At 55.2% G+C, this 230,686-nt stretch carries 204 protein-coding genes and 7 pseudogenes (2 of these 211 running past the window's edge); 89 read left to right on the top strand and 122 right to left on the bottom strand.

All coding sequences use genetic code 11. The annotated features are described in order from the left end of the window. From QMG44_RS07325 to QMG44_RS07315, 3 genes are all read right to left on the bottom strand, one after another. Positions 1-20: the start of an MBL fold metallo-hydrolase gene (locus QMG44_RS07325; protein WP_014170098.1), read on the bottom strand. It extends 967 nt beyond the left edge of the window; only the first 20 of its 987 coding nucleotides appear in the window; it begins with the start codon at positions 18-20; its stop codon lies beyond the left edge, outside the window. Positions 21-162: 142 nt separating this feature from the next. Beyond that, on the bottom strand, positions 163-906 hold the full coding sequence (locus QMG44_RS07320) for a 5'-nucleotidase, lipoprotein e(P4) family (RefSeq protein ID WP_198922397.1): 744 nt from the start codon (positions 904-906) through the stop codon (positions 163-165). A 178-nt stretch (positions 907-1,084) separates the two neighbouring features. Continuing rightward, positions 1,085-1,612: a GNAT family N-acetyltransferase gene (locus tag QMG44_RS07315; protein ID WP_020884118.1), complete on the bottom strand. Its 528-nt coding sequence runs from the start codon at positions 1,610-1,612 to the stop codon at positions 1,085-1,087. Between the two features lie 131 nt (positions 1,613-1,743). On the opposite strand from QMG44_RS07315, the gene treZ reads away from it, so the two are divergent. Genes treZ through glgX form a run of 3 tightly spaced genes read left to right on the top strand, consistent with a single transcriptional unit; the run spans position 1,744 to position 8,088 of the window. Next, entirely contained in the window at positions 1,744-3,531 is a 1,788-nt protein-coding gene (gene treZ / locus QMG44_RS07310) for a malto-oligosyltrehalose trehalohydrolase (protein WP_086532500.1), read from the top strand. After that, on the top strand, positions 3,528-5,996 hold the full coding sequence (treY, locus tag QMG44_RS07305) for a malto-oligosyltrehalose synthase (protein ID WP_086532501.1): 2,469 nt from the start codon (positions 3,528-3,530) through the stop codon (positions 5,994-5,996). The genes treZ and treY overlap by 4 nt, the downstream gene beginning before the upstream one ends. 16 nt (positions 5,997-6,012) lie before the next feature. Further along, positions 6,013-8,088: a glycogen debranching protein GlgX gene (glgX, locus tag QMG44_RS07300; RefSeq protein WP_232937363.1), complete on the top strand. Its 2,076-nt coding sequence runs from the start codon at positions 6,013-6,015 to the stop codon at positions 8,086-8,088. Here glgX and QMG44_RS07295 read toward each other — a convergent pair whose 3' ends face one another. Further along, positions 8,089-8,637, bottom strand: coding sequence for a winged helix DNA-binding protein (locus tag QMG44_RS07295; protein ID WP_014170092.1), 549 nt, complete (start codon positions 8,635-8,637; stop codon positions 8,089-8,091). It lies immediately after the preceding gene. A 244-nt stretch (positions 8,638-8,881) separates the two neighbouring features. Between QMG44_RS07295 and QMG44_RS07290 the strand changes: the two genes are divergently transcribed. Genes QMG44_RS07290 through QMG44_RS07280 form a run of 3 tightly spaced genes read left to right on the top strand, consistent with a single transcriptional unit; the run spans position 8,882 to position 11,609 of the window. Continuing rightward, a complete protein-coding gene (locus QMG44_RS07290; protein ID WP_014170091.1) occupies positions 8,882-9,604 on the top strand; it encodes a DUF969 domain-containing protein in 723 nt (240 codons plus the stop codon). Further along, the gene (locus tag QMG44_RS07285; RefSeq protein ID WP_086532503.1) at positions 9,601-10,587 is read left to right on the top strand and encodes a DUF979 domain-containing protein; all 987 of its coding nucleotides are present in this window, start codon (positions 9,601-9,603) and stop codon (positions 10,585-10,587) included. Before QMG44_RS07290 ends, QMG44_RS07285 begins: the two co-directional genes overlap by 4 nt. Positions 10,588-10,613: 26 nt before the next feature. Next, positions 10,614-11,609 carry a DUF2891 domain-containing protein gene (locus tag QMG44_RS07280; protein ID WP_086532504.1) on the top strand — a complete coding sequence of 332 codons (996 nt, stop codon included), beginning with the start codon at positions 10,614-10,616 and terminating at the stop codon, positions 11,607-11,609. A gap of 35 nt (positions 11,610-11,644) precedes the next feature. Here the strand turns inward: QMG44_RS07280 and QMG44_RS07275 are convergent, their stop codons facing one another. Continuing rightward, the gene (locus QMG44_RS07275; protein ID WP_086532505.1) at positions 11,645-13,054 is read right to left on the bottom strand and encodes an MFS transporter; all 1,410 of its coding nucleotides are present in this window, start codon (positions 13,052-13,054) and stop codon (positions 11,645-11,647) included. A gap of 116 nt (positions 13,055-13,170) precedes the next feature. Here QMG44_RS07275 and QMG44_RS07270 point away from each other — a divergent pair, with 116 nt between their 5' ends. Then, a complete protein-coding gene (locus tag QMG44_RS07270; protein WP_014170087.1) occupies positions 13,171-14,094 on the top strand; it encodes a LysR family transcriptional regulator in 924 nt (307 codons plus the stop codon). Here the strand turns inward: QMG44_RS07270 and QMG44_RS07265 are convergent. Together QMG44_RS07265 and QMG44_RS07260 are read right to left on the bottom strand one after the other, a co-directional pair. Beyond that, positions 14,081-15,541, bottom strand: a complete 1,461-nt coding sequence (locus QMG44_RS07265; RefSeq protein ID WP_086532506.1) for a Cu(+)/Ag(+) sensor histidine kinase — start codon at positions 15,539-15,541, stop codon at positions 14,081-14,083. The genes QMG44_RS07270 and QMG44_RS07265 overlap by 14 nt on opposite strands. Continuing rightward, complete coding sequence (locus tag QMG44_RS07260) at positions 15,531-16,214, bottom strand: copper/silver response regulator transcription factor (RefSeq protein WP_025204173.1); 684 nt, start codon at positions 16,212-16,214, stop codon at positions 15,531-15,533. The genes QMG44_RS07265 and QMG44_RS07260 overlap by 11 nt, the downstream gene beginning before the upstream one ends. A 190-nt stretch (positions 16,215-16,404) precedes the next feature. On the opposite strand from QMG44_RS07260, the gene QMG44_RS07255 reads away from it, so the two are divergent. From QMG44_RS07255 to QMG44_RS07235, 5 genes and pseudogenes are all read left to right on the top strand, one after another. Continuing rightward, a complete protein-coding gene (locus QMG44_RS07255; RefSeq protein WP_086532507.1) occupies positions 16,405-17,790 on the top strand; it encodes an efflux transporter outer membrane subunit in 1,386 nt (461 codons plus the stop codon). 33 nt (positions 17,791-17,823) lie between these two features. After that, entirely contained in the window at positions 17,824-18,165 is a 342-nt protein-coding gene (cusF, locus tag QMG44_RS07250; RefSeq protein WP_086532508.1) for a cation efflux system protein CusF, read from the top strand. Between the two features lie 11 nt (positions 18,166-18,176). Beyond that, positions 18,177-19,427 carry an efflux RND transporter periplasmic adaptor subunit gene (locus QMG44_RS07245; RefSeq protein ID WP_086532509.1) on the top strand — a complete coding sequence of 417 codons (1,251 nt, stop codon included), beginning with the start codon at positions 18,177-18,179 and terminating at the stop codon, positions 19,425-19,427. Positions 19,428-19,437: 10 nt separating this feature from the next. Beyond that, on the top strand, positions 19,438-22,572 hold the full coding sequence (gene silA / locus QMG44_RS07240; protein ID WP_086532510.1) for a Cu(+)/Ag(+) efflux RND transporter permease subunit SilA: 3,135 nt from the start codon (positions 19,438-19,440) through the stop codon (positions 22,570-22,572). A 221-nt stretch (positions 22,573-22,793) separates the two neighbouring features. Next, positions 22,794-23,081, top strand: a pseudogene (locus QMG44_RS07235) (Silver-binding protein); the annotation flags it as partial. On the opposite strand, the gene QMG44_RS07230 reads toward QMG44_RS07235, so the two are convergent. From QMG44_RS07230 to QMG44_RS07220, 3 genes and pseudogenes are all read right to left on the bottom strand, one after another. Then, the gene (locus QMG44_RS07230) at positions 23,054-23,428 is read right to left on the bottom strand and encodes a serine hydrolase (RefSeq protein WP_269835915.1); all 375 of its coding nucleotides are present in this window, start codon (positions 23,426-23,428) and stop codon (positions 23,054-23,056) included. The pseudogene QMG44_RS07235 and the gene QMG44_RS07230 overlap by 28 nt on opposite strands. Before the next feature lie 155 nt (positions 23,429-23,583). Next, the gene (locus tag QMG44_RS07225) at positions 23,584-24,315 is read right to left on the bottom strand and encodes a putative quinol monooxygenase (RefSeq protein ID WP_086532511.1); all 732 of its coding nucleotides are present in this window, start codon (positions 24,313-24,315) and stop codon (positions 23,584-23,586) included. Positions 24,316-24,344: 29 nt separating this feature from the next. Continuing rightward, positions 24,345-24,968, bottom strand: a pseudogene (locus QMG44_RS07220) (aldo/keto reductase); the annotation flags it as partial. A 2-nt stretch (positions 24,969-24,970) separates the two neighbouring features. Between QMG44_RS07220 and QMG44_RS07215 the strand changes: the two are divergent. Further along, positions 24,971-25,471 (top strand): annotated as a pseudogene (locus QMG44_RS07215) (substrate binding domain-containing protein); the annotation flags it as partial. A 49-nt stretch (positions 25,472-25,520) separates the two neighbouring features. Here the strand turns inward: QMG44_RS07215 and QMG44_RS07210 are convergent. Both QMG44_RS07210 and QMG44_RS07205 read right to left on the bottom strand, forming a co-directional pair. After that, positions 25,521-25,982 carry a hypothetical protein gene (locus tag QMG44_RS07210; RefSeq protein WP_242669339.1) on the bottom strand — a complete coding sequence of 154 codons (462 nt, stop codon included), beginning with the start codon at positions 25,980-25,982 and terminating at the stop codon, positions 25,521-25,523. 761 nt (positions 25,983-26,743) lie between these two features. Then, positions 26,744-28,363, bottom strand: coding sequence for a mechanosensitive ion channel family protein (locus QMG44_RS07205; protein WP_086532513.1), 1,620 nt, complete (start codon positions 28,361-28,363; stop codon positions 26,744-26,746). Positions 28,364-28,589: 226 nt separating this feature from the next. Between QMG44_RS07205 and QMG44_RS07200 the strand changes: the two genes are divergently transcribed. Beyond that, positions 28,590-28,952 (top strand): DUF4406 domain-containing protein, encoded by a 363-nt coding sequence (locus QMG44_RS07200; protein WP_086532514.1) that lies wholly within the window; start codon positions 28,590-28,592, stop codon positions 28,950-28,952. Positions 28,953-29,012: 60 nt separating this feature from the next. Here the strand turns inward: QMG44_RS07200 and QMG44_RS07195 are convergent, their stop codons facing one another. Then, a complete protein-coding gene (locus QMG44_RS07195; RefSeq protein ID WP_020884137.1) occupies positions 29,013-29,786 on the bottom strand; it encodes a DeoR/GlpR family DNA-binding transcription regulator in 774 nt (257 codons plus the stop codon). 86 nt (positions 29,787-29,872) lie between these two features. Here QMG44_RS07195 and QMG44_RS07190 point away from each other — a divergent pair, with 86 nt between their 5' ends. Then, the gene (locus QMG44_RS07190; protein WP_086532515.1) at positions 29,873-30,457 is read left to right on the top strand and encodes an NUDIX domain-containing protein; all 585 of its coding nucleotides are present in this window, start codon (positions 29,873-29,875) and stop codon (positions 30,455-30,457) included. Between the two features lie 82 nt (positions 30,458-30,539). After that, positions 30,540-31,298: a trans-aconitate 2-methyltransferase gene (tam, locus tag QMG44_RS07185; RefSeq protein ID WP_086532516.1), complete on the top strand. Its 759-nt coding sequence runs from the start codon at positions 30,540-30,542 to the stop codon at positions 31,296-31,298. 6 nt (positions 31,299-31,304) lie between these two features. Here tam and QMG44_RS07180 read toward each other — a convergent pair whose 3' ends face one another. The 5 genes from QMG44_RS07180 to QMG44_RS07160 form a co-directional block, all read right to left on the bottom strand. Continuing rightward, positions 31,305-32,495: a cytochrome c biogenesis protein/redoxin gene (locus QMG44_RS07180; protein WP_086532517.1), complete on the bottom strand. Its 1,191-nt coding sequence runs from the start codon at positions 32,493-32,495 to the stop codon at positions 31,305-31,307. Between the two features lie 137 nt (positions 32,496-32,632). Further along, positions 32,633-33,931: an ATP-binding protein gene (locus QMG44_RS07175; protein WP_086532518.1), complete on the bottom strand. Its 1,299-nt coding sequence runs from the start codon at positions 33,929-33,931 to the stop codon at positions 32,633-32,635. Then, positions 33,928-34,668 carry a response regulator gene (locus QMG44_RS07170; protein ID WP_025204193.1) on the bottom strand — a complete coding sequence of 247 codons (741 nt, stop codon included), beginning with the start codon at positions 34,666-34,668 and terminating at the stop codon, positions 33,928-33,930. The genes QMG44_RS07175 and QMG44_RS07170 overlap by 4 nt, the downstream gene beginning before the upstream one ends. A gap of 44 nt (positions 34,669-34,712) precedes the next feature. Continuing rightward, positions 34,713-35,708 (bottom strand): alpha/beta fold hydrolase, encoded by a 996-nt coding sequence (locus tag QMG44_RS07165; RefSeq protein WP_032678150.1) that lies wholly within the window; start codon positions 35,706-35,708, stop codon positions 34,713-34,715. A 145-nt stretch (positions 35,709-35,853) separates the two neighbouring features. Continuing rightward, the gene (locus QMG44_RS07160) at positions 35,854-36,294 is read right to left on the bottom strand and encodes a GNAT family N-acetyltransferase (protein WP_014170062.1); all 441 of its coding nucleotides are present in this window, start codon (positions 36,292-36,294) and stop codon (positions 35,854-35,856) included. A 143-nt stretch (positions 36,295-36,437) separates the two neighbouring features. On the opposite strand from QMG44_RS07160, the gene QMG44_RS07155 reads away from it, so the two are divergent. Then, entirely contained in the window at positions 36,438-36,986 is a 549-nt protein-coding gene (locus tag QMG44_RS07155) for a GNAT family N-acetyltransferase (RefSeq protein ID WP_086463420.1), read from the top strand. On the opposite strand, the gene QMG44_RS07150 is transcribed toward QMG44_RS07155, so the two are convergent. From QMG44_RS07150 to sad, 9 genes are all read right to left on the bottom strand, one after another. Next, positions 36,974-37,888 carry a bestrophin family protein gene (locus QMG44_RS07150; protein WP_014170060.1) on the bottom strand — a complete coding sequence of 305 codons (915 nt, stop codon included), beginning with the start codon at positions 37,886-37,888 and terminating at the stop codon, positions 36,974-36,976. The two genes, QMG44_RS07155 and QMG44_RS07150, sit on opposite strands and share 13 nt — an antisense overlap. 202 nt (positions 37,889-38,090) lie before the next feature. Beyond that, positions 38,091-39,542, bottom strand: coding sequence for a tagaturonate reductase (locus QMG44_RS07145; RefSeq protein WP_086532519.1), 1,452 nt, complete (start codon positions 39,540-39,542; stop codon positions 38,091-38,093). 117 nt (positions 39,543-39,659) lie between these two features. Next, positions 39,660-40,187: a GNAT family N-acetyltransferase gene (locus QMG44_RS07140; RefSeq protein WP_020884147.1), complete on the bottom strand. Its 528-nt coding sequence runs from the start codon at positions 40,185-40,187 to the stop codon at positions 39,660-39,662. Positions 40,188-40,269: 82 nt separating this feature from the next. Further along, a complete protein-coding gene (locus QMG44_RS07135) occupies positions 40,270-41,235 on the bottom strand; it encodes a sensor domain-containing diguanylate cyclase (RefSeq protein WP_014170057.1) in 966 nt (321 codons plus the stop codon). A 109-nt stretch (positions 41,236-41,344) separates the two neighbouring features. Then, a complete protein-coding gene (locus QMG44_RS07130; protein WP_047744650.1) occupies positions 41,345-42,790 on the bottom strand; it encodes a GGDEF domain-containing protein in 1,446 nt (481 codons plus the stop codon). A 113-nt stretch (positions 42,791-42,903) separates the two neighbouring features. Beyond that, positions 42,904-43,260 (bottom strand): DUF4186 domain-containing protein, encoded by a 357-nt coding sequence (locus QMG44_RS07125; RefSeq protein WP_047744649.1) that lies wholly within the window; start codon positions 43,258-43,260, stop codon positions 42,904-42,906. Further along, positions 43,260-44,186 (bottom strand): glutaminase B, encoded by a 927-nt coding sequence (gene glsB, locus QMG44_RS07120; protein ID WP_281853011.1) that lies wholly within the window; start codon positions 44,184-44,186, stop codon positions 43,260-43,262. Before glsB ends, QMG44_RS07125 begins: the two co-directional genes overlap by 1 nt. 62 nt (positions 44,187-44,248) lie before the next feature. Beyond that, on the bottom strand, positions 44,249-45,838 hold the full coding sequence (locus QMG44_RS07115) for a methyl-accepting chemotaxis protein (RefSeq protein ID WP_086532520.1): 1,590 nt from the start codon (positions 45,836-45,838) through the stop codon (positions 44,249-44,251). 116 nt (positions 45,839-45,954) lie between these two features. Continuing rightward, on the bottom strand, positions 45,955-47,343 hold the full coding sequence (gene sad / locus QMG44_RS07110) for a succinate-semialdehyde dehydrogenase (protein WP_086532521.1): 1,389 nt from the start codon (positions 47,341-47,343) through the stop codon (positions 45,955-45,957). 99 nt (positions 47,344-47,442) lie between these two features. On the opposite strand from sad, the gene QMG44_RS07105 reads away from it, so the two are divergent. Continuing rightward, complete coding sequence (locus QMG44_RS07105) at positions 47,443-48,321, top strand: putrescine utilization regulator PtrR (RefSeq protein WP_086532522.1); 879 nt, start codon at positions 47,443-47,445, stop codon at positions 48,319-48,321. Here the strand turns inward: QMG44_RS07105 and QMG44_RS07100 are convergent. Both QMG44_RS07100 and QMG44_RS07095 read right to left on the bottom strand, forming a co-directional pair. Further along, positions 48,275-48,757 carry a GNAT family N-acetyltransferase gene (locus QMG44_RS07100; protein ID WP_014170050.1) on the bottom strand — a complete coding sequence of 161 codons (483 nt, stop codon included), beginning with the start codon at positions 48,755-48,757 and terminating at the stop codon, positions 48,275-48,277. The genes QMG44_RS07105 and QMG44_RS07100 overlap by 47 nt on opposite strands. 61 nt (positions 48,758-48,818) lie before the next feature. Further along, the gene (locus QMG44_RS07095) at positions 48,819-49,730 is read right to left on the bottom strand and encodes a LysR family transcriptional regulator (RefSeq protein ID WP_232937356.1); all 912 of its coding nucleotides are present in this window, start codon (positions 49,728-49,730) and stop codon (positions 48,819-48,821) included. Positions 49,731-49,822: 92 nt separating this feature from the next. On the opposite strand from QMG44_RS07095, the gene QMG44_RS07090 reads away from it, so the two are divergent. Further along, on the top strand, positions 49,823-50,785 hold the full coding sequence (locus QMG44_RS07090; RefSeq protein WP_086532524.1) for an NmrA/HSCARG family protein: 963 nt from the start codon (positions 49,823-49,825) through the stop codon (positions 50,783-50,785). Positions 50,786-50,836: 51 nt separating this feature from the next. Here QMG44_RS07090 and QMG44_RS07085 read toward each other — a convergent pair whose 3' ends face one another. Then, positions 50,837-51,637, bottom strand: a complete 801-nt coding sequence (locus QMG44_RS07085; protein ID WP_032681016.1) for a PhzF family phenazine biosynthesis protein — start codon at positions 51,635-51,637, stop codon at positions 50,837-50,839. Between the two features lie 27 nt (positions 51,638-51,664). Then, a complete protein-coding gene (locus tag QMG44_RS07080; protein ID WP_025204207.1) occupies positions 51,665-52,453 on the bottom strand; it encodes a PhzF family phenazine biosynthesis protein in 789 nt (262 codons plus the stop codon). 177 nt (positions 52,454-52,630) lie between these two features. On the opposite strand from QMG44_RS07080, the gene QMG44_RS07075 reads away from it, so the two are divergent. Continuing rightward, entirely contained in the window at positions 52,631-53,827 is a 1,197-nt protein-coding gene (locus QMG44_RS07075; RefSeq protein WP_086532525.1) for a sugar transporter, read from the top strand. A 58-nt stretch (positions 53,828-53,885) separates the two neighbouring features. Here QMG44_RS07075 and QMG44_RS07070 read toward each other — a convergent pair whose 3' ends face one another. After that, positions 53,886-54,551 carry a MarC family NAAT transporter gene (locus QMG44_RS07070; protein ID WP_014170045.1) on the bottom strand — a complete coding sequence of 222 codons (666 nt, stop codon included), beginning with the start codon at positions 54,549-54,551 and terminating at the stop codon, positions 53,886-53,888. Between the two features lie 256 nt (positions 54,552-54,807). Here QMG44_RS07070 and marR point away from each other — a divergent pair, with 256 nt between their 5' ends. The 3 genes from marR to marB are packed head-to-tail and all read left to right on the top strand — an operon-like array spanning position 54,808 to position 55,894. Beyond that, entirely contained in the window at positions 54,808-55,242 is a 435-nt protein-coding gene (marR, locus tag QMG44_RS07065; RefSeq protein WP_020884159.1) for a multiple antibiotic resistance transcriptional regulator MarR, read from the top strand. A gap of 20 nt (positions 55,243-55,262) precedes the next feature. Continuing rightward, positions 55,263-55,643 carry an MDR efflux pump AcrAB transcriptional activator MarA gene (gene marA / locus QMG44_RS07060; RefSeq protein ID WP_008502237.1) on the top strand — a complete coding sequence of 127 codons (381 nt, stop codon included), beginning with the start codon at positions 55,263-55,265 and terminating at the stop codon, positions 55,641-55,643. A 32-nt stretch (positions 55,644-55,675) separates the two neighbouring features. After that, positions 55,676-55,894 carry a multiple antibiotic resistance protein MarB gene (gene marB / locus QMG44_RS07055; RefSeq protein ID WP_014170042.1) on the top strand — a complete coding sequence of 73 codons (219 nt, stop codon included), beginning with the start codon at positions 55,676-55,678 and terminating at the stop codon, positions 55,892-55,894. Positions 55,895-55,932: 38 nt separating this feature from the next. Here marB and eamA read toward each other — a convergent pair whose 3' ends face one another. Next, positions 55,933-56,832 (bottom strand): O-acetylserine/cysteine exporter, encoded by a 900-nt coding sequence (gene eamA, locus QMG44_RS07050; protein WP_020884160.1) that lies wholly within the window; start codon positions 56,830-56,832, stop codon positions 55,933-55,935. A gap of 247 nt (positions 56,833-57,079) precedes the next feature. Between eamA and ydeE the strand changes: the two genes are divergently transcribed. Beyond that, entirely contained in the window at positions 57,080-58,273 is a 1,194-nt protein-coding gene (gene ydeE, locus QMG44_RS07045) for an efflux MFS transporter YdeE (protein WP_047356503.1), read from the top strand. Between the two features lie 48 nt (positions 58,274-58,321). On the opposite strand, the gene zinT is transcribed toward ydeE, so the two are convergent. From zinT to QMG44_RS07005, 8 genes are all read right to left on the bottom strand, one after another. Then, a complete protein-coding gene (gene zinT, locus QMG44_RS07040; protein ID WP_025204211.1) occupies positions 58,322-58,960 on the bottom strand; it encodes a metal-binding protein ZinT in 639 nt (212 codons plus the stop codon). 52 nt (positions 58,961-59,012) lie between these two features. Beyond that, entirely contained in the window at positions 59,013-59,711 is a 699-nt protein-coding gene (gene urtE / locus QMG44_RS07035; RefSeq protein WP_014170038.1) for an urea ABC transporter ATP-binding subunit UrtE, read from the bottom strand. 9 nt (positions 59,712-59,720) lie between these two features. Beyond that, positions 59,721-60,518, bottom strand: coding sequence for an urea ABC transporter ATP-binding protein UrtD (urtD, locus tag QMG44_RS07030; RefSeq protein WP_014170037.1), 798 nt, complete (start codon positions 60,516-60,518; stop codon positions 59,721-59,723). Then, positions 60,518-61,591, bottom strand: coding sequence for an urea ABC transporter permease subunit UrtC (urtC, locus tag QMG44_RS07025; protein ID WP_032678138.1), 1,074 nt, complete (start codon positions 61,589-61,591; stop codon positions 60,518-60,520). The genes urtD and urtC overlap by 1 nt, the downstream gene beginning before the upstream one ends. Beyond that, complete coding sequence (urtB, locus tag QMG44_RS07020; protein ID WP_086532526.1) at positions 61,591-63,165, bottom strand: urea ABC transporter permease subunit UrtB; 1,575 nt, start codon at positions 63,163-63,165, stop codon at positions 61,591-61,593. The genes urtC and urtB overlap by 1 nt, the downstream gene beginning before the upstream one ends. A gap of 24 nt (positions 63,166-63,189) precedes the next feature. After that, on the bottom strand, positions 63,190-64,461 hold the full coding sequence (gene urtA, locus QMG44_RS07015; RefSeq protein ID WP_086532527.1) for an urea ABC transporter substrate-binding protein: 1,272 nt from the start codon (positions 64,459-64,461) through the stop codon (positions 63,190-63,192). Positions 64,462-64,664: 203 nt separating this feature from the next. Then, positions 64,665-65,768, bottom strand: coding sequence for a cobalamin-independent methionine synthase II family protein (locus QMG44_RS07010; RefSeq protein ID WP_047356507.1), 1,104 nt, complete (start codon positions 65,766-65,768; stop codon positions 64,665-64,667). A 156-nt stretch (positions 65,769-65,924) separates the two neighbouring features. Then, entirely contained in the window at positions 65,925-66,338 is a 414-nt protein-coding gene (locus QMG44_RS07005; RefSeq protein ID WP_049022684.1) for a rhodanese-like domain-containing protein, read from the bottom strand. A 73-nt stretch (positions 66,339-66,411) separates the two neighbouring features. On the opposite strand from QMG44_RS07005, the gene ftrA reads away from it, so the two are divergent. After that, positions 66,412-67,413, top strand: coding sequence for a transcriptional regulator FtrA (ftrA, locus tag QMG44_RS07000; RefSeq protein ID WP_032670382.1), 1,002 nt, complete (start codon positions 66,412-66,414; stop codon positions 67,411-67,413). Positions 67,414-67,571: 158 nt separating this feature from the next. On the opposite strand, the gene QMG44_RS06995 is transcribed toward ftrA, so the two are convergent. Beyond that, positions 67,572-67,934 (bottom strand): hypothetical protein, encoded by a 363-nt coding sequence (locus tag QMG44_RS06995; protein ID WP_014170029.1) that lies wholly within the window; start codon positions 67,932-67,934, stop codon positions 67,572-67,574. Between the two features lie 242 nt (positions 67,935-68,176). Between QMG44_RS06995 and QMG44_RS06990 the strand changes: the two genes are divergently transcribed. Continuing rightward, a complete protein-coding gene (locus QMG44_RS06990; protein ID WP_025204219.1) occupies positions 68,177-68,407 on the top strand; it encodes a DUF2554 family protein in 231 nt (76 codons plus the stop codon). On the opposite strand, the gene QMG44_RS06985 is transcribed toward QMG44_RS06990, so the two are convergent. Together QMG44_RS06985 and QMG44_RS06980 are read right to left on the bottom strand one after the other, a co-directional pair. Continuing rightward, complete coding sequence (locus QMG44_RS06985; protein ID WP_047744637.1) at positions 68,408-70,372, bottom strand: U32 family peptidase; 1,965 nt, start codon at positions 70,370-70,372, stop codon at positions 68,408-68,410. Between the two features lie 80 nt (positions 70,373-70,452). Continuing rightward, positions 70,453-70,980, bottom strand: coding sequence for a helix-turn-helix domain-containing protein (locus tag QMG44_RS06980; protein WP_014170026.1), 528 nt, complete (start codon positions 70,978-70,980; stop codon positions 70,453-70,455). A 92-nt stretch (positions 70,981-71,072) separates the two neighbouring features. Between QMG44_RS06980 and QMG44_RS06975 the strand changes: the two genes are divergently transcribed. Further along, positions 71,073-72,239, top strand: coding sequence for a benzoate/H(+) symporter BenE family transporter (locus QMG44_RS06975; protein WP_086532528.1), 1,167 nt, complete (start codon positions 71,073-71,075; stop codon positions 72,237-72,239). Here the strand turns inward: QMG44_RS06975 and QMG44_RS06970 are convergent. Next, complete coding sequence (locus tag QMG44_RS06970; RefSeq protein ID WP_086532529.1) at positions 72,219-73,091, bottom strand: helix-turn-helix domain-containing protein; 873 nt, start codon at positions 73,089-73,091, stop codon at positions 72,219-72,221. The genes QMG44_RS06975 and QMG44_RS06970 overlap by 21 nt on opposite strands. A gap of 173 nt (positions 73,092-73,264) precedes the next feature. On the opposite strand from QMG44_RS06970, the gene QMG44_RS06965 reads away from it, so the two are divergent. Further along, positions 73,265-74,161 carry a DMT family transporter gene (locus QMG44_RS06965; RefSeq protein WP_014170023.1) on the top strand — a complete coding sequence of 299 codons (897 nt, stop codon included), beginning with the start codon at positions 73,265-73,267 and terminating at the stop codon, positions 74,159-74,161. A 32-nt stretch (positions 74,162-74,193) separates the two neighbouring features. On the opposite strand, the gene QMG44_RS06960 is transcribed toward QMG44_RS06965, so the two are convergent. Together QMG44_RS06960 and QMG44_RS06955 are read right to left on the bottom strand one after the other, a co-directional pair. Beyond that, positions 74,194-74,868 (bottom strand): DUF3313 domain-containing protein, encoded by a 675-nt coding sequence (locus QMG44_RS06960; RefSeq protein WP_020884175.1) that lies wholly within the window; start codon positions 74,866-74,868, stop codon positions 74,194-74,196. Positions 74,869-75,003: 135 nt separating this feature from the next. After that, complete coding sequence (locus QMG44_RS06955) at positions 75,004-76,599, bottom strand: ABC transporter substrate-binding protein (RefSeq protein ID WP_086532530.1); 1,596 nt, start codon at positions 76,597-76,599, stop codon at positions 75,004-75,006. A gap of 111 nt (positions 76,600-76,710) precedes the next feature. Between QMG44_RS06955 and pepT the strand changes: the two genes are divergently transcribed. Further along, complete coding sequence (pepT, locus tag QMG44_RS06950) at positions 76,711-77,940, top strand: peptidase T (protein ID WP_049022856.1); 1,230 nt, start codon at positions 76,711-76,713, stop codon at positions 77,938-77,940. Here pepT and tehB read toward each other — a convergent pair. Both tehB and tehA read right to left on the bottom strand, forming a co-directional pair. Then, positions 77,937-78,530, bottom strand: a complete 594-nt coding sequence (gene tehB, locus QMG44_RS06945) for a tellurite resistance methyltransferase TehB (protein ID WP_032678133.1) — start codon at positions 78,528-78,530, stop codon at positions 77,937-77,939. The two genes, pepT and tehB, sit on opposite strands and share 4 nt — an antisense overlap. Next, positions 78,530-79,531: a dicarboxylate transporter/tellurite-resistance protein TehA gene (gene tehA / locus QMG44_RS06940; RefSeq protein ID WP_086532531.1), complete on the bottom strand. Its 1,002-nt coding sequence runs from the start codon at positions 79,529-79,531 to the stop codon at positions 78,530-78,532. Before tehA ends, tehB begins: the two co-directional genes overlap by 1 nt. A 122-nt stretch (positions 79,532-79,653) precedes the next feature. Between tehA and ydcK the strand changes: the two genes are divergently transcribed. After that, positions 79,654-80,634, top strand: coding sequence for a YdcK family protein (ydcK, locus tag QMG44_RS06935; RefSeq protein ID WP_086532931.1), 981 nt, complete (start codon positions 79,654-79,656; stop codon positions 80,632-80,634). Here the strand turns inward: ydcK and rimL are convergent. The 4 genes from rimL to QMG44_RS06915 all read right to left on the bottom strand — a co-directional run bounded on the left by rimL (position 80,629) and on the right by QMG44_RS06915 (position 85,076). Then, complete coding sequence (gene rimL / locus QMG44_RS06930; RefSeq protein ID WP_281853010.1) at positions 80,629-81,177, bottom strand: 50S ribosomal protein L7/L12-serine acetyltransferase; 549 nt, start codon at positions 81,175-81,177, stop codon at positions 80,629-80,631. The two genes, ydcK and rimL, sit on opposite strands and share 6 nt — an antisense overlap. Before the next feature lie 47 nt (positions 81,178-81,224). Next, positions 81,225-82,880 (bottom strand): glucan biosynthesis protein D, encoded by a 1,656-nt coding sequence (locus QMG44_RS06925; protein WP_025204228.1) that lies wholly within the window; start codon positions 82,878-82,880, stop codon positions 81,225-81,227. A 242-nt stretch (positions 82,881-83,122) separates the two neighbouring features. Continuing rightward, positions 83,123-83,896: a transporter substrate-binding domain-containing protein gene (locus tag QMG44_RS06920; protein ID WP_025204230.1), complete on the bottom strand. Its 774-nt coding sequence runs from the start codon at positions 83,894-83,896 to the stop codon at positions 83,123-83,125. Between the two features lie 10 nt (positions 83,897-83,906). Next, positions 83,907-85,076 (bottom strand): pyridoxal phosphate-dependent aminotransferase, encoded by a 1,170-nt coding sequence (locus QMG44_RS06915; RefSeq protein ID WP_014170012.1) that lies wholly within the window; start codon positions 85,074-85,076, stop codon positions 83,907-83,909. A gap of 113 nt (positions 85,077-85,189) precedes the next feature. Between QMG44_RS06915 and QMG44_RS06910 the strand changes: the two genes are divergently transcribed. Continuing rightward, positions 85,190-86,047 (top strand): LysR family transcriptional regulator, encoded by an 858-nt coding sequence (locus QMG44_RS06910; protein ID WP_086532534.1) that lies wholly within the window; start codon positions 85,190-85,192, stop codon positions 86,045-86,047. Here QMG44_RS06910 and QMG44_RS06905 read toward each other — a convergent pair. Then, positions 86,019-87,524, bottom strand: coding sequence for a carboxylesterase/lipase family protein (locus QMG44_RS06905; RefSeq protein ID WP_086532535.1), 1,506 nt, complete (start codon positions 87,522-87,524; stop codon positions 86,019-86,021). The genes QMG44_RS06910 and QMG44_RS06905 overlap by 29 nt on opposite strands. A 42-nt stretch (positions 87,525-87,566) precedes the next feature. Continuing rightward, a complete protein-coding gene (locus QMG44_RS06900; protein ID WP_014170009.1) occupies positions 87,567-88,910 on the bottom strand; it encodes a VOC family protein in 1,344 nt (447 codons plus the stop codon). Positions 88,911-89,554: 644 nt separating this feature from the next. On the opposite strand from QMG44_RS06900, the gene QMG44_RS06895 reads away from it, so the two are divergent. From QMG44_RS06895 to QMG44_RS06860, 8 genes are all read left to right on the top strand, one after another. Further along, positions 89,555-89,734: a general stress protein gene (locus tag QMG44_RS06895; RefSeq protein ID WP_020884187.1), complete on the top strand. Its 180-nt coding sequence runs from the start codon at positions 89,555-89,557 to the stop codon at positions 89,732-89,734. Between the two features lie 91 nt (positions 89,735-89,825). Continuing rightward, positions 89,826-90,320, top strand: coding sequence for a ferritin-like domain-containing protein (locus QMG44_RS06890; RefSeq protein ID WP_044860041.1), 495 nt, complete (start codon positions 89,826-89,828; stop codon positions 90,318-90,320). A 23-nt stretch (positions 90,321-90,343) separates the two neighbouring features. Next, entirely contained in the window at positions 90,344-90,547 is a 204-nt protein-coding gene (locus QMG44_RS06885; protein WP_020884189.1) for a hypothetical protein, read from the top strand. A 25-nt stretch (positions 90,548-90,572) separates the two neighbouring features. Next, positions 90,573-91,079: a ferritin-like domain-containing protein gene (locus tag QMG44_RS06880; protein ID WP_014170004.1), complete on the top strand. Its 507-nt coding sequence runs from the start codon at positions 90,573-90,575 to the stop codon at positions 91,077-91,079. 16 nt (positions 91,080-91,095) lie between these two features. Beyond that, positions 91,096-91,968 carry a manganese catalase family protein gene (locus tag QMG44_RS06875; RefSeq protein ID WP_020884190.1) on the top strand — a complete coding sequence of 291 codons (873 nt, stop codon included), beginning with the start codon at positions 91,096-91,098 and terminating at the stop codon, positions 91,966-91,968. A 68-nt stretch (positions 91,969-92,036) separates the two neighbouring features. Continuing rightward, entirely contained in the window at positions 92,037-93,440 is a 1,404-nt protein-coding gene (locus QMG44_RS06870; RefSeq protein WP_020884191.1) for a cytochrome ubiquinol oxidase subunit I, read from the top strand. Continuing rightward, entirely contained in the window at positions 93,440-94,450 is a 1,011-nt protein-coding gene (cydB, locus tag QMG44_RS06865) for a cytochrome d ubiquinol oxidase subunit II (RefSeq protein ID WP_047955589.1), read from the top strand. The genes QMG44_RS06870 and cydB overlap by 1 nt, the downstream gene beginning before the upstream one ends. 8 nt (positions 94,451-94,458) lie before the next feature. Then, positions 94,459-96,084 carry an alpha-amylase family protein gene (locus QMG44_RS06860; RefSeq protein ID WP_086532536.1) on the top strand — a complete coding sequence of 542 codons (1,626 nt, stop codon included), beginning with the start codon at positions 94,459-94,461 and terminating at the stop codon, positions 96,082-96,084. On the opposite strand, the gene QMG44_RS06855 is transcribed toward QMG44_RS06860, so the two are convergent. Genes QMG44_RS06855 through QMG44_RS06840 form a run of 4 tightly spaced genes read right to left on the bottom strand, consistent with a single transcriptional unit; the run spans position 96,085 to position 98,578 of the window. Beyond that, entirely contained in the window at positions 96,085-97,071 is a 987-nt protein-coding gene (locus tag QMG44_RS06855; RefSeq protein ID WP_050736767.1) for an SDR family oxidoreductase, read from the bottom strand. Between the two features lie 17 nt (positions 97,072-97,088). Continuing rightward, on the bottom strand, positions 97,089-97,607 hold the full coding sequence (locus QMG44_RS06850; RefSeq protein WP_014169998.1) for a 2-oxo-tetronate isomerase: 519 nt from the start codon (positions 97,605-97,607) through the stop codon (positions 97,089-97,091). 11 nt (positions 97,608-97,618) lie between these two features. Then, positions 97,619-98,065 (bottom strand): DUF421 domain-containing protein, encoded by a 447-nt coding sequence (locus QMG44_RS06845; RefSeq protein WP_020884195.1) that lies wholly within the window; start codon positions 98,063-98,065, stop codon positions 97,619-97,621. 9 nt (positions 98,066-98,074) lie between these two features. Then, positions 98,075-98,578: a hypothetical protein gene (locus QMG44_RS06840; protein ID WP_086532537.1), complete on the bottom strand. Its 504-nt coding sequence runs from the start codon at positions 98,576-98,578 to the stop codon at positions 98,075-98,077. A gap of 138 nt (positions 98,579-98,716) precedes the next feature. Between QMG44_RS06840 and QMG44_RS06835 the strand changes: the two genes are divergently transcribed. From QMG44_RS06835 to QMG44_RS06820, 4 genes are all read left to right on the top strand, one after another. Further along, positions 98,717-99,106, top strand: a complete 390-nt coding sequence (locus QMG44_RS06835) for a YdeI family stress tolerance OB fold protein (protein ID WP_020884197.1) — start codon at positions 98,717-98,719, stop codon at positions 99,104-99,106. A 64-nt stretch (positions 99,107-99,170) separates the two neighbouring features. Next, the gene (locus tag QMG44_RS06830; protein ID WP_032678123.1) at positions 99,171-100,055 is read left to right on the top strand and encodes an SDR family oxidoreductase; all 885 of its coding nucleotides are present in this window, start codon (positions 99,171-99,173) and stop codon (positions 100,053-100,055) included. Positions 100,056-100,241: 186 nt separating this feature from the next. After that, positions 100,242-101,165, top strand: coding sequence for a LysR substrate-binding domain-containing protein (locus QMG44_RS06825; protein WP_014169993.1), 924 nt, complete (start codon positions 100,242-100,244; stop codon positions 101,163-101,165). Between the two features lie 282 nt (positions 101,166-101,447). Then, complete coding sequence (locus tag QMG44_RS06820; RefSeq protein WP_086532538.1) at positions 101,448-103,829, top strand: glucose/quinate/shikimate family membrane-bound PQQ-dependent dehydrogenase; 2,382 nt, start codon at positions 101,448-101,450, stop codon at positions 103,827-103,829. Positions 103,830-103,885: 56 nt separating this feature from the next. On the opposite strand, the gene QMG44_RS06815 is transcribed toward QMG44_RS06820, so the two are convergent. The 4 genes from QMG44_RS06815 to QMG44_RS06800 form a co-directional block, all read right to left on the bottom strand. Further along, positions 103,886-105,577, bottom strand: a complete 1,692-nt coding sequence (locus tag QMG44_RS06815) for a methyl-accepting chemotaxis protein (RefSeq protein ID WP_086532539.1) — start codon at positions 105,575-105,577, stop codon at positions 103,886-103,888. 162 nt (positions 105,578-105,739) lie between these two features. Continuing rightward, complete coding sequence (locus tag QMG44_RS06810; protein ID WP_086532540.1) at positions 105,740-106,858, bottom strand: S-(hydroxymethyl)glutathione dehydrogenase/class III alcohol dehydrogenase; 1,119 nt, start codon at positions 106,856-106,858, stop codon at positions 105,740-105,742. Positions 106,859-106,891: 33 nt separating this feature from the next. Then, complete coding sequence (locus QMG44_RS06805) at positions 106,892-107,167, bottom strand: metal/formaldehyde-sensitive transcriptional repressor (protein ID WP_014169989.1); 276 nt, start codon at positions 107,165-107,167, stop codon at positions 106,892-106,894. Between the two features lie 307 nt (positions 107,168-107,474). Next, positions 107,475-108,278, bottom strand: coding sequence for a DUF6694 family lipoprotein (locus QMG44_RS06800; protein ID WP_020884201.1), 804 nt, complete (start codon positions 108,276-108,278; stop codon positions 107,475-107,477). Between the two features lie 802 nt (positions 108,279-109,080). Between QMG44_RS06800 and QMG44_RS06795 the strand changes: the two genes are divergently transcribed. After that, positions 109,081-109,749, top strand: a complete 669-nt coding sequence (locus QMG44_RS06795) for an epoxyqueuosine reductase QueH (protein ID WP_020884202.1) — start codon at positions 109,081-109,083, stop codon at positions 109,747-109,749. A 119-nt stretch (positions 109,750-109,868) separates the two neighbouring features. Then, the gene (locus QMG44_RS06790) at positions 109,869-110,141 is read left to right on the top strand and encodes a YqjD family protein (RefSeq protein WP_014169987.1); all 273 of its coding nucleotides are present in this window, start codon (positions 109,869-109,871) and stop codon (positions 110,139-110,141) included. Positions 110,142-110,173: 32 nt separating this feature from the next. Here the strand turns inward: QMG44_RS06790 and QMG44_RS06785 are convergent, their stop codons facing one another. Then, positions 110,174-111,637, bottom strand: a complete 1,464-nt coding sequence (locus QMG44_RS06785) for an EAL domain-containing protein (protein WP_059305506.1) — start codon at positions 111,635-111,637, stop codon at positions 110,174-110,176. 290 nt (positions 111,638-111,927) lie between these two features. Between QMG44_RS06785 and QMG44_RS06780 the strand changes: the two genes are divergently transcribed. Beyond that, complete coding sequence (locus tag QMG44_RS06780; RefSeq protein WP_086532541.1) at positions 111,928-112,812, top strand: MarR family transcriptional regulator; 885 nt, start codon at positions 111,928-111,930, stop codon at positions 112,810-112,812. Positions 112,813-112,847: 35 nt separating this feature from the next. On the opposite strand, the gene QMG44_RS06775 is transcribed toward QMG44_RS06780, so the two are convergent. The 5 genes and pseudogenes from QMG44_RS06775 to QMG44_RS06760 form a co-directional block, all read right to left on the bottom strand. After that, a complete protein-coding gene (locus QMG44_RS06775) occupies positions 112,848-114,023 on the bottom strand; it encodes an HlyD family type I secretion periplasmic adaptor subunit (protein WP_020884204.1) in 1,176 nt (391 codons plus the stop codon). After that, positions 114,020-116,200, bottom strand: coding sequence for a type I secretion system permease/ATPase (locus QMG44_RS06770; protein WP_014169983.1), 2,181 nt, complete (start codon positions 116,198-116,200; stop codon positions 114,020-114,022). Before QMG44_RS06770 ends, QMG44_RS06775 begins: the two co-directional genes overlap by 4 nt. A gap of 76 nt (positions 116,201-116,276) precedes the next feature. Further along, positions 116,277-132,323, bottom strand: coding sequence for a beta strand repeat-containing protein (locus QMG44_RS06765; protein WP_404997237.1), 16,047 nt, complete (start codon positions 132,321-132,323; stop codon positions 116,277-116,279). A gap of 48 nt (positions 132,324-132,371) precedes the next feature. Further along, positions 132,372-134,207 (bottom strand): annotated as a pseudogene (locus tag QMG44_RS24275) (Ig-like domain-containing protein); the annotation flags it as partial. Positions 134,208-134,402: 195 nt separating this feature from the next. After that, complete coding sequence (locus tag QMG44_RS06760) at positions 134,403-135,740, bottom strand: TolC family outer membrane protein (RefSeq protein WP_063215356.1); 1,338 nt, start codon at positions 135,738-135,740, stop codon at positions 134,403-134,405. Positions 135,741-136,476: 736 nt separating this feature from the next. Between QMG44_RS06760 and QMG44_RS06755 the strand changes: the two genes are divergently transcribed. Further along, a complete protein-coding gene (locus QMG44_RS06755; RefSeq protein WP_020884208.1) occupies positions 136,477-137,220 on the top strand; it encodes a DeoR/GlpR family DNA-binding transcription regulator in 744 nt (247 codons plus the stop codon). Positions 137,221-137,233: 13 nt separating this feature from the next. Then, positions 137,234-138,301, top strand: coding sequence for an oxidoreductase (locus tag QMG44_RS06750; RefSeq protein ID WP_086532542.1), 1,068 nt, complete (start codon positions 137,234-137,236; stop codon positions 138,299-138,301). Positions 138,302-138,349: 48 nt separating this feature from the next. On the opposite strand, the gene cybB is transcribed toward QMG44_RS06750, so the two are convergent. Further along, positions 138,350-138,880, bottom strand: coding sequence for a cytochrome b561 (cybB, locus tag QMG44_RS06745; protein ID WP_025204247.1), 531 nt, complete (start codon positions 138,878-138,880; stop codon positions 138,350-138,352). Positions 138,881-139,069: 189 nt separating this feature from the next. Here cybB and gap point away from each other — a divergent pair, with 189 nt between their 5' ends. Further along, the gene (gene gap / locus QMG44_RS06740; protein WP_020884211.1) at positions 139,070-140,071 is read left to right on the top strand and encodes a type I glyceraldehyde-3-phosphate dehydrogenase; all 1,002 of its coding nucleotides are present in this window, start codon (positions 139,070-139,072) and stop codon (positions 140,069-140,071) included. Between the two features lie 48 nt (positions 140,072-140,119). Here the strand turns inward: gap and QMG44_RS06735 are convergent, their stop codons facing one another. Then, positions 140,120-140,923 (bottom strand): YdcF family protein, encoded by an 804-nt coding sequence (locus QMG44_RS06735; protein ID WP_044866483.1) that lies wholly within the window; start codon positions 140,921-140,923, stop codon positions 140,120-140,122. Positions 140,924-141,125: 202 nt separating this feature from the next. On the opposite strand from QMG44_RS06735, the gene QMG44_RS06730 reads away from it, so the two are divergent. The 4 genes from QMG44_RS06730 (at position 141,126) to QMG44_RS06715 (ending at position 146,016) form a co-directional block, all read left to right on the top strand. Continuing rightward, positions 141,126-142,778 (top strand): MFS transporter, encoded by a 1,653-nt coding sequence (locus QMG44_RS06730; RefSeq protein ID WP_014169975.1) that lies wholly within the window; start codon positions 141,126-141,128, stop codon positions 142,776-142,778. A gap of 31 nt (positions 142,779-142,809) precedes the next feature. Further along, positions 142,810-143,892, top strand: a complete 1,083-nt coding sequence (locus QMG44_RS06725; protein ID WP_086532543.1) for an HlyD family secretion protein — start codon at positions 142,810-142,812, stop codon at positions 143,890-143,892. Then, complete coding sequence (locus QMG44_RS06720; RefSeq protein ID WP_020884213.1) at positions 143,889-145,268, top strand: efflux transporter outer membrane subunit; 1,380 nt, start codon at positions 143,889-143,891, stop codon at positions 145,266-145,268. The genes QMG44_RS06725 and QMG44_RS06720 overlap by 4 nt, the downstream gene beginning before the upstream one ends. Before the next feature lie 88 nt (positions 145,269-145,356). Continuing rightward, entirely contained in the window at positions 145,357-146,016 is a 660-nt protein-coding gene (locus tag QMG44_RS06715; protein ID WP_086532544.1) for an O-methyltransferase, read from the top strand. A gap of 43 nt (positions 146,017-146,059) precedes the next feature. Here the strand turns inward: QMG44_RS06715 and hrpA are convergent, their stop codons facing one another. Next, positions 146,060-149,962, bottom strand: a complete 3,903-nt coding sequence (gene hrpA, locus QMG44_RS06710) for an ATP-dependent RNA helicase HrpA (RefSeq protein WP_032678113.1) — start codon at positions 149,960-149,962, stop codon at positions 146,060-146,062. A gap of 205 nt (positions 149,963-150,167) precedes the next feature. On the opposite strand from hrpA, the gene azoR reads away from it, so the two are divergent. Next, on the top strand, positions 150,168-150,773 hold the full coding sequence (azoR, locus tag QMG44_RS06705; RefSeq protein ID WP_017693462.1) for an FMN-dependent NADH-azoreductase: 606 nt from the start codon (positions 150,168-150,170) through the stop codon (positions 150,771-150,773). 96 nt (positions 150,774-150,869) lie between these two features. Next, positions 150,870-151,553 (top strand): RluA family pseudouridine synthase, encoded by a 684-nt coding sequence (locus tag QMG44_RS06700; RefSeq protein ID WP_047955576.1) that lies wholly within the window; start codon positions 150,870-150,872, stop codon positions 151,551-151,553. Between the two features lie 7 nt (positions 151,554-151,560). On the opposite strand, the gene QMG44_RS06695 is transcribed toward QMG44_RS06700, so the two are convergent. Further along, on the bottom strand, positions 151,561-152,100 hold the full coding sequence (locus QMG44_RS06695) for a DUF2058 domain-containing protein (RefSeq protein ID WP_014169968.1): 540 nt from the start codon (positions 152,098-152,100) through the stop codon (positions 151,561-151,563). A 171-nt stretch (positions 152,101-152,271) separates the two neighbouring features. On the opposite strand from QMG44_RS06695, the gene QMG44_RS06690 reads away from it, so the two are divergent. Then, entirely contained in the window at positions 152,272-153,246 is a 975-nt protein-coding gene (locus tag QMG44_RS06690) for a DUF1852 domain-containing protein (RefSeq protein ID WP_047744613.1), read from the top strand. A 26-nt stretch (positions 153,247-153,272) separates the two neighbouring features. Further along, a complete protein-coding gene (locus QMG44_RS06685) occupies positions 153,273-154,301 on the top strand; it encodes a methionine synthase (protein WP_025204256.1) in 1,029 nt (342 codons plus the stop codon). 3 nt (positions 154,302-154,304) lie between these two features. On the opposite strand, the gene QMG44_RS06680 is transcribed toward QMG44_RS06685, so the two are convergent. Further along, positions 154,305-155,237, bottom strand: coding sequence for a LysR family transcriptional regulator (locus QMG44_RS06680; protein WP_086532545.1), 933 nt, complete (start codon positions 155,235-155,237; stop codon positions 154,305-154,307). Between the two features lie 99 nt (positions 155,238-155,336). Here QMG44_RS06680 and QMG44_RS06675 point away from each other — a divergent pair, with 99 nt between their 5' ends. Together QMG44_RS06675 and QMG44_RS06670 are read left to right on the top strand one after the other, a co-directional pair. Further along, complete coding sequence (locus QMG44_RS06675; RefSeq protein WP_032670472.1) at positions 155,337-155,771, top strand: DMT family transporter; 435 nt, start codon at positions 155,337-155,339, stop codon at positions 155,769-155,771. Positions 155,772-155,775: 4 nt separating this feature from the next. After that, a complete protein-coding gene (locus QMG44_RS06670) occupies positions 155,776-156,246 on the top strand; it encodes a DMT family transporter (protein ID WP_086532546.1) in 471 nt (156 codons plus the stop codon). Between the two features lie 2 nt (positions 156,247-156,248). On the opposite strand, the gene QMG44_RS06665 is transcribed toward QMG44_RS06670, so the two are convergent. Genes QMG44_RS06665 through QMG44_RS06630 form a run of 8 tightly spaced genes read right to left on the bottom strand, consistent with a single transcriptional unit; the run spans position 156,249 to position 162,123 of the window. Then, positions 156,249-156,776: a DUF3833 domain-containing protein gene (locus QMG44_RS06665; protein WP_032678108.1), complete on the bottom strand. Its 528-nt coding sequence runs from the start codon at positions 156,774-156,776 to the stop codon at positions 156,249-156,251. Continuing rightward, positions 156,773-157,297 carry a hypothetical protein gene (locus QMG44_RS06660; RefSeq protein WP_086532547.1) on the bottom strand — a complete coding sequence of 175 codons (525 nt, stop codon included), beginning with the start codon at positions 157,295-157,297 and terminating at the stop codon, positions 156,773-156,775. Before QMG44_RS06660 ends, QMG44_RS06665 begins: the two co-directional genes overlap by 4 nt. Further along, positions 157,294-157,779 carry a DUF2878 domain-containing protein gene (locus QMG44_RS06655; RefSeq protein ID WP_281853008.1) on the bottom strand — a complete coding sequence of 162 codons (486 nt, stop codon included), beginning with the start codon at positions 157,777-157,779 and terminating at the stop codon, positions 157,294-157,296. The genes QMG44_RS06660 and QMG44_RS06655 overlap by 4 nt, the downstream gene beginning before the upstream one ends. Further along, complete coding sequence (locus QMG44_RS06650) at positions 157,776-158,996, bottom strand: cyclopropane-fatty-acyl-phospholipid synthase family protein (RefSeq protein ID WP_059306168.1); 1,221 nt, start codon at positions 158,994-158,996, stop codon at positions 157,776-157,778. The genes QMG44_RS06655 and QMG44_RS06650 overlap by 4 nt, the downstream gene beginning before the upstream one ends. Then, positions 158,993-159,715 carry a DUF1365 domain-containing protein gene (locus tag QMG44_RS06645; RefSeq protein ID WP_086532549.1) on the bottom strand — a complete coding sequence of 241 codons (723 nt, stop codon included), beginning with the start codon at positions 159,713-159,715 and terminating at the stop codon, positions 158,993-158,995. Before QMG44_RS06645 ends, QMG44_RS06650 begins: the two co-directional genes overlap by 4 nt. Position 159,716: 1 nt before the next feature. Next, a complete protein-coding gene (locus tag QMG44_RS06640; RefSeq protein WP_086532550.1) occupies positions 159,717-160,976 on the bottom strand; it encodes an NAD(P)/FAD-dependent oxidoreductase in 1,260 nt (419 codons plus the stop codon). Then, positions 160,973-161,692, bottom strand: a complete 720-nt coding sequence (locus tag QMG44_RS06635; protein ID WP_025204266.1) for an SDR family NAD(P)-dependent oxidoreductase — start codon at positions 161,690-161,692, stop codon at positions 160,973-160,975. The genes QMG44_RS06640 and QMG44_RS06635 overlap by 4 nt, the downstream gene beginning before the upstream one ends. Beyond that, on the bottom strand, positions 161,689-162,123 hold the full coding sequence (locus tag QMG44_RS06630; RefSeq protein ID WP_014169955.1) for a nuclear transport factor 2 family protein: 435 nt from the start codon (positions 162,121-162,123) through the stop codon (positions 161,689-161,691). Before QMG44_RS06630 ends, QMG44_RS06635 begins: the two co-directional genes overlap by 4 nt. Before the next feature lie 263 nt (positions 162,124-162,386). On the opposite strand from QMG44_RS06630, the gene QMG44_RS06625 reads away from it, so the two are divergent. Together QMG44_RS06625 and QMG44_RS06620 are read left to right on the top strand one after the other, a co-directional pair. After that, positions 162,387-162,584, top strand: a complete 198-nt coding sequence (locus QMG44_RS06625) for a hypothetical protein (protein ID WP_008502331.1) — start codon at positions 162,387-162,389, stop codon at positions 162,582-162,584. Between the two features lies 1 nt (position 162,585). Further along, positions 162,586-163,356 carry a hypothetical protein gene (locus QMG44_RS06620; protein ID WP_014169953.1) on the top strand — a complete coding sequence of 257 codons (771 nt, stop codon included), beginning with the start codon at positions 162,586-162,588 and terminating at the stop codon, positions 163,354-163,356. Positions 163,357-163,442: 86 nt separating this feature from the next. Here the strand turns inward: QMG44_RS06620 and QMG44_RS06615 are convergent, their stop codons facing one another. Beyond that, positions 163,443-164,027 (bottom strand): TetR/AcrR family transcriptional regulator, encoded by a 585-nt coding sequence (locus QMG44_RS06615; protein ID WP_086532551.1) that lies wholly within the window; start codon positions 164,025-164,027, stop codon positions 163,443-163,445. Positions 164,028-164,130: 103 nt separating this feature from the next. Here QMG44_RS06615 and QMG44_RS06610 point away from each other — a divergent pair, with 103 nt between their 5' ends. After that, positions 164,131-164,598, top strand: a complete 468-nt coding sequence (locus QMG44_RS06610) for a DUF1348 family protein (RefSeq protein ID WP_014169951.1) — start codon at positions 164,131-164,133, stop codon at positions 164,596-164,598. Between the two features lie 111 nt (positions 164,599-164,709). On the opposite strand, the gene QMG44_RS06605 is transcribed toward QMG44_RS06610, so the two are convergent. The 3 genes from QMG44_RS06605 to QMG44_RS06595 all read right to left on the bottom strand — a co-directional run bounded on the left by QMG44_RS06605 (position 164,710) and on the right by QMG44_RS06595 (position 167,154). Next, a complete protein-coding gene (locus QMG44_RS06605; RefSeq protein ID WP_086532552.1) occupies positions 164,710-165,249 on the bottom strand; it encodes an ester cyclase in 540 nt (179 codons plus the stop codon). 73 nt (positions 165,250-165,322) lie between these two features. Next, positions 165,323-166,042 (bottom strand): SDR family oxidoreductase, encoded by a 720-nt coding sequence (locus tag QMG44_RS06600; protein WP_086532553.1) that lies wholly within the window; start codon positions 166,040-166,042, stop codon positions 165,323-165,325. Further along, positions 166,042-167,154 carry an alkene reductase gene (locus tag QMG44_RS06595; protein WP_063435304.1) on the bottom strand — a complete coding sequence of 371 codons (1,113 nt, stop codon included), beginning with the start codon at positions 167,152-167,154 and terminating at the stop codon, positions 166,042-166,044. The genes QMG44_RS06600 and QMG44_RS06595 overlap by 1 nt, the downstream gene beginning before the upstream one ends. A gap of 99 nt (positions 167,155-167,253) precedes the next feature. On the opposite strand from QMG44_RS06595, the gene QMG44_RS06590 reads away from it, so the two are divergent. After that, positions 167,254-168,189: a LysR family transcriptional regulator gene (locus tag QMG44_RS06590; RefSeq protein ID WP_086532554.1), complete on the top strand. Its 936-nt coding sequence runs from the start codon at positions 167,254-167,256 to the stop codon at positions 168,187-168,189. 36 nt (positions 168,190-168,225) lie between these two features. Here the strand turns inward: QMG44_RS06590 and QMG44_RS06585 are convergent, their stop codons facing one another. After that, positions 168,226-168,594: a MerR family transcriptional regulator gene (locus QMG44_RS06585; RefSeq protein WP_020884230.1), complete on the bottom strand. Its 369-nt coding sequence runs from the start codon at positions 168,592-168,594 to the stop codon at positions 168,226-168,228. Positions 168,595-168,690: 96 nt separating this feature from the next. Between QMG44_RS06585 and QMG44_RS06580 the strand changes: the two genes are divergently transcribed. The 4 genes from QMG44_RS06580 (at position 168,691) to QMG44_RS06565 (ending at position 174,637) form a co-directional block, all read left to right on the top strand. After that, on the top strand, positions 168,691-169,509 hold the full coding sequence (locus tag QMG44_RS06580; RefSeq protein ID WP_086532555.1) for an SDR family oxidoreductase: 819 nt from the start codon (positions 168,691-168,693) through the stop codon (positions 169,507-169,509). 273 nt (positions 169,510-169,782) lie between these two features. Continuing rightward, a complete protein-coding gene (locus QMG44_RS06575; protein ID WP_014169944.1) occupies positions 169,783-170,397 on the top strand; it encodes a TetR/AcrR family transcriptional regulator in 615 nt (204 codons plus the stop codon). A gap of 74 nt (positions 170,398-170,471) precedes the next feature. Then, positions 170,472-171,581 carry an efflux RND transporter periplasmic adaptor subunit gene (locus QMG44_RS06570; protein ID WP_086532556.1) on the top strand — a complete coding sequence of 370 codons (1,110 nt, stop codon included), beginning with the start codon at positions 170,472-170,474 and terminating at the stop codon, positions 171,579-171,581. Next, complete coding sequence (locus tag QMG44_RS06565) at positions 171,578-174,637, top strand: efflux RND transporter permease subunit (protein ID WP_086532557.1); 3,060 nt, start codon at positions 171,578-171,580, stop codon at positions 174,635-174,637. The genes QMG44_RS06570 and QMG44_RS06565 overlap by 4 nt, the downstream gene beginning before the upstream one ends. On the opposite strand, the gene QMG44_RS06560 is transcribed toward QMG44_RS06565, so the two are convergent. Next, a complete protein-coding gene (locus QMG44_RS06560; protein WP_086532558.1) occupies positions 174,560-175,540 on the bottom strand; it encodes a LysR family transcriptional regulator in 981 nt (326 codons plus the stop codon). The genes QMG44_RS06565 and QMG44_RS06560 overlap by 78 nt on opposite strands. A gap of 128 nt (positions 175,541-175,668) precedes the next feature. Here QMG44_RS06560 and QMG44_RS06555 point away from each other — a divergent pair, with 128 nt between their 5' ends. Beyond that, on the top strand, positions 175,669-177,063 hold the full coding sequence (locus QMG44_RS06555) for an amidohydrolase family protein (protein WP_086532559.1): 1,395 nt from the start codon (positions 175,669-175,671) through the stop codon (positions 177,061-177,063). Here QMG44_RS06555 and QMG44_RS06550 read toward each other — a convergent pair. After that, positions 177,060-177,347 carry a DUF1330 domain-containing protein gene (locus QMG44_RS06550; protein ID WP_014169939.1) on the bottom strand — a complete coding sequence of 96 codons (288 nt, stop codon included), beginning with the start codon at positions 177,345-177,347 and terminating at the stop codon, positions 177,060-177,062. The two genes, QMG44_RS06555 and QMG44_RS06550, sit on opposite strands and share 4 nt — an antisense overlap. Positions 177,348-177,496: 149 nt before the next feature. On the opposite strand from QMG44_RS06550, the gene QMG44_RS06545 reads away from it, so the two are divergent. Together QMG44_RS06545 and QMG44_RS06540 are read left to right on the top strand one after the other, a co-directional pair. Continuing rightward, positions 177,497-178,402 carry a LysR family transcriptional regulator gene (locus QMG44_RS06545; protein WP_014169938.1) on the top strand — a complete coding sequence of 302 codons (906 nt, stop codon included), beginning with the start codon at positions 177,497-177,499 and terminating at the stop codon, positions 178,400-178,402. Between the two features lie 193 nt (positions 178,403-178,595). Then, the gene (locus QMG44_RS06540; RefSeq protein ID WP_025204278.1) at positions 178,596-179,534 is read left to right on the top strand and encodes an omptin family outer membrane protease; all 939 of its coding nucleotides are present in this window, start codon (positions 178,596-178,598) and stop codon (positions 179,532-179,534) included. Positions 179,535-179,628: 94 nt separating this feature from the next. Here the strand turns inward: QMG44_RS06540 and paaY are convergent, their stop codons facing one another. The 13 genes from paaY to paaA all read right to left on the bottom strand — a co-directional run bounded on the left by paaY (position 179,629) and on the right by paaA (position 190,815). Continuing rightward, on the bottom strand, positions 179,629-180,225 hold the full coding sequence (gene paaY, locus QMG44_RS06535) for a phenylacetic acid degradation protein PaaY (protein WP_020884237.1): 597 nt from the start codon (positions 180,223-180,225) through the stop codon (positions 179,629-179,631). 9 nt (positions 180,226-180,234) lie between these two features. Next, complete coding sequence (gene paaX / locus QMG44_RS06530; protein WP_086532560.1) at positions 180,235-181,170, bottom strand: phenylacetic acid degradation operon negative regulatory protein PaaX; 936 nt, start codon at positions 181,168-181,170, stop codon at positions 180,235-180,237. Positions 181,171-181,300: 130 nt separating this feature from the next. Continuing rightward, complete coding sequence (paaK, locus tag QMG44_RS06525; RefSeq protein ID WP_014169934.1) at positions 181,301-182,617, bottom strand: phenylacetate--CoA ligase PaaK; 1,317 nt, start codon at positions 182,615-182,617, stop codon at positions 181,301-181,303. Between the two features lie 26 nt (positions 182,618-182,643). Continuing rightward, the gene (gene pcaF, locus QMG44_RS06520) at positions 182,644-183,849 is read right to left on the bottom strand and encodes a 3-oxoadipyl-CoA thiolase (RefSeq protein WP_086532561.1); all 1,206 of its coding nucleotides are present in this window, start codon (positions 183,847-183,849) and stop codon (positions 182,644-182,646) included. Then, on the bottom strand, positions 183,849-184,271 hold the full coding sequence (gene paaI / locus QMG44_RS06515; RefSeq protein WP_086532562.1) for a hydroxyphenylacetyl-CoA thioesterase PaaI: 423 nt from the start codon (positions 184,269-184,271) through the stop codon (positions 183,849-183,851). The genes pcaF and paaI overlap by 1 nt, the downstream gene beginning before the upstream one ends. Continuing rightward, positions 184,261-185,688 (bottom strand): 3-hydroxyacyl-CoA dehydrogenase PaaH, encoded by a 1,428-nt coding sequence (gene paaH / locus QMG44_RS06510; RefSeq protein ID WP_086532563.1) that lies wholly within the window; start codon positions 185,686-185,688, stop codon positions 184,261-184,263. Before paaH ends, paaI begins: the two co-directional genes overlap by 11 nt. A 1-nt stretch (position 185,689) precedes the next feature. Beyond that, positions 185,690-186,478, bottom strand: coding sequence for a 2-(1,2-epoxy-1,2-dihydrophenyl)acetyl-CoA isomerase PaaG (gene paaG, locus QMG44_RS06505; RefSeq protein ID WP_086532564.1), 789 nt, complete (start codon positions 186,476-186,478; stop codon positions 185,690-185,692). Continuing rightward, positions 186,478-187,245 (bottom strand): 2,3-dehydroadipyl-CoA hydratase PaaF, encoded by a 768-nt coding sequence (paaF, locus tag QMG44_RS06500; RefSeq protein ID WP_086532565.1) that lies wholly within the window; start codon positions 187,243-187,245, stop codon positions 186,478-186,480. The genes paaG and paaF overlap by 1 nt, the downstream gene beginning before the upstream one ends. Beyond that, complete coding sequence (gene paaE / locus QMG44_RS06495; protein WP_086532566.1) at positions 187,242-188,312, bottom strand: 1,2-phenylacetyl-CoA epoxidase subunit PaaE; 1,071 nt, start codon at positions 188,310-188,312, stop codon at positions 187,242-187,244. The genes paaF and paaE overlap by 4 nt, the downstream gene beginning before the upstream one ends. Positions 188,313-188,319: 7 nt before the next feature. Continuing rightward, positions 188,320-188,817 (bottom strand): 1,2-phenylacetyl-CoA epoxidase subunit PaaD, encoded by a 498-nt coding sequence (gene paaD / locus QMG44_RS06490; RefSeq protein ID WP_025204283.1) that lies wholly within the window; start codon positions 188,815-188,817, stop codon positions 188,320-188,322. Positions 188,818-188,831: 14 nt separating this feature from the next. After that, positions 188,832-189,578: a 1,2-phenylacetyl-CoA epoxidase subunit PaaC gene (gene paaC / locus QMG44_RS06485; protein ID WP_086532567.1), complete on the bottom strand. Its 747-nt coding sequence runs from the start codon at positions 189,576-189,578 to the stop codon at positions 188,832-188,834. 8 nt (positions 189,579-189,586) lie between these two features. Next, a complete protein-coding gene (gene paaB / locus QMG44_RS06480; protein WP_003857353.1) occupies positions 189,587-189,874 on the bottom strand; it encodes a 1,2-phenylacetyl-CoA epoxidase subunit PaaB in 288 nt (95 codons plus the stop codon). Between the two features lie 11 nt (positions 189,875-189,885). After that, entirely contained in the window at positions 189,886-190,815 is a 930-nt protein-coding gene (gene paaA / locus QMG44_RS06475; protein WP_014169925.1) for a 1,2-phenylacetyl-CoA epoxidase subunit PaaA, read from the bottom strand. A gap of 284 nt (positions 190,816-191,099) precedes the next feature. On the opposite strand from paaA, the gene paaZ reads away from it, so the two are divergent. From paaZ to QMG44_RS06455, 4 genes are all read left to right on the top strand, one after another. Next, entirely contained in the window at positions 191,100-193,139 is a 2,040-nt protein-coding gene (gene paaZ, locus QMG44_RS06470) for a phenylacetic acid degradation bifunctional protein PaaZ (RefSeq protein ID WP_086532568.1), read from the top strand. 165 nt (positions 193,140-193,304) lie between these two features. Beyond that, entirely contained in the window at positions 193,305-195,581 is a 2,277-nt protein-coding gene (tynA, locus tag QMG44_RS06465; RefSeq protein WP_086532569.1) for a primary-amine oxidase, read from the top strand. A 167-nt stretch (positions 195,582-195,748) separates the two neighbouring features. Continuing rightward, complete coding sequence (locus QMG44_RS06460) at positions 195,749-197,722, top strand: alkyl/aryl-sulfatase (protein ID WP_086532570.1); 1,974 nt, start codon at positions 195,749-195,751, stop codon at positions 197,720-197,722. A gap of 74 nt (positions 197,723-197,796) precedes the next feature. Then, a complete protein-coding gene (locus QMG44_RS06455; RefSeq protein ID WP_044858382.1) occupies positions 197,797-198,903 on the top strand; it encodes a GGDEF domain-containing protein in 1,107 nt (368 codons plus the stop codon). Between the two features lie 41 nt (positions 198,904-198,944). Here QMG44_RS06455 and QMG44_RS06450 read toward each other — a convergent pair whose 3' ends face one another. Beyond that, on the bottom strand, positions 198,945-200,444 hold the full coding sequence (locus tag QMG44_RS06450) for an aldehyde dehydrogenase family protein (RefSeq protein ID WP_086532571.1): 1,500 nt from the start codon (positions 200,442-200,444) through the stop codon (positions 198,945-198,947). Between the two features lie 241 nt (positions 200,445-200,685). On the opposite strand from QMG44_RS06450, the gene feaR reads away from it, so the two are divergent. Further along, positions 200,686-201,594 carry a transcriptional regulator FeaR gene (gene feaR, locus QMG44_RS06445; protein ID WP_014169920.1) on the top strand — a complete coding sequence of 303 codons (909 nt, stop codon included), beginning with the start codon at positions 200,686-200,688 and terminating at the stop codon, positions 201,592-201,594. Here the strand turns inward: feaR and QMG44_RS06440 are convergent, their stop codons facing one another. Genes QMG44_RS06440 through QMG44_RS06430 form a run of 3 tightly spaced genes read right to left on the bottom strand, consistent with a single transcriptional unit; the run spans position 201,595 to position 204,747 of the window. Further along, complete coding sequence (locus QMG44_RS06440) at positions 201,595-201,912, bottom strand: YdbL family protein (RefSeq protein ID WP_014169919.1); 318 nt, start codon at positions 201,910-201,912, stop codon at positions 201,595-201,597. Between the two features lie 7 nt (positions 201,913-201,919). Beyond that, positions 201,920-202,111, bottom strand: a complete 192-nt coding sequence (locus QMG44_RS06435) for a YnbE family lipoprotein (RefSeq protein WP_014169918.1) — start codon at positions 202,109-202,111, stop codon at positions 201,920-201,922. Further along, positions 202,108-204,747, bottom strand: coding sequence for a YdbH family protein (locus QMG44_RS06430; RefSeq protein ID WP_086532572.1), 2,640 nt, complete (start codon positions 204,745-204,747; stop codon positions 202,108-202,110). The genes QMG44_RS06435 and QMG44_RS06430 overlap by 4 nt, the downstream gene beginning before the upstream one ends. 210 nt (positions 204,748-204,957) lie before the next feature. Here QMG44_RS06430 and QMG44_RS06425 point away from each other — a divergent pair, with 210 nt between their 5' ends. Continuing rightward, positions 204,958-205,947, top strand: coding sequence for a 2-hydroxyacid dehydrogenase (locus tag QMG44_RS06425; protein ID WP_086532573.1), 990 nt, complete (start codon positions 204,958-204,960; stop codon positions 205,945-205,947). A gap of 36 nt (positions 205,948-205,983) precedes the next feature. Here QMG44_RS06425 and QMG44_RS06420 read toward each other — a convergent pair whose 3' ends face one another. Further along, positions 205,984-207,180 (bottom strand): MFS transporter, encoded by a 1,197-nt coding sequence (locus QMG44_RS06420; protein WP_086532574.1) that lies wholly within the window; start codon positions 207,178-207,180, stop codon positions 205,984-205,986. Between the two features lie 219 nt (positions 207,181-207,399). On the opposite strand from QMG44_RS06420, the gene QMG44_RS06415 reads away from it, so the two are divergent. The 3 genes from QMG44_RS06415 to iraP all read left to right on the top strand — a co-directional run bounded on the left by QMG44_RS06415 (position 207,400) and on the right by iraP (position 209,436). Then, positions 207,400-208,008 (top strand): TetR/AcrR family transcriptional regulator, encoded by a 609-nt coding sequence (locus tag QMG44_RS06415; RefSeq protein ID WP_223862550.1) that lies wholly within the window; start codon positions 207,400-207,402, stop codon positions 208,006-208,008. A gap of 51 nt (positions 208,009-208,059) precedes the next feature. Continuing rightward, positions 208,060-208,965, top strand: coding sequence for an alpha/beta fold hydrolase (locus tag QMG44_RS06410; protein WP_086532576.1), 906 nt, complete (start codon positions 208,060-208,062; stop codon positions 208,963-208,965). Positions 208,966-209,100: 135 nt separating this feature from the next. Next, positions 209,101-209,436: an anti-adapter protein IraP gene (iraP, locus tag QMG44_RS06405; protein ID WP_014169912.1), complete on the top strand. Its 336-nt coding sequence runs from the start codon at positions 209,101-209,103 to the stop codon at positions 209,434-209,436. Between the two features lie 87 nt (positions 209,437-209,523). Here iraP and asd read toward each other — a convergent pair whose 3' ends face one another. The 3 genes and pseudogenes from asd to QMG44_RS06390 form a co-directional block, all read right to left on the bottom strand. Then, positions 209,524-210,642: an aspartate-semialdehyde dehydrogenase gene (gene asd, locus QMG44_RS06400; protein WP_086532577.1), complete on the bottom strand. Its 1,119-nt coding sequence runs from the start codon at positions 210,640-210,642 to the stop codon at positions 209,524-209,526. Between the two features lie 234 nt (positions 210,643-210,876). Next, positions 210,877-211,071: pseudogene (locus tag QMG44_RS06395) on the bottom strand (M3 family metallopeptidase); the annotation flags it as partial. A gap of 37 nt (positions 211,072-211,108) precedes the next feature. Continuing rightward, the gene (locus QMG44_RS06390; RefSeq protein ID WP_086532578.1) at positions 211,109-211,561 is read right to left on the bottom strand and encodes a cyclophilin-like fold protein; all 453 of its coding nucleotides are present in this window, start codon (positions 211,559-211,561) and stop codon (positions 211,109-211,111) included. A 232-nt stretch (positions 211,562-211,793) separates the two neighbouring features. Between QMG44_RS06390 and QMG44_RS06385 the strand changes: the two are divergent. Both QMG44_RS06385 and QMG44_RS06380 read left to right on the top strand, forming a co-directional pair. Beyond that, positions 211,794-211,957: pseudogene (locus QMG44_RS06385) on the top strand (LysR family transcriptional regulator); the annotation flags it as partial. 172 nt (positions 211,958-212,129) lie between these two features. Then, positions 212,130-212,876: an SDR family oxidoreductase gene (locus QMG44_RS06380; protein ID WP_086532579.1), complete on the top strand. Its 747-nt coding sequence runs from the start codon at positions 212,130-212,132 to the stop codon at positions 212,874-212,876. 282 nt (positions 212,877-213,158) lie between these two features. Here QMG44_RS06380 and QMG44_RS06375 read toward each other — a convergent pair whose 3' ends face one another. After that, positions 213,159-213,833 (bottom strand): glutathione S-transferase family protein, encoded by a 675-nt coding sequence (locus tag QMG44_RS06375; protein WP_086532580.1) that lies wholly within the window; start codon positions 213,831-213,833, stop codon positions 213,159-213,161. A 79-nt stretch (positions 213,834-213,912) separates the two neighbouring features. Beyond that, entirely contained in the window at positions 213,913-214,659 is a 747-nt protein-coding gene (locus QMG44_RS06370; protein ID WP_040017378.1) for an SDR family oxidoreductase, read from the bottom strand. A 136-nt stretch (positions 214,660-214,795) separates the two neighbouring features. Here QMG44_RS06370 and QMG44_RS06365 point away from each other — a divergent pair, with 136 nt between their 5' ends. After that, on the top strand, positions 214,796-215,698 hold the full coding sequence (locus tag QMG44_RS06365; RefSeq protein WP_040017377.1) for a LysR family transcriptional regulator: 903 nt from the start codon (positions 214,796-214,798) through the stop codon (positions 215,696-215,698). 288 nt (positions 215,699-215,986) lie between these two features. Then, positions 215,987-216,493 (top strand): ATP-binding protein, encoded by a 507-nt coding sequence (locus QMG44_RS06360; RefSeq protein WP_086532582.1) that lies wholly within the window; start codon positions 215,987-215,989, stop codon positions 216,491-216,493. A 76-nt stretch (positions 216,494-216,569) separates the two neighbouring features. Here QMG44_RS06360 and QMG44_RS06355 read toward each other — a convergent pair whose 3' ends face one another. The 3 genes and pseudogenes from QMG44_RS06355 to dcp form a co-directional block, all read right to left on the bottom strand. Then, positions 216,570-217,247: a DUF1963 domain-containing protein gene (locus tag QMG44_RS06355; protein ID WP_086532932.1), complete on the bottom strand. Its 678-nt coding sequence runs from the start codon at positions 217,245-217,247 to the stop codon at positions 216,570-216,572. 164 nt (positions 217,248-217,411) lie between these two features. Next, positions 217,412-217,701, bottom strand: a pseudogene (locus QMG44_RS06350) (DUF4113 domain-containing protein); the annotation flags it as partial. 72 nt (positions 217,702-217,773) lie between these two features. Beyond that, complete coding sequence (gene dcp, locus QMG44_RS06345; protein WP_232937344.1) at positions 217,774-219,807, bottom strand: peptidyl-dipeptidase Dcp; 2,034 nt, start codon at positions 219,805-219,807, stop codon at positions 217,774-217,776. Positions 219,808-219,949: 142 nt separating this feature from the next. Here dcp and ydfG point away from each other — a divergent pair, with 142 nt between their 5' ends. Together ydfG and QMG44_RS06335 are read left to right on the top strand one after the other, a co-directional pair. Beyond that, on the top strand, positions 219,950-220,696 hold the full coding sequence (gene ydfG / locus QMG44_RS06340; RefSeq protein WP_281853007.1) for a bifunctional NADP-dependent 3-hydroxy acid dehydrogenase/3-hydroxypropionate dehydrogenase YdfG: 747 nt from the start codon (positions 219,950-219,952) through the stop codon (positions 220,694-220,696). Positions 220,697-220,787: 91 nt separating this feature from the next. Next, entirely contained in the window at positions 220,788-221,474 is a 687-nt protein-coding gene (locus QMG44_RS06335; protein ID WP_014169893.1) for a GntR family transcriptional regulator, read from the top strand. Positions 221,475-221,509: 35 nt separating this feature from the next. Here QMG44_RS06335 and QMG44_RS06330 read toward each other — a convergent pair whose 3' ends face one another. After that, positions 221,510-221,941, bottom strand: coding sequence for a universal stress protein (locus QMG44_RS06330; RefSeq protein WP_014169892.1), 432 nt, complete (start codon positions 221,939-221,941; stop codon positions 221,510-221,512). A 289-nt stretch (positions 221,942-222,230) separates the two neighbouring features. On the opposite strand from QMG44_RS06330, the gene ydfZ reads away from it, so the two are divergent. Continuing rightward, entirely contained in the window at positions 222,231-222,434 is a 204-nt protein-coding gene (gene ydfZ / locus QMG44_RS06325; protein WP_013096785.1) for a putative selenium delivery protein YdfZ, read from the top strand. Positions 222,435-222,477: 43 nt separating this feature from the next. On the opposite strand, the gene QMG44_RS06320 is transcribed toward ydfZ, so the two are convergent. The 5 genes from QMG44_RS06320 to QMG44_RS06300 form a co-directional block, all read right to left on the bottom strand. Beyond that, entirely contained in the window at positions 222,478-223,941 is a 1,464-nt protein-coding gene (locus QMG44_RS06320; RefSeq protein WP_086532598.1) for a mannitol dehydrogenase family protein, read from the bottom strand. 220 nt (positions 223,942-224,161) lie between these two features. After that, a complete protein-coding gene (locus QMG44_RS06315; RefSeq protein ID WP_014169890.1) occupies positions 224,162-225,541 on the bottom strand; it encodes an MFS transporter in 1,380 nt (459 codons plus the stop codon). A 73-nt stretch (positions 225,542-225,614) separates the two neighbouring features. Further along, positions 225,615-226,634 (bottom strand): Zn-dependent oxidoreductase, encoded by a 1,020-nt coding sequence (locus tag QMG44_RS06310; RefSeq protein WP_025204304.1) that lies wholly within the window; start codon positions 226,632-226,634, stop codon positions 225,615-225,617. A gap of 14 nt (positions 226,635-226,648) precedes the next feature. Continuing rightward, entirely contained in the window at positions 226,649-227,863 is a 1,215-nt protein-coding gene (gene rspA, locus QMG44_RS06305) for a starvation-sensing protein RspA (RefSeq protein WP_020884262.1), read from the bottom strand. 113 nt (positions 227,864-227,976) lie between these two features. Next, positions 227,977-228,303 (bottom strand): YnfA family protein, encoded by a 327-nt coding sequence (locus tag QMG44_RS06300; protein ID WP_025204305.1) that lies wholly within the window; start codon positions 228,301-228,303, stop codon positions 227,977-227,979. 152 nt (positions 228,304-228,455) lie between these two features. Here QMG44_RS06300 and QMG44_RS06295 point away from each other — a divergent pair, with 152 nt between their 5' ends. Together QMG44_RS06295 and speG are read left to right on the top strand one after the other, a co-directional pair. Continuing rightward, positions 228,456-228,794: a DUF1283 family protein gene (locus QMG44_RS06295; protein ID WP_020884264.1), complete on the top strand. Its 339-nt coding sequence runs from the start codon at positions 228,456-228,458 to the stop codon at positions 228,792-228,794. Further along, complete coding sequence (gene speG / locus QMG44_RS06290) at positions 228,794-229,354, top strand: spermidine N1-acetyltransferase (protein ID WP_020884265.1); 561 nt, start codon at positions 228,794-228,796, stop codon at positions 229,352-229,354. The genes QMG44_RS06295 and speG overlap by 1 nt, the downstream gene beginning before the upstream one ends. A gap of 16 nt (positions 229,355-229,370) precedes the next feature. Here speG and QMG44_RS06285 read toward each other — a convergent pair whose 3' ends face one another. Beyond that, a complete protein-coding gene (locus QMG44_RS06285) occupies positions 229,371-230,117 on the bottom strand; it encodes a YnfC family lipoprotein (protein ID WP_032670404.1) in 747 nt (248 codons plus the stop codon). 386 nt (positions 230,118-230,503) lie between these two features. Here QMG44_RS06285 and catA point away from each other — a divergent pair, with 386 nt between their 5' ends. Next, positions 230,504-230,686 carry the 5' portion of a type A chloramphenicol O-acetyltransferase gene (gene catA, locus QMG44_RS06280; protein WP_044857833.1) on the top strand. 516 nt of this gene lie beyond the right edge of the window, so the window shows 183 of its 699 coding nt (coding positions 1-183); the start codon lies at positions 230,504-230,506; its stop codon lies off the right edge, out of view.

Genomic DNA, 230,686 nt, shown 5'->3' with positions numbered 1-230,686 from the left:
AGTTTTTTTACGGTCAGCATAAGGGTCTCCTTCAGAAAGAGCTCATCTTACTTCTCCGTAAAATTATATGAACCCGCCTGATAATGATAGGACCTATAAACGGGATGAATAGATCGGATCAAATGTCGGGTGGCAGCAATGTGCCACCCGGCAAGCCAGACGTTATTGCTTCAGCGGGGCTTTCCAGCCTTCAAGCGTGGCTTTTGACCACGAGCCATACGCGGCATTGGGCAATACAATCCAGTCACTGCCAAAGCGATCGGCGCTGGCCTCAACGAGTTCACGCTGCGCTTCGCTCGGCTTTTTGTTTTTAAATTGCGCGGCGAAATCAGGCAGGCTGTCACCGAAGAGCATGATTATCTGCTGTTTCTTCAGGATGCTCTGGCGGCGGGCTTCTTTACTGACCGTATCGAGCAGAACGCTATCTTCTGAAACCTGCGGTAAGCCAAGGGATTTTAACGTATTGAGCGTATCTGCTTTGTTTTCCTGCATGCGGTCAGATACATAATAAATACGGACCTTACTTTGATTCACGCGATCAAGAAACGCCTTCGCGCCAGGAATTAATCCCGGTTTTCCCTGCTTTTCCCAGTCACTCCAGGTGTCCCATTTCGTATAGTCGTGGCACTGTTCGGCATCACGCGCCAGTAACGGGGTGTTATCCAGCACCGTTTCATCAAGATCCATCACAACGGCATAGTTCTCTGGCGTAGACAGCCCTTTTATTTTTTCGTTAAAACGCTCGGTGGCGAAACGGTAGGTCTGCAGCTGAAGTGCCATGATTTCTGCCGATTTCTGTTGATAGCGCAGCGCCATCTCATACGCTTTCGGCTCACAGATTTCGTGGTCGGCTGCCGTGGCGGTCGCGCTCAAAACAGGTAATGCCAGCAGTAATGCCTTAGCCATTGAATTCACTCTTCTTTCCTTAACGTCATTGTCAAAATCATGTAAGCGTATTGAAATTAAGTGACAGAAAAATGAAGGGAGGCAGGTGAGTCATATTCTGACGCACATTCCCTTGCGCGCCGGGTGGATAATTTTCAGACTAATCGCTTTCGTCCGCCAATATCCGTTAGAGCCAGGGTCAGATCAGCATGTAATACCAGAACAGGGCGATTTCGTCTTTTTCCGGTAATGCGTTGTAGAGGAAACGATCGTATCCGCCTAACGTAAAGCCATAATGACGGTAGAACAGGCAGGCAGAAACATTCACATTCTGGGTTTCGAGCCTTAATCCAGCCGCGTTGACGCTTCGCGCCCACACGTGTGCGGCCGCCATCAATTTTTGCGCCGCGCCAGCTCTGCGTTTCGTGCGTTCAACGGCAATATAGTCAACGGCGATAAATTTATTCCAGCTCATTGAGGCGGTGATAAAACCGGCAATTTCTCCCTCATCTGTTTCGGCCACAAGAAATATGGCATCCGGATTAACGCAATGATTTTCAAGGGTCTGCATATCGAGCTCATACGTTTTACGATAAGGCACGGCGACAGCGTCGATATGCAAATCACAATGTATAAAAGGCTCCCGCGCAACGTGACTGACGGTGAATGAAAAGTCACAGCATTCAAGACGTGCGAGGTCGGTATTTAATCCTTTTCGAATCTGCATGGTATTCCTTGTGGCGAATATTTTTATAAATAATAGATGAAGCCATTAAAACCGCTGGTGTAACACTCTTTTGATCCTGAACTAAGCTTGTACTTCATTCCGCGTAAATGTGGGTCATTCGAGGACAATGAATGGAATTCAGGACATTTCAAAAACACTGGGGTGCTGAGTTTATTTCCAATGACGTTGTACGTTTTCGCGTCTGGGCAGAAGGACAGAAAGAACTTACGCTACGTCTGGCAGAAAACGACTTGCCAATGACGGCGGTCGGCAGCGGCTGGTTCCAGATTGACGTCCCCGGCGTCACGCACGGCACAGAATATCAGTATGTTTTGCAGGACGGCATGGCCGTACCCGATCCGGCGTCGCGCGCCCAGGCTGGGGATGTTAACGGTCCCTCGGTTGTTATCGATGCCAGACGGTATCCGCCCGGCAACCGGGAGTGGGCAGGGCGTCCGTGGGAAGACACGGTGATTTACGAGCTGCACATCGGCACCTTTACCCCGGAGGGCACCTTCCGGGCCGCCATTGAAAAACTGCCTTACCTGGCTGAACTTGGCATTACCCAGATTGAAGTCATGCCCGTCTCACAATTTGGCGGATCGCGCGGCTGGGGATATGACGGGGTATTGCTGTATGCACCGCACTCTGCCTATGGCACGCCAGAAGACTTCCACGCCTTTATCGATGCTGCGCATGGGCTTGGGCTTTCTGTCGTGCTGGATATTGTGCTTAACCACTTCGGTCCGGAAGGGAATTATCTGCCTGTGTTGTCACCCGCGTTTTTCGACGCGGAACGGATGACGCCCTGGGGCAACGGGATTGCTTACGAGACTGAGCCAGTCAGGCAATACATTACCGAAGCCCCGCTGTTCTGGCTGACGGAATACCATCTTGATGGATTACGGTTTGATGCCATCGACCAGATTGAAGACGCATCGGATAAACATATCCTGCAGGAGATTGCCGAACGCATTCGCGAGGCTATCCCCGGGCGGCAGATCCATCTCACCACCGAAGACAGCCGTAACGTTATCTTCCTGCATCCGCGCGACGCACACGGTGCGACCCCGCTTTTTACCGCGGAGTGGAACGATGACTTTCACAATGCCGCGCATGTCTTTGCCACCGGCGAAACGCATGCGTACTACCAGGATTTTGCCTTTGAACCGGAGAAAAAACTCGCCCGTGCGCTGACAGAAGGTTTTGTCTATCAGGGCGAGGTTTCTCTCCAGACCGGCAAGTCACGCGGCGTGGAATGTCACACGCAGCCGCCACAGTTTTTTGTCGATTTTATTCAAAACCACGATCAAACCGGCAACCGCGCTCAGGGAGAGAGACTGATCGCCCTCGCGGGGGCCGATAAAACACGGGTGTTGCTTGCTGCACTGCTGCTTTCGCCCCATATTCCGCTGCTGTTTATGGGGGAAGAGTTTGGTGAAACCAATCCGTTTTTGTTCTTTACTGATTTTCACGGTGAGCTTGCCAAAGCCGTGCGGGAAGGGCGCGCAAAAGAGTTTACCGGCCATGCCGGGCACGATGCGTCCGTCCCCGACCCGAATGACGTGAAGACCTTTATTCGCTCCAAAATTGACTGGAATAAGGTCGCCACCGATGACGGTAAAACGTGGCTGCGCTTCACGCGAACGCTACTGACGTTGCGCCATCGTCATATCGTTCCGTTACTGCGAAAGGGCGTCACGGTGGAGGGCAAGGTCATCAGGACGGCACCCGGCATGATTGCAGTGAGCTGGCGATTCCCGACCGGAACGTTGTCTCTGGCGTTCAATACCGGCAATAAGGCTGTTGATGTGCCTGCACTGGCAGGAGAAACGCTCTTTAGCTGGCCGGAGGTGAACGAGGTGTTACCGCCGAACAGTATTATTGTTCGCTTTGCTGATGGAGAAGCATCGTTATGATCCCTTCCGCGACCTACCGTATTCAGTTCCGTAACGGCATGACGTTTGACCGTGTCGTGGAACTGGTGCCGTATATGAAAGATCTCGGCATCAGCCATCTTTACGCCTCACCTGTGTTTACCGCCACAACCGGCTCTACGCACGGCTATGACGTGACCGACCCGAATGAAATCGACCCCGCCATTGGCGGACGAGAAGGATTCGACCGTATGGCGGCCGCGCTCAGGCAGGCGGGAATGGGCTTGATACTGGATATTGTGCCTAACCACATGTCGACCTCGCTGGAGAATCACTGGTGGCGAGACGTGATTGAGCACGGCAAACAGAGCCGCTACGCACGCTATTTCGATATTGACTGGTCACGGCCGCTTACGCTGCCGTTTCTGGGCGACACCTTTGAGGCGGAGCTTGAAAAGGGTGCGATCACTTTAAAACGTGACCCTGTCACGGACAAAGCCGCGCTGGTCTACTACGACACCGCCTATCCTCTTAACCCCGGGACCTTTGTGGAGGGTAAAAGCCTTGCAGCGCTGCACGAGGCCCAGAGCTGGAGGCTGATGTCCTGGCGTGAAGCCCCGAAACAGCTCTCGTGGCGGCGTTTCTTCGAAATCACCGGCCTGGTGGGCGTGCGGGTTGAAGACGCGTCGGTATTTAGTGATACACACCGATTGATCCTTGAACTGGTTCATTCTGGCGTCGTTGACGGTCTGCGAATTGACCATATCGACGGTCTGGCCGATCCGCTGGGCTATCTGCAGCGTCTGCGCCAGGCAACCGGACCGGCCTGTTACATCACGGTTGAAAAAATTCTCGCCAAAGGGGAACAGCTGCCCGTCGAATGGCCAGTCTCCGGCACCACGGGGTACGAGTTTATTGCCTCGCTGGCGGAAGTTCTGGTGGACGACAGCCGCCTTGACCGCCTGGAGAAAATCCATGACGACACGCTCGGGGAAACCGTTGATCGGTTTGCAGCGTTACGGGATGCCAAAGGGCTGATGACCGATCGCAATTTTGAGGGCGAATTCACTACCCTGTTAACTATCGCCACCGATCTTGCCCGACGCAATGCGGTTGAACTGCAACCCGACGAGATCCACCATGCGTTGCGCGAGCTGATGATCGCGTTTCCGGTGTATCGGACCTACGGCACCCGTGAAGGATTAACCGCCTCTGACGTGGCGCTGCTCAATCGCGTTGTCGCAAGCGTTAACACCTCTGAAGCGGCCCTGAGCCTGATCGTGTGCATTCTCACCGGCGATCTTCCTGAAAATTGCCACGACGACGCGGCTCGTTTCAGAACCCGCTTCCAGCAGCTCACCGGGCCACTGATGGCGAAATCCGTGGAAGATACGCTGTTCTTTCGCCATAACCTGGAGCTGGCGCTTAACGAAGTGGGGGCAGACCCGACGCCGCGCGCCTTTTCGCTATCGCGTTTTCATCAGGAAATGCGCATCCGTCTTGCCCGTCAGCCTGACGCCTTACTCGGGACATCCACCCATGACACGAAGCGCGGTGAAGATGCCCGGGCACGCCTCTATACCCTGACGGAAGCGCCGGAACAATGGGGCGAAAATCTGGCCCGCTGGCGGCAGATGAATCAAACCCACGTGCGTTTTCTGAGCGACGGTACCGCGCCGAACGCTGCCGATACCTGGATGATTTATCAGGCTCTGGCCGGCGTCTGGCCCGCCACGCTGTCACCTGACGATGTCGACGGGCTGAAATCACTCGAAGAGCGCTTCCTCGGCTTCCTGGAGAAAGCGCTACGCGAAGCCAAACAACGCACAGACTGGATAGACAGCAACGAAAGCTATGAGAGCGTGGTGTTGAGCTATGCCCGGCATCTGCTTTCACCGGACAACACGCTGTTCCTGAAGGATTTCAGTGAGGCGATGCAGCCCTTTATCCGTGCCGGGCTGATGAACAGCCTCAGCCAGACGGTGATCAAACTCACCGCACCTGGGGTACCGGACATCTATCAGGGCTGCGAAGCGCTTAACTTTAGCCTTGTCGACCCGGATAACCGACGGGAACCGGATTTCCCCGCGCTGGTGCACCACCTCAGCACGGCGGATGCCGGGGTATTTGCCCGCCCGGAATGCTGGCGAGACGGAAGCGTTAAGCAATATGTCACCGCCACGCTGTTACGGCTTCGTCCGCATTATGCCGCGCTATTCCATTACGGTGACTGGCTGCCGCTGAAGGTGAGCGGCGAGCGGGCGGAGAACCTGATTGTTTATGCACGCGTGAAAGACGAGGAGGCGCTGATTGTTGCCGTGCCGCGGCTGGTCTTCGACGTGACAACCCATGAAGCACTGTGGGCCAATACCACTATTGCTATACCCGATGCGCTGGCAGGAAAACGCTACCGGGATCTGTTCACCGGTGAAAGCCGGGTTCTGCAAGAGACGCTGGATGTAACGTCTGAAACGGGATGCTTAATGGTTCTGCTTACCTGCGAATGATCGTGGAGAACAAAAAATGCCAAAGGATAATACGTTTGAAATTCGGGCCGGTCATGGCCAGCAGCAAGGCGCAAATTATGACGGGAAGGGGGTCAACTTTGCGCTGTTTTCAGCACATGCGGAGCGGGTTGAGCTCTGTCTGTTTGACCCTTCAGGAAAAACCGAAATCGCCCGGCTGGAGCTGCCGGAATATACCCATGAAGTGTGGCACGGCTATGTGCCGGATCTGAAGCCTGGCGCGCTGTACGGCTATCGTGTTTACGGCCCGTATGACCCGGAAAACGGGCATCGCTTCAACCCCAATAAACTGCTTATCGATCCGTATGCCCGTGAACTGGTGGGCGATATCGACTGGAACGACGCCCATTTCGGCTATGAGCTGGGTCATGACGATCTCGACCTCAGTTTTGATACCCGCGACAGCGCGCCGTTCACGCCAAAATGCAAGGTCATCGACCCCAATGCTTTTGACTGGCAGGATGATAACCGGCCAACCATTCCGTGGCCGAATACCGTTGTGTATGAGAGCCACGTGAAGGGCTTTACCCAGCTTAACCCGGCGATTCCGCCTGAACTGCGCGGTACGTTTGAAGGGATGGGACACAAAGCCTCGGTCGATTACATCAAAAGCCTTGGCATCACCTCGGTTGAACTGCTTCCGGTTCACTGGTTCCCGGACGATCAACACCTGCTCGACAGGGGGCTGAAAAACTTCTGGGGCTACAACACGCTCGGCTTCTTTGCACCGGCGTCACGCTATTACGGTCCGGCGGGGATCCAGGGTTTTCGCGATATGGTGCGCGCCTATCATGACGCAGGCATCGAGGTGATCCTCGATGTTGTCTATAACCACACGGCAGAAGGCAATGAGCTCGGCCCAACGCTGTCGTTTAAGGGCATCGATAACTTCAGCTATTACCGCACCTTACCCGATCAACACCGGTATTACATTAACGACACCGGCACGGGGAATACGGTGAATACCTCCCACCCGAGAGTGCTGCAGATGGTGATGGATTCACTGCGCTACTGGGCCGAATCGATGCATATTGACGGTTTCCGTTTCGACCTCGGGACAATTCTGGGCCGTGAGCCCGAAGGCTTTGATCCGCGCGGTGGCTTTTTCGATGCCGTCACGCAGGATCCGGTGTTATCCCGTCTGAAGCTGATTGGTGAGCCCTGGGATATCGGCCCCGGCGGTTATCAGGTCGGCGGCTTCCCGCCAGGCTGGGGGGAGTGGAACGACAAATACCGCGATACCGTACGTGAGTACTGGAAGGGCGATAACGTGTCTAACGACTTCGCCGCGCGTCTGCTCGGTTCCGGTGACTTGTACGATCTGCGCGGACGCCGTCCGTGGGCCAGCATCAACTTTATTACCGCCCACGACGGCTTTACGTTGAACGACCTGGTGTCTTACAACGAAAAGCATAATGCCGACAATGGTGAAGACAATAACGACGGGCATAACGATAACCGGTCGTATAACTACGGAGAGGAAGGGCCGACAGAGAATCCGGATATTATCGCTACCCGGGAGCGGCAGAAGCGTAATTTCCTCACCACGCTGTTGTTCTCTCATGGCACGCCAATGCTGCTGGCCGGGGACGAGTTTGGCCGTACGCAAAAGGGCAACAATAACGGGTATTGCCAGGACAGCGAGATCTCCTGGATCGACTGGAAGGGGTTATCGGAAAACGACACCGCCCTGCGCGACTTTACCCGCCATCTGATTGCCCTTCGCGCGAAACAGCCGTTGCTGCGGCGTGAAAGCTGGCGCGACGGGCTTGAGATCCGCTGGTTTAACGCCGGCGGCGGCCCGCAGCAGGATGAGCAGTGGGATGAAGGTTCCACCCTCGGCGTATCCATCAGCAGACCGGATCTCAGACAGGAGTCGGGCCTCTGGCACGATGTGCTGATGCTGTTTAACCCGTTTGAAGGCACCGTGCCGTTCCAGATCCCCCAGTTTGGCGAAGGAGGCTGGGTACTGGAACTCTCCACGGCGGATGACGTTGTCCCCGGGACGGTCATCACCAAAGCCGTGGAATACAATCTGGCCGGACGAAGTATTTCGCTTTTCAGACGCCCTTAACTACAGCGATGCCGCCGCCCGCGCGGCGGTGTCATACAGGGAAGATATGGTCCGGAGCAACTGCGCGGTGTCACCAATAGACGCTCCGGAAATCCCGCTCTCCGCATGGATATTGATCAGACACGCTTCCCGCACGTCGCGGTATTTCATGCATAGCGCTTTCCCTTCCTCCGTCGTTGAGAAATAGAGCTCTTTTCCGGCTTTTTCACTCGTCACGTAGCCCGCCTTGACCAGCTTCTTCAGTGCATACGTCACCACATGGGTATCTTCCACGTTCAGGACAAAACAGATGTCGGCCAGCTTTTTCTTGCGATCGCGGTGGTTCACGTGATGCAGAAGCGAGACATCAAAAGCGCCCATATCTGGCTCACCGGCTGCGGTCATGCAGCGCACCATCCATTTGTTAAACGCGTTGCTGGTCATGATCAACGCGTACTCCAGCTCTGATAATTCCGCGCAACGTTCCGATACCAGATGGCGAGAGGACACGATACGGCCATCGGTTATATCGTCGTGATTTGATGATCCAGCACTCTTCTTTGCAGTCATAACGTTCCTTACGGGGGGTGACGTTGGCCCGGAAATGTAAACTCATCGATAAAATAAGAACATTTTATTGATAAATTGTTTACATGTTTTTGTGGTTCAGATATAGCTTTTTAGTGCAGGTTCTGCGGAGCCTGACGCAAAACACAACATCGCGCGCCGCACTGCATCCCGCTTCGCCATGATGCGAAGTATTAAAAAAATAGCCGCCGGCGCGCAACGCTCACTTTGGATAGGGTAAACGTTTATGGACGGTTCGACACTGTTGCCGCTCATCGGTATACCGGTGGTGGTTATTGGTTTTGCTCTGCGTTTCAACCCGCTACTGGTGGTTGTGGTGGCGGGGCTGGCTACCGGACTGCTGGTTGGCATGGATTTTGGGATGTTGCTGGAGACCTTTGGCGAGAAGTTCGTCAACAGTCGTTCCCTGGCGACCTTTATTCTGATCCTGCCGGTTATTGGCCTGCTGGAATATTACGGGTTGAAAGAGCGGGCGCAGGCGTGGGTGGCAAAGATTGCCAGCGCCACCTCGGCACGTATTCTGATGCTCTATTTTGTGGCGCGTGAAGGGACGGCCGCGCTGGGATTGATGTCGCTGGGTGGGCATGCTCAGACCGTTCGTCCGCTGCTGGCACCGATGGCCGAAGGCGCAGCGCTCAATGAGTATGGCGAACTGCCGCAACATATCCGGGACAAGATCAAAGCGCATGCCGCGGCGTGCGACAACATCGCGGTTTTCTTTGGCGAAGATATCTTTATCGCGTTTGGCGCGGTGCTGCTGATCGACGCTTTCCTGAAAGAGAATGGGATACAGGGCATTGAACCGTTGCATATCGGCCTGTGGGCCATTCCGACCGCCATCGCGGCATTGATTATTCATATGACGCGCCTGTTGCGTCTGGATGCCAGCATCCGTCGTGACGTTATGTCCTGGCGCGCTGAGCAGGGTACACAGGAGATCGCGCCATGATGACCCTGATCACCATTAACCGCGTGTATTACCTGATCGGCTTTGTCGTGATGCTGCTGGTCGTGATGACCCTGCGCGATCGCGCGAATCCTAAACGTTTTACCACCGCGCTATTCTGGTTCCTGTTCGGCGGGATCTTCCTGTTTGGCGACCTGATGGTGCAGGAGCTGGGCAAATCCCTTGCTTATCGAATTATCGGCGGCTGCGTCATTGTGATTGCTCTGCTGGCGGGCTTTGGTCTGGTCGGGAAGGGGCATTATAAAATGGCTACCGATGCCGAGCGCGAAGCCTGGTCAACGCGGCTGAAAAACTGGTTGTTCCTGCCTGCGCTGATGATCCCGGTGGTTACGGTGATCGGGACATTATTCCTGAAAGGGGTGTCGATAGGGGGCGTATTCCTTCTTGACCAGAAACAGCTCACGCTGGCGGCACTGTGCGTCGCCTGTGTGGCGGCGATCCTGACCGGCTGGTGGCTGACAAAAGGCACGCCCTTGCAGGCTATTCGCCAGTCCCGACGCCTGGTCGACACCATTGGCTGGGCGGTGATTTTGCCACAGATGCTGGCCATGCTGGGTGGGGTGTTTGTGGTGGCGAACACCGGCGAGTCAGTCCAGAAGGTCGTTAGCCTGTTTGTGAACCCCGACAGTCGGTTCATGCTGGTGGTGATTTACTGCGTGGGCATGGCGCTTTTCACCATGATCATGGGCAACGCCTTCGCGGCATTCCCGGTGCTCAGCGCCGGTATCGCCTTGCCGTTCCTGATTAACGTTCACCATGGTAACCCGGCACCGCTGCTGGCGATTGGCATGTACGCGGGCTATTGCGGCACGCTGATGACGCCGATGGCGGCCAACTTTAATATCGTTCCGGCCGCGCTGCTGGAGCTTAAAGATAAGTACCAGGTGATCAAGATCCAGATCCCAACGGCGTTAACCCTGCTGGTGGTCAACGTGTTCTTAATGTATTTCCTCGTTTTTCGCTAAGCGCGGCAACGATCTAAGGAGCTGATATGGAATTAACGCAACACCAGGCCGACGCGTTTGCCCGCATGCCTTTGACCTATTTACGCCAGGAATATCCGAACCACATTATGCACCTGCTTAATGATGACGGTGATGTCCTGCCACCCCGCGAACTGCACCCCATTTTTTATGGCTGCTTCGACTGGCACTCGGCGGTGCACGGCTACTGGCTGCTGCTGCGCTGCGTGCGGCTTTACCCTGAACTGTCGTGCCGGGATGAAATTGTCGCCCTGTTTGATGAACACATCACGCAGGAGAAGGTGGCGAAAGAGCTGGCCTATTTCAATGCACCGTTTCGCGCCTCGTTCGAGCGCCCTTATGGCTACGGCTGGCTTCTGGCGCTGGCACAGGAGCTGAAGCAATCCGCGTTACCTCAGGCCGCCAGCTGGTATCAGACACTGCAGCCGTTAACGCAGGACATTCGCGACAGGCTGGTGGATTACCTCTGCAAGCTCACCTATCCGATCCGTGTCGGTACGCATTACAACTCCGCTTTTGCGCTGGCGCTGGGGATTGATTACGCCCGTGAAGTGCAGGATAACGCCCTTGAACAGGCTATTCTGACGGCGGCGACGCGCTTTTATCTGGCTGACACGCATTACCCGGCTCACTATGAACCGGGTGGTGATGAGTACATTTCCGGCGCGCTGACGGAAGCGCTGTTGATGAGTAAGGTGGCGGAGCATTTCCCGACGTGGTTTGACGCCTTTCTTCCTGATGTGGGGTCTGTTTCGGCCCTGATGCACCCGGCAGAAGTGAGCGATCGTACCGACCCGAAAATTGCCCATCTGGATGGGTTAAACCTCAGCCGCGCCTGGTGCATGAAGCATATTGCCCGCGCGTTGCCGGATAACCATCCGGGACAACAGGCGCTGCGCGAGGCAGTCAACGGACATCTGACGGCAAGCGTCGAGCATGTGGTGGGCAGCCACTACAGCGGTGGACACTGGCTGGCGAGTTTTGCGCTGCTGGCGCTGGAGTAAATCACAGGTGCAGCGCGTAGTGCGCTGCTCCGTGTTTATGCCGTAGCCTGACGCGTGGCGCGCAGCCGGCTCACGCTAAACACGACAGAAACCGCCGAAGCAATGACCGCAATCCACAGTGCATAATGAACGGCCCGATCGTCAAAAGCCGGCTGATTCGGCGTTGTGGCCAGCAGAACGCCGACCACGGCAGCCCCCAGGCATTGTCCAAACGTCCGCACGATAGCCAGTACACCGGATGCGTAGCTGGCATACTCCCGCACCACGTTAGAGAGCATTTCCCGGTTATTGGGACTCTGGAAACAACCAAAACCGATCCCGCACACCAGGCTTCGCAGGCAGATATTCCAAGCGGAAGGGCTGGCGGGCAGTGTCGCGAGCAGGATCAATCCCACCACAAACACGATAAGCCCAAGGGTAGATATCAGCGGGGCTGAAATTGTGTCTGCCCAGCGGCCCGCATGCGGCGCAATCAGTACGATGCCTATCGGCCAGGGCGTGAACAGCAGCGCGGAGACCACCGGACTGTAGCCATATACGCTCTGAAACAGGAACGGCAGGGCGATAAAGGTGATGCCCTGGCTCACAAACGAGGCCAGCGACGTGAGCGCGGCGAGCGTAAAGCGTCCGTTGTGGAAAATAACGGGAGGCAGTATGGGGCTTCGGGCGCGGCGAATATGCCAGACAAAGGTGATGGCGCTAATCGTGGCGAGCAGCGCCCAGCTGATGGCCTCGTGGCTGATGTGGTGCGAAGCACGCTGGAAACTGTTGGCCGTCATGATCATCGCCCCCAACAGGACCGCGGAGAGCAATGCCCCCGGGGCATCGAACGGAGACGGATCTAAAGCCGGTTGTCGTGGTAAGGCCTTCCAGGCCAACAGCAGGGCAATCGTTCCGGGAACAAGGTTAATGGCGAATAACCACTGCCAGCGCAGTACGTCCAGGATCGTCCCGCCCAGTACGGGTGCAATGGCCGTGCTGGAGGCGATCAGCAGGGCGTGCAGTCCCAGAATGCGGCCAAGCAGTCGACCGGGGAAGACGGCGCGCAGTATCGCCGGGGCAATACTCAGTGTGGCCGCCCCGCCAATCCCCTGCAAAATCCGCATCCCGATCAGCATGTCCGGGGTGCGGGCCAGCGCGCAGCCGAGCGAGGTGAGTGTAAAGACGGCAAGTCCGGTCAGAAACACCGGGCGGTAGCCAACCCGGGCCGCCAGGGCAGCGAAGATGGCCAGAGTCATGGCCGCGGACAACAGATACCCATTGGCGAACCAGACGGCCACATTCGCGGGCACCTGCATCGCGCTTGCCATCGAAGGCAAGGCGATGTTGATCATGGTGCCATCAAAAACGCCCATCAGCGTGGTGGTCATTACCGCGGCCATCACCCGGGCGCGTTCATGGCCGGGCAATCCTTCGTCGCCGGGCTGGTTTGAAAATAGCGTCATCGTCGTAACTCCGGAAAGAATGTTGATGACGAAACTATAATCATGGGATATACAAGGCGGAAGACGCAGCAGTTGCACTGTTCAGTTGCATACAACGCCCTATCTGAGGATGCATCATGTCCGATCCGGATTTTAATTTGCTTGTCGCCCTCGACGTCCTGCTGGCCGAAGCCAGCGTGGCGGGTGCTGCGCGGCGTTTAAACCTGAGTACGTCAGCCATGAGCCGTACCCTGAGCCGGCTGCGAGAGGTGACCGGCGACCCGATCCTGGTGCGGGCAGGGCGTAATATGGTGCTGACGCCCTGGGCCGAGGCCACCCGGGAGCGAGCCCGAGGCGCCGTGTATGAGGCAAGAGCCGTACTGCAGCCCTCCACTGAAACGCTGAAGGTGGAAAACCTCGAGCGGCTGTTTACCATCAGAGCCAATGATGGTTTTGTGGTTGCATTTGGCCCATTGCTGATTGCCGCCGTGGCCGAAGCTGCGCCCGATGTGTGTATTCGGTTCTCGCCGAAGCCTGAGAAAACGTCACGCTATCTGCGGGAAGGGCTGGTTGACCTGGAAATTGGCGTGCAGAGCAACATGGGACCTGAAATACGCCTGCAGCGATTATTTCAGGATCGGTTCATTGCCGCGGTGCGTAAGGGACATCCGCTGGCGGCACAACCCACGGTCAGCCTTCACGATTATGTTTCCTGGGGCCACGTGGTTGCCGCGCCCGACGGGTCGCTACACGGCTTTGTCGACGATGCACTGGCAGAAGTGGGGATGAAGCGCAAAATTGCCAGCGTCGTGCCCGGTTTCCCGACGGCGTTATCCGTGGCGCTGGCGTCCGATCTGATCGCCATGGTTCCGGCATTGTATCTGCTGAACCAGCCGATGGCGCAGAGTGTGCATGTCTTTGAACTGCCGTTTAAAACCCGAACCATAACGGTTTCGCAGATGTGGCACCCGCGAATGGAAAGGGATCCGGGGCACCGCTGGCTGAGAGAGAAAGTGCTGGACGTGTGTCGGGCTGTGCAGCAACCACTCAGTGCTGAGTAACCCGCTTAGGCACGGACAAGATAAAGCGCGTCGACTGAGCATCCGATTCGACGCGGACTTTGCCATGATGCGCGGTGACAATTGACTTCACAATGGCAAGACCAATCCCGCTGCCTTCGCCTTTTCGCTGCCTTGAAGGATCCACCCGGTAAAAACGGTCAAACAGCCTGGGTAGATGTTCTTGCGGGACAGGTTTCCCGGGGTTGGCAATCATCAGCTCAAAATCGTTTTCCCGTTCGTCGATTGAGACGGTCACCGTCTTGCCTTCCGGCGTATAGCGCAGGGCATTGGATAACAGGTTGTTGATTGCGCGTCTGAACATCTGCGGATCGCCTTCGATCAGGCAGGGCATCCCGTGAAACGTCAGCGTGATATGACGTTCTTCCGCCCAGGCCTCGAAGAAATCAAAGACTTTAACGACCTCCGCGCTTAAATCAAACATCACCCTGTCCGGGATCAGCTGATTATTATCCGCCTGCGCCAGGAACAGCATATCGCTGACCATCCGGGTCATCCGGTTATACTCTTCAAGGCTGGAGTAGAGGATATCTTCCAGCTCTTTCGGCGTCCGGTTCTGGCTGAGTGCGATTTCAGTCTGGGTCACCAGATTGGTGATGGGGGTTCTGATTTCGTGGGCGATATCGGCAGAAAAATTCGCCTGGCGGGTGAACACATCTTCAATCTTTTCAATCATATGGTTGAACGAAATCACCAGTTGCTCCAGTTCAACCGGAACGCGCGACGGTTCCAGCCTCGCATCGAGATTTTCAGAGGTGATATTTTTAATGGCATTGCTGACGTTACGCAGCGGCAGGTGTCCCTGACGGACCGCGATTCGAATGATAAGAATAATCAGCAGGCTGATCACCACGGCAATCGCAATCAGGTTCTTTTTCAGCGCATCGAGATAATGGAGATGGAAATTAATAGAAAGCCCGATCAGCATAACGTAATTCTGCGCTTTTCCCTGCAGCGTTGCCGTGCCTGACGAGGCGATAATCCGGTACGTGTCACTTTTCATCTCAGCGCCGGAATGACGCTGCCGGGTGGGGTCATCCACCGTCCAGAGAAACACATCCCGTGCCCGGCTGTGCGTGCTGAACGCCGCCGTGTTCACGGCAGGGCGTAACGCTGACCCCTGCGCCGTACTGAACAACACCTCCCCACGCGCGTCGAGAAGCAGAACCGCAACGTTACGATAGCTGGCAATTGACTCTTTGATTTTACTGATTTTCTTCTCGTCCGGATCTGCCGGGGACTGCAGGATACGGTGCATCGCGGTACTGATTTGCTGCAGATCGTTGATATCCTGCTCGGCGAAATGCTTTTCAACGGAGTGCAGCATAAACCAGGTGAAGGCGAAAAATGCCAGTATCGTGGAGAGGCTGATAAAAAACGTCAGCCTCAGGGCTAGTGAAAAAGGGCGTCCGGGTAATTTAACGCGCATCCGGTGCCTCCAGCATGTACCCCACGCCGCGGACCGTCTGGATCAGCTTCGGCTCAAAATCATTGTCTATTTTCGCGCGAAGCCGTTTGACGGCGACATCAATCGCGTTGGTGTCGCTGTCAAAATTCATGTCCCAGACCTGGGATGCAATCAGAGAGCGGGGCAGCACTTCCCCCTGGTGTCGCATAAAAAACTCCAGCAGGCTGAACTCTTTACTGGTCAGCAGGATGCGGTTCCCCGCGCGGCTCACCTTTCTGGACACGAGATCAATCATCAGATCAGCCACCTGAAACTGGCTTTCCGTGATCACAGTATTGCCCCGTCGCAGAAGCGTCCTGACGCGGGCGAGAAGCTCCGCAAAGGCAAAGGGTTTGATCAGGTAATCATCCGCGCCCAGTTCAAGACCCTTCACCCGGTGTTCAATAGTGCCAAGGGCTGAGAGTAACAGAACCGGCATTCCCTTCCCGGCAGAACGTAACATGCGGATGATATCCCAGCCGTTCACGTCGGGAAGCATGATATCCAGAATCAGGAGGTCATACTCGGCGGTCATGGCGAGATGATATCCGGTCAGGCCATTGTCAGCGTGGTCCACCACAAACCCCGCCTCAGTCAGCCCCTTGCTGAGGTACTCCCCGGTTTTTATCTCGTCTTCAACGATCAGTATTTTCATCTTACTCCCCTGACTGGCTGCTCTGGACATTCTAGAGAGCCTCAAACCGTTATCAATGACTTACGTTAAGAATGACAACATTGTCATTATCCTGTCACCAGGCAAACAGGAAGCACGCTGTAGAGTAACCCTGGTAATACTCTGGACTTCATTTGAAACATTTACCAGGTCTGCCTGGACGAGAAGCGTGATGTGCACATTAAAACGACTTAGCATTAGCACAATATTTTTCCTGGCAGGCTGCGTCTCGCTGGCACCAGAATATGCGCGTCCGCCAGCACCGGTTCCGCAGCAGTTCTCGTTATCCCGAAATAGCCTCACGCCGGTGGTGGCGGGGTATCACGACAGCGGATGGCGTAGCTTTTTTACCGATCCTCAGGTCGCAGCACTGATCGCCGAAGCCCTGAATAACAACCGTGATTTAAAAATGGCCGCCCTCAAGGTTGAAGAGGCGCGCGCGCAGTTCAACGTGACGGATGCCGACCGGTATCCGCAGGTGAATGCCTCGTCAGGTGTGACCTACAGCGGTGGGCTGAAAACGGACAAGCCGACCACACAGCAGTACGACGCAGAGTTGAACCTCAGTTACGAACTCGATTTCTTCGGCAAGCTCAGGAATATGAGTGATGCTGACAGACAGAACTATTTTGCCAGCGAGGAGGCCCGCCGTGCCGTGCATATCCTGCTCGTCTCCAGCGTGTCGCAGAGCTATTTCAGCCAGCAGCTGGCCTACAAACAACGTCGTATTGCCCGCGATACGCTAAAAAACTATCAACAATCCTGGGCTTTTGTTGAACAACAGCTGGTAACGGGCAGCACCAACGTTCTGGCACTTGAACAGGCCCGGGGGCAGATTGAAAGTACCCGTGCAGAAATAGCGAAAAGAGAAGGCGAGCTGGCTCAGGCCAATAATGCCCTGCAGCAGGTTCTGGGAACCTATCGCGCGCTGCCGGCAGAGAAAGGAGGCAGCGTCGATGAGATTTCTCCCGTCAAACTGCCGCCTCGTCTGCCGTCAGAAATATTGCTTCAGCGCCCGGACATTATGGAAGCGGAGTATCAGTTGAAAGCGGCTGATGCCAATATTGGCGCGGCGCGTGCCGCCTTTTTCCCGTCCATTACGCTAACCAGCGGGCTTTCAGCAAGCAGTACGGAATTATCCAGCCTCTTCACCGCAGGAAGCGGGATGTGGAATTTTATTCCGAAAATTGACATTCCTGTTTTTAATGCCGGAAGGAATAAAGCCAACCTCAAACTGGCTGAAATTCGCCAGCAGCAGTCAATCGTCAATTACGAACAAAAAATTCAGGCGGCTTTTAAACAGGTCGCCGACGCGCTCGCATTGCGGGACAGCATCAGTCAGCAACTCGACGCCCAGCAGCGTTATCTTGATTCGCTACACATCACCCTGCAGCGGGCCAGAGGTTTATATTCCAGTGGCGCGGTCAGTTACATTGAAGTGCTCGATGCTGAACGTTCTCTTTTTGCAACACAACAAACCATTCTCGACCTTATCTATTCCCGACAGGTGAATGAAATTAACTTATTCACCGCGCTGGGTGGCGGTTGGGTTGAGTAATTTCTTTTAATTACTCCATCAGGAAATCAAAAAATGAACAGTTTATTTAACACGGTCGTACTGGGCGCACTCTCCGTTATATTTTCTGCAGGCCTGCATGCTGAAACACATCAGCACGGGGAGATGAGCACAGCAGCACAAGCCACGCCAGAGCAGGTCATCGCGGGAACCGGCGTGGTGAAAGCGATTGATCTGAGCACTAAAAAAATCACTATCGCGCACGATGCTATTCCAGCGATTGGTTGGCCCGCCATGACCATGCGTTTCACCTTTGTCCAGGCAGACGAAACTATTCTCGCCTTAAAAGCCGGCAGCCACGTTAATTTTACGTTTGTTCAGCAGGGCAATATCTCTTTACTCAAGAGCATTAAATAGCGAGAAAAAGCATGGCCTCTTTAAGAATAAAATTTGCTGCCGTCACCCTCGGCAGCCTTATTGCAGGAGGGCTGATTTCAGTTATCGCCTGGCAGTCTGTGCATTCCGCAGAAAAAACAGAACAGACCACGACGGAGAGAAAGGTACTTTTCTGGTATGACCCGATGAAGCCGGATACCCGGTTTGATAAACCCGGCAAGTCTCCGTTTATGGATATGGATCTGATGCCGAAATATGCCGATGAAAATGACGAAAAAAGCAGTGAGGGTATTCGTATTGACCCGACGCAGGTTCAGAACCTGGGACTCAAAACGCAGAAAGTGACGCGGGGAGCGCTGAATTACGCCCAGACCATACCGGCCAACGTCAGTTATAACGAATATCAGTTTGTCATTGTGCAGGCGCGTTCTGAGGGTTTCGTCGAGAGAGTGTACCCACTGACCGTGGGCGATCATGTCAAAAAAGGGACGCCGCTTATCGATATCACCATTCCGGAATGGGTGGAAGCGCAAAGCGAGTTCCTGTTGTTATCGGGTACCGGCGGAACCCCTACCCAGATAAAAGGTGTTCTGGAGCGACTACGTCTTGCCGGCATGCCGGAAGAGGATGTTCAACGACTGCGTGCGACCCGGAGTATCCAGACCCGTTTTACTATCAAGGCCCCCATAGATGGCGTGATTACGGCGTTTAACCTGCGCACGGGCATGAACATTACCAAAGATAACGTGGTGGCACAGATTCAGGGGATGGATCCGGTCTGGATCAGTGCGGCCGTGCCGGAATCCATTGCGTATCTTCTCAAAGACAGCTCGCAGTTTGAAATTTCAGTGCCCGCGTACCCGGATAAATCGTTTGCCGTTGAAAAATGGAACATTCTCCCCAGCGTGGATCAAACTACCCGCACGCTGCAGGTCCGTCTGCAGGTCTCCAACAAAGACGAAAGCCTGAAACCCGGCATGAACGCCTACCTGAAACTGAACGCCAGGAGCCAGGAGATGCTGCTGATCCCATCCCAGGCCGTGATTGATACGGGCAAAGAACAGCGGGTGATTGTGGTCGATGCGGAAGGGCGTTTTGTGCCAAAAAACATTCATGTTCTGCATGAATCTCAGCAGCAGTCCGCGATTGGCAGCGGACTGAGCGAAGGCGATTCAGTCGTGGTCAGCGGTCTGTTCCTGATTGACTCCGAAGCCAATATTAGCGGTGCGCTGGAGCGCATGCGTCATCCTGAAAAAACTGACGACGCGCATTCGGGCCATTAAGGAGACGATAATGATTGAATGGATTATCCGGCGCTCCGTCGCCAACCGTTTCCTGGTGATGATGGGCGCTTTGTTTCTCAGCGTCTGGGGAACATGGACTATCATCAATACCCCTGTCGATGCATTGCCCGATCTCTCTGATGTGCAGGTGATCATTAAAACCAGCTATCCCGGTCAGGCTCCGCAGATTGTTGAAAATCAGGTCACGTATCCGCTCACGACAACCATGCTGTCGGTACCCGGCGCAAAGACCGTGCGTGGTTTTTCCCAGTTTGGCGACTCCTATGTGTACGTCATTTTTGAAGACGGTACTGACCTGTACTGGGCCCGCTCGCGCGTTCTGGAATACCTGAACCAGGTTCAGGGCAAATTGCCTGCCGGTGTAAGCTCAGAAATAGGACCAGATGCCACCGGTGTCGGCTGGATATTTGAATATGCCCTGGTGGATCACAGTGGAAAACACGATCTTGCAGAACTGCGTTCCCTTCAGGACTGGTTCCTGAAATTCGAACTGAAAACCATCCCTAACGTCGCGGAGGTTGCGTCAGTAGGCGGCGTGGTTAAGCAGTATCAGATTCAGGTTAACCCGTTGAAGCTGGCGCAGTACGGTGTCACGCTGCCCGACGTTAAACAGGCTCTCGAATCATCTAACCAGGAAGCAGGGGGATCATCCATTGAAATGGCGGAAGCGGAGTACATGGTCCGCGCCAGCGGTTACCTTCAGTCCATTGATGATTTCAATAATATCGTCCTGAAAACGGGCGAGAACGGCGTGCCAGTTTATCTGCGCGATGTGGCCCGCGTGCAAACGGGCCCGGAAATGCGGCGCGGCATTGCAGAGCTTAACGGCCAGGGTGAAGTTGCTGGCGGCGTCGTGATCCTCCGCTCGGGGAAAAACGCACGTGAAGTTATTACCGCAGTGAAAGACAAACTGGAGACGCTGAAAGCCAGCCTGCCAGAGGGTGTCGAGGTGGTGACCACCTACGATCGCAGCCAGTTAATTGACCGCGCCATTGATAACCTGAGTAACAAACTCCTTGAAGAGTTTATCGTGGTGGCCATCGTCTGTGCGCTGTTCCTCTGGCATATCCGCTCTGCGCTGGTGGCGATCGTTTCTCTGCCGCTTGGCCTGTGCATTGCCTTTATCGTCATGCATTTCCAGGGGCTAAACGCCAATATTATGTCTCTGGGCGGGATTGCCATTGCCGTGGGGGCGATGGTGGATGCCGCCATTGTGATGATTGAAAATGCGCATAAACGGCTGGAAGAGTGGGATCATCAACACCCAGGGGAGCAGATAGACAACGCAACCCGCTGGAAGGTCATTACCGATGCGTCCGTTGAAGTGGGCCCGGCGCTGTTTATCAGCCTGCTGATCATCACCTTGTCGTTCATCCCCATTTTCACGCTTGAGGGACAGGAAGGGCGCCTGTTTGGGCCGCTGGCCTTCACGAAGACGTATGCCATGGCGGGCGCGGCCGCGCTGGCAATCATCGTCATTCCTATACTGATGGGGTTCTGGATCAGAGGGAAAATCCCCGCGGAGACCAGCAACCCGCTGAACCGACTGCTGATTAATGCCTATCATCCGTTATTGCTTCGCGTGCTCCACTGGCCGAAAACGACCTTGCTGATTGCGGCGTTAACTATTTTTACGGTCATATGGCCGCTGAGTCAGGTCGGGGGGGAATTTCTGCCAAAGATCAATGAGGGCGATCTGCTGTACATGCCTTCAACGTTACCTGGCGTATCGCCGGCAGAGGCTGCCGCGCTCTTGCAGACGACAGACAAATTAATCAAAACCGTCCCTGAAGTGGCGTCCGTATTTGGTAAGACCGGTAAGGCCGAAACGGCGACCGACTCCGCGCCACTGGAAATGGTCGAAACCACCCTTCAGCTCAAACCTGAAGATCAGTGGCGACCAGGAATGACGATTGACAAGATCGTTGATGAGCTGGATAAGACCGTGCGTTTACCCGGCCTGGCTAACCTCTGGGTACCGCCGATCCGTAACCGTATAGATATGCTCTCCACCGGCATTAAAAGCCCAATCGGTATCAAGGTGTCTGGCACCGTTTTGTCTGATATTGATGCCACGGCACAACGTATCGAAGCGGTGGCCAAAACCGTGCCGGGCGTGGTTTCAGTACTGGCAGAACGTCTGGAAGGCGGACGCTACATCGATGTGGATATCAACCGGGAGAAAGCATCCCGATACGGAATGACGGTGGGTGATGTGCAGCTGTTTGTCTCATCAGCCATCGGTGGCGCAACAATCGGCGAGACGGTTGAGGGCGTAGCCCGTTACCCGATCAATATCCGCTACCCTCAGGATTACCGAAACAGCCCACAGGCATTGAAACAGATGCCCATTCTGACGCCCATGAAACAGCAAATTACCCTGGGCGATGTCGCTGATATTCGTGTCGTTTCCGGACCTACCATGCTGAAAACGGAAAATGCCCGTCCTGCCAGCTGGATTTATATTGATGCCCGTGGCAGGGATATGGTGTCGGTTGTAAACGACATTAAAACCGCTATCAGCCAGCACGTAAAATTAAGACCGGGCACCAGTGTCTCTTTCTCCGGACAGTTTGAATTGCTGGAGCACGCCAATAAAAAACTGAAATTGATGGTGCCGATGACGGTAATGATCATATTCATTTTGTTATATCTGGCATTCCGTCGTGTTGATGAGGCACTGCTTATTCTGATGAGTCTGCCATTCGCCCTGGTCGGCGGAATTTGGTTCCTGTACTGGCAGGGCTTCCATATGTCCGTGGCGACCGGAACCGGCTTTATTGCCCTGGCCGGGGTGGCAGCAGAGTTTGGCGTGGTGATGCTGATGTACTTGCGTCATGCCATTGAAGCCCATCCGGCGCTTGTCCAGCGGGAAACCTTTACCGCGGAAGGGCTCGATGAAGCCCTTTATCAGGGGGCGGTACTCCGCGTGAGACCGAAAGCAATGACCGTAGCGGTTATCATTGCCGGTCTGTTGCCCATCCTCTGGGGAACCGGTGCGGGCTCAGAAGTCATGAGCCGGATAGCCGCGCCGATGATTGGAGGAATGATTACGGCTCCGCTGTTATCCCTGTTCATTATTCCGGCCGCCTACAAATTAATCTGGCTGAGAAGACATAAATAAACGCGCGACGATATTAAAAGGACACGCTGGAGTGTCCTTTTTTATGCGTATGGGGCAGGGCGTTATTCCCCGTATGGCCCAGTGACAGAAATGTCATCAGCCCGTCACGGGATAAACAGAGGTCGGTTTTTATAATCAATGATAATTCAGACGCCGATGCATTTATCTCTGACTTTTCATTCAGCGATATTGCAGAGCATGTAAACTTAGGAGATTCGACCATGAAAAAGATCCTGTTATCCATTGTCACCATTATGGCTGTCACCTCATCTGGCTGGGCAGCAGAAACGATCAACATGCACGACCAGGTTAATAACGCTCAGGCAACTGCGCATCAAACCATGGCTGAGATGCACAAGAAAATGCTCAAAGCTGGCCCCTGTAATACTCCCGAATCGGCAAAGTCTTTCTCTGCGATGAATGAGCATGAGAAGGCCGCCGTTGTGCATGAAACGGTGAACAATGGGCAGTCTTCTGTTATTCACCAGCAACAGGCAGAGAAACATCGCCGTATTTTTTGTGCATCTGCGCTTAAGGGCGTACCCGGTGGCAGCAATGTCGCCAGGTTATCGTTCCAACTCAGCCTTCCTTCGTTCACCAGACAAGCCACCACTTCCGCCGTAATCCCTTTGCTGAGCGAACCGAGGGCAAACAAGGTATTGGACCCGATCGGGTAGCGATTGGCCGCATCGGTTACGCCCCAACTGTAAAACTGCGGAGAACCGTAATTATGGATCACCGCAACCGTCATCCCGGGTACGGATTTTTGCGCCATATAGTGACGCACCACGCTATCAACGTCGCCGTCCAGCGATTTATGGGTTAGGAGTTCCTGTGTTCCTGCCGGGGAGGACATTTGCGAGAGCGTGCCACAACCGCTCAGTGACGGGATAACAAGCAGAAGCCAGCGAAATTGTTGAGTTATGTTCTGCATACCTGTCATGTGTGGTGGTCATTAGAGCGCCCGGAATGTATCACACCTGGCCTGCGTAAACGCCATTTTTCTACGCTTTAGCCGCCAGGGGCGATTTCTGCGGTTATCCCGCCTTTATTACGCAGAAATAGTGGTTTGACAGGAATAGACGTTTTACGGGTACTCATGTGCGCCGTTTGCTTTAGATAATCCCTAAAGTGCGGCGTCTGTCTGTGGAGTTGATAATCTTCCTCACTGGCGTAAATCTCATAAAAATACCAGCGGTGGGGATCATCTACGTCTGTCGCGGCATACATGGCAAGCACGCCTTTTTCTATGTTGAGCGACTGAGCCATTTCAGGAAGGACAATGTTTTTGAATTCGGTCTGATAGTCAGGCTTCACCTCGACTACCACCAGATTATTGATGGTCCGCTCATCGGGTATGATGTGTTTGTCCCCTGTAAATTGCGGCACCAGTGTGATTTTCAGCTTCCGATCAATCATATCAGGAGCTTGAGCATCAAACGCTTTGTATGGAGCGGCATCCAGATGTTTGCGGTAGGCCAACTCGCTTGCATAAAGCTCAACCATATATGCCTGACGCGCCTTGTCACTGCGTTTCAGCGCGTACATCGCCAGCGTGCCCGCCTCATGTTCAACCGAAGCGGTGATTGTTTGCCTGGCAACCTCATCAAAATGCCTGCCCCGATCGGGCGTGATGCTTATCTCAACGATATTCATCACGGGCGTATCCTGTGTGCCCTGACTTTCTGCAAAGGCAGGGCTGCTTATTAGCAGGTAAGTTAAAAACATGAGACTCTTTTTCATGATGATCCTTTTTCTAAACCAGAGACAGGCTACCGCGTCCAGACCTGCTTAACGTCTTTGGTATGCGGCGTATTTTGCGCCATAACCCCCGTCAGAAAGTGGGGCTGATAGCATTCTTCCAGATAGCGGATCGCCTCCGGACTCAGCTGTAGGCTCACGGCGTTTACTGCACCTTCGACATGACGTTTTTGCGTGGCACCGACAATAGGTGAGGTGACCCTGGTCAGTAGCCAGGCGAGAGATATTTCCGTCATGGATACCTGATACTGTTCGGCAAGCTCGGCAACGCGTTCGATAATGATCCGATCTTGTTCTGCCGTACGGTCATACTTCCCGCGGGCGTAGTCATCCTCGACGGCTCGCCGCGTGTGGCCTTCTTTACGGGAGAGGCGGCCGCTTGCCAGCGCGCTATAGGGCGTCAACGCAATCCCATCCTCAGCGCATAAACCGAAGAGCTCACGTTCATCTTCACGCATAATCAGGTTGTAGTGACTCTGCATGGAAACAAAGGGCGTCAGTCCTTCGCGTTCTGCAAGCGCGTTCGCCTTAGCCAACTGCCAGGCGTAGCAGTTTGAGATCCCTATAGCGCGCACCTTGCCGGCAGTAACAGCGGCATGCAGCGTTTCAAGCACCTCGAGGACGGGCGTGTTGTAATGTGAATATTATTGAGGAGCGTTTTGACCTGGGGATTCGTTTTGGCGATATTCTGGAGGGTGGGGTGGTAGCACGGCCGTTAATGAAACCGTTTCGTGAAGGGTTATACGCATCCTCTGCCTATCTCGCTGAACAGGGTATGCCTGAGGTGCCGGCAGATCTCAGTCATCACCGATTGATTGGTTACCGTTTTATCACTAACAACCGCATCCTTCCGTTGATCCTGAACGATCGCGGAGAACAGCAAACCGTTGAGATGCCCGGACAGTTAATCAGCAACGATATTGATGTTATGGCAGACGGAATTCGTAACGGACTGGGAATTGGGCGCTTGTTCGAACCCATCTGGCGGTTACAGCCAGATCGGGAACAATTTGTACCTGTGATGGAGAGATTCTGGAAAACCTATCCGCCAGTGTATCTCTATTACCCGAAAAACGCGGGGAAAACGAAAAGGGTGAAAACCCTGATTGATTTTCTGATCTCCGCGACCGAGCGATAAGGTTGCGCAGGCACAGGGCGAAGTCCCGCCAGTAGTGGCGGGAATGTGTTTAACGCTGCATGTTATTGCGTGTCTGGCGGATTTGCTGGCGCCAGGCGCGGTTATGAAGGGTAAATAGCAGCATCTTATAGAAGGAAGGAGATCGTATACAGAAACCGCTGAGCAGCAACATGACAACACTCACCAGTGCGGCTGTTAAATTGACGCCTGGCCAGATGGTGCCGCTCAGCGCCGCAATCAGATAAACGACCGTCAGCAGAAGGCTTATGAATGCCAGAGAAAGATGTACCCGCACGGCGCGAATGCTGCCTTTACCCATCATAAACATCGTCAAACCGTTGATGCCGGCGAACAGAAGGGCAATCAACACTACCCACACAAATACCTTTTCTGCCGGCTGATTGAGTGCGGCGAATACGCCGTAGCCCAACCATAGCTGCGGAATAGCAAAACTGACAATCACCCCGAGGGTGCTGATTACCGCAGGGATGCCCATAGTATGTAGTCCCACGGGCTTACTCATCTGCTGGGCCAACTGCGTTTTCAGTTCTTGCAGTTGCGAATCGTTGGCATTGTTTATACGTACCGCTATGTCGTTACAGTGTTGTAGACGCCGGGATAGCTCTTTAAGCATTTGAATACTCTAGGCTTAACGCTTAATTTATGATTTCGATGATAGCAGTGTTAAAACGTTGAGCCAATATCCTGTGGTCAGCCAGAATGGCCTGGAATTAAAAAAGGGTAGGATTGCGTAATTAGCATTGCTCAGGAATGGATCATAATAATCAATTTAACTTATGTTGAGCACATGGGGGCTTCATTGATGGATTAATGGTTAACATATTGTTTTTATTATTAATTTTAAGGAATAGATTTCCTTATGAACCAACTTACTTCATGAACTAATCCCATTTTGTCGACTTTGAGTACCTTTCGTCTGTGCTCACTACGACATTTTTCTAACTACACAGGCTGAAGTCAGGTATTTATCTGATTGTTCTATTGAAGTTTCTCCGGATTTTTGTAACCCCTGATGGATATGACGATGGTTAGAATGCTTTCCCGGTGTTAACGCTCGATAACTGTCACGACAAAAGCGCAGGAGAGATATGAAGTTATTTATCACCGCAGGCTATTTAACATAATATACATTATGCGCACCAACATAGATTAAGGCAGAATCTGGCTTTTTATGGTCATCCTTGTTCTGGTGTTTGATAGCCTCTAATGCACCTTATCTGCTCCGAATCCTCCAAACCTGCATAGCCATCTTCACTCACGCTGTTTATTCTCTGGCTTCTCTGCCGGCGCTGCATACCAGTTACCTTCCGTCACGACGACCGCGCCTTCTGGTTGCATCACAAAGTTTGGCGACATGATTTGTACATTAAACTCGTTAAAGACATCCTGAATATTGCTGTGCAGTTCATTGCGGGCCTCCGCCAGTGATTGCCCGGCACGCAGCTTCACCTGAAGTTCATAAGCAATATACCAGTCCATCAAACTCAATTGTCTTACCAGCGGCTGTTGTGACTGATCGATACATTTCGCCCGTCTGGCAGCAATCTCCAGCATGGCATGAACTTGCCGCCATGGCGTGTCGTATCCGATAGTGACACCTGTCGTCAGGTTCGCGCCACCATCTGGATTTTGCGCGCTGAGATTAGTGATTTTGCCGCTAACTACGACAGCATTCGGTACGGTTACAACATAATTCTCCCGCGTAATGATTTTCGTCGCGAGCATACCTATCTCTGTGACCAACCCTTCGTTATCCGCGACCCGAATGATGTCGCCTTTTCTCAAGGCTCGCGAGTAAATCAGTACCAGGCCACTCATGGCATGGTTCATCACCCCGGCAGATCCCAGGGTCAACATTAGCCCAAAGAATACACTGATACCTTTAAAGGCCAGTGAATTGGCCCCGGGTAAAAACGGGTATGCCGCGGACAGAGCAAATAACCACACCACTACAGAAATTAACTTCCGCGTCGCGCCGACGGTTTCAGGATGGATCCCGGGAAGGTGTAAACGCCCTGCTTCTACCTGATTTAACAAGACTTTAAGGAGTTTTAGAATGAAGGCTGTGATAAGAAAAATAATCAGGACGATCAAAATGCCCGGCATAGCCGAGACAATGGACAGTGCGATATCCCGCAGAACACGCATGGTCCAGTCACCCAGCGATGCCCCCCAAACGCGCGTCCAGGGAAACAGACTGAATGACCAACTTAGCCAGATATAAAGCCCGAGAATACCCAGAATAATCATCAGCAAAGCATACAAACGAGTCTCAATCGCGCCGACAAACCTGCGCCAGCGTTGTGGAATGATACTGCGGTTCTCAAGAATGCGGCCTCGATAAAAACGCCTTACTCCACGCCATGACCGCCAGGCACCGTACCAGAAAACAAACAGTGCCAGCAGCCCTGCGGCCGTTTTGCCTGCCGATAATGCCAACCACCCGGCGTCATATTGATCGCGAAGCGCCGTACGTTGTGCCTCCATTCGGGTCAGCACACGTTGAGCAGCTTCATCAAGCGTCAGGTCGTCACCCTCATCGAGATCGGCTTGTGCCAGTAACATCACCGGCTTGCCGTTCATCACAATCAGTCTTCCCGGTTGGTTGTAACGGGTAACCGGAATAATTTTCAGGGGCTCCCGAACATCCTGTTGAGAGAAATTGCGCAGCGTATTACGAATGCGCAAAACTCGCTCTTCAGGCGTGGTCAGACCGAATTTTGCCTGCAGCATAACTATCGGCTGATGGAAAATATAAACCGTTCTGGCGCGCTCCCGATCTGTCGGCTCCTGGCGCGGCTCTGCGGCTACGCTGAGAAAGGAGATTACCGAGAGCAAGCATGACAATGTAACGAGCAGGATCCTCTTCATTTCCACCCCCTGAAACGCAAGATTATTGTTATTTTTCAATACGCCCAGAGAATGGCTGATCTCTGCTTTTTGAGCATAGACCAGCTCGACTCTTCTGCAACTGTCTTAAAAAAACCATAATGCACAATATTGCTTGAAATTGCACGAAATTGGCGACTAATATGAAGCCAGAAACAAAAGACGCACAAACGTGCAAACTCATGCATTTTTACTTACTGAGGTTGATATGACACAACAGTTGATTTTAATCGCCGGCCCCTATCGTAGCGGCACCGATGGCGTGCAGGCGCGCATTGATGAAAACCTTGCTCGTCTTGAAAATGCGGCGTTAGCCGTCTATCAACGTGGCCACGTTCCGGTTATTGGCGAATGGCTGGCCTTACCGTTGGCAAAAGCGGCTGGCTCGAAATCGATGGGTGATGAAATCAGTGAAGCAATGCTGTATCCCGTCGCGCACCGACTCATTGCGAAATGTGATGCTATCTACCGGATTGCCGGCGCGTCCAACGGGGCCGATATGGACATTGAGGTGGCGCAAACGCTGGGGCTTAAGATTTACACTGCGCTTGAGGATATCCCTCAGGTTTGATGTTGCCTGCCAGCCTGTCGGCTTACCGACAGGCCGGATCATAAAGGCTTTTCGCGTGGGTTATGCCTTTTCCGGTTCAGAGGTCATCACCACGGAAACCCCCTTTTCTTTTACCGCGTTAATCCAGGCGCTATCGGTATCGTCTTCAACGACAATCGTGTTCACCAGCGACAGATCGCCAATCACAAAAGATGACGCGGTATTGATTTTTTCGGGGGAAGCCAGCACAACCGTTTCGGCGGCTCTGCCGGAAAATGCACGTTTGATACTCGCCTCTTCAAAATCACCGGTCGTCAGGCCCGCATCAGGATGGATGCCGGTCACTCCCATAAAGAACAGGTCCGCATGGATTTTTTCGATGCCTTCGATAGCAGCCGCGCCGACCGCAACAATAGAGTGTTTATACAGACGGCCACCGATCAGGATAACCTCAATGGAGGGATGTTCGACAAGTCCCAGCGCAATGCCAGGGCTGTGCGTGACCACGGTTATCTTCAAATCAGGAGGCAGAAACGTAATCAGCTCTGACGTGGTCGTGCCGCCGTCAATGATCACCACCTGGCCGTCAGAAATCAGCTGCGCACCTTTACGGGCGACATTTTTCTTGGCATCCATCTTTACCGATTTACGCTCAGCAAACGGGGCAATGGCCGAGGATGACGGCAGCGCCCCGCCGTGAACACGCTGTAAACGCCCTTCTGCCGCCAGCTCGCGTAAATCGCGCCGAATGGTGTCTTCAGACACCGCGAAGAGCGTGCTGAGCGCTTTCGACTGGACCTGACCTTCAGCCTCGAGCTTTTCAAGGATCAATTGTTTTCGCTGCGTTGTGAGCATAAGGAATTCCTGATATTGCACGTTTAATCTTGAAACTGCACGACAATGCTGTTTATGATAATTACTCTACGTAAGGAGGAACAAACGTGCAATCAAAACGTGCAGATGTACGCATCATAGAAAGTGAAACACTGTCTGATAACTGGTACATTCTGAAAAAATATACCTTTGATCTTCAGCGACGCGATGGCGAATGGCAGCGGCAAAATCGCGAAGTTTACGACCGGGGAAACGGAGCCACCATCCTGCTTTATAACCGGGATAAAAAGACGGTGATCCTGACCCGCCAGTTCCGTTTCCCTGTCTTTATTAACGGGTACGAAGATGACCTTATTGAAGCTGCTGCGGGCTTGCTCGATAACATGGATCCGGAAAGCCGGATTAAAGCAGAAGCGGAAGAAGAGACCGGCTATAGCGTTTCCCGCGTTGAGAAAATTTTTGAAGCTTACATGAGCCCGGGCTCCGTCACTGAAAAACTCTATTTTTATCTCGCCGAATACCAGCCGAAAGACAGAACCAGTGAAGGCGGTGGACTCAAAGCGGAGGGTGAGGATATTGACGTACTGGAAATGACGCTGGAAGAGGCACTGCGCGGCATTGAAACGGGCAGGATTGTCGACGGGAAAACCATCATGCTGCTTTATCATGTTGCCCTGAAAGGCATTCTGTAATTGCCGCAGGACAGACACCTGCCGCAGTGCAGGTGTCTGCGTGTGCTATTCTTGCTGAAGCATGCACAACGGAGATGCAAAGATGGCCGACTGGAACCCTTCCCTGTACCTGCGATACGGAGCCGAACGTACGCGCCCCGCCGCTGAATTACTCGCCAGAATTCCCCTGGATGACGTGTCATCCATCGTCGATCTGGGCTGCGGGCCTGGAAACAGTACGGCGCTGTTAAAACATCGCTGGCCTTCAGCGCACGTCACAGGGGTCGATAACTCACCTGCGATGCTGGACGAAGCCCGCAACGCCTTACCGGATTGCCACTTTGTTGAGGCCGATATCCGCCAGTTTAAGCCCGGCCAGCCGCTGAGCCTGATTTACGCCAATGCCTCGTTGCAGTGGGTGCCCGACCACTACGATCTCCTGCCGCACCTGGTCTCTCTGCTCACGTTAAATGGCGTACTGGCCATTCAGATGCCTGACAACTGGCTTGAGTCCACTCATGTGGCGATGCGTGAAGTTGCCTGGGAACAAGGCTATCCCGATCGGGGTCGTGAAGCCTTGCCCGGCGTGCATGCCTATTACGACATTCTGACAGACGCCGGTTGTGATGTGGATATCTGGCGGACAACCTATTTCCATAAAATGAGCTCTCACCAGGCCATCATTGACTGGGTAAGCGCGACCGGTTTACGTCCGTGGCTGCAGGAGCTTAATGAGAGCGAGCAGAAACGTTTTCTCAAGCGCTACCATGAAATGCTGGAAGAGCAGTATCCGCTCCAGGAAAACGGGCAGATACTGCTGGCTTTTCCACGGTTGTTTATCATTGCTCAACGTCAGCCCTGAGCAACGTTATGAGCGGGCCTCTTTAAGCAGCTGCTGGATAACTTTTTCCTGTTCTTCATAGTTACCTTCACCAAAAGAGGTATAACGTAACTGCCCTTTGGCATCGAAATAATAATGTGCCGGCCAGTACTGGTTACCGAAGGCGTTCCAGATCTGGTAGTTATTATCCGTCACGACCCGATACGGCAGTTGCCATTTGTTTACCGCGTTTTTCACCGACGAGAGCGGTTTTTCCCACGGATATTCAGGCGTATGCACGCCGATGACCACCAGACCCTGGGACTGATATCGTGTGGCCCAGTCGCGGACATGCGGGAGCGTATGCTGGCAGTTGATGCAGTCCCAGGTCCAGAAATCAATCAGGACGACTTTACCCCGTAAGGATTCAGACGTGACAGGGTCACCATTAATCCACCCGGTTCCGCCACTTAACGAAGGCAACTGACTGCTGGGTTCGGTCATGACGACCGGCTGCAGTTTTACCGGCGCAGTGGCGGGCTTCGCCAGGGTCAACAGCGTCGTTTCAAGACGGTCAGCCACCCCATTTGCACCTTTCAGCACCGAGCTCATCCCCGTGGCGTTGAACGCCACAGCCGCTAACATCACCACGCCCGCCCCCTTGCGCAACCTTTCCATCAGCGCTGATTTGGCCCGCAGCGGTGCCATCAGTTTCCGACCGCCGGCCATAAGCAGGCCCAGCATAAGCGCACATCCGCTGCCATACGCCGCCAGCAGCGCGCCGGTGGTGATGGCCGAATGACCCGCAATATTGATACTGAAAATAGCCCCAAGGATCGGTCCGGCACAGGGAGACCAGAGCAGACCGACGGCAAATCCGGCCAGGAAAGCGGAAAACATTCCGCGCGTTTGTCCGCTGCGGGTATTGAGGATATTGCCCGCGCTGACCGCAGGCCCGGCTATACGCTGGGCGAAGGATGGGAAAATCAAGGCCAGCGCGGCTGTAGCCAGAATAATGAGTGCCAGCCAGCGCCCTATTATCGTGGCATCCGTGATCCATTCGATGGCAACCGTGACAACCATCGCCACCACGGTAAACATCACGATCATCCCTGCCAGCAGAGCCAGGATATGTCTTCGCTGCCCCTGAAAACCGGCAAACAGAAGAGGTATCACCGGGAGCGTACATGGACTGAGCAGGCTTATCATCCCGCCCAGAAACGCGATTATCAAAAACATAAAAACCTCACATTACAGATGGCCTGCGACGCTGCAGTGAGGGTATTTCATCGTACGGATGTGTTTGGGATGTGTGCAAAAAGGGACGATTTGTCTGCTCTCGTATCGGTCACGCAACCGGATACAAAACCGTACAATCAGCGACGCGGCAGCGTTACCGTGACCTTCAGCCCGCCTTCAGGAAGGTTTGCCAGCCGCAGTTTCCCGTCAAGCTGCGCGGTCAGTTGCGCGGCAATCGCCAGCCCCAGGCCGGTTCCGCCGGTATCACGGTTACGCGATGTTTCTACCCGATAAAAAGGCTGTAATACCGCGTCGAGTTCAGCCTCGGGTATCCCCGGCCCGCCGTCCAGAATATGGATAGCAATGTGTCCGGCAAAAGAACCATCAATCTCAATAACGGCATAGCCACCAAACTTAAGCGCGTTATCCAGGAGGTTGGTCATCACCCGGCGAAGCGCCTGCGGCCGAGTCACTATCGGCAGGCGGGCGTCGTTTGCCTGAAACTGCACGTTTTTACCAATGTCCTGATAATCACAGGCAATGCTGTTTACCCAGGCATTGAGCTCCAGCTTTACCGAGGTCTCTTCCAGAGATTCTGATGACCGGGCATAGGCAATCCCCTCCCGCACCAGACGGGTCATGTTATCGAGGTCGTTCAATAACTTGTCGCGTAACTCGGGTTGATCGGCCATCTCGACGCGCAATTTCATGCGCGTGATGGGCGTCTGCAGGTCGTGAGAAATGGATGCCAGGATCTGCGCGCGTTCGCGAAGATAGGACTGAATGCGCGCCTGCATCGCGTTAAAGGCATGCGCGGCTCTTTGCACTTCTACCGGCCCCTTCTCCGTCATTGGTGTGTTTGCCGCCGGGTCCAGCGCGTCAACTGCACGGGTAAACTGAGAAAAAGGCCGAATCACCTGACGCACGGCGATCCAGGCACAGGCCGCAAGCAGCAGCAGCTGCAATACCAGCACGACAGGTAACCAGCTGGCGACCGGTGGCATGCGTGGCGTCAGATCGATGGTCAACGGTGCCCCATCACGTAAGGTGAGATGCGCCTGAATATGGGAAATGGGACCGGGAACGGCGGTAAACGTGAGCGGGTAGTCAGCCGTAAGGGTCTCTTTTAGCGTTCGAATGGCATCGCGTGAACGCTTATCCTCAGGCGGTGCGCCCGGTTCTCCAGGCCCAAGAATATAGCGATAGTTACCGCGCTCCAGCCGCGGCAGCCAGGCCGCCCGCTCCTGGGCGGGAAGCCGGTCAAGAATGGCCACGCTAGTGGCTACATCGTTTTCCAGATTACCCAGCATTACGGTGCGGGCGCTGTGCATACGTTCAACCATCACCAGCGTCAGGCTGAGGGTATTGGCCAGTAAGAGTCCAGCCAGCACGATGACCAACAGCCGGGACAGCAACGAGCGTGGCCAAAGCGTCATTCATTGGCCTCTTTTATGGTCACCGGCATTGTAAAGACATAACCTTCACTGCGCACGGTCTTGATATAGGCCGGCGTGCGGGCGTCTTCATTCAGACGCTGACGCACCCGGCTCACCAGCAGATCAATCGATCGTTCAAAAAGCTCGGCATCGCGCCCCTGGGTCAGATTTAGCAGTTGATCCCGGGTCAGGACACGCTGAGGGTGATCGAGGAACACGCGCAGCAGACGATATTCCGCTCCGCTGAGCGCCACTACCATCCCTTCACTGTCGATTAAATGACGGGCCACGGTGTCCAGTTGCCATTCTCCGAACGTGACCAGTCGCCCGGCTTCCGTCACCTGTAAATTGGGGGGCATTGTGCGGAAACGACGTAAAATGGCTTTGATCCGCGCGAGTAACTCGCGTGCAACAAAAGGCTTCACGACATAATCGTCTGCCCCCATCTCCAGCCCCAGGATCCGGTCTGTTTCCTCGTTACGCGCCGTGAGCATCAGAATGGGCAAGTCTTTATGTTTACCGCTTCGGAGCTGACGACACAGCGTTAATCCGTCATCGCCGGGCATCATGACATCCAGCACCACAAGATCGATATGCTGTTTATCAAGCACAACTCGCATCTCTTTGCCATTTGCCGCGCCAGAGGCGCGATATCCGGACTTAACGAGGTAATCGACAATCAGCTCACGAATATCCCTGTCGTCATCGACGACAAGGATATGATCAATATGCTCCACAGAAATCTCCAGACTGAAGGGTAACGTATTGAAAATAGCACATTTCAGAGTTTATCTGCGTCCACAACTGCGTTGACGAAATCCTGCGGATCTTCCTGCGGAGGATTGTGACCTACGGTTTTGCCAAAGGTACGGTGTTCATACTTACCGGTGAATTTCCCGGCGTAGGCCTGTGGAGCAGGATGTGGCGCCCCGTTGTTTCCGCCTTCAATGGTGATCGTCGGGACAGTAATATTCGGAAGCGTTGCCAGTTTTTGCTCATAACTGTCGTATTTGCGCTCCCCTTTTTCCAGCCCTAAACGCCAGCGATAGTTACTGAGCGTCACCGCGACATGGTCCGGGTTATCAAGGGATTTGGCACTGGCGTTAAACGTTGCATCGCTAAATTTCCAGTCAGGTGATGCCTGTGACCAGATCAAACGGGCGAAGTCATGGGTGTTTTTGGCGTAGCCTTCAGCGCCACGTTCGGTGGCGAAATAGAACTGATACCACCACTGAACTTCTGCTTTCGGCGGTAAGGGTTGTTTGCCAATCTGCTGGCTGCTGATCAGGTATCCACTGACGGAGACCAGCGATTTAACGCGTTCTGGCCACAGCGCCGCGACGATGTCCGCCGTACGGGCACCCCAGTCGTATCCTGCAAAAACGGCCTGCTTGATGTTCAGGGCATCCATCAGGTTCACAACGTCTTTCGCCATAGCCGAAGGCTGGCCGTTACGCGGCGTTTTGTCTGAGAGGAAACGGGTAGTTCCGTAGCCACGCAGAGAAGGCACAATCACCCGATATCCTTTGGCAGCCAGCGCGGGAGCGACTTGCGCATAACTATGAATATCGTAGGGCCAGCCGTGTAATAAAATGATCGGTTGACCATTTTTCGGGCCGATGTCGACATAACCGACGTTAAGGTCGCCGGCGTTAATCTGCTGAGGATGATCAAACGCCGTCGCGAAATCAGTACCGGTTGCTTCGGCCTGACAGGACATGACGGTACCAAGAGAAACGGTTAACGCCAGAGTTGAGTATGCGAGTTTGCTGAACATGTTGTTATCTCCGATTGAGTACGATTCACGGGGATATAACAACATCGGTTTGTATAGCGGATATGTGCGAATGGGCCTTTATTGCAAGCCTGTGTATGTATCAGAGGCGTTGATACAATGTGATACAAACACAGGTCATTGCGTCTTAAAGCGAGACGCGATAACGAACGTAATCGTCGGCTTCGCCATATTGGTCGTAGAGTTTACGTGCCGGGTTGTTCTGCCGCGTGACCCAGTAAAGTTTCGACCACCCTTCGCGCTTGCCTTCGTCCATCAGGGCGTCAATGAGCGCTTTTCCGGTCCCTGCTCCCCGTTGGCTGGCAGCAACAAACAGGTCTTCCAGATAACAAACGGGCGCTGTCGACCAGGTTCCTTCGTGCAAAATACACATGGCGAAGCCGATGACGTTGCCGTCGCTTTCCGCAACCCGGCAAAACATCGATGATCGCTCGTCGAGCGCCCTTTGCCATGTCGCGGCTGTCACGGACTCATCGAGGACACAGTCATAAAAATGAGTGTAGCCGTCCCACAGCGGACGCCACTGGGAATAATCTTCTGCGCGTAAAGCTCTTACCGTAACAGCCATATATTCCTCATATTACAAATCGAAAGCCTTTTAAAAGCAGTTATTGGTAGTAAAGAAGTCCAGCACACCGAAAAAGAATGTGATAGAGATGAAAATACCAGAAGGTGAACAAAAACATAACGCTTAAACAGGGAGAACCACGGATGACAATACCGACGCTAACGACAGACCGCCTGTTACTCATTCCCCTGGTCGCGGAAGATGCCGTCCAGATACAGCGGCTTTATCCACGCTGGGAAATCGTTCGCTATATGGTCTCCTCAGTGCCCTGGCCCTACCCGGATAACGGCGCGGAGTATTATGTTAATAACGTTGCGCTGCCGGATATGGAAAAAGGCATTGCCTGGTTCTGGAGTATTCGACGTCGCGAGGCGCCGGATGAGCTGATGGGGATTATCTGCCTGTACGATGTTGAAGATAATAACCGTGGGTTCTGGCTGGCGCCGGAGTTTCAGGGTAAGGGATACATGCGTGAGGCCAGTATTGCGGCGACGGATTATTGGTTTAACACCCTGAACAAGCCGGTGTTGCGTGCGCCAAAAGCGGCTGCTAACAGCCGCTCCCGTCGTATTTCAGACAGTAGCGGCATGCGGCTTATCAGGACAGAAAAGAAAGCGTACGTCAGCGGCATACTGGACTCCGAACTGTGGGAAATCACCCGTGACGAATGGAATGCCCGTCAGGTCAGTTGATAATATTTATCCGGTAACAGTCTTTCGGGGATCTCTTCTTCATCGTTCATCTGCAACAGGTCACGTTCCATCATGTTGCAGATGGCGTCCAGCGGCAGGTCGTTATCTTCGGTACCAAACGGGTCTTCCAGCTCTTCCGCCAGCGTATCCAGCGAGATAAAGGTGTAAGAAATCAGCGCCGACACAAAAGGTGTCATGTAGTGCAGATCGACGACCAGCGCGAACGGCAGCATGATGCAGAACAGATACACCGTACGATGAAGGATCAGCGTGTAAGCAAACGGTACGGGTGTCGTCAAAATACGCTCGCAACCCGACAGGACGATGGACATGTCGTTCAGCCGGTTGTTGAGACTGTGGAACAGGATATCTGAGAGCTCGCCATTGCGGCGCCTGACGGCAAGCCACTCCCCCATGATCAGTAAAATACGGTTCGCCGGCGAGTTGGCGTTCATCACCTTGCGTAAATCATCTTCCGGAAGATAACGGGAAAGTTGTTCGGCGTTCGTTTCCCGGCGCAGGGTCATGCGCAAACAGTTGGCAAAGGCAATCTGCAGTCGAACAAACTCGCCGAGATGTTTATCGTCCGGCAGGGTGTTTTTTACCTCGCGAAACAGAGAGCGTGCCGCTATCATCAGTTGCCCCCAAAGCTGGCGCGCCTCAACGTAGCGGGAATAGCAGGCGTTGTTTCGGAAACCGAGAAAGATAGCGATCGCCACACCGAGAATGCTAAATGGCGCAACGGTAAATTTGATGCCAAGGGACGTGTACCACGGCAGCATCAGGATCACGGCGATAGAAAGCAAAAAGTTGAGTAGCAAGCGGGTATAAATTTTTGGCAGTACCGAGCCATGCCAGACAAAGATGAGTTGTAACCAGTGCTGTTTAGGACGAACAATCATAGTGAGTTTCAGGAAAGAAAAAGAGCGTGGCTATTAAACGTGATCCCCCTCACGGTTGCAAGCATGTTAATAAAACATTGAATTTTCTGACCTGGCTAGCCTAAACCGCACGGTGCCAGAGGTGTTTTTTAAAAACAGAGTAAATAGTATGTTGTAACTAATGAGATCCCCATTAAAACCCGGCCGAAGCCGGGCAACGGTGTTAGCAGAGCGGTTTAACGGCCGCACGCATTCCTTGAAGCAGAATAGCATCCAGATCCCGCGTAACCTGCTCGACCAGGCCGTTAACCTGCGTAAGATCTTGCTCCCAGTGTTCACTCACGCTCAGTACCGATTTTACCAATTGGCGGGTAGTGATCTGGCGATCGTGATGCTGTGTCCACAGCTGCTGGAAACGCGCCAGCCAGTGCGCGTCGTCCTGTACCGGGTAACTTTCCCCGTTACGCTCCCCGCGATAAAACGCAATCAGTGCCGCTAAAGCAAACGTCAGTCGCGCAGGCAATGACCCGGTTGCTTTCTGCCCTGCCAGCAGCTGCGGCAGAATGCGGGTGCGGAACTTGGTCATCCCGTTGAGGGCAATCGACAGCAGCTGATGCCGGATGTAAGGGTTACGGAAACGACCCGTTACCGCACTGGCGAACGATTCCAGCTCATCACGCGGCAAATCCAGTACCGGAATAATTTCCTCATAGATAGCTTTTTCGACAAAAGCGCACACTTCCGCATCGTTCATCGCCTCGCCTACCGTGTCCAGCCCGGTCTGGAAGGCTACCGGTACCAGCGCCGTGTGCGCACCGTTCAGAATGGCGACTTTACGCTCTTTGTAGGGACGGATGTCATCCACGATCAATACGTTGAGCGGGAACTTATCAAGACGCAATTCGCTGGCAAGGGCGTCAGGGCCTTGAATCACAAACAGATAGAAGTGTTCGGCGGTATCCAGGAACCCATCCTGATAACCCAGTTCAGCCTGCAGGGCGGCCACTTCGTCACGCGGGTAACCCGTTACAATGCGGTCAACCAGGGTCGAGCAGAAGCAGTTGGCATCGTTCAACCATTCAGTAAAGGCCGTCGGCAGCGCCCACTCCTGCGCGTAGCGCAGCACCAGTTCCCGCAGCGCATCCCCGTTGTAGTCAATCAGTTCACACGGAATGATGACCCAGCCTTTGTCTGGCGCTCCGTTAAAATGACTGAAACGCTCGAAGAGCAATCGCGTCAGCTTCGCCGGGTAGCTGACGGCAGGCGCATCTTCAAAGGTGTCGCCCGCGTGATAACCGATCCCCGCTTCCGTGGTATTCGAGAACACAAAGCGCATCTCCGGGTTATGAGCCAGCCTGAGGAACGCATCGTATTCATAATAAACGTTGATTTCGCGGTTAACGGAACGGATAAGACGTGCATCGCTCACCGCGTCGCCTTTCTCGTTCAGGCCGCGAATGATCGTGGTATACAGGCCATCCTGCGTATTCAGCGACGGCGGAAAATCACTTTGAATGGGACGAACGACCACCACACCGGCGTTGAGATCGGTATGTTCGTTTAACAGGTCGATTTGCCAGTCGATAAACGCCCGCAGGAAATTGCCTTCACCAAACTGAATGATACGTTCCGGATAGTGTGGACCGGGAAAATCATGACGGTTAAGTGTGTTCACAATGGGTTCCTTTTATAATTAGTCATACAGCCTGATAAGATTGGTACGATAACTTATCAAAACTTTACGACCGGGAACCCTGTTTTGATCAATTCATGATGGAGTTGTGAAAAATAATTATAAGAACTTATAGAACACGGAGGTGGCGGTCATCGCACCGTCCGGCATCAATGCATAGCGCGGGATCTCCCCCACTTTTTGCCAGCCAGCACGCTGGTAGAACGTCTCGGCACCGCTGCCAGTCGACGTATCCAGTACCAGGACCGAAATGCCTCTGGCTCTGGCCTGAACTTCAAGTTCTTCCATCAGGGCCATTGCCGCCCCTTTACGGCGCGCTTTTTCATGGACCAGCAGTTTTGCCACATCCGCGCGATGCGGCTGATTCTCCGGCTGATCGGTGATCAACTGTACCGTGCCGATAACACCGTCCTGCGGATCGATACTGGCCAGCACAAGACGTTCATTGCGTCCCACGCTCTCAGCAATACCGCGCCAGAAAGCACGTGCTTTTTCCGGGCTAAAGGGCAACATAAAACTGACGGATGCGCCGCCGTTAACGCAGTTTTCGAGGATCGCGGACAACGCATCGAGGTGGGTGAGGATCTCTTCCCGGGTGAGGTTTTTGATGTGCAGTGAGGTATTCATTGTTTTTCCTTACGTTGAATACCGTCACTGTGCAATTAACATCTTATTAACGCAAACGGATCGATCATAGGCTTTTGTTATGTCATCTTTCGCGATGGCGCTGCTGCTTCATGGCATACATCTTTTCATCGGCCTCTTTTAGCCACTGTTGCAGGTCATGACCATTGTGGTCGAATTCACTGAGGCCCCACGAGAACAGAAGCGACCACGGATGCAATTTGCGGGCATTATAATTTTCGACCTGCTCGGCCAGATACTGCATCGCAATCCAGGCCCCCTGCTCATCCGTATCGGCGAACAGCACGGCAAACTCATCCCCGCCAAAGCGAACCAGCAGATCCGCCTCACGGAAGGAGGAACGCATCAGTTGCGCCATCACGTTCAGCGCCTTATCGCCTTCCTCGTGGCCGTAGCGATCGTTTATCTCCTTAAAGCGATCCAGATCCAGCCAGCCGAGGGTTAACGGCTCTGCACGGCGTCGGGCGACGGACAGGGTAAACCGAACGAGCTGATTAAAGCCCCGACGGTTGAATAAGCCCGTCAGTTCATCGGTAGTCGCCGCACTGACGGCGGCAAATTCATCTTCTGCCAGCGCGCCCAGGTCTCCCAGCACGGCAAGATCGGCCGCCGTAAACTCGCGCGGAGAATAATCAATCAGGCAAAGCGATCCGACGCTCGCGCCGTCGCGCAGACGCAGCGGGAAACCAGCGTAGAAACGAACGCCAGGCTCACCGGCCACCAGCGGATTATCGGCAAAGCGGTCATCCTGACGCATGTCCCCCACCACCAGCGGCGCTTCGCTGAGGATCGTATGGCCACAAAATGAGATATTGCGCGGGACAGAGTCCGGTGCCTGGCCATCCGCTGACTTCACGATCAGCGAATGCTCATCGATAAGATTGACCATCGCCAGCGGCACCTGGAAAAAGCGTTTTGCCAGACGCGTCAGGCGGTCAAAGGCCGGCGAACTGTCGATTTCAAGCAGGCCTGATTCGCGCAGCGAGTTCAGACGTTCCGTTTCATTTTCAGGGGTTGCAGGTGTTTTCATAACGTCTCCTGACGCAAGCTTTACTAAAAGCGTAGCTTAAACAGAGACATTGTCAGTGTACGAATATCCTGTTCAGACGCTATTTGTTAACGTCACTGGCTCATGACGACTAATGCAGTGATGTTTCGCTGCCGGTGGTTGCAGTAACCTGCTCATCCGACAACCGGGCGCTGGTCCGATTTCGCCCCGCTTTCTTTGAGCGATAGAGATGATCGTCCGCTTCAGCCATCAGCTTATTAAAGACCTCCGTCAACTGCCATGATTCAGATTTACCGCTGCCCAGGCCAATGCTGACGGTCAGATACAGCGTCTGCTGGCGCCAGGTAAACGGATGATGTGCGACGGTGGTTCGAATGCGTTCAGCCAGTTCAAAACCGTGCTGCGCATCCCCGGAGTTCACGACCACCGCGAACTCTTCTCCGCCCATTCGCGCCACCATACCGTCCTCACCGACAACCTGCTGAACCTGCCGGGCAAAGGCCGCCAGTATGCGATCACCGCACTCGTGACCGTAGTTATCATTGATGCTTTTGAAGTAATCGATATCCAGCAGCATGACGGTTAAAAAACGCGAATGCCGGTGCGCCTCTTCTTGCTTTAACGCTTCATAAAGCCCGGAGCGGGAATAGACATGCGTCAGAAAATCATAATCTGCCCGCAGTGACACCTGACGAATCAGTGAATTAATGGCCGCCACGCTGACGGAGACCATCACCGGACAAATAGCCATAGTGGCAATGCCCAGCCGGGCTGAGAACATCATCGGGGTCGAAAGCGGTGTCGCAACGGCAATATTGATAATGGAGTTGGCAACCAGAATGATCTCAACGGCGCCCGTGAGAAACGTCAGTAAACAGGTGACGGGCAGCGGGTAGCGTACCGCACACCAGATAAGCGCCGGCAGCGGGAAACAGAGGCTCCCCGCGCCGCCAATCACCACCGATGCGACCACCGAGACAATCAACGCCATAACCGGGAACAGCTGCTCCAGACGTAACTGAATATCACGCACGGGCAGGCTAATCGTCAGCATACACGGCACAATCAGCACCCCCGTTGAAAACTGCTCGCTAAACCAGTCGGCAAACAGCGGCCAGAAGGTGTGACTGTCGATACCGACCGACCCCACCGCGCCAAGCAAGGCACACAGCAGCGCAGCAATCAGGCAGTAGTTAAACAGACGCAGCGCATTAAGCGGATCGGGGGTTTTCATCAGCCGTTTATCACGCAGAACCAGTATGGCGACCACGACGATAAAAATCATATTCGACAGGTTAATCACCAGCGAGGCCATTCCCCAGCTGGTGGTGACCGCGTCGTACATCAGCATGGCAACATACGCGACCGCGTAGTTATGCAGACGATTCAGATAAGCATAACGGGCGAATACTCCCGCCATAACGCCATTCAGTGGCCAGAACAGCGACAACGCTTCAACCAGACGCAATTCAGCACCCACAAAATAGAATAAGGTGGTGAGAATAAAGATCCACGACGCATTACGCAGCGGAGTATCGGGTTGAAAAAACCTGAAGGCAGAGAGAGCAGAACGCATTAAATATCATTCCGTATAATAACTTATGGCGATTATGTCGATCGTCAGCAGGATCTGAACTAACTTAACCTGCATCTATAACACAAATACAACAGGATCATAACTCGTCAAATTTAGGCGTTCATCTGCAGCACCAGCCAGTGGTGGATCACGCTGACGATATAATGCTGTTGCTGCGCGCTGAGCTGAACACCCTGCGGAATGTTATGCCACTTTGCCAGACAGCCACGACAACAGGTGGCGGTGGCATGCTGAGCGATAAACACCGGATGACCGCGCATGGGCGTCTGTTTTCCGTCATTGTTGGGATGGGCCGGTGCAAGACGCCGGGCAACAAAATCGGCGGCGTGCTGGTCAATGGTTTCGGCACCTTTGTCCCAGCAGTACTGCCGTTCCTTCGTGCCCAGGCGAAAGCGCGAACGAAAAGGCGATCGCGCCAGGCGGGCAAAAAGCGGATCCAGGGTCGACATCAGTATACGGAACGTCCCAGACGTTGGGTCAGTTTCTCCAGAACTGCCACACCGGCAAGTGAATTTCCCGTTTCATCCAGCTCCGGGCTCCAGACGGCAATCGCCATTTCGTGAGGCACGATTGCCACCACCCCGCCCCCGACACCCGATTTAGCCGGAAGACCGACGCGCCAGGCAAACTCTCCGGCGTTCTGATACATCCCGCTGGTCGCCATCAGGGCATTCACCTGACGCGCCTGCATGGGCGAGATAACATCTTGCGCGAGGTGCGGCGCATGCCCCTGATGGGCGAGGAACAAGAATGTCTGTGCCAGTTCAACACAGCTCATTTCCAGCGCGCAGTAATGAAAATAGTTTTGCAGCACGGTGGCGACATCGTTATGGAAGTTACCAAACGATTTCATGAGCCAGGCGATAGCCGCGTTACGGGCGGAGTGTTCAAACTCCGAGCGCGCCACCACCGCATTGTAGGCAATATCGGCGACGCCCGAGAGCTGGCGGACAATTTCAAGCATGCGCTGGCGAGGGGCGCTAAGACGGCTTTGCAGCATATCGCAAACCACCAGCGCACCGGCATTGATAAACGGGTTACGCGGTTTACCCTGTTCAATTTCGAGCTGAAGCAGTGAGTTGAAAGGCTGCCCGGACGGATCTTTCCCCACGCGGTGCCAGATTTCGTCTTCCTCATACTGGCGCATGGCCGCAACCAGACTGAGTACTTTTGAAATCGATTGAATTGAAAAACGCTCGGTGGCGTCACCGGCCTGGTAACGCTGCCCGTCTACCGTACAAATGGCAATACCCAGCTTGTTCCCGCTGACCGAGGCAAGGGCCGGAATATAGTCGGCAACCTTCCCTTTTCCAATTAACGGACGAACCTGCGACAGAATCTCGTCCAACATCTCATTATGGATGACCGCAGCCACACTTTGCTCCTTGCCCTCAGGCTAAAACGGGCTGCGAGTATAACAGAGGCTTATATGTTGCGTCAGGCGCTAAGACGAAAACGCGAAACCGCCTGCAATAAAAGATCGGATTGCTTATGCAGCCGTTCAGAGGCATCCGACGCGTCAGACACCAGCATGTCGGTCTGACGGGAAACCTGATTCAGCGCCTGAAGCTGCCGCGTCATTTGATGAATGCTCTCCCCCTGGCTCAGGGTTGCTACCGAGATCTCATTCAGCAGACTGCTTAAATTAGCCACCAGCCCGATCACCTGCTGCAGATTATCTTCCAGCAGGTTAACGGCCCGGGAACCGTCTTCGATGCCCTGCAAAGAGTGATTGATCAGCGCCTGAATAGTCTGCGTCGAGTGGCTGCTCTTTCTGGCCAGCAGCCCCACTTCCCGGGCGACAACGGCGAACCCGCGCCCGTGGTTCCCCGCATGGGCGGCCTCGATGGCCGCATTCAGAGCCAGAATGTTGGTCTGAAACGCCACGCTGTCGATCATCGCTACGATCCCGCGCATCTCTGACGATCGGTCAACGATCGCCTGCATGGAGGCATTGACGGTCGTCATCATCCGATCGCCGCCCGCGGCTACCTGGCGCGCCTCGTCCGCCCTGGAGCTGGCGAGTTTTGCATATCCTGTATTCCCTTCCACGTGGTTTTCCAGCGCCGCAATGTGTGTCGTCACATCCTCAAGCTCTTTCGCCTGACGAGCCGACTGCAGATACAGCTTCTGGCTGCCCTGTGCCAGAGAGCCTATATTTTCAACCATTGCGTGGGTGGCATTGCTGACCTGGGTCACCAGTTCCTGCAGTCCGTGCTGCAGGGTGGAAACACTGTCGCTTAACTGTCCGATCTCCTTGTTAAAGCGCAGTACGCCAGGCGGTGTACCGGCCAGGTCTCCTGCCGCCAGCTGGTTAATGTGAGCAATCAACCGACGCAGCGGCGTAATGACCCAGCGGGACATGCCGAACCACACCAGAATGGCGATGGCAAGTAGCAGAACCGGTGCAATCAGGAAGAGCGTTTGCAGGCCAGAGAGTTGCGCCATCAGACTCTGGCGGCCCTGCATCGCCTGCTTCTCGCTGGCCTGCTGATAGCGGGCATAGTTTTCGTTGAAGTCAGTCTGAAAAGCCTGAGCAGGTACGGCAAAAAAGGCGTCGATCGTGCTGGTCTTAATGAGCCCTTCCGCCTGCTCCTTGATGGCACCGTAGAAAAGCTGGTAGCTGGCGATCAGGGCATCATCTTTTGGCGGATTGAGCGCCAGCCAGGCGTTCCAGGCCTGCTGAGAAACCGTCAGCGACGCCTGAGCTTCGTCCATCAGGCTGTGCCAGCTTCCTTCAGAGCCGGTCTCTTTATCCTGCATAAACCAGACGCCGGAGCGGTTAAGCAGATCGCTTGCTGCCAGCAGAGACACGCGGGCCAGATCCAGTTTGCTCTGTTGCTGGTATGCCAGCAGATTTTGCTGCTCGTTGCGCTGAGCGTCTTTCAGGGAAGCATTGAGCAAAAATGAAGAGGAGAGTTGCAGTGCGGAGAAAAGACCAATAATACAGAAAATACCGGTCAGCAGGCCAAACTGACGAGGGATGAGGCGCTGCGCAATACGGCGAAAAATTTGCGTTAGGTTCATAATTTTCTTCAGTAACAAGACGTTAGACGCGTGCGAGTCTACGAAACGAAAATGACAGAACCATTGCAGGAAAATGACAACGGCCTTCGTGCTGAAGGCCGTTATCGGAGAGCGAACTAGACTCTGTTCTTCCATACCGTCTGCACGTTACAGAACTCGTGCAGACCGAAGTGGGAAAGCTCACGACCAAAACCGCTCTTCTTCACGCCGCCAAAGGCCACGCGCGCATCGCTGGCGCTGAAACCATTGATGAACACCCCACCGCACTCCAGCTCACGAGAGAATTTCTCCGCCAGCGTATCGTTCGCGGTAAAGACGGTTGCGGACAGACCAAAGTCGCTGTCGTTAGCCAGCTGCAGCGCGTGCTCCGCGTCTTTCGCAACGCTAACCGCCGCAACCGGACCAAACAGCTCCTGACGAAATGCCGTCATGCTGGCAGTGACATTCCCCAGCACGGTCGGTGCATAGTAGTTACCTTCACCGGCGACTTTCTCCCCGCCAAGCAGCAGCGTGGCGCCTTCGGCCAGCGTGGCCTGCACCTGCTGATGCAGTTCATCGCGCAGGTCAAATCGCGCCATCGGGCCAATAAAGTTTTCTTCGCGATCTGGCTCGCCCATCTTCAGGGCTGCCGTCGCCTCGACAAAACGCTGGGTGAAAGCATCAGCGATGCCCTCTTCCACAATAAAGCGCTTAGCGGCGGCGCAAACCTGTCCGGTATTCTGATAACGACCGGCCACGGCTGCTTTCACCGCCAGATCCAAATCAGCATCATTGAGCACAATAAACGGATCAGAACCGCCCAGTTCCAGGACGCATTTCTTCAGTGCTGCCCCCGCCTGCGCACCAATCGCCGCCCCCGCGCGCACGCTGCCGGTTACGGTTACGGCGGCAATACGACGGTCGCTGATCGCCTGGCTCACGCCCTCATTCGTGGCATTCACCCAGCCAAAGGCACCCTGCGGAAAACCGGCGTCAGCAAATACCTGCGCAATAAGGTCAGCCGAGCCGAGTACGTTTGGCGCATGCTTGAGTAGATAGCTGTTCCCGGCCAGCAGGATGGGTACCGCGCCACGCAGTACCTGCCAGAGCGGGAAGTTCCACGGCATGACGGCAAGAACAGGTCCCAGCGGCCGGTATTCAATCACCGCGTTTTGGTTTTCTACCAGGGTCGGTTCAGGCTGCAGCATTGCCGGGCCGTGTTCCGCATACCAGTCGCAGAGGCTGGCGGATTTTGCCACTTCAGCACGCGCCTGCAAAATGGGTTTGCCCATCTCACGGGAGATCATTCGGGCCATCTCTTCTGCACGGTTGCGCAGCGCGCTGGCGAGATCGCGCAGCTTCTGCGCCCGGTCGGAAACGCTTACGCGTCTCCACTGACGAAAACCGGCATCAGCCTGCGCAATTGCGCGTTCAACGTCGTCGGTGCTCGCCCACGGATACGCCGCGAGCGTCTCACCGGTGGCTGGGTTAACAGAGAGGGCATGTGTAGCAGATGAATAAGTCATGATGGTCTCCACGTAATAACGGTTGATTCATTGTGGCGCACTCTGCTATTTCTTAAAAATGAATAATACTAACCACCTTGTTCACGAATCGAGAATGGCATGGACTTAACTCAGCTTGAAATGTTTAACGCCGTGGCGCTCACCGGCAGCATCACCCAGGCAGCGCAAAAGGTGCATCGCGTTCCGTCGAACCTGACCACCCGCATCCGCCAGCTGGAGGCCGATCTTGGCGTTGAGCTGTTTATTCGTGAGAACCAGCGTTTACGTTTATCCCCTGCCGGGCATAACTTCCTGCGCTACAGCAAGCAGATCCTGGCGCTGGTCGATGAGGCACGAATAGTCGTCGCCGGTGATGAACCGCAGGGATTATTTGCGCTTGGTGCGCTGGAGAGTACCGCCGCCGTGCGTATTCCGGAAAGCCTGGCGCAGTTTAACCAGCGCTATCCACGTATCCAGTTTGCCCTCTCTACCGGACCGTCCGGCACAATGATTGACGGCGTACTGGAGGGAACCTTAAGCGCCGCGTTTGTCGACGGCCCCCTTTCGCATCCGGAACTGGAAGGCATGCCGGTTTACCGGGAAGAGATGATGCTGGTCACGCCCGCCGGGCATGCAGAAGTGGCACGCGCCACGCAGGTAAGCGGCAGTGACGTCTACGCCTTTCGCGCAAACTGTTCGTATCGCCGACATCTGGAAAGCTGGTTTCACGCCGACAGAGCCACGCCCGGGCGTATTCATGAGATGGAGTCTTATCACGGCATGCTCGCCTGCGTCATCGCGGGCGCCGGTATCGCGCTGATGCCTCGCTCGATGCTGGAAAGTATGCCAGGCCACCATCAGGTAGAAGCCTGGCCGCTGGCAGAAAACTGGCGCTGGCTTACCACCTGGCTGGTCTGGCGCCGCGGGGCTATGACCCGCCCGCTGGAGGCTTTTATAGCGCTGCTAAACGAACGTCAACCACCAGTGCCTTCTCCATAAACAGGCTCAGCGGGTCATCAACATACGGCGGAAACGCCGGACGTTGCTCATAGCCGCACTGCTCATACAGACGGACGGCGGCATGTTGCCGGATGCCCGTCTCCAGGCGAAGCGTGTGGCAGTGACGGCTCAGGGCTTCATCTTCCAGCGCCGCCAGCAACATCTCGCCGAGGTGTTGCCCGCGATGAGCCGGATCGATATACACCCGTTTCATTTCACCGGTCCCGTCGCCGTTGAGCACCACGGCACCACACCCGACGGCATGAAGCTGCCGGTCCCGAATAATCATCAGGATCAGCGAGGCTGTCGGCAGTTCGGTCAGATCGAGCAGGTGGTTACTTTCAGCGGGATAGAGTTCGCTCTGATAGCGGTCAAGCGCGGCAATCAGATGCAAAATATCAGGGTGATGTGCAGATTCAGCGGTAATGGAATACATGGCGGGCTCCTTGTTGTTTTTATTTCAACATAGCGCAGCCCTGCACACGTGCTTCATACCGTTAACTTATATCAGCATTGCCGTTCAGGCTGACGAGGGTATCCCTTAACCAGCGATGTCCGGCGTGGTTATGGCTGCGTTCATGCCAGATAAGACTGACGTCAAACGTCTCTTTCAGCCAGGGCAGTTCCACCACGGTGAGCAGGTTAATGGTTCCCATAATTAATCGTCGGGGCACAAGTGCTACCAGATGACTCATCTGCACCATGCCGGGAACAAACAGAAATGATGCCGCAGATACCGCAACCTTACGTTGCAACCCTGACTCCGCCAGCATGACATCCATCGGCGTGGTAAAACCGCCTCCCGAGGGGGACACGATAATATGCTCAAGTTTTGCGAATGCTTCCATTGTCAGTTGGTCGTTCAGTTCAGGATGCTGAGGGCGCCCGATAAGCACGTACGATTCGTCATAAAGATGTTGCGTTCTGAGCTGCGCCTGCGCAGGGTCTGGCGTGGCTATGGCAGCATCAACATCGCCTGAGCTCAGTTGATGGGCCAGTTGATGCGGATCGTAATTCCTGACAGCAATACGCACGCCGGGGGCAATCTCTTGCAGGGTCACAATCAGCGGCATAATGACCGCGGCCTGCACGTAATCAGTACAGGCCAGAGAGACCGTTAGCGAATCGTGCAGCGGATCAAAGTCCTCATGTGATTGCAGCGTATCCCGTATTTTTGCCAGCGCCCCGCCAAGCGTCGCCATCAGCTCAAGAGCTTTGGGGGTTGGCGTCATCCCCCTGCGCCCCGGGATCAATAACGGATCGTTAAACATCCCCCTCAGCCGGTTAAGCTGCGCGCTGACGGCAGGCTGGCTAAGACAAAGCCGGCTGGCGGCCCTGGTGACATTTTGCTCCGCGACCAGCGCTTCCAGAGTCAGCAGCAGGTTTACGTCAGGCTTTTTGGTATTCATAGGATGGATATCATGTAAGAAATAAATCGATTTCACGCTCGCCGCCCGCATTCCGATAATGCAGTACCGCAACAACACAGAGCGAGAATGAAATGTCGTATGATAAAAAACCACTCATAACAGTTTTTGGTGCCACCAGTAAACAAGGACGTAGTGTAACCACAACCCTGCTGCAAAGTGGGCGCTATCGGGTGCGCGCCTTAACGCAAAACACGGACTCTCCTGCGGCGAAACAGCTGGCGGAACGGGGTGCTGAACTGAGACAAATCACCCTTCAGACGGGCAATGATGCGCATCTGATCGGGGCGTTTGCCGAGTCAGACGGGGCGTTTCTGATGACACCGGGTTTCATCCCCGTATCGACGCAGATGCCAACGGGTGAAACGGCGCTGGGTTACAGGCTTGCAGATGCCGCCGTCAACGCCGGCGTAAAACACCTTGTCTTCAGCAGTCTGGAAAACGTCGAGAGAATAACGGCCGGAACTCTATGGGCTCCTCATTTCAGCGATAAGGGCCGAATTGAGGAGTACATCCGCACACTCCCCGTCAGCGCGTCGTTTATTCAACTGGCGTTCTTTTACACCAATCTGGCCGAATATTATCCGCCGCGTAAAGAAGGCGACGAGCTGATCTTTCCCCTCTATCTCCCGGAAGACGTTCGGGCGCCCTTTGTCGACCCGCTCACGGCGACCGGCCCTGCGGTGCTTGAGATGTTCGATAACCCTGAACACTACAACGGCATGACGTTACCCGTTGTCGGTGAGTGTCTTTCGCCGCGTGAGATGGTGGAAACCTTCACGGAGGTCACCGGCATAAAAGCCCGGTATCGCTCAGCCTACACGCGAGAAGCACTCCTTCACCACTTCCCCGATTTCGCAGACAACGCGGCACTGGTCAGTGAAATTACCGGCATGACGGAATATGCCGTGAACTACGGCTATTACGGAAAAGACCGGGATCTTACCTGGAGCAGAACCATAAACCCTGCCACCTTAACGTGGCGTGAATTTCTGATTACGTCTGGCTGGCAGGGGGAAAAACGAACGTTTGATTAACGCAAGCCACCGTCATTCCCGATGATGAAATGACGGTGGCCCATTCCTGGCTTACATCGCCTGGCGTAAATAGATATGCCCTTTCAGATACAGGGTGGCCTGACCGCCGATTAACACCCGGTCCCCCGCCAGCTCACAGCGTAAATCCCCGCCCCGTCGCGAGACCTGGCGCGCGTTCAGCACGGTTTTGCCCAGCTTTTCGCTCCAGTAGGGAATCAACATGCTGTGAGTGGACCCCGTGACCGGATCTTCCGGCACCCCTTCTCCCGGACAGAAGAAGCGGCTGACGAAGTCATATTCATCGCCCGGTGCCGTGACGCAGACCATCTTATCCAGCGGAATCATTGCTGAGATATCCGGCGTAAGGGCCTCTACCTGCTGCTGGTTCTCCAGCACCACCATGTAGTCGCGCCCGACACGCACCTCTTTTGCCCGCTCAATGCCCAGCGCGCTCAACAGCAGCGCTGGCGGATTATCGACGACCGCCGTCGGCCAGGCCGGAAAGTTGAGCGTCAACCAGTCACCGCTGCGTTTTACCGTCAGCTCGCCGACGAAACGGGTGGTGAAGGTGATTTCCGTGTGTGGATAATCAAGGTATTCGAAAATGACATGCGATGCCGCCAGTGTGGCATGTCCACACAGGTTAATTTCGTCAAGGGTAGTGAACCAGCGCAGCTCGAATCCACCGTCAGTGCGTACGAAAAAGGCCGTTTCAGACTGATTGTGCTGTTGCGCCATGTTGAGCAGCGTCTCGTCCGGCAGCCACTCTTCCAGGGGGCAAACCGCCGCGGCGTTGCCGCCAAACGCCCTGTCGCTGAAGGCATCGACCAAATAGAAATCAATTTCCTGCATTGTCTCTTCCTCTTTTGTTATGGTTATTTAGCGCAGAAAGACGGTGCCTTTCAGATACAGCGAGGCCTGCCCGCTCATCAGCACGCGTGAACCTTTCAGTTCGCAGCGCAGATCACCGCCACGAGCCGACACCTGGCGGGCAAACATCGCTGTTTTACCCAGTTTTTCACTCCAGTAGGGAATAAGCATTGTATGCGCGGATCCGGTGACCGGATCTTCCCAGACGGCAACTCCCGGTGAGAAAAAGCGGCTCACAAAATCATAATCCCCCTCTCCCCGCGCCGTCACGCTGACCTTATGTTCGCCAGGCGTCATTGCCGAGATATTCGGCGCAAGCGCCTCAACCTGCTGGCGGTTTTCCAGAACCACCACCCAGGCTCGCCCCTTACGGGCTTCAACGTAATGGCCGATCCCCAGCGCCGCAAGCATCGCCGGCGGGGGCGTCTCTTCCTGCGTCGGGCATGCCGGGAAGTCCAGCGTCATCCAGTCCCCTTCCCGGCTAACCGTCAGCTGGCCAGAGGCGGTATCAAAGTGGATACGCGGGTCAGGATAGTTGAGTTCATTAAACAGGACGTACGCGGCTGCCAGTGTGGCATGTCCGCAAAGGTTGACTTCGGTAAGGGTGGTAAACCAGCGTAACTCAATTCCCGCTTTACTGCAGACGAAAAACGCCGTTTCCGACTGATTATGCTGCTGTGCCATTCTGAGCAGTGTCTCATCAGGCAACCATGCGTCTAACGGGCACACGGCCGCCGGGTTTCCACCAAAAGAGGCATTGCTGAACGCATCTACCAGATAAAAATCAATCTCCTGCATTGTCTTACCGCCTGTTTTTGTTGTGATGTTCTTTTATATTCAATGAAAACCATGCCCCCGGCTACCGCTTTTACCAGGTGAATTTTGAGATCTGCATCACATAATGGTTGAGTTTTCGCCGGTTGACGTTTTAAGATCGTCTCCTCTTCTTTTCAGCAACGAATCTCCGACATCGCTATGACAACGAACACAGTTACCCGCAGAGTCGCGTGGCTACGCGTGGTCACGCTGGCAATTGCCGCGTTTATTTTTAATACCACAGAATTTGTTCCGGTTGGGCTGTTGTCTGACATCGCTGAAAGTTTCCACATGGAAACCGCGCAGGTGGGCATTATGTTGACCATCTATGCCTGGGTGGTGGCACTGATGTCACTGCCGTTTATGCTGCTGACCAGCCAGATGGAACGGCGAAAGTTGCTGATCGGCCTGTTTGCCCTGTTTATCGTCAGCCACGTACTGTCGTTTCTGGCGTGGAACTTTACGGTGCTGGTCATCAGCCGCGTCGGTATCGCCTTTGCCCATGCCGTATTCTGGTCGATCACCGCGTCACTGGCCATCCGCCTGGCACCTGCGGGTAAACGCGCGCAGGCGTTGAGCCTGATAGCCACCGGCACGGCACTGGCTATGGTCCTGGGCCTGCCGATTGGCCGTATCGTTGGGCAATACTTTGGCTGGCGAACCACGTTCTTCGCTATCGGCATGGGGGCAATGATCACCCTGGTCTGCCTGATTAAACTGCTGCCGAAGCTGCCAAGCGAACACTCCGGCTCGCTGAAAAGCCTGCCGCTGTTAATGCGTCGTCCGGCATTGCTGAGCATCTATCTGCTGACGGTCATTGTGGTCACGGCGCATTACACCGCCTACAGCTATATTGAGCCGTTCGTTCAGGTCGTGGCCGGCTTTAGCGCCAACTTTGCCACCGTTCTGCTGTTGATCCTGGGGGGCGCGGGCATTATTGGCAGTATTCTGTTTGGTAAGCTCGGCAATCAGCACGCGTCGGCGCTGGTCAGCAGCGCCATTGGTTTACTGCTGGCGTGCCTGGTGTTACTCATGCCAGCGGCGGGCAGCGAGGGTCATCTGGCCGTCCTGAGCCTGTTCTGGGGAATGGCGATCATGATTATCGGTCTGGGTATGCAGGTGAAGGTGCTGGCCCTCGCCCCGGACGCAACGGATGTGGCGATGTCACTGTTCTCGGGGATTTTCAATCTCGGTATTGGCGCGGGCGCGCTGCTGGGAAATCAGATTAGCCTTCACGTGTCGATGTCGGCGATTGGCTATCTGGGTGCCATTCCGGCACTGGTGGCGCTCATCTGGTCCCTGCTCATCTTCCGTAAATGGCCGGTCGCACTGGAAGAACAGGCCCATCACGGGTAGACCGCAGTCAACGTAAAACGGCAACCGAGGTTGCCGTTTTGCATTACCGGGCGGGTGATTAATGGTACGTCTTAATAATCTCCAGCACGCCGTTGATAATAAACTGCACGCCCATACACACCAGTAAGAAGCCCATCAGGCGGGAAATCGCCTCAATGCCGCCCTTGCCGACCCAGCGCATGATCGCGCCTGAACTGCGCAAGGATGCCCATACGATGATACCAATCAGTGCAAAAATCAGCGGGGGCGCAACCGTGATGACCCAGTCCGGAAAGGTCGAGCCATCCCGCACCGTTGACGCGGAGCTGATGATCATCGCAATCGTTCCTGGCCCCGCCGTACTGGGCATCGCCAGCGGGACAAAAGCAATATTCGCGCTGGGCTCGGTTTCCAGCTCTTCGGATTTGCTTTTGGCCTCAGGTGACTCATGCGCTTTCTGCGCAGGGAACAGCATACGGAACCCGATGAAGGCGACAATCAGTCCGCCAGCAATACGCAGACCCGGGATGGAGATTCCGAAGGTGTTCATCACCAGCTGTCCGGCGTAGTAAGCCACCATCATGATGGCAAACACATAGACCGAGGCCATCATCGACTGATGGTTACGCTCGGCGCTGTTCATGTTCCCTGCCAGCCCCAGGAAGAGCGCAACCGTCGTTAGCGGGTTAGCCAACGGCAGCAGTACCACCAGCCCCAGACCAATTGCTTTAATCAAATCCAACATAGTGCGTCGTTGTCCTTATCCATGTTTATCACCGCAATTATAGGGTGAAAGTGTGACGTTCAGCCATTCGCTCAACGTAACGATTATTTACGGTCATTAACGATAACCCTTCGTTATCTATTTGAATTGAAAGCATGCAAAAAAAGTTCATGAAACGTTTTAGCAATTCGTGGCATCCGCTGATCCATTCAGTTGACTTATACTTGCCTGAGCAATAATATCTGCCGTGACTAAACTACTTGCCAGGGCAACCATTGTGAAAAGCACCAGTGATCTCTTTAACGACATTATTCCGCTGGGTCGTCTTATTCATATGGTTAACCAGAAAAAAGATCGCCTGCTCAATGACTATCTGTCACCGCTGGATATCACCGCCACGCAGTTCAAAGTGCTGTGCTCCATTCGCTGCGAAGTGTGTATCACGCCGGTTGAGCTGAAAAAGGTGCTCTCTGTCGATCTGGGTGCGCTAACCCGCATGCTCGATCGTCTCGTTTGCAAAGGATGGATAGAACGAAGCCCTAACCCGAATGACAAACGCGGCGTCCTGGTGAAACTCACCAGCGATGGCGCGGCTATGTGCGAGCAATGTCATCAACTAGTAGGACAAACACTGCATCAGGAACTAACAAAAAACTTAACGGCAGATGAAGTGGCAACGCTTGAGCTTTTGCTTAAGAAAATACTGCCGTAAACAGAAAAAGAGGTATGACGATGTCCAGACGCAATACTGACGCTATTACTATTCATAGCATTTTGGACTGGATCGAAGATAACCTGGAATCGCCGCTCTCCCTTGAAAAAGTGTCAGAGCGTTCAGGTTACTCCAAATGGCACCTGCAACGGATGTTCAAAAAAGAGACCGGCCATTCATTAGGTCAATATATTCGCAGCCGCAAACTGACGGAAATTGCCCAGAAGCTGAAAGAAAGCAATGAGCCGATCCTTTATCTGGCGGAACGTTACGGTTTTGAATCACAGCAAACCCTGACGCGTACGTTTAAGAACTACTTCGACGTGCCGCCTCACAAATACCGTATTACCAGCGTGCCGGGTGAATCCCGATACCTGTATCCACTAAAACATTGTAGTTAATCATCGCCTGTAAAGACGTAACCGAGGAAATCATGAAAGTTACAGCCTCCGCCGCCCTCGCCTTGCTGGTGCTGTTTTCCAGCCAGACCTTCGCGGAGCAAACCCCTCGTGCAACGCAGCAAAATAATCGTGACACGATGATTTTGCCGTCAGCACATGACCAGTCACCTTATGACTTCAACCACATGGGTGCTGGTAGTGACAAATCCGACGAGTTAGGCGTGCCTTATTATAATCAGCACAGCTTCTGATTCGTTTTTGCCCCGCGGATGCGGGGCTTTTTTTATGCCTATCCTCTTGCCCGCGTTACCCGACGCACTCGCAAACCAAACACGTTGATGTACAGCCCGGCCATGATCAGCACGGCCCCCAGCAGCTGCAGCGCACTCAGCTTTTCATCGAGCAACAGCGCGGCGCTGGCCAACCCTACCACCGGCACCAGCAGGGATAACGGCGCCACGCGCCAGGTTTCGTAGCGACCCAGCAGCGATCCCCAGATCCCGTAACCAATAATGGTGGCCACAAATGCCAGGTAGATCAGCGATAAAATGGTGGTGAGATCGATTTCCACCAGGCTTTTCAGCATCACGTCCGGCCCATCAAAAATGAGCGCCGCAACCATAAACGGAACAATGGGGATCAAGGCGCTCCAGACCACCAGCGACATCACCTTCGGGCGCGCCTCATGCTGCATAATCAGCTTGTTGAAGATATTCCCGCAGGCCCAGCTCAGTCCTGCCGCCAGCGTTAACATAAAGCCCAGTAACGCCACGTGCTGCCCGTTCAGGCTGGCTTCTATCAGCACCAGCACGCCGAACACCGCAAGGGTGATCCCCGCCAGCTGTTTACCCTGCAGACGCTCGCCAAAGACAAACGCCCCGAGAATGATGGTAAAGAACGCCTGAGCCTGTAACACCAGAGAAGCCAGACCGGCGGGCATCCCGAACTTAATGGCGCAGAACAGAAACGCGAACTGGCCAAAGCTGATGGTCAGGCCGTATCCCAGTAAGAGTCTGAACGGAATTTTCGGGCGCGCGACAAAGAAGAGCGCCGGGAAAGCCACCAGCAGAAAACGCAAACCGGCCAGCATGAGTGGGGGCATGTTATGCAACCCAAGCTTGATGACCACAAAATTCAGACCCCATACGATGACCACCAGCAAAGCCAGCAGCCCGTCTTTTCGCGTCATACTCTGCCCCTGAATGATTAAATTTTTGTAAACACTTCAAGGTAACGAAAAAAACATGCCACGAGAAGATCATTATTTCTGGCAGTCAACTGAAGCACTTACGGATAAATTAGGCGCTATACAAGCCCCTTATGTCGTGATACTCCTGATATATACCTAAAATAATACACGTTGCAGGATGGCGGCGAGCAAGCGCGGCCAGAATCTCTGCGGCTCAAAAAAACAAACGCAATTGTCAGGCAGGAATATGAAACCATCACTCAGGCGCTCAACCGCAGCGCTGCTGGCGTCGTCGTTATTATTAACCATTGGTCGTGGGGCAACGCTGCCGTTTATGACCATCTATCTCACGCGTGTATTTAATATGAGCGTCGAGAATATTGGTTATGCCCTGACCATTGCGCTTACCGTCGGTGTGGTATTCAGTATGGGGTTTGGCATCCTCGCCGATAAGTTTGATAAAAAGCGCTACATGCTGATTTCTATCGTCGCCTTTATTGCCGGGTTTGTTGCTATCCCGCTGGTGGATAACGTCACGCTGGTGGTGCTCTTCTTTTCCCTGATTAACTGCGCCTATTCGGTATTTTCAACGGTGCTGAAGGCCTGGTTTGCCGATGTGCTGACCTCGAGCCAAAAAGCGCGCGTTTTCTCGCTAAACTATAGCTTCCTGAACATTGGCTGGACGATCGGGCCGCCGGTGGGCACCTTACTGGTGATGTACAGCCTGCAGCTGCCGTTCTGGCTGGCCGCTTTTTGTGCCGCACTGCCGCTCGGTTTTATCCATTTCTTTGTGCAAAAAAGCGTTGCGCTCGATGCCACCGAAGAGAAAATGCCGTGGCAACCGTCAGTACTGCTTAAAGACCGCGCCCTCTTCTGGTACACCCTTTCCGGCCTGCTGGCGTCGTATGTGGGCGGGTCATTCGCCAGCTGTATTTCGCAGTACGTGCTGGCTGCGAATGCCGACAGCAACTTTGCGCAAAACGTGGTCGCCGTGGTGCTGCCGGTGAATGCTGCGGTGGTCGTCACCCTGCAATACGTTATCGGTCGCAAGATCTCCGCCACCAATATACGTCCGCTGATGACGGTGGGAACACTCTTCTTCGTCCTGGGTCTGGGCGGTTTTATGCTCTCCGGGGAAAACCTGGTCTACTGGGGCATTGCGGCAGCGGTGTTTACGCTGGGTGAGATTATCTATGCACCGGGCGAATATATGCTGATCGACAATATTGCCCCGCCGGGTATGAAAGCGAGTTATTTCTCTGCACAGGCGCTGGGCTGGCTTGGGGCGGCGGCAAACCCGATGATCACCGGTATTATCCTTACCAACCTGCCGCACTGGTCATTGTTTGCGATCATGATGGTTGCCATCGTGATTGCCTGGCTGATGATTTTGCGTGGAATGAGCGTGAAGTCGTGGTGCGAAATGCCGAAAGTGGCTTAAGTCCTCGACGCCGGGCGGCATGACGCCCACCCGGCATCGGGCAGGCCATTAATGGTGCAGCATCTCGTCGACCACCTGCTGTTTGTACATCTCGTTCGGGTAATACGTCGGCCAGTTATCCATCTCTTTTAGCAGCGCCTCGTGGGAGGTGTTGCCCATAAAGATATGGAAATGGGAAGAGGCTTTTGGGGCGATGGTATGGTCGCTGAACTGGACAAACTTCGGCGCCTTGCTGTCCGGATCTTTACACTCGAACAGATAGCGAACCCCTTTCTTACCTGATGCATAAGTCAGGATCTTATAGCCGCTGTAATCATACTGGCAGCGACCGATCGCCTTACCTTTGTGGAATTCCATCACGTTGTTTTCGATGCCGATAGCCTCAACGTCCGTCGCATACCCTGTGCGATAGTAGGCTTTAACCTCGTCGAAGGATTTTTTGTCCTTCTGCGCTTTCTGTTTAAAAACCGGATCCAGCGCGCCATCGAGCAAAAACGGATAGACGGATTGCCATGTCCCATCCCAGTCAGACAGCTTTCTGTCTTTGACGTCTTTATCCTCAAAGACGCCGTTCGCCGCCTTCTGTTCCGCTTCCGTCATCTGATGACCATGCGAATGGGCAAACAGCTGACCGCTTACCAGCAGCGCCCCCAGAGTCATTGCAAATTTGCCAATATGTGCAGCCAAAACAAACTCCTCACTCCGTTTTATAAGAATGAGGATGTTATAATATAACATTTCAAATCGCAACCAGTCCGCGAACGCCCTCTTGTTCCATTGTATCGCCCCGTCCACGCTGAATGATGGTCCCGCGCGACATCAGCAGATAGCTGTCGGCAAGCTCAGCGGCGAAATCGTAAAACTGCTCTACGAGCAGGATTGCCATATCCCCTCTGTCCGCCAGCTTGCGGATCACCAGGCCTATCTCTTTGATCACCGACGGCTGAATACCTTCCGTGGGTTCATCGAGGATTAACAGCTGTGGCCGGCTCGCCAGGGCGCGACCAATCGCCAGCTGTTGCTGCTGACCGCCGGAGAGATCGCCTCCACGACGATGCTTCATCTCTTTAAGCACCGGGAACAACTGCCAGATATCCTCCGGGACGCGCTTTGCGTCGCGGGCGGGGAAGCGTGACAGCCCGAGCAACAGATTCTCCTCGACCGTTAAGCGTGGAAAAATCTCACGCCCCTGCGGAACATAGGCCACACCCGACTGCACGCGCTGGTGCGGCTTGCTGTGGGTGATTTTTTTTCCCTGCCAGATAATGTCTCCTGTTTTTACCGGGATCAGGCCCATCAGACACTTGAGCAGCGTGGTTTTCCCCACCCCGTTGCGCCCCAGCAGACAGGTCACTTCACCGGTCGCCGCTTCAAAACTGACCCCGCGCAGAATATGACTGCCGCCGTAATACTGATTCAGTTCGTTCACCTGTAACATGATGGCTCCTTAGCGTCCCAGATAGACTTCTATGACCTGCTCATTGGCCTGCACCTGGCGAAGTGACCCCTCCGCCAGCACGCGTCCCTGGTGCAGCACCGTCACGTGATCGGCAATGGTTTCGACAAAGCCCATATCGTGCTCGACCACCATCAGGGAGTGTTTGCCCGCAAGGGTTCTGAACAGCTCAGCCGTATAGTCGGTCTCCGCGTCGGTCATTCCGGCCGCCGGTTCATCCAGCAACAGCAGATGCGGGTCCTGCACCAGCAGCATGCCAATCTCCAGAAACTGCTTTTGCCCGTGCGAAAGCAGCCCGGCGCGGCGATTGCGCTCGCCGCCAAGCCGCAGCAAGAGCAGCATCTCGTCAATACGGTCCCGTTGCTCGCCGTTGAGTCTGGCCCGCAGGCTCGCCCAGACGGATTTGTCGGTTTTCATCGCAATCTCAAGGTTTTCCCACACCGTGAGCGCTTCAAAGACCGTGGGCTTCTGGAACTTACGTCCGATGCCCTGGCGGGCGATCTCGGCGGGTTCAAGCGCCGTCAGGTCGATGGACTGATCGTACAGCGCTCTGCCGCTTTTAGGCCGCGTTTTGCCGGTAATCACGTCCATTAATGTCGTTTTTCCCGCACCGTTGGGGCCAATCACGCAGCGCAATTCACCCACGCCAATGTTCAGTGAGAGGTCCGTCAGCGCCTGAAAACCATCGAAATTCACGTTGATGGCTTCAAGCTGCAGCACCGGATCGGTCTGGTCGCGATAGCGATCCCCGGGTAACTGGCGGGTAAATAATCCTTCGGCTGGCTGCATTAGTGTTCTCCCTTACGAAACAGACCGTAGACACCGCGCGGTAAAAACAGCGTCACGGCAATGAAAATCAGCCCCAGAAACAGCTGCCAGTATTCCGGCAGGGCGACGGTAAAGACGCTCTTCGCACCGTTTACCAGCGCCGCGCCTATCACCGGGCCGACCAGCGTGCCGCGCCCCCCCAGCGCGACCCAGATGGCCGCTTCAATTGAGTTGGTTGGCGACATTTCACCCGGGTTGATAATGCCCACCTGCGGCACATACAGTGCACCGGCCAGACCGCAGAGTACGGCTGAAAGTGTCCACACCAGCAGCTTGAAACCGCGTGGATCGTACCCGCAAAACGTCAGGCGGTTTTCGGCGTCACGCACCGCGGTCAGAATGCGACCGAACTTACTTTTCGCCAGCGCGAAGCCTGTGCCCAGCGCTATCAGCAACAGCATCACGGTAGCCAGAAACAGCGCGATACGGGTGGTGGTCGCGGTAACGGAAAACCCGAGCAGCGTGGTAAAACCGGTAAAGCCGTTATTCCCGCCAAAGCCGGTTTCATTGCGAAAGAACAGCAACATCCCCGCGTACGTCAGCGCCTGGGTCATGATCGAAAAATAGACCCCTTTGATTTTTGAGCGAAAGGCAAACCAGCCAAACACCAGCGCCAGCAGCCCCGGCACCATCACAATTAATACCAGTGCCCAGACAAAGTGCTGCGTCCCCCACCAGAACCACGGCAGTTCACTCCAGGAGAGAAACGACATAAACGCGGGCAGCCCGTCACCCGCTGCCTGGCGCATCAGGTACATGCCCATCGCATAGCCGCCCAGCGCGAAGAAGATACCGTGGCCCAGGGAGAGCATTCCGGCATAACCCCACACCAGATCGAGCGCCACGGCGACAATGGCATAGCAGAGGATCTTACCCGTGAGCGTGAGCATCCAGGTCGAAATTGCCAGCGGATGCGTCGCGGGCAGTAAGGCGAAAAACGGTAAAATCAGCAGGCAGGCCACGATCAGGCTACCGGCTATCTGCGTCGTGCGTGGCGCTTTGCGCGCCAGCGTTAAGGTAAGCGGCTGGCTCATCAGTCAGTAACCCTCCCTTTCAGTGCGAATAACCCCTGCGGACGTTTCTGAATAAACAGAATAATCGCCACCAGGATCAGGATTTTGCCCAATACTGCCCCCATTTGCGGTTCGAGAATTTTATTAAAGATCCCCAGCCCAAACGCCGCGGCCACGCTACCTGCCAGTTGACCCACCCCGCCAAGCACCACCACGAGGAACGAGTCGATGATATAACCCTGGCCCAGTTCTGGCCCAACGTTGCCTAACTGAGATAACGCCACGCCCCCCAGACCCGCAATCCCCGAGCCAAGCCCAAAGGCCAGCATATCGACACGACCTGTCGGTACCCCGCAGCAGGCCGCCATGCTGCGATTTTGCGTCACTGCGCGCACGTTCAGACCAAGACGGGTTTTGTTCAGAATGAGCCACGTGAAGAACAGCACCAACAGCACAAAACCCAGTACCACGATGCGGTTCCATGGCAGCGTCAGATTGGCATACACCTGCACGCCACCGGACAGCCATGCCGGGTTTGCCACCTCCAGGTTCTGGGCGCCAAACGTCATGCGTACCAGCTGAATAATCATCAGGCTGATACCCCATGTCGCCAGCAGCGTTTCCAGCGGTCGGCCATACAAATGACGAATAACGGTACGCTCGAGCACCATCCCGATGCTGGCGGTCACAATAAACGCCACCGGCAGCGCAACGATCGGGTAGAGCGCCAGCCACTGTGGGGCGAGCCCGGCCATCCCCTGCTGAACCATCCAGGTGGCGTACGCGCCCAGCATCAGCATCTCCCCGTGAGCCATGTTAATCACCCCCAGCAGGCCGTAGGTAATTGCCAGCCCCAGCGCGGCGAGCAACAGTACCGACCCCAGCGAGAGCCCCATAAACGCCTGACCAAGCAGATCGCCCCACATCAGGCGATGCTCAATCTGTTTCAGACTTTCGGCAGCGGCAGCACGCACGCCGGCATCCGGCTCCGATCCTGCCTGCGTATACGGCATCAGCCGGGACTGAACGTCCGGATCGTCTGATTGCCCTAACAGCGCCACAGCGTTCAGGCGTACCGCAGCCTGCGGACTTGCCAGCTGGAGGTTCGCCAGCGCCAGCTTCAGCGACTGACGGGCCACATCATCCGTTTCGCTGCTCACCCGTTTTTGCAGGAAATCGAGCATTTCAGGCTGCGCATCCCGCTGGAGTTGACGGGCTGCCGCACGCCTTTCCGTGACACTGTCACTCACAAGCTGATGGGTTGCCATTGCCGTCGCCACCAGATTGCGCAGCCGGTTGGTCAGACGCACGGCTTTGGTTTGGCCTGCTGCGGCTTTTGTTTCACCCAGGGGAACCATTGCCCCCTGGCGTTGTGCAAACGCATGTTTCTGGCTGTCGGTGTAGAGACTTTCACTCTGCAGCGCCTGGAGCAGCGGCAACCGTGCCGCCTCCGGCGCGGTTGCCCACTGCGTCAACAGTTCTGCCTGCTGGCTGCGACTGGCGGCCACGAATTGGTCGGCATCCGATGCCTGCACCATCCCTGGCAGCAGTCCGGTAAGCCACACAATAGCGATGATCGTGCGTATGGCGTTCATGACTTTTCTCCCTGCGGTGATAACTTAGTTGCTGGCGGTTTTCATCGGCTGATCGGGCTTTTTGTCATTACCGGCAATGAAGGGACTCCACGGCTGGGCGCGCACCGGCTGTTCCGTCTGCCAGACCACATTAAACTGGCCGTTACCTTCAATTTCGCCAATCATGACCGGCTTATGCAGATGGTGGTTGGTGGCATCCATGGTGAGCATAAAGCCTGAAGGTGCCTTGAAGGACTGACCGGCCATTGCCGCCCGAACTTTATCGACGTCGGTGGTACCTGCTTTTTCAACCGCCTGCGCCCACATGTGGATCCCGACGTAGGTGGCTTCCATCGGGTCGTTGGTGACCACGGTGTCGGCGTTCGGCAATTTGTGTGCCCTGGCATACGCTTTGTAATCCGCCACAAACGCCTGGTTGGTCGGGTTATCAACGGACTCAAAGTAGTTCCACGCCGCCAGGTTGCCCACCAGCGGTTTGGTGTCGATCCCGCGCAGCTCCTCTTCTCCCACGGAGAAGGCCACAACCGGAACATCGGTAGCTTTCAGGCCCTGGTTAGCCAGCTCTTTATAGAACGGAACGTTGGAGTCGCCGTTGATGGTGGAAACCACCGCGGTTTTCCCTCCGGCAGAGAATTTTTTGATACTGGAAACGATTGTCTGGTAATCGCTGTGACCAAACGGGGTGTATACCTCTTCAATGTCTTTGTCTTCCACCCCTTTCGAATGCAGGAAAGCACGCAAGATTTTGTTCGTGGTGCGGGGATAAACGTAATCGGTGCCTAACAGGAAGAAGCGTTTCGCGCTGCCTCCGTCTTCACTCATCAGGTACTCCACCGCCGGGATTGCCTGCTGGTTTGGCGCGGCACCGGTATAGAAGACGTTAGGTGACATCTCTTCGCCTTCATACTGCACCGGGTAAAACAGCAGTCCGTTCAGCTCCTCAAACACCGGCAGCACCGATTTACGCGACACCGACGTCCAGCAACCAAACACCACCGCTACTTTGTCCTGGCTCAGCAGCTGGCGCGCTTTTTCGGCAAACAGCGGCCAGTTCGAGGCCGGGTCAACCACTACCGGTTCCAGCTTCTTACCCAGCACACCCCCTTTGGCGTTGATCTCATCGATGGTCATCAGCGCAACATCTTTAAGCGGCGTTTCGGAAATCGCCATCGTGCCGGAAAGGGAATGCATGATCCCCACCTTGATGGTATCGGCCGCCTGAGCGCCAAAACTCATCCCCATAGCTACGACAGACGCGGACAATGCGAAGGCTTTTAATAAGGTACGACGGTGCATATTTTCACTCCTGAAAAAGAAAGCTGTGCAAAGGCGTCCGTTACGGCGTGGACGCAGAAAATAAAAACGTCAGCTTAGAGAGAGCAAAAAGGATGCCAGGATGGATAAAGCGCTATGACAGGAGAGGTAACGAAGGATGTAAAAAGAACGACTCAGAATGGTACAGCGCTGCACTTTTATAATGCAGCGCTGTGGCGGAAGATTTACCAGACTTCGCTGGCGATCTGCGTCACCAGGCGGACTTTGTCCCACTGCTGGGTTTCACTCAGGCTGTTGCCCTCTTCGGTAGAGGCAAATCCGCACTGCGGGCTCAGGCAAATCTGCTCTTTAGCCACGTATTTCGCCGCCTCTTCCAGACGCGCCTTCACCCCTTCCGGGTTCTCCAGCTCGCCATTTTTGGTGGTAATAAGGCCGAGCACCACCTGCTGCTTGCCCGGGCGAACAAAACGCAGTGGTGCAAAATCACCGCTCCGGTCATTGTCGTACTCAAGGAAAAAGGCATCCACGTTGACCGTCCCGAACAGCACTTCAGCCACCGGCTCATAGCCCCCTTCGGAAATCCAGGTTGAACGGAAGTTGCCGCGACAGACATGCAGCCCGATGGTGAGATCGTCCGGCTTGCCCTCCAGTGCCTTATTCAGAACGCGGGCATATATACGCGCCAGCTCGTCGGCATCGTCACCACGCTCGCGGATCTGACGACGTTGATCGTCCGAACAGAGATAGGCCCAGACAGTGTCATCCAGCTGCAGATAACGGCAGCCCGCGTCGTAAAACGCCCGAATCGCGTCCCGCCAGGTGGTCGCCAGATCGTCAAAATAGTCCTTCAGATCCGGGTAGACCGTCGCATCAATGTCTTTGCGCCCACCGCGGAAATGCAGCACGCTCGGGCTGGGAATGGTCATCTTCGGCTGAGCATTGCCGCTAATGCTTTTCAGGTAGCGGAAATCCTCCAGCATCGGGTGATCGCCAAAGCCCAGCTTGCCGGTCACGCGCACGCCGTGGGCTTTGGTCTGTACACCGTTGAACTGAATACCCTGCTGAGAATCGTAACGCTCAACACCCTGCAGACCGTCGAAGAAATCAAAGTGCCACCAGGCACGACGAAATTCACCGTCGGTCACCACATGCAAGCCACAGGCGCACTGCTGCTCAACAACATGGCGGATCGCCTCATCCTCAACCGCACGAAGCTGCCCGGCATCAATTTCGCCGCTGGCGAATTTCAGGCGAGCCTGTTTGATGGCATCCGGACGTAAAAAGCTGCCAACTACATCGGCGCGGTATGGGGCATGGTGTCGTTGCATGGAAATCTCCTTTATCTGCCGACAATAATTGCCTGCAGTGATAATTCATTATTTGAATCTTTAGACTTCTGGATGTCTAAATGTCCAAAAAAGATGTCATACCTGCCGCCAGCCGGCAAACGAGAAAATTTCACGGGTGTTGAAAAAAATTCATCTTCACAGTGCGGAGAGCGATTCCTGGCTCGCAAACTCAAACTTTTCATCTTCCCAGCCGGTGATCCCGCCGAGCATAATTTTCACCGGCAGCCCCAGACGCGCCAGCTTCAGCGCGGCTCTGTCCGCACCGTTGCAGTGAGGCCCGGCACAATAGACCACAAACAGCGTGCCGTCAGGCCACTGGGCCATGCGTTCGGCGGTGATCTGACGCCACGGCATATGTAGCGCACCGGGAACGTGACGGCGGGCGAACTGCTGCGGGCTCCCGACGACGTGCACCAGGACGAAATCCTGTTCGTGATTCGTGATGGCATGATGCACATCGGCGCAATCGGTCTCGACGCTCAGGCGGCGCAGAAAATGGGTAACGGCTTCCTGGGGTTCAGCAGCCGGAAATTCAGTAACATAACTCATGATCCTTCCTCATCTTTGGCGTTTGTGTTAACACTACTCTATCCACAAATTCAGCCCGTGAATGCGCTCGCTTATGCCAGAAAACAGCAAAAAGATGACAAACTTAAGACAGATTTCCCGCCCTCAGGTCATTGTGCTGGCGTATGACGGTTTGTGTACCTTTGAGTTTGGCGTGGCAGTGGAAATCTTTGGTCTGCCGCGTCCGGAACTGGGAGACGAATGGTATCGTTTTGCCGTGGCGGGCGTAGACAGCGGTGAACTTCGGGCGACCGGGGGGATTCGCCTCATCACCGACGGTGATTTAACCCTTCTTGAGACGGCCGACCTGATCGTTGTGCCCGGCTGGCGAGGACTGGATTCACCGGTTCCGCCCGCGCTCTGCGCGGCATTACGTAAGGCCAATGCGCGGGGATGCCAGCTTTTGTCGATCTGTTCCGGCGTGTTTGTTCTTGCCGCTGCCGGGCTGCTGGATGGGCGTAAAGCCACAACGCACTGGCGCTATATTGAGGCGCTTAAGGCCCGTTACCCGGCCATCGAGGTGGTTGAAGATGTACTTTATCAGGACGACGGCGACATTCTCACCTCGGCGGGCAGCGCGGCAGGCATCGATTTATGCCTGCACGTGGTCCGGCGGGATTATGGGATGGAAATCGCCAACACCGTAGCGCGTCGTCTGGTCATTCCCCCGCACCGGGATGGCTCACAGCCGCAGCAGCTAAGCCGCCCGGTGGCGCAACTGCGCGAAAGTCAGCGTCTCGGTCAGCTGTTTGATTTTCTGCACACCCATCTTGCCGTATCGCACAGCGTTGATTCACTGGCGCGTCGGGTTGGCATGAGTCAACGCACCTTTCTGCGCCGCTTTCAGGATGCGACCGGCACCACGCCCGCGCGCTGGCTGCTCAATGAGCGCCTGCTGAGGGCAAAAGATTATCTGGAAAGCAGTCGCTTAAGTATCGACAGCATCGCGGAGCAGACCGGATTCGGTCAGGCATCGACCCTGCGTCACCATTTTCGGCAGCAGTTCGCCCTTTCACCGGCCCAGTATCGCAAACACTATTCGCGGCCTGCCCGCTAGTGGCCCGATTGCAGACAAAAAAAACCGCCATAATATGGCGGTAAATGCTTGCATGGATAGATTTGTATTTTGGTCTCTACGTCCCGACACTCCATGGCCGGGCAGCGGATCTCTTACAAACTAACATCCATAGTCTCAATGAAAGGTAAACAGCCTGATTAACCCGCTTTGGTGTTGATTTGCAAATAACGCATCAGACCCTGCTCCGCGCTCTGTTTTGCATCATCATTGATGGCTTCCAGATAAAACGAACGCGACACACCATACGGTGCTTTTTCAGACGGATAAACCGCGAACTCGAATGTTTTACCTCTTGCCTGATTGGTGCAGCCTAATTGCCAGCGCTGGTCATCAATTCTGGTGCTATTACAGGCCACGCGTCCGTAATCGCTGGTTAAATATGACCCAACACGCGCTTTCGCGGACTGAATATATTCTGGTTCGTCATTACTAATAGAGTAAATACCTGCACCCGCCCCAACAGCAACCACCAGCAGCGCAAGCGCTATCATTTTTTTCATTTAACAAGACCCATTCCTTAGCCAGAGTTTAACCATTATATAGGATTTATCCTTAAAGCTAGTGGCTAATTACGTACCAGAATTGGCGGTTAACAAACTTGATGCTAATTTTAGGAAAAGTCTCATCACGGCTGTCGCCGCACAGAATTTGACACTCTCTTTGCGCTAATTTGAATTTTTGAATAATTTCCCGAAGAAATTATTGGCATGATAGTCCCGCGATGGCATTCAACGGTGAAATAATGATGAGAAAAGGGTTAACGCTGATATTGCTGGTGTGTGGATTATTTTCAGGTCAGCTGATGGCAGGACATAAAGGCCATGAATATGTGTGGGTAAAGAATGTGGAACATCAGCTCCGCCATGAAGCGGATAGCGATGAATTACGCAGCGTTGCAGAAGAGTCAGCGGAAGGTTTGCGCGAACACCACCTGTGGCAGAAATCGCGCAAACCTGACACGCACTTTCGGTAATTAATTACCCTTACGCTTCGGCAGGGTTTTCATTAAATCGTCCGGGCTCACGGAGGCCACAACGCTACCCGGCGACGGCATTTTGAAAATATGATTTTTCATCTTGCCAATCACATGCATTTCGCACGGACGGCAGTCAAATTTCAGGGTCAGCACTTCGTCGCCATTCACCAGCTGCATCGGTGTGGCCTTCCAGCTTTTAATATTCCCTTTCGCCTGTTTCGGGCAGAGGTTGAAGGCGAAGCGGAGACAGTGCTTGGTGATCATCACCGGCACGTCGCCCTTCTCTTCATGCGCTTCATAGGCTGCGTCAATCAGCTGTACGCCGTGACGGTGATAGAATTCACGCGCTTTGTGGTTATAGACGTTCGCCAGGAAGGACAAGTGCGTGTCAGGGTAAACCGGCGCAGGAACGGTTTCGGCCTTGCGGCTGCCGCGTGGATAGTTAGCCAGGCGGGCGGCATCCAGCATTTCTGCCGTCTCGCGGCGGAACTGATTCAGCAGGCTGTTCGGAACAAACAGGGCATCCGGCAGGTTAACGTCGATATGACGCGCGTAGTAAAGGGTCTGCCCCAGCTTCGCCACGCCATCCTTCAGGTTATTAAGGGCTTTTTCCGCGTTGTTTGCCACCTCGAACAGACCATCAAGCGTATGCGTCACGCTGATACCGTCTTCACAGGTCATGGTCAGGATCAGCTGCTCTTCCCAGCCGCCCAGTTCAATGTCCACCGCGATACGACGTTCGCTCGAGGTTTTCAGCAGCGCCTGCTGCCAGTTGTGGTCAAGGTTACGGTTCAGTGCCGCGTTAGGGCGCGCTTTGTAGAGATCCGCAGGCATCTCGTTTGGCCATACGCGATAGCGATTTTCACCGGTTTTTTCCACCGTATTCGCACGGAAGCCCACCACTTCACGCTTGATCATCACGTTCAGGCCATCGCCGTTGGCCAGCGGCTCGGTCACTTCCACGTCGAGGTGATCTTTTGCCACTTTCAGCACTTCACCCACCGGTAAACCGATAAACTTCGGTGAATCAAACGCACCGATATCCCCTTTACGGGCATTCACAAAGTAGTCAGTGCTGCCGCGGTGGAAAGTTTTGTCCGTTGACGGAATAAAGAAATGCTCGGTACGACCGGCCGACGCACGCGCCAGGTCACCGCGATCTTCAATGATGGCATCCAGCATCTGACGATAGTGAGCGGTGATGTTCTTCACGTAGCTCATGTCTTTATAACGCCCTTCAATCTTGAAGGAGCGCACGCCGGCGTCAATCAGCGCACCCAGGTTGGCGGTCTGATCGTTATCTTTCATCGAGAGCAGGTGTTTTTCGAACGCCACAACGCGGCCCTGATCGTCTTTCAGGGTATACGGCAGACGACATGCCTGAGAGCAGTCGCCGCGGTTGGCGCTGCGCCCCGTCTGGGCGTGGGAAATATTGCACTGACCAGAATAGGCGACGCACAGCGCGCCGTGGATAAAGAATTCAATGGTTGCGTCGGTCGCCTGGTGAATATCGCGGATCTGGTTCAGGTTCAGCTCACGCGCCAGCACGATCTGGGAAAAACCCACGTCAGAAAGAAACTTCGCCTTCTCTACCGTGCGGATATCGCACTGGGTACTGGCATGCAGTTCAATGGGGGGAATATCCAGCTCCAGCACGCCCATATCCTGCACAATCAGGGCATCGACGCCGGTCTGGTAGAGATCGGTAATTAAACGTTGCGCAGGCTCCAGCTCATCATCATGCAGAATGGTGTTCAGGGTCACGAACACTTTCGCCCCAAAGCGATGGGCGAACGGCACCAGTTCAGCAATATCGCTCAGGCTGTTGCTGGCGTTATGGCGGGCACCAAAGCCAGGTCCACCAATGTAGACGGCATCAGCACCATGAAGGATCGCTTCACGGGCGATGGTGGCGTCGCGGGCCGGGCTTAAAAGTTCGAGATGATGGGATTGCAGGCGCATACTTCGTCGTTATCCGTTATGGTCAAAATGGCGGCTATTGTAGTCAGAAGTATGCGGCAGCGAAACAGTTTTGCGTCGCTTCAGCGGGGATAATGGATCAGGGAGTGAAAATGCACCGGCCGGTCGCTGCTGTTGCGATAGGCGTGCGGTTTATCCCCGGCAAAACGCACCCCCGAATCGGCAGTAATGGTCTGCCACTCGCCATCGATGTTCATCTCCAGTTCGCCGCTGATCACCACCACGTGTTCAATCACGCCAGCCTCGTGGGGCGTGGATTCGCTCAGGGCACCGGCAGCGAGGGTTATCGAAAAGTGGTCGAATTTTAGCGTCTCATCCCACGGGAATAACGGTTTCACCACCATCGCCTGCTGCTCCGGGTCGAATACCGCCTGCCTGTCAGCTGCCGGCGTGATGAAGGCAGAAAAAGGGATGTTCAGCCCCGTGGCGATTTTCCACAACGTGGATACCGTCGGGCTGGATTCATTGCGCTCGATTTGCCCGAGCATGGCCTTTGAAACGCCGGTCTCTTCCGCCAGTCTGGCGAGGCTCCAGCCACGCGCCTGACGCTCGGTTTTCAGTGTGTAAGCAAGATGTTGTGTGATGTCCATGTTCCCTCCTGAAGCGACCGATCATACCACTTGTACGCTATAACGCACAGTGTTACCTTAAAGCGGACGTTATAACGCACAACGGAGTTTTTATGCGCCCTTCATCCTCACTCTTTCCTGCCGTTCTCGCCGGTTTTGTCGCCGTTCTGGTGGGATATGCCAGTTCCGCCGCCATTATCTGGCAAGCCGCTGCTGCCGCAGGCGCAAACGCGCAGCAGATCGCTGGCTGGATGACGGCCCTGGGGATAGGTATGGGGGTCAGCACGCTGGCGCTTTCCTGGTGGTATAAAGCCCCGGTGCTTACCGCCTGGTCCACCCCCGGCGCGGCGCTGTTAGCCACCAGTCTGCATGGGGTAACGCTTGCCGAGACCATCGGGATTTTCATCTTTGCCAACGCGCTCATTCTGCTGTGCGGCGTAACCGGGTTGTTTGCTCGCCTGATGAAGCTTATCCCGCATTCCCTTGCCGCTGCTATGCTCGCCGGGGTGCTGCTCAGGTTTGGACTGCAGGCGTTCAGCAATCTTGAGGGACATTTTTTACTGTGCGGCAGCATGCTGGCGGCATGGCTGTTCGCCAAAGCGCTGGCCCCTCGCTACGCCATTGTCGCCACGTTGCTGGTGGGCAGTATGGTGGCCTGGGCGGGAGGTGACGTTGTCACAAAAGAGTTAACCCTTTCCGTGGTGATGCCCACGTTTATCGCACCGACCTTTACGTTAACCAGTCTGATAAGCATTGGCGTGCCCTTCTTCCTGGTCACCATGGCGTCCCAGAATGCGCCGGGCTTCGCCACGATGCAGGCTTCTGGCTATCCTCTGGCCGTATCACAGCTGATGATCGTCACCGGAGGGCTGGCCCTGGTGTTATCCCCGCTCGGCGTCTTTTCCATCTGTATCGCCGCGATCACCGCTGCGATTTGCCAGAGCCCGGATGCGCACCCGGATGCCAGCAAACGCTGGCTTGCCGCCATGGCCGCAGGCGGGTTTTATCTCCTGGCGGGCATTTTTGGCGGATCCATTTCCGGGCTGATGGCCTCCCTTCCCCTGAGCTGGATCCAGATGCTCGCCGGCCTGGCGCTGCTGGGCACCATTAGCGGGAGCCTGTATCAGGCACTGAACAACGAAACGGAGCGCGACGCGGCAATTGTCACCTTTCTCATGACCGCCAGCGGCGTCACGATCCTGGGTATTGGCTCTGCGTTCTGGGGGCTGGTGCTGGGCGGCGTATGTTATACGGTCTTTTCACACCTTCGCCGCGCGTAGCTGCGAGGGCGTTATGCCCATCATGCTGCGAAAGCGGTTACTGAAATGGCTGGCAGAGTTAAACCCGCAGGCCAGAGCGATATCCGTGAGCGGTGTGGTTGTGTGCTGCACCAGCGCTTTGGCTTTCTCCATCCGACGCTGCATCACGTACTGATGTGGCGCCAGCCCAATGGACTGACGGAACATTCTGGCGAAATGATACTCGCTCAGCGCGGCCTGTTCGGCCAGTTCCGCCAGCGTCAGCGGCTGGGAAAGGTTCTCTTCGATAAACGCCAGCACGTTACGCAGCACAAACGGTGACAACCCGCCGGTCACCACCGGCAGCTTCCACTGCACGCTGGAGTAATGCTGTAACAGGTGGGTCATCAACAGCGTAGACGCGGTACTCAGGGTGAGCTGGTTAGCTTTTTGCTGCCAGTCGCAGCCGAGCAAAAACTGACGGTAAAGCGCGGTAATTTTCGGGTCGCTGCCGAAGATCTTTTCATCCAGCGTCAGGGACAGCGGGCGCTTGTCCCAGATTTTTTCCCCGACATCACGCAGATGCTCATCGGTGCAGTAGAGATGGACAAACGTCAGGTCATCGCGAATATCCCACGTCGATTCACTCTCTTTTGGCATCAGACAGAAACGGTCCGGGCCGCCGCCGTTTTTCCAGCCGCCCGGCGTTTTTTGATAGCTCTCATAACCGTCCGCCACGTACAGGCTGAGGGTATGGTGATTACTTTTTACGGTTATCGTGTCGTGCTTGTTGTACCAGGCTGCCAGTTGAATACCGGAATTCAGCGCAACGGTTTCCCGCAGCACGGCGTTCTGCTGGCGTAGCGTTTCAAAGGTATCGTAAGCGCGAGACATAGCTATTAACGGGTGAGTAATCAGACTCTCAGTCTATGAAGTGTTGCGCCACGATGCCAGATCTGCAGCCACAAAAAAGCGCAAGAATATGCAAGTCCACCGCAAATCGGTGAAAGCAATGTCATGCCACTCGCGCCAGACTGCACTTTTCGCTGTGTGAGAAGAGAGCAACAATGAACGCATTACTCTATGGACTGGTGGTGGTGATATGGGGAACAACCTGGATTGCCATTTTCCTGCAACAGGGGCCAGTCGCAGCCCCGGTGTCAATTTTCTGGCGTTTTGCCGTGGCCTGCGCCACGATAATGATCGTCTTAATTGCCCTGCGCCGGCTTCGTAAGCTGGCCTTGCGGGATCATCTCTTTTGCATGCTGCAAGGATGCTGCGTTTTTTGCTTCAACTTCTGGTGTTTTTATACCGCCGCCGCGCACATTAATACCGGGCTGGAGTCGGTGATTTTCTCGATGGCCGTACTGTATAACGCCATCAACAGCTTTATTTTCTTCGGTCAGCGCCCACCCGCACGCTTCTGGACGGCGGCGGCCCTGGGGCTTATCGGGATCATCACCCTCTTCTGGGACGACCTGCTGGCGAGTGGCTGGAGTGCCTCACTGCTGACGGGGATTGGCCTTTCAGCACTGGGGACCTACGGGTTCTCGCTGGGCAATATGATCAGCATGCGCCACCAGCGAAAAGGGCTGGAGACCATGACCACCAACGCCTGGGCGATGTTTTACGGTACGGTCATTATGGGCTGCATTGCCCTGTTCAGGGGTGACAGTTTTATCCCCGAATGGACGGTGAGTTACATTGGTGCGCTGCTTTATCTCGCCATTTTTGGTTCGGTCATCGCTTTTGGCGCCTACTTCACGCTGGTGGGACGCATTGGCCCGGGCAAAGCGGCATACAGTACGCTGCTCTTCCCGCTGGTGGCGCTGTCCATCTCCACGGTCTATGAAGGTTACGTGTGGCATCTCAACGGCATCATTGGATTACTGCTGATTCTGGGCGGGAATATGGTGATGTTTACGAAACCGGAAACCTGGTTCAGACGTTTGCGTATGGCATAAAAAAAGGCCTGCATTGCTGCAGGCCGTTTTGATTATTTCGCGGTTTTCTTAACATCAAACATGGTGGCATCCGTCGCCATGTCATCCACAACCTGTTTTAACGTTGCAAAGCCCATTGGCGTGTTTTCGTTCGCCAGCTCTTTACCTTCGCCTTTACGCACGACCTTCATGACCGGCTTATTCGTCGCCGAATCAATCAGCTCACCTTCGAAGAAGAGATGGGTATCCATGGTGCGGTGCCCCGTTGCCATCTGCGTACCTGCAACCACTAACGCGACGGGCACTACTTCATAGAACTGCAGACCTTCTTTCTGTGAACTCACACCGGTAATCGCACCGCGGAAGATCAGGCTGTGTTTACCTGGCGTCGTAACAACAGGTTTACGCTGGCTGATTGCCGCTTTCATTTTGGTGTTGGTATAAGCCAGAAGTTCATCAAGCGTTTTTTGACCAATTTGGGTCGTTGGTTTTGGCGCTGGATAATAGGTGATTGGCGTCCATAAAATACTGTCGTAATTTGCCTCGTTATACGACGGGTCGACCCAACGCAGCGTCGGTTTACCCGTTGCGGACGTTGTTTGCTGCAATCCAGAATAATCTTTTAAAAAGCCTGAATATTGTTCGGGGGCGGCGACTTTAGACGAACAACCCGCTAACGCCAACAGACCAGAAAGCACTGCAACTTTAAAAAAAGTGTGAGTACGCATGATGGTATTCCATGTTATCTGCAAGTATGCATTTGAAGTTATAGCAAAAGTCTGGCGGGTTTGTTGTGACAAAAAATGATGTAAGCAGCACAAATTGCGAAAAGATTGCCCGACTGAACGCCGGGCAGTGAAAAACTACTGATTAATATCAACCTGCCAGAACAAATGCTTGCCGAACGGATCGATTTCATAGCCCGTGACTTCCTTGCGCACCGGTTCAAAAATCGTCGAATGGGCAATCATTACTGCCGGCATCTGGTCATGCATCATCTGCTGGGCCTCTTTATACAGCGCCACGCGTTTATCATGATCGGTTATCGATTTCGCTTCAGCGATAATTTTATCAAATGGTTTGTAGCACCATTTGGCGGAATTAGATCCACCGTTAGCCGAAGTACAGGTAAATAACGGACCAAAGAAGTTGTCCGGGTCGCCGGTTGCGGTCGTCCAGCCCATCAGCGCGGCCTGGTGTTCACCGCCCTTCACCCGCTTAAGATACTCACCCCATTCATAGGTGACGATTTTGGTCTGGACGCCAACCTTCGCCCAGTCGGCCTGAATCATCTCCGCCATCCGTTTTGCGTTAGGATTGTAGGGACGCTGAACCGGCATCGCCCATAAATCGATGCTGATGCCGTTTGCAAAACCAGCCTCCTTCAACAACGCTTTCGCTTTTTCCGGATCGTAGTCGTAATCCTTCAGTTCGCTGTCGGCGCTCCAGACGCCGGGTGGCAGCAGGTTTTTCGCCGCCGTGCCGGTGCCGTGGAATACCGCGTCAATAATGGCCGGCTTATTGATGGCCATTGCCAGCGCCTGGCGAACCTTCACGTTATCCAGCGGAGGTTTTTGCGTATTGAAGGCCAGAAAACCGGTATTCAGCCCGGCTTTACTCATCAGATTAATGTCTTTGTTAGCCTTCATGCGCGGCAGGTCCGCCGGGTTTGGAAACGGCATCACCTGACATTCGTTCTTCTCGATTTTGGCAAAACGCACCGAGGCATCGGGCGTGATGCTAAACACCAGCCGATCCAGCTTCGATTTGCCCTGCCAGTACTCCGGAAACGCAGTGAACAGGATGCGCGAATCTTTCTGGTACTGCGCCAGCTTAAACGGCCCGGTGCCAATCGGGTCCATATCCACCTTTTCCGGCGTGCCGGCTTTCAGCATCGCGTCGGCATACTCCGCCGACAGGATCGAGGCGAAATACCACGCCAGATCGGCGACAAACGGCGCTTCCGGATGGGCGAGCGTAAAGCGTACGGTGTGGTCATCGACTTTATCAATGGCCGTGATCAGGCTACCGAACTCAAGGCTCTCGAAGTTGGAATAGCTGCCGTTAGAGACGTTGTGATAGGGATGATTTACATCCTTCTGGCGCATAAACGAGAAAATCACGTCGTCGGCGTTAAAGTCGCGCGTCGGCCTGAACGATTTATTACTCTGGAATTTCACCCCTTTACGTAGATGGAAGGTATAAACCTTGCCGTCCTCGCTCACCTCCCAGCGTTCCGCGAGGCTCGGGACCAGTTCCGTTGTACCCGCCCTGAAATCGACCAGCCGGTTATAGACCGGCACGGCACTGGCATCCACGCTGGTTCCCGACGTGTATAACTGAGGATTAAAATTTTCCGGCGATCCTTCAGAGCAATACACCAGCGTTTTTGCCGCGACGGTGGAACTGACCGTGAGCGCAGTAAGTGCCAGCGTTAACATTGTGAGTTTGCTTTTCATCATTTATTCCTGTCTTTTTAATTCGACGGCTAATTAATTCTTTTGCCATTTCATAAATATCATTAAAGTGATGTAGCAAACACCTGAAAAATAAATACAGAAGGAATCACTATGGGCTCGGCACTCTCCAGACAATTAACGCACCGCTTCTTCCGCTATCTCGCCATCACCAGCCAGAGCGATCCCAGAGTGAACACCCTTCCCTCTACGCCGGGCCAGCACGACATGGCGCGTGAGCTGGCCCAGGAGCTGGCGCAGCTGGGTTTAGACGACATTGTGATTGATGAATACGCGACGGTTACTGCGGTTAAAAAAGGTAATGTAGCCGGGGCGCCACGCATCGGTTTTATTACCCATATTGATACCGTCGATGTCGGTTTATCACCGGATATTCATCCACAAATATTAAAATTTACGGGTGAAGACCTCTGTTTGAATAAAGAGAAATCAATCTGGTTACGCGTAAAAGAGCATCCGGAAATTCTGGCTTACCCGGGTGAAGAGATTATTTTCAGCGACGGGACCAGCGTATTAGGCGCAGATAATAAAGCCGCCGTCACCGTGGTCATGACGCTGCTGGAAAACCTGACGCCAGAACACCAGCATGGCGACATTGTGGTCGCGTTTGTGCCGGATGAGGAGATCGGCCTGTGTGGCGCGAAGGCGCTGGATCTAAACCGTTTTGACGTTGATTTTGCCTGGACCATCGACTGCTGTGAGCTGGGTGAGATTGTTTACGAGAACTTCAACGCCGCGGCGGCAGAAATTCGCTTTACCGGCGTAACGGCTCACCCCATGTCCGCCAAAGGCGTGCTGGTTAACCCACTGCTGATGGCGACAGACTTCATCAGCCATTTTGACCGCCAGCAAACCCCGGAATGCACCGAGGGGCGTGAAGGCTATATCTGGTTTAACGGCATTCAGGCGGGGCAAAACGAGGCCGTCTTAAAAGCGAATATCCGTGATTTCGATAAAGCACAGTTTGCCGCCCGCAAGCAGCAGATTGCCGATGTCGCGGCGTTGATTGCCGGACAGCATCCTACGGCAAAGGTGGAGTATCGCATTGAAGATACCTACAGCAATATCAGCAATGCGATTGGTGAGGATCGTCGCGCTATCGACCTGATGTTTGAGGCCATAGAATCCCTTGGGATCACGCCCAAACCGACGCCAATGCGCGGCGGTACTGACGGCGCAGCGCTCTCGGCAAAAGGCCTGCTCACGCCAAACTTCTTCACCGGCGCGCATAACTTCCACTCAAAGTTTGAGTTTTTGCCGCTGTCGTCGTTCGAGGCCTCATACAACACGGCCCTGCAGCTCTGCCTGCTGGCCGCCCGTTAAGCGGGCTTGCGCGCCAGCAGCGTGGCAAAACGCAGTTTGATGCGGTTACCGTTCTCGTCTGTGCGGTGCAGTTCGCCCACCTCTTCGTTGTACTTGAGCAACGCCCAGCCCTCGTAGTAGTTGCTCAGTTCACCGCTTTTGAACGCAAACGGGAAGCCGACGGTGCACGGGTAATCCGCCGTGTCCATCGCGGCAACAATCAGGTTATAACCGCCGGGTCTGGTGCAGCGCTGCATATTGCCGATCAGGCCCGGAATGGTTTTCGCTTCCAGGAACATCAGCACCACGGTAGAGAGAATAAAATCGTATTCGCCCTCAAAGCTCAGGTTGTTCAGATCTTTGATTGCCGTCTGCAGGTTTACGATGCCTTCTTCCGCTTTGATGCGCTCAATATTATCGATACTCAGGGGATTTTTATCCCACGCGGTCACGTCGTAACCGTTGGCTGCCAGATAGAGGCTGTTACGCCCGTTACCACAGCCCAGATCCAGCGTTTTACCCGGTTTCACAATGCCCGCGCTGTACAGCACTTCTGAGTGCGTACGGGTTAAGCCATATTTCTCTGTGAAGTAATTTTCATCAACAGCCATTATTTTTCCTCAGATTGCATAAGCAGCGCTTTATCAGTGCGCACCAGAAGTTTGCCCTGTATCAGCAAGATAAACGTTCGTACCAGCAGCATCCCGATGATGACATTGGTAAAGATAAACAGTGGGATGGCAATGGCGTGGAAAAAGCCCGACGGACTGCTCTGCCCAAGATGAAGCCCCGTGGTGGCCAGGGCCGACACGCCAAACGAGAAGCTCCAGAACGAGGCGTTAAACGGCTGGGACAAATACCATGGCATCAGCCGTAACATAAACAGCAGTTGCAACAGGCCGTAGCCGAACAGCATTTTGGCGAATGTATCCGCCTCACCGCCATTGACGCTAAACCAGGCGCTGCAGGCCACCAGCGCGGGAGCCAGCTGAATACCCAGCGAGGTTCGCAGCGCGGAAGGCAACTCCCCGGCGCTACGAAGTCGTTGCAAAATCACCGGCTCAAGGCTGAGCCAGGAAAAAACGCCCGCCCCGAGAAACACCAGCCCGGCATCGTTAAACCCCAGCGCGCCGCACGCCATGGCGCTGATAAAGTTGTTTGCTACCGTGGGCAGGTATAACCCCGGCGTGGTGGCCTCTTGCGGATGGTTACCGCGCCATAATCCGGCGCTTTGCCAGGCAGCATAAGCCAGCTGTATCACCACCCCGACGCCAAATAACACCAGTGACACCGGGCGCAGCCAGGGCACAAAACCGATGGCGACCAGCATCGTTGTGGCGGGAAAAAGGCTGACAAAACTGCTCATCACCGGGTGGCGCATCTCGGCCAGCACACTTTGCGGGAAACAGATCGCCCGGGTGATAAACGCCACCGTCAGCAAAAACCAAATCACAATCGCAAGGGCCACCAGGCTCTCACCAGGCCAGCGCGTCACGTGCCAGAGCGTGCTGGCGTATCGCCAGGCGAACCCCATCCCAATGATGCCAAGCACCATACCGAAGTAACCCGCGGGCAGGTTAAGCACTTGTTGAGCGTTGTTATTTTTATTCATTAATTTGAATTTTTAAAATGTATTTTAAATGCCATTTTAAGGGGTTTCCGCGACGGATGCCAGCACTACGAAACGCCGAAAGTTTGCTACGTTTAGTGGAGACGCTTACCCGAGACTCCATGATGAAAAAGTACAGGCTCAGCGAGGACACCCGCCTCTGGCAATGGAAAAACGGCGAGACAACGCACACGACGTCGTTACGACAGATTATTGCCACGGCGAATTTTAACGACATCGTGAGCGGCACGAAAGGCGGCTGGGTGGAAGATGAGAGCGCCCTCGCGCACGAAGGCGACTGCTGGATCTACGATGAAAGCAGCGTCGTCTTTGCCGGTGCGACGGTGTCCGGCAACGCGCGCCTTACCCTGCCTTGCATCGTCAGTCATCACGCGCAGATTGGCGACAACTGCTGGCTGGACGGCGCAGAGGTCAGTCACGGTGCGCGCATAAGTGACAACGTCACGATACAGCAATCCTGCGTACGCGGCGAATGCCATATTTTCGGCGAGGCGCGGGTGCTTCATAACAGCGTGGTGATTGCTGCCAAAGGGCTTACGCCGGACCATGAGCAGATCCTGAAAATTTATGACAAGGCGACGGTGAGCCAGTCACGCATTGTGCATCAGGCGCAAATCTACGGCGAGGCAATGGTTAATTATGCCTTCGTTGAACACCGGGCGGAAGTTTTCGACAGCGCCATCCTCGAAGGCAACGATCTCAATAACGTCTGGGTATGTGACTGCGCAAAAGTGTACGGTAACGCCCGCGTCATTGCCGGTTTTGACGACGATGCCATCCCTACCGTCCGCTACAGCTCTCAGGTGGCTGAAAACGCGGTGGTGGAAGGAAATTGTGTCATTAAACACCACGTCCTGATTGGCGGTCAGGCCTGGCTGCGCGGCGGCCCTATCCTGCTTGACGATAAGGTCGTGATCCAGGGACGGGCGCGCATCAGCGGCGATGTGCTTATTGAGCATCGGGTTGAAATCACCGACGATGCGGTGATTGAGGCTTTTGCCGGTGAGAACATCCACCTGCGCGGCGAAAAGGTGATTAACGGCGACCAGCGCATCACCCGTACGCCTCTATTGGGGGCGTTATAGCGGGTAAATTTTGCCGTAGATATTCACATCGTCAAAACGGCCATTCAGGAACTCTGCTTCCCGCAGGCACCCCTCCAGCGTAAAACCGTTGCGCAGGGCAACGTTGTTGCTGGGTTTATTCGCCACCCGACACTTAATGACAAAACGGCGGATCTCGCCTCGCTCGACGTAATAGCGCATAAACGCCTGCAGCGCCTGCGACAGAATGCCCTGTCCCTGATGCGCCTCGTCCAGCCAGTAACCGATGTATCCGGCTTTGTTGGCGGGTTCAATCGCATTAAACGACAGCACGCCGACCAGGTCCTCATCCTTGAAAATCAGAAACATTTTGGCGTAGCGGCGCTGGTGCAGCATCTGATTACTCAGCACATTACGACGGGTGTCATCTTCGGTGCCCACATGCTGCGCCCAGTCAAAGGCGGTTTGCAGCCAGGCTTTGTTTCTGATGACCGTGTTGTGCAGACCGGCAGTATAGCGCTCTTCGACGGCGCGAAGCTCGAGATAGTCAGTCACCGGGATAATTTCAGATTCAGTGGCGGTCATGGTCCCTTCCCGTCACCCTCTCCCCGCCGGGGAGAGGGAATAAATGGTCAACGCATGATGCGATCGTCAACGTAGTTTCGTTTGTCCGGCGCAGGCGGGAAATACTGATACAGCCAGGTCTCACTGATCGCATCCCCCTGACAGCGCAGGAACAGGCGCATGTCCACCGGTTCGGTCGAATCCGAGGTAGGATACCAGTCGAACAGAATGCGATAGCCGTCAAACGGCTCAACGTAGAGGATCTCAACCTGCTTCGCTTCACCGCTGGAGAGGGTAATGACCGGCTCAATGCCTTTTGGCGCGGCAGCCTTCAGATCGCCCCCGACGAAGTCGATAGCAAAGCGACGGGCCCACACTTTCGGGTAGTTTTCGCCCGGCGCCCAGCCTTCCGGGAACCCACCCATACCGGTGCGGGTCGCGAAGACATTCGCCAGTGGGGAACGGACCGGCGGCATGGCGCTCCAGTAAAGACGGTATTTAAAGTCCAGCTCATCGCCCGCTTTCACCGGTTTTTCTGGCTGCCAGAAGCAGACCACGTTATCCAGTGTTTCACCCGTTGTCGGGATCTCCATCAGGCCAACCGCACCTTTACCCCAGTCGTTACGCGGCTCCACCCAGAGGCCTGGGCGTTTGTTATACCAGCCCATGACGTCCTGATAATGCGAGAAATCGCGATCGAGCTGAAGCAAGCCGAACCCTTTCGGGTTTTTGTCCACAAACGCATTGAACTGCAGCTTCTGCGGGTTGTTCAGCGGACGGCAAATCCACTCCCCGTTACCGCGCCACATGGCGAGACGGTCGGAGTCATGAATTTGCGGGTGGATGGTATCGCACATGCGGCGTTCGTTTGTACCGCAGCTGAACATACTGGTCATCGGCGCAATGCCGAGCTGCTTAATGTCTTTACGCGCATAGAGATGGTTTTCCACCTCCATGATCACCTGGCTCTTCTCGCAGTGGATCACGAACTTATACGCACCGGTGATGCTTGGGCTGTCCAGCAGCGTATAGACGGTGAAGGTAGTGTCGCCCGGTTTGACGGTTTCGAACCAGAACGCGGTGAAGTCAGGGAACTCTTCCGGCGTGTCGGTAAAGGTATCCACCGCCAGACCCCGCGCGGAAAGACCATACTGATAGGTATCATCAACCGCACGGAAATAGCTCGCCCCCAGGAATGAGACGATATCGCGACGCGCCAGTTCCGGTGCCTTGAAGGCGCGGAAACCGGCAAACCCAAGATCGCTTTGCCCTTCCAGCTGCTTCGTATCAACACCGGTTTCACCGTAGCTGAACAGCTCAGGACGGAAGTGGATTTCGCGCGCCTGTGACGTTGACTGATCCAGCGAGAACATGCGCACGCGGCGACGGAAACCCATGCCCATATGGAAGAACTGCACATCCAGCTGACGGCCTTCAATGTTATTCCACAGTGACTGTTTTTCATCGTAACGGATGGCGTTATAGGCCTGCGGCGTCATGGTCGCCAGCGTGTCCGGTAACGGTCGCGGTGCTCCGCCCCATGGGGTTTTCGCCAGGTCATGGGCCATGGATTGCAGTACGGAGAAGTCAAAACGACGGCTCTGACCGTCAGCAATGTCAGAGTCAGCAGCGTAAGCCGCTTTGGAAAACAGGGAAGCAAGGCCAGTTGTGCCGCTCAGGGCTGCCATTGCCAGCGAGCCTTTTAGAAAACGTCTGCGATTCATGCCTGGAAAAACGTCCTTATGGTCGTGTGAATGTGTTTCGCACTCGGCGAAATGACGGCAAGAAAGAACGCACAGCCTAAACAAAAATGGTTAAGAATCCAATTGTTGGGCGGCGATTATCTGTACAAAGTGCGAAATATTTTCTGTCGACCAGAACGACCCGAAAAAGGTGTAAAGAAAGGTATAAAGACGTGTATAAAAATGCCCCGGCTGGACATCGTCAGTCGGGGCAAATGAGGCGGTTATTTTACGCTGACATCGATACCTGGGAAGTACTTATCAGCGAGTTTAGCGATAGTGCCATCGGCACGCACTTTATCAATTGCGGCATCAAGTTGCTTTTTGGTGGCCTCGTCCCCTTTACGCAACCCAAAGCCGATCCCACTGCCGAGGATAGTGTCGTCCGACACCGGTTTGCCGATAAAGCCAAACCCTTTCCCCTGCGGCTTGCTGAGGAAACCTGCCTGCCCGGCCGCGGACATAACCAGCGAGGCGTCGATACGGCCATTCAGCAGATCGCCCCAGGCCATATTCTGATCTTTATAAGACACCACGGTGACACCCTGCTTTTCCCAGTGCTCTTTCGCGTAGGTTTCCTGAATAGAGCCCTGCAGGACACCGATGGTTTTGCCCTTAAGCCCCGCGGGCGTTGCCTCTACCGCGGTACCGGCCTTGCCAACGAGCTGCGATGGGATGCGGTAAATCGGCTGGGTAAAATCAATACTTTTACGTCGCTGTTCGGTGATGTTCATCGCCGAGTTAATGGCATCAAATTTCTTCGCCACCAGGCCCGGTATTAACGCATCAAAAGAGGTTTCAACCCAGGTGCATTTCAGCGCTGCGGCTTTGCAGATGGCATTGCCCAGCTCAACGTCAAACCCTTCCAGTTCGCCAGCAGCATTTCGGCTTTCAAACGGCGGATATTCTGCCTCCAGCCCGTACCGCAGTTCGGTGGCCGCGAATGACGAAAACGTACACAGCAATCCCATGCCGACAACTAACGCGCGTAATTTCATCTCCAACTCCTTAGCGTGGTTTAACCCGACACAGGGCCTGGGCACCTGCCCGTAACGTCGCCTCATCTTTCGCAAAAGAGAGACGAATCAATTTATTATCCGTACCATCCGCATAAAACGCCGACAGCGGAATGGTGGCCACTCCATACTCAACGATCAGCCGTTTCACCAGTTCACTGTCGCGCTCATCGCTAAACTGGCTGTAGTCGGCCAGCAGGAAAAACGAACCGGCGCTCGGCAAGAGTCTGAACGGTGATGCCTCCAGCAAACTTTGCAGCAGATCGCGTTTGCGCTGATAAAACGCCGCCAGCGACAGCCAGGTTTGCGGGTCAATCATGTGTTCTGCAAACGCATGCTGCATTGGCGTATCGGCCGAAAACATCAGAAATTGATGGACTTTACAAATCTCATCCATCAGTACCGCCGGAGCAACACAGTAACCCACACGCCAGCCGGTCACGTGATAGGTTTTTCCGAAGGAAGAGATAATGACGCTACGCTCCGCCAGCTGCGGATGTGTCGCCATACCGTGGTGCGGTTCACCATCAAAGACGACGTGTTCGTACACTTCGTCAGACAAAATAATGATATCGGTATTGCGGGTCACCGCCACCAGCTGCTGCAGGTCCTCTGCTGAGAAGACCTGCCCGCTCGGGTTGTGCGGGGTATTGATGATAATCATGCGCGTACGCGGGGTGATCGCCGCACGGACTTCATCCCAGTTGACGGCAAAATCCGGCACCGTCAGTTTAATGGCAACCGGCGTGGCCCCCTGCAGGCGAACAATCGGGGCGTAACTGTCAAACGACGGTTCAAAGTAGATCACTTCGTCGCCCGGGTGCACCAGCCCGCTGATCGCCGAATAGAGTCCTTCACTGGCACTGGCGGTGACCAGCACTTCGCTGGCCGGGTCATAGTGCGTGCCGTAGAGGGTGGCAATTTTATCCGCAATACGCTCTTTAAGCGGCTGCAGGCCGGTCATTGCCGCGTACTGGTTGTGCCCTGCCTCCATCGCCCGGGTCACCCCGGCGACCAGTTTGGGATCGCAGGAAAAATTGGGTGCACCCTGAGAAAGATTGATGGCGTTATGCCGGGCGGAGAGCTGGCCGATAACGGTAAAAATCGTGGTCCCCACATCGGGTAATTTGGAACGGGTGTGCACCGGAGTGTGTAACGTCATCCTCTTTCCTTTCTCATGATGAATGCATAACTATTCAAACAACAAGTCAGTTGTCGGGACAATCGAATTGTTGTCATAATAGCCATGAGAAAAACGCATACCTGAGGTGTTTAATGTCGCGCCGTTCGCTCCCGCTTAATGCCATCGACGCCTTTTTAGTCACCGCGCGTCATCTGAATCTGACCCATGCCGCAACAGAGCTCTGTCTGACGCAGGGAGCCGTAAGTCGCAAAATCGCCACCCTTGAAGCGTGGTTCGGCTTTCCGCTGTTTGAGCGCCATGCGCGCGGCCTGCGCCTCTCCCCACAGGGCAGCGCCCTGCTTCCGGAATTGCAATCCACTTTTGAAACGCTGCTGACCCTGGCCGATCGGGCCCGTACCCAGCAAACCGTGATCCGACTCAAAGCACCCACCTGCGCCATGCGCTGGCTGGTGCCTCGTCTGCTGGAGGTGGAGCGCGAGCAGCCGGATCTGCAGATCGCATTGACCACCACTACCGACCATAACGTCAATTTCAAAACGGAATCTTACGACGCGGCCATTGTATTTGGCACCCATATGAGCGCGGGCGATCTGCTGTTTGAAGAGGCGTTAACCCCGGTAATGAGCCCCCTGCGAGCAGGTTGCGAACTGGGTGCGTTAACCTTCCTTCACCCGACACGGGATAAGACAGACTGGTCATTGTGGCTGGCGAAGCAGGAATGCCCAGGGGTTGTTATGCATAAAAATCAACACTTCGACACGATGGACCTTGCCATCACGGCCGCCATTCAGGGGCTGGGGGTGGCCATTGCTGACGAAACACTGGTGGAAGAAGACGTCCGCGCCGGGAGGCTGGCGCGGCCTTTTGCGAGCAGCATTAAAACGGGTGCGAGCTACAGACTGGTTCTGCGCGAATCGCCTGGCCAGGAAAATGGGCTGGCGGCGTTTCGCGCATGCCTGCTCAGTCGAGGCTCACATGGTGTTTCATAACGCGCTTAAAGAGGCTCATGCGCGCGCGCATAAAGCGGTTTTCAAGCCTGAAACCTGCATGTTTATTCACGCCGATACGTAGCAGCACGTCCCTTCCTTTTCGACAGGCCGGCCAGTGCGTCGGGCCAGGAAGACTTTCCCGGTGACCGGCGTCACGCGCAAAGCTCACCCAATAATCTGCAACCTGCGCTGCGAATTGCCGGTCTCGCGCATTAACGTAGTGGCAGGAAGGCTCAATCTCACCAAGGGTGTCAAACACGTACGGCACCTCATTACCGTGCCAGGCACCGTTGATATAGGTTGCGTGCTCTGCTTCCGCCACATAGTCGAACCAGTAACGCCAGCACAAGCCGCCCACGCGCTGCTGGGCCTGCATCACCACATATCCCATGGTGGTAAAAGCCATATCCCGGCACACCTGCCTGCCAAGCTCCACATCCCCTTTCACACCCGGATAGAGCAGTTTGATCAGCCCCAGTCCAAAACGACGTTCACGGCGAAGCTTCTGGATCTGACCGGCGAGATCGATACCAAATACCGCCATCACGCTGGCTTCGTCACTGTTCGACCCAATCATCACCGGAACAGGATGCTGACGCGCGGCAAAGAACACATCGAGCATTGATTCCGGCAGAACACAGTCTCCGACGATGGGTGCCGGGGCGATGTTCAGCGGCGCGGCCAGCGGCCAGAACGCTTCGGGGGGAATGGCACGTAACTGATCTGCTGACGCTTCCTCAAGGCCGAAATGCGCCGCCAGCGCTTCCCCTTTTTGCAGGGCCTGTTCCCGCGGCGTATCCGGCAGGGTGTATCCGCTTTGCACAATCGCTTTGTGGAAGAGTCCCTTCGCCAGCGGAGACGCCAGCAGCGACAGCACGCTGCGCGCGCCGGCGGATTCACCAAACAGGGTGACGTTGTCAGGATCGCCACCGAAAGCGGCAATATTCTCCCGAACCCATTCAAGGGCGGCAATCTGATCCAGCAGCGCAAAGTTATGCACCACCCGGTCTTCTTCTCCTTCCAGCGCGGGATGGGCAAAGAAGCCAAGGTGACCAAGACGGTAATTGATCGTCACAACCACCACGCCGCGCGTTGCCAGCGCCTTACCGTTATAGGGCGGCAGGCCACCCGCGCCAATGGTAAACCCCCCGCCGTGCAGCCAGACCATGACGGGAAGCGGCGCCGGCCGCTCGACGGGTGACCAGACGTTAAGATACAGACAATCTTCTGAGAACCGGCCGGGATCGCCACCGCCTAACGCCTGGCAATACTCACTGTTCTGCCAGCTTGAGGGCGAAAAAGCGGTGGCCAGACGCAGCCCCTCCCAGCGTTCAGGCGGCCGTGGCGAACGCCAGCGCCAGTTGCCAACGGGAGGCGCCGCATAGGGAATACCACACCAGAGATGTACGTTTTCATCCGTTAAACCAGACAGTGCGCCCTGGCGCGTTTCAATCACAGGGGCGGAGGGATTTTGCATAACAACCTTCTGTTTCCATCACACCCCAGAAGAGTAACGATTTCAGAGCAAACCGCAACGCTGTTTGCTGCGGATTTCAGCCTCCTGATAGAGCATGAACTCATCGTACACCGGGCAACCCAGCGCCGCTTCGAACGCGTCGCGACTGGCGTTACCGTGGCTACGCGCCTGGGTTTCATTGCCCAGATTCGACTGGAAAATCCCTGCGGCGCTGACCGGGAGGAAATCTTCATAGGTGATCGGCTGAGCGACAACCCACCCGCGCTCAATTAACGGCTGTGGATCGTCTCCCGGACGAAACGCATGTCGATGCGCTTCCCCGGATGGCGTCAGGCGATAGCGGAAATAGGCGAGTTCCTGACGGCGCATCAACAATTCGCTGTCCGGGAAGGCGCTGAAGATCTCGCGCAAATGGAGCTGGTGCGTCATGTTGTCTTTACCGGTACCGGCCTCTGCAAGCAGGCTGTCATAAAGCGCACGACCTTTTGGCGTCAGCGCCACGCCGCGCTGTTCAATTTCGCCAAAGCGCGCGGTATGCGTTCCTGTATGCTCCCCGGCAAACAGCACCGGCTCTTCCAGCGCTTTAAAGCTAGTCTGGCGCAGTAATACGGGAACCTCGCGGCGCGGTGGTCCTTCAATCAGAATTTTGGGTTCAATCCCGTACTTCGGCATCAGCTCCTGCACCCGGTCAATATCCAGCGTACGTGGCGTGAGGTGGTTGATATGGCAACCCGGGAAACAGACCACATCCGCAATCAGTCGGTGCTCGTTATGCAATGCCAGATAGGTCTCCTGGTCGACCGTCGCATGACGATGCCAGCGGAAGGTTTCTAACGCCTCTTGCACAAACGCCTGCGCCTGGGCATCCGTAAAGTGCCCTTCTGCCTCATGCAGCGCGATAAGCTCCAGACAACGCGGGGTAAAGATATTGCGGTGAGACAGGATCTCCGCGGCACGCTCACGCAGGACGACGTTGTCAATCAATTCGAGGCGCAGCAGCGAGGTAAAGATACGAAACGGATTTCGGCACAGCGCCGCATCATCGACCGGGCGGAACGCCGTGGAGTGGACGGGCACGCCCGCCTGAGAGAGGTCATAATAGCTGACCGGGTACATCCCCATAATGGCAAACATACGACGCAAGGTCGAAAGCTCTTGCGCGGTACCCACGCGGATCGCCCCGTGACGCTCCACATTCAGGCGCGCCAGTTCATCCGCGTTCGCCAGTTGTTCATGTAATAGTGGGTTATTTTCCAGAACCGCCAGGTTTACGTCCGCAACCAGGTCGAGCAAGGTGCCGTACTGCGGAACTTCCTGCTGGTACATCGCCGACATAGCCTGCGAAAAGTGTTCCCGAATATCATCAGCCGTGATGGTGTTCGCCATGATGTCATGCCTCCAGTGAATATTACCTGGAGTGTAGAGAAACCCGTTCCCTCTGGGGGGAAGAATTTCCGATTTGTGATCTTAAGACAGGAGTGGTTAAAGCGTGTGCTGGCCTGCCCTGACACCCATATGACCTGGCAGATTCACCTTCTCTAAATGTAGATTCACCTTCTCTAAATAAAGCGTTTTCTGATCAAACTGTATTATTAATAACCTCATCGCTTAACCATTAAGAGGTAATAAATAGCATTATCTTAAGAGGTAATATCTCATTAAAAACAAATATTAGTGGCATATATCTTATTTCGTTAACGCAACAAGCGGATTTTCAATATTTCTCCTTAAGATTAATCTGTAATTTTTAGACTGCCGCATGCGTTTCAGGCATAAACAATGCAAGAAAAACAGTTATCCCCTGCGGCTCGCGGATTAACTCCATGAAGACAGGCAGTTAACCGCAAGCCATCCAGGATATATTCATATTAAACGAAGCGTTAACCATCAGAAATATCTCAGCAACGAAGCGATGGTTTACAAAACATATTTGACGAATATGAAACACCGACTAAAGTTATTATTCGAACGACGAGTGATACGGAATATTTTCGTATCTTAACTGACATAACCAATATATGAGGTTTAATATGGCAGAGCATCGTGGTGGTTCCGGTAATTTCGCACAAGACCGTGAAAAAGCATCAGAAGCTGGACGTAAAGGTGGCCAGCACAGCGGCGGTAATTTTAAAAACGATCCGCAACGCGCATCTGAAGCAGGTAAGAAAGGAGGAGAAAACAGCCACGGTGGTGGCCGTAAAAACTCCTGATCTTATGTAAATCTCTTTTATTTAAAACAGAGAGCATGCTGCGGGCCTCCAGGCTCGCAGTACCCCTTCTTTATTTTACCGGAGCGTAATGATGAATATGAAAAGTGTCGAAGATGTGTTTATTCACCTCCTGTCCGATACCTACAGCGCTGAGAAGCAGCTGACCCGCGCGCTCGGCAAACTGGCTCGTGCTGCCTCCAGTGAAAAACTGAGCGCAGCCTTTAGTGCACACCTTGAAGAGACGCAGGGACAGATTGAGCGTATCGACCAGATTATCGAGCAAGAATCTGGCCTTAAGCTCAAACGTATGAAGTGCGTAGCAATGGAAGGCCTGATTGAAGAGGCCAATGAGGTCATCGAGAGCACCGATAAAAATGAGGTGCGTGACGCCGCATTAATTGCCGCAGCACAAAAAGTGGAGCATTACGAAATTGCCAGTTACGGTACCCTCGCCACATTAGCAGAACAACTGGGCTATAAAAAAGCCGTTAAACTTCTGGCCGAAACGCTGGAAGAAGAGAAAGAAACCGATCTTAAACTTACCGACCTGGCCGTAGGCAATATTAACCAAAAAGCGCAAAAATGACGTTATAGCAAAGGTTAAATAAAATGAGCATCAGTCCCAGGACTATTAAACGGTGCCATTTAACGGCAGCAATAATATGGTTCATACTCGCTATCCCTTCCGTTTTATGGTGGAAGAGCAGCGTGCTATGGGTCATTATCATCAGTATCTACGCCAATATTGTCGGCCATTTATCTGGCTACAGTGCTGCGCGTGCCGATCAGGCTGCTGAGAGTGAGACCAAATAAGCGACACCATAATGAGGACATTATAATGAATCACGTAGAACACTACCATGACTGGCTACGCGATGCCCATGCGATGGAAAAGCAAGCCGAATCTATGCTGGAATCCATGGCCAGCCGTATCGATAATTATCCCGATGTTCGCGCCAGAATTGAGCAGCATATTAGTGAAACAAAGCGACAAATTACCTTACTGGAAGAGATCCTCGACCGTAATGATATTTCTCGTTCGGTTTTAAAAGATTCGATGAGTAAAATGGCGGCGCTCGGACAATCCATTGGCGGGATGTTCCCCTCTGATGAGATCGTCAAAGGGTCTATCAGCGGCTATGTTTTCGAACAGTTTGAAATAGCCTGCTACACCTCCCTGCTGGCCGCGGCCAAAAAAGCGGGCGACATGGCTTCCGTGCCCGCCATCGAAAGTATCCTGGCGGAAGAGCGCGAGATGGCCGACTGGCTGATTCGCCACATTCCACAGACCACCGAACAGTTCCTGCTGCGTTCAGACGCATCCGGTGTCGAAGCAAAAAAATAACCTCAGGAGAGAAGACATGTTTCGACACGTCAAACAATTACAATATACGGTTCGGGTTGCCGAACCGAATCCCGGCCTTGCCAATTTATTACTGGAACAATTCGGCGGTCCTCAGGGCGAGCTGGCCGCCGCCTGCCGTTACTTTACTCAGGGGTTGAGTGATGACGACCCGGGTCGTAAAGATATGCTGATGGATATCGCGACCGAAGAGTTAAGCCACCTTGAAATTATCGGTACCCTGGTGGGTATGCTTAATAAAGGGGCTAAAGGCGCACTGGCGGAGGGCGTGGAAAATGAAGCCGAGCTGTATCGGTCCATGACCGAAAACGGTAACGACAGCCATATCACCTCCCTGCTTTACGGTGGCGGTACTCCGTTGACCAACTCCGCCGGGGTGCCGTGGACGGCGGCTTATGTCGACACCATTGGCGAGCCGACCGCCGATCTGCGCTCAAATGTGGCTGCCGAGGCCCGAGCGAAGATCATCTATGAACGGCTGATTAACGTCACGGACGATCCGGGCGTGAAGGATGCGCTGGCGTTTCTGATGACGCGTGAGGCAGCGCATCAGCTCTCCTTTGAGAAGGCGCTTCAGTCCATTCGTAATAATTTCCCTCCGGGAAAACTGCCGCCAATCGAGGAATACACCAACAAGTACTACAATATGTCTGAAGGTGGAGAGGTTCGCGGAAGCTGGAACAGCGATAAACATTTCGACTACGTTGAATCCCCCCAACCTGCCGTTGACGGCGGAGACGGGAGTGCAAGCGTGACGCTGACGACCGAACAGGCCACGCTGGTCAAAGCGATGTCGGCCCGCACGAAGTCCGATCCACATTCCGACCCGCTGACCGGCGCCGAACTGGGTGCCGGGAAGAAAAAACCGTAACCGATTTTGCCAGGCAGCCCAGGACTGCCTGGCAATCCTCGTGCGCAACAGTTCCAGAGGTACGGACCATGTTCGAGCTCGACGCATTTCACCTCGCCAGAATCCAGTTCGCTTTTACCGTCTCGTTTCATATTCTATTCCCGGCGATCACCATCGGTCTTGCCAGCTATCTGGTGGTGCTCGAAGGGATGTGGCTTCGCACCAAAAATGAGGTGTGGCGCTCGCTGTACCATTTCTGGCTAAAGATATTTGCCGTTAACTTCGGCATGGGGGTCGTTTCCGGTCTGGTCATGGCCTATCAGTTCGGCACTAACTGGAGCGGATTCTCACAGTTTGCCGGCAGTATCACCGGCCCCCTCCTGACCTATGAAGTCTTAACCGCCTTCTTCCTCGAAGCCGGTTTTCTTGGCGTGATGCTGTTCGGCTGGAACAAGGTTGGCCCGGGCCTGCACTTCTTCTCGACCTGTATGGTCGCGCTGGGTACGCTGATGTCCACCTTCTGGATCCTCGCCTCCAACAGCTGGATGCACACGCCCCAGGGGTTCAGTATTCAGAACGGTCAGGTCATTCCAGAGGACTGGCTGGCCATCATTTTTAACCCCTCCTTCCCTTACCGTCTCATTCACATGGCTATCGCCGCGTTCCTGAGCAGCGCGCTGTTTGTGGGGGCGTCGGGCGCATGGCATCTGCTGCGCGGCAACGACACGCCCGCGATACGCACCATGTTTTCCATGGCGATGTGGATGGCCCTGCTGGTCGCGCCCATTCAGGCCGTCGTCGGTGATATGCATGGCCTGAATACCCTCGAACACCAGCCGGCCAAAATTGCCGCCATCGAAGGTCACTGGGAGAACCCGCCAGGCGAAGCGACACCGCTGCTGCTGTTTGGCCTGCCGGATATGGAGCAGGAGCGCACCCGCTACGCGCTGGAAATTCCTGCCCTTGGCAGTCTGATTCTGACCCACAGCCTGGATAAACAGGTCCCGGCCCTGAAAGATTTCCCGAAAGAAGATCGCCCGAACTCACCGATTGTTTTCTGGTCATTCCGCATTATGGTCGGCATGGGTCTGCTGATGATCACGCTGGGTCTGGTCAGCGTCTGGCTACGCTATCGCCATCGACTCTACCAGTCGCGGCCCTTCCACTGGTTCGCGCTGTGCATGGGACCGGCGGGCCTACTAGCGCTGCTGGCCGGCTGGGTCACCACCGAAGTGGGTCGTCAGCCGTGGGTGGTGTATGGCTATCTGCGCACGATCGACGCGGTCTCGCTGCACAGCACGCTGCAGATGAGCATTAGCCTGCTGGCCTTCTTTGTGGTCTATTCGTCGGTGTTTGGCGTGGGCTACGTCTACCTGATTCGGCTTATCAAGAAAGGTCCGCAGCCCGTTGATACCTTGACGTCAAATACCTCGGGCACCCCTGCCCGTCCGCTGTCTGCCGCTGAGTCTGTTCCGGAACAGGAGAGAAACTGATGGGCGTCGATATCTCAGTTATCTGGTTTGCCATCATCGTGTTCGCCACGCTGATGTATATCATCATGGATGGCTTTGATTTGGGCATCGGGCTGCTTTTTAACTTCGTGGGCGATGCCAGAGAGCGTGACGTAATGGTCAACAGCGTAGCGCCGGTGTGGGACGGCAACGAGACCTGGCTGGTGCTCGGCGGTGCGGGGTTGTTCGGCGCGTTTCCGCTGGCCTATGCGGTGATTATCGATGCGCTGACCATCCCTCTTACCGCCATGTTAATTGGCCTTATCTTTCGCGGCGTGGCCTTTGAGTTCCGCTTTAAGGCAACGCCTTCGCACCGCAAATTCTGGGACTACGCCTTCGCCGGCGGCTCTTTGCTTGCCACCTTCAGCCAGGGGGTGGTGGTGGGAGCAGTGATTAACGGCTTTGACGTTGAGGGCCGGCGCTTTGTCGGCTCCGCCCTTGACTGGCTAACGCCCTTCAATCTTTTCTGCGGCATCGGGCTGGTAGTGGCCTACACCCTGCTCGGTACTACGTGGCTTATCATGAAAAGTGAAGGCGCGTTGCAAAACCGCATGCGTGAGCTGACCCGGCACGTGCTGCTGGCGCTGGTGGTGGTGATCGCGGTGGTGAGTATCTGGACGCCGCTCGGCTGGCAGTACGTTGCCGACCGCTGGTTTACCTTCCCCAACTTCATCTGGTTCCTGCCGGTTCCCCTGCTGGTAGGCGTGTTTAGCCTGTGGATCTGGCGACTAACGCGCAACCCGGCCAGCCACTCGCGTCCCTTCCTGCTGACCCTTGGGCTGATCTTCCTCGGATTTAGCGGTCTGGGAATTAGCCTGTGGCCTAACATTATTCCGCCGCGCATTACCCTGTGGGAGGCTGCGGCACCACCGGCCAGCCAGCTATTTATGCTGGTCGGAACGTTACTGATTATTCCGGTGATTCTGGTGTACACCGCCTGGAGCTACTACGTTTTCCGGGGCAAAGTTTCCGACACGGAAGGTTATCACTGAGGTGAACTATGGCAGACTGGCATACCCGAGCCATTATTTATCAGATTGATACTGCACTCTTTTATGATTTAAACGGCGATGGCTGCGGGGACATCGCCGGGATTGGCGCAAAATTGCGCTACATTCGCCGCATGGGGGCGACGGTTATCTGGATCACCCCTTTCTACCTCACCCCGTTTCTGGATGAAGGCTACGACGTCAGCGACCATCTGCAGGTTGATCCTCGCTTCGGAAAGCTGGCCGACATTATCGCCTTTATTGAACAGGCTCGGGAGCTGGGTATGCAGGTCATTATTGAGCTGTTGATTCAGCACACCTCGGACGCCCATCCGTGGTTTCAGCAGGCTCGCCGCAACCCAACTTCACCTTTTCGTGACTACTACATCTGGTCGGATAATAACGAGGACGATACCTCCCCGATGTTTCCCGGCGTGGAAGAGAGCGTCTGGACATGGGATGACGAGGCCGGGCAATACTACCGACATATGTTCTATCACCACGAGCCCGACCTGAATCTGACCTGCCCCGCGCTGCTCAACGAGATCGAAAATATTATCCTCTTCTGGCTCAAGCTCGGGGTGTCGGGATTTCGCCTTGATGCCGCAACGCACCTGACCGCGCAGGCAGGCGGCGGTGACGAGAAAAAGGGGTTATGGATCCTGGAGCATATGCGCCGCCTTATTGAAGCACGTAATCCGGAAGCGATCCTGCTCGGTGAGGTGGACGTCGACGTGGAGGCGTATAAAGACTATTTCGGCGAAAATAACCGTCTGAATCTGGTGCTGAATTTCTGGCTCAATAAGTATTTCTACGTCAGCCTTGCCAGGAAAAGCGCCCGACCGCTGCGCAATGCCATAAAGAAGATGATTGTCCCGCCTGACTCGTGCTGCTTTGCCAACTGGCTGCGCAACCACGATGAGTTGGATCTGGAAGGGATCGGTAAAAAAGAGAAACAGATTGTGGTCGACACCTTCGCCCCTGACGAAGAGATGAACGTCTACCAGCGCGGGATACGACGCCGTCTGGCACCGATGTTAAAGGGCGATCAAAAACGGCTGGCGTTCTGCCACGTGGTGCTCTTCTCACTCCCGGGCGTGCCGGTCATGCGCTACGGCGATGAGATTGGCATGGGTGATGATTTGACGCTGGAAGAGCGCTATGCCGTGCGTACGCCAATGCAGTGGGCGGGGTCAGAAGGCGGTGGCTTTTCAGCAGCGGATCCTGAGCGGTTTATCGCCCCGATCATCGATCGCGGTCCCTGGCGTTATCAGAAAATCAACGTGGCCGATTCCCTGCTGCACCGCAATTCCCTGCTGCACCGGATCATCGACATGGCCAATACGCGCTCTGAATTTCCGGAGATTGCTGTCGCACCGTTTCGTCTCATCAATATTGATGATGACGCGGTACTGGGCATTTATTACGAAGCCGAAGCGCGCAGTATCCTGACCTTCGTTAACTTTAGCGACAAGCCGGTCCAGTTTACCGCCCGCGGGATCCGTCACGCCACCTGGACCGCCTGCCTGGCGGATAAACGCTATGACGACGCGCTGATCTGTGGCAAAACCGTCCAGCTTACCCTCAGCGGCTACGGCTATCGCTGGTTCTGGACTAACCGTAGCGCGCTGCGCTGATTACCTTTTACGCCGGGTCATCAGCCGCGTCAGCACAACGCCCGCCACCGCGAGGGAGCCTAACAGGACTTTCCCGGGCACACCTGACGTGATCGCCGTGGCGCGGTTTTTCGCTTCCGGGGTAAAACGCCCATGGATTTTGTGCAGGTCGTTGACCGGCTGGTCGAGATAATCCTGCCGATCCCGGTCATTCAGATCGTCAGTCATCTGACCTTCCCAGGCCTTCTTCACCATCAGCCGGTCCAGGAAACCCGGGAAGAGGAATTGTCCGACGATCGACTGAATGGTACTGCTGCCCACCCACAGTTCGCGCACCGGTTTTTGCGCGACCTTAAAAATCGCGCTCGCGGCAACTTCAGGCTCAAACACCGGCGGAACCGGACGCATAGACCAGGCGAATTTGTTTCTTGCCCAGTCAAACTGCGGTGTATTCAGCCCCGGCATCTGCACCATTGAAAGCTGCACCCGGCTGTTCTCATGCATCAGTTCCGTGCGCACCGCATCGGTGAATCCCCGAATCGCCGCTTTGGCGCCGCAGTAGGCCGATTGCAACGGGATCGAGCGGTAGGCCAGCGCGGACCCGACCTGAATAATCACGCCGCGATCGCGTGGCACCATCAATTCCAGCGCGGCGCGGGTTCCGTTTACGAAGCCAAGATAGGTCACGTCAGTGACGCGGCGAAATTCATCCGGCGTCAGGGTACGAAACGGTGCCAGCACCGCACCCATCGCATTGTTAACCCACACATCAATCGCGCCGAGACGATATTCAATCTCGTTTGCCGCGTCCACCACCGCCTGGCTGTCGGCGACATCCGCCTGTACCGCACAGGCTTTGACGCCAAAACGCGTTAACTCCTCCTGGGTCGAGTGCAGGCTTGTCTCATCGCGGGCAATAATCCCCACATCGTAGCCTGCCTTTGCGAAGTGCAGCGCCGTTGCCTTTCCCACACCCGCCGTACCGCCGGTAATGACAATCACAGCCATAGAACCTCCGCGTTAATTTACTCGTTATCCCAGCCGGATAATCTGGTCACTAATTCAGACAATGAATACTGCACCGCCTTCTCAACCACATCCTGGCAGTCGCCGGAAAACAGGACGGTACGGGTTTCCGTGTGTCCGCGAAGGTTCCAGGCGAAGCAAACGGTCCCTGCCGCCGTGCCATCGTCGCCCCCTTCTGGCCCGGCATAACCGCTGATGGCAATACTGACATCTGCCTGGGCAATCTCCAGGATCCGGGCGGCCATTTCGGTTACCGTCTGTTCACTCACGGCCGTATACCGTTCAAGGGTCTCAGGACGCACGCCCAGAATGCGCTCTTTTGCGCCGTCACTGAACACGACCAGGCCGACATCATAAAATTCGGCCGTGTTCTCTTCGGCACAAAGGGCGACGGAGAGTTTTCCGCCGGTGCAGGATTCTGCCGTGGTTAAGCGAAGCCCTAAGTCTGTCAATTTGCTCGCCACTTTTTTGGTCAGTTCGGCGACGGTATAATTGTTATCATGGTGAAGGTTGCTCATTTCGTGGCCTCTTACTTCTCAAAAGGAATGATTGAAATATGTCCATTGCGCTCAAGAATGGCATATTTAATTTCACTCAGCTGCGTAACACCATTATTCTGGCGTGCCGATACCAGAATATCATCACAGGAAACGTCGACTTTTTTGAGTTTATCTGCTAGCGGCACGCCGTTCTCAACCAATATCACCGGAGTACCATCAAGAATATTTTCTACCGGTGAGAAATATTTTTTCATTATCCCAAAGATAATATCCACTACCACCAGCGTGGTAATGGTAATCATTGCGCCGGTGACCGAAAAATCTTCCCCGAGCAGCGCCTGTTGCGTCGCCTCACTGATAATTAACAGGAGAATCAGATCAAAGCTGGTCATCTGCAGCAAAGCGCGCCGTCCGGCAACTTTAAATACCACGACGAGGAACAGGTAAATAGCCAGCGCACGAAAGACCATATCCATATCAGCCTCCTACGGGTAAATTAATTGCCAGAAAGGGATTTCCGGCTCGTTGTTTATGCGAACGACATTGTCCCATTTACCTGCGCGTGCAGGGGTCGTGAAAAGTAAGACAGAGAAGTTGTCGGACATTTTCAGGTTGTTATAAACAAAAAAGAGCGTATTCCCGCGACTGAACATGCTGTCCGGTTGCGGCCAAACGCTTCCTGGCTCGTAAACATCGTTGCTCTTGCTGGTCACACTCAGGGTGTATTTCCCTTCTGTTCTGACCGGGAATGAAAGTTGGATCTTCGACTCCGTCTGGCGTCGGCCAAAGCGCTCGTAGTTGATGGTCAGCGACTTTGCCGAGTTTGTTCTTTGCGTATCACTCACCACTCCGCTTGAAAAGAAACCCGCTATCGCCGCAACGATAATGGCCAGCAGGACAATAAAACCCACCTGACGAAATCCATATTCAAACATCAGCAATCGGTAATTCTCATCTATCCCAGGTAACTTATCACTTTGACGCTTCATGGCGGCTATCACCGTTTCGCTGATTAACCGATATTTTTGATTTCAAAAGCGAATGTTTTTAAGACTTATCACATTTGCCACATAAAGGAATAGCAACAATACTTAATAAGTCAAGACACACAAAATGAAGGATATCAGATGAAATTATCGCTTATTTCCGCTTTTTTGATATTTCTGGTACCGGCCGCATGGGCAGATAATAACGGCGGGTTACAAAAAGGTGAAGCACCGCCACCGCCGCACGCACTGGATAGCGGTTATCGTGGAACCGATGACGCACGAATTATGACCATCGATCATGCAAAAGAAATGCATGATGGTGCGACTATTTCATTACGCGGGAACCTTATTGACGGTAGCGGCGATAAGTTTGTATTCCAGGATAAAACCGGAAAAATAGACGTTATTATTCCCCAGGCAGTATTCGACGGCAGAACAGTAAAACCCGATCAGATGATCAGTATCAACGGATCGCTTGATAAGAAATCATCGCCGCCTGTCGTGCGCGTCGATCATTTGCAGAAATAATTCAGCGAAGCGTTAACGCTGCAACTATCCATCAAATCTCACCCCTTGGCTTAAGGAGTCAGCTATGAGTGATACTACACAACGTCAGAACGCTTACCCGCAACCCCCTTTCCCGGAGCAACCGCAAACGCCGCCGGGACTGGCATCAGAAATGCAACCCGTACCCGACCACGGGGAAACGAGCTATAAAGGGCATGGCCGCCTTGCCGGCAAGAAAGCATTGATCACCGGAGGCGACTCCGGTATTGGTCGCGCAGTCGCGATCGCTTACGCCCGTGAAGGGGCTGACGTCGCAATCAACTATCTGCCTGAAGAAGAGAAAGACGCGGTTGACGTCATTGAGCTTATCAAAGCGGAAGGACGCATTGCCGTCGCGCTGCCGGGTGACATCCGTGACGAGACGTTCTGCCAGAAGCTGGTAGAAGAGGCGGTGGCCAAACTGGGGGGACTGGACATTCTGGTGAATAACGCTGGTCGTCAGCAATACCGGGAATCCCTTGAAGAGCTCACCACGGAAGATTTTGACGCGACCTTCAAAACCAATGTCTATGCGCCTTTCTGGATAACCAAAGCGGCGCTGCGCCATCTGAAACCATCGGCCTCTATCATTAATACTTCCTCGGTCCAGGCGGTTAAGCCCAGCCCTGTGCTGCTGGATTATGCCCAGACAAAAGCCTGTCTGGCGGTGTTCACCAAATCCTTAGCGAAACAGCTTGGTCCAAAAGGAATACGCGTCAACGCGGTTGCCCCGGGTCCTTACTGGACGGTGCTGCAATCCAGCGGCGGCCAGCCGATGGAAAAAGTGAAAGAGTTTGGTGGTGATACCCCGCTGGGGCGTCCGGGTCAACCTGTTGAAATCGCACCGCTCTATGTCACGCTGGCCTCGGATGAATGCTCATTTACCTCCGGTCAGGTATGGTGCTCTGATGGCGGTGATGGCGTGATTTAACCCGGCTATACACTGACGTAACGCTCTCAATGTGCTCGAAAAGAACAAGGACGTTCTTCCTCTCCCCCCTGCCAAAAAACATGTTGTAACTCAAACAGATCAAATGTTAAAAATATTTTGCTATCAAGTTATCAAAATTAAACAACTTAGCTTGTCACCCGCATCGCTCTGTTTTTAACATCGCCTATGGAAAAAAATGGTCTGTTCAGTCAGCGCATACGCTTGCGCCATTTGCATACATTTGTGGCCGTCGCTCAACAGGGAACGCTGGGGCGAGCGGCTGAAACTCTCAACCTAAGCCAGCCTGCGCTCTCCAAAACGCTGAACGAGCTGGAACAACTCACCGGCACTCGTCTCTTCGACCGCGGTCGGCTGGGGGCACAACTCACCCTCGTGGGTGAACAATTCCTAACGCACGCCGTCAAGGTTCTCGATGCGCTGAATACTGCCGGACAGTCGCTCAACCGCAAAGAGGAGCACGCCACGGAGATTGTGCGCGTGGGTGCCCTGCCAACGGCGGCGCTCGGCATACTGCCTCCGGTCATTGGGCAGTTCCACAAACATCAGCGGCATACCACTATTCAGGTTGCCACCATGAATAACACCATGCTGCTCGCCGGGCTAAAATCCGGCGAACTGGATCTCGGCATCGGGCGCATGTCCGACCCCGAGCTTATGGGCGGGCTTAACTACGAGCTGTTGTTCCTGGAATCCCTGAAGCTGGTCGTGCGTCCCGGTCACCCCCTGCTGCAGGATACGGTGACGTTAAGCCGCGTGATGGAGTGGCCGGTGGTAGTATCCCCAAAAGGCACCGTTCCGCGTCAGAACGCCGAGACACTGCTGCAGATGCAGGGCTGCTCACTGCCTTCAGGTTGCATTGAAACGCTGTCGGCCTCGCTTTCGCGCCAGCTTACGGTGGATTATGACTACGTCTGGTTCGTTCCCTCCGGCGCGGTGAAAGATGATCTCCGCCAGGGCACGCTTACCGCACTGCCGGTGACGTCGCCAGGTGCGGGCGAACCTATCGGTATATTAACCCGCGTGGATACCCCGCTCTCCCCGGGTGCGCAGACGCTGCTCAGCGCCATCCGCAAATCCATGCCTGCCTGAGACGCCTTTACAACCTCAACCACTAACCCGTCCTGTCGACGGGTTTTTTGTTTCTGTGGTCAAAAAATGCGAAATCATCCATTAACAATTGCGTAAAACAATTTAACAGTTTTATCATAGCTACGAATTCACCAAATGGTTCGCATGCTATTTGTTAAACAGGAATTCAACCGCAAATGATGCGGATAAACCGTATAAAACCTCATCCCCCTCCGCGATTATTACCCAATTGGTACATATTCGGCACCGTTCCGCAACGCGGGGGATTTAAAGGAGACAGAAATGGCATTTGGCAGCGCGCCACGTGGGATACCCCGTATCCTGCAGTGGCTCCTTGCCGGACTGATGACGCTCATCGGTCTGGCTGTTGGCGGCTTAGGTTTAAAGCTTGTTACCGTAGGCGGAAGTGGGTACTTCCTGATCATGGGCGTGGCGATGGTGATTGCCGCCGTCCTGATTTTCATCAACCGCACCAGCGGGATCGTCCTCTATGGCATCGCGTTTATCGCCTCGCTGTTCTGGGCCGTCAGCGATGCCGGATGGGATTTCTGGCCGCTCTTCTCGCGCCTCTTTACGTTTGCCGTGCTGGCCTTCCTCTGTGCCATCGTCTGGCCGTTTATGCGCGCCGCAAACCACAACGCCCCGAACAAAGCACCGGCGTTTGGCGTTGCGGCCGTTCTGGCGGTCGTGATGCTGGTGAGCCTCGGCTGGATGTTCAAGCCGCAAACGCTGGTGGCGGCGAATCAGCCGGTACCGGTAAAACCGGTCGCACCGGGTCAGGAGCAGAAAAACTGGGCGCACTGGGGCAATACCACCCACGGTGACCGCTTCGCCGCCCTCGATCAAATTAACAAACAAAACGTGAACGATCTGAAGGTGGCCTGGGTTGCCCACACGGGGGATATTCCTCAGAGCAACGGCTCCGGTGCGGAAGATCAGAACACCCCATTGCAAATTGGCGACACTCTGTATGTCTGTACGCCGTACAGTAAAGTCCTGGCGCTGGACGTCGACTCCGGTAAAGAGAAATGGCGTTACGACGCAAAAGCCTCGGCACCGAACTGGCAGCGTTGCCGCGGTCTGGGCTATTTTGAAGACCACAGCAGCGTGACAACGTCACAGGCAGATGCACAGCCTGCGGCATGCCCTCGTCGTCTGTTCCTGCCGACCACAGATGCGCGACTGATAGCCATCAATGCGGATAACGGCAAGGTCTGTGAAGACTTTGGCGATCGTGGCACCGTTGACCTGAGCATCGGGATGGGGGAAATCAAGCCGGGCTACTATCAGCAGACCTCCACGCCGCTGGTCGCGGGGAATGTGGTGGTGGTCGGCGGTCGTATCGCGGATAACTTCTCCACCGGTGAACCGCCGGGCGTCGTGCGTGCGTATGACGTTCATACCGGTAAGCTGGCATGGGCATGGGATCCGGGTAATCCGCAACTGACCGGCCTCCCACCGGAAGGACAGACCTATACACGCGGCACGCCGAACGTCTGGTCTGCCATGTCTTACGATGCAAAACTGAACCTGATCTATCTGCCAACCGGCAACGCCACGCCAGATTTCTGGGCGGGTGAGCGTACGGCGCTGGATGACAAGTACAGCTCCTCCATCGTGGCGGTGGACGCCGCCACCGGTCAGGTGCGCTGGCATTTCCAGACCACCCACCACGACCTGTGGGACTTTGATCTCCCTTCCCAGCCGCTGCTGTACGATTTACCCGACGGTAAAGGTGGCACCACGCCGGTGCTGGTGCAGACCAGCAAGCAGGGCATGATCTTTATGCTCAACCGCGAAACCGGCAAGCCCGTGGCGAAAGTGGAAGAGCGCCCGGTACCGGCCGGTAACGTTGAAGGTGAGCGTTACTCCCCGACCCAACCGTACTCTGTTGGCATGCCGATGATTGGCAACCAGACGCTGACCGAATCGGATATGTGGGGGGCGACGCCAGTCGACCTGCTGCTGTGCCGCATTCAGTTTAAAGAGATGCGTCACCAGGGCGTCTTCACCCCACCGGGTCTCGACCGTTCCCTGCAGTTCCCGGGCTCCCTTGGCGGGATGAACTGGGGCAGCGTCTCAATCGACCCGAACAACAGCCTGATGTTCGTTAACGATATGCGCCTGGGCCTGGCAAACTACATGGTACCGCGTGCCAACGTGGCGAAAAACGCCAGCGGCATTGAGATGGGTATTGTGCCTATGGACGGTACACCGTTCGGGGCTATGCGTGAACGCTTCCTGTCGCCGTTGGGCATTCCGTGTCAGAAGCCACCGTTTGGCACCATGTCAGCCGTTGACCTGAAATCAGGCAAGCTGGTGTGGCAGGTTCCGGTTGGTACGGTGGAAGATACTGGCCCGCTTGGCATTCGCATGCATATGCCGATCCCAATCGGTATGCCGACCCTGGGCGCGTCCCTCGCTACCCAGTCCGGTTTGCTGTTCTTTGCCGGCACTCAGGATTTCTACCTGCGCGCGTTTGATACCGCCACCGGGAAAGAGATCTGGAAAGACCGTCTGCCGGTCGGTAGCCAGTCCGGACCGATGACCTATGTTTCACCGAAAACCGGTAAACAGTACATCATCATCAACGCGGGGGGTGCCCGTCAGTCGCCGGATCGCGGTGATTACGTGATTGCCTACGCGCTGCCGGATAAGCAGTAACGCAATAAAAAAGGGACCTGACGGTCCCTTTTTTTCACCCGTTTACCCCGGACGACTCAGAACGTTTCCCAGTTATCACCCGACACCGCAGGCGCAGGACGTAAAGGTGCGTTTTTCACCGCTGGCGCAGACGAGACTGTACGGCCAGGCTTTGCGCCACTCAGACGAAATGCCCCGACAGCCTCGGTCAGACGCGCGCCCTGTTCTTCCAGGGAGGCCGCCGCCGCAGAGGCTTCTTCCACCAGCGAGGCGTTCTGCTGCGTCACTTTGTCCATCTCCGAAATTGCCTGGCTGACCTGCTCGATACCGCGGCTCTGTTCGTCGGAGGCGGCGGCAATTTCCAGCATAATATCGGTGACGCGTTTCACCGCATCGACGATGTCGTTCATGGTGTTGCCCGCGGCGACCACTTCACCGGAACCCTGATCGATCAGGGAAACCGACTCGTTGATCAGGCTTTCAATCTCTTTCGCGGCATTTGCACTTCGGCTCGCCAGGGTACGCACTTCGCTCGCCACCACCGCAAAGCCGCGTCCTTGTTCACCCGCACGCGCTGCTTCTACTGCCGCATTGAGCGCCAGGATATTGGTCTGGAACGCAATGCTGTTAATCACCGCAGTAATCTCAGAGATCTTCTTCGAACTGGTGGAGATATTGCTCATCGTTTTCACCACGCCGGAGACCATCTGGCCGCCACGACTAGCTTTACCGGAGGCATCTTCCGCCAGCTTGCTGGCATGGTGCGCGTTATCGGCATTCTGTTTCACCGTCGCGGTCAGCTGTTCCATACTTGCGGCAGTCTGCTCAATGGCGGCCGCCTGCTGTTCGGTACGGGATGAGAGATCGGTGTTGCCAGCCGAGATTTCACTGGTTCCGCGATAAATCTCTTCCGCCCCCTGGCGTACGGTGCCAACCGTGGTCTCCAGCGAGTGCTGCATGGTTTGCAGGTCGCGCGTCAGCCGGCCAATTTCGCTGCGCCCGGCGACATCATCCGGCATCGTCAGGTCGCCTTTCGCAATGTTCTCGATTCGCGTAGCAGCACGCTGAAGCGGATTGATGACCGTGCGGCGCAGTACGATAAAGGTCAGCGCGGTCAACACCAGCGCCAGGGCAAACGCCCCGACCATAAACATCAGGCCCAGCTGCGTGCGGCTGTGCGCCTGCGCCGTCAGGGCATTGGCCCGGTCGGTACGGATCTTAATCGCCTTCAGCAGGACGGCGTTATAGGCGTCATCCAGCGGGCGCGCGGATTCGTTTTCATGGTTAATGATCGCTTCAAACATGCCGTTTTTGGCAAATTTAACCATCGGCTGAAGGCCCGCGATATAGGCGTCAAAGCGTGTTTTCAGTTCGGCATCCAGCGCTTCATCCTCCGCCGTACGAACGGGGCGGTTCATGTACGCATTAAAGCCATCCTGAGACTGCTTAATACGTTTTTCCGCCTCGCTGATGTTCTGCTTCATTGCATCCATCTCGGCGATACGGCTGGCCGCGCCAGCGTGGATCATATTGATACGCGCGGTGCGAAGATGGTTAGAACTGTTCGACAGCCCCATACGCACCTGAATTTCTGATGTGACATCCTGCTGATCGGCGTCTGCCTGCAGCAGGAAATAGCCCGCCAGACCTGAGCTCAAGGCGAACAGCAAAATAATGCCACCGAGAATGGAGGAAAACAGCGGAACCAGCCTGATATGATGCAAAAAGCTCAGCGTGCGCTGCGCCTGCATCGTTGTTGTGTTGTCCATGACCGTCGACTCTCTTGTAGGTAAGATGCGTAAAAACACGCCTGTAAAATAGTCATCGGCACGGCTGGAGATTAGCTTACGGCTAAAAGCGCAAGGCAGGTCACACTTTAGAGAAGATTATGCAGGAAACGCCAGCGGCAAAAAAAACCGCTGGCAGAAGAGTTACTTGTCGCCGAAGTGAATCACGGTACGGATGGACTTACCTTCGTGCATCAAATCGAACGCGTCGTTGATTTGCTCCAGCGGCAGGCGATGGGTAATGAACGGGTCGAGCTGAATTTTCCCGACCATTGCATCTTCCACCATGCCCGGAAGCTGGGTGCGCCCTTTCACGCCGCCAAACGCTGAACCACGCCACACACGGCCGGTCACCAGCTGGAATGGACGGGTTTTGATCTCCTGGCCCGCACCGGCAACGCCAATGATGATGCTCTCACCCCAGCCTTTGTGGCAGCATTCAAGCGCGGAACGCATCACGTTAACGTTACCGATACATTCGAAGCTGAAGTCAACGCCGCCATCGGTCATCTCAACGATCACATCCTGAACCGGCTTCTCGTAGTCTTTCGGGTTCACGAAATCAGTGGCACCCATTTCGCCTGCCAGTGTGAATTTCTCCGGGTTAGTATCGACAGCGATAATACGACCCGCCTTCGCCTGCACCGCCCCCTGGATAACCGCCAGACCGATACCGCCCAGACCGAACACCGCAACGGTGTCGCCCTCTTTCACTTTTGCGGTGTTATGCACCGCGCCAATCCCGGTGGTCACGCCGCAGCCCAGCAGGCAAACTTTATCCAGCGGCGCCTGTGGGTTCACTTTCGCCAGCGAAATTTCCGCACACACGGTGTATTCGCTGAAGGTACTGGTGCCCATGTAGTGATAGATCGGTTCACCGTTATAGGAGAAGCGAGTGGTACCGTCTGGCATCAGACCTTTACCCTGAGTAGCGCGAACCGCCTGGCAGAGGTTAGTTTTGCCGGATTTACAGAACTTACACTCACCACATTCTGCCGTGTACAGCGGGATCACATGGTCACCCGGTTTCAGGCTGGTCACACCCTCGCCGACTTCCACCACAATCCCGCCACCTTCGTGGCCGAGTACCGCCGGGAACACGCCTTCAGGATCGTCACCCGAAAGGGTAAACGCATCGGTATGGCACACGCCGGTATGGGTAATTTTGATCAGGACTTCGCCTTTCTTCGGCGGAGCCACGTCGATTTCAACGATTTTGAGCGGCTGGCCGGGGCCAAATGCGACAGCAGCGCGAGATTTCATAATGTCTCTTCCCTTATTGTGAGGTCTGTGGGTTTATTTTAGATAAGAGCGCAGCAAATGGCCGACTTCTGCCATGCGAACGGCCCGCTGGTCCGGCGTTGTCTCCCCGGTCACCAGCTCATCTTTGAGGTGAATTTCAACCATTTCGCCCATCAGCCCATTCGCAGCACCGCGCACGGCGGCAATTTGCTGCAGGATGGCCAGACAGGGGTCGCCCGATTCCAGTGCACGCTCAAGAGCATCAACCTGCCCTCGAATGCGGCGGACGCGCGTCAGAATACGTTTTTTATCTGCGGGTGAATGCGGCATACGCCCTCCTGATACTATAGGGGGGTATTGTATCTTTTAAAACAGCTTTATGTAAACATTAGGTTTGGCGTGGTTATCGTGTAGTTAGCTGAGAGGGTCATCAGCCAGAATTGCTGCTCAGGGTTAGTTCATCTCCTGCGATTTGCTCATAACCACGACCAAAGGATGCAGAACGAATCGTGTGGCTAAACTTCCCTTCCCTTCCCTTTCTGCCCGTATCTGGGTTCACCAGGTTAATATATCTGTCGCCACGTTTCCTCCGGACGTAAAAAAACCCGCCTAAGCGGGTCATTTTTTTAGCTAAAAATCACGGGTATTTTTTCTTCAGTTCATCAAGCTTGTTACCGTCTTCCTCTGTAAACATTGTTGCATCAAACAACGCCCGCTTATCAGTACCGTCTACTCTCATGACTGTCACAGTGAAAACAGCGTCGCTTGGGGCATAAAGTTGACCCCATTCAGAATTTTTAGGCGGAGCCAGAGCCCATGTAGCTTCTTCATTCGGTTTAAGCCCGTCAGGAATATCGTAAAAGAACTTACTTTCCAACCAGGGATCTGAGTGTCCGCTGCTTGCTATCACTCCATGCAGGTAGGCTCTGGAAATAACGTTTTCACTCTTGTTTTTTACAACCAGTCTAATTACGGGTTGTGGCTCACCGTCTGCCTCGGGCTCCCTGGTAAATCTGGCTGATAAAACCTGGATTTTCTTCAGCTCTTCTTTAGCCATATCTGAGTCAGCTTTTTTCTTTTCTAGCGTTTTAATTTCCTGAATTGCCTGTTCTTTCTGCTTAAGCTCTCTCTCAGCTGTTACTTTCTGAGCATAAGAAATGACTTCCTCAGCAGTCTTTCCCGACAGGGGTTCGCGCATCTTTTTGCTGAGGTCTTCTTTGTCATTGTCTGATGAAGCATGCATGAGATCAGCCATGTTGATGTTACTGAATGCCACAACTTGCAGAGCGCTATCAAACTCCTCCCGCTTATTCTCCGGAAGTGACTCTCTGACTTTAGCTATAGACGATTTCATTGCATCATCAGTTGATGAGTCAATTTTTGGTTTATCGCAACCGGCAAGTAAGCAGGAAAGTAATATCACGCCAACAATTTTTTTCATGTCCCTATTCCATCAGTAAAAATTAGGAACAATCTTATCAGGAATTGGTGCATTGATAAAATAAGCATATAGAACATTAACTTGATTCAGTTGCATTCCACACGTCTGGTGATTATCAACGCCAGGCGCAGGGTCGTTTTCACCATGCCTTCTGCGTTTTGGCTGCGGCCATCACATCCCGCTCATTCATCACAATAAAAAAGGCCACCGAATGGCAGCCCTGGTCGTTAGGTATTTATCAATATCGTTTCATGGTGCCGACTGGCGTCCTTTCTGACCAATCAGGCCTCTCACCAGCCATGATCGCACGCTGTTGGGATGGTGTCACAGACTGGGTTATCTCTGGCATTGCCTTGTATTCAGGTTTTTGAGGTGGGCTGAGAACCAGATCGGAACTACAACCTGTCAGCAAAAAAATCGCAAGAAGAGAGGAATTAAACTTGTGCACTCTATACCCTTCCAATGGGATAAAAAAATAAAGAAAGAATCGTGGTGTCGGGTGCATTCCAGTGACTCTTCCCAGATAAGCAAAGACGCGAGCATACCTGCGGACAGCAGTAGTCTGGAACGCCCTCTCTTGTGAGAGGATTCACCACAGAAATAAATTATGTCGAATTTATTCCTTCGGTCAATGCATGATTGCTGCGAGTCGTCGCAGGATCGGGGGAATACGAGGTGACGTGATCGGAGCCATAGAAAAGAAACGTGTATGTTTATGTTCGCCGGGGTTTGCCCTGAACGTTCACTTTCTTCAATTACAGGACTACAATTCAATAAATTTCATTCACATAGAGTTGATACGATGAGTACAACCCCCTTTATCCGCCCTCAACTTACCCTGCCAGACGGTGCCGACAAACTGCTGCTGCACTCCTGCTGCGCACCCTGCTCGGGAGAAGTGATGGAAGCCATCCAGGCCTCGGGAATTGATTACACCATATTTTTCTATAACCCCAATATTCATCCACAAAAGGAATACCTCATCCGTAAGGAGGAGAATATTCGCTTTGCGGAAAAACATGGCGTGCCGTTTGTCGATGCCGATTACGACACCGATAACTGGTTTGAACGCGCTAAGGGCATGGAATGGGAACCCGAGCGCGGCATCCGCTGCACCATGTGCTTCGATATGCGTTTCGAACGCACGGCGTTGTATGCGGCAGAAAATGGTTTTCGCGTCATCAGTAGTTCATTAGGGATCTCCCGCTGGAAGAATATGCAGCAGATAAATGACTGCGGCCAGCGTGCGGCAGCGCGCTATCCGGGGATGGTCTACTGGGACTACAACTGGCGCAAACAGGGGGGTTCCTCGCGCATGATTGAGATAAGCAAGCGAGAACAGTTTTACCAGCAGGAATATTGCGGGTGCGTGTATTCGCTCAGGGACAGTAACCTGCACCGCAAATCTCAGGGCCGCCCGCTTATCCGGATTGGAAAACTGTATTACGGTCAGGATGAGAATGAGAAATAAAGGGTGTGTGGCATAGAGATATATCCGAAAACAGGAGGATTTTGTGCCAAATTCCGCCCTGCTTCCCTTAAAACGCAAAAGAGAGGCTATCCTTATACTATCAACACAAGGAGGCAAAAATGACTGATTTCAATACTGATAAAAATACACAGTTTGCAGAAGACAAAGCGAAAAATAAACTCGATGAACTGGCAGGCTCAGCCCAGCAGCAGTTTGGCGATTTCGTTGATTCCCCAAAGCATCAGGTTAAAGGTGCTGCCAAAAAATATGCCGCACAGGCCAGCGACGCCGTTTCCGATGTCACTGAAGCGGTGAGAAACAATCCCCTGACGGGTTTAATTGCTGCGGGGGCGGTAGGTATTGTTCTCGGCCTGTTACTGGGTCGAAAATAAATAAAGGCCCTTCGGGGCTTTATTTTTGCGCTTTAGCTAAACAATCTGACCATGCGATCTAATTCGTCTTCTTTCACCGCCCGCGACAGATAATAGCCCTGAAAACTTTTAACCCCAAGGGCAACTAACTTCTCAAACTTCTCTTCGCTATCCACCCCTTCAGCAATACAATCCGTGCCTGTCATATCGCTGTATATCTGTATCGCTTTAATAAGATTATAATCGTTGTCATTCGCCACAAAATGCTCGACGATATCCCGGTCAAGCTTTAATCCATCAAAATGCACCTGCCTTACCGGGAACATGGTTTGATGGTTGGAAAAGCAATCATCGAGAAACAGCCGGCACCCGGTATTGCGTAAACGCCGCATGGTTTCTGGGATCGTCCTATCTTTGGTCACATCAATCTCTTCGGCAAATTCAAAGACCAGTTTGTCGGCCCACTGCGGATTGAGCAGCATCGCCACAGCCTTTTTGGCCATGTCGGGAAGTGCATTCCCCGAGGCAAGTCGCGGGGGGATATTGACGGAAAAATAATATTTACCGTTATATTTATTAATACCCGACACCGCAGCATGAATCACTAGCGCAGTAATTTTTAGCCATATTTCCTGGCTTGAAATATCAGTAAGAAAATTAACTGGTTTGATAATTCTACCATTATTATTCCAGCGAATGAGTATCTCAAACCCCACCCCTTTCTTATAACGATCGGTTATGATCTGATACGCAGGGAATATCTCTCTTTTTAGCAATGCATTATAAACCGCCGTCTCTTTGGCAGAGAGACTTTCTTTTTGCGTTAACCGTTCCGTGCTGCCTTCCATTCTTAAGGCATGCGGATCCTTCAGCCAGCGTCGGATCTGGTGTAATTTTTTCACCCCTTCCTTACGATGGGTATAAACCGTTTTATTAGACAGCCCCATTTTTTCACACTGCTCTTTTACTGACATTCCGCGATAAAAATTTAATAAAACACTTACCTCTCTTTCGGTTAAACCTTTTACGTTTTCCTGATAAGACACCCCCCAGTATTGGTCACGCAATGAACGTGAGTTATCCTTAAATACGTCATTATGCATACGAAAACAGGTCATAACATCAGACACGCTGGCTATACGAATCAATGAAAGCTGGAAAGTATTATTTAAAAGATTCCCCAGAGTTCGATACAGCCAGCCATCCGGCATTTCCCCGTACAGGGTTACCTTTCGAATAACAGGAAGTTTATTTAGCACGCAAGCGAGTCGCTTCAGGCTCTCCAGCAGAGAGACCACACCTTTGCCGAGAAACACCGAGATTTGAGCGTTTTGACTGCTAAGGATATTTTCCAGATCCTGCCGGGAAGGTTCATCCCCCTCAAAACGAACGTGCGAAGCGTCTATACCGTACTGTTTGAGTAACAGACTGTACCCCTGAAATGTGAAATGGCAGGTTGAGATGACAAATTTTTGCTCATAAAAAGCAGCATTTCTGAAAGAAATATTTTGGGTCATAACCTGCTCCTGGGCACAAAAACACATATCCCATTTGTGAATGTAACAAAATATAAAAAACCCTGTTGTTGATAATAATTTTACAGTACACCATCAGGTTAAGAAACCGTTATCAACGTGACTAACGAGAACATCTTTGTGTTAATCACCGCCTGTATCCATATGCAGTATAAATATAAAATTCGCATCAAATAATAACGGTAAATATGTCAATCTCAAGGTATAATGAAAAATCCGAAAGAAGACTGGATACTTCATCTATCGGCTCATTCATATAAGAGACAAACGCTATGGATAATCATATCTCATCCAGGGCCTTGCTACATCGAAGGGATGTCATTAAAAACAATCCGCGATTCAGTGAGGCAATAATAGAGCACTACACCATTAATGACGCCATCTACAAAAAACAACCTTTGTTCTACAAAACGATGCTTCAGGAATCACGGTTCAACATTATTCTTTCCATGTGTTGTTTTATCTTTGGAAATCAGGCTGAGTCAGTATCAGAAATTAAAGAATTATGTTCCCGTTATAAAATAGCCAGCCCCAACAGTGTGATTGCGATCATCACCTTGCTCAGAACCACCGGGCGCATCAAGACCTGGCGCTGCAGTGAAGACAGACGCAAAACGAGAATCGCACCGACTGAAAAGGGACTTAATGAACTTAAACGCTACATGTCCGGCGCATTTTTGCCGGTAAGTATTCTTTTCCCAAAGTTTAATATCAACGTTAATCTGCTGGATAACGACATCCTGCGAAATAACTTTTTCCGTCGCGCAGCGGAATACCTTTTCAGGGGATTAACGTTCAGAAAGGTTTTGCCTGAAGTGGGATTGTTTATTGATAAAGACGGAGGGCGGATGATAATGTTATATCTTTACCTGCAGGCCATAAAAAATAAAACCGCACATGGCGCAGTAATACCTTATTCAGCCAACTTACTGGCTAAAGAATTTTTTGTTTCACGGATCCACGTCAACCGTATTATTAAATCGGCGCAAGAGGCGGGTTATCTTAAAGATCAGGGTGATGGCCAGATGTCGATTTACCCGGCGTTTATAGAACTGGTCGAAAACTATGCTGGATTATACTTCGCCTATGTGACTCACTATATCAACGTCGTTCCTAAAGAACGACGCCACGTTGTTAACGTAACGTCGACGGTATAATGTTTCTGGCGTTCGGTTTCCCGAACGCCCTTTGCTTACCGTTCCCGCAGTGCCTCTTTCGCCTTATTAAGCGGTTTCAACAGATAATCCAGAATCGTTTTACTGCCTGTTTTAATATCAACGGTCGCAATCATCCCCGGAAACACCGGGAAGGCTTTGCCTTGTTTATTGGTCAGATGGTTACTGTCAGTGCGAATATAGACCCGATAGTAATACACATCCCTTTTCACCTCATCCTGAAGCGTATCCGGCGAAATCATGGTCACCTCGCCCTCCAGCCCACCGTAAATGGAGTAGTCATAGGCGGTCACTTTCACCAGCGCTTTTTGTCCCGGATGAATAAAGGCGACATCGCGCGGCGAGATTTTCGCTTCAATCACCATCTGGTCATCAAGCGGAACCAGGCTCATCAGCTTGCCGTTTGGCGGAATCACCCCTCCCACGGTTGTCACGTCGATATCCTTAACGATCCCGCGCACCGGCGCATTGAAGGTCAGTCTGGTCAACGAATCTTCACGCCCTTTCATCACTGAACGTTGCGCTTCAATCTCCGCGTTCGCTTTCGCCAGCTCTTCACGGGCGCGAACGTAATACTGGTTTTTCATCTCGGTGATTTTGTTCTCAAGCTCATTTTTTTGACGCTCAAGACGTAACACCTCCACCTTACTGGCTGCCCCCTGCGTCACCAGCGGACGGGTCAGCGACAGCTCTCGCTGCACCAGCTCGGCCCCCTGCCGTAAACCCGCCAGCCCTTTCTCAAGACTTTCGCGACGAGACTGATACAGCGCCGTTTCCTGTTTGACCAGTTCAACGTCATCATCCAGCTCTGCCGGAAAAGCCAGTGCCGTGTCGTTCACTTCGGCCTTCAGACGCGAGGCGGTTGCCAGCGCGGCATTCAGGCGCGATTCACTCTCCAGCACGCTTGATTCGGTTTTCGTCCGGTCAAGCTGTGCCAGCTGCTGACCACGCTCAACGATGTCGCCTTCACGCACCAGCAAACTGTGAATAATGCCCCCCTCAAGGGACTGGATCACCTGCTCGTGCGAAGAGGGGATCACCTTGCCGCTACCGGTGGTGACCTCATCAAGGCTGAACAGGCTTGCCCAGGTGATAAATACCGCCAGCAGGGCGAACAGCGACCAGGCGACCCAGGTTGACCGCGGCAAGCGTGGCTCCTTCAGGCGGCTGTTGACGCGAGAGAAATCAGTCATGCTACGCCCTCCTCTGCTACTGGTGTCGGTTTCATGGTCACGGTACGCTGTGAGGCTTTTTGCGGCGCCATACCGTGCTGGCGAAGAATTGCGTCGCGCGGGCCATCCATGATCACCTTGCCGTTTTCCAACACGATGATACGGTCAACCAGTTCCAGAATAGGCAGACGATGGGTCGCGACCACCAGCGTCCGGCGCTTGCCCAACCACGGTTTAAGGTGCTGGATAAACTGCTTCTCACTCATCTCGTCAAGCCAGGCGGTAGGTTCATCCAGCAACAAAATGTTCGGAGAGGTGATCAGAGCACGGGCCAGTAATAACGCCTGACGCTGCCCGCCGGACAGGCCCGCGCCGCCTTCGTTGATAATGTAGTTGAGCCCCATTTTCTGTTTGCGGACAAACTCCAGCGCACCACTGTTCACCAGCGCCTGATGGATCTCATCGTCGGTGGCCAGCGGGTTGCCCATCAGAATGTTGTCCCGCACGGAGCCAAAGAACAGCCGCGCCTGCTGGCTCAGCAGCTGCATGTCGCGGCGCACGTCAGCCGGGTCCAGGTGGTTCAACGCGATATTATCCAGCAGAATGCTGCCCTGCTGAGGCTCCTGCATCCCTGCCAGCAGCTGCAGCAGCGTGCTTTTGCCGGAGCCATTGCGTCCGAGCACCGCCACCCGCTCACCGGCGCGAATCTGCAGTTTGCTGATGTTCAGAACGGTGAGTTTTTCTTCATCGTCGTACCAGAACCCCACCTCTTCCAGCGCATAATCCCCCCGCAGATGGGCTTTATGCACCTTCTTGCCCTGCTGAGGATCGTCAATCGGGCGCTGCATCAGATCGTCGAGTCCTTTACGCGCCACTTTCGCCGACTGCCAGCGGGAGAGCACGCCTGAAATTTGCGACAGCGGCGCGATGGTCCGCGACGCGAGAATAGAGGTCCCCACCAGCGCACCGGTGGTCATGTCCCCGCTGATAACCAGGTAGCACCCCACCAGCAGCACCACGGCATACACAATCGACTGCACCTCCTGCGTCCAGGTCAGCAACAGTCCGGTCAGCCAGCGCTGCTTCATGCCGACGTTAGCGGCAACATCATTGGTGTTATTCCACTGATTCTGGAAGCGCTGTTCAGCGCGCATCAGCTTGATGTCTTCAATGCCCTGAACCGCTTCCACCAGCGTGGCGTTACGAATGGCAGACTCGCGCATCCCTTCGCTGGACAGTTTGCCCAGCGGGCGCTGGACCAGCAGGCCCGGGATAAGCAGCAGCGGCACGGCAAGCAGGACAACCAGTACCAGCGGTCCGCCAATCATCCACAAAATGAACACAAACAGCAGGAAGAATGGCAGATCGGAGATGGCCGCAATGGTGGTGGACGTGATCAGTTCACGTACCGACTCCAGCTCGCGGATCTGGGCAATGAACGACCCGGTTGACTTAGAGCGGGCTCCGTTTTTAATCCGCAGCGCGTGTGCAAAAACGCGTTCAGAAATACGCAGGTCGGCGCGTTTACCCACCACATCCGAAATGTGCACGCGCAGCATGCGCATGATGAATTCGAAAACAATGGCGATCATCACGCCGCCAAACAGTACCCACAGCGTGGCTTCCGATTGCGAGGGCACTACCCTGTCATACACCTGCATGGAAAAGACCATGCCGGAAAGGGCCAGGACGTTAGCGACCAGCGCCACCAGCATAATATCGCTGTAGCGTCGCCAGTCCTTCAGGGCCAGCTGCCAGAACCAGTTTTTCTCATACGGTTTGATGTAATCATCCACCCGGGCATCCGGCGTGGACTCGAGCGGGCGCAGCACCAGCAGTCCTGTCAACCGTGAGCACAGCGCATCACGCGTCAGCGTCGTCTCCAGGCCGCCGTCACCGCTGAACTGCAGGCTCACGTTGCCCTCGCTGTCCATGCGGTTAATGACCGCGATTTGCCCGCCGGTAAATTCCGCAAGCAGAGGTAAACGCCACGGGTCGAGGGAGACCGCGTCGGCCGCCACCATACGCATCCCTAACCCAAGCTGGCGTGCCATCTCTTCCAGCACCAGCTGGCGTGGAGACTGGCTTTCATGGTTAATCGTGACCCGAACATGCTCTGCCGAGAAGTCCAGCCGATAGTGCTTCGCGATGATGAGCATGCCCTGCAACCAGGGTTCGTACTGTGGATGTGTCTTCATAATGTTGTGAAATCTTTTATCGCTCTTCGTTGTAGCCACGCAAAAGGCCGCGAGGATCGCTCCTCGCGGCATAGTTTTACGCAATTAACAGTTGATGATTTGCCAGCAGCGTAGCCAAATCGGTCTGCACGCCGTTCAGCGTGACCAGCGTTGTGGGTGAGAACTGGCCGCCGCTACCGTCCAGGTCAACCTGGATTTCGGTATTGCTGCCGTTTTGCACCACGCGGATGTAATCGGTGATATTCCCCGCACTGCCGTCCAGCGTGGCGACCCCGTTCACATAGCTCGCTGAGCCCGTACCGGTGTAGCCGCTGCCTGAAAGCAGGTCGCGCAGGTCAATACGGTCCGTATCCGCCGTGCCTTCCCAGGTGCCTACCGTAAAGCCGTTCACCACATCACTGCCGTTACCGCCTGTGGCATTGGAGGCGTTGATCAACGTGTAGAGCAGCGTATCGTGACCGCCGCTGCCAATATTGAACGTATCGTTACCGCCACGGCCTTCGAACTGGTTGTTGCCGCTGTTGCCGGTAATGACATCGTCAAAGTCCGAGCCGTTAATGCCCTCAATGTTCAGCAGGCGTGAGGTACCAAACCCGGTGTCCTGCGCGGTAGAAAGACGCAGGTCGACGGTCACGCCGGACGTCGCATTGCGGTAGTCCACCACGTCCATCCCCCCGGTGTTACTCCAGGTGTCGTGATCCGAGTGGGTCGTCCAGCCGCCGGAACCGTTATAGGTATACGTGCCGTCCTCGGCGATAAAGGTATCGTTATACCCGGTACCGGTAAGCGTCCCGCTGTGCCCCCCGGTTGCTGCTTCGGCAGTGAGGACGTAGCCCTCTTTGCCGTTGCCGGCTTCCAGACCGCTCCAGGTGACGTTATCCGACACGCCATTGGTGATTTTCAGGATCTCGGCCGAGTAAGTTTCATTCGGATCCAGACCGTAGAAACTCACCAGTGCAGAGGTATCGTTCGAACCAATACCGGACTGGGCGTTGATGATCTGCGAGGCCACCAGTACGCCCGCCGCGTTATACAGATTGACCGTATTACCGTAGTAGGCGTTGATACCCTCACTGTCGACAATGTGCAGATGCATCGCCGTGCCGTCGGCAACGGTTTTGCTGTTTTGCACCAGCACCACTTTGCCGTTCTGCTGCGACACCAGCAGATCCTGCGCGCCGTCCCAGTTGTAATCCACGGCGGCCACACCGGTGACGTTCGCCAGTCCGGAAGCCAGCTGACTTGATGTCCAGCTTGAACCATAACCGTTGTTGGTAAACAGGGTTGCGGTCTGCGATCCGCTGTAGGTACTGAGCTTGATGACGTCCATCTGGCCGTCAGCGTTCCAGTCCACCGCCACCGACAGATACCCTGCTGACGCGTTAGAGGCCTCAACCGCGCTCTTGGTGGTGGAGAGTTTCCCGGTACCGTCGTTGTAGTAGATCACCCCGCCGTTGTTGTTGTAGCTGCTGCCCAGGTACAGATCCATGTAGCCATCGCCGTTGAAATCCGCCCACGTCATCGACGCCGCTGTGGTGGTATTCGCCACGTTTGCCACAAACACGTTAGTCAGGTTCTGACCGAGGGATAACGTCCCGTTACCGTTGTTGTTAATCACGGTTAGCGAGTACGCGCCGCTGCGGTTGGTGTGCTGAACCACATCCACGGTGCCGTCGTTATTCAGGTCGACGCCGGAGATTTCACGCATGGTGGTAAATTGTCCCCAGAACCCGGCGCCGCCATAGCTCCCATCCGGCGTGAGTACCCCCTTGTTGTTAATAAGGTAGGTAATGGAGTCCGCACCGGCATCGCCATACGCAAGGTCCAGATACCCGTCACCGGTTTTATCGTAGGCAATGACACCGCCGTACCAGATAGTGGTTCCCATACCCAGTTGGCTGGCGTTGTAAGTGCTGCCATCGTAGGTCCACATCACCTGTGTAGACCCGCCGTAGGTGGTTTCAGTCGCAAAGATGTCCTGCGTGCCGTTACGGTCAAAATCGGCAGCGGTCTGGCTAACGGCAGGGTAGCCACGCGTATTGGTCAGCGCGTTCGCCGCGTAGGTAGAATCATCACTGCTGGAATAGGACTGTCCGTTAGCAATGATATTCCACAGGCCGCTGCTGTTCATGCCGACGGTCATGGTCGAGTTATCGCTGTTACCCGCCGTGGTGGCCCAACTGGTATTCACCGTGGTGGTATCAATCACCAGGCTGCCGCTCGCCGTCCCGGTGGTATTGCCGTTACCCGCGCTGCTCTTCACCTGTGCCGTTACGTTATAGCTGGCAACGCTCAGTGCATCGCTGTCCGGGATCTGCAGATACCAGGTGTTGTGATCCGGGTCGACCACCACCGCGCCGCCCGTCTGCGAGGTGTAGGTTTTACCGTTCACATTCACCACCAGGTACTCGCCGTTCACCAGATCCGCGGAGACCGTTCCGCTGACAATCGGCGTGGTATCCGATGTTGTCTGCGCGGTAATTGCCGCCGTGGTGGTCGGGATACTGGTATCGACGTTCAGTACAAACCCGTCCGATTCCGTATAGTTACCGGCTTTATCGGTTACCCGCAGGATATACGTATGATTGCCATCGCTCAGGCCGTTATCCTGGAAGGACCAGCTTGCGCTACCGTTCATCGTGACCTGGCCCAGCAGGATCCCGTCACGATAAAGCTGCACAATCTCACCGTCATCCGGCGCGCGGTTCAGCGTTCCGTTGATCAGCGGCGAGCTGTCATCCGTCGCCATCGCGCTGCCAAAGGAGCCCAGACGCTCACCTTCGCCATCGGTATAGCTCACCACGGTTCCCACGGTGGTTGGCGGCGTGGTATCCACCGTCACCACCTGCGATGAGGTTGAGCCCACGTTGCCCGCCTGGTCGATAATCCGCACCTGATAGGTGTAATCACCGTCAGCCAGATCGCGGGTATCGGTGTAGCTCCAGCGCTGGTTGGTTACCGTTGCATCTGTCCAGGTATTCCCGCCGTCCAGGCTAATCTGCACGCGTTCATCATTGGCCAGCGCGCTGCCAAGCGAGCCGTTGAGCGTAAGCGTAGTGTCCATGGTGATGAAATCAGTGCCGGACTGCCCGGTATCTTCACTGATGCTGTCAATGGTGATGCCGTACTGAGGCGCATGGGTATCAACCGTGACCGTCTGCGACGTGGTAGCCCCGACGTTTCCGGCCAGATCGACCACCCGCACCTGATAGTTGTAGCTACCGTCGGCCAGGGTACGCGTGTCGTTATAGCTCCACTGTGTGCCATTCACCGTCGCGTTAACCCAGGTGGTGCCGCCATCCATACTGACCTGAACATACTCACCCGCACCGGGTTGCGCCCCCAGCGTCCCGTTCAGGGTGTATGACGTTGAACTGGTCAGGAAGTCGTTGTTGTCAAAGCCGGTATCCACGGTGATGTTATCCACGGTCACCGTAATCGCCGCATCCGGGGCGACCGTATCGACAGTCACCTGCTGATGGGCACTGGATCCCACGTTACCTGCGGCATCCACCACGCGCACATAATAGTCATAAGTGGCATTACCCAACGTACGGCCGTCCACGTAGTACCAGCTGTTGCCGGTGACAATCACATTCTGCCAGGTCACGCCACCGTCGATGCTGATTTGCGCATATTCGCCGTCAGCCAGCGTCGCGCCGAGCGAGCCATGCAGCGTCAGCGAGGTATCATGGGTGATAAAGTCGCTGCTGCTCAGGCCAGTGTCATCGCTGATGCTGTCAATGGCGATGGTTTTACTGGCATCGGGTGCCACGGTATCAATGGTGACCACCTGGCTGGTGGTGGCGCTGATATTGCCCGCATCGTCAATCACGCGAAGCTGATAGTTATAATCGCCGTCCGCCAGCGTGCGGGTATCAACCCAGGTCCAGCTCAGTCCGCTGACGCTGACATCCGTCCAGGTTACGCCGCCATCGAGGCTGATCTGCGCGTGATCGCCACTCCCCAGCGCCGCACCGAGCGTCCCTTTCAGGCTGATCTGGTTATCGCTGGTGATAAAGTCGCTGCCAGACAAACCGGTATCCTGACTGACGGAATCGACCGTAATGGTCGTCGCCGCAGGCGCGGTGAGATCCACCACCACGTTCTGGCTGTCCGTTGCCCCTACGTTACCCGCGTTATCAATCACGCGGACCTGGTACTGATACGTACCGTCCGTCAGGGTGCGGCCATCGGTGTAGCGCCAGGTGGTGCCCGTGACGGCCAGGTCAATCCAGCTCGCCCCGCCGTCCACGCTGACCTGCGCTTTCTCGTTATTGCCGAGCTGCGCGGTCAATGAACCGTTAACAATAATCTGGCTGTCGTTGGTGATGAAATCACTCGCGCTCAGCCCGGTATCGTTTTGCAGGGCGTCGATACTGATCCCCATTGACGGCGCGGTCAGATCCACGGTCACGGTGTGATCGTCGCTGGCAGTGTTACCGATGGTGTTACTCACCTGGGCATGGATCACATACGATCCTCCGTCTGCCAGCGCGGTCACGTCTGCACTGCCTACGGTGTAGTTCCAGCTACCGTCAGCCTGCACGGTTGTGGTGTAGGTTTTGCCGTTCAGGGTGATGGTCACCGTCTGGCCCGCAGGTGCGTCGGTGGTACCACTGACCACCAGAGGGATACCATGTTCAGCGGCGCTGACGATATCGTCCTGCGCAAAGGTGTGGATAGTTATGGTCGGGACATCACCGTTCAGCGTCACGTCGTGCGTTGCGCTGCCCGGGTTACCGGCCTTATCGTTCACCGTCGCCGTTAGGGTGTAATTCCCGTCGCTCAGGCCGAGGAAATCATGCCCCGGCACAAAGACCGACCACGAGCCGTCCGCCCCCACGGTCGCCTGATAGCGGTGATCGTTGAAGGAAACCGTCACCGTCTGGCCCTGTTCCGCCGTGGTGGTGCCGCTGATGGTCTGGCCTGCCAGCTGCTCAGCGTTATTGACAATATCGTCATCCGCCACAGTGCCGATGGTTACGGTTGGCGCCACGGTATCCACCGTCAGGGTGTGAGTGGTCTGTCCGCTGTTACCCGCTTTATCGTTGACTGAAGCGGTCAGCGTCAGCGCCCCTTCATTCAGGGCCGCCAGGTCGGCGGCCGGCACATTCAGCGTCCACGTACCATCGTTCGCCACCGTTGCGCTGTAGGTTTTACCCCCCAGCGTTACGGTAACGGTCTGCCCGGCTTCCGCGCTGGTAGAACCGTGCACAGTCAGCGGCTGCTGTGCTTCTGCTGCATTTAACACGTCGTCGCCAGAGAGCGTATTCACACCGATCACCGGCGCGGTGGTATCCACGCTGATGCTGTGCGTTGCCGACGCGCTGTTGCCCGCGCTGTCCTGGGCAGCAACGGAGACAGGATAATGTCCGCCATCGGTCAGTGCGCCCACATCAGCAGCCGGCACGGTAGTCGTCCAGGAGCCGTCGCTCTGAATGGTGGCGGTGTAGCTTTTACCGTTCAGGGTTACCGTGACCTGCGTCCCGCTGGCAAACTGTGCGCTCGAGCCGTTAATCACCAGCGAGGTGCCAGCTTCTGCCGCGTTGATCACGTCGTCGCCGGCAATGGTATTCACGGTCAGCGCCACCGAGGCCGTGTTGACCACCACATCATGGGTCTTCGTGCTGCTGTTGCCCGCACTGTCGGTAATGGTTGCGCTGAGGGTCGCAGTGCCGTCAGCCAGCGAGGAAATGACGCTGGCCGGTACGCCCACACTCCAGTTGCCGCTCGCATCCACGGTTGTCGTGTACTGATGAGACCCGACGGTAATCACCAGCCTGTCGCCGACGTTTGCACCGGTTGCACTACCGCTGACGATCTGCGCCTGCGCATGCTCCACGCTGTTGATCACATCATCAACGGCGACCGCGTTAAAGCTGATAACCGGTGGCGTGGTGTCAAGGGTAATGGCTTTATCCGCACTGCCTGGGTTACCGGCCGCATCGCTCACGCTAACCTGTACGGTGTAGCCGTTGTCGGCCATCGCAGTCAGGTCGGCCCCGGGCACATTCACACTCCACGTGCCGCCTGCCTGAACCTGCGCAGTGTACTGCTTATTGCCGAGCGTTACGGTGACCGTCTGACCCGCTTCTGCCGTGGTGGTGCCGGTGATGGCCACACCTGCAGACGCTTCGCTGGCGTTGATCACGTTGTCGCCGGCAACCGTATCAATCGTCACGCCAGGCGCGGTCGCATCGACGCTGTATTCGCGCCCTGCTGAGGCGCTGTTGCCGTTCACGTTGGTGACGCTCACCTGTACGCTGGCATCGCCGTCTTTCAGACCGACCAGGTCAGCAGACGGTACCGTCGCCGTCCAGTTACCGCTGGCATCAACGGTGGCCGTGTAGTGCTTGCCGCCAAAGGTGATGCTGACGGTCTGGTTGGCTTCCACGTTGCTGGTGGTGCCGGAAAGCAGGAGATCTGCCCCTTTCTCCGCCGCGTTAATCACATCGTCAACGGCAATGGTATCAATGCTGATGGCGACGGTCGCCAGATCAACAGTGACGTCATGGCTGATGGTCACCGGATTGCCCGTGGTGCTTTGGCCTGCAACGGTAACGGTTACCGTTCCTGCCGGCAGCGCGCTTACATCCGCCGCCGGAATAGCCGCGTTCCAGGTCCCGTCAGCCAGTACGGACGCCGCATAGGTTTTGCCGTTCACCGTTACCGTAAGCATGGTCCCCGCTGCCAGCCCATCGCTGGAGCCGCTGACAATCAGGTTCTGACCATGCTCAATGCTGTTGAGCACATCGTCGCCTGCCACGGTATCGACTCGCAGGCCCGGCAGGCTGGCATCGATGGAGATATCACGCTCGCCGGAACCGGTATTGCCGTGTCCGTTGGTAACCGTTGCGGTGACGGTCAGGTCGCCATTACCCAGCGCGGTCAGCACGGACTGCGGGACATCAACCGACCAGCTCAGATCGCTCTGTACCGTTGTGGTGTAGGTATTGCCACCGACAGAGACCGTCACGGTGTTACCCGCTTCGGCGTTCACCACTTTCCCGCCGATCGTCTGGCCTGCCGCCACTTCCGCTGCATTGATCACGTTGTCACCGGCCACGGTGTTGATGGTGACGGTCGGCAGCGCGGTATCGACCTGCAGGTTCACCGTATTGCTGACGCTGTTACCCACGGTATTCGTCGCGGTTGCGCTCAGGGTGTAGTTCGCCTCACCCAGCGCGGCCAGATCCGCTGCCGGTACCGTCAGGCTCCAGCCGCCGTCCGCCGCGGTTGTTGCGGCGTACTGTTTGCCGTTCAGGGTCACGGTGACCAGGGTACCTTCCGCAAGGTTGGCGCTGGTACCGCTGACGCTCAGATCCTGACCTTTCTCCACCGCGTTCAGTACGTTGTCGCCACTCAGGGTATCGAAGCCCACGGAAGGCAGCCCGGTATCGACGGTCACGTTATGGGTGCCGGATCCGGTATTGCCCGCGGCATCGGTGACGCTGACGCTGACCGTCACGGTGCCGTCGCTGAGGCCAGAAATCACGTTCGCCGGAACGCCCACGCTCCAGTTACCCGCGGCGTCCAGCACGGTGGTGTAGGTCTGGCTGCCAAGGGTCACGGTGACTTTATCGCCCGCCGCCGCGCCGGTGGCGGAGCCGCTGACGATCTGCGCCTGTGCATGCTCAGCCACGTTAATCACGTCGTCGCCCGCCACGGTGTTGATGGTCACGACCGGCACCGTCACGTCGACAGCCAGGTTATGATCCACCGAGGCCGGATTGCCCGCCTTGTCACTGACGGCGGCCGTCACGGTCACGCTGCCGTCCGTAAGCGCCGCCAGGTCGGCTGCCGGAACGTCCAGCGTCCAGTTGCCGTCTGCCCCCACGGTGGTGGTGTAGTCCTTCCCGTTCAGGCTTACGGTGACCGTCTGACCCGCTTCAGCGGTGCTGGTACCGGACACCGTCAGGTCAGCTTTCGCTTCGGTCGCATTCAGGATGTCGTCAGCCGCCAGGGTGTTAATCGTCACGGACGGTGCGGTGGTGTCCACGCTGTACTCGCGGCCCGCAGACGCGCTGTTGCCGTTGACGTTGGTGACGCTCACCTGCACGCTGGCATCGCCCTCTTTCAGACCGGTCAGGTCGGCAGACGGTACGGTATAAGTCCAGTTACCGCTGGCATCGACAGTGGTGGTATAGATTTTACCGCCCATGGCGAGGGAGACGGTCTGTCCGGCTTCCACGTTGGTGGTCGCACCTGACAGCACCAGATCGGTCCCTTTTTCAGCCGCGTTAATCACGTCGTCAGTAGCGATGGCGTTAATGCTGATCGCCACGGTCGCCAGATCCACCGTCACGTCGTGGCTGATGGTCATCGGGTTGCCCGTCGGGCTATCGCCGGTAACGATAATTTTCACGGTGCCTTCCGGCCACGCGCTGACGTCTGCGGCCGGCACGGCTGCGTTCCAGGTCCCGTCCGCCAGTACGGACGCCGCATAGGTTTTGCCGTTCACGGTGATGGTCAGTGCCGTGCCCGCTGCCAGCCCATCGCTGGAGCCGCTGACAATCAGGTTCTGACCATGCTCGATGCTGTTAATCACATCGTCACCTGCCACGGTATCGACACGCAGGCCCGGCAGGCTGGCGTCAATGGTGATATCGCGTTCGCCGGAACCGGTATTGCCGTGCCCGTTGGTGACGGTGGCCGTCACGCTTAGTCCGCCGTTACCCAGCGCTGTCAGCACCTCTGAAGGCACGTTGACGGACCAGGTCAGGTCATCCTGCACCGTCGCCGTCCAGCTGTTACCGCCCATCGTAACGGTGACGGTATTGCCCGCTTCCGCGTGGGCAACGGTACCGCTCAGGGTTTGACCGGCAGCCACTTCCGCCGCATTGATCACGTTGTCACCGGCCACGGTGTTGATGGTGACGGTCGGCAGCGCGGTATCGACCTGCAGGTTCGCCGTATTGCTGACGCTGTTCCCCACGGTGTTCGTCGCGGTTGCGCTCAGGGTGTAGTTCGCCTCACCCAGCGCGGCCAGATCCGCTGCCGGTACCGTCAGGCTCCAGCCGCCGTCCGCCGCGGTTGTTGCGGTGTACTGTTTGCCGTTCAGGGTCACGGTGACCAGGGTACCTTCCGCAAGGTTGGCGCTGGTACCGCTGACGCTCAGATCCTGACCTTTCTCCACCGCGTTCAGTACGTTGTCGCCACTCAGGGTATCGAAGCCCACGGAAGGCAGCCCGGTATCGACGGTCACGTTATGGGTGCCAGATCCGGTATTGCCCGCGGCATCGGTGACGCTGACGCTGACCGTCACGGTGCCGTCGCTGAGGCCAGAAATCACGTTCGCCGGAACGCCCACGCTCCAGTTACCCGCGGCGTCCAGCACGGTGGTGTAGGTCTGGCTGCCAACGGTCACGGTGACTTTATCGCCCGCCGCCGCGCCGGTGGCGGAGCCGCTGACGATCTGCGCCTGCGCATGCTCAGCCACGTTAATCACGTCGTCGCCCGCCACGGTGTTGATGGTCACGACCGGCACCGTCACGTCGACAGCCAGGTTATGATCCACCGAGGCCGGATTGCCCGCCTTGTCACTGACGGCGGCCGTCACGGTCACGCTGCCGTCCGTAAGCGCCGCCAGGTCGGCTGCCGGAACGTCCAGCGTCCAGTTGCCGTCTGCGCCCACGGTAGTGGTGTAGTTCTTCCCGTTCAGGCTCACGGTGACCGTCTGGCCCGCTTCGGCGGTGCTGGTACCGGACACCGTCAGGTCAGCTTTCGCTTCGGTCGCATTCAGGATGTCGTCAGCCGCCAGGGTGTTAATCGTTACGGACGGCGCGGTGGTGTCCACGCTGTACTCGCGGCCCGCAGACGCGCTGTTGCCGTTAACGTTGGTGACGCTCACCTGCACGCTGGCATCGCCCTCTTTCAGACCGGCCAGGTCGGCAGACGGCACCGTCGCCGTCCATTTGCCGTCAGCATCCACCGACGCCGTATAGGTTTTACCGCCGAAGAGGATGCTGACGGTCTGATTCTCCTCCACGTTGGAGGTGGTGCCAGAGAGCACCAGGTCCGCGCCCTTCTCAGCCGCGTTAATCACATCATCCGTGGCAATGGCGTCAATCCCGATGGCGACCGCCGCAAGGTCCACCGTCACATTGTGGGTAATGGACACCGGCGTACCGGCGCTGTTCTGCCCCTCAACGGTGACCGCTACCGTGCCTGCCGCCAGCGCGCCAACATCGGCCGCCGGAATAGCCGCACTCCAGGTGCCGTCAGCCAGCACGGAGGCCGGATAGGTTTTATTATTTACCGTTACGGACAGAGCGGTCCCTGCCGCCAGTCCTTCGCTGGTGCCGGTCACGATCAGGTTCTGACCATGCTCGATGCTGTTGATCACATCGTCACCCGCCACGGTATCCACGCGCAGGCCCGGCAGGCTGGCGTCAATGGTGATATCGCGCTCGCCGGTGCCGCTGTTGCCCACGCCGTTAGTCACGCTGGCGGTGACGGTCAGTTCGCCGTTACCCAGTGCGGTTAACACGGACTGCGGGACGTTGACGGACCAGGTCAGGTCATCCTGCACCGTTGCGGTCAGGGTGTTACCGCCGAGGGTCACGGTGACGGTGTTGCCCGCTTCGGCATTCACCACGTTACCGCTGAGAGTCTGGCCGGTCGCCAGCTCCGCGGTATTGATAATATCGTCGCCAGCCACGGTGTTGATGGTGACACCCGGCAGGACAGACTCCACGTTCACGGTGTGAGTCACGCTGGTACTGTTGCCAACAGCATCGGTTGCAGACGCCGTGAGGGTGTAGATCGCTTCACCCAGTGCGCCGACCTGATCCGCCGGAACGGTAGCCGTCCACAGCCCGTTATCATCCACCGTTGCGCTGTAGGCTTTGCCGTTCAGCATCACGGTGACGATCGCGCCCGCCGCCAGACCTGACGCGGTGCCGGTGAGGGTGAGATCCTGCGTTTTCTCGGTGCTATTGATGACATCGTCGTCTGAAACGGTGTCAATGGTCAGCACCGGAGCGGTAAGGTTGACGGCCACGTCGTGCGTCGCACTGTTGCTGTTACCCGCTTTATCGGTCAGGGTCGCGGTGATGGTGTGATCCCCGGCGGCCAGAGCATTGACGTCGACCGCAGGCACTCCCACGCTCCAGTTGCCCGCGGCATCCAGCGTGGCGGTGTAAGATTTATTATTGATGGTGACGGTGACCACATCACCCGCTGCCGCGCCGGTGACAGACCCGGTGACAATCAACGCCTGCGCGTGCTCAACGCTGTTGATGACGTCGTCATCCGAAACGGTGTGAATGGTCAACTGTGGCACCGTGGTATCCACCAGCACGTCACGATCCACCGAGGCCGGGTTACCCGCTTTGTCGGATACCGCCGCGGTGATGGTGTAGTTTCCGTCGATAATGCCGCTCAGGTCGGTTGACGGTACGCTCAGGCTCCAGCTGCCATCCGCCTGCACGGTGGTGGTGTAATCCTTGCCGTTCAGCGTAACGGTCACGGTCTGACCCGCTTCCGCGTTCGTGATGCCGTTAACCACCAAATCCTGCTGCGCTTCAGACGCATTAATGATGTTGTTGTCGCTGACAATGTCGATAATGACCGTCGGCGCGGTCGTATCCACGCTGTATTCACGGCCCGCTGACGCGCTGTTGCCGTTCACGTTGGTGACGCTCACCTGCACGCTGGCATCGCCCTCCTTCAGGCTGCCTAAATCAGCAGAAGGCACGGTAGCGGTCCAGTTACCGCTGGCATCCACGGTCGCGGTGTAAGACTTGCCGCCAAAGGTGATATACACGGTCTGGTTGGCTTCGACGTGGGTGGTGGTACCCGACAGGACCAGGTCTGTGCCTTTTTCCGCCGCGTTGATCACGTCGTCGGTGGCAATCGCGTTGACGCTGATCGCCACCGCGGCCAGATCGACCGTGACGTCATGCGCGATCGTCACCGGGTTTCCTGCGGTGCTCTGACCCTCAACGGTTACCGTCACCTTGCCTGCGTTCAGCGCGCTGACGTCGGCGGCCGGGATCGCTGCCGCCCAGGTTCCGTCGGCCAGAACCGTCGCGGCATAGGTTTTACCATTGACGGTCACCGTCAACGCGGAGCCGGTTTTCAGCCCATCACTGGAGCCGCTAATAATCAGGTTTTGACCATGCTCGATGCTGTTAATCACATCGTCGCCCGCCACGGTATCGACCCGCAGACCCGGCAGGTTGGCATCAATGGTGATGTCGCGGCTGCCGGAGCCGGTATTGCCGTGACCGTTAGTGACGCTTGCCGTCACGGTCAAATCGCCGTTGCCAATGGCCTTTAAGACTTCAGGCGGCACATTGACCGACCAGCTCAGATCATCCTCAACGGTGGCGGTCCAGGTGTTGCCCCCCATTGAAATCGTGACAGTGTCACCACTTGCGGCACCGCTGACTTTTCCGCTCAGGGTCTGTCCCGCAGTCACTTCCGCCGCATTGATGACATCATCAATGGCGACAGCGTTAATGGTCACCACCGGTAGCGCACTGTCGACAAGTGCCTGATGGCTGGTGCTCGCGCTGTTGCCTGCTGTATCGGTCACGCTCGCGGTGACCGTGTAGTTCGCTTCGCCCAGCGCCGAGACGTTTGCTGCCGGTACCGTCACGCTCCAGTTGCCGCTGGCGTCAGTCGTGGCAGTGTAGTTAATGCCATTCAGGGTCACGACGATCGTGGTGCCGTCCGGCTGGTTGCTGGTGCCGGAGAGTTGCAGATCTTCGCCTTTCTCGATGGCATTGATCACATCATCGCCCGCAACGGTATTGATAGCGATAACCGGAGCGGTCAGGGAAACCGCAATCTCATGCGTCTGCGTGGTGCTGTTGCCCGCTTTGTCGGTGAGGGTCGCAGACATCGTATGGTCGCCATTGCCCAGCGCGCCCGCGTCAGCCGCCGGAATACCCATACTCCAGTTGCCGGACGCGTCCAGCATTGCGCTGTAATTTTTACCGTTCAGCGTCACGGTGATCACGTCGCCTGCCTGTGCCCCGGTGACTGTGCCAGAAACGATCAGCGCCTGACCGTGTTCAGCAATATTCAGAATGTCATCACCGGCAACGGTGTTGAAGGTAATCTGCGGCACGGTAGTGTCCACCAGCACAGACGCATCCGTGCTGGCCGGGTTACCGGCTTTATCCGACACGGTCGCCGTAACGACGGCAGTGACGTCGGTGATACCGGCCAGATCGGCTGCCGGCACGTCAAGCGTCCAGCTGCCGTCAGCCTGTACCTGTGCGGTGTATTGATTGCCATTAAAGGTCACCGTGACCGTCTGCCCCGCTTCGGCAGTCGAGGTGCCGCTCAGGGTGAGATCCTGTGCCGCCTCTGCCGCATTGAGCATGTTGTCGTGACTGACCGTATCGATGGTGACCGCCGGCGCAGTGGTATCGACGCTGAATTCGTGTGACGAAGACGCCGGGTTGCCATTCACGTTGCTCACGCTCACCTGAACGCGGGCATCGCCCTCTTTCAGGCCGCTTACATCCGCAGCCGGAACGGTGTAAGCCCAGTTGCCATTCGCATCCACGGTGGTGGTGTAGCTTTTGCCACCAAAGGTGACCGTCACCGTCTGACCGGCTTCGACCCCAGACGTGGTGCCGGAGAGCGCCAGATCGTGTCCCTTCTCCGCCGCGTTCAGCACGTTATCAGGGGTCACGCTGTTAACGCTTATCGCGACCGGGGCGAGGTCGACATCCACCACGGTCCCGATATTCACCGGGTTGGCGGAAGCATCCTGTGCGCGGGCTGTAATGTTGAGAGGACCGTCCGGCCACTGGCTGACATCCGCCGCAGGCACAGCCGCTTTCCAGGTTCCATCGGCCAGGACCGTGGCGACGTACTCTATGTTGTTAATGGTCACGGTAACGGTGCTGCCCGCGGCCAGATCGGTGCTGGTACCGGAAACAATGAGATTCTGCCCGTGCTCGATGATATTGATAACATCGTCGCCCGCCACGGTATCAATACGCAGACCAGGCAACTGGGCGTCGATGGTGAAGTCCAGCGCGGCAGAACCGGTGTTTCCGTGCGCATTCGTCACGCTGGCCGTAACCGTCAACTCACCGTTACCGAGCGCGGTTAACTGGCTCTGGGTTAACGGCAGGCTCCAGGTAAGATCGTCCTGCACCGCAACGGTATACGTCTGGCCGCCCAGGGTAAGGGTGACAATGTCGCCTGCCGCCGCGTTGGCGACTTTCCCCGTCAGGGTCTGGCCTGCCGCCAGTTCCGCCGCGTTGATGATGTTATCGCCCGCCAGCGTGTTGAGCGTGACCACCGGCAGCGAGCTGTCTACCAGCACATCATGCGTGGCCGACGCGCTATTACCCACACTGTCCGTGACGCTCGCCGTCACCGTGTAGTGCGCCTCGCCCAGCGCGCTTACTGCGGAGGCCGGTACGGTAACACGCCAGTTACCGCTGGCATCCGTAATGGCGGTGTAGTGAATGCCATTCAGGGCCACGGTGATCGGGGTGCCTTCTGGCTGGTTGCTGGTCCCGGAAAGCAGCAGGTTTTCGCCTTTTTCCGTGGCGTTAATCACGTCGTCCGCCGCCAGAGTGTGAATATCTATCTCCGGCGTCACGGTATTAACCACCACCTCCAGGGTGCTGCTGCCGGTGTTGCCAGATTGATCGGTCACAGAGACCGTAATCGTCCAGGTTCCGTCCGCCAGGCCCTGTACCACAGACGCAGGCAGGCCGAGGCTCCAGTTGCCCGCCGCATCCACCACGGTGGTGTAATCCACGTTATTGATGGTCACCGTGACCCAATCACCCGCTGCCGCTCCGGTCACGGAGCCGCTGAGAACCTGCGCCTGGGTATGGGCAAGCTGGTTAATGGTATTGGTATCGGTGACAAAATCGTTAATGGTCACCTGCGGTACGGTGGCATCCACCAGCCCGACGCGATCCGTGCTGCTGCTGTTACCTGCCACATCGCTCACGGTTGCCGTTACCGTGACGGTGCCATCGGCCAGTGCGCCGACGTCCGCGGCAGGTACTGTCAGTTGCCAGCTACCGTCATGTTGAACAGTGGTCTGGTAGGTTTTACCGTTCAGCGCGACGGTGACCGTCTGGCCCGCTTCCGCCGTGCTGCTACCGCTTAACACGATATCCTGCTGCGCTTCGGCGGCACTGATGATGTTGTCATCGGTCAGATTATTGATCGTGATGTCCGGAGGCAGCGTATCGACCGTCACCACGCGCGACGCATCGGCGCTGTTGCCGTTAACGTTCGTCACGCTGACGCTCACCTGCGCGCGGCCGTCAATCAACGTTTCCATGGCGCTGGCCGGTACGGTCAGGCTCCAGGAGCCGTCCTGCTGCACCTGCGCGGTATAGGTCCGATCGGCGAATTTCACCACCACAGTCTGCCCGGCTTCCACGCCCTGCGTCTGGCCAGAGAGCGTGAGATCGCTGCCTTTTTCCGCCGCGTTCAGTCGGTCATCACCGGAGATGACATCAACAGTAACCGCCACGGCGTTCAGGTCGAGTTCGATCGGATGTTCAGCGGCAACGGCATTGCCCCACGCATCTTCTGCACTGACGTGCACTGCGATATGGCCCGGCGTCCAGGACTGGAGGTCGCTCGCCGGAACACCAATCTGCCAGCCACCGGTGGCGTTGACCACGGTGACATAGTCGACGTTATTGATGGTGACGGTGATCTGCGTGCCTGCGGCCAGATGGCTGCTGGAGCCGGTCACGGTAAGATCCTGATGCTGCTCAATGGCATTGATCACGTCATCACCGGAAAGGGTGTTAACGCGCAGACCCGGCAGCGCCGCGTTGATATTGATATCGCGCTCGCCGCTGCCCGTATTGCCGTGGCTGTTGGTGACTGACGCGGTAATGGTCAGGTCGCCGTCGCCGAATGCCCTGAGATCCGCAGACGGGATAGTGAGGTTCCAGGTCAGATCGCTACCCACGGTGGCGCTGTAATGCTTGCCGCCAACGGAAACAGACACCGTATCCCCTGCCGCTGCACCCGTGACACGACCGCTGATCGTTTGATCGGCGGCCACTTCGGCGTTATTCACCCGGTTGTCGCCGGCAAAGGTATTGATGACCACCTGTGGCAACACGGTATCAACCAGCAGTGTGGCCTCCGCTGAGCCGCTGTTGCCCACGCTGTCGGTACCGCTGACGCTGACGGTGTACAGCGTGTTCGCCAGTTGCAGGACGTCGGAAACCGGTACCTGAACTGACCAGCTCCCGTTCTCGACAACGGTTTGATAATTGACGTTGTTCAGCGTCACGGTGATGGCGCTGCCGTCTGGCAGCGTGCTGGTGCCGGTCAGGCTCAGCGGCTGCATAGCCTCCTGAGCATTGAGAACGTTATCCTGGCTGATGGCATGAACGGTAAATTCCGGTGGGTTACCGCTCAGCGTAATGCCGTGTGTGGCGCTGCCGGTATTGCCCGCGGCATCGGTAACGGAAACCGTAATGTTGTGGTTGCCTTCTCCCAGCAAGCCCACCACGGACGCAGGCACCCCCACGCTCCAGCTGCCGTCCGCCTGCACCACACCGGTGAAGGTCTGACCGCCAACGGTTACGCTCACGACATCCCCTGCTGCGGCGCCGCTCGCCGTACCGGAAATAATCTGCGCCTGGCCCTGCTCGCTGGTATTGAGGATATTGTCGTCAGCAACGGTGTTAATCGTCACGACCGGGGCGGCGGTATCCACGGTGAAATCGACGGTCGTGGAAGATCCGTTCCCCGCTTTATCGCTGACGTTCACCGTTAGCGTATGGTCGCCATTCGCCAGCGATTGCACCTCGCTGGCGGGCAGCGTAACGGACCACGTGCCGTTGCTCCCCACCGTGGCGGTATGATTTTTCCCGTTGAGCGTTACCGTCACAATCTGGCCGGCTTCCGCATCGGTTTTAACGGTGAGCATCAGCGCCTGGTTGTGCTCAGCCGCGTTGATGATGTTGTCCTGCGCAATCGTATCAACAGAAAGCGCTGGCGCGTTGGTATCCACACCTATCGTCTGGCTGCCGCTCACGGTATTGCCCGCGGCGTCTTTACCGCTGACGTTCACCGTCCAGGTGCCGTCACCCAGCGCCTGTGCATCCGCGGCAGGCACGTTCACGCTCCATGCGCCGCCGGCCCCCACTTCCGCCGTGTAGGTTTTGCCGTTCAGCGTGACGGTAAGCCCGGTTCCCTGCGCCAGATTTTTGCTGGTGCCGGACAGCGTAAAGCCAGCGGAGTGTTCGCTGGCATTGATCACGTTGTCACCGGCCGTTGTCCCCAGCGTGATGCTGGCGTCAGCGGTAGAAATTGTGACGGTAATGCTGCCCGCCTGCGTCGTTTTGCTCCCGTCGATTTGCACGACAGACCAGGTATGTTCGCCGTCAGCCTGAGTCGGGAGTTTTACGGTCCAGGTACCCTCTTTCCCGACCATGGTGCTGGCAATGGTGCTTCCGCTGCTGTCTTTAACCTGAATGGTCGCGCCCGGCTGCCCGGTACCGCTAAAGGTTGGGGTGTTGTCGTCCGTGATCGCTTTTCCACTCAGCACACCCTGCTTATCACCCGCGTTGTCCGTCAGCAAAAAGGTCGGCGTCGCGCTTTCAACATCTTTGGTGTTGTCGATGACTTTAGTTTTGGTTTCGCCGTCACCCCCGTGCGCCAGCAGTGCGCCAATGGCACCGCCGCCCAACGCAGCGCCTGCAATCCATCCCCATGGCGCGTCATTGAGAACGCTCCCCTGCTCAAGGAAAGGCTCAATGCTGGCAACCGGCGTAGCCTGCGCGGTTAACTCGGTAACAGCAACGCCAGACGCTTCCCCGGCATCGGCAAAAGAAATATGCGTCAGTTCCTGCTGATCGTTGAAGACCAGTTCTGATTGATTATGGGTCTGTGGATCTTCAACAAAATAGTTATTGCAGCGAATAACGCTGCCGTCTTTCATATAAATAAGCAGGTCTTTACCCTGGCGAACATAACGCACAACATCCTGAGCAGAACCCTGAATTTCAATCACACTCGGCGAAGAAATAGAAACCGACAAATTACCCTCTCCGGTTAATTTCGTTTTCTCGGCCGTTTTGCGAATGATGACATCAACAATTTTTACGTTACTCATTTTCCTCTCCTTGCAGGTGTCCGGATTCCTGTGGATATGTCCACCAAATGGATGTAGCTATCCCTGGGAAAAAGCACCCATTATTTTCTTACTTATTTCGCACAAAAAGACGCGTGTTTTTTAACTCAAATCAGGTAATTTTGCGGCAGCGTTTTTCTCTATGCCGATCAGCGGCATCAAATTATCAACGGCAGATGCGTAATTAATCGCCGAACTCCAGCCATCATATTCAGCCATTATTTTGGCTGAGGTGGCTTGCCAGACATCCTGTTCAACGCTGAGCAAATCGTTAATGCTCCGCTTGCTCAGGGTATATTCATTTCTGTAAACATCCCGGGCGCGTAACGCGCTTTCCAGCTGCAGCTTCCCCGCCTGCATTCTCCCCTGCGCGCCGGTCCAGTCAGCCTGCGCAACAGAGGCTTTTTGCAGGACATCGAACCGCGCCTGGTCAACCTGAGACGATGCCATGGCCCTTGCCCCTTCGGCCTGGCGAACGCGGGCTGAAACGGCACCCCCCTGGTATAGCGGTGCGTCAATATTGAGCTGAATCTGGTCATCCCAGTAAGAACGGTTGTCGGACTCGTAGCGGGTGCGGCCTCCTTTCAGGCTTAACGTCGGCCAGTGCTGAGACTTTGCCGTTGCCACGCCATACTGAGCTGAACGCTCCATATTCTGTGCGGCCATGACCGTGGGAATGGCCGAGTAATCAATGCGATTAAGCGAATCTTGCTCAACGGCAAGCTTCGCCGGTACAGGTGAATAGCGCTCGGCCTCCATGCCAGTCAACACCGCAAGCCGTGCGCGGGCACTGTTTAACGCCGCGTTATACTGCTCGACCGTGGCCTGCATACCGGCAATGCGCGTGCGCGTCTGAAGCTCGTCAGAGGTTGAGCTGACGCCTGCGTCGGCGCGGAGTTTGGCCAGTTGTTCAACGTTTTTGAGCGCCTGAACGTTCTCTTTGGCGGCCTGTAACAGGTCGGAATAGCGTTTAACTTCTACGTAGCTGAGCGCCGTTTTTTCCGCCACCGCAGACAAGGTGCTCATCAACTGGTAACGATAGCTATCGCGCTGCGCCGTGGACTGGTCGATGCTGTTGTTGGTCTTGCCAAAATCGTATACCAGCTGCGTCAGACTCAATCCCCAGGCCGCAGAATTGCGCAGCGAGCCGCTGGAATCGGTGGTCTGGCTATGGCCGGTGCTACCGTTTAACGATATTTGTGGCATCCAGCCGCTGCGTGCTTCATCTATTTGTGCCTGACCTATTCCCAGTTGCGCGGCCTGCTGGCTAATCGACGGATCGCGATCGATGGCAAAAAGAATACTCTCTTTTAATGTTGTCGCGGCAATCGGAGCAATCCCCACCTGGCGGCTATTCGCAGAGGCCGTATTAAAGGCTAGCGAAATTAATGCCAGGGCGACTGGAAATCTCAGCAACATATTATTTCGCATGATAGTCATTTTTATCTCCCTGACTCTGAATGACGCCTAAATATATACCCCTAAAGGGGTATAAATAATTCGACAAATATCTTACCCGGGTCCGAATAAATATTGGACAAACGCTCCCCAACCCCATTTCCATTGGAGATGAGAGCCGACCATATTCTTATGACAATAAGAATTTACTTATTTCTTTAACTGGTTTGCAGCATAACAAAATGCGCTATAGGCAACTACACCCACAATGTTAATGTGGTGTTACAGATAAGAAAAAAGATGGGGTTTCTGGACAAAACCTTAAAAAGGGGCTTTCAAATGAAACAAATAAAGTCTTTGTTATTTAAGTAAAATTTTAGAATCGCCGGATGCACATTTTTGCGTTAATTTCAGCACGCGTCAGACACAAAGATTTTCAAAGAAATGTCAATTTAAGTAACCATAATGCCATATACAACATTAATATCTATTAATATAAAAATACACAGAATTTATTGCTATTTATTAATTTCATTAAAGCATTAATGGTTGTATATTGGTATCACAATGGTTATATCCGCCAGTGTGTTTAATAAAACACAACAGTAACATTGCTGTTAACATTTGGAATGAATCACTCACACCGTATTAATAACACTTTAATAATAACCAATGTGAACAATACCGGACATTGATACTTACTCGCGATTAACACCCTTCCCTCTGCGGTAAAATGCTGTAATATGCAACTTATTGCGACATTTTGCGGGATTCACCCATGCACAAAACGGCCAGACAAAAATATGTGCTTGATATCATTAGTGAGCACGGGCAGGCCAGCATTACGGAACTGGCGGACAAACTGCAGGTCTCAGCTGACACCATCCGCCGGGATCTGACCGATCTCGAGAAACAGGGGCTGGCGCAAAAGAACCACGGCGGGGCAATTGCCCTGAATCTGTCGGCCATGAATCGTCAGGGGCGCAATACACTGCTGCCCGAAACCAAACAACGTCTTGGTAAACAGGTGGCGCAGGCTGTTCCGCCAGGTTCGACGCTGTTTCTGGATGCGGGGAGCACGGTAATGGCTGTCGCCTCGTTCCTGAAGGGACCGCTGACAATCATCACCACCTCGCTGGATATCGCGTGGCACTTCAGCGACCGTGACGATATCGAACTGATCCTGCTCGGCGGAAAATGGGATCACAAGCAGCGATTGTTTGCCGGCAGCGCCACCCTCTCCCTGCTGTCACGCTACCGCGCGGATATCGCCATTCTGGGGGCCTGTGCTATCCATGCTGAACTCGGTCTGAGCGCCGGAAAAGAGGCCGATGCAGAGGTCAAACGGGCGATGCTCGCGGCCAGCCATGAGCGCTGGATTGTCGCCGACCATCTGAAACTAAACCGCTGTGAACCGTATCTGGTCAGCGGATTATCCAACATCCAGCACCTCTTTTTAGATCGTCCCTGGCCTGAGCTTGGGGACCCTGGCGCAATGCACATTACGGTTTGCGCGAAATAACGTGGAGAAGGTCATGAGTAAAGAGAAGACAATCAACATTGCGCTGATCGGGTATGGATTTGTAGGCAAGACCTTCCATGCCCCGCTGATCCAGTCCGTGGACGGCCTTAAGCTGGCGGTGGTTTCGTCTCGTGATGAAGAGAAGGTTAAACGCGATCTTCCTGATGTTCAGGTGGTGGCAACCCCGGAAGAGGCAATTCAGCATCCCGATGTCGATCTGGTGGTGATTGCCTCCCCTAACGCCACCCACGCGCCGCTGGCAACGCTTGCCCTGAATTCAGGCAAACATGTGGTCGTGGATAAACCGTTCACGCTCGACATGCAGGAAGCCCGCGACCTGATTGCCCTGGCGCAAGAGAAGCAACGGCTGCTCTCCGTCTTCCATAACCGCCGCTGGGACAGCGACTTCCTCGGCATTAAGCAGGTTATTGAGCAAGGAACCCTTGGCAAGGTCAAACACCTTGAGTCGCACATTGACCGTTTCCGCCCGGAAGTGCGCGTGCGCTGGAGAGAGCAAAACGTGCCCGGTAGTGGTCTGTGGTTTGATCTGGGGCCGCACCTGATTGACCAGACGCTGCAGCTCTTTGGACTGCCACTGTCGGTACAGGGCAATATCGCCACGCTGCGTGACGGCGCGGAAATTAACGACTGGGCACACGTGGTCTTAGATTATCCGCAACATAAAGTGATTTTGCACTGCAGCATGCTGGTGGCTGGCGGAACGGCACGTTTTACCGTTCACGGCGATAAAGGCAGCGTGGTGAAAGCCCGAATCGACCAACAGGAAGCGCAGCTGCTGGCGGGCGTGATCCCCGGCAGTGAGGCCTGGGGCGAGGACAGTGACAGCATGGTGTTCTTTGGTGCAAACGGTGAGCCGCAGACCGTTACCACGCCGAAAGGCGATCAGCGTCAGTACTACATCAACGTGCGTGATGCGCTACTCGGAAAAATCACCAATCCGGTTCATCCGGTCGAGGCGCTGGCGGTGATGGCGGTACTGGAAGCGGCCGTGAAATCCTCAGAGACGGGCACCACTCAGGCGCTGGAGTTAACCCCGGAAGAGCGCGCTCAACTGCAATAAAACGCAAAAAAAAGCCCTGCAGACTGCTGCAGGGCTCGCGGTTATGGATTACTGGCGTTTTTTTGGCATCATGCGCAGGAGGGTGTTGTCTTTCCAGAAATAGTGATGCATCAGCGCCGCCATCGCGTGCAGACCAATCACAACGTACCCCACGTTGGCCAGCGTCTCGTGCCACTCTTTCAGAACGTCGACCAGATCAAAATTCGATTCTGCCGCGTGCGGCATCACCAGACCAAAGGCTAACCAGTCAGTACCGCGGTTATACATCATGACAATACCAATCAGCGGCAACGCGATGAACAGCAGATACACCACCAGATGACCAAGATGGGACAGCCCGGTCACCATCGGTTTTGGCTTTGGTTCAATCGGCGGTGCGCGGAATTTAAGGCGAACCACTAAACGCGTCACCATCAACACCAGCACAGAGATGCCGCACGAAACGTGGATCATGTTGATTACCGGCCGGGCGGTGCGTGGGAAGAAGCCTTTGAACTCCATCGCGCAGTAGGCGACGATGATTAACAAAAACACCAGCCAGTGGATAGCAATTTGCAGGCTTGTATATTTAGTACGCATGAGATTTCCTGATAAATAACCGATATCGCGCCAACATAATCCCCTTTCCTTAAAAATTCATTAATTTTTCTGTATGGTTTTTCAAATACTTCCCCTCGCATGAAGCTTCTTCAATTGCCGCCCTGTCCGTGATGGTCTAAGCCTGGATGAGTTCAAACTGTCGCAAAGACGCGTTCACAGGAGTACACCATGAGTAAAATTGGCATTAACGGATTTGGACGCATAGGACGCCTTGTCCTGCGTCGCCTTCTTGAAACCCAGGACAGCAACACCGTCGTCGCCATCAACGATCTCACCTCTCCCAAAGTGCTGGCCTACCTGCTCAGGCATGATTCCAACTACGGTGGCTTCCCGTGGAGCGTAGATTTCACCGAAGACGCCCTGATTGTTGACGGAAAAACTATCGCCGTATACGCCGAAAAAGAGGCAAAACATATCCCGTGGAAAGCCGCGGGCGTCGATATCGTCGTGGAATGCACCGGCTTCTACACGTCGGCAGAAAAATCACAGGCACACCTTGAGGCCGGTGCCAAAAAAGTGCTGATCTCTGCCCCTGCCGGTGAGATGAAAACCATCGTGTATAACGTGAATGACGATACCATTGACGCCAGTGATACGATTATTTCCGTTGCTTCCTGTACCACCAACTGCCTCGCCCCACTGGCAAAAGCCCTGCACGATGCGTTTGAAATAAAAGTGGGCACCATGACAACCATTCACGCCTATACCGGCACGCAGGCGCTGGTGGATGGCCCGCGCGGGAAAGATCTTCGCGCCTCACGCGCCGCGGCGGAGAATATCATTCCGCACACCACCGGGGCGGCCAAAGCCATCGGTCTGGTGATTCCGGCCCTCAGCGGCAAGCTGAAAGGCCACGCCCAGCGCGTACCGGTGAAAACCGGTTCAGTGACCGAGCTGGTCTCGATTCTGGGTAAAAAGGTCACCGTTGAGGAGATCAACGCCGCGCTGAAAAAAGCGACGCAGGGGAATAAATCTTTTGGTTATACCGATGAAGAGATTGTTTCGTCTGATGTGATCGGCTCCCACTTTGGATCTGTCTTTGACGCCACACAGACCGAAGTTTCAGAGGCTGGCGATCTGCAACTGGTGAAAACCGTCGCCTGGTATGACAACGAATACGGTTTCGTCACCCAGCTGGTGCGCACGCTGGACAAATTCGCCTCGCTGTAATGCCTGTCCCCTCTCCGCGGAGAGGGGAAAACCGCAAACGGCCTCTGCTCAGAGAAGCGACCGGTGATTCAGGGCATCCGTAAGCACAGGATCCTGCTTTAACCGTGCCCACGCTGCAGTCACCTCGTCGGGGAATTCAACGTGTGCAATAAAATCACGCCCGGCCGGGCCATAGCCGTTCATGTCATCACAGAGTCGCGGAAGCTCGCCTAAAATGAGCGAGAGATAACGCTCTACCGGCCAGAGGCCAGCGCTCTCCCCGCTGAACACCAGCCCGTTTTCGCCATTTTTCAGCACCGGTGTATAGCCCGGGTGGCTGACCCACTGCGGCGAAGCAGACTCGTCACGGCACACGCGGGCAAAGGTTGCCATCGTGCGGCGTTGCATGGTCGGATCCTGCACGACCAGCACGCGCCCGGACGTCTGATGATGCTGTTTTAGCATGTTCCAGCTAAAACGCGCGTTTTCTCCGCAGTTGGTTGATTGATCGTCAACCCACACGTGCGCATCAGGGATCTGCCAGAACTGGCGGGCAATATCGGCCAGAATGCTTGCTTCCGCTCGCCCCGTTACCGGGACAGTGTGATAACGCGGATGCTGAGCGATGGCCGCATACAAAAACGCGGTCGAATGGCCAATCCCTCCGCTAATCAGTAACGGAACGTCGTGTTCAGCGGCAATACGGCAGGCAGCGTCGATGGTCGGCATCACCGCGTTTCCGGCCAGAATAACCCTGTCAACCGCCGCCACGTCGCGGGTATCGCCCAAATCATCCTGTGCCAGCCACTGGCCGACCGTGTTGATTGCCGCCAGGGTTGACTCCGGCAGAAGGGGAAAATGCGTCTGAACCATGGTGATGTCCTCAGTTGCTCTGGTTCAGATTAACGACTTCAGATCGACAAAACAACGGCCTTCCGGGCCGCTCTTTTTCCTTAACCTGTTCTTCAACATTTGATTAACCTGCGAAAATCATATTCACTTGAATTATCATTTGCGGCAAACGTAGAATCGTTAGCCCACTCATTATTCAATTTTTTCTAAGGTAAAAGACGTTATGCGCCTGCCCGAACGCGACCCTTATGCTCCTCGCGAGTGGCAGCCTCATGAGAAACCCGCCCTGTTGGGTTCGCCCTCCACGCCAGAACACAGCACGCCAAAACGGATTGCCTACGGGGTTGTCGGTCTGCTGGTGTGCCTGACGGGGGCGCTGGGTAATGCGGTGGTCACCGCCAATCTGCAAAATCTGCAGGGAACCTTCGGGGCCTGGTCGACAGAAATCGCCTGGCTCCCGGCGGTGTATGTGATGACCAACATCTCCATCAACCTGCTGCTGGTGAAATTCCGCCAGCAGTATGGTTTGCGCGCCTTCACGGAAGGTTTTCTGGTGCTGTATGTGCTGGTCACCTTTTTCCACCTGTTTGTAAACGATCTCAGCTCCGCGCTGATGGTGCGTGCCGCACACGGGATGGTGGCCGCCGCGCTCAGCTCCCTCGGTATTTACTACCAGATACAGGCCTGGCCCGCGAAACACCGTCTGAAGGCACTGACCATCGGGATTACCGGGTCATCGCTCGCCATCCCCCTCGCCCGCCTCTTTTCGACCGAGCTGCTGCAGCTTGACGAGTGGCGCGGGCTTTACTTCTTTGAGCTCGGGCTGGCGCTCATTTCATTGGCCTGCGTGATAGCGTTGAAATTGCCTCCTGGCGACCGGCGCAAGGTCTTCGAGAAAAAAGACTTCATCACCTTCTTTTTACTGGCCCCGGGGATGGCGCTGCTCTGCGCGGTACTTTCCTTAGGCCGTCTTTACTGGTGGTTTGAAGCGCCGTGGATCGGCTGGTCGCTGGCATTAGCGCTGGTATTAATCGTGTCTGCGATCGTGTTTGAACATAACCGTTCTAACCCGTTGCTGAATACCCGCTGGCTGTCGAGCGGCAGCATCGTGCGTCTCGGGCTCATTATGCTGCTGATCCGCATCGTGCTGGCGGAGCAAAACACCGGCGTTATCGGCTGGCTGCAGTATGTCGGCTTGCAGAATGAGCAGATGACCCACCTGGCGTGGTCTATTTTTGCCGGTATTGTCTGCGGGATTGTGACCAGCTGTTTGACCATCAAGCCCACAAAACTGGCGTGGCCGATCATTACCTCGCTGGCGCTTATGATTGTTGCCTCCCTGCTGGACAGCCAGTCGAACAACCTGACCCGCCCGGACCAGCTGATGCTCAGCCAGTTCCTGCTGGGCTTCGGCAGCGCCTTCTTCCTCGCGCCCGCCATGCTGGCCGCCATTGGCGGGGTAATCGCCGATCCGCGCAACCTGGTGAGCTTCTCGGTGATGTTTGGCATGAGCCAGAACCTCGGCGGCCTGCTCGGCTCTGCCATCCTGGGGACCTTCCAGACCTGGCGCGAGAAATACCACTCCAGCATGCTGGCCGATCAGCTCACAACCCTGAACCCGCTGGTGAATGACCGTATTCAGGCTTACACCGGGCTGTACCGGAGCCTGATTGGCGACAGCTCGCTGCTGGGCACCCAGGCCATCACCCAGCTGCAAACGGTTTCAACGCTTGAGGCAAATATTCTGGCTTATAACGATACTTATTTACTGACGGCGAGCATTGCCGCCGCCACCCTGGTCTGGATTTTATGGCGCTTGCTGCGCCTGCGCCTGACTGCCCGTATGGCCCTGAAGAAGGCAACAGGCAACAAGTAATGAATATGAAGATGATTTCTCTGGAGATGTTATGAGTCAGCAGGATGCCGCTAAAGAGCAGGCCAACACCCGTAAAAATGTCCGTATCGTTTCGGTTTTCACCGCGGCGGCAATCGGTATTGTCGGCGTACTGGTGATCCTCTACGCCTGGCAGCTACCCCCGTTCACCCGCCACTCGCAGTTTACTGATAATGCCTACGTGCGCGGACAGACGACCTTTATCAGCCCGCAGGTTAACGGCTATATCACTGAGGTGAAGGTGCAGGATTTCGACCGGGTCAAAAAGGGCGAGCTGCTGCTGCAGATTGATGACCGTATCTACCGCCAGCGGGTGCATCAGGCCGAAGCGCAGCTGGCGATGAAGATTGCCGCCCTGAACAACAACCTGCAACAGCGCAAAAGCGCCGAAGCGGTGATCGCCAAAAACGAAGCGGCTCTGAAAAATGCCCGCGCCCAGAGTCTGAAATCCCAGGCGGATTTGAAACGCGTAAAGGACCTGACGGCGGATGGTTCACTGTCTATCCGTGAGCGCGACGCCGCGCTGGCAAGCGCATCCCAGGGCAGCGCCGACATTGATCAGGCGAAAGCCACGCTGGAAATGTCGCGCCAGGATCTGCAAACGGTGATCGTCAATCGCGGCGCGCTGGAGGCGGATGTGGAAAACGCCAAAGCGGCGCTGGAGCTGGCGCAAATTGACCTGCAAAACACGCGCATTGTAGCGCCTCGCGACGGCCAGCTTGGTCAGATCGCCGTTCGTCTGGGAGCTTATGTTACCGCCGGAACCCACCTCACCACCCTCGTGCCGCCTCAGCACTGGGTGATCGCCAATATTAAAGAGACGCAGCTGGCGGAGCTTCGGGTGGGTCAGCCGGTGAAATTCACCGTCGATGCGTTAAATGATAAGGCCTATCAGGGCCGCGTGGAGAGTATCTCTCCGGCAACCGGCGTTGAGTTCAGCGCCATCACGCCGGATAACGCCACGGGTAACTTTGTCAAAATTGCCCAGCGTATTCCGGTGCGAATTGAAGTATTGGGTGACCAGGAAGCCTATCAGCTTCTGCGTCCGGGCATGTCGGTGCAGGTGACCATTGATACGCGAGAGGCGAAGCAATGACCCTTCGCCCGATAGCCGTTCTGATGATGATGACCGTGCTGGCCGGTTGCCAGTCGGTCGACGTGAAACCGGCGCAGCCGTCGCTGCACATCCCCACGCAATGGCGAGCAACAGCAGGCCCGGCAAGCCCAGCAGAACAGCTCTGGTGGCGTAATTTCCACGACAATAATCTGAACCGTTATGTGGACCTGGCGCTTAAAAACAACAGCGACGTGCTGATTGCCCGCGAACGGATTAACGAGTATCAGGCGCGGGTCTACGCGGCCGACGGCAGCCTGTTTCCGTCGCTGGATGCTGGCGTCACGGGCACCCGCGCGCGAACACAATCTGCGGCCACCGGTCTGCCGATCTACAGCAGCCTGTATAAAGGCAGCCTCACCGCCAGCTATGATGTCGATATCTGGGGCGTAAACCGCAGCACCGCGAATGCGGCTGAAGCCTCGCTGGACGCGCAGAAAGCCGCGGCGGCGGCAGCAGATCTTACCGTGGCATCCTCGGTCGCCTCCGGCTATATCACCCTGCTGTCCCTCGATGAACAGCTTCGCGTCACCCGCTCCACGCTGAAGTCCCGGGAAGAGGCATTCACTCTCGCTAAACGCCAGTTTGAAACGGGCTACAGTTCGCGCCTGGAGCTGATGCAGTCCGACTCCGAACTGCGCTCCACGCGGGCGCAGGTTCCCCTACTGCAGCATCAGATTGCACAGCAGGAGAACGCCCTGAGCCTGCTGCTGGGGAGCAACCCGGGCGAGGTCGCGCGCAGTGAAAGCTTCGCGGCCCTGACGCCCCTGACATTGCCCTCGCAACTGCCCTCCTCGCTGCTTAATCGCCGTCCGGATATTGTGCAGGCTGAAAAGCAACTGGTTGCGGCTGATGCCTCGCTGGCTGCCTCACGCGCCAGCCTGCTGCCGTCGATCAACCTGACCGCAACCGGATCGATACAGGATCGCACGCTCTCCGGCTTACTCGACAACCCGCTGCAGCTCTGGAGCGTCGGCGGCAGCATTCTTGCTCCGCTGCTCAACCGCCAGGCGCTGAACGCACAGGTGGATATTTCGCAGTCCCAGCGCAACCAGGCGCTTTACAGTTATGAAAAAACCGTCCGTAACGCCTTTGCCGAGGTCAATAACAGTCTTGATGCCATCACGCGCTATCAGGAACAACTGACGGAGCTGCTTGCCCAACAAGATGTGGCGCAAGAGACGCTGCGCATAGCGCAAAACCGCTATCGCAACGGCTATTCGTCGTACCTGGATGTGCTGGATGCCCAGCGCACGCTGTTCTCGGTACAAACCAGCGTCGTGCAGGTCAAAAATAACCTGCTGCTGGCGCAGGTTGATTTGTACAGAGCACTGGGCGGAGGCTGGAGCAACGCGTGACCTGATACCCCACAAGCCCTCTCCGGCATGGAGAGGGCGAAAACCGGATCGCAGCGCAACCCGGTGTTTGCCACTCAGGAGTCAATCTATGCAACAACAGTGGTCTGCAGTCGATAATTACATGATCTCTTCACTCATTCCCGAGGATGATATCCTCCAGCGGGTGCTGGAAAACAACCAGCGTGCCGGTTTACCCGAACATGATGTCGCGGCCAATCAGGGGCAGCTGCTGGCGCTTTTTGTCCGCATGACGCAGGCACGGCGGATCCTTGAAATCGGCACGCTGGGCGCCTACAGCACTATCTGGATGGCGCGTGCGCTGCCACCTGACGGGAAGTTGATCACCCTCGAAGCGGACCCCATCCATGCCCGCGTTGCACGGCAGAATATCCAGCTGGCGGGGCTCAGCGATCGGATTGAGCTCATTGAAGGCCCGGCGCTGCACTCTCTTGAACACGTCGGTGATATTCCGCCGTTCGACCTGATCTTTATCGATGCCGATAAGCCAAACAATCCGGGGTATCTGGAGTGGGCACTGTACTACTCACGCCCGGGAACGCTGATCGTCGGGGATAATGTGGTCCGGGATGGCGAAGTGATTAACGCGCAAAGCGACGATGCCCGCGTACAGGGCGTCAGACGATTTATTGAGATGATAGGGGATAACCCGCGCCTGACGGCGACCGCGCTACAAACGGTGGGCAGTAAAGGATGGGATGGCTTTACCCTGGCCGTGGTGAATCGCTAAACGCAGATGCCCTCTCTCACAGAGAGAGGGCGAACACCCGACGTTACGCCGAAATCTGCTCCATTGCCTGCAAAATACGCTTATCCGAAATGGGATACGGCGTACCGAGCTGCTGGGCAAAGAAGCTGACGCGCAGCTCTTCGATCATCCAGCGGATCGCCTGCACGTCTTCATCGTCACGGCGCGCTGGCGGCAATTTGTTAAGCCACTGCTGCCATGCCTTCTGCACGCTTTCCACTTTCAGCATCTGCGCGCGGTCACGATGCGGATCGATAGCCATTTTCTCCAGACGTTTTTCGATCGCCTGCAGATAACGCAACGTATCGCCAAGGCGTTTGAAGCCGTTGCCGGTAACGAATCCACGGTACACTAACCCGGCCATCTGCGCTTTCACGTCCGACAGCCCCAGCGCCATGGTCATATCCACGCGCCCTTTCAGGCGTTTGTTGATATTGAACACGGTGGTGAGGATCTGCTCGACCTGTTTCGCAATGTCGACCACGGTGTCGTTCAGTTCTGCCCTGACTTTCTCATGCAGTACCGCAAACTCCGCTTCTGACCAGACCGGACCGCCCGCCTCGTGGATAAGCTTGTCCACACCACAGGAGATGCAGTCGTCAATCAGATCCAGCACTTTACCGTACGGGTTAAAGTAGAGGCCAAGCTTGGCTTTGTTCGGTAACTTCTCGTGCAGATATTTAATCGGTGACGGAATATTAAGCAGCAGCAAACGACGCAGACCACGCCACATCATCTGCTGTTGTTCCTGTGGATTATCAAAGAGTTTGATGGCCACGCTGTCACGCTCATCCACCAGTGCAGGCCAGGCCTTCACCCTGTAGTTGCCGCGTTTTTGCTCATAGCTTTCCGGAAGCGCGCCAAAGCTCCAGATGTGCAATCCGCTCTGCTCGATACCGTCATCAGCCACCGCAGAAAGCGTCTCCTGGACTTTACCTTTCAGCGCCTCTTTCAGTTCGGTCAGCGATCGGCCTTCCTGCAGCTTTTTGTTTTTGTCGTCCACCACGCGGAAGCTGATTTTCAGGTGATCGGGCACCTGATCCCAATGCCAGTCGTCGCGGTCGACGGTTACGCCCGTCATGCGCCTGAGCTCACGCTCCAGCGAATCCAGCAGAGGCAACTCCAGCGGCGTTACGCGGCCTAAAAACGCTTCGGCATAGTTTGGCGCAGGCACAAAGTTACGACGCACCGGTTTTGGCAGCGATTTGATCAGCGCAATCACCAGCTCGCGACGCAGCCCCGGAATTTGCCACTCGAATCCGCTCTCTTCGACCTGGTTTAACAGCGGCAGCGGAATGTGTACGGTGACGCCATCCGCATCCGCGCCCGGCTCAAACTGATAGGTCAGGCGCAGCTTGAGAGAGCCCTGATGCCAGAAGTTCGGGTAATCGAGTTTGCTGACCGACTCCGCTCCCTCTTTGATCAACATGCTCTTTTCAAAGTTGAGCAGGTCCGGGGTCTCTTTGCTGGCCTTCTTCCACCAGCTGTCGAAGTGGCGGGCAGAAATCACATCGTGGCTGATACGCTGGTCGTAAAACTCAAACAGCGCCTCGTCGTCGACCAGAATGTCGCGGCGACGGGATTTATGCTCAAGCTCTTCCACTTCGGCACGCAGTTTGAGGTTTTCACGGAAGAATGCATGACGCGTCTGCCAGTCGCCCTCCACCAGCGCGTGACGAATAAACAACTCGCGACACAACGCGGGATCTATCTGGCTGTAGTTAACCTTGCGCGCGCCAACCACCGGCAGACCGTAAACGGTCACTTTTTCGGTCGCCATCACCGCGCCCTGCGCGCGCTCCCAGTGCGGTTCACTGTATGAGCGCTTCAGCAGGTGCTGGGCAACAGGTTCAACCCATTCAGGATCAATGCGCGCCGCAATGCGGCCCCACAGGCGGCTGGTTTCCACCAGTTCGGCCACCATGGTCCATTTAGGCGGTTTCTTGAATAAACCGGACCCCGGGAAGATGGAGAAACGGGCGTTACGCGCCCCGGTATACTCCTGCTTGTCGGCATCCTTCATCCCGATATGGGAGAGCAGACCGGTCAGCAACGCAATGTGAATTTCGCGGTACTCCGCCGGTTCACTGTTAACCGGAATGCCCAGCTCTTTCACCACCTGACGCAGCTGCGTGTAGATATCCTGCCACTCGCGCACGCGCAGATAATTGAGGAAATCGACGCGGCACTGGCGGCGGAACTGGTTCGACGACAGCGCTTTCTGCTGCTCGCCGAGGTAGTTCCACAGGTTCACAAAGGCGAGGAAGTCGGACTCTTTATCGTGGAACCGACGGTGTTTTTCATCAGACGCCTGCTGCTTGTCCATCGGACGCTCGCGGGGATCCTGAATCGAGAGCGCGGAGGTAATGATCATCGCTTCACGCACACAGCCGTGTTTCTGTGCTTCCAGCACCATGCGCGCCAGCCGCGGGTCAACCGGCAGCTGGCTGAGCTGACGGCCCAGCGGCGTCAGTTTGTAGGCGCTAGCCTGCTCGTCGGTGGTGATGGCACCCAGCTCTTCCAACAGGCGCACGCCGTCCTGAATATTGCGCTTGTCCGGCGCTTCGACAAACGGGAACGCGGCGATGTCGCCAAGCCCTAGCGCAGTCATCTGCAGGATGACCGACGCCAGGTTGGTGCGCAGAATTTCCGGGTCGGTAAACTCCGGTCGCGACAGGAAATCGTCCTCGGAATAGAGGCGAATACAGATCCCTTCCGACACACGGCCGCAGCGGCCTTTACGCTGATTAGCGGAAGCCTGAGAAACCGGCTCAATTGGCAGGCGCTGCACTTTGGTGCGGTAGCTGTAGCGGCTGATACGCGCCGTACCCGGGTCAATCACATATTTGATGCCCGGCACGGTAAGCGAGGTTTCCGCCACGTTGGTGGCGAGCACAATACGACGTCCGCTGTGCGGCTGAAACACGCGGTTTTGTTCGCTGTTTGACAGGCGCGCATACAGCGGCAGAATTTCGGTATGGCGAAGATCGCGCTTGCTGAGGGCGTCAGCGGTATCGCGAATTTCCCGTTCGCCGCTCAGGAAAATCAGAATGTCGCCCGCGCTTTCATTTCCCAGCTCGTCGACGGCATCAAAGATGGCCTGCAGCTGGTCGCGCTCGGTATCGTCCGCGTCTTCCACTATCGGGCGATAGCGCACCTCCACCGGATACGTTCGGCCAGAGACCTCGATAATCGGCGCATTGTTGAAATGCTTTGAGAAACGCTCCGGATCGATGGTGGCGGAAGTGATGATAATTTTCAGGTCCGGGCGACGCGGTAACAGTTCTTTCAGATACCCGAGCAGGAAGTCGATATTCAGGCTGCGTTCGTGCGCTTCATCGATAATGATCGTGTCGTACTGCATCAGCAGACGATCCTGCTGGATTTCCGCCAGCAGAATACCGTCAGTCATCAGTTTGACCATGGTGTTATCGCTAACGTGGTCGCTGAATCGCACCTTATACCCAATGCAGCCACCGGGCTGCGTTTGCAGCTCTTCGGCAATACGGTTCGCCACGGTACGCGCCGCCAGACGACGCGGCTGGGTGTGACCAATCAGCCCTTTCACTCCACGCCCCAGCTCCATACAAATTTTCGGCAGCTGAGTGGTTTTCCCTGAACCGGTTTCCCCTGCAACAATCACCACCTGGTGGTCGCGCACGGCGTCAAGAATGTCCTGTTTTTTCTGACTGACCGGCAGGTTTTCCGGGTAGGTAATCTCCGGACGTGCGGCTTCGCGCAGCACGACTTTCCCTGCCGCCTGTTCAATCTCTTTCGCCATCTCCTGATAAATGGCCTGTTGTGCATCAGGATTTTTAACCTTCTTCACCCCGTGCAGACGGCGGGCAAACCGCTGTTTATCACGCAGCATCAGTGAATCAAGCTGTTGCAGGAGCATCGGGAAGGTTAATTTTTGTTGTTCTGTCATAGCGTTAACGGGCAGTGCATTGCCGGGTAAAATCTCTTTTTAATGATTGCTATAGAGTATCACATTGGCGCTTTGAGTGCCTTATTCAAAAAATTCGAACATAGACTTCGATATATTGCGCTATCCCTGCGACAGGATTGTGAATAGAGTGTCAACAAGCAACGGGGCAACCCCCTTCAATCAAATGCAAAAACAGGAATCACCCATGAGCAAAGTATTAGTATTGAAATCCAGTATTCTGGCAGGGTACTCACAGTCTGGTCAGCTCTCTGACTACTTCGTTGAACAGTGGCGTGAACAGCATTCTGCTGATGAAATCACCGTGCGTGACCTGGCTGCAAACCCGATTCCTGTGCTGGATGGCGAACTGGTTGGCGCGCTGCGTCCGAGCGACGCTCCCCTGACGCCACGTCAGCAGGAAGCCCTGGCCCTCTCTGACGAACTGATTGCTGAACTGCAGGCGCACGACGTTATCGTGATCAACGCGCCAATGTACAACTTCAACATCCCTACTCAGTTGAAGAACTACTTCGACCTGGTGGCCCGTGCCGGCGTAACCTTCCGTTACACTGAAAACGGTCCTGAAGGTCTGGTGAAAGGTAAGCGTGCGATTGTACTGACCAGCCGTGGCGGTATTCACAAAGACACCCCAACTGACCTGGTTGCACCGTACCTGACTCTGTTCCTGGGCTTCATCGGTATTACCGACGTGAATTTCGTGTTTGCTGAAGGTATTGCCTACGGCCCGGAAGTTGCGACCAAAGCGCAGACCGACGCGAAAGCCGCTATCGACAGCCTCGTAGCCGCTTAATCATCCCCCTCTCACCGCCTGGTGGGAGGGTTTCTTTCTGTCCCCACCGCTAAAAATTCGCTATCATCCGCACCCACTCTTCTGTCGGGCCGTCTGATGTCTGCGATTATAGATTCTTTTATTGCCCCACCGTGTCACGACGAGATCGAGATCCTCTGGCAGGACGAACATCTGGTCCTGATTAATAAGCCTTCCGGTCTGCTCAGCCTTTCAGGCAAAAATCCGCAAAACCGCGATTCCGTGCATTATCGACTGGTACAGACGTTTCCCGGCTGCACGCTGGTGCATCGTCTGGATTTCGGTACATCCGGGCTGATGGTGATTGCGCGCAATAAAGCGATTAACGCCGCTCTCTGTCACCAGTTCAGCCAGCGCGCCGTGCGAAAGGTATACAGTGCCCTGCTTTGCGGGCATGTGGAAAACGACGAGGGAGTGATTGATGCCCCGATTGCTAAAGATCCGGCGCTGTTCCCGCTGATGTCGATTTGTGCGATTACCGGCAAGCCCGCACGCTCACGCTATCAGGTGGTGGACCGGTTTTATGATGCGGAACTGCCGTTGACGCGGGTCAGACTGACCCCGGAGACCGGGCGAACCCACCAGCTGCGTATTCACTGCCAGCAGTTGGGCTACCCTATTTTAGGCTGCGATCTGTATGGTGGTCTTGCACTGCCGGGCACCGAACCGATACCGCGGCTGATGCTGCACGCCAGTGAGCTGGATTTTGTGCATCCGGTGAGCGCAGAGGCAATTAACGCCCGTCACGCCGCACCGTTTTAAGCGCTGCTTACCACATCAAATCGTCAGGAATTTTGAAATCTGCGTACGGATCGTCTTCATCCTGCTCTTCCTGACTCAGGGCGCTGTTTAACACGATACTCTCGGCATCGCGCTGGGCGATTTTATCGGCCACCACTGCCGGGATAATCGCATAGTCGCAGTCGCCATTGGCATTAATCACCAGACGCGCAATCGCCAGGCGGCCATTGATCAACTGGGCCTGCGTCTGCTTGTCGACCTCGATTTTTTTGATGAGATTGCCGTCGGTAAAGTTAAAGGCGATGGTGCCTCTGGTCACGGTGATGCGGTTCATTTCGATCAGCTGCTTGACCTGCGCTTTAAACTCTTTCGCCAGCGTCGCTTGCTTCTGTTGCTCGCTCAGCTGCTTGTCACGCTCGAGCTGCGCTTTTTTATTCTCTTCTACTGCTTCCCTTGCTTCACGGGCCTGAACGCGCGATTTCTTGGCCGTGCGCTGAACTTTAGCCATCTTCTTGCTGCTGACTAAGCCTGCTTTCAGCATCTGCTCTTGTAGGGTGAGTTTTGTCATGATCGTTTCTAAACCGTGTTGAAATTTTGGGGATTATACCTGGAAAGGCGCTGTTCATGAAGATAGCTCATGTTGCAGTGAAATTAAGTCACTTCCCCTCCGTCACGGGCTCAGGCATAAATTATGCATTGGTAACTTCTTAGCAACAAGAACTTAGGATGTATAACGACGATGAGTAATGCTTTTACATTTAGCCTTAAGCGTAGTTGCTTTGATGAAAATTATAACCCTTCAGAAAATACGCGTACCACCACCAACTTCGCCAACCTGGCCCGTGGCGAAAAACGCCAGCAAAACCTGCGTAATACGCTGGTGATGATGAATAACCGTTTTAACGCGTTAGCGCGCTGGGACAACCCAAAAGCCGATCGCTATGCGCTCGAATTGGACATTATTTCTGTGGATTTGCATATCGGCGCTGAGAAGCCCTTCCCGGCTATCGAAATATTGCAGACAACGATCGTTGATAAAAAGACCCATGAGCGCATCGACGGTATCGTTGGAAATAATTTCTCGTCCTATGTCCGCGATTATGATTTCAGCGTCTTGCTGCCGGAGCACAATAAAAATCAGTCCCGCTTCGCGATCCCGGATAATTTTGGTGAGCTGCACGGCACTATTTTCCGGCATTTCGTTAACTCACCTGAATACAGAGAGAACTTCAAAAAGGCACCGGTGATCTGCCTGAGCGTCTCCAGCAAAGACACCTACCGCCGCACAGGCAACCAGCACCCGGTGCTGGGCATCGAGTATCGTCCGGACGGTACATCCTTAACCGAGCAGTACTTCGGGAAAATGGGTCTGCAGGTTCGTTACTTTATGCCTGAGAATAGCGCAGCGCCGTTTGCGTTTTATTTCACCGGCGATTTATTACGGGATTACACCAACCTGGAGTTGATTAGCACCATCAGCACCATGGAGACTTTCCAGAAAATTTATCGCCCTGAAATTTACAATGCGAACTCGACCGCCGGAGAATGCTACCAGCCCGATCTGAATCATGAGGATCATTCATTAACAAAAATTGTTTATGACCGTGAAGAACGCAGCCGGCTGGCAATTGAACAGGGCAAATTTACGGAAGCGTATTTCATCAAGCCCTATAAACCTCTTCTTGAGCAGTGGTCAGGTCACAACACGCTTTAATTAATCGATAATAAAGGTCTTCTACTATGAAAACATTGCTCCCGACTTCAACGGCTGGCAGTTTGCCTAAGCCAACCTGGCTTGCGCAACCCGAAACGCTCTGGTCGCCATGGAAATTGCAGGATCAGGAATTACTTGCCGGTAAACAGGATGCGCTGCGTTTATCTCTGGATGAGCAGATCCGTGCGGGCATTGATATTGTCAGCGACGGCGAACAGACTCGTCAGCACTTCGTCACCACCTTTATTGAACATCTCAGCGGCGTTGATTTTGAGAACCGCCAGACCGTGCGAATTCGTAACCGCTATGACGCGAGCGTGCCGACCGTGGTGGATGCCGTCGCGCGTCAAAAACCGGTGTTCGTTGATGATGCAAAGTATTTACGCCAGCTCACGGATAAACCGATCAAGTGGGCTCTGCCCGGCCCGATGACCATGATCGACACCCTCTATGACGCTCACTATAAAAGCCGCGAAAAGCTGGCCTGGGAATTTGCCAAAATTCTCAATCAGGAAGCGAGAGAGTTAGAAGCGGCGGGCGTTGATATCATCCAGTTTGATGAACCGGCCTTTAACGTGTTTTTTGATGAGGTGAACGACTGGGGTATTGCCGCGCTGGAACGCGCCATCGAAGGTCTGCGCTGCCAGACCGCGGTCCATATCTGCTACGGGTATGGCATCAAAGCCAATACCGACTGGAAAAAAACGCTCGGTTCAGAATGGCGGCAGTATGAAGAAGCCTTCCCTAAACTGCAGACGTCCAATATCGACATCATCTCTCTGGAGTGCCACAACTCCCGCGTACCGATGGACCTGCTGGAACTGATCCGCGGCAAAAAGGTGATGGTGGGTGCCATTGACGTGGCGACCAATACCATTGAGACGCCAGAGGAAGTGGCCGATACGCTGCGTAAAGCGCTGCAGTTTGTCGATGCCGACAAGCTGTGGCCATCAACAAACTGCGGGATGGCCCCGCTCTCACGTCAGGTAGCCAACGGAAAACTCAACGCCCTGAGCGCCGGCGCCGACATTATCCGTAAAGAACTCGGCGCGTAATCGCTACGTCTGCCAGTAAGGCGGGGTGCCGAAAAGCGCCACGTAATGATCAATCACCGCCCTGACGTTCAGGGGCGGATGACGGGCGTGAGGATAGATCGCCGCAATGTTCAGCGGCTCGGTATTTATGGCGCACTCCCGTTCCGCGAGGAGTGCGACCAGTTCCCCCTTCTGGAGTCTGTCGCCAATCAGCCAGTCCGGAAACAGCACGATCCCCATCCCGCCCAGCGCGGCAATGAGCAGCGACTCCGCATTATTGGAGGTCATCAGCGGCACCACGGGGTAATGCACCCAGGCTTCCCCCTGACCTCGCACCAGCCAGCGATTGGGACCTGACGACCCGCGGTAGACCAGGCACCGGTGGCGACTGAGGTCATCCGTCCCGTCTGGCACACCGTGTTTTCGCAAATAGTCCGGCGACGCGGCCAGATGGTAACGCTGCTGGCCAAAAACCCGCGCGTGAAAGGTTGAATCCGTCAGCATGCCGATGCGAAAGATAACGTCGGCGGCATCTTTGTGCGGGTCGATAAAGTCATCGGTCAGCGTCAGCTCTATATTCAGCCGGGGATACCGCGCCGCCAGTGCAGGCAGACCCGGGGCAACGTGTCGCTGCCCAAAGTACACCGGGCCATTAATGCGCAGCGTGCCGGAAGGCTCCGTCGAACGCTCATCCAGCTCCCGACGCGCCTCCTCCAGGCTTTCGACCATCGCTCTGGCGTAGCGGATAAAAAGGTGGCCGCTTTCCGTTGGGATCACCGCCCGGGTATTACGATAGAAAAGCTGCTGGCCGAGCGCGTCCTCAAGCTGATGGATAACGCGTGAAACCTGCGAGGCAGACATCCCCTCCCGCCGGGCGACCACAGAAAAGTTTTGCGCTTCGTAAACCGCAATAAAAACCCGCAGCGAGCGGATATTCATATTTCCGGCATCAACCATTAGTGCATTTCCTGCAAAGGTGTTTCCTGCATTATGGCATTTTTCTCATCGATGTTCAGGGCTAGTCTGTTTCACCTTCAGAACGTAGAGATAATGAATATGCAATGGTTGTTAATTTTACTGGTTATTCTCGGCGGCATGGGCCTCTCCGTAGAGGCTGGCTTGCTGGGGCCACTGGGTGGGGAAGTCGGCGATTTATGGGCCACGTTCAGTATTTTCGGTACAGGTGCCGCACTGACGTTTCTGCTGATGCTGTTTTTCAGCCCGCGTAACAGCCCGTCGTTTTTCGCACAGCCCGCATGGCAACTGCTCGGCGGCGTACTCGGGCCCGTTTACGTCGTCATTTTGACCCTCGCCACGCCAGCCATCGGCATTGCCCTGACGATGATTGGCATTCTGGCAGGTCAAGTCTTTAAGAGTCTTATCATTGACCACTATGGGTTGCTGGGCACCACGCCCAGAAAGATTAACGGTAAACGCATCATCGCGCTGCTTTTCATCATTGCCGCGCTGGTTCTGGTTGCACAGGGGTAACAAAATGACACTAATTATGATTATGTTGGCAGTGTGTGGCGGCGCGACGCTGAGCATCCAGGCCGCCATCAACGGACAGCTGGGAAGCAGCGTGGGCGTCTTTAAAAGCGCGTTTCTGACGTTTTCCGTTGGTGCGCTGGTCACCGCCCTGCTGATCTTCTTCTTTGAACCCAAACAGGCCATTACCCTGATGGACGTGCCCAAATGGCAGCTGCTCGGTGCCCTGTTCGGCGTGCCCTACATTGTGATAATGGTACTGGCGGTACAACGTATCGGTACCGCCGTTGCCACGGTCGCGGTGATCTTCGGCCAGCTCACCATGAGCATGTTGATTGACAGCTTTGGCTGGCTGGGTAACGCGGTCATTCCGTTTTCGCTGAGCCGTCTCGGGGCCATCGTCTGCCTGGCCATTGCGCTGATCTTCATCTACCTCAGCAGCAAAACCCCAGCCGAACCGGCGCCCGGGAGCGAGTAACGTCACGCCTTGCGGGTAAAGAACAGCGTCACCGTGGCGACGGTGACGCCCAGTTTCTTCAGCTCTGTTTTATTGAACAGATGGGTTTCATCCTGCAGGTACATCCAGTCGTCAAAGTGCAGCAGCCAGGTGCTGCCATTGGCTTTCACCTGCATGCTGTAATGCCAGTTGAAGGCGTTTCCCGCCGCCTGCCCGGTCGCCACCCCTTCGATATCCCCTGCCGTGCCTTCGTAGCGATCGCCCCCCATCCGTCGGATATGCCATACCCGCTGCTGCTTTTCGCCGTCGTCATAGACGAAATGTTCATTGAGCGTCAGCGTATCGCCGATAACGTCCCCGGCAATCTCAACGTGAAACCGGCGCAACTGTTTACCGCTGCGATCCTGCACCATGCCCCACGCTTCGGTTTTCCCCTGAAAATAGTGGAAGATATCCAGCTTCGGCTGCTGCTGACGGTATTCCGTCACCTCTGTACTGCAGCCGGCCAGCAGCATCGTTACCGCCAGCGCGATGACCAGAATACGTTTCATTGTTGCCCTCCTGTCAGCTGCTGACGCAGCGCGGGATATTGCGTGCGGGGACTGAGCCAGATTGCCAGAAAGCGCGTGCTGAACGCGGCGGACTGACGTGGTCCCAGTGGAATAAAGTCTTTCTGCGCCGCCGAAGCACGGTACCAGAACTGCCCCTGCCTGTCGGTGACCACAAACGCCAGCTGGCTGCCCGGCCCAACATCGGGCCAGAGCGACTGGAGCATACGCAGCCAGGCTTCGCTTTGGGGCTCCTGCTCGAGGATCCCCTGCGCCTGCCACTGATCGCGCGTTGCCTCAACCAGGTCGTCACGGTCGATTTCACGCGCGTAAGTGATGATCAGCGCCCGATCCCCGTTCTCCCCGCTGTAACGCCCCTCCGGCGTGCGAAGCTGTGAGGTATAGACGGTGAACGGCCCCCAGGTCAGCGTGGCGTCACCGACCTTGCGCCAGGTCAGCCAGTCGGCAGCCTGAGCCACGGGGGACAGGATTATCAGTAAGAGAAGCAGTGCCACAGCTCTCATTTTTGTCTCCCCACCAGCAGATGGAAAAACAGCATCAATACCAGCCAGCCCGGTGCCATCCAGCTGATGACAATAAAGGTCGGCTCCACAAAAGTAATGGCGCCAAGCCGTTCACCAATCAGATAGGCGACAGGCCCGCCCACGGTTGCCAGCAGGGTCAGCAGCCAGCCGGGTAATGTTGTTGTGCGCGTCAGCTGAGTCCAGACGGTGGCGAACATCAGCCACAGTGCCACCATCCACAGCGGCATCAGTGACTCACCCGTAAACGCAATCAGGCCCGTCAACGCCCAGAGCGCATCCAGCAGGCTCCCTGCCGCGGCCAGCGCAATGGCGTAAAGTCGGTACGCGGACGGCAACAGCAGGCAGGCCACAACCGCCAGCACGATCCAGATAATCAGGCCCTGCTCGCGAAAGAGCACCACCAGCGCCCAGTAAAAATCGAACGCGATAGCCAGCAGAAAGACCAGCAAATAATGTTTCATACGCGCTCGGCGGTCAGCTGCACCACGCTGATGGTGCGGGCGTTAAACCCGGCTTCGCAGTAGCCGAGGTAGTACAGCCACATCCGACGAAACCGCTCATCGAACCCAAGCTTTTCAATCTCCTGCCATGCATGCACGAAGCGCTGGCGCCAGAGAGCCAGCGTGCGGGCATAGTCGGGCCCCATATCAAAGAGATTGCGCATCACGAAATCGGTGTGGCGCGTCATAAGCTCATTCATGGCGGTGATGCTTGGTAAAAAACCGCCGGGAAAAATGTAGCGCTGGATAAAGTCGACGCTTTTGCTGTAGTCGCGATAGCGCTGGTCCTGAATGGTGATGGCCTGTATTGCCATACGACCTCCCGGTCGCAGCCTGGCCTGACAGGTGCGGAAGAAGGTTGGCAGATAGCGCTGCCCCACGGCCTCAATCATCTCTATCGAGACCAGCTTGTCGTACTCTCCGGTGAGGTCGCGGTAATCGCACAGCAGTACCTCAACGCGATCCTGCAACCCGGCGCGGACAATCCGTTCTTTCGCCCAGAGGTACTGCTCCTGCGACAGCGTCGTGGTGGTCACCCGACAGCCATAATGACGGGCGGCATATTCCGCCATCGCGCCCCAGCCGGTGCCAATTTCCAGCAGGTGATCATTGGCGTTCAGCGCCAGCTGATCGCACAGGCGAGCCATTTTGGCCTGTTGAGCCGCCGTGAGATCCTGCTCATCTGCGGTGAACAGCGCACTGGAGTAAAGCAACTCGTTATCCAGAAAATGGGCATAAAAGGTGTTGCCCAGATCGTAATGCGCGGCAATATTTTCGCGGGCCTGGGCGCGTGAGTTTCGCCGCGTCCAGTGACGAAGCCGTTCAAGCGGCCTGCTGAACAGACGAAATCCCTTTTCCAGCCGGCCAAGCACCTGCCCGTTAAGCGCCAGGATCTCAAGCAATGGCGTGAGCTGTGTGGTTTCCCATTCGCCATCCATCCAGGCCTCAGCGGCGGCGAGGCTGCCCCCCCTTAAGACACGCCAGTACACGCCCGGGCTCAGGATCTGAACGTCAGCATGCAGCGCAGCGGATGTCTCGCCGAAATGGAACGTCTGCGCACCCTCACGCAGGGTCAGCGAGCCGCCGCGGATACCGCTTAAGAGACGAAACAGCAGCCAGCGCGCGATGCGGACGTTGCGCGGGATATCGGGTTCAAGCGCAAAGACGGGATCGGTCATGAGCGTTCACTCCTGCTGACGGGATGGTTATACAGCGGCACGCGCTTGAGCCACAGCCGCAGCGCCTGCCAGTAAATAGCGAAAACGGTTTTGAGGGTCATCAGTGGAATGCGCAGCAGCAGCGACCGCAGTGCCGCCCGGGTAAGCGGCTCCCGGCGTAGCGCCAGCGTGGCGTCAAACACCTTCGCTTCCTGATGGTTTTCAATGTGCATATGCAACGAGTCGTCAGGCGGGTTAAAGCGCCAGTGGTAAACCATGTCCATCGGGTTAAAAGGGGAAACATGAAACGCTTTTTCTGTGGGACGCGCATCCTGCCCATTCACCGCGTAGTAATGACGCTCATTCCACGGGGTATTGCGAACTTCCGCCAGCACCCAGCGCAGCGTCTCCGCCCGGTCATAGCAGTAGTAAAAGTTGACCGGATTAAAATGGAATCCGAAGTAGCGCAGCTGCGTCAGGAGCATAACCCGCCCCTGCGGCCGTTCTCCGATCAGGCTTTCAAGCCTGGTGAGGACGTTCTCTTTAAGCGGCGTGCCTAGCGGATAATCCGCATCATGGAACGAAGCGGCGGCAACGCGATTGCGACGGACCCCGACCGCGGGCAACGTCTCCAGCTCATCAAGATCGAGCCAGGCCATAAAGACGCTGTAGCGGAACTGGTGCGCTTTCGGCCGGAAGCGACGATGGCGTAATACACCGTGATAGAGGCAGCTGTTCATTTCAGTTCCCCTCCCCGGCGGCTATCGCATTCACCACGTCCAGCGCACTGCGCACGCCATCTTCATGAAAGCCGTTGTACCAGTAAGCGCCGCAGAACCAGCTACGCTGGTGGCCGTTAATCTCACCGCGACGCGCCTGTGCACGCCAGCTTTTGGGGTTAAACAGCGGGTGTTCATAGACAAAGCGTTTCATAACAAAGCGTTCATCCACGGGGATGTCCGGATTAAGGGTGACGCAGAACAACGGGCTACCCGCAGGCAACCCCTGCAAAATATTCATGTTGTAGGTGACGCAGGCGCTGGCCTGATCCTGCTGGCTCAGACGGTAGTTCCAGCTCGCCCAGGCACGCTGACGTACCGGTAGCCAGCGCGGATCGCTGTGAAGCACCACCTCATTACGCTGCCAGCCGATATCGCCCAGCACGTCCTGCTCAGCCGCGCTCGGCGCGTCAAGCATCGCCAGCGCCTGCCCGGAGTGACAGGCAAAAATCACCTGATCAACGCTGTAGCTCGCGTTGTCGAGCTGGATCGTTACCCCATTCTGCTGACGAATCACCCGCTGCACCGGGGCGTTGAGGTGCAGCGTCAGGCGGTCACCGAGTTTATCCAGCATGGCGCGGATGTATTCCCGCGAACCTCCGGGCACGACGTACCACTGCGGACGATGCGTCACATCCAGCAGGCCGTGATTGTCAAAGAAACGCAAAAAGAGCGGCAACGGAAAACGTTTCATCTCCTGCAACGACGATGACCAGATGGCCGCCCCCATCGGCAGAATGTAGTGACGTGCGAAAAACGGCGTAAAACGGTGCCTGTCCAGAAACGTCTGCAGCGTCGCGTGCGGGTCTGGCTCGCTCCCCAGCGCCTGTTTCGCCAGCCGATTAAAGCGGACAATCTCTCCGAGCAGCCGCCAGAACGATGGGTTCACCAGGTTTCGACGCTGAGCAAATAACGAGGTCAGGGTGTGTCCGTTGTATTCCAGCCCGGTTTGCGGGTTATGCACTGAAAAGCTCATCTGCGTCTTTTGCCCACTGATACCCAGCTCGCTCAGCAGGCCCATAAATCGCGGGTAGGTACGGTCGTTGTAGACGATAAAACCGGTATCGATGGCGAAAGTGCCCTGGGGCGTCGGCACGTCAACCGTCGCGGTATGCCCGCCGGGAGTGGCCCCCGCTTCGAACAGCGTCACCTCATGATGACCGGCAAGACGCCAGGCACAGGTCAACCCGGCGATGCCGCTGCCGATAATGGCAATCTTCATGAACGCACCATCCTGCGCAGCAGTGTGCGCTGAAGAAACGCGGGAAGCCCTGAGAGCAACCGCAAGATAAGGCCAAACCCCACCGGAAACGCAATTTGCATTTTCCCTTTCGCCAGCCCGGTCCGAATGGCCTGCACGGCCTCCTCAACGCTCACCCTGCCCGGCATGGCAAAGTCATTTTTTCGCGTCAGCGGCGTATCAACGAAGCCCGGGAATACCACCGTCACGGCGACCCCTTTCGGCTCCCAGTCGAGCCGCAGACTGTCGGCAAACCAGCTCAGCGCCGCTTTGGACGCGCCGTAAGCCTCTGCGCGCGGGAACGTCAGCCAGTGCGCCATGGAGCTGACCAGCACCACGCGGTTGCCTGAAACCAGCTGCGGCTGTAACGCGGCCAGACAGTTCACCGGCCCGAGGAAATTGGTGGTCATCACCCGCTCTACCAGCGCGGCATCCACCACGCCCTGCTCAAGGTATTCGCAGGTACCGGCGCAGAGAATAACCAGGTCGGCATAGCAGCCCGTCAGCGCCTGGCGACAGGCGTCCCTGTCTGTCATATCGAACAGGCGAACCGTGATAGTGGGGCTGTGCTGATGCAGGGCGTCCAGACGCGCCGGATCGCGCCCGCAGGCGATAACCGTGTGGCCGTCAGCAGCGAAGGATTTCGCCAGCCCGGCGCCGATGCCCGAACTTGCTCCGGTAATCAAAACCGTGCTCATGCGTTCACCCTCCGCTTCACGCCGCGCACTGCCCAACCGAGGAGCGGAAGGTGTTCGTAGATCATCTCTCCGGCGTCGTAATAGTCACGCTGTCGAGTAATCAACCCATGTTCGGTCTCCACCACCGAACATCCCGGCAGGTCGAGCGGCTCGCCTCCGGCAATGCGCGGATGCGACCAGTGCATAATCCACGTGACAACGAAACGGCGGTCACCAAACAGCGGAGGATCAATGGTAAAACGGCAATTTTCAACATTGGCCAGCAGATGGGTGAAATAGCGCTGGAGCGCGAAAATCCCGTCATGCTCGCCGAACGGATCGATAAGCGTGGCATCCGAATGATAAAGCCCGACCAGCGCTGAGGGCGGCTGGCTATCCAGTGCGGTGTAGTACTCAACAAACCGACTCACGACAGAGGGCAAAGTGCTCATGGGTCACATCCTGGCGGTAAACAACGTGGCGTAATCGCATAATTAAAACTTACACAATTAACGTTATTTGTCCAAGTTTGTGTAAAACTATTTTTTATTTATATTATTTTTCAAAAAGTTACGCATGTATTGCCGATGCTTTTTTCAGAACATTTTCTGACGCACCTGTTTGCCGTTTTGCTTTTCAGTTTTACCTTAAGGCGAATTTCCCCTTCTTCTTCCAGACTTATCCTTTTTAATCATAAGGATGAGGAAACCCCGCGATGAAACGTTTCTTTCTGTCACTTTTCTCCAGTCCAGAATCATTGCTCCAGGTGATGAGCCAGCAGGAAATTATCGAAGCCGTGGAGGATGGCGATCGCATCATCATCGACCAGGACGGGAACGCCTCGGTGAACTACAAGAGCAACGAGGTGCGACAGGATTTCCTGCGTCATGTTAACGCGCTGAAGAGGGCCTGATATGGGAACGGCTATCTTTATGGTGCTGATGGTCTGTGGGTACTGGTACACCAGCCGTGACCTGTCGACCCGTTTTAAAATCAAGCGATCTTTCGGCTGGGATGTCTATTTTCTCGTTGCCCTGTATGGCTGTATCTTCGTTCTGCAAGGGGTGATCGCCACGGGGCTGCTCTGGCTGTTGCTCTATGCACTTTCTGCCGCCGACAACACCTTCCACTTCACGGCGCAAACCTATGCCGACTGGCAAATAGATTTTATGAACTGGAGCTTTTTAGGTATTCAGGCACCGGTTGTCGTCATGCTGGCCTTCGCCATCCTGTTTTGTCTTTATCGTTCTAACTGGGCAGGCAGCGCCAGGCTGGACGGAGAAGGCAGGAAGAAGCTCTACAAACGTCTCGCGCAGTCGAGCGGTATCGAACAACTGCTGTATCAGTGTATGGAGCAAGGGGAGCTGGCGCAGGTGACGCTGCGTTCGAGACGGATTTATGTCGGCATGATCCACACCGCAACGCTCGAGTATGAAAAAACCGCCAATATCGTGCTGATCCCCATGCTAAGCGGCTATCGCGATGAGAAGACAATGCGGATTTGCATCGAAAATAATTACAGCAAATGGTATGCCCGCCACGACATCACTCTGGATTCAGAACCCGGAAGTGCGATGGACTTCAGAAAGGTGATCATGCTGAATCAGATTGAGAGTATTTCCCTGTTTGATCCGGCCAGTGCCAGCTCGCTGGCGCTGGCGGAACGGGCAGAAGATGATGACTAAAGGCAGGAGCCTGGCATTCACTGCCAGGCTCAGCGCCAGCCCTTCCATGCTAAGCGTATTTCGTCGACGGCCGATCGTGCCCCGGGTCAGGCGGCGTGTTCTGTCAGCCGTTCTACTCCCTTTTTCAATGAGCTTATGACCTCATCCGCTGCGATCCCCATTTGCGCATGAATAATCGCGCCGTCGATCAGCATCATGATTTCATTAACGGTTTTCTCATCGGTTATGCCTGTCAGGGACGCTATTTTTGCCTTTGTTTCGGTTTTATGATTGCGGCAAATATCTTTTATTTCGCCTTCATTTTCTTCAGATTTTGCTTCTGCGCTGGCATTAATAAAGGCGCACCCATGGAATAACGCCGAAATAAACCATTCATACAGCGTGTCAGATAATGCACTGGACGGGGTTTTGCCCGCAGCAAGATGTCGACGCAGCGTGCTTTCAAACCAGTCAATCCATATTTCGTGTCGATAGTGGAGATAGGCAACAATCAGTAAACTTTTTCCCGGAAAATGGCGATAAAACGTCACTTTCGTGACTTTAGCCTGCTTGATAATGGTATCCACGCCCGTTGCTTTAAATCCGCTGGAATAAAACAGATCGTGCGCGGTCAGCAAGATTTTTTCCCTCACACTGATTGTTTTATCGTTATTCAAGTTGACTCTGTTCACAGATCGACGGCCTCAATTGACAGGTTGACAGCGTTATTTTTCAGGCTTAGATTAACACCAGTAGACAGACCTGTCTACCTAATACCAACCAGAGGTAGCCGAAATGAACACACGCCCCCCTTTACCGCCTTTTACGCGTGAAAGTGCCATCGAAAAAGTCAGACTGGCAGAAGATGGCTGGAACAGTCGCGATCCGGCCAAAATCGCACTTGCCTATTCGCTGGATACCCAATGGCGAAACCGCGCGGAGTTTGCCACTAACCGTCAGGAAGCGCAGGCATTCCTGGAGCGCAAATGGAAAAAAGAGCTGGATTATCGTCTGATCAAAGAGCTGTGGGCATTTACGGAAAACCGTATCGCCGTGCGCTATGCCTATGAATGGCATGATGATTCAGGCAACTGGTATCGCTCTTACGGTAATGAAAACTGGGAATTCGAGCCGGATGGTCTGATGAAGCGCCGCTTCGCCTGCATCAACGATATGCCGATAAAAGCGTCTGAGCGCCTGTTTCACTGGCCGCTGGGCAGACGTCCTGATGACCACCCTTCACTGAGCGACCTGGGGCTGTAGGTTTCGTCAGGATCATGCTTCGCCATTACGGGGGGTTATACGCTCCGGGTAACCTTTCGGTTACCCGGGCGGGCTTATCTTTTACACCACGAAAAAGAGGCAGACTATTATTTAAATCACACCCAACTGTTTCATCAGCGTCAGGTTATCTTCAATATGCCAGTTGGAAACTATTTTACCGTTGCCGATCTCATAGATATCCGTCGCGATAAAATCCACGTTCTGCCCCTGCCCTTTTATTTTGCCAAATGTCCCGCTGAAATGACCGTGGAAATGCAAATGGGACACGACACGATTACCCGTAACGATCATTTGTTCCACCTCGCAGCGTAAATCCGGCACCGCGGTGCGAAATGCCCTCGAGGCCATAATGGCGCCCTCTGGCCCCTGTTTACGGCCTTCCGGTGGGGTTTTATCCACAAAATTAACCGCCAGCGCTTCCCGTGCCAGAGACTCTTTGCCGGTATCCCAGAACGTGGCATACGTAACGGCCGCATGTTCGCTCGCCGTTAATTGCGTTTGCGACAGCGTGTTATCCACGATAAGAAGATTCGGTTTCACCCGGTCGCTCTGGGCCGAATAAGCCACGCCGGATACGCCAGCCAGAATTAACGCCAGCACAGCTGGACGTGTATATGTTGAATATTGCATAAACGCTTACAACCTGTGATTAAGTTTTCCGCCAGCATGTTCACTGCCGGAATAAATTCGGATCAACGCGGGGTCAGTTAATTAATGCCCCGCCCTCAATATCAATCACCGAGCCCGTAACAAAGGCATTATCGATGGCAAAGAGATAGCCCTGAGCAACGTCTTCCGCTCGTCCCCACGCTTTAGCGGGCAACGTCTGTGCTGCAACAGTCAGCATTTTTTCCCGCGCAGCCGCATCCATCCCGGCGTGGGCTTCGGTATCGGTCAGACCCGGGCTGATGACGTTTACGCGACGCGGTGAAAGTTCTTTTGCCAGCACTTTTGTTGCCGCCTCGATGGCGGCGTTCATGGTGGTTTTGACTATGGCACCGGCTACCACGCGGCGTGCAACAAACCCGCTGGTCAGCGTCAGCGTACCGCGGGGCGAAATTTTCCCGCTCAGATACCTGGCGACATGCATGCTGCCCCAAAATTTGGTATCAAAAGCCAGTTTCGCCGCGCCAGGGTCGAGGCTGGAAAGCGCCCCTCCCGGTGCCTGAGAGCCGGCCGTGACAATAATATTGTCGACCTGACCCAGCGTTTCGCTTAACGCGATCACCTCTGCTTCATTGCTAATATCGAGGACGAGGGTCTCAACAGAGGCGGAAGATGGACTGAGCCGCGCGCGGGCAGCGCTCAGTTTCTCTTTATTGCGTCCCGCGAGAATAATGTCGTCGCCGCGTGCTGCCAGGGCACGGGCTACAGCAAAACCAATACCGGACGCGCCGCCAATAATTAACGTCTTACGGGTCATCATTTTTCCTCACACAGGTTGTAAGTGGGGTAATCGGTATACCCCACCGCTGTACCACCAAAGAGCGTGGCGGGATCGCTGACGTCATTCAGCGGCCAGTGATGCGCCAGCCGCTGTGGTAAATCGGGATTGGCAATAAACGGGCGTCCAAACGCAATCAAATCGGCATACCCTGCTGCGAGGATTTTTTCCGCCTTTTCGGGAGTATAATTTCCTGCCACGATCAGGGTGCCACGGAATGTTTCGCGCAGTTTTTTGCGGAAACTTTCCGGAACCTGTGGCGCATCATCCCAGTCGGCTTCCGCCAGGTGAATAAACGCAATACCTCGTTGCTGGCACCAGGCCGCGAGGGCGAGAATGGCTTCGATGACCTGCGGATCGTTCATTCCCCGCTGTGTAATAAACGGCGAAAGCCGGATACCGGTGCGCTCAGCGCCTATGGCCTGCGCAATGGCATCGAGCACTTCCTGCGCGAAGCGGATCCGGTTCACGAGACTGCCGCCATACTCATCCGTGCGGATGTTTGACGTGGATCTCAGGAACTGATCAATCAGATAGCCGTTTCCGCCGTGCACCTCCACGCCATCAAATCCGGCCTGAACGGCATTGAGCGCCGCCTGTCGGTACTGTTCGACGACGCGCGCGATCTCTTTTCGCGACAGCACGCGTGGCGTCGGGCAGTCAACCATTTGACCTTCGCCATGTTCATTCACCACCCATACTTTCGCATCGGGTGCCAGCGCGGAGGGCGCGACGGGCAGTCCGTCTTCGTGAAAACGGGCATGAGACATCCGCCCCACGTGCCAGAGCTGGGAAAAAATCACCCCTCCCGCCTGATGGACCGCGCCGGTAGTGAGTTGCCACCCCGCAACCTGCTCTGGCGTATGGATCCCCGGAGTCCATGAATAGCCCTGGCCCTGAGGCGAAATCTGCGTGGCTTCGGTGATGATTAAGCCCGCGCTGGCCCGCTGTCGGTAATATTCAGCCATCAGCGTCGAGGGAATATTTCCCGGCTGAAGAGCGCGGGCACGGGTCATTGGTGCCATGACGATGCGATTTTTCAGGTTGAGATCCCCTAACCTGTAGCGTTCAAAAAGTGAGGTCTGGTTCATCTGGACGTCCCTTGTGGTTACGATGAAATCACTTTACAGGCGGCATCTGATTTTGATAATTACACTAAAATCAGATGCACTTTTCGGAAAATATGAATAATGGGTAAACTCGAAGATATGGCGCTGCTGGTTGAAGTCGCCGAGGCTGGCGGGCTTTCCGCCGCTGGCCGCCGCCTGTCACTTTCCCCGGCCACCATGACCGCCCGCCTCAAAGCGATTGAAGAACGCTACCAGACGCGCCTGTTTCACCGTTCCACGCGGGCTATCTCCCTCACCCGGGCGGGCGAAGAGTTTTACCATGCGGCACTGCGCGTGCTGGAAGAGATGCATCATGCCGAGTCGTTACTGGCACAAAAAGAGGGCGTGCTCAGCGGTAACATTCGTCTTTCCGCCCCCTCTGACTTTGGCAGGCAGTATCTCAGCCCCGCCGTCATGGCATTTTCCCGCCTGCATCCGGAAATCAAATTTTTCATTTACTTAAGAGAACACGTAGAGGATCTGGTCGCTAACCGGCTGGATATGAGCATTCGCTTCGGCAACCTGCCGGACAGCAGCCTGGTGGTCAGAAATATCCGTCCCAATCACCGGGTGCTGGTCGCGTCAGCAGCGTATCTTAACGACCAGGGTATCCCTGCCTCCTGTGATGCGCTGACGGACCACCGCTGTCTGGCGCTGGAATCGCAAGGGGTGGTGATGAATGAATGGCGGTTTGAGGTTGAGGGGAAAGAGCGCGTCGTTCGCGTAGAGCCTGCCATGGTCTGTGATGACGGGGCGCTGCTTCGTCAGTGGGCCCTCGACGGGGCTGGCATTGTGGGCAAATCGTGGTGGGACGTGAAGGACGATGTCGAGAAAGGAAGGCTGAAAGTGTTGCTTGCCGGGAGCTTCACCGGCTTTAGCCGGTTTGATCGCAAAGATGTCGGGCTACAGTTTGTCTACCCGCAACGGAAACTCCAGCCGCTTCAGGTCACCGCATTTAGCCAGTTTTTTATCGACTGGCTTAAAAAGACTGAAGGCGGTGAGCTGATGACGTCGTGAAGCCGCCGGTTGCGTTAAACGGTCCGCGTCAGCCGTTTAAAATACATCAACACACGGCTGACCAACTTTATGAAGGGCATCGGTCAAGCGGGTCCGAAGTTCATTCAGCGCCGCTTCTTTCTCCGCCAGTTGCGCCAGTTTGCGCCGCAAAGCGGCCTGTTTTTCCTCCGCGGTAAAGCGGTCATCAACCCAGACCGCCAGAACATCGGCGATTTCAGCCAGGGTAAACCCCAGCATTTTGGCATGCCCGATCAGCTTCAGCCGTTGTAAATCCACAGCCGAGTAGACTTTGTAGTTATTACTGCCGTTTGGCTGCGGAATTTTTTCCAGCAAGCCCGCCCTTTCATAATAACGCACCGTCTCTTTCGATAACCCTGTTCTGGCACACAGCTCGCCGATCCTCATCGCGTCGTTCTCACTTTGTAAAAATCACGCTTGACCGTGTACCTGAGTACACGGTTTATCCTGTGCCGCACAGACAGGGAAAACGGGATTTATGTTATGAATTCTTTTGATTATACAGGAAAAACAGCACTGGTTACCGGTGCATCCTCGGGCATCGGACGGGAGTTCGCCCGCCAGCTCGCGGCCCGTGGCGTGGGGTTGATCCTGGTTGCCCGCTCCGAGGCAACGCTGCAGGCGCTTGCGGCTGAGCTACACAAAACGCACGGCGTATCACTCACCGTTATCGTGCAGGACTTAACGCTGCCTGAGGCCATTACCCACATTGTGGAACGGCTGGAAGCGTTACGGCTTTATCCCGATATTTTGATTAATAGCGCGGGGTTTGCCACCTACGGGCGATTTGAAAAGCTATCTCTGGAGCGCCAGCGTAAAGAGATCAACATCAACTGCGTTGCCCCCGTGGCGCTCGCGCACGCCCTCCTGCCCGCCATGCTGCGTAAAGGTTCAGGCGTGATGATTAACGTGGCCTCAACCGCTGCCATGCAACCGGATCCGTATATGGCAATTTATGGGGCAACAAAGGCATTTTTACTCTCCTTTTCGAACGCGCTGTGGGGAGAATACCGCGCTCACGGCATCCGCGTGCTGGCGCTTTGCCCCGGCGCAACGGATACCGCCTTTTTTGAGGTGGTGAATGCCGAGGAAGCGTCAGTGGGCAAAAGAATGCCAGCGCAGAACGTGGTCGCGCTGGCGTTACGGGCCGTGGATACGCAACGCAACACGCTGATCCCCGGCTGCGGTAACTGGCTGCTGGGCCAGTTACACCGGTTTGTCACCCGCCGACGTCTGGCGATCATTGCTGAAAAAGTATTACGACCTAAGCCCGCCGGTCAGGGTGCGCGTTCAGACGCATAATCCCGTTCAGGTCAAAGCGTGACGTTTCAGTGCCGCGCAATTGCACTGAAACGCGCGCAACCTCTCGCAAAGACTGACAATATCCCGCGAAAAACAGTGATACACTTAGCCGACCTGGTTGATGATGCAGTCTTAACGGCTCAGGGCTAACGAGTATTATCCCTCGGGTTCCACAGACGACTGTGCATGTGCCATCTGCCCACTCAACCATGTGACCCAATTACCAAATGGTCACACGTTGTCAATCGGAGCCTGTCACGCTAAGCTGAAATAATGACTAAAGACATGAACACCCCATCCACACGTGGTCCACTCGATCACACGGTCCGAGAGCAAATCGTCGAAGCGGCGTATGAGCACTTCGGCCATTACGGCTATGAAAAAACCACCGTCGCCGAACTTGCCAAAGCCATCGGTTTTTCAAAAGCCTATATCTATAAATTTTTTGATTCCAAGCAGGCAATCGGCGAGGTCATCTGCGCGAACCGTCTTGATATGATCATGGCGGCGGTCAATGCAGCCATCGCTGATGCGCCATCCGCAAGCGAAAAGCTGCGTCGTCTGTTCAGGGCGCTCACCGAGGCGGGAAGTGAACTGTTTTTCCATGAGCGTAAACTCTACGACATTGCCGCCGTTGCCGCGCGGGACAAGTGGCCTTCAACCGAAAGGTATTCCGAACGTCTGCTGAAGCTGATTGAGAGCATTGTTGTCGAGGGCAGAAAAGCCGGTGAGTTCGAGAGAAAAACCCCTCTGGACGAAGCTACACTGGCGATCTATATGGTGATGTGCCCTTTCATTAACCCTGTTCAGCTGCAGTACAACCTTGAAGCCGCCCCGACCGCGGCGGTTGTCCTCTCCTCTCTGATTTTGCGAAGCCTGGCCCCCTGATTAGTGACCATTGACTTTATTGGTCACTCGAATGAGAATGCGGATACCGTCCTGTTAATGTAATAAGGGTTCCCATGCTCAGGCTTCATTCAGCCCGCCTTGCCGTATGCCTCCTGCCGATTGCCCTGGTGGCATGCGGCGATAACCACGCCAGTGACGATCCGCGCACGCAGCCACCGCTTGTCAGGTCGGCGTCCGTGATCCCTGCGAACGAGACGTCACGCGCCTTTACCGGCGTGGTGGTGGCAAGAACGCAAAGTGATTTAGGCTTCAGGGTGCAGGGCAAAATTCTCGAACGTCTTGTCGATACGGGTCAGACCGTTAAGCAGGGCCAGCCTTTAATGCGTCTGGATCCTGTTGATCTGAAATTACAGGCGCAGGCCCAGCAGCGCGCGGTGGATGCTGCCCAGGCGCGCGCACGTAAAGCGTCCAGCGATGAGGCGCGTTATCGCGGCCTTGTGGCATCCGGTGCAGTGTCGGCGTCGGAGTACGACCAGATTAAAGCCGCAGCCGACAGCGCCAGAGCGGAGCTCAGCGCTGCCCGGGCACAGGCAGGCGTGGCGCAAAACGCCACCGGTTATGCCGTGCTACTTGCCGATTCAGACGGCGTGGTGATGGAGACGCTTGCCGAGCCTGGACAGGTGGTCAGCGCCGGGCAGGCGGTGATCCGTCTGGCCCGCGCGGGGCAGCGCGAGGCGCTGGTCCAGTTGCCGGAAACCCTGCGCCCTGCCGTGGGAAGTACAGCCCTGGCAACGCTCTACGGTAACGAAAAGCAGCCCGTTAGCGCGAAGCTGCGCCTGCTGTCTGATTCAGCCGATGCGACCACCCGTACCTTTGAGGCCCGATACGTGCTGGATGGCGCGCTGGCGAACGCGCCGCTGGGGGCGACCGTGACGCTGAGCATCGAACACGGCAAAGGCGACAGCCGCGTGATGCAGGTTCCCCTGGCGTCTCTCTACGATGCGGGGAAAGGGCCTGGCGTCTGGCGTATTTCCGCTCAGCCGACAAAAGTCGTCTGGCAGCCTGTCAGGGTGCTTAGCGTAGGGGATGATATCGCCAGAGTGACCGGCGGCGTGCAGCCCGGAGAGAAGATTGTTGCGTTAGGCGTCCATCTTCTGCACGAAGGCGAAGCGGTCCGGCTGGCGGAACAGCGCGATGCCACTCAGGCGGGGATGACACCATGAGTGGAGGTCGTTTCAACCTGTCAGCGCTTGCGGTACGCGAGCGCTCGGTCACGCTGTTCTTGATTATTCTGGTTACCCTTGCCGGTATTTTCTCGTTTTTTGGCCTTGGCCGCGCGGAAGATCCACCCTTCACGGTTAAGCAAATGACGGTTATCACCGTCTGGCCCGGCGCAACCGCGCAGGAAATCCAGGATCAGGTCGCCGAGCCGCTGGAAAAACGTCTGCAGGAACTCAAATGGTATGACCGCACGGAAACGTATACCCGCCCCGGTATGGCGTTTATCACGTTGTCATTGCAGGACAAAACCCCGCCTTCTCAGGTTCAGGAGGAATTTTACCAGGCGCGAAAGAAACTGGGGGATGAAACCAAAAACCTTCCGGCAGGCGTCATGGGGCCGATGATCAATGACGAGTTTTCCGATGTCACCTTTGCCCTTTTTGCACTGAAAGCGAAAGGCGAACCACAGCGTCTGTTAGTGCGTGACGCCGAAGCCCTGCGCCAGCAGCTTTTGCACGTTCCGGGCGTAAAGAAAGTGAACATCATCGGGGAACAGGCCGAGCGGATTTACATCTCCTTCTCGCATGACCGTCTGGCAACACTGGGACTCTCGCCGCAGGATATTTTCACCACGCTCAACAGCCAGAACGCATTAACCGCGGCGGGCTCGATTGAAACGCGCGGGGCGCAAATCTTTATCCGCCTCGACGGCGCTTTCGATAAATTGCAGAAGATCCGCGATACGCCCCTGATCGCGCAGGGCAAAACGCTCCGGCTGTCCGACGTGGCAACGGTAGAACGGGGGTATGAAGATCCACCGACCCTGCAGATCCGTAACCAGCAAGAACCCACCCTGCTGCTCGGTATTGTCATGCGTGAAGGCTGGAACGGCCTGGCGCTGGGTAAAGCGCTGGATGCTGAAACGGCAAACATCAATGCGAATATGCCTCTGGGGATGACCTTAACGAAAGTCACCGATCAGTCGGTGAATATCCGCTCGTCGGTCGATGAGTTCATGATCAAGTTCTTCGTTGCCCTGCTGGTGGTGATGGTGGTGTGTTTTGTCAGTATGGGGTGGCGCGTGGGCATCGTTGTCGCGGCGGCAGTGCCGCTGACGCTGGCGGTCGTTTTTGTCGTGATGGAAGCCTCCGGTATAAACTTCGACCGCGTTACCCTGGGCTCCCTTATTTTAGCCCTCGGCTTACTGGTTGATGATGCCATTATCGCCATCGAAATGATGGTGGTAAAAATGGAGGAAGGCTACGACAGAATCAAAGCCTCCGCCTACGCCTGGAGCCATACCGCCGCGCCAATGCTGGCCGGAACCCTGGTGACAGCCATCGGGTTTATGCCGAATGGTTTTGCGCAGTCAACCGCCGGGGAGTACACCAGCAATATGTTCTGGGTAGTCGGCCTCGCCCTGATAGCTTCGTGGTTTGTGGCGGTGGTGTTCACCCCTTATCTGGGCGTCAAAATTCTGCCGGACATCGCAAAAGTCGAAGGTGGTCATGCCGCCATCTATGACACCCCGCGCTATAACCGTTTTCGTCATACCCTGAGCCGCGTGATCGCCCGAAAATGGATCGTCGCCGCGTCCGTCGTGGCCATCTTCACCCTCGCAGTACTGGGGATGGGACTGGTTAAAAAACAGTTTTTCCCGACGTCCGACCGCCCCGAGGTGCTGGTGGAAGTGCAGATGCCGTATGGCACATCGATTGAGCAAACCAGCGCCGCCACCGCGAAAATCGAAGCGTGGCTGCGCAAACAGCCTGAAGCCAGCATCGTCACCGCCTACATTGGCCAGGGTTCGCCGCGTTTTTATCTGGCGATGGCCCCTGAGTTGCCCGATCCCTCTTTCGCGAAGGTTGTCGTCATGACGGACAGCGAGAAGTCACGCGAGGCGCTGAAGTTCCGCCTTCGCGAAGCGGTAGCCCGCGGGCTGGCTCCGGAGGCACGCGTGCGGGTAACGCAGCTGGTATTCGGGCCTTATTCTCCCTTCCCGGTCGCCTGGCGAGTAATGGGACCGGATGTCAATAAACTGCGTGACATTGCAGAGAACGTTAAAGGTGTGCTGCAGGCCAGTCCGATGATGAGAACCGTCAATACCGACTGGGGTTCACGCGTACCGACCCTGCATTTCACCCTCGATCAGAACCGCCTGCAGGCTACCGGCTTAACGTCGAACGCCGTTGCCCAGCAGCTTCAGTTCCTTCTGACGGGCGTTCCCATCACCTCCGTGCGGGAAGATATTCGCTCGGTACAGGTTACGGGCCGCGCCGCGGGTGATATCCGCCTTGATCCGGCGAAGATAGAGGGCTTTACCCTGGTGGGTAACGCCGGGCAACGCGTTCCGCTGTCACAAATCGGGGAGATTGAGATCCGAATGGAAGATCCGCTGTTGCGCCGTCGCGATCGTACGCCCACGATTACCGTGCGGGGAGACATTGCCGAAAACCTTCAGCCCCCGGATGTGTCAACCGCCATCATGAAACAGCTGCAACCCCTTGTTGATTCACTTCCACCTGGCTATCGCATCGAAATGGCGGGATCGATTGAGGAATCCGGCAAAGCCACCCAGGCCATGGCCCCGCTGTTCCCCATTATGATTGCCCTGACGCTGCTGATAATCATTCTGCAGGTGCGTTCACTCTCGGCCATGGTCATGGTATTCCTGACCGCACCGCTGGGGCTTATTGGTGTGGTTCCTACGCTGTTGCTTTTCAATCAGCCGTTTGGCATCAATGCCCTCGTCGGCCTGATCGCGCTTTCGGGGATCCTGATGCGAAACACGCTGATTCTCATTGGTCAAATCGATCACAACCAGAAGGACGGTCTCGATCCGTTCCACGCCGTGGTTGAGGCGACCGTACAGCGCGCGAGGCCAGTCTTACTGACGGCCATGGCCGCCGTGCTGGCGTTCATTCCCCTGACGCACTCCGTGTTCTGGGGAACGCTGGCCTACACGCTGATTGGCGGAACGCTAGGGGGAACCATGATTACCCTCGTCTTCCTGCCAGCGATGTATGCGATCTGGTTTCGGATCAAGCCCGCCGCCTGACGGTGCCGGGCTGGCGTCCGGGATAAGCCCGGCAATCCAGTCTGCAAAGGCACGCACTGCGGGAGAGAGAAAACGCTGATGGGGATAAAGCAACGTGACGGGCACCGAAGGCGGTTGCCAGTCAGCCAGAACCTCAACCAGCCTTCCCTCCCGCAGATGCGCTGAGACAATGCTCTCAGCCAACTGCGCCAGCCCGAAACCTTCAAGGCACATGTTGATATAAAGCCCGGTGGCATTTACGGCCGCTTCGCCGCGGACAGGGATGGAGACGGTCTCTGTCCCGCGGACAAAGCGTAACGCATCCGCCCGTCGGGTCTGATCGGAAAAATAGTGTATCGCCCGATGCTGTGATAAGTCGTCTGGCGAGCGGGGGGTACCGAACTTCCTGAGATAGTCCGGTGAGGCACAGGTCACCCAGCGAAACCGGCCCAGAGGACGGGCAACAAGAGTCGAGCTATTCAGATCACCCGTTCGGATCACACAGTCCACCCCCTCCTGCACCAGATCAACCTGCCGATCGTTGACGCCCAACATCAGGTAGATATCCGGATAAAGCCGGTAAAAATCTTTCAGGTGAGGCATCACGATGAAATCCGCGATCCCGCCCGGCATATCCACCCGCAAGCGTCCCTGCGGGCGCCGGACTGACGCCGTCAGGCTCGTTTCGGCATGATCGATTAGCGCCAGTATTTCCTGGCATTGCGCCAGATACTGCACACCTTCAGCGGTGAGGCTCACCCGCCTTGTCGTTCTGTTAAGCAGGCGCACCTGGAGGTAATTCTCCAGATTTTTTATGCTGCTGGTGACCGTTGACGAAGGCAGAGAAAGCGTTTCGGCTGCGCGGACAAAGCTTCCGGCCTGCGCTACCCGCATGAAGATCTGCATTGCCTGAATACGATCCATCTTTTCTCCCCCGACCGTCGCTCACATTATTCTTCGTAGATTATGAATAATGAAAACACGTTAAGCATCTTTTTCGCCGTAATCGGGTGGCGTAATTTCTCACCCATGAAGAGACAAAGGACAAGAAGATGAGCGATTACCTGAGAAATATGATTAACAATCAGAGCATAACCCCACCCGCCACGTTGATTAAGGGCGCAACCCTGCTCAGCATGGATGACAGGGTGGGTAATTTTGAGCGCGGCGATATCCTTATCGAAGGCGCAAAGATCGTCGCCATTGGTGAAAATCTGGCAGCAGAAGGCGCCCGCATAATAGATGCCACACATATGATTGCCATGCCGGGCCTGGTGGATACCCATCGCCATGCCTGGGAGGGACAACTGCGCCGCATTAACCCCGACGCCAAAACGCTTGAAGATTACTGCAACGCCACGCACTTCTCATTCGCCAGGTATTATCGCCCTGCCGATATTTATATCGGCAACCTGCTCACCGCCCTGGGGTGTATTGATGCCGGTATCACTACGGTGATTGATAATTCCCATAACAGCCGCACCGCTGCGCATTCGGACGCGGCCGTTGAGGCCCTGCTGGATGCAGGGATCCGCGCCGTACACGCTTCCGGTGCACCGGTGTCCGGAGAATGGGACCGCGCGCACTGGCCCGGTAACTGGCAGCGCCTGCAAGAAAAGTATTTCCAGAATAACCCTGAAAGTCTTGTTTCGCTGGCGGTCATGGCCCAGCTGGAGCCGGAGAGATGGCCGGAGGCCCGCAGGCTGGGGTTGCCAATCGTGACCGAATTCTTTGGGGGTGAAATGGCGTCGCAGCTTGAGGCGCTGCATCAGCAGGGGCTTCTGGGACCGGACAATATTTTTAATCACTGCACCGCACTGCCGGACGACGGATGGAAAATCCTGCGGGACGCGGGTGTACGCGTGAACGTCTGCCCCCGCTCCGATGCGCACTATGGGATTGAAGACGGCATGTTTGCCCTTCAGTCCGCGCTGCGCCACGGCATCAGCCCCGGCCTCAGCGTTGACAATGAAACGTCGTACAGCGGCGACATGTTTATGGAAATGCGCGTGGCTTTTTACCTCCAGCGCGTCATGGGCATGCATCAGCAGCGCTGCTGTGGTTCAGCGCACACCGTAAATACGCTTCATACCCAACAGCTCCTGAAAGCAGCCACCGTCGATGGTGCGGCCTGTGCAGGGTTACAGGAGAGCATCGGCAGCCTGACGCCGGGTAAACAGGCCGACCTGGTGCTTATTAACGCCGGCGATCTCAACCTCTATCCGTCCGGCAATGCATTTGGCACGGTGGTCCATGCGGCAGAGCGCAGCAACATCCATACCGTCATGATTGCCGGACGAATCGTGAAGCAAGACGGCAACGTGCTGGGGGTAGACATCACCCGCCTTCGCGAGGCCATTGATGAATCACGTCATCATCTCTTTACCTCAGCCGGGTATGCGCCGGACATATTTGCTGACGCCTTCCTGCCGCTGGCGCAGGATTAAGCCCCTTCAACCACAACAAATGTCCCGGTTGCCGCCCCCGCGCGCAGCTTTCTGGCGGCAACGTACCCGGGACTGTTATAAAAACGTTTGGCCTCAGCATACGAATCAAACTCTAAAACGACATGGCGTTCATGCGCCTCCCCTTCGAGATTTTCATATTCCCCTGACCAGACGATGACCCGGGGGTTGAACCCCTGCAGCGCTTCCCCGGCAGCGTTCGCATATTCTGCATAGGCAGCAGGATCTGTGACGGTCACGTGGGCGATTAAATAACCTTTATTCATCTTCTTTATCCTTCCTGAGGACTGTTGCCGGTGGTGTAAAACGCATCAACCTGTTTGACAGCGTTACGCGGTATGAAGACACTCTATTAGTCATCAATAAGGGAATAAATCACCCAAAAAATAACGCACTGTTACCCGGAAGGTGAACAATGAAAAACCTGCATGCACTGACTATTTTTGCGCGCGTCGCAGAAATGCAGAGCTTTACTCAGGCGGCGGAGAGCCTGGGCATTAAGAAAGGCCGCGTTTCAACGGTCGTACGTGAGCTTGAGCATGACCTCGGGACGACGCTGTTGCACCGGACTACCCGCGCGGTACAGCTGACCGAAGACGGTCGGGCTTTTTATTCGCGCGCCCGGGATTTGTTATCAGATGCTGAAGATCTGCAGTCCATGTTCGCGCCTGGCGGCATGTCACTGCGGGGACGTTTACGCGTCGATATGCCAGCAGTGTTGGCCCAAAGCGTAGTGATTCCCGCCCTGCCACAACTGCTGGACGCGCATCCTGAACTTGAAATAGAACTTTCAAGCACAGACCGGCGAGTCGATCTGGTTCAGGAAGGCTTTGACTGCGTGATTCGTTTTGGGCCCATTGTTGATGAGACCCTCATTGCCCGACCGCTCGGTCAGCTACGGATGATTAACGCCGCCAGCCCACGCTACCTGGAGCGCGTCGGGGTGCCCGAGACGATCGACGACCTGCTTCGTCAGGGACACCGAATGGTGCATTACATGCGAAATTTTGGTGCCCGGCCTGATGGCTGGCAGTACCCGGACGGTGATGGCTACCGGTCCGTCATGTTACCCGGCGCCGCGCGGGTCAACAGCGTACCGGCCTATCATGAAGCCGGGCTGGCGGGTCTGGGCTTAATTCAGGGCGGGTATTCCGCGCTGGCGCCCCATATCCAGCGCGGCGCGCTGGTTGAAGTGCTTCCCCATTTGCCTCCTGAACCGCTTAATGCCGCTTTTGTGGTCGCCCATCGGCGTAATTTATCGCAGCGTGTCAGAGCTTTTATGCACTGGACGGAAGTCATTTTAAAACCGTACTTTGATTAATATCCTGCTAAAGATATTCACGCTAATTGTCGGAGGCCGGACGGCAATATTAACTCGCTCAGGGACGTTTCTTGTGAAAGGAATATACAGCGCAAATGCGAATAATGACTAAAACTGGCAGTTGATTGTTATTTGCATGGCTTTTAAAATTTAATTGCAAGGTATTTATTAAATTTTAATTAGGGACATAAAAATGACAAGAAATACGCTTTTACTGACGATGATGGCCGCCTTTTCAGGCGCAGTATACGCAGGGGAAACGCAATTTACGCCGAATTTCTCACCTGACAGCGTCACCGTTTCAGCCTCGGGCGGGATGCTCAGCGGGAAATCCCATGAAATGGTGTATGACGACGTCACAGGCAGAAAAATCAGCCAGCTGGACTGGAAAATTAAAAACGTCGCCATCCTGAAAGGCGATATTTCCTGGGATGCGTACCCTTTCCTGACCCTGAACGCACGCGGCTGGACCTCACTGGCATCCGGCTCGGGTCATATGGATGACTATGACTGGATGAACGAAAGACAATCCAGCTGGACAGATCATTCGACGCATCCGGCAACTAACGTCAATTATGCCAATGAATACGATCTCAATGTAAAAGGCTGGATATTGCAGGGCGAAAGCTATAAAGCGGGCGTGACTGCCGGTTATCAGGAAACCCGTTTTAGCTGGACGGCCACCGGTGGCTCTTATAATTATGATAACGGTACCAACACGGGGAATTTCCCGGCGGGGGAACGCGGCATTGGTTATAGCCAGCGCTTCTCAATGCCTTATATTGGGCTTGTGGGGCAGTATCGTATTAATAATTTCGAATTTAATGGCCTGTTTAAATTCAGTGACTGGGTGCGCGCTCATGATAACGACGAGCACTATATGCGCGACCTGACCTTCCGCGAGAAAACCTCAGACTCTCGCTATTATGGTGCGTCAGTGGATGCAGGATATTACGTCACGCCACACGCCAAAGTTTTTGCCGAGTTCGCGTATAGCCGTTACAAAGAGGGCAAAGGCGGCACGCAGATTATTGATACTAACACGGGCGAATCCGGGTCAATTGGCGGTGATGCGGCGGGCATTTCCAACAAAAATTATACCGTTACCGCCGGTCTGCAATACCGGTTCTGATTTCGCGCAACGCATCAGGCCAGCGTAAACATGCACAGGCCCCTGACGGGGCCTTTTTCGATGTGCTGCTTTACTTCCGCAGGTGCGCGCCCCTTCATGACGCCGATTTTGGTCGCAGATCCTCGTCAAACTCCAGACGTTTTCGACCGGGCTCCACTTCGCGCAGGGGTTCGACCTGATGCAGGGTCAGCTTGCAGCGATCCACCAGCACCTGATACTCACGCGTGCCCTGCTTCTTCCAGGCAATTTCCTGCTCGCTCAGCACACGTATCGCTTTTGCCGGACTGCCAATGATCAAATGGTTGGCGGGCATCTCGGCTTTCGCTTTCACAAAGGCCGCCGCGCCGACAATGCTGTTTTCGCCAATCACCGCGCCGTCCATGACCACTGCGTTCATCCCTACCAGAGCGTTACGGCGGATAATACAGCCGTGCAGAATCGCGCTGTGGCCGATATGGCCGTCCTCTTCCACCACCGTGTCCTGCTCCGGGAAACCGTGCATGACGCAGTTATCCTGAATGTTCGCGCCGTCTTTCACCACAATCCGGCCAAAATCGCCGCGCAGGCTGGCATTCGGGCCAACATACACGCCTTTGCCCAGGATCACGTCGCCGATGAGCACCGCCGTCGGGTGAACATAGCTCTCATCAGGCACCACCGGCGTCAGACCGTCAATTTGATAAACGGGCATCTCCACTCCTTATACGATAGTAAGACCACCAAAGCGTTGATAGTAGAGCGTGCCGGGCACAGGCAGTTCGCCGACGGAGGTTTCACCTTTCTCGCTGACAAACGCCAGCGCCCCCGGTGCCACACGCTGATAAATATTAATGCACAGCTGTCGCGCACTTTGTCCGGCCCAGTGTGCAGGCAATAACTCCTCCGGCAACAGTGGGTCTTTCAGCACCACGCGACGGTAAAAATGGATCAGCAACAGCTGGATCTGGAAGCAGCGTTCCGGCGTTAATTCGTCCGGCGCGGCCTCTTTCAGCAGCGGCAGAAGAGGACGGAACGAGTGGATAAACGTCTCGTACATCGCGTTCTGTTCGGTCAACTGCCAGCACTCCTCCACCCGGGCACGCAGCGCCGCGCGGGACAGCGCCAGCGGCGAATGGGCCTCGAAGAAGATGACGTTTTCCGCCACGCCTGCGTCGTGTAAAAGCGACTGCACATCCGCCAGATGCTGCGACGGGGAGGCCATCAGGCTGGGAGCCAGGGTGCCAAAACCCTGCCAGATCAGCTGCTTTTTGACGTCAGCAAGGGTGGTTTTATCGAGGCCTTCCGAGAGCAGCAACAGCCACTTGCCGTCCCATGCCGGGAGTTCAGACCGGTAGATTTTACTCTCCGCGCGGCGGGTCAAACGCAGCCCTTTGTCGCTCAGCCGGTAAAAGCTGCGTCGTCCGATGCGCGACACATCCAGCCAGCCCTCTTTGTTAAGACGAAACAGCGCAGTGCGCACAAAGCGCTCGCCAAATCCCATACCTTCCATTAAGGCGGCGAGGCTGCCAAGCCAAATCTCGCCGCCGCGATGTGAAAGCGCGTCACCGTATAATGAGGAGATAAGCGACGTTCCGCTAACGGGAACCGAGCTAACCGCGTGCTGGATAAAGGCATCGAGTTTATTCATGTGATTCATTCTGTTGTTATTTTTGGTCTGGATGAATCATAGCATATTCCCCTCACCCCGGCCCTCTCCCAAAGGGAGAGGGCGACAACGTCCCTTCTCCCCTCCGGGGAGAAGGTTAGGTTGAGGGGGTGAGGGAAACTCAACCGTTAGCCGCAACTTTACGCAAATCAAACACCCGACAGGCTTTGCCCTCTGAGCGCGGGATACTGCCGCAGTTGACAATCATCACGTCGGTGGAGATCCCGACCATCGATTTAATCCGATGGCGCAGCTGATGGCACACCTGGCAGCGCTGCTCGTGGGTCAGGGTCAGACTGCTCTCTTTGAGCTCCACCTTCACGGAAAGTGAATCAAGATGACCGCGGCGGTTGACCTCCAGCTGGTAGTGCGGGGAGAGGTGTTCGAACTTCACGATCTCCTCTTCCAGCTGGGACGGGAAGACGTTGACGCCGCGGATGATGAGCATATCGTCACTGCGACCGCTGATCCTGTCCATACGACGCATGGTACGGGCTGTGCCGGGCAGCAGGCGCGTCAGGTCGCGGGTGCGATAACGGATCACCGGCAGCGCCTCCTTGGTCAGCGTGGTAAACAGCAGTTCGCCCTGCTCGCCATCATTAAGCGGCGTGCCGTCGTTCGGGTTAACGATCTCCGGATAGAAATGATCTTCCCAGATGGTCGGACCGTCGGCGGTTTCGATACACTCCATCGCCACGCCTGGCCCCATGACCTCGGAAAGCCCATAGATATCCAGCGCGGTGATCCCCAGACGTTTCTCGATTTCGCGGCGCATGGCCTGCGTCCACGGCTCTGCGCCAAACACCCCCACACGCAGGGAGCAGGCGCTGGCATCGCCTCCCATCTGGCGCTCCAGCTCTTCGATCAGATTGAGGCAGTAGGATGGCGTCACCATGATCATGTCCGGCTGGAAATCGCGGATCAGTTGCGCCTGTTTCTCCGTCTGGCCGCCGGACATCGGGATAACGGTCGCCCCTAAACGCTCTGCGCCATAATGCGCGCCCAGCCCACCGGTAAACAGGCCATACCCATAGGCCACATGAATTTTGTCTTTCGCACTGCCGCCCGCGGCGCGCAGAGAACGGGCCACCAGGTTGGCCCAGTTGTCGATGTCATGTTGGGTATAACCGACGACGGTCGGCTTTCCGGTGGTGCCGGAAGAGGCATGAATACGCACCACCTGCTCCATCGGTACGGCAAAGGTATCGAACGGATAGTTATCACGCAGGTCCTGCTTGGTGGTGCACGGGAACTTACGGATGTCTTCCAGCGTTTTAAAATCGTCAGGGTGAACGCCCGCGGCGTCAAACTTGCGTTTGTACATCGGAACGTTGTTATAGGCGTGATGCAGCGTCCATTTCAGACGCTCGGTTTGCAGCGCCTGTAATTCGTCAATGGAGGCCGTTTCGATCGGATCAAGCTTTGTTGTATTTGTCATTGTAGGGTACTCACACTGTTATTCGCTCAAACACGCTCAAGGATCATGGCAATGCCCTGACCCACACCGATGCACATCGTACACAGCGCATAGCGCCCGTTGCGTCGATGCAATTCATTGCTCGCGGCCAGCGCCAGTCTGGCACCGCTCATGCCCAGCGGGTGGCCCAACGCAATGGCCCCTCCGTTCGGGTTGACGTGTTCAGCGTCATCCGGCAATCCCAGCTGACGTAACACGCCCAGCGCCTGAGAAGCGAAAGCTTCGTTAAGCTCAATCACGTCCATATCGTTGATGCTGAGCCCGGCACGTTCCAGCACTTTGCGGGTGGCTGGCACCGGTCCTAAGCCCATCAGACGTGGCTCCACGCCAGCGGTAGCCATCGCCACGATCCGCGTGCGCGGGACAAGCCCTTGCGCGTGCGCCATCGACTCGCTGGCGATAATCAGCGCCGAAGCGCCATCGTTTACACCGGAGGCGTTACCCGCCGTCACGACACCGTTCTTGCGAAACGGTGTTTTCAGCGCGGCAAGTTGTTCAAGCGTGGTATCAGCACGGGGATGCTCATCTACCGAAACTTCCGTAACCGTTCCTTTTTTGCCGGGCACCTGCACCGGCACAATCTCCTGCGCCAGAATGCCGTTCTGCTGCGCCTGAGCAGTACGCTGCTGGCTGCGCAGCGCGAAAGCATCCTGATCGGTCCGGCTGATATTTAACAATTCAGCTACATTCTCTGCCGTTTCCGGCATGCTGTCAGTTCCGAATTGCTGATGCATGAGCGGATTCACAAATCGCCAGCCGAGGGTGGTGTCGAAAATCTCCGCCTGACGCTGGAACGCCGCCGTGGCTTTACCCATTACAAACGGCGCCCGGGACATTGACTCGACGCCGCCTGCAAGCAGCATGTCGCCATCGCCCGCCCTGATTGCCCGCGCGGCAAAGCCAATCGCGTCCAGACCCGAACCGCACAGGCGGTTCAGCGTGGTGCCGGAGACCGTCTGAGGCAGTCCGGCCAGCAGCAGCGACATACGCGCCACGTTGCGGTTATCTTCCCCCGCCTGGTTGGCGCAGCCGAAGATCACATCATCAATCCGCTCGAGGTCGAGCTGCGGATAACGGGCCAGCAGCGCACGCAGCGGCACCGCGCCGAGATCGTCGGCGCGAACGCTGGCCAGCGCCCCGCCATAGCGCCCCACCGGGGTTCGAACGCCATCACAAATAAAAGCGTCACGCATCAGGCTTCTCCTGTCACACTGCCGCCGATGCGGTGAGATTTTCCGCGAAACAGGGCAACGGTTTTCTGTTGTTGGTTCTGAATTTCAATGTCATACACGCCGGTCAGTTTGCCCTGATGCTTAACCCGCGCGGTGGCGGTCAGCGTGTCGCCGGCAAACCCCGGGCGCAGAAAATCGATTGAACAGCCTGACGCCACTGCCGCCAGCCCCTGGCTGTTGCAGGCGTAGGCAAAAGCGGTATCGGCCAGTGAAAACAGCTGTCCTCCGTGGCAGGTTTTGTGGCCGTTGAGCATCTGCGGGGTGATGGTCATCGTTGCTACCGCGTAGCCATCGTCCATGTCGATGATGTCGATCCCCAGCGCCTGGGCGCAGGCGTCCTGTTCATACATGGTGCGGGCGTTATGCCAGGCGTTATGACTCATAGCTACTCTCCAGAAGCGCACGCTGGCGCAGCAGTGAACAAGGGCGATAGCGTTCTTCGCCGTAATGGCGTTGCAAATTCTCCAGCAGCGTTAACAGCCGTTGCCAGCCCAGACGCTCCCCCCAGGCAATGGGCCCGTTCGGGTAATTCACGCCAAGGCGCATGGCGGTGTCGATATCCTTCTCGCTGGCCACCCCTTTTTGCAGCGCATCCAGCGCTTCGTTGGCGATCATCGCCACCGTCCGCCAGACCAGCAGGCCAGGGTAATCGGCAATGCGCAGTACCCGGTGTCCCTGCTGCTGCAGGTACCAGATGGCTTTTTGCGTGGCGGTATGCGGGTTATCCGATGCGGTTGCGATCACCGCCACGTCGCGTTCGATGCGGTCAATCACCACGACCGGACAGTGAAAACGCCGGGCCAGCGCCTGAGCGGTCTCCCCCTGGGTTTCAATCAACAGGAGCTCATCTATTTCCGTGACACCGTCACCTCTTCGCTGCACGCGCATGGGGGTAAAGCTGTCGTTTACTGCGTCAAGCCACGGCACAGACGGTTTCTCACCGTGCCAGTCGTAAACGCCCTTCCCGCTTTTTTTGCCCAGCCGCCCCGCCAGCACCAGTTCCTGCTGCACCAGCGACGGCAGGAAACGACGTTCCTGCCAGAAGGCATTGAACACGGAACAGGTCACCGCAAAGTTGACGTCCTGACCAATCATGTCGGTCAGCTCCAGCGGTCCCATCGGGAAACCGCCGCCGTCGCGCAGGGCGGCATCAATCACTTCTGGCGCGGCGACCTGCTCTTCCAGGGCGCGCCAGGCTTCAGAATAGAACGGACGCGCAACGCGGTTGACGATGAACCCTGGCGTTGACTGACAGCGGACGGGCTGTTTCCCCCAGTTCAGCGCCAGCTCGCACAGCGCATCGGCCACTTCGGGCGATGTCGCCAGCCCGCTCACCACCTCGACCAGCTTCATGACCGGTGCGGGATTAAAGAAATGCAGCCCCGCGACGCGCTCCGGATGGTGAACATCCGCCGCAATCGCCGTAACAGAAATGGAGGAGGTATTGCTGGTCAGCAAGGTCTGCGGCGGGCAAATCTGAGCCAGTTGCGCAAACAGCGCTTTTTTGACGTCGATACGCTCAGACGCGGCTTCAATCACCAGATCTGCCGCGGCGAGCGCTTCGATATCCGTTACCGGCAGCAGCCTGGCAAGAATCTGGCTGCCAGCATCGGCGGAAAGTTTTCCGCGAGTCACCCGGGAGGCGAGACGCTGGCGGATCCCGTCAATCGCGCGTGAAATCGCGTCCGAAGCAATGTCATACATCAGAACCTGATGCCCATGACTCGCCGCAACTTCCGCAATTCCCGCACCCATCGTGCCGCTTCCAATGACGGCGACAGTACGAACCGTGATCGCCATCTTATTTCCCCGTGAATGTCGGTGCGCGTTTGGCAAGGAAGGCGCTGACCCCTTCCCGGTAGTCGTCGCTGCGACCGGCCAGACGTTGAAAATCGCGCTCCAGGTCAAGCTGGGCGTCGAGGGTGTTGGTCTCTGCCGCGTTAATCGCCTGCTTAATCAGCCCCAGACCAAAGGTGGGCTGAGAAGCAAAGTGCAGCGCCATCTGCTGGGCCGTGGCGGAGAGGTGTTCGTCATCCACCACCTGCCAGATCATCCCCCAGGTGTGTGCCTGTTCGGCGCTGAGTTTGTCTCCGAGCAACGCCAGCCCCATTGCGCGGGCGCGCCCGGCGACGCGCGGCAGGAACCATGTTCCCCCGCAGTCCGGCACTAATCCGAGCTTGCTGAAAGCCATCACAAAGGTGGCAGAACGGGCGGCAATGACCATGTCACACCCCAGCGCCAGCGTGGCCCCGGCCCCGGCGGCCACGCCGTTGACCGCGCAAATCACCGGTTTCGGCAACGTCGCAAGACGGCGAACCAGCGGGTTGTAGAACGTCTCCACGGACATTCCCAGATCCGGCGCCGGACCGTTAGGGTCGACGTTGCGGTCATTAAGATCCTGACCCGCGCAGAAGCCGCGCCCCGCCCCGGTAATAAGCAGACAGCGGATGGTGTCATCGCGCTCGGCCTGCTTCAGGCACTCAGCGAGTTGCTGATGCATCACGTCGTTAAAGCTGTTCAGACGCTCCGGACGGTTCAGCGTCAGGGTCATCACGCCTTGTTCTACATGACTGAGAATAAATTCCACGATTAGCGTCCTTTAAAGTCGGGGGTACGTTTCTGTAAGAATGCGTCGATGCCTTCTCGCCGGTCTTCGGTCGCTGAAAGCAGCGTAAACAGCTGTCGCTCCTGGACCAGTCCGGCCTGCAGGGAAACCTCCTGAGACTGGCGCAGCGCCTGCTTCGCCGCCTGGAGCGCCAGCGGTGAGTGTCGTGCCATCAGCGCCGCCTGTTTCAGGGCATATTCCAGCGTCAATGAAGCCGGGAACACATCGCTGACCAGCCCGGCGCGCTGCGCCTGCTGCGCGGTAATGCTCTCCCCGGTCAGCACCATTTTGCTGGCCAGCGATTTGCCCACGCTACGAATCAGGCGCTGCGTACCGCCCGCCCCGGGCATGATGCCGAGCGTAATTTCCGGCAGACCAAAACGGGCGTTATCCCCGGCAATCACCACGTCGCACAGCAGCGCAAGCTCGCAGCCCGCGCCCAGCGCGAAACCGTTGACGGCGGCAATCAGGGGTTTGTTGAAGGCGTTGATCCGGGCCCACAGCTGGGGACGGATATCGTTCAGGGTGGCAGGCAGGTCTTTCTCCGCCATTTCGTTGAGATCTGCGCCGGCAGCAAAGCAGCGTGCGTTGCCGTAAATCACGCAAACGGAGAGATCGCGATCGGCCGCAGCGGCGTCGAGCGCGTCAGCAATCTGCTCTAACAGGGCGTTATTCAGCGCGTTGCGTGCCGCCGGACGGTTAAGCGTCAGCAGCAGGACACGACCATGACGGGTGACCATCAGTTCGCTCATGCCATCCCCCTGGAGTCGAAATCGACGATCACGTCAGCGGTTAACGGCAGCGACTGACAGCTCAGCACATACCCGGCCGCCAGTTCGTCCGGCTCAAGGCTGTAGTTCGTCGCCATATCAACTTTGCCACGCAGCACTTTGCATTTGCAGGTCGCGCATACGCCGCCCTTGCAGGCATACGGCAGGTCGGCGCCCTGACGCAGGGCGGCATCAAGAATGCTTTCATCGTTTGCCGTGAGGGTAATTTCCCGGTCGCGACCGTCCTGACGCACGGTGACTTTCTGCCCTTCAGCCTGCACGCTGACCGTGCGTTTGACGGTCGAGCCTGGCGTATTAAAACGCTCAAGGTGGATCGATTTCTCTGGCATCCCCAGCGCTTTCAGCGCCGCTTCCGCGTCGTCCATCATGGCGGACGGGCCACAAATAAAGGCTTCGTCGTACTGGCGGAAGTTGATCAGGGTTTTCGCCAGCGCCTGCAGCTTCTCACCGTCGATACGTCCATGCAGCAGATCGCTGTCGAGCACCTCCTGGCTGAAGATGGCGACCAGCTGCAGACGCTGCGGGTATTTGTCTTTCAGATCGGCAAGCGCCTCGCGAAACATCATGCTCTGGCTGCTGCGGTTGCCGTAGATCAGGGTGAAATGACTGTTCGGCTCGGTGGCGAGCGTGGCGGACAAGATGGCCAGCATTGGGGTAATGCCTGAACCCGCGGCAATGGCCAGATAGTGCCCTTCCCGGTCGGCGCGCGGCTGGTAACCAAACTGGCCCTGCGGCACCATGACCTCCAGCGCCATGCCCTGTTTGATCTCATCCCGGGCATAGCGGGAAAAACGTCCGCCCTCGATGGCTTTCACCGCTACGCTGATCTCACCCGGCGCGGTACTGCGGCAGATGGAGTAGCAGCGACGCAGCTCATCCTCACCCAGCTTCGCTTTCAGGGTCAGGTGTTGTCCGGGACGAAAGCGATAGGCGTCCTGCAACGCCTGCGGTACCGCGAAAGTGATGGTCACCGCGTCGCGGGTTTCGGGTTCCACTTTTGCCACTGTTAATGAATGAAACGTTGTCATGGCAACCTCAAATACATTTGAAATAGTCGAAAGGCTCACGGCAGTCGTTGCAGCGATAAAGCGCTTTGCAGGCCGTCGAACCAAATTCACTGATAAGCGAGGTATGTGTGCTGGCACAGCGTGGGCAACTCACCTCGGCCGGGGCATGCGCGTGGCAGCTGTGGCCCACCGGTGGGCTGATGCCATATGCGCGCAGGCGTTCACGCGCATCCGCCGTCATCCAGTCGGTGGTCCAGGCCGGTTCGAGCTGAAGCACAATATGCACTGGCGTAAAGCCGTGTGCGGTCATCGCCTCGCGAATCGCGCCAAGCAAATGTTCCGTCGCCGGGCAGCCTGAATAGGTTGGCGTAAAGCCAATGACCCAGCCTTCGCCCTGCGGCGATACGCTACGCACCATGCCTAAATCGGTGATGGTTAACACCGGCACTTCCGGGTCCGGGATCTGGCTTAACAGCGACCAGATTTGAGGGATCTCCGCGGGTGCAATCCCGGCAAAACGCTGCATCTTCACCTCCGTACTTACCACTGCTGACCCGGATGGGCACGCTGGAGATACTGCATTTCTGCCAGCATTGGGCCGAGATGTTCGGTATGCAGCCCGCGCTTGCCCCCCGTGCGATACGCCACTTCCGACGGCACACTCAGGGTGGCCTCCTGCAAACCGGAAAACACTTCCTGCTCCCACGGCTGACGAAGCTCGCGCGGATCAACCGCGACGCCGGAGGCAATCAACGCCAGCTCGACGTCATCGGCTTCAAACAGCTCGGCCGTAAACCGCCACAGGGTGTCGACCGCCTGCTGCATACGCTGTGAAGATGTTTCCGTTCCGTCACCCAGACGCACCAGCCAGCCACGACTGAAGCGCAGGTGGTAGCGCGCCTCTTTAATGGCTTTCGCGGCGATGGCGGCAAGCTGGCTGTCGCTGCTGTGGGTCAGGCGTTCATACAGCGCTACGTTCCAGGCATCCATAAAGTACTGGCGCGCAAGCGTGTCGGCGAAACTGCCGTTAGGCTGTTCCACCAGCAACACGTTGTGAAACTGGCGTTCATCACGCCCAAACGCCAGGGTGTCTTCATCGCCCTGACCTTCCAGCGCTGCGGCATAGGTCAGGAAATTGCGCGCCTGCCCCAGCAAGTCGAGACCGATGTTGGCGATCGCGAGATCGATTTCCAGCTCCGGCGCGTGACCACACCAGGCGCCCAGACGCTGGGAGAGCACCAGACCGTTGTCGCCCAGACGCAGGGCATATGCGGATAATGTTTTCATCCCTGACCTCACATGTGCTCGATGCCATCAGGGATGGTGTAAAACGTAGGATGGCGGTAAACCTTACTTTCCGCCGGGTCGAAGAACTCGCCGCTCTCTTCCGGCTGAGAGGCGACAATCTCGCTCGCCTTCACCACCCAGATAGAGCAGCCTTCACTGCGACGGGTATAGGCATCACGCGCATTTTCCAGCGCCATGCGATCGTCGGCGGCATGTAGACTTCCCACATGACGGTGGGACAACCCTTGTTTGCTGCGTACGAACACTTCGTACAGCGGCCAGTAGACATTGCTCATCGTGTTTCCTCTTAAGCCACTTTGCGGGCGTGTTGTTTTTCCGCGTGCGCCAGTGCGGCTTCACGCACCCACGCCCCGTCTTCCCAGGCTTTACGTTTGGCAGCCAGACGTTCGTGGTTACAGATACCGCGCCCGTTAATGACCTCATCAAACTCGTGCCAGTCGATCTCGCCAAAGCGGTAGTGACCGCTCTCTTCGTCAAAACGCAGGTCAGGATCCGGAACCGTCATGCCCAGCATTTCTACCTGCGGAACCGTGTTGTCGACAAAGCGCTGGCGAAGTTCATCATTGCCGAAGCGTTTGATTTTCCAGGCGAGGCTGCGGGCGCTGTTCGGCGAGTTGTCATCGTTTGGGCCGAACATCATCAGAGCGGGCCACCAGAAGCGGTTAATGGCGTCCTGCAGCATCTGACGCTGGGCGTCACTCCCCTGCGCAAGCGCCATACAGGCTTCAAAGCCCTGACGCTGGTGGAAACTCTCTTCTTTACAGATTTTCACCATCGCGCGGGCATAGGGGCCATATGAGGTACGGCACAGCGCCACCTGGTTGACGATCGCCGCACCGTCCACCAGCCAGCCGATCACCCCGATATCCGCCCAGCTCAGGGTCGGGTAGTTGAAGATGGAGGAGTATTTCATCTTGCCGTCGAGCATCTTCTGGTAGATGTCTTCCCGCGCGCAGCCCAGCGTCTCGGCCGCGCTGTAGAGGTACAAACCGTGCCCGGCTTCGTCCTGCACTTTCGCCAGCAGGATCGCTTTGCGGCGCAGCGTCGGCGCGCGGGTGATCCAGTTTCCTTCCGGCAACATGCCGACAATTTCGGAGTGCGCGTGCTGACCAATCTGGCGGATCAACGTCTTACGATAGGCATCAGGCATCCAGTCCTGAGGCTCAATCGCCGTCTCCTGCGCTATGCGCTGCTCAAAGCGTTGTTCTTGCGTCACGTCATCACCTTTATGATTCGATTATTTACCACCTAAAGTGAAATACTGAATCACTTCATTTCTTAAAAGTTACACAAAGGTTAAATATAACCCCAAGAAATGTTTCCCTATTTTGTGATGGTGCTCGCAAGCCTTTTTGCACAAGGCCTGCACAACAGGGCTTCCGGCCTTCCACTTCATTACGCTGGATCACAATGTTAACAATTCATTAAAACTCAGCTTGCTTTTTATGATTCATGATTAAACTATTGATAGTGAAATTACGTAACACTTGGAGATAAGCGATGCAGCAGTTAGCCAGCTTCTTGTCCGGTGCCTGGCAGTCGGGCCGGGGCCGCGAACGTACTATCCATCACGCCATCAGTGGCGAAGCGCTGTGGTCCGTGACCAGCGAAGGGCTGGACATGGCGGATGCACGTCGCTATGCGATCGCGCGTGGCGGCGAAGCCCTGCGCGCCATGACCTTTATCGACCGTGCCGCCATGCTGAAGGCGGTGGCGAAACATCTGCTTAGTGAGAAAGAGACGTTCTATGCCCTGTCTGCCCAGACCGGGGCGACCCGAGCGGACAGCTGGGTGGATATTGAGGGTGGGATCGGGACGCTGTTCACCTATGCCAGCCTGGGGAGCCGCGAGCTGCCTGATGACACACTCTGGCCGGAAGATGAGCTGATCCCGTTGTCGAAGGAAGGCGGCTTTGCTGCGCGTCACGTACTGACGTCAAAATCGGGCGTGGCGGTCCATATCAACGCCTTTAATTTCCCGTGCTGGGGAATGCTGGAAAAACTGGCGCCCACCTGGCTTGCGGGGATGCCTGCCATTATCAAACCCGCCACCGCCACCGCGCAGGTCGCGCAGGCGATGGTGAAAGCGATTGTGGAGAGCGGTCTGGTGCCGGTCGGCGCTATCAGCCTTGTCTGCGGCGGCGCGGGCGATCTGCTGAATCATCTCGACAGCCAGGATGTGGTGACCTTTACCGGCTCCGCCAGCACCGGCCAGAGCCTGCGCATTCACCCGAATATCGTGGCGAACTCCATTCCATTTACCATGGAAGCCGACTCCCTCAACTGCTGCGTTCTGGGTGAGGATGTAACGCCGGAACAGCCAGAATTCGCGCTCTTTATTCGTGAAGTGGTACGCGAAATGACCGCCAAGGCAGGGCAAAAATGTACCGCCATCCGCCGCATAATTGTGCCTCAGGATCGGATGGATGCCGTCAGCCAGGCGCTGATCGCACGGCTGCAAAACGTGGTCGTCGGCGACCCGGCAGAGGACGGGGTGAAGATGGGCGCGCTGGTGAACGGCGAACAACGCGCGGACGTGCAGGAGAAAGTCGATCTGTTAATTGCGGCGGGTTGCCAGGTCAGACTCGGCGGAAAAGCCGATCTGCAGGCTGCGGGGGCATTCTTCCCGCCGACGCTGCTTTTCTGCCCACAGCCAGATGAAACCCCCGCCGTGCATTGCACCGAAGCCTTCGGGCCGGTCGCCACGCTGATGCCCTCCCGCAATTCAGACCACGCGATGCAGCTGGCACGGGCGGGTGGCGGGAGTCTGGCCGGTACGCTGGTCACCGCCGACCCGGCTATCGCCCGCCAGTTTATTGCCGGCGCGGCGCGGGCGCACGGACGAATTCAGATCCTTAACGCCGAATCCGCCAGGGAGTCCACCGGACACGGCTCTCCGCTGCCGCAGCTGGTGCACGGCGGTCCTGGCCGCGCAGGTGGCGGTGAAGAGCTGGGAGGACTGCGTGCGGTGAAGCACTATCTGCAGCGCACCGCCATTCAGGGCAGCCCGACCATGCTTGCCGCCATCGGCAAACAGTGGGTACGGGGTGCTGCGGTTCAGGAAGATCGCGTTCATCCGTTCCGGAAATATTTTGAAGAACTGCAGCCGGGCGACAGCCTGCTGACCCCGCGCCGCACCCTGACGGAAGCCGATATCGTTAACTTTGCCTGCCTGAGCGGCGATCACTTCTACGCCCATATGGACAAAATCGGCGCGGCAGAATCCATCTTTGGCGAACGGGTGGTGCACGGTTACTTCCTGATCTCTGCCGCGGCGGGTCTGTTTGTCGATGCCGGCGTCGGGCCGGTGATTGCCAACTACGGCATGGAAAACCTGCGCTTTATCGAACCGGTTAAGCCGGGCGATACCATGCAGGTGCGCCTCACCTGTAAACGTAAAACGCTCAAGAAACAACGGACCGCCGATGAGAAGCCAACCGGCGTGGTCGAATGGGCCGTTGAGATCTTTAACCAGCACCAGCAGGCGGTCGCGCTCTACTCCATCCTGACGCTGGTGGCGCGCCAGCACGGCGACTTCTGACACGTTCCTCTCTCGCACGTTGACCGGTGTGTGATATCGCCCCGGTCTTTTTTTAACCTGGCAAGACCAACAAATAACCTGGCAGATGCAGGCAAACGCTTTTCTCAAGCGCCTGTCAGGATAAGGCTGTCACAACACAATAAACACAACAAGATGAGGTCTACGATGGGAAGCAATTCTTCTTTTTCTGCCCGTAGAACGGCACTGGCTATGGCCGTTGCGCTGTGTTGCGCCTGGCAATCACCTGTTTTCGCACACGGCAGTGAGGCGCATATGGTCCCGATGGACAAAACGCTGCAGGCGTTTGGCGCCGATGTACAGTGGGATGATTACGCACAGATGTTCACCATTGCGAAGGACGGGGCATATGTGAAGGTCAAGCCCGGCGCGAAAACCGCTATTGTGAACGGCAAAACCCTCACGCTGCAGGTGCCGGTGGTCATGAAAGGCAAAAAAGCGTTCATCTCCGAGACCTTCATCAACGACGTTTTCCAGTCGGGTCTCGACCAGACCTTCCAGGTTGAAAAACGCCCTCACCCGTTAAACGCGCTAACGGCTGACGAAATTAAGCAAGCCGTGGAGATTGTGAAAGGCTCTGCGGATTTTAAACCGAACACCCGCTTCACCCAGATAGCCCTGGCCGAACCCGAGAAAGCCAAAGTGTGGGACTTTGTGCTCAACGGCACGGCGGTGGACTCTCCCCGCAAGGCGAGCATCACCATGCTGGACGGGAAACACGTTATTGAAAGTCTGGTGGACCTGAAGGGTAAAAAGATCCTGCGCTGGGACGCCGTTAAAGATGCCCACGGCATGGTGCTGCTGGATGATTTTGCGACCGTTCAGCAGATCATCAACGAGAGTGCAGAGTTTGCCGAAGTTCTGAAAAAGCGCGGCATTACCGATACGAAGAAAGTGATCACCACGCCACTGACCGTCGGCTATTTCGACGGCAAAGATGGCCTGAAACAGGAAGATCGGCTGCTGAAAGTGGTGAGTTATCTGGATGTGGGCGACGGCAACTACTGGGCGCACCCGATTGAGAACCTGGTGGCAGTGGTCGACCTTGAGCAGAAGAAGATCCAGAAGATTGAAGAAGGTGCCGTTGTGCCGGTGCCGATGGCGCCGCGTCCGTATGATGGACGTGATCGCATTAACACGCCGAAAAAGCCGCTCGACATCATTGAGCCGGAAGGCAAAAACTACACCATTACCGGCGATATGATTCACTGGCAGAACTGGGATTTCCATCTCAGTCTGGATTCCCGCGTGGGCCCAATGATTTCTACCGTCACCTACAATGACAACGGCAAAAAACGCCAGATTATGTATCAGGGCTCCCTGGGCGGGATGATCGTTCCTTACGGTGACCCTGACGTGGGCTGGTACTTCAAAGCCTATCTGGATTCCGGCGACTATGGTATGGGCACCCTGACCTCTCCGCTGGTGCGCGGCAAAGACGTGCCGTCCAACGCCGTGATGCTCAATGAAACCATTGCCGATTATACCGGTGCGCCGATGGAGATCCCCCGCGCCATCGCCATTTTTGAACGCTACGCAGGACCGGAATATAAACACCAGGAGATGGGTCAGCCTAACGTCAGTACCGAGCGGCGCGAGCTGGTGGTTCGCTGGGTGAGCACCGTTGGCAACTACGACTACATTTTCGACTGGGTATTCCACGAAAATGGCACCATCGGGATTGATGCCGGTGCAACGGGGATTGAGGCGGTGAAAGGCGTACAGGCGAAAACGATGCATGACCCTACTGCCAAAGACGATACCCGATACGGCACATTAATTGATCACAACATCGTCGGGACCACCCACCAGCACATCTATAACTTCCGTCTCGATATGGATGTGGATGGCATCAACAACACGCTGGTGGCAATGGATCCACAGGTGAAACCGAACACCGCCGGCGGCCCGCGAACCAGTACCATGCAGATCAATCAGTACGCTATTGATACCGAGCAGCAGGCGGCGCAGAAATTTGACCCGGGCACCATTCGTTTGCTGAGCAACACCAGCAAAGAGAACCGCATGGGGAACCCAATTTCGTATCAAATAATCCCTTACGCCGGGGGGACGCACCCGGTGGCGACCGGCGCGAAGTTCGCCCCGGACGAGTGGATCTATCACCGCCTGAGCTTTATGGATAAACAGCTGTGGGTCACGCGTTACCATCCGGATGAGATGTACCCGGAGGGCAAATTCCCAAACCGCTCAACCCACGATACGGGGCTTGGCAAATACAGCAAAGATAACGAGTCGCTAAACGATCAGGATGACGTCGTCTGGATGACCACCGGCACAACCCACGTCGCGCGCGCCGAAGAGTGGCCAATCATGCCAACGGAATGGGTGCATACCCTGCTCAAACCGTGGAACTTCTTCGACGAAACGCCGACACTCGGCAGGAAAAAAGACGAGCAGAAATAAAAACAGACCGGGCGTAATGCCCGGTTTTTTATTCGTTTATTTGCTGAATATCTCATCCTGATTATAGTTATTTTACTCCACTCATTCCGATTGCATCTTTTGAAACATTTTCAGCCAGGACGCGAAGTTTTCACAAACGACGTAGTACTTTCTCTGAGAGGTTTTAAATGAAATTGAATCTGATTGTCAGAAGTTTCGTGCTGGCTGGAATGATCATGTCCAACAGTCCCTCTTATGCGGCGGAAGCACCAAAGGACGCGTCTGCCGCAACACAACAAGCCAACAATGCCCTTTTTAACCAGCTTCCTTTCTCCGATAACACTGATTTTACCAATGCCCATAAAGGATTTATCGCTCCACTTCCTCAGGACGTTATCAAAGGCGAACAAGGCAATGTCATCTGGGATCCCCAACAGTATTCATTTATTAAAGAAGGTGATAAATCGCCGGATTCGGTAAACCCCAGTTTATGGCGTCAATCCCAGCTGATTAATATCAGCGGTCTGTTTGAAGTTACTGAAGGGGTATATCAGATCCGCAATCTCGATCTGTCAAATATGACCATCATCGAAGGCAAAGAAGGGATTACCGTCGTTGACCCGCTGGTCTCGGCAGAAACCGCCAAAGTCGGCATGGATCTTTATTACAAAAATCGCGGCCAAAAACCGGTCGTGGCGGTGATTTATACCCACAGTCATGTTGACCACTATGGCGGTGTGCGGGGTGTGGTTGATGAAGCAGACGTGAAGGCTGGCAAGGTAAAAGTTTATGCCCCTTCCGGATTTATGGAGGCGGCGGTTGCGGAAAATATCATGGCGGGCAACGTTATGAGTCGTCGCGCCAGTTATATGTATGGCAACCTGCTGAAGCCTGATGCAAAAGGACAAGTGGGTGCGGGTCTGGGGACGACCACGTCCGCCGGTACCGTCACCCTTATCGCGCCAACCAACATCATTGAAAAAGACGGACAAAAAGAGGTCATTGACGGGCTGACCTACGATTTTATGCTGGCCCCCGGCTCTGAAGCGCCTTCAGAGATGCTCTGGTTTATCGAAGAGAAAAAAATCATTGAATCCGCAGAGGATGTGACCCATACGCTGCATAACACCTACTCGCTGCGCGGCGCAAAAATTCGTGAACCGCTGCCCTGGTCAAAATATATTAACCAGGCGATTGTGCGCTGGGGCGATAAAGCCGACATCATCATGGCACAGCATCACTGGCCAACCTGGGGCAATGATAATGTCGTCGCACTGCTGAAGAGCCAGCGCGACCTCTACCGTTACATCAACGACCAGACGTTACGCATGGCGAATGAAGGCCTGACGCGTGATGAAATCGCTGCTAATTTCAAACTCCCGGATTCCCTTGCCCATATCTGGGCTAACCGCGGTTACTACGGTTCTGTCAGCCATGACGTTAAAGCCACCTATGTGCTCTATCTGGGCTGGTTCGACGGTAATCCCGCCACGCTGGATGAACTGCCTCCTGAAGAGGCTGCGAAGAAATTCGTTGAGTATATGGGCGGCGCGGAGGCCATTCTGAACAAAGCGAAAACTGACTTCGATCAGGGCAACTATCGCTGGGTGGCGCAGGTCGTGAGTAAAGTGGTGTTTGCCGACCCGAACAACCAGGCCGCGCGTAATCTGGAAGCAGATGCGCTGGAACAGCTGGGTTATCAGGCGGAATCCGGCCCGTGGCGCAACTTCTACCTGACCGGCGCGCAAGAGCTGCGTAACGGCGTGGTGAAAGGCCCGACCCCGAACACCGCCAGCCCGGATACCGTGCGGGCGATGACGCCAGAGATGTTCTTCGACTACCTTGCCGTTCATATCAATGGCCAAAAAGCCGGCGATGCCAAATCGGTGTTTAACATCGATCTGGGCAGCGATGGCGGCAAATACAAACTTGAACTGGAAAACGGCGTGCTGAACCACACGGCAAATGCCGAAGCGAAAGACGCTGACGCTACGCTTACCCTGAACCGTGATACCCTGAATAAAATTATCCTGAAAGAAGTCACGCTGAAACAGGCGCAGGACAGTGGCGATATCAAGATCAGCGGCGACAGTGCCAAACTGGACGCTATGCTTGGCTATATGGATAAGTTCGATTTCTGGTTTAATATTGTGACACCGTAACGGTGCAAAACAGACGGGCGGTCCTTCCGCCCGTTCCTGCTTCACTTGCTCCCAGGAAAGGGTAAAGAGCATTTATGGAAAAAAGAAAAAAAACGACGCCAGAGCGGGCTGCCTGGCCGACGCGTCAGGCGATGGTTATGCACGGGCTGGCGATGAACCTGCCGTGGCTGGCATTCGTCAACATCAGCTTCGCCGTGATGATCCTGCTGCGCCACGTCTCGCTTAAGCCCGACGACCCCCTCTACCTCCGGTCGCTGCCACTGCTGAAGTTTATCGATGCCTCGATGTTCGGCATTATTATTCTGTCAGCTGCGTTAATCATCATGGCCTGGCGACGTATTGCCGGCATCAGCGTGGTGCTCTTTTTCTGTAGCGTCATCTGGTCGATATCCTGTTTCTGGTTTATCACCGATCTGTTACTGCCTCACGTCTGGCCCCTGTGCGCGATTCTGTTACTCGCTGGGTTGACGGCGCTCTACTTTTACCCCCGTGGGTTACTCGCCTTCGTGATCCCGCTCTGGGTCACGCTACCGGTCGCAAGCTGGGTACTCAATGATGGTGTCAACCTTCACTTTGCCGCCGTCTGGACCGTCTTTACGCTGATTTTGCTCTGCGGGCGTTTCATCCTGATAAGCTGGTTTGATGAAGCCTGGCGACGTAACCAGCAAAACCAACTGTTGATTTCGCGGCTGGAAGCGCTGGCGCATCAGGATCCGTTAACCCAGACCGCCAACCGTCGCAAGATGGAAGTGGTGCTGGAGAATGCCGTTGAGCAGAAAAAAGCCTTCTCGCTGATTATGCTGGATATAGATTATTTCAAACTTTACAACGACACCTATGGTCATCAGGCCGGTGACGAATGTTTGACCCGCGTGGCGCAGGTGCTTCGGCAGTCGGTGCGAACACCTGACGATGTCGTGTCTCGCTACGGCGGTGAAGAGTTTGTGGTGATCCTCTTTGATTGCCCGGAAAACACAGCCGAAAAAGTTGCCATGCGTATTCAGGACGGCCTGCGCGCGGAAGCGATAGCGCACGATGCCTCAAAAGTCAGCGATCACGTCACCGTAAGCATGGGCATTGCAGGAATGGCAGAGGGTCTGGCGGGGACGGAGATTATTGCCCGCGCCGATGAGGCGCTGTACCGGGCGAAAGCGGCCGGACGGGACCGCTGGTCACGATAGCCGTGTCGGGTGGACGTTGCGCCAGCCCGACACGCTTTGTTTTAATACCGTACACACACCGATTTGGTTTCACACCAGCCATCCAGCCAGTCCGGGCCGAAATCGCGCCCGGTGCCGGACTGCTTCATGCCACCAAACGGCAGGTTGGCGTCGATCAGCGTATGGCTGTTCACCCAGACGGTTCCCGCCTGCAGCCGGTCGGTGTATTCCAGCGCCTTGCTGATATTTTGCGTCCAGACGCTGGCCGTCAGCCCATATTCGGTGTCGTTGGCCAGCGCCAGCGCTTCTTCGCCATCCGCGACGCGCACCAGGTTGACCACCGGGCCGAACACTTCTTCGCGGGTGAGTCGCAGCGCGGCATCCGGGTTCACCACCAGCGTCGGCGACACGTAATAACCTTTGCCATCCGGCCCCCGGTTACCGGTGATCAACTCCGCATTGCGCGATTTTGCCTCGTCGAGGAAGGTCTGCACTTTATCGCAGTGCGCGCGCGAGACCAGCGGGTTGATGAACGCCTCCGGCGACATGCCCGGCCCGACGCTCAGGGATTTCACCGCCTGCTCAAACCCGCTGACCAGCGTGTCAAACAGCGGCGCTTCAATATAGATACGGGAGCTCGCCGCACAAACCTGCCCCTGGTTCAGGAAGCTGCCGGTCATCAGGCCTTCAATTACCCAGGCCGGGTCAGCATCTTTCAGCACGATAGCCGGGTTTTTCCCCCCCAGCTCCAGCGTCACCCCCGTGAGCGTATCCGCCGCCGCGCGGGCAATTTGCTTGCCTGTCGCCGTTGAGCCAGTAAAGCTCACTTTGGCAATATGCGGATGTGAGGTCAGCGCGGCACCGCACACCGCACCGCTTCCCGTGACCACATTAAACACCCCGTCGGGGATGCCCGCTTCACTTGCCAGTTCCGCCACGCGCAGCATGGTGAGCGGCGTGGTTTCTGAAGGCTTAATGACAATGGAACACCCCGCCGCCAGCGCAGGCATGACTTTCCACATCCCGATCATCAGCGGGAAGTTCCACGGCACAATCCCGGCCACCACGCCAACCGGCTCTTTGCGCGTCCACGCCTGATAGCGGGCCCCCTGCGGTAAGGGGATGGAGAGGTCGAGGGTTTTACCGGCAATTTTCGTGGTAAGCCCTGCGGTATAGCGCATCCAGTTCAGGGTGCAGCCCACTTCAAAGGCGCGGGAGATATGAATGGATTTCCCCTGCTCCAGCGTCTCAAGCTGGGCCAGCTCTTCGCTGTGCTGCTCAACCAGATCGGCGAAATGCAGCAGGATACGCTCACGCTCCGCCGGTAATTTTCCGGCCCAGCTACGGGCAACAAACGCACGCCAGCCGGACATCACGGCGCGGTCGACATCATCAACGCTGGCATCGGCGGTGCAGGCGATGACGTCGCCCGTAGCCGGATTATAGACATTGAGCCGCTTTTCACTGTCCGACGCGGCCTGACGCCCTTCAATCCACAGGCCATGATGTCGGTCTAAAAACTGCTGTACGGCAGGCTGAACGGCTACCTGAGATTCAGACATAGGGTACTCCTTCGTTTTTATTCGCAGGGTGTTAATGCAGTCTAAGAGGGGTTTTGGATTCTCGCTTTTGTCTCTGTGACATTCGCTTTGCCACCTGTGACAGGCTCCGCAAATCGTGATAATTCCGTCTTATAACGCTGTTACCGGTGAGTGTTCTTTCCTATAGTCAGCCTCATAGCTCTGACAAAATGCAACACAAATGCAACAATGCAAAAACATTGACGGTGCAGCGAGATAAGCGATGGCGTGTGCAAGCGAAGAGGAACAGTATCAACAGTGGCTGGCACAAATTAACCAGGTCTGCGGGCGTTTTAATGCGCGTCCGCTGGAGGGGGAATTCGTCGGCGAGCTGGAAACCAGCTATGCCCGTAGCCTGAAGTTAAGCACCGTAACCGCAGGTGGCGTTAACCTGTTCCGCTCCCGCCATGAGATTAACGACAGTAACGATGCCTGGTTCTACACCGTATTTCAGCTGGAAGGCAGCGCGGAGATTGAACAGGACGACCGCCGCGCGGTGCTGAAGACCGGCGATATCACGCTGCTTGATGCTTCCCGCCCGTGCTCCATTGCCTGGCATGAAAAATCCCGCCAGATTTCGCTGCTGGTTCCGCGCCAGATTATTGAGCAACAGTGTCGTTTTCAGGAGGTAAGCTGCGCGCTCACCCTTTCGCGCACGCTGCCCACCGTTCAGTTAAGCCACCACCTGCTGATGGAAAGTATGGGGAATGCCGATCTGAGTGACCGGGAGAGTGAAGCGGCGCTGGAAGCGATGATCTGTCTGCTTCGCCCCGCGTTCCAGCAGCGCGACGTGGCTCAGCCACGTAAAGAACGCCTGTTCCGCAATGTGCTGTCATTGATTGACGATCATATTCAGTCTGAATCACTACGACCGGAATGGATTGCTGCACAGAGCGGGATGTCGGTGCGAAGCCTCTACCGCATGTTTGCTGATAAGGGGCTGGTGGTCGCCCAGTACATTAAAAACCGCCGTCTCGACCTGTGCGCACAAGTGTTGCGCTCCGCCAGCGATGATGAAAAGCTGGCGGGCATTGGCTACAGCTGGGGCTTTTCCGACCACAGCCATTTTTCAACCGCCTTTAAGCAGCGTTTTGGCGTCTCGCCTGGCGAATATCGTAAGCGCTTTCGCTAACTACTTCTTCAGCCATTTCCCGTTAATGCCTTTCACGTACTCGCCCGGCTGGGCGCGGGCAACCAGCTTTTGCCCTGCCATTTTCGCTACTTCATCCACCGGCAGATTGTTGCTGTCAGCCAGCTTCTGATAGCTTTCCGTGCGCGCGGCGTTAATGCGATTGACCAGCGCCAGGGTTTCCGCATCCTGTTTGATTGGCGCAAGATAACCGCTCAGGGTTTCCCCCACGCGCCCCTGCGTCCGGGCGTCATTTAAGGTCAGTGTTGCCGCCTGCACGTTCATGCCGAGCGCCAGTAACATCAGAGCTAATCGTTTCATGGCATCCTCAGAACAGATCGCTGCGTGATTTCAGCAGGGTTTCAACGTCTTTATCGACCTTAATGTGGATCTCATGTTCGATTTTGACATTCATATTGATGGTAATCGGCTCCTTCGGCGCGGCGACTTCAATGCGCGGCGTACAGCCGGTCAGTAGCGCGGCAACGGCAACGGTGAGCACACCAGCCATCTTTTTCATTGTTGTTCCTCACTTTCCTTGCCAGTCGAACTGCGGATACCAGGTATTGCCGCGTGTTGCTCAAACCAGGTTTGCAGGTTGTCTCCAAAACGCAGGCTGCGCCAGAGGGTAAAGACATTCTCTTCATGGGTATAGTTCAGATTAACGTAGCTGCTTTTACCCTCTACCCGGCTGGTTCCCTTAAGGGTCGCCTGCATGGTTAATTCACCCAGATTATCTAAATTGATTCTTGTCCACGAGCGAGAAATTTCCATATAGCGCAGCCAGTTAATTGCGGCGCCCGCCACCATATTATCTTTTACGATGGCGTCAGCCGTGTCTTTATCGATACGCAGCGTCATCGGGCCGGGGTTGGTCAGCCAGCCATCTTTGATGATCCATTTTTCATTGTCCAGCCAGAACGGCAGCGCCCCGCTCACCGGGCCAGACATCGCAAACTGCTTCGGATTAACGGCACTGATCAGCTCGCTGGAGGAGATATTGTCTACCCGCAACAGCGCCGGATCGTGTTGCGGCATCCTCAACTGCTGCATGGTGATTTTTCCGCCGAGGGTTTCCACCTTCACATTGGTGAGCAGAAGCGGGTTCGCCTCACTCCAGGGGTAGTCACCCTGCAGGTCCGCCGTGATATTCCGCGCGGTCACCAGGTTTACCACCTCGCCAATCCGCAAGGTTACCGGGCCGCGCGTTCCCAGCGACCAGGTGCCCTCACTAAACCGGAACGGCAGGACAAAGTCGACGCCGTTGATCTGGTTGTCTGGCATCCAGGCGCTACCGGCTTTCAGTACGCCGTGACCGCCCGCCTCAAAGCCCTGACCCGCGGCGGCCGAGAAGGCCACCTGCGCATACAGTTCGCCGTCACGCAGCGTCATTTTCCACTCTGGCGGGATCAACGGCTGGAACACGGTGAGCGATTGTTTCGGCCACCAGGCCTGCCCGCGAAGGCGCTCCCCGTCCCAGCGTCCGTTCACCTGTACCGGTCCGATATCATCAGCATGCAGATCGCCCTTGAACTGGAACAGTGTCGGGTCTGTTCCGTCTACGCTGAAGGTCAGCACCGACGGCGGCAATACGCTGCCGCCGCTGAAACGGGTTTGCCCGGCATTCAGCGACAGCGCTCCGCTGAATGTCGGCTTGTCAGGATCGCGATACCAGCGCACCGGGTTATCCAGCACCAGACGGGGTTTACTGACCTCCATGGCACCGTACTTGAGCTGGTCAAAACCGGTTGAAAGCGCAGTCAGCTCAATAAGTTTGTCGCGCCATTCGCCTTTTCCGGCAACATCCCAGCGCGCATTCATTGGGGTGAAGCCCCCTTTGCCCCAGTAGCGCCACTGCCACAGGCCGTTGTCGGGTAAAAAGTCACTGGCCTGGCCATCCAGATGCAGTTCAAAATCACCCATCTCGTTCTCGTGCGCCCGCAAAATGGCCTGCAGGCGTCCATCGACACCCTTTTGGGTCAGCCTGACGCCCGCCAGCGGCCAGCGAATTTCATCAATATCCAGTGAATCGATAATGCGACCACGTGAGCGCAGCAGCGCGCCCGGCTCAAAGGAGAGCTGTGGTTCATACAGGCTTCCGGTCAGTTTTGCCGGCAGTCTGGCATAGAGCACCAGGTCGTTATGTTTCGCCTCGCCACTCAGATGAAGCGGCATGTCGCTTTGTTCCATACTGAGCCTGCCCGGTCCGATATTCAGCACCGCGTTGCCCTTCCCCGCATCCCCTTGAGTGAGCACATTCAGACGCCCGGTCAGGGTCGCTTTCTCAAGCCCCGCCTGCCAGTTATCGACACGAAGGCCAACGCGCCCGCTCAGCGGCATGCCGGAAAGGTTCCAGTTCCAGCGTCCGTCACTGATATTCAGCTGTTCCGCGGTTATTTGCCACGGCAGATCGAGCAGCGGATCGGGGTTATCCCGCGCCATGACCACCAGTTGCCCCTGATTGGCTTCCCAGTCGAGATCGGCATCGACCAGCGAGGTTAACTGAGGCACGTTAAAGGTCGCAACCGCATGGCCTTTAACCGGCACGCCGTCCGGCACCAGCGGCAGGGTGAATTGTCCCACCAGTTTTATCGGCTGTGGCTGGTCGGGAAGTTGTACATCGAACTGGGTGACAGAGAGGGTCTGACCGCGGAGCATCCCTTTAATGCTAACCTGCTCACCTTTGTAGGCAATCTCCTGACGCGCGGGCGTCAGCGACGCCTGAAGTTCTCCCTGCCACTGCTGCCAGGGCGAGAGTGTCAGACGATGGACAGCAAGCCAGGTATTCGGTAACACCGCCTGCCACTGCGCCAGCGTTTTGGGCGCGACCGTGGACGGTGCGGACTGGGGAATTTTATTGAGGCAAACGGAGTTCAGTTCGAGCGCGCCGATATCCAGTTTCCAGCGGCTGGGGTGCGACAGGGTCGCGTTATCGACTCGGGCAATTTCGCAGTCATCCACAAGATAGCGAAGATCGGGGATGATCAGGGCATGACGCGTGAGTCTGGGACTTTGTTCAAAGGCGATGCGTGTCCCGACAGGAAGCCAGATCCCGGCAAGGGTTGGTACCCACTGGGCAAGGGTCATCAGCAGCGTCAGCGGCACCAGAATGAACAGCAGTAAGAGCGCAATTGCGGCTTTGTATGTACCCCTCATGGGCAGTTAATATCCTGATTTAGCGAAAGAATTAAGCCGACAGTGCCGATCATTGTCGCATGTTTAGCCAGTCAGTTGAAGAGAATGCCAAATTTAAGGATAGATGCTCTAAAATAATTGATAGAACTTATTGAATTCAATAATATTTCAGAAATTGTAAGATAATTTTAATCATGCTAACGTGAATGCAAAATCACTGGAGAAAGTCTTATGAAACTCGCGGTATATAGCACAAAGCAGTACGACAAAAAGTATCTGCAACATGTTAACGAGGCTTACGGGTTTGAGCTTGAATTTTTCGACTTTCTGCTGTCCGAAAAAACCGCCAAAACGGCGCACGGCTGTGAAGGCGTTTGCATTTTTGTGAATGATGATGGCAGCCGTCCGGTGCTGGAAGAGTTGAAAAAACAGGGCGTGAAATATATCGCCCTGCGCTGCGCTGGCTTCAACAACGTGGATCTTGATGCCGCAAAAGAGCGGGGGCTGAAGGTGGTCCGCGTTCCGGCATATTCTCCGGAAGCGGTCGCGGAACATGCCATCGGTATGATGATGTCGCTGAACCGTCGTATTCACCGTGCTTATCAACGTACCCGTGACGCCAACTTCTCTCTGGAAGGACTGACCGGCTTTACCATGTACGGTAAAACCGCGGGCGTAATCGGTACCGGTAAGATTGGCGTCGCCGCCCTGCGCATTCTGAAAGGGTTTGGTATGCGTCTGCTGGCGTTTGATCCGTACCCAAGCGCTGCCGCGCTGGATCTGGGCGTGGAATATGTCGACCTGCCGACGCTGTTTTCACAGTCTGACGTTATCTCCCTGCACTGCCCGCTGACGCCGGAAAACTACCACCTGCTCAACCAGGCGGCGTTTGACCAGATGAAAGATGGCGTGATGATCATCAACACCAGCCGCGGCGGGTTGATTGATTCCCAGGCCGCTATTGAAGCGCTGAAAACTCAGAAGATTGGCGCGCTGGGGATGGACGTGTATGAGAATGAGCGCGATCTGTTCTTTGAAGACAAATCTAATGACGTGATCCAGGACGACGTATTCCGCCGTCTGTCTGCCTGCCATAACGTCCTGTTCACCGGACACCAGGCGTTTCTGACTGCCGAAGCGCTGATCAGCATTTCAGAAACCACGCTGGGGAACTTGCAGCAGCTGGAAAAGGGTGAAGAGTGCCCTAACGCTATCGTGTAAACCCGTGTGCCGGGTGTAGCTGCCCTGCCCGGCCAGCTACACCCGGTCTGGTGTCCAGTTCCGGTGAGCAAAGCGCCACCAGAGCAGGACAGCCAGCAGTGCAATGGCGCTGAGCACACTAAAGGCCGTCGCAAAAGAGTAATGACCGGCAATGGTGCCGGTTAACGCCGGGCTCATTGCTGCCCCGACACCCTGCATCAGCATGACCACGCTCTGCCCGGCATTCACGTGCCCACTCCCGCGCAACAGCACCACGATAAACGACGGCACGACAACGCCCAGAATCCCCGCGGCCAGACCATCAAGAATTTGTACCGGGATCATCATCAACGGGGCGTCTGTGGAGGCTGCCAGTGCCGCCCGAACGGGCATGATCAGCAGGGCCAGCATGATTAAACGCCAGTAACCGTAGCGCTCAATTCGGCCTGCCACCCCAATGGCGACGGGGATCATCACCGCCTGAGAAATGATGACGGTGGCCGCCGCAAATAATCCGGGATTGATGGTTGCCGGTGCCGCAGCAACCCTCATGCTCAGCATCGGCAGCAGTGCGGCATTGGCCAGATGGAACAGTAGCAGCGTCAGCCCGGTTATCAACAGCGCCCGGTTTTTAATCAGCACCGCGACGCCGGGGACCGGTTGACGGTCTGAAGAGGTCAGCCCCCGCGCCGCATCGTTGTCGATATCTGCATGACGAATGGCAAGCAGCGCGCACAACGTCAGAAGCGTCGTACAGGTCATCAGCAGGAATATGCCCCCGACGCCCCAGAACCAGGCAATGCCGCCCGCAATCACCGCCGTCAGGAAATTGCCGGCGTGGTTGAACGCCTCGTTCTTCCCCATCTGCGCGCTAAACCCGCTCGGGCCCGTCAGACCCAGCGTAATACCCGCAATCAGTGGCCCCACAAACGCCGCGCAGATACCGGTGATAATTTGCGAGACGGCGACGACGCCGCTCTGCTGACTAAACCAGAGCAGCAGCGTACTCAGCGTAATGGCGATACAAAGCAGTGCCAGAACCGAACGCTTATTGCGGGAGGTATCCGTAATAAATCCCGCCGGCAGCGTTGCCAGTAATCCCGCCAGCCCCCCGGCGGTCATCAGGATGCCGATATCATCCGGGGTCCAGTGACGTTCCGTCAGGAAGATGCCGAGAAAGGGCCCGAGGCCATCGCGAACATCAGCAATGAAAAAACTTGTCAGGCACAACGCCCGCAGTGAACGAAGAGACATACTTCCTGCCTTTTGCATATTGGCTGGCTCTGTTAGCGACGGCCTGTACGTTCGACGCCCTGTTAAAATCACGATGCAGTATACCGGAGCGTGTTGAAGCTAAAATGACCTCTCCACTCTTCTGCCGCGGCAAACTCTTTTTATAGAACTTCACGCTTTCCAGATACGCCCATTTATGGGAGTATTTAGGAATCGATTGTTTCCTAAATGATGAACACAATGTCTGAGAAGCTACAGAACGCACGCGAGCGCGGACGTCCGCGGCAGTTTGATCTCGATGCGGCCCTGGATCTGGCGATGCCGGTATTCAGAGAAAAGGGTTACCACAGCGCGTCGATAAGTGACCTGAGCGACGCGATGCAGCTCACTGCGGGCAGTATTTATAAAGCCTTTCACGATAAACGTGGCCTGTTCCTGCAGGTATTCGCACGTTATACCTCCCTGCGTAATCAATCGTTGTGCGAGCGTCTGGCGCGACAACCTGATGGCCGGGCCAAAATAGCCGAGCTGCTGAACTTTTATCTTGAATCGGCCAGCGCTGTCGAAGGGCGCCGCGGCTGCCTGGTGGTCGGCAGCACCCTTGAACTCAGCCAGTTTGACGGCGAAATTGCCGGGCTGGTGCAGAGCGCGCTTGCGCGAAATCAGCACGCGATCCTCCAGCTGATCGAACAGGGTATGCAGGACGGTTCAGTTAATTCACGTCACGACGCACAGGCGTTGAGCGGCATTCTGCTGTGCCTGGTCCTGGGCATGCGTGTGGCGGGCAAAGCCGGAGAATTACCGGCACGCGAACGGCTGGTAGAGACGGTGATGGCGCTACTCGCCTAAAAAATTTACCCATAAAGGAAATGATCGTTTCCTAAATAGCTGGAGGTAGTCATGTCTGAGAATTCAATCCCCCTTCCGTGGTCGCAGCCTGTCGCGGGCTTGACCGGTTTTGCGCACTATTACTCAACGGTCGATGGGGTTCGTCTGCACTATGTCAGAGGCGGACAGACGCAAGGTGAAACAATCGTGCTGCTTGGAGGCTTCCCGCAAAGCGGGTTTGCCTGGCATAAGGTGATGGCTCTTTTAGCCGATCGTTACGATATCATCGCACTCGACCTCCCGGGCCAGGGCGACTCCGATAAGCCACAGTCTGGCTACGATACCCTTACGCTTGCCAGTTCGGTTTTTGGGCTGGTGCAGACACTTGGGATCACAAGACATTACCTGGCCGCCCACGATGTAGGTGCATGGGTTGCCTGGCCGTATGCCCTGCGTTATGAACAGCAGGTAATCAAGCTGGCTCTGCTTGATGCCGGTATCCCGGGTATTACTTTGCCGGACGCCCTGCCCGCGACGCCAGAAAAAGCCTGGAAAACCTGGCACTTCGCGTTTCATCTTCTCCCCGACCTGCCGGAAGCCTTAATTAGCGGGCGTGAAGAGATTTACCTCGAATGGTTCCTGCGGCGAAAAACCGCCAGTCCGATGGCCTTTAGCGATGCGGATATCGCCCGATATGTCCGCCTGATGCAGCAAAACGGCGCGCTGCGTGCCGGGCTGGCCCCTTACAGAGAAGCGGCGGTCTCCGCTGTTCAGAACCGGACGCTGGCTGAAACGCAAAAACTTCGGGTGCCGCTGCTGGCCGTCAGTGCCGATCAGGGTTCGATTGCCGATATGGCTGCCCCGCTTCGCCAGTTTGCAGAGACGGTGAGTGGCATTACGCTTGCTCATTGCGGTCATTTCATTCCCGATGAACAACCTCAGGCCCTGAGTGAGGCCCTGGCAGACTTCTTCCGTTAACAGGAAGCGCACGGTGTTGATCACTGCTGGCACCGTGCCCTGCTTCATCAACAAAGACAATTGCTGTCGCCATAAAATAAACCTCGCTCAAAATTTATTAAGGAGTTAATCTCGCAAAGAAAATAAGGGGGCATTATGAAAAACTTGATACTCAGTGTTATCGCAAAAATTTCCAAAATGGACGCTGAAGCTAAAGAGCTGGCGGCCAAAGTAGAAGCGCAGTCTTTGTTGATAGGCGCGTTGTTACTGACCATTGGTAAAAATGGCGGTATGAACGAAATGCTCGAGAATGTCAGAAAAGCGATCAACGCAGCGCTTGAAGCAGCAGATACGCCGCTCAAATCCGACGCTGAAATGTTACTGAACGAATTCAATAACCTGATTTTATTAACCCAGCTACTCGAAACTAATGACTCAGAGATAAGTATCGAATCATTAAAGGAAGCCCCAGGCGAAACGGCCTCAGATTGAAACCATTCCTTGAGGCTGGAGTTAAGTCTCCAGCTTCTCGTTAAACCCACGCCTTACGCGCAGCGCGCCACGGCCGTGTGAGCGTGATTAGACTTTGCCAGACAGAATATTCAACATCCGTCGCAAGGGTTCCGCAGCGCCCCACAACAGCTGATCGCCGACCGTCAGAACCGAGTAAATAGGGTCATTGTTAAGCGACATTTTCTTGTAACGGCCAATACCCACCTGCAGCGAACCGCTAATGTTAGCGGGAGTCAATTTACTGACACTGTCATCCTTATTATTGGGCACATAGTTAACCCATGGATGGGAATGCGTCACAAGCTCTGCAAATTCTTCTTCGCTGACTTCACGCTTGAGCTTCAGGGTTATTGCAGCACTATGGCAACGGATCACACCGACCCGAATACACAAGCCATTTACTGCAATCGTACCCGGAGAGAGACCAAGAATTTTGTTCGTTTCTGCCTCACCCTTCCATTCTTCTCTGCTATTACCATCCCCTAAATCGCTGTCAATCCATGGAATAATACTGCCCATTAAAGGCGCGCCGAAATTCTGGATGGGCATGTTAGCACTGTTAATTAATTCACTCACTTTATTGACTAAAGGAAGCACTGAACCTGAGGATTCCAGCTCATCAGCAGATAAATGTTTACTGATATAAGCGCTTTGAGTAATTAACTCCCGGACATATTTAGCACCCGCTCCGGATGCAGACTGATAGGTCATCACACTCATCCATTCTATCAGGTCAGCTTTAATTAACCCTGACAGTCCCATAAGACTCAGCGTAATGGAACAGTTGCCCCCAACAAAAAGTTTAATTCCCTCTTTGATGGCACGATCGATATTTGTGCGGTTAACCGGGTCGAGAATAATGCAGGCTTTTTCATCCATCCGTAGCGCTGAGGCCGCATCAATCCAGTAGCCTTGCCAGCCATGGTTAATCAACGCAGGATAAATTGCCTTGGTATAATCCCCGCCCTGACAGGTTATGATGATATCCATTTCGGCCAGGGCGCTAATAGAATTAGCATCTTTGAGTGTGTGGTTGACGCCACCAATGACTGGACCAGCGGCCCCTGCACTGGAAGTACTGTAAAAATGCGCGGAAATATTGTCGAAGTCGTTCTCTTCGACCATTCTTTGTAACAAAACAGAACCCACCATTCCTCGCCAACCAACAATACCAACCTGCTTCATTTGCTTAACCTTAATGACGTTATGAGAATGTTAATTTTTCAAAACATGTTATATCTCATCCCACATTAATGGTCATTACGAATTGCATCACATTCGGCCATTATTAAAATGTTTCATACGGCATCAGCAATTTTTATACCTTTTACACGGCATAATTAATAAAAATTGTGGGGAAGACATAATCAAACAAAAACCGGGCCTCACGCCCGGTTTTGTGGCTGATCTGAATCAGCGCTACGCACTCAACCCGCGATTCTCCAGCATCGGTTCAATCCTCGGATCGTGGCCGCGCCAGTTCCGGTAAAGTTTAGCTCAATCACTACTATTGCCGCGCGACAGAATCACCTCGCGGAATGTCTGTCCGTTTTCGCGGGTCAAACCACCCTGCTCGACAAGCCACTGATAGCCATCGTCTGCCAGCATTTGCGTCTATAGGTAATCCAGATTCAGTGTTTGATAATACAGATCAACCTTTTTTATCTGTGGTAAACCTTGCTATTACTTCTTTTTCATCTGCAATTTTACCAAGATTTTCTGGCGCTATTATTCTGCCAACGGGTGTGTATCCGTAGTTTGTCTGAAAGGTCTCATAAAAAAGTACCAGGGTACGATGGCCATATAACATGAGATCGCCCTGATTAATGGTTCCAGGTTTGACCTGGTGGGTCGGTAAGGGACGGGGCAGATCAGCAAATTTCTCGTTCCCGTTAAGTTCCTCCATCGTTAGAGTCAGGGGAAACTGTTCAATAAATGCCTTTGCGGCTGGATTATTCTTAAGTTCAACGTAAAAAGTTTGCTGATTGATAGTCATTTTAATGGTCACAGCTTCTTCCTTGTCTGGCTGTAAAGAATTACTGGCACGAGCCGGGAATAAAAAGATCGTGATGATAATAAATAACAGGAATAATATTTTTTTCATCCAGATTCTCTCCCGCAAATGTGCTGCATCTTTCAGGTGCAGCATCAATGATTATTTTAGATAAGCGTTTAAAAAGAAGTCAATTTATCAAATGGGTTCAGATCCGTATGCTTTTCTCCGGACTCCTCTCTTACTGGAAATTCTACACGATAGATGTATGCTGACTAGCTAATGATTGCTTAATGGGCTTATAAGCTATAGTTATGTTTTGTGAGTATTTCACTGATAAAACCTGAATGACCTCCTTTATTTCATTACCGTCACCCGCGAAGGGAGTTTAACCCGTGCGGAGGCTCAACCAGGGGCGCGCAACCGGCTCTCAGCCAGACAATATCGGCGTGGGAATATCGGCTGCAGATCAGCCTGCTCATACGAACTACCCGTAACGTATCTCCAATTAATGAGCTGTACTCATAATCAATATAAGTTTATACGCATTATCGAATTAATGCTCTACTGCTAAGATTATCCCTGTTCAGGAATGTGTCACTGAAGTCTGAAGAGATTGAACCTGATCTCAGTCTGATAGTGGTGACAACAGCCCATCTCCTATTCAGGAAGAGTAAAAATGACAGATAACATCATAGGCAAAGTAATTGTAATCACGGGCGCATCAAGCGGTATGGGTGAAGCGGCTGCACGTTATCTTGCTGAAAAAGGAGCAAAGGTTGTGATGGCAGCGCGGAGAATAGACCGCATTGAGGCCATTGCGAATGAGCTCCAAAAGCAGAATAAAGAAGCCATCGCCGTCGCAACCGATGTGACGAAACTTGATGACGTAAACAACCTCATTGAGACTGCGGTCAACAAATTCGGTCGTGTAGATGTTCTTATCAATAATGCCGGCCTGATGCCTCTTTCCCGACTTGAGCAGGGAAATGTCGATGAATGGAATCAGATGATTGATGTCAATCTGCGCGGGGTTCTACACGGGATTGCTGCGGTGCTGCCTTATATGAAATCACAAAAAACAGGTCATATCATTAACACCGCATCTGTTGCTGCACACCTTGTCTTCCAGAGTTCTGCTGTCTATTCGGCGACAAAATTTGCTGTTCGTGCATTAACCGATGGTTTGCGCCAGGAAATGGCGGCACATAACATTCGCGTCACGTTAGTCTCCCCCGGTGCTGTTAAAACAGAACTGCTGGAGCATATAACGGATAAAGATGTTAAGGCTGCAAACCAGGATTACGTTGAAAATGTTGGCGTGCCAGCAGAAACCTTTGCACGCATGGTAGCCTTCGCAATTAATGAACCAGAAGATGTTGGTGTGAGTGAAATTATTTTCAGACCAACGGCTCAGGAAATGTAATTAGTTTAGTGGCGGCAACTGGAGAAAAACTATCAGGATTTAGGCTTTCAGATTCGGCATACCCACATGCCTTATTCTAAGCCTAAAACACGATTTTTCCTGCACCTAACAGCGAGAAATGTCCGCTTCTGGCACAAAGCGGACAAGATGGCTAGGCTGAAGGTCTGTTGTGAGCGAAAAGCGGAAGTTCGCATTTGTCGTAACAACCGGGAGCTGGGACTATCATTGGCATCTGATAATCAACAGGGAGAAGAGCAGGTCACGGTTTCTCAAAAAATATCTTCAGGCAGCGAGAATTGCAGAATGCTGACGAAGATGATTTTGGAAAAGTTCTGCATAATCTGGTGATACAGCGGCATTTACGCTTTCCCTTTTCGCAAGTGCAGTTTTCCATGCGGAAATCCGCGGAAGTCCCTCAAAAATCGCCTCAGATACTGATGCATCAATGATGGAGAAGTAACGGAAAACAGGAGCGTAGATCGCATCAACCATACTGAATTTGGAACCCGAGAAATAAGGCCCTGAATTCAATTCAGATTCAATATATTCAAGTTGCTCACGGAGCACAGCGCGTTTGCTGTCTGCCATGGCCTGATCAGTCGCATTTAAAAATTGCCAGGCATTTCCAAGCATTAATGTAGAGAACTCGATCCATGCTCGCTGTCTAGCCCTTTCTAATGCATCGTCAGCATACAGCGAATCACCATCTTGCGTTTCATTAAGATACTCGCAGATCACCATGCTCTCAAAAATAATGGCATCTTCGCCCTCTGCATGATGCACTTTAAGTAGCGGTACCTTGCCGGTGGGTGACAGAGCAAGAAACCAGTCAGGCTTCGCCGACAGATCTACATTTACACGGTCAAATGGCACATTTTTTTCGAGAAGAACGATCGCTGAACGCTGCACAAAGGGACACAATGGGTGGCTAATCAGTGTCAGGTCATGGATAGACATCTCAACCTCCAGATAAAATAATAGCCCGCCGCCATAAAAGGTGGCGGGCTTGATGAATTGTAAATCTTATTTTGGTGGCTTAGATTGAAACGCCGCCGTCGATGATGATTTCTGAACCCACGGTCCAGGCAGACGCATCGGAGGCAAAGTAAAGCACCGCTTGCGCGACTTCCTGAGGCTTACCAAAACGACCGGCAGGGATGGTTGCAACGATATCTTTCATCACTTGATCATGATATTCCACGGGGATCCCCGCCTTATCGTAAAGCGGCGTGTCAACCGGGCCTGGGCTCACCGCGTTGATACGGATCCCGCGAGAAAGTAACTCGTTAGACAGTGTTTTCGACATGTTGAGTAATGCGGCTTTGGTGGAGCCATAAACTGAAGAGTTCACCGGGCCCGTGTGCGCATTTATAGATGTATTAAAGACCACTGATGCAGAGCTTGCGAACACTGGCAACAGCGCCTGCATCAGGAAATAAGGACCTTTAACGTTGATATCATAAATGCGGTCGAACATTTCTTCTGTCCATGCCTCAATTGGCATATACATTGATATACCCGCATTCAGGAAAGCAATATCCAGCTCACCAAAATGTTCCTGAACCGTCTGAGCCAGCGCTTTCTGTGCATTCACATCTGCAGAATCCGCGCTCACGACGACCACATCTTTACCCAGCTCGAGTTTCGCCTTTGCGACAGAATCAGGGTTAATACCAGTAACCATTACGCGTGCACCTTCTGCGACAAACAGCTTCGCGGTTGCAAGACCAATACCACTTGTTCCACCCGTGATGAGTGCGCGTTTACCTTGTAATCTGGACATGAACATATCTCCCGTGAGTTTTAACAGCTGATCGGCAAATGACCGATTTGATCGCCACTCTATACTCATGCTTTAAGGGTGATAAGATTGTATTTATGAATATGTTCCATGCGTTAAAAGCATAAATAGGTTTAGGATGGACAGATTACTTTTGATGACATGCTTTGTCCGCACTGCGGAGACAGGCAGCTTTTCTGCAGCAGGCAGGGATTTAGGCTTAGGGCAACCGAACGTGAGTCGTCATGTTGCAACCCTCGAAGAGCATTTGCAGACCAGATTACTCCACCGATCAACCCGCAAGCTTTCCCTGACTCCTGAAGGAGAACGTTATTATCTGGAAGCAAGGCGTATTCTGGAAGCGGTCGAAGAGTCAGAGTCTTCTTTCAGAGAAAATGTGACGCCCACAGGGTTACTGCGCGTTGCTTGTCCCACTGCACTGGCTCACACATTTTTGATTCCACGCATACCCGATTTTTTAGAACGCTACCCTGAGCTAACACTCGATCTACAGATTAATGACCGCTATATCAATCTCGTTGATGAAGGCGCTGAGCTGGCAATCCGCATTGGTCACCTTGAGGACAGTGCAATGCGTGCCCGCAGACTTGGCATGTATGAGCGAGTCTGTGTTGCCAGTCACAAGTACTTGGCTGAACATGGGATTCCTGACACCCCGGAGGATTTAAAAAAACATGATTGTTTGATCTATACCCTGTTATCAACGGGCGCTACCTGGAGATTTCGGGATATGGATGTGCCTGTTTCTGGCCGGCTCAGGGTCAATTCACCTGAAGCAGTGCAGAAATTTGTCAATGCTGGGGTTGGGATCGCACAGGGCCCAGAATGGTTGTTCGAGGAGGGACTGGCAAATGGCAACTTACAATTATTACTTGCGGATTACACTGCATCTCCCGTTCCCATTCAGGCTGTTTATGTTGCAAATCGACTTTTACCAAAACGCGCGATTGTGTTCATGGATTTTGTTGCTGAGATTTTTGAAAAAAATCCCGGCTTCAAAGTTTACAACCCATTGAAATGAAACTGAGATGACGAACTGACCGGCTGGCCGTAAATTGCATAGCAAGGTGTAAATAACTTCCGCTCTTGGCACAGAGCGGCCAAACTCACTGGATTGGACATTCAATGTATAAGGGAAAAAATTGCTGATTTTGCATTCAGGCCCTGTTAACTTGAATGACAATGAAAACACACTCTGTCCTATTCCATTCAATGATTATTATCACCTGTCTGACTCAGGTGGGATAACTTTCGCCATTTTCCCGCCGGTAAGGCGGGCCTTACCGGTAACAATCCAGTGAGGTAAATAATGGATATCGCTTCAGTAACAACGTCAGAAAAACCCACTTTGCACTTGTTATGTGGGAAAATTGCATCAGGCAAATCCACATTGTCAGCAAAGTTAGGTGCATTACCTGGCACCATAATTGTCAGTGAAGATTATTGGCTGGCTGCCCTCTTTGCCAATGAAATGCAATCCATAGCTGATTATGTGCAGTATTCCTCAAGACTCAGAAACGCTATGAAGCCTCACCTGGTGTCGCTACTCAAAGCGGGTTTATCCGTAGTTCTGGACTTTCCGGCAAACACACAAACCAATCGTGAATGGATGATGAGCATCATTAAGGAGTCAGGTGCCAGTAACAGGCTGCATTACCTGAAAGTTACTGATGAAGTATGTAAATCCCGCTTGCGCGCCCGTAATGCAGAAGGAATGCATAAATTTATAGCCTCAGATCAACAATTTGAAACCATAACGCACTTTTTCGCAGAGCCAACGGCTGATGAAGGGTTTGATATTATTGAATACAGCTGAATTTACCTTTCTGCACAAAGCGGACCGGCATAAGAGCCGCAAGGTCCGCTGTGAGCGATGAGAGGACGTTGAGTTTCTAGTAAAACTGACATGAAAACGTCCAAAGTCCCTCTGGGGATTTGTGAAAGTAGCCGATACCATTGTCCGCCCACATCCAGTTTACTTTTTCTTCTGACCCCACTTGAAAGACAAAATCTTGAATCCCCACACCATGTTGTATCTCCATTGGGTATCCTCCAACCTTGGTTCCCCTGTACCGGTTAAAACCATCATAGAATCTATCACTTGCATCCTCATCATCGTTTACGTCAGACAAGTCGATAATATCCCAAGCATCCTCCCATCCCGGAGCATCATCATTGACACTCACCCACCGAACCGGAAATGCTCGATATGGAGTGTTAATTGCAGGCAATAACTCAAGCCTATCAAGGGTGGCGTATTCTCGTATTAGCCACCCCTCGCCATGAGGTTTATCAAATGGATGGCTTTCCATATTATGATAAAGCACTAAGAGCGCGATCCCCTTCAGTTGTTCAGGAATCACGGGAAGCTCATCTACGCGAATCTGGAGAAGCGGAAACATCGGCTGCCCCTTCCAAACTGGCAACCCTTCACCTGGAAGAGCGACTCCTTTTAAAAACCAGGATGTAATTGGGTCTGCTGTAGGGCGGAAACCACCGACTTGTGCCACAGATGCAGTACGTAATTTGGATCTGAGTTCTTCTAAAACTAACGCACTCTTGGATTTCATAATTGCATCCTTGCGTATGCCCATACTTTTGGATTCTGAAATAGAGAAGTTTTTATTATATATCGTAATTATTACCCAACAGACCTAAATATTCCTGTGCTTCCTCTTCAGAATAGTAACGGAGGTCCGCTTCTGGCACATAACGGCCCTGGAAATTGGGAAAATCACCGGACCCTTAACAAATCTGAATATCTGGTCGTATATCTCGGCGACAGCATTTCACGTTTCATCTGCCAATACTGCTGTATGCCCTGTCCTGCAAAGTAAAGCGTGCCTTTCCCTCTTTCGCATTCAGGTGATCGAGCACCTCAATCAACTTTTCGCTGCCAGCATACGGTGCGTTCTCATCGAAAAGGTTGAGCTGGGCCAACCCCTGGCTGAAGAAGTCACCCAACATGATTCCGGCGTTCTGGTAACGATGGCCATCCTTCCAGATTTTATCCAGGCACTTTATGCGGCGTTAATGATTTTGGGGAAGAAAAAACCGGGCATCACGCCCGGTTCTGTTCCCATACTAAAAAAGCCCTTAAGCACTCAATCCACGATTCTCCAGCATCGGTTCAATCCTCGGATCGTGCCCACGCCACTGGTGGTAAAGTTCAGCTAAATCACTACTATTGCCGCGAGATAAAATCGCCTCGCGGAATTTTTGCCCGTTTTCGCGGGTTAAGCCGCCCTGCTCGACAAACCACTGATAGCCATCGTCTGCCAGCATTTGCGTCCACAGGTAAGCGTAATACCCTGCCGCATAGCCGCCGCCGAAGATATGGGCGAAGTAGCTGCTGCGATAGCGCGGTGGAACGGCGGGCAGATCCAGCCCCTCTTTGTGCAGTGCTGACGCTTCAAAAGCGTCAACATCGTCCACGGGTTCGCTGATGCCGTGCCAGTTCATATCCAGCAGCGCAGCGCTAAGCAGCTCGGTCATGTCATAACCTTTATTAAACTGCGTCGCGTTAAGCATTTTATCGCGCAGCGCCTCCGGCATCGGCTCTCCGGTCTGATAGTGGCGGGCATAGTGGGCAAACACCTGCGGATGGCTCGCCCAGTGCTCGTTGATTTGCGATGGGAACTCGACAAAATCACGCGGCGTATTGGTGCCGGAGAGGGAGGCGTAGCGCTGGCTGGCAAACAGACCGTGCAGCGTATGACCAAATTCGTGGAACAGGGTGACCACATCGTCCCAGGAGATCAGCGCCGTCTGACCGTTAGCCGGTTTTTGATAGTTGCAGACATTGTAGATAACCGGGCGCGAGGCAAACTCATACGATTGCTCGACGAAATTCCCCATCCACGCCCCACCGGCTTTCGATTCGCGGGCAAAGAAATCACCGTAGAACAGCGCCATCCCTTCACCGGTGTGGTCGAAAATTTCCCACACACGGACATCAGGATGGTAAATCGGAATATCGAAACGCTCGACAAAGCGGAGGCCAAACAGCTGGCTTGCAGCCCAGAATACGCCATCCTGCAACACCGTGTTGAGCGCAAAGTACGGCTTGATTTGCGACTCGTCGAGGGCATATTTCGCCTGGCGCACGCGCTCGGCATAAAAGGCCCAGTCCCACGCCTGCACGGTGAACCCGCCCTGCTCGTCATCAATCACTTTTTGGATATCAGCTTGCTCAAGCATCGCTCGGGTGCGTGCGGCGGGCACAATTCCGCGCATAAAAGCCAACGCGGCGGCAGGTGTTTTCGCCATTTGATCGGCGATACTCCAGCTTGCGTAGTCCTCAAACCCCAACAATTTTGCCTGACGCGCACGCAACGCGGTGAGACGCAGGATCAGTGTCCGGGTATCGTTTTCATCCCCTTTCTGGGTACGCGTCCAGCCCGCGTTAAACAAATTTTCGCGCGTCTGACGGTCACGCAGCGCAGAAAGTGCGGGTTGTTGAGTGGTATTCAGCAGCGGAATCAACCAGCGTTCGTTCAGCCCTTTCTCCGCGGCGGCATGGGCGGCCGTCGCAATCTCGTCAGGACTGAGTCCATCAAGCTGATGAGCATAATCCACGACCAGCCCACCGGCTTTGGTGGCGGCCAGCAGACGCTGATTAAACTGGCTGGTGAGGGTCGCCGCCTCGGTATTCAGCGCTTTCAGCTCCGCTTTTTCTGCATCATTCAGCCGCGCACCGGCCAGCACAAAGTGCTGGTACGTCTCTTCTGCCAGCCGACGGGATTCGGCGTCCAGCGCAGCACAATCCTGCCAGACGCTCTCCACGCGAGAGAACAGCGTGTCGTTAAGCCAGATATCGTTCGCCAGCGCAGCAAGCTCGGTAGAGATCTGCTCCTCAAGCGCCTGTAAGTCATCATTGGTGTGCGCAGAGGTCATGGCGAAGAAAACGCTGCTGACACGCGAGAGCATGGCACCGCTTTTTTCGAGTGCCAGCACGGTATTGTTGAAATCGGGGGCGGCCGTTTGCGCGACAATCGCGTCAATTTCGGCTCGCTTCTGGCGTATCGCTTCATCGAATGCCGGGCGGTAGTGGCCGTCGTTGATTTCGTCGAATCGGGGTGCCTGATAAGGCAACAGGCTGCTTTCAAAAAAGGGATTAGTGGCCGACATCTTTCACTCCTGAGTACGGTTATCTTCCCAGAGTAGGCCAGGCCGCCACTGCCTGCAATGCCGTCATACAAATGTTGCCTTAACGCATCCTTCGCGGCCGTGCTATGTTAGTACAACACAAAAAGCGTTGAGGAACAGTGAGATGATTATTTTAGTTACCGGGGCAACGGCAGGTTTTGGTGAAAGCATCACGCGTCGCTTCGTCGCCAACGGGCATAAGGTGATTGCGACGGGTCGTCGTCAGGAGCGTCTGCAGGAGCTGAAAGATGAGCTGGGTGACAGCATCCTGACCGCGCAGCTTGATGTCCGTAACCGTGCCGCCATCGAAGAGATGATTGCTAACCTGCCGGCCGAATGGCGTGCCATTGACCTGCTGGTCAACAATGCCGGTCTGGCGCTCGGTATGGAGCCTGCCCACAAAGCCAGCGTCGAAGACTGGGAAAACATGATCGACACGAACAACAAAGGGCTGGTGTACATGACCCGCGCCGTGCTGCCAGGCATGGTTGAGCGCAATCGCGGCCACATTATTAACATCGGTTCGACCGCAGGAAGCTGGCCTTATGCGGGCGGTAATGTTTATGGCGCGACCAAAGCCTTCGTGCGTCAGTTCAGCCTTAACCTGCGTACCGATCTGCACGGCACCGCCATTCGCGTGACCGATATTGAGCCGGGCCTGGTAGGCGGAACCGAATTTTCCAACGTTCGGTTTAAAGGTGATGACGCGAAAGCAGACAAAACCTACGAGAATGCGAACGCCCTGACGCAGGAAGATGTCACCGAAGCGGTCTGGTGGGTGGCAACGCTGCCAAAACACGTCAACATTAACACGGTAGAAATGATGCCAGTCAGCCAGAGTTTTGGCGGACTTAGCGTCCATCGTGGCTAACATTGCCCTTCCCGGCCTGCGGGCCGGGTCTGTTTCAGGCCATAAAAGAATGGTAGTATGTTCAGGCTAACTCTCTGAGAAATGACAACTCATGGCCGCTGAATCGCAACTCAATCCTACCCAGCCCGTAAACCAGCAAATCTATCGCATTTTGCGACGTGATATTGTCCATTGCCTGATCCCACCCGGAACGCCGCTCTCTGAAAAAGAGGTGTCCGTGCGGTTTGACGTGTCCCGCCAGCCCGTGCGTGAGGCGTTTATCAAGCTTGCAGAAAACGGTCTGATTCAGATCCGCCCGCAGCGTGGCAGCTATGTGAACAAAATCTCGCTCTCCCAGGTGCGTAACGGGTGTTTTGTCCGTCAGGCCATTGAGTGCGCGGTGGCGCGCCGGGCCGCATCCTTGATTGATGACAACCAGTGCTACCTGCTGGAGCAAAACCTGCATCAGCAGCGTATTGCGATTGACCGCAAACAGCTCAACGACTTCTTCCAGCTTGATGACGAGTTTCACCAGAAGCTGGCGCAAATTGCGGACTGTCAGTTGGCCTGGGACACGATTGAAAACATCAAAGCCACCATCGACCGCGTGCGCTATATGAGCCTCGACCACGTCTCACCACCGGAAATGTTGCTCCGACAGCATCATGATATTTTCAGTGCGCTGGAAAAACGCGATCAGGACGGTGTAGAAAAAGCGATGACGCTGCACCTGCAGGAAATCAGCGAATCCGTACAGTTAATTCGTCAGGAAAACAGCGACTGGTTTAGCGAAGAGTAAAATACGCCGCCCCCGTTTCGGTTGCGGCGAAGAGATTAGCGAACCACCAGCACCGGAATACTCGCATAGCGCAGGATTGATTCCGCATTTGAACCGAGCAGATGGGTGCTGATGCTCGGGTTTTTCGACCCGATGACGATCACGTCATATTCCCCTTCTTTGCTCAGTTTGATAATTTCATCACGCACGTTGCCAAAGCAGACCAGGCTGTGGATATTCTCCCCGGGGAGATCAAACAGCCTTTTCAGCTCGTTCATTTTCTTCCCGGATTCAGCGGTCATAAACGCTTCAAACTTTTTGATATCGGCGTTGAATCCGCGCAGCAACGAGCGGCTGCTGTTGGGGAGAATGTTCACCAGCGTAATCGACGCACCTTCCGCCTTTGCAAGGTTGGCCGCGTGGCGAACCGCTTTGTCGCTCAATTCCATTTCAAATACATCAACAGGCATTAAAATCTTCTTATACATAAGCCTGACTCCTTATTCCTGTGAAAGGGGTATTCCCTGCTTCAAGAATGACAGCCGGAATATAAACAAACCCTAAACGCTTGCCTGCAGAAACTATCAACAAAGGAAAATAAATGTGGGCTTTGTAAATTGCTGTCGTGAACCGTCAGCACGCACCAATATTGAGAAAAAAGTGTGAGTTTGATCAAAAACAAAAAAATGAGATGCAGACAGGCGTATTTATAGTGCCCCGTGAACGGTGAAACCTGAAATAGCGCCGTAACGGATAAGTGAGAGAGGAGAAAATACCATGATGACATACGACCGTAACCGTAACGCAATTACCACCGGCAGCCGTGTAATGATCAATGGCACAGGACACACCGGCGTGATTAAAGCGATCCACAGCGAAGGGCTGGATGCCGCGCAGGTGCGTCGCAGCAAAACGGTAGAAGTGGAAGGTTGCGAAGGTAAGTTCGAACCGATTGAACTGATTCGCCTGGGTATGCACTGATTCATGCGACATCATGCCGCCGCACGCGGCGGCATGTGATGACTTAGCCGTTCGCCGCGTACTCTGCGACCGTGGCTTTTGCACCTTTTTGCACTAACGTCTGGTAAGCACGCATTACCGCATCCACAAAGACGGTTTCATGCGGGAGTTCTTTGCCAAAAATGGCCTCAATGCCCAGCAGCGCCTTCACCCGGTCTTCGCCCTCAGCACTTCCCTTCACCGCCGCCTGAATGACCGCCAGCTGCGGGTCGCTCACGTCGATAGCGTTGCCCTGCTCATCGACACCACCGACATACCGCATCCAGCCTGCAATGCCTAATGCCAGCAGCGGGAAGCTGTTTTGATGCACCAGATGCCAGCGCACGGAATCGAGCATACGCTGCGGGAGCTTCTGGCTGCCGTCCATTGCGATTTGCCAGGTACGGTGACGTAACGCCGGGTTGCTGTAGCGGGCAATCAACAGGTCTGCATAGTGGCCTAAATCAACGCCTTTCACTTTTAAGGTCGGCGCCTGCTCGTTCAGCATCAGCGCATGGGCGGCAGTACGGTAGTGTTCGTCTTCCATGCAGTCGTTGATGTGCGGGTACCCCGCCAGATAGCCAAGATACGCGAGGAAAGAGTGACTGCCGTTAAGCATGCGCAGCTTCATCTCTTCAAACGGAATGACGTCTGAAACCAGCTCCGCCCCGGCCTTTTCCCACTGCGGACGGCCTGCAACAAAGTTGTCCTCAATCACCCACTGACGGAACGGTTCGCACGCCACGCCTGCCGGGTCACGAACGCCGGTCAGCTGTTCAATTTTATCCAGCGTCTCCGGTGTAACCGCGGGAACAATGCGATCCACCATGGTGGACGGGAATGTGACGCTGGATTCAATCCAGTCTGCCAGCTCGCCGTCAACCGCGCGGGCATAAGCGCAGGTCACATTACGCATGACGTGACCGTTCTCCGGCATATTGTCACAGGACATGACGCTAAACGCGGGCAGCCCGGCAGCTTTGCGTCGCGCGAGTGCTTCCACCACCACACCCGGCGCAGATTTCGGCTGATGCGGGTTTTGCAGGTCGGCGGCGATTAACGGGTGATCGAGCATCAGTTTCCCGGTCGCCGGCGAGTGGCAATATCCCTTTTCAGTAATGGTGAGCGAGACAATCGCCACCTGCGGCTCACACAGTGCGGCTAGCACGCGTTCCAGCCCGTCAACCTGTGCATGCAGTGCGTTCCTGACCACGCCCACCACCCGCGATGTCCACGCATCGGCAGACATTTCCGCCACGGTGTAGAGATGATCCTGTGCGTTCAAATCGGCAATCTGCTGTTCACCGCCAATCAGGTTTACCTCACAGTAACCCCAGTCGCTGTTGTGTTCCGCGGCGAGAATGTCGGCATACACCGCCTGGTGCGCACGGTGAAATGCGCCAAACCCTAAATGAACAATGCGTGCCTTGAGGCGTTCGCGATCGTACTGAGGAAGCGTCGATTTCGCCTGTAATAACCGGTTTTCCATGATTAAGACTCGTTAAGTTATGTACGCTGGGATTCGCTGCCGCTCTAAATGAGCAGCAGCGCCTGCTGACTACACCAACTAGAATGGCAGTCGGGGTAAAAAAGAACTGCCATTAACCATACTGATCCTGCAGTTTGAGATTTTGATTTATATTAACTTTTACGCATGTGGTGTGACATGAACATAAAGTTGTGTGACAGGTCACTAAAGATATAAACCATTACCGCCGCGATGAAACCGCCCCATAGCCAACGGAATCACGTGCCGGCCCCTCCGCCGCATCTTCCGCCACGCTCAAATCACGATCGCAGACCTCTGGCATGCAGATGGCGGCGATCAGCCCAATCACGGAGTAGGCGATCATCATGGCGACAATTGGCCACCAGGAACCGGTCATATTGCAGAAGATCCCGGCGAGCACTGGCCCAAAGCCTACCGCCACCAGCCCGCCCGCCTCTTTTGAGATAGCCATCCGGGTAAAGCGGTTACGCGAGCCAAACATCTCCGCCATCGTGATGTTTTCCAGGGCGAACAGTCCCAGTACGGCGAAATTATGGATAACGATGATGGAAAGCATGATCACACCCGGCGCATAGCTCTTATCAACGATAATCGACAGCATCGGGTACGCCAGAATAATGGCGGAGATATTGAGCAGAATGTACGGCAGACGACGCCCCACTTTATCGGAGAGCCAGCCCAACAGCGGGATAGAGATAAACCCGAGAATTGAGCTTATCATCAGCGCATCGGTGGGGATCGCTTTATCGAACAGCAGCGTCTGAACCAGATACCCGGCAAGAAACGTCTGGATCAGTCCCGAATTCCCCGCCTGACCAAAACGCAGCCCGGTTGCCAGCCAGAAGGACTTACTCTTCACCATCGCTGCAAATGATAAATCATGTTTTGTCACCGGTGCGGTTGTCTCAGCCTCGTTCACTTTTTCAAATACCGGGCTCTCCTTGAGGTTCATTCGCAGCCAGATGGCGAAGATCATTACCACCACGCTTGCAAGAAACGGTACACGCCAGCCCCAGGCAACCAACTGTTCGCGGTCGAGGGCGAAGAACATAATTGCCCAGATAGCCGTTGCACTTAGCGTCCCGCAGTTGGTGCCCATCGCCACCAGTGAGGAGATAATGCCGCGTTTCCCTTTAGGGGCGTACTCCGCCAGCATGGTTCCGGCGCCGGAGATTTCAGCCCCTGCTCCCAGCCCCTGGATGATACGCAGCGTCACTAACAGGACGGGCGCGAAAATCCCAATCTGCGCGTAGGTCGGCAAGACCCCGATCAGGGTCGTGCAGATCCCCATCATAGTAATGGTGATAAACAGCACCTTTTTACGGCCAATGCTGTCGCCCATTCGCCCGAAGATAAAGGCGCCGACAATGCGCGCGATATAGCCTGCGCCGTACGTCCCCATCGCCAGAATCAGCGCCATTGCGGCCGATTGTTCCGGGAAGAAGATCTCATGGAATACCAGTGCGGCCCCCAGCGAATAGAGCTGGAAATCCATAAACTCCAGTGCGGTACCCAGCCAGCCGGAAACGGCGGCTTTCACCAGATCTGAAGTCGTTCTTTGTGGTTGTGTTTGCGTCATAATGGCTATCTCTGCAAGGTAAGATGCGTACCACTCAGAGCCTGTCTGCGCAGGCTCTTAACCGCGTGAATTATTATTGCCCGAACGTGAGTAAGACTTTGCAGCACTGCCGCTGATCTTTTTCAAACCGTTCGATGGCGTCTGTTACGTGGTGATAGTCAAAAGTGTGGGTGATCAGTTTGTCCGGGTCGATCAGCCCCTTTTCCAGCCAGTCGATGACGACGGGGAATTTGTTGGCATTCAGCCGTGATGAGAATATCGCCAGCTCTTTTCCGGTGATCCCCTGCTGAACAATCTGGCTTGGGTCGCTGGAAAAACCCATCAGCACGATGCGTGCCGCCGGAGAGGCAATGGTGATGGCTTCCTGTAAAATTGTCGGATGACAGGCTGCGTCAATAATAAGCGTCGGTTTGATCCCTTTTTCTTCCAGCGCCGCCTGTAACGACAGCTCTGCGTTGTTGAACACCCAGTCCGCGCCGCTGCGTTGCGCCATCGCCAGCCGTTCATTGATCCGATCGACAACGATAACCTGCTTCACCTTATAGACACCTTTCAGCGCCTGGACGGTGACAAGCCCCATGGGACCTGCGCCATAGATCAGGGCGATATCCTGCCCGGTGGGTTGTGCGTGGCCCGTCACGTTAGCGGCAATCGTGAACGGCTCGATCATTACCGCGTGTTTATCAGGAATAGCATCCGGAACAACCCAGGCATTTTTTGCCGGTACGACGGCATACTCACTAAAGCCTCCGTCGCGATGAACGCCCAGCACCACCAGAGAGGTACAGACATTGGGTTTGCCCACGGAGCACGGATAGCAGTGTCCGCAGCTGATCACCGGGTCAACCGAGACGCGTTCGCCCACGCGGGCCGGGTCAACACCCTCACCAACGGCATCAATCTCACCAAAAAATTCATGGCCAATCACGCGCGGGTATCGCGCAAACGGATTATGCCCGCGGTAAATATGGCTGTCTGAACCGCAAATACCGGCCAGTTTGACGTTGACGCGCACTTCACCTGCCGCGGGTTCCGGGAGTGGACGATCTTCAATCACCAGTGCATTGGGTTGTTGAATCACTACGCTTTTCATCGTTCGCTCCTCGTTTACCAGTTCCACAACGTGCCATCTTCGAGACGGGCAACCGGAAGATAGGCAGGATCGTACGGGTATTTCGCCGCCAGTTTTTCGTCAAATTCAATACCCAGCCCGGGTTTGTCGCCCGGATGCATATAGCCATTATCAAAGCGCCAGCTGTGCGGGAAGACCTCCAGCATTTGTTCGGAGTAACCCATATATTCCTGTACACCAAAGTTTGGCACCCACAGGTCAAAATGCAGCGCGGCGGCGTGGCAAACAGGCGACAGATCCGACGGTCCATGTGAGCCGGTACGCACCTGATAAAGCGAGGCGAAGTCCGCGATGCGCCGCATGCCGGTGATGCCGCCCGCGTGGGTAATGGTGGTGCGGATATAGTCGATAAGCTGCTCTTCAATAAGCTGCTTGCAGTCCCAGATGCTGTTAAACACCTCTCCAACCGCAATCGGCGTGACCGTGTGCTGACGGATCAGACGGAAGCAGGCCTGGTTTTCCGCAGGCGTAGGATCTTCCATCCAGAACATACGGAATGCTTCAATGCTCTTACCAAATCGCGCTGCCTCAATCGGGGTCAAACGGTGGTGCATGTCGTGCAAAAGATGCTCATTAAAGCCAAATTTACTGCGCACTGCATCGAACAGCTTCGGTGTGAAATCGAGGTATTTTTCGGTGGACCAGAGCTGCTCTTCCGGCCAGTCACCTTTAGTGGCGGGCTCGTAGGCCAGCCCTTTTCCTTTCGACATGCCATAGGTGGTTTTCATACCCGGCACGCCGCACTGAACGCGGATCGCCTTAAAGCCCATCTCTTTATGCCGGGCGTAATCTTCCAGCACGTCATCAATGGAGTGTCCGGTGGTATGACAATAGACCATCACCCCTTCCCGGGATGCGCCGCCCAGCAGCTGGTAGAGCGGCATATTGGCCGCTTTGGCTTTGATATCCCACAGTGCCATATCCACGGCGGAAATGGCCGACATGGTGACCGGGCCACGACGCCAGTAGGCGCCTTTATAGAAGAACTGCCAGATATCCTCAATACGGTGCGCATCACGGCCGATCAACTGCGGGCAAAGGTGATCTTTCAGATAAGAGGCCACCGAAAGTTCACGTCCGTTGAGGGTGGCATCACCCAGGCCGACGATGCCCTCGTCGGTGGTAATTTTAAGGGTGACAAAGTTACGCCCCGGGCAGGTAACAAAGACTTCAGCCCCGACAATCTTCATAATCCATTTCCTTACATCGCTCATTGTGATGCTGGAAACTTACTCCTCTGCACTACTACCATACAAGTATAATGATCATAAAATCAGCGAACGGTCACAAAAAAATCGGGCGCTCAGGCGCGCCCCCATCCGGCAACAATAATCAACATGCCGCACAGCGCAACCAGCGCCCCGGCCCAGTCATAGGCGCTGAGCTTCACACCATCCACCACGCGTAACCACAGCAGCGCGGTACAGACATAAACCCCGCCATAAGCGGCGTAGACGCGCCCGCTGGCCGCCGGGTGCAGCGTCAACAGCCAGACAAACAGGGCCAGCGCAATGCCCGCCGGGATCAGCAGGAATACGGTTGCCCCCTTCTTCAGCCAGAGCCACGGAAGGAAGCAGCCGATGATTTCACACAGCGCAGTGGCAAAAAAAAGCAGAGTGGTTTTGAGCATATTTACGGTCATGTGATGATTTATTTAGACATCATACCTGATGATATCGTTTACTTTTCCATACCCGTGCCGCGGGTATGCCGTTATTTCTCTTTGGTGTAGAATCTGAACGGGATAACTTAATTATCTGCGCCCATTTAAAAGGAAACGCTATGACTACATTAAGCAAACGCCTTTGTCTGACAGCCCTGCTGGCGCTGTCATCGTTCGCCTTTGCCGCCTCTGCCACCGCTGAAACCAGCAAACTCATTATTGAGTCTGGCGACAGCGCGCAAAGCCGTCAGAACGCCGCCATGGACAAAGAACAATGGAATGACACCCGTAGCCTTCGCCAGAAGGTGAACAAACGTGTTGAAAAAGAGTGGGACAAAGAAGATGTCGCTTTCGACGCGCGCGATAAGTGTCAGCAAAGTGCCAACGTTAACGCCTACTGGGAGCCAAATACCCTGCGCTGCCTGGATCGTCGTACTGGCCGCACGGTAGCGCCATAATGTCAGTGCAGTGTGACGTTAAGCTCCGCCCGCTGGAGCGTGAAGACCTGCGCTTCGTCCACCAGCTCGACAATAACGCCAGCGTGATGCGCTACTGGTTTGAAGAGCCTTACGAGGCGTTTGTTGAGCTGTCGGATCTCTACGATAAGCACATTCACGATCAGAGCGAACGCCGTTTTGTCGTGGAGTGTGAAGGTGAAAAAGCCGGTCTGGTGGAACTGGTTGAGATCAACCACGTTCATCGTCGGGCAGAATTCCAGATTATCATTTCACCTGAGCATCAGGGGAAAGGTCTTGCCACGCGGGCGGCGAAGCTGGCGATGGATTACGGATTCAACGTCCTCAATCTCTACAAGCTTTATCTCATCGTGGATAAAGAGAACGAGAAAGCGATCCATATCTACCGCAAGCTGGGCTTTATGGTGGAAGGCGAACTGGTTCACGAGTTCTTTATCAACGGTGAATACCGCAACACCATTCGCATGTGCATCTTCCAGCATCAGCACCTGGCCGGACACAAACCGTCAGGCGCCAGCCTGCTGAAACCCACCGCGCAGTAACCTGCGCGGCTTTTTCTCAGTAGTATTCAATACTGTTCTTAATGGTGTACTTGCGCTCAACGGCGGGCTTCACGCTGTTGTCCGTGATCGTCAGATCGCAACTCACCGGATTATTATGTCGATCGTAATCACAGCTTTGATTGACGTTGCCCAGCGGCTTGTCATTCAGCATGCTCACGGCGGAGTAATCCATTCTTTTGCGAAGATCTTTAGACGGCGTCGACTGGACGGATAAATGCTGGTCCCCGGAGACGGTGGTTTTCCCCAGCGGATAGCCATCCGCATCATAGCGGTACTTCACTTCCATCTCTTTGCCGTGCGCCGCCACCACAAACCCGTTATCGTCGGTATCCCACGTTACGCCCGCCGACGGCAATTCGGCCAGCTGGCATTTCCCCTGCAGTTTCACTTTTCGCTGCTGGGTTTCCGCATCAAGGTAGTAATTAGCATCCAGTACCAGCGCCACGCCGGTATTGGCCTCGAGGTCGTGCAGTTCGAGGGTATCGAAACACCCTTCCGTCGACATCGTACCGGTTACCCGTTTGGAGACTTCACCTTTGTCGTTGAACAGTGTCTGGGTAAAGTCTTTTACCGGGCCGCGCAGAGGGTCAAAATCAAATTCATTGGAGAAGCTCGCCATCTCGGGCGTAAACGACAGCGGCGCGGAAGGGTTGTCGCACCCCACCAGTGTTGCTGCCAGTAGCGTTATCGCTGCGTAGTTCTTCACATCATTTACCGAATCAGGGAGAGTATTCCCGATCATATTAGCAAATACCGTTGTTCACACGATAGCAAAATGTCAGGCGAAAAGAGACGTACAATCAATGCATTAATCTCTCTTACCCACTGCAAAACCTCGCCAGAACGAGAAGGCGCTGTGCCCGCTGTTGAACAGGAAACACACCTGCTTTGAGCACATGACGGATATTCTGTGACATATTAACAACATGAAAACGCCGGCAGATTGCGCCATCTAACTTTTTTCTTTGATATATTAAATGTTTACCATCCCCTTTCTTCCTCTATAAGGATGCGCTACCCTCACAAATGCGTTCGCGTCCAAAACCGCCTGGAATCTCTATGCTTTCTTTATTCATGAAAAAACGTAGGCAAAACGCTGATTTTTGATTGCTCATCAAAGGTTAAAAAATGAAAAAAACAATCCCTGAATATACGCCTGTTGACTTATCACGTTGGGCCAGAAAAGAACATTTCGAGGTATTTCAGTCCTTTGCTCAATCTACATTTAATCAAACTGTTCAAATAGACATCACCGCATTGCTCAAGGATATAAAAGAACTGGGCTGGAAATTTTATCCGACGATGATTTCC

It is taken from the genome of Enterobacter sp. 200527-13, assembly GCF_027924865.1.
In the GTDB taxonomy this organism is placed as follows: domain Bacteria; phylum Pseudomonadota; class Gammaproteobacteria; order Enterobacterales; family Enterobacteriaceae; genus Enterobacter; species Enterobacter ludwigii.
This window is presented reverse-complemented; position numbering and strand designations above follow the sequence as displayed.

Coding starts and splice junctions, on each gene's coding strand:
- QMG44_RS07320 (WP_198922397.1), bottom strand. CDS start 906: ATGGCTAAGGCATTACTGCTGGCATTACCTGTTTTGAGCGCGACCGCC.
- QMG44_RS07315 (WP_020884118.1), bottom strand. CDS start 1,612: ATGCAGATTCGAAAAGGATTAAATACCGACCTCGCACGTCTTGAATGC.
- treZ (WP_086532500.1), top strand. CDS start 1,744: ATGGAATTCAGGACATTTCAAAAACACTGGGGTGCTGAGTTTATTTCC.
- treY (WP_086532501.1), top strand. CDS start 3,528: ATGATCCCTTCCGCGACCTACCGTATTCAGTTCCGTAACGGCATGACG.
- glgX (WP_232937363.1), top strand. CDS start 6,013: ATGCCAAAGGATAATACGTTTGAAATTCGGGCCGGTCATGGCCAGCAG.
- QMG44_RS07295 (WP_014170092.1), bottom strand. CDS start 8,637: ATGACTGCAAAGAAGAGTGCTGGATCATCAAATCACGACGATATAACC.
- QMG44_RS07290 (WP_014170091.1), top strand. CDS start 8,882: ATGGACGGTTCGACACTGTTGCCGCTCATCGGTATACCGGTGGTGGTT.
- QMG44_RS07285 (WP_086532503.1), top strand. CDS start 9,601: ATGATGACCCTGATCACCATTAACCGCGTGTATTACCTGATCGGCTTT.
- QMG44_RS07280 (WP_086532504.1), top strand. CDS start 10,614: ATGGAATTAACGCAACACCAGGCCGACGCGTTTGCCCGCATGCCTTTG.
- QMG44_RS07275 (WP_086532505.1), bottom strand. CDS start 13,054: ATGACGCTATTTTCAAACCAGCCCGGCGACGAAGGATTGCCCGGCCAT.
- QMG44_RS07270 (WP_014170087.1), top strand. CDS start 13,171: ATGTCCGATCCGGATTTTAATTTGCTTGTCGCCCTCGACGTCCTGCTG.
- QMG44_RS07265 (WP_086532506.1), bottom strand. CDS start 15,541: ATGCGCGTTAAATTACCCGGACGCCCTTTTTCACTAGCCCTGAGGCTG.
- QMG44_RS07260 (WP_025204173.1), bottom strand. CDS start 16,214: ATGAAAATACTGATCGTTGAAGACGAGATAAAAACCGGGGAGTACCTC.
- QMG44_RS07255 (WP_086532507.1), top strand. CDS start 16,405: ATGTGCACATTAAAACGACTTAGCATTAGCACAATATTTTTCCTGGCA.
- cusF (WP_086532508.1), top strand. CDS start 17,824: ATGAACAGTTTATTTAACACGGTCGTACTGGGCGCACTCTCCGTTATA.
- QMG44_RS07245 (WP_086532509.1), top strand. CDS start 18,177: ATGGCCTCTTTAAGAATAAAATTTGCTGCCGTCACCCTCGGCAGCCTT.
- silA (WP_086532510.1), top strand. CDS start 19,438: ATGATTGAATGGATTATCCGGCGCTCCGTCGCCAACCGTTTCCTGGTG.
- QMG44_RS07230 (WP_269835915.1), bottom strand. CDS start 23,428: ATGTCCTCCCCGGCAGGAACACAGGAACTCCTAACCCATAAATCGCTG.
- QMG44_RS07225 (WP_086532511.1), bottom strand. CDS start 24,315: ATGAAAAAGAGTCTCATGTTTTTAACTTACCTGCTAATAAGCAGCCCT.
- QMG44_RS07205 (WP_086532513.1), bottom strand. CDS start 28,363: ATGAAGAGGATCCTGCTCGTTACATTGTCATGCTTGCTCTCGGTAATC.
- QMG44_RS07200 (WP_086532514.1), top strand. CDS start 28,590: ATGACACAACAGTTGATTTTAATCGCCGGCCCCTATCGTAGCGGCACC.
- QMG44_RS07195 (WP_020884137.1), bottom strand. CDS start 29,786: ATGCTCACAACGCAGCGAAAACAATTGATCCTTGAAAAGCTCGAGGCT.
- tam (WP_086532516.1), top strand. CDS start 30,540: ATGGCCGACTGGAACCCTTCCCTGTACCTGCGATACGGAGCCGAACGT.
- QMG44_RS07180 (WP_086532517.1), bottom strand. CDS start 32,495: ATGTTTTTGATAATCGCGTTTCTGGGCGGGATGATAAGCCTGCTCAGT.
- QMG44_RS07175 (WP_086532518.1), bottom strand. CDS start 33,931: ATGACGCTTTGGCCACGCTCGTTGCTGTCCCGGCTGTTGGTCATCGTG.
- QMG44_RS07165 (WP_032678150.1), bottom strand. CDS start 35,708: ATGTTCAGCAAACTCGCATACTCAACTCTGGCGTTAACCGTTTCTCTT.
- QMG44_RS07160 (WP_014170062.1), bottom strand. CDS start 36,294: ATGGCTGTTACGGTAAGAGCTTTACGCGCAGAAGATTATTCCCAGTGG.
- QMG44_RS07155 (WP_086463420.1), top strand. CDS start 36,438: ATGACAATACCGACGCTAACGACAGACCGCCTGTTACTCATTCCCCTG.
- QMG44_RS07150 (WP_014170060.1), bottom strand. CDS start 37,888: ATGATTGTTCGTCCTAAACAGCACTGGTTACAACTCATCTTTGTCTGG.
- QMG44_RS07140 (WP_020884147.1), bottom strand. CDS start 40,187: ATGAATACCTCACTGCACATCAAAAACCTCACCCGGGAAGAGATCCTC.
- QMG44_RS07135 (WP_014170057.1), bottom strand. CDS start 41,235: ATGAAAACACCTGCAACCCCTGAAAATGAAACGGAACGTCTGAACTCG.
- QMG44_RS07130 (WP_047744650.1), bottom strand. CDS start 42,790: ATGCGTTCTGCTCTCTCTGCCTTCAGGTTTTTTCAACCCGATACTCCG.
- QMG44_RS07125 (WP_047744649.1), bottom strand. CDS start 43,260: ATGTCGACCCTGGATCCGCTTTTTGCCCGCCTGGCGCGATCGCCTTTT.
- QMG44_RS07115 (WP_086532520.1), bottom strand. CDS start 45,838: ATGAACCTAACGCAAATTTTTCGCCGTATTGCGCAGCGCCTCATCCCT.
- sad (WP_086532521.1), bottom strand. CDS start 47,343: ATGACTTATTCATCTGCTACACATGCCCTCTCTGTTAACCCAGCCACC.
- QMG44_RS07105 (WP_086532522.1), top strand. CDS start 47,443: ATGGACTTAACTCAGCTTGAAATGTTTAACGCCGTGGCGCTCACCGGC.
- QMG44_RS07100 (WP_014170050.1), bottom strand. CDS start 48,757: ATGTATTCCATTACCGCTGAATCTGCACATCACCCTGATATTTTGCAT.
- QMG44_RS07095 (WP_232937356.1), bottom strand. CDS start 49,730: ATGAATACCAAAAAGCCTGACGTAAACCTGCTGCTGACTCTGGAAGCG.
- QMG44_RS07090 (WP_086532524.1), top strand. CDS start 49,823: ATGTCGTATGATAAAAAACCACTCATAACAGTTTTTGGTGCCACCAGT.
- QMG44_RS07085 (WP_032681016.1), bottom strand. CDS start 51,637: ATGCAGGAAATTGATTTCTATTTGGTCGATGCCTTCAGCGACAGGGCG.
- QMG44_RS07080 (WP_025204207.1), bottom strand. CDS start 52,453: ATGCAGGAGATTGATTTTTATCTGGTAGATGCGTTCAGCAATGCCTCT.
- QMG44_RS07075 (WP_086532525.1), top strand. CDS start 52,631: ATGACAACGAACACAGTTACCCGCAGAGTCGCGTGGCTACGCGTGGTC.
- QMG44_RS07070 (WP_014170045.1), bottom strand. CDS start 54,551: ATGTTGGATTTGATTAAAGCAATTGGTCTGGGGCTGGTGGTACTGCTG.
- marA (WP_008502237.1), top strand. CDS start 55,263: ATGTCCAGACGCAATACTGACGCTATTACTATTCATAGCATTTTGGAC.
- marB (WP_014170042.1), top strand. CDS start 55,676: ATGAAAGTTACAGCCTCCGCCGCCCTCGCCTTGCTGGTGCTGTTTTCC.
- eamA (WP_020884160.1), bottom strand. CDS start 56,832: ATGACGCGAAAAGACGGGCTGCTGGCTTTGCTGGTGGTCATCGTATGG.
- ydeE (WP_047356503.1), top strand. CDS start 57,080: ATGAAACCATCACTCAGGCGCTCAACCGCAGCGCTGCTGGCGTCGTCG.
- urtE (WP_014170038.1), bottom strand. CDS start 59,711: ATGTTACAGGTGAACGAACTGAATCAGTATTACGGCGGCAGTCATATT.
- urtD (WP_014170037.1), bottom strand. CDS start 60,518: ATGCAGCCAGCCGAAGGATTATTTACCCGCCAGTTACCCGGGGATCGC.
- urtC (WP_032678138.1), bottom strand. CDS start 61,591: ATGAGCCAGCCGCTTACCTTAACGCTGGCGCGCAAAGCGCCACGCACG.
- urtB (WP_086532526.1), bottom strand. CDS start 63,165: ATGAACGCCATACGCACGATCATCGCTATTGTGTGGCTTACCGGACTG.
- urtA (WP_086532527.1), bottom strand. CDS start 64,461: ATGCACCGTCGTACCTTATTAAAAGCCTTCGCATTGTCCGCGTCTGTC.
- QMG44_RS07010 (WP_047356507.1), bottom strand. CDS start 65,768: ATGCAACGACACCATGCCCCATACCGCGCCGATGTAGTTGGCAGCTTT.
- QMG44_RS07005 (WP_049022684.1), bottom strand. CDS start 66,338: ATGAGTTATGTTACTGAATTTCCGGCTGCTGAACCCCAGGAAGCCGTT.
- ftrA (WP_032670382.1), top strand. CDS start 66,412: ATGCCAGAAAACAGCAAAAAGATGACAAACTTAAGACAGATTTCCCGC.
- QMG44_RS06995 (WP_014170029.1), bottom strand. CDS start 67,934: ATGAAAAAAATGATAGCGCTTGCGCTGCTGGTGGTTGCTGTTGGGGCG.
- QMG44_RS06990 (WP_025204219.1), top strand. CDS start 68,177: ATGATGAGAAAAGGGTTAACGCTGATATTGCTGGTGTGTGGATTATTT.
- QMG44_RS06985 (WP_047744637.1), bottom strand. CDS start 70,372: ATGCGCCTGCAATCCCATCATCTCGAACTTTTAAGCCCGGCCCGCGAC.
- QMG44_RS06980 (WP_014170026.1), bottom strand. CDS start 70,980: ATGGACATCACACAACATCTTGCTTACACACTGAAAACCGAGCGTCAG.
- QMG44_RS06975 (WP_086532528.1), top strand. CDS start 71,073: ATGCGCCCTTCATCCTCACTCTTTCCTGCCGTTCTCGCCGGTTTTGTC.
- QMG44_RS06970 (WP_086532529.1), bottom strand. CDS start 73,091: ATGTCTCGCGCTTACGATACCTTTGAAACGCTACGCCAGCAGAACGCC.
- QMG44_RS06965 (WP_014170023.1), top strand. CDS start 73,265: ATGAACGCATTACTCTATGGACTGGTGGTGGTGATATGGGGAACAACC.
- QMG44_RS06960 (WP_020884175.1), bottom strand. CDS start 74,868: ATGCGTACTCACACTTTTTTTAAAGTTGCAGTGCTTTCTGGTCTGTTG.
- QMG44_RS06955 (WP_086532530.1), bottom strand. CDS start 76,599: ATGAAAAGCAAACTCACAATGTTAACGCTGGCACTTACTGCGCTCACG.
- pepT (WP_049022856.1), top strand. CDS start 76,711: ATGGGCTCGGCACTCTCCAGACAATTAACGCACCGCTTCTTCCGCTAT.
- tehB (WP_032678133.1), bottom strand. CDS start 78,530: ATGGCTGTTGATGAAAATTACTTCACAGAGAAATATGGCTTAACCCGT.
- tehA (WP_086532531.1), bottom strand. CDS start 79,531: ATGAATAAAAATAACAACGCTCAACAAGTGCTTAACCTGCCCGCGGGT.
- ydcK (WP_086532931.1), top strand. CDS start 79,654: ATGAAAAAGTACAGGCTCAGCGAGGACACCCGCCTCTGGCAATGGAAA.
- rimL (WP_281853010.1), bottom strand. CDS start 81,177: ATGACCGCCACTGAATCTGAAATTATCCCGGTGACTGACTATCTCGAG.
- QMG44_RS06925 (WP_025204228.1), bottom strand. CDS start 82,880: ATGAATCGCAGACGTTTTCTAAAAGGCTCGCTGGCAATGGCAGCCCTG.
- QMG44_RS06920 (WP_025204230.1), bottom strand. CDS start 83,896: ATGAAATTACGCGCGTTAGTTGTCGGCATGGGATTGCTGTGTACGTTT.
- QMG44_RS06915 (WP_014170012.1), bottom strand. CDS start 85,076: ATGACGTTACACACTCCGGTGCACACCCGTTCCAAATTACCCGATGTG.
- QMG44_RS06910 (WP_086532534.1), top strand. CDS start 85,190: ATGTCGCGCCGTTCGCTCCCGCTTAATGCCATCGACGCCTTTTTAGTC.
- QMG44_RS06905 (WP_086532535.1), bottom strand. CDS start 87,524: ATGCAAAATCCCTCCGCCCCTGTGATTGAAACGCGCCAGGGCGCACTG.
- QMG44_RS06900 (WP_014170009.1), bottom strand. CDS start 88,910: ATGGCGAACACCATCACGGCTGATGATATTCGGGAACACTTTTCGCAG.
- QMG44_RS06895 (WP_020884187.1), top strand. CDS start 89,555: ATGGCAGAGCATCGTGGTGGTTCCGGTAATTTCGCACAAGACCGTGAA.
- QMG44_RS06890 (WP_044860041.1), top strand. CDS start 89,826: ATGAATATGAAAAGTGTCGAAGATGTGTTTATTCACCTCCTGTCCGAT.
- QMG44_RS06885 (WP_020884189.1), top strand. CDS start 90,344: ATGAGCATCAGTCCCAGGACTATTAAACGGTGCCATTTAACGGCAGCA.
- QMG44_RS06880 (WP_014170004.1), top strand. CDS start 90,573: ATGAATCACGTAGAACACTACCATGACTGGCTACGCGATGCCCATGCG.
- QMG44_RS06875 (WP_020884190.1), top strand. CDS start 91,096: ATGTTTCGACACGTCAAACAATTACAATATACGGTTCGGGTTGCCGAA.
- QMG44_RS06870 (WP_020884191.1), top strand. CDS start 92,037: ATGTTCGAGCTCGACGCATTTCACCTCGCCAGAATCCAGTTCGCTTTT.
- cydB (WP_047955589.1), top strand. CDS start 93,440: ATGGGCGTCGATATCTCAGTTATCTGGTTTGCCATCATCGTGTTCGCC.
- QMG44_RS06860 (WP_086532536.1), top strand. CDS start 94,459: ATGGCAGACTGGCATACCCGAGCCATTATTTATCAGATTGATACTGCA.
- QMG44_RS06855 (WP_050736767.1), bottom strand. CDS start 97,071: ATGGCTGTGATTGTCATTACCGGCGGTACGGCGGGTGTGGGAAAGGCA.
- QMG44_RS06850 (WP_014169998.1), bottom strand. CDS start 97,607: ATGAGCAACCTTCACCATGATAACAATTATACCGTCGCCGAACTGACC.
- QMG44_RS06845 (WP_020884195.1), bottom strand. CDS start 98,065: ATGGATATGGTCTTTCGTGCGCTGGCTATTTACCTGTTCCTCGTCGTG.
- QMG44_RS06840 (WP_086532537.1), bottom strand. CDS start 98,578: ATGAAGCGTCAAAGTGATAAGTTACCTGGGATAGATGAGAATTACCGA.
- QMG44_RS06835 (WP_020884197.1), top strand. CDS start 98,717: ATGAAATTATCGCTTATTTCCGCTTTTTTGATATTTCTGGTACCGGCC.
- QMG44_RS06830 (WP_032678123.1), top strand. CDS start 99,171: ATGAGTGATACTACACAACGTCAGAACGCTTACCCGCAACCCCCTTTC.
- QMG44_RS06825 (WP_014169993.1), top strand. CDS start 100,242: ATGGAAAAAAATGGTCTGTTCAGTCAGCGCATACGCTTGCGCCATTTG.
- QMG44_RS06820 (WP_086532538.1), top strand. CDS start 101,448: ATGGCATTTGGCAGCGCGCCACGTGGGATACCCCGTATCCTGCAGTGG.
- QMG44_RS06815 (WP_086532539.1), bottom strand. CDS start 105,577: ATGGACAACACAACAACGATGCAGGCGCAGCGCACGCTGAGCTTTTTG.
- QMG44_RS06810 (WP_086532540.1), bottom strand. CDS start 106,858: ATGAAATCTCGCGCTGCTGTCGCATTTGGCCCCGGCCAGCCGCTCAAA.
- QMG44_RS06805 (WP_014169989.1), bottom strand. CDS start 107,167: ATGCCGCATTCACCCGCAGATAAAAAACGTATTCTGACGCGCGTCCGC.
- QMG44_RS06800 (WP_020884201.1), bottom strand. CDS start 108,278: ATGAAAAAAATTGTTGGCGTGATATTACTTTCCTGCTTACTTGCCGGT.
- QMG44_RS06795 (WP_020884202.1), top strand. CDS start 109,081: ATGAGTACAACCCCCTTTATCCGCCCTCAACTTACCCTGCCAGACGGT.
- QMG44_RS06790 (WP_014169987.1), top strand. CDS start 109,869: ATGACTGATTTCAATACTGATAAAAATACACAGTTTGCAGAAGACAAA.
- QMG44_RS06785 (WP_059305506.1), bottom strand. CDS start 111,637: ATGACCCAAAATATTTCTTTCAGAAATGCTGCTTTTTATGAGCAAAAA.
- QMG44_RS06780 (WP_086532541.1), top strand. CDS start 111,928: ATGGATAATCATATCTCATCCAGGGCCTTGCTACATCGAAGGGATGTC.
- QMG44_RS06775 (WP_020884204.1), bottom strand. CDS start 114,023: ATGACTGATTTCTCTCGCGTCAACAGCCGCCTGAAGGAGCCACGCTTG.
- QMG44_RS06770 (WP_014169983.1), bottom strand. CDS start 116,200: ATGAAGACACATCCACAGTACGAACCCTGGTTGCAGGGCATGCTCATC.
- QMG44_RS06760 (WP_063215356.1), bottom strand. CDS start 135,740: ATGACTATCATGCGAAATAATATGTTGCTGAGATTTCCAGTCGCCCTG.
- QMG44_RS06755 (WP_020884208.1), top strand. CDS start 136,477: ATGCACAAAACGGCCAGACAAAAATATGTGCTTGATATCATTAGTGAG.
- QMG44_RS06750 (WP_086532542.1), top strand. CDS start 137,234: ATGAGTAAAGAGAAGACAATCAACATTGCGCTGATCGGGTATGGATTT.
- cybB (WP_025204247.1), bottom strand. CDS start 138,880: ATGCGTACTAAATATACAAGCCTGCAAATTGCTATCCACTGGCTGGTG.
- gap (WP_020884211.1), top strand. CDS start 139,070: ATGAGTAAAATTGGCATTAACGGATTTGGACGCATAGGACGCCTTGTC.
- QMG44_RS06735 (WP_044866483.1), bottom strand. CDS start 140,923: ATGGTTCAGACGCATTTTCCCCTTCTGCCGGAGTCAACCCTGGCGGCA.
- QMG44_RS06730 (WP_014169975.1), top strand. CDS start 141,126: ATGCGCCTGCCCGAACGCGACCCTTATGCTCCTCGCGAGTGGCAGCCT.
- QMG44_RS06725 (WP_086532543.1), top strand. CDS start 142,810: ATGAGTCAGCAGGATGCCGCTAAAGAGCAGGCCAACACCCGTAAAAAT.
- QMG44_RS06720 (WP_020884213.1), top strand. CDS start 143,889: ATGACCCTTCGCCCGATAGCCGTTCTGATGATGATGACCGTGCTGGCC.
- QMG44_RS06715 (WP_086532544.1), top strand. CDS start 145,357: ATGCAACAACAGTGGTCTGCAGTCGATAATTACATGATCTCTTCACTC.
- hrpA (WP_032678113.1), bottom strand. CDS start 149,962: ATGACAGAACAACAAAAATTAACCTTCCCGATGCTCCTGCAACAGCTT.
- azoR (WP_017693462.1), top strand. CDS start 150,168: ATGAGCAAAGTATTAGTATTGAAATCCAGTATTCTGGCAGGGTACTCA.
- QMG44_RS06700 (WP_047955576.1), top strand. CDS start 150,870: ATGTCTGCGATTATAGATTCTTTTATTGCCCCACCGTGTCACGACGAG.
- QMG44_RS06695 (WP_014169968.1), bottom strand. CDS start 152,100: ATGACAAAACTCACCCTACAAGAGCAGATGCTGAAAGCAGGCTTAGTC.
- QMG44_RS06690 (WP_047744613.1), top strand. CDS start 152,272: ATGAGTAATGCTTTTACATTTAGCCTTAAGCGTAGTTGCTTTGATGAA.
- QMG44_RS06685 (WP_025204256.1), top strand. CDS start 153,273: ATGAAAACATTGCTCCCGACTTCAACGGCTGGCAGTTTGCCTAAGCCA.
- QMG44_RS06680 (WP_086532545.1), bottom strand. CDS start 155,237: ATGGTTGATGCCGGAAATATGAATATCCGCTCGCTGCGGGTTTTTATT.
- QMG44_RS06675 (WP_032670472.1), top strand. CDS start 155,337: ATGCAATGGTTGTTAATTTTACTGGTTATTCTCGGCGGCATGGGCCTC.
- QMG44_RS06670 (WP_086532546.1), top strand. CDS start 155,776: ATGACACTAATTATGATTATGTTGGCAGTGTGTGGCGGCGCGACGCTG.
- QMG44_RS06665 (WP_032678108.1), bottom strand. CDS start 156,776: ATGAAACGTATTCTGGTCATCGCGCTGGCGGTAACGATGCTGCTGGCC.
- QMG44_RS06660 (WP_086532547.1), bottom strand. CDS start 157,297: ATGAGAGCTGTGGCACTGCTTCTCTTACTGATAATCCTGTCCCCCGTG.
- QMG44_RS06655 (WP_281853008.1), bottom strand. CDS start 157,779: ATGAAACATTATTTGCTGGTCTTTCTGCTGGCTATCGCGTTCGATTTT.
- QMG44_RS06650 (WP_059306168.1), bottom strand. CDS start 158,996: ATGACCGATCCCGTCTTTGCGCTTGAACCCGATATCCCGCGCAACGTC.
- QMG44_RS06645 (WP_086532549.1), bottom strand. CDS start 159,715: ATGAACAGCTGCCTCTATCACGGTGTATTACGCCATCGTCGCTTCCGG.
- QMG44_RS06640 (WP_086532550.1), bottom strand. CDS start 160,976: ATGAAGATTGCCATTATCGGCAGCGGCATCGCCGGGTTGACCTGTGCC.
- QMG44_RS06635 (WP_025204266.1), bottom strand. CDS start 161,692: ATGAGCACGGTTTTGATTACCGGAGCAAGTTCGGGCATCGGCGCCGGG.
- QMG44_RS06630 (WP_014169955.1), bottom strand. CDS start 162,123: ATGAGCACTTTGCCCTCTGTCGTGAGTCGGTTTGTTGAGTACTACACC.
- QMG44_RS06625 (WP_008502331.1), top strand. CDS start 162,387: ATGAAACGTTTCTTTCTGTCACTTTTCTCCAGTCCAGAATCATTGCTC.
- QMG44_RS06620 (WP_014169953.1), top strand. CDS start 162,586: ATGGGAACGGCTATCTTTATGGTGCTGATGGTCTGTGGGTACTGGTAC.
- QMG44_RS06610 (WP_014169951.1), top strand. CDS start 164,131: ATGAACACACGCCCCCCTTTACCGCCTTTTACGCGTGAAAGTGCCATC.
- QMG44_RS06605 (WP_086532552.1), bottom strand. CDS start 165,249: ATGCAATATTCAACATATACACGTCCAGCTGTGCTGGCGTTAATTCTG.
- QMG44_RS06600 (WP_086532553.1), bottom strand. CDS start 166,042: ATGACCCGTAAGACGTTAATTATTGGCGGCGCGTCCGGTATTGGTTTT.
- QMG44_RS06595 (WP_063435304.1), bottom strand. CDS start 167,154: ATGAACCAGACCTCACTTTTTGAACGCTACAGGTTAGGGGATCTCAAC.
- QMG44_RS06590 (WP_086532554.1), top strand. CDS start 167,254: ATGGGTAAACTCGAAGATATGGCGCTGCTGGTTGAAGTCGCCGAGGCT.
- QMG44_RS06585 (WP_020884230.1), bottom strand. CDS start 168,594: ATGAGGATCGGCGAGCTGTGTGCCAGAACAGGGTTATCGAAAGAGACG.
- QMG44_RS06580 (WP_086532555.1), top strand. CDS start 168,691: ATGAATTCTTTTGATTATACAGGAAAAACAGCACTGGTTACCGGTGCA.
- QMG44_RS06575 (WP_014169944.1), top strand. CDS start 169,783: ATGACTAAAGACATGAACACCCCATCCACACGTGGTCCACTCGATCAC.
- QMG44_RS06570 (WP_086532556.1), top strand. CDS start 170,472: ATGCTCAGGCTTCATTCAGCCCGCCTTGCCGTATGCCTCCTGCCGATT.
- QMG44_RS06565 (WP_086532557.1), top strand. CDS start 171,578: ATGAGTGGAGGTCGTTTCAACCTGTCAGCGCTTGCGGTACGCGAGCGC.
- QMG44_RS06560 (WP_086532558.1), bottom strand. CDS start 175,540: ATGGATCGTATTCAGGCAATGCAGATCTTCATGCGGGTAGCGCAGGCC.
- QMG44_RS06555 (WP_086532559.1), top strand. CDS start 175,669: ATGAGCGATTACCTGAGAAATATGATTAACAATCAGAGCATAACCCCA.
- QMG44_RS06550 (WP_014169939.1), bottom strand. CDS start 177,347: ATGAATAAAGGTTATTTAATCGCCCACGTGACCGTCACAGATCCTGCT.
- QMG44_RS06545 (WP_014169938.1), top strand. CDS start 177,497: ATGAAAAACCTGCATGCACTGACTATTTTTGCGCGCGTCGCAGAAATG.
- QMG44_RS06540 (WP_025204278.1), top strand. CDS start 178,596: ATGACAAGAAATACGCTTTTACTGACGATGATGGCCGCCTTTTCAGGC.
- paaY (WP_020884237.1), bottom strand. CDS start 180,225: ATGCCCGTTTATCAAATTGACGGTCTGACGCCGGTGGTGCCTGATGAG.
- paaX (WP_086532560.1), bottom strand. CDS start 181,170: ATGAATCACATGAATAAACTCGATGCCTTTATCCAGCACGCGGTTAGC.
- paaK (WP_014169934.1), bottom strand. CDS start 182,617: ATGACAAATACAACAAAGCTTGATCCGATCGAAACGGCCTCCATTGAC.
- pcaF (WP_086532561.1), bottom strand. CDS start 183,849: ATGCGTGACGCTTTTATTTGTGATGGCGTTCGAACCCCGGTGGGGCGC.
- paaI (WP_086532562.1), bottom strand. CDS start 184,271: ATGAGTCATAACGCCTGGCATAACGCCCGCACCATGTATGAACAGGAC.
- paaH (WP_086532563.1), bottom strand. CDS start 185,688: ATGGCGATCACGGTTCGTACTGTCGCCGTCATTGGAAGCGGCACGATG.
- paaF (WP_086532565.1), bottom strand. CDS start 187,245: ATGAGCGAACTGATGGTCACCCGTCATGGTCGTGTCCTGCTGCTGACG.
- paaE (WP_086532566.1), bottom strand. CDS start 188,312: ATGACAACGTTTCATTCATTAACAGTGGCAAAAGTGGAACCCGAAACC.
- paaD (WP_025204283.1), bottom strand. CDS start 188,817: ATGCAGCGTTTTGCCGGGATTGCACCCGCGGAGATCCCTCAAATCTGG.
- paaC (WP_086532567.1), bottom strand. CDS start 189,578: ATGAAAACATTATCCGCATATGCCCTGCGTCTGGGCGACAACGGTCTG.
- paaB (WP_003857353.1), bottom strand. CDS start 189,874: ATGAGCAATGTCTACTGGCCGCTGTACGAAGTGTTCGTACGCAGCAAA.
- paaZ (WP_086532568.1), top strand. CDS start 191,100: ATGCAGCAGTTAGCCAGCTTCTTGTCCGGTGCCTGGCAGTCGGGCCGG.
- tynA (WP_086532569.1), top strand. CDS start 193,305: ATGGGAAGCAATTCTTCTTTTTCTGCCCGTAGAACGGCACTGGCTATG.
- QMG44_RS06460 (WP_086532570.1), top strand. CDS start 195,749: ATGAAATTGAATCTGATTGTCAGAAGTTTCGTGCTGGCTGGAATGATC.
- QMG44_RS06455 (WP_044858382.1), top strand. CDS start 197,797: ATGGAAAAAAGAAAAAAAACGACGCCAGAGCGGGCTGCCTGGCCGACG.
- QMG44_RS06450 (WP_086532571.1), bottom strand. CDS start 200,444: ATGTCTGAATCTCAGGTAGCCGTTCAGCCTGCCGTACAGCAGTTTTTA.
- feaR (WP_014169920.1), top strand. CDS start 200,686: ATGGCGTGTGCAAGCGAAGAGGAACAGTATCAACAGTGGCTGGCACAA.
- QMG44_RS06440 (WP_014169919.1), bottom strand. CDS start 201,912: ATGAAACGATTAGCTCTGATGTTACTGGCGCTCGGCATGAACGTGCAG.
- QMG44_RS06435 (WP_014169918.1), bottom strand. CDS start 202,111: ATGAAAAAGATGGCTGGTGTGCTCACCGTTGCCGTTGCCGCGCTACTG.
- QMG44_RS06430 (WP_086532572.1), bottom strand. CDS start 204,747: ATGAGGGGTACATACAAAGCCGCAATTGCGCTCTTACTGCTGTTCATT.
- QMG44_RS06425 (WP_086532573.1), top strand. CDS start 204,958: ATGAAACTCGCGGTATATAGCACAAAGCAGTACGACAAAAAGTATCTG.
- QMG44_RS06420 (WP_086532574.1), bottom strand. CDS start 207,180: ATGTCTCTTCGTTCACTGCGGGCGTTGTGCCTGACAAGTTTTTTCATT.
- QMG44_RS06415 (WP_223862550.1), top strand. CDS start 207,400: ATGTCTGAGAAGCTACAGAACGCACGCGAGCGCGGACGTCCGCGGCAG.
- QMG44_RS06410 (WP_086532576.1), top strand. CDS start 208,060: ATGTCTGAGAATTCAATCCCCCTTCCGTGGTCGCAGCCTGTCGCGGGC.
- iraP (WP_014169912.1), top strand. CDS start 209,101: ATGAAAAACTTGATACTCAGTGTTATCGCAAAAATTTCCAAAATGGAC.
- asd (WP_086532577.1), bottom strand. CDS start 210,642: ATGAAGCAGGTTGGTATTGTTGGTTGGCGAGGAATGGTGGGTTCTGTT.
- QMG44_RS06390 (WP_086532578.1), bottom strand. CDS start 211,561: ATGAAAAAAATATTATTCCTGTTATTTATTATCATCACGATCTTTTTA.
- QMG44_RS06380 (WP_086532579.1), top strand. CDS start 212,130: ATGACAGATAACATCATAGGCAAAGTAATTGTAATCACGGGCGCATCA.
- QMG44_RS06375 (WP_086532580.1), bottom strand. CDS start 213,833: ATGTCTATCCATGACCTGACACTGATTAGCCACCCATTGTGTCCCTTT.
- QMG44_RS06370 (WP_040017378.1), bottom strand. CDS start 214,659: ATGTCCAGATTACAAGGTAAACGCGCACTCATCACGGGTGGAACAAGT.
- QMG44_RS06365 (WP_040017377.1), top strand. CDS start 214,796: ATGGACAGATTACTTTTGATGACATGCTTTGTCCGCACTGCGGAGACA.
- QMG44_RS06360 (WP_086532582.1), top strand. CDS start 215,987: ATGGATATCGCTTCAGTAACAACGTCAGAAAAACCCACTTTGCACTTG.
- QMG44_RS06355 (WP_086532932.1), bottom strand. CDS start 217,247: ATGAAATCCAAGAGTGCGTTAGTTTTAGAAGAACTCAGATCCAAATTA.
- dcp (WP_232937344.1), bottom strand. CDS start 219,807: ATGTCGGCCACTAATCCCTTTTTTGAAAGCAGCCTGTTGCCTTATCAG.
- ydfG (WP_281853007.1), top strand. CDS start 219,950: ATGATTATTTTAGTTACCGGGGCAACGGCAGGTTTTGGTGAAAGCATC.
- QMG44_RS06335 (WP_014169893.1), top strand. CDS start 220,788: ATGGCCGCTGAATCGCAACTCAATCCTACCCAGCCCGTAAACCAGCAA.
- QMG44_RS06330 (WP_014169892.1), bottom strand. CDS start 221,941: ATGTATAAGAAGATTTTAATGCCTGTTGATGTATTTGAAATGGAATTG.
- ydfZ (WP_013096785.1), top strand. CDS start 222,231: ATGATGACATACGACCGTAACCGTAACGCAATTACCACCGGCAGCCGT.
- QMG44_RS06320 (WP_086532598.1), bottom strand. CDS start 223,941: ATGGAAAACCGGTTATTACAGGCGAAATCGACGCTTCCTCAGTACGAT.
- QMG44_RS06315 (WP_014169890.1), bottom strand. CDS start 225,541: ATGACGCAAACACAACCACAAAGAACGACTTCAGATCTGGTGAAAGCC.
- QMG44_RS06310 (WP_025204304.1), bottom strand. CDS start 226,634: ATGAAAAGCGTAGTGATTCAACAACCCAATGCACTGGTGATTGAAGAT.
- rspA (WP_020884262.1), bottom strand. CDS start 227,863: ATGAAGATTGTCGGGGCTGAAGTCTTTGTTACCTGCCCGGGGCGTAAC.
- QMG44_RS06300 (WP_025204305.1), bottom strand. CDS start 228,303: ATGCTCAAAACCACTCTGCTTTTTTTTGCCACTGCGCTGTGTGAAATC.
- QMG44_RS06295 (WP_020884264.1), top strand. CDS start 228,456: ATGACTACATTAAGCAAACGCCTTTGTCTGACAGCCCTGCTGGCGCTG.
- speG (WP_020884265.1), top strand. CDS start 228,794: ATGTCAGTGCAGTGTGACGTTAAGCTCCGCCCGCTGGAGCGTGAAGAC.
- QMG44_RS06285 (WP_032670404.1), bottom strand. CDS start 230,117: ATGATCGGGAATACTCTCCCTGATTCGGTAAATGATGTGAAGAACTAC.